236 protein-coding genes, 4 riboswitches and 3 other annotated features (1 of these 243 cut by a window edge) are annotated in these 230,686 nt (G+C 43.1%); of the genes, 41 read left to right on the plus strand and 195 right to left on the minus strand.

The genetic code is table 11. The features are described 5' to 3' along the window. The 26 genes from MKY93_RS18675 to cobJ all read right to left on the minus strand — a co-directional run. On the minus strand, positions 1-562 hold the 5' portion of the coding sequence (locus MKY93_RS18675; protein ID WP_340760656.1) for a hypothetical protein. The gene continues 122 nt to the left of window position 1, outside the view; 562 of the gene's 684 nt are visible here — the first part of the coding sequence; it begins with the start codon at positions 560-562; its stop codon lies beyond the left edge, outside the window. 250 nt (positions 563-812) lie between these two features. After that, positions 813-1,766: a cation diffusion facilitator family transporter gene (locus MKY93_RS18680; RefSeq protein ID WP_340760657.1), complete on the minus strand. Its 954-nt coding sequence runs from the start codon at positions 1,764-1,766 to the stop codon at positions 813-815. Between the two features lie 21 nt (positions 1,767-1,787). Then, complete coding sequence (locus MKY93_RS18685; RefSeq protein WP_078818327.1) at positions 1,788-2,123, minus strand: ArsR/SmtB family transcription factor; 336 nt, start codon at positions 2,121-2,123, stop codon at positions 1,788-1,790. Positions 2,124-2,520: 397 nt separating this feature from the next. Further along, the gene (locus MKY93_RS18690) at positions 2,521-3,543 is read right to left on the minus strand and encodes an ABC transporter substrate-binding protein (protein ID WP_340760658.1); all 1,023 of its coding nucleotides are present in this window, start codon (positions 3,541-3,543) and stop codon (positions 2,521-2,523) included. Positions 3,544-3,712: 169 nt separating this feature from the next. Further along, the gene (locus tag MKY93_RS18695) at positions 3,713-4,717 is read right to left on the minus strand and encodes an ABC transporter substrate-binding protein (RefSeq protein ID WP_340760659.1); all 1,005 of its coding nucleotides are present in this window, start codon (positions 4,715-4,717) and stop codon (positions 3,713-3,715) included. Next, a complete protein-coding gene (locus tag MKY93_RS18700) occupies positions 4,714-5,517 on the minus strand; it encodes an ABC transporter ATP-binding protein (RefSeq protein ID WP_078818330.1) in 804 nt (267 codons plus the stop codon). The genes MKY93_RS18695 and MKY93_RS18700 overlap by 4 nt, the downstream gene beginning before the upstream one ends. Before the next feature lie 2 nt (positions 5,518-5,519). Beyond that, on the minus strand, positions 5,520-6,662 hold the full coding sequence (locus tag MKY93_RS18705) for a FecCD family ABC transporter permease (protein WP_078818331.1): 1,143 nt from the start codon (positions 6,660-6,662) through the stop codon (positions 5,520-5,522). Between the two features lie 47 nt (positions 6,663-6,709). Continuing rightward, positions 6,710-7,906 (minus strand): CbiX/SirB N-terminal domain-containing protein, encoded by a 1,197-nt coding sequence (locus tag MKY93_RS18710; protein WP_221835334.1) that lies wholly within the window; start codon positions 7,904-7,906, stop codon positions 6,710-6,712. 29 nt (positions 7,907-7,935) lie between these two features. Beyond that, positions 7,936-8,928, minus strand: coding sequence for an ABC transporter substrate-binding protein (locus MKY93_RS18715; protein ID WP_340760660.1), 993 nt, complete (start codon positions 8,926-8,928; stop codon positions 7,936-7,938). Next, positions 8,925-9,710, minus strand: coding sequence for an ABC transporter ATP-binding protein (locus MKY93_RS18720; protein ID WP_221835330.1), 786 nt, complete (start codon positions 9,708-9,710; stop codon positions 8,925-8,927). The genes MKY93_RS18715 and MKY93_RS18720 overlap by 4 nt, the downstream gene beginning before the upstream one ends. Positions 9,711-9,712: 2 nt before the next feature. After that, complete coding sequence (locus tag MKY93_RS18725; RefSeq protein ID WP_078818335.1) at positions 9,713-10,753, minus strand: FecCD family ABC transporter permease; 1,041 nt, start codon at positions 10,751-10,753, stop codon at positions 9,713-9,715. Continuing rightward, positions 10,746-11,612, minus strand: a complete 867-nt coding sequence (locus MKY93_RS18730; protein WP_340760661.1) for a class I SAM-dependent methyltransferase — start codon at positions 11,610-11,612, stop codon at positions 10,746-10,748. Before MKY93_RS18730 ends, MKY93_RS18725 begins: the two co-directional genes overlap by 8 nt. 35 nt (positions 11,613-11,647) lie before the next feature. After that, positions 11,648-13,129, minus strand: coding sequence for a cobyric acid synthase (locus MKY93_RS18735; protein WP_340760662.1), 1,482 nt, complete (start codon positions 13,127-13,129; stop codon positions 11,648-11,650). After that, complete coding sequence (locus MKY93_RS18740; protein WP_078818338.1) at positions 13,129-13,668, minus strand: cob(I)yrinic acid a,c-diamide adenosyltransferase; 540 nt, start codon at positions 13,666-13,668, stop codon at positions 13,129-13,131. The genes MKY93_RS18735 and MKY93_RS18740 overlap by 1 nt, the downstream gene beginning before the upstream one ends. A gap of 13 nt (positions 13,669-13,681) precedes the next feature. Further along, positions 13,682-14,236 carry a nitroreductase family protein gene (locus tag MKY93_RS18745; RefSeq protein WP_221835323.1) on the minus strand — a complete coding sequence of 185 codons (555 nt, stop codon included), beginning with the start codon at positions 14,234-14,236 and terminating at the stop codon, positions 13,682-13,684. Then, entirely contained in the window at positions 14,230-14,991 is a 762-nt protein-coding gene (cobA, locus tag MKY93_RS18750; RefSeq protein ID WP_078818340.1) for a uroporphyrinogen-III C-methyltransferase, read from the minus strand. The genes MKY93_RS18745 and cobA overlap by 7 nt, the downstream gene beginning before the upstream one ends. Beyond that, on the minus strand, positions 14,988-15,617 hold the full coding sequence (locus MKY93_RS18755; RefSeq protein WP_340760664.1) for a precorrin-2 dehydrogenase/sirohydrochlorin ferrochelatase family protein: 630 nt from the start codon (positions 15,615-15,617) through the stop codon (positions 14,988-14,990). The genes cobA and MKY93_RS18755 overlap by 4 nt, the downstream gene beginning before the upstream one ends. After that, positions 15,614-16,972 (minus strand): cobyrinate a,c-diamide synthase, encoded by a 1,359-nt coding sequence (locus tag MKY93_RS18760; RefSeq protein WP_078818342.1) that lies wholly within the window; start codon positions 16,970-16,972, stop codon positions 15,614-15,616. The genes MKY93_RS18755 and MKY93_RS18760 overlap by 4 nt, the downstream gene beginning before the upstream one ends. Continuing rightward, on the minus strand, positions 16,969-18,105 hold the full coding sequence (locus tag MKY93_RS18765) for a cobalt-precorrin 5A hydrolase (protein ID WP_078818343.1): 1,137 nt from the start codon (positions 18,103-18,105) through the stop codon (positions 16,969-16,971). Before MKY93_RS18765 ends, MKY93_RS18760 begins: the two co-directional genes overlap by 4 nt. After that, positions 18,098-18,880 carry a precorrin-4 C(11)-methyltransferase gene (gene cobM / locus MKY93_RS18770; RefSeq protein WP_040760191.1) on the minus strand — a complete coding sequence of 261 codons (783 nt, stop codon included), beginning with the start codon at positions 18,878-18,880 and terminating at the stop codon, positions 18,098-18,100. Before cobM ends, MKY93_RS18765 begins: the two co-directional genes overlap by 8 nt. Beyond that, positions 18,877-19,581 carry a precorrin-2 C(20)-methyltransferase gene (gene cobI, locus MKY93_RS18775; RefSeq protein ID WP_078818344.1) on the minus strand — a complete coding sequence of 235 codons (705 nt, stop codon included), beginning with the start codon at positions 19,579-19,581 and terminating at the stop codon, positions 18,877-18,879. The genes cobM and cobI overlap by 4 nt, the downstream gene beginning before the upstream one ends. Further along, the gene (gene cbiE, locus MKY93_RS18780) at positions 19,581-20,774 is read right to left on the minus strand and encodes a precorrin-6y C5,15-methyltransferase (decarboxylating) subunit CbiE (RefSeq protein ID WP_221835370.1); all 1,194 of its coding nucleotides are present in this window, start codon (positions 20,772-20,774) and stop codon (positions 19,581-19,583) included. The genes cobI and cbiE overlap by 1 nt, the downstream gene beginning before the upstream one ends. Next, positions 20,749-21,843, minus strand: a complete 1,095-nt coding sequence (locus MKY93_RS18785; protein ID WP_425516838.1) for a cobalt-precorrin-5B (C(1))-methyltransferase — start codon at positions 21,841-21,843, stop codon at positions 20,749-20,751. The genes cbiE and MKY93_RS18785 overlap by 26 nt, the downstream gene beginning before the upstream one ends. Before the next feature lie 16 nt (positions 21,844-21,859). Further along, positions 21,860-22,525, minus strand: a complete 666-nt coding sequence (locus tag MKY93_RS18790; RefSeq protein ID WP_078818376.1) for a precorrin-8X methylmutase — start codon at positions 22,523-22,525, stop codon at positions 21,860-21,862. After that, complete coding sequence (cobK, locus tag MKY93_RS18795) at positions 22,515-23,297, minus strand: precorrin-6A reductase (RefSeq protein ID WP_340760665.1); 783 nt, start codon at positions 23,295-23,297, stop codon at positions 22,515-22,517. Before cobK ends, MKY93_RS18790 begins: the two co-directional genes overlap by 11 nt. A 9-nt stretch (positions 23,298-23,306) precedes the next feature. Next, positions 23,307-24,989 carry a precorrin-3B C(17)-methyltransferase gene (gene cobJ / locus MKY93_RS18800; protein WP_340760666.1) on the minus strand — a complete coding sequence of 561 codons (1,683 nt, stop codon included), beginning with the start codon at positions 24,987-24,989 and terminating at the stop codon, positions 23,307-23,309. A 133-nt stretch (positions 24,990-25,122) separates the two neighbouring features. Continuing rightward, positions 25,123-25,298, minus strand: a riboswitch (cobalamin riboswitch). A 301-nt stretch (positions 25,299-25,599) separates the two neighbouring features. Between cobJ and MKY93_RS18805 the strand changes: the two genes are divergently transcribed. Then, the gene (locus MKY93_RS18805; RefSeq protein ID WP_340760667.1) at positions 25,600-26,145 is read left to right on the plus strand and encodes a DoxX family protein; all 546 of its coding nucleotides are present in this window, start codon (positions 25,600-25,602) and stop codon (positions 26,143-26,145) included. A gap of 76 nt (positions 26,146-26,221) precedes the next feature. On the opposite strand, the gene rpsI is transcribed toward MKY93_RS18805, so the two are convergent. From rpsI to MKY93_RS19140, 67 genes are all read right to left on the minus strand, one after another. After that, positions 26,222-26,614 carry a 30S ribosomal protein S9 gene (gene rpsI / locus MKY93_RS18810; RefSeq protein ID WP_009499023.1) on the minus strand — a complete coding sequence of 131 codons (393 nt, stop codon included), beginning with the start codon at positions 26,612-26,614 and terminating at the stop codon, positions 26,222-26,224. Positions 26,615-26,633: 19 nt separating this feature from the next. Continuing rightward, entirely contained in the window at positions 26,634-27,071 is a 438-nt protein-coding gene (rplM, locus tag MKY93_RS18815; RefSeq protein WP_009499024.1) for a 50S ribosomal protein L13, read from the minus strand. 173 nt (positions 27,072-27,244) lie between these two features. Then, positions 27,245-27,982 carry a tRNA pseudouridine(38-40) synthase TruA gene (gene truA, locus MKY93_RS18820; RefSeq protein ID WP_340760668.1) on the minus strand — a complete coding sequence of 246 codons (738 nt, stop codon included), beginning with the start codon at positions 27,980-27,982 and terminating at the stop codon, positions 27,245-27,247. A 5-nt stretch (positions 27,983-27,987) separates the two neighbouring features. Continuing rightward, positions 27,988-28,785, minus strand: coding sequence for an energy-coupling factor transporter transmembrane component T family protein (locus MKY93_RS18825; RefSeq protein ID WP_340760669.1), 798 nt, complete (start codon positions 28,783-28,785; stop codon positions 27,988-27,990). After that, on the minus strand, positions 28,779-29,654 hold the full coding sequence (locus MKY93_RS18830) for an energy-coupling factor ABC transporter ATP-binding protein (RefSeq protein ID WP_221835282.1): 876 nt from the start codon (positions 29,652-29,654) through the stop codon (positions 28,779-28,781). Before MKY93_RS18830 ends, MKY93_RS18825 begins: the two co-directional genes overlap by 7 nt. Next, positions 29,630-30,487 (minus strand): energy-coupling factor ABC transporter ATP-binding protein, encoded by an 858-nt coding sequence (locus MKY93_RS18835; RefSeq protein ID WP_009499028.1) that lies wholly within the window; start codon positions 30,485-30,487, stop codon positions 29,630-29,632. The genes MKY93_RS18830 and MKY93_RS18835 overlap by 25 nt, the downstream gene beginning before the upstream one ends. A 292-nt stretch (positions 30,488-30,779) precedes the next feature. Beyond that, positions 30,780-31,160, minus strand: coding sequence for a 50S ribosomal protein L17 (rplQ, locus tag MKY93_RS18840; protein WP_009499029.1), 381 nt, complete (start codon positions 31,158-31,160; stop codon positions 30,780-30,782). 31 nt (positions 31,161-31,191) lie between these two features. Then, on the minus strand, positions 31,192-32,136 hold the full coding sequence (locus MKY93_RS18845) for a DNA-directed RNA polymerase subunit alpha (protein ID WP_009499030.1): 945 nt from the start codon (positions 32,134-32,136) through the stop codon (positions 31,192-31,194). 124 nt (positions 32,137-32,260) lie between these two features. Further along, a complete protein-coding gene (gene rpsK / locus MKY93_RS18850; RefSeq protein ID WP_009499031.1) occupies positions 32,261-32,650 on the minus strand; it encodes a 30S ribosomal protein S11 in 390 nt (129 codons plus the stop codon). A gap of 25 nt (positions 32,651-32,675) precedes the next feature. Beyond that, positions 32,676-33,041, minus strand: a complete 366-nt coding sequence (gene rpsM / locus MKY93_RS18855) for a 30S ribosomal protein S13 (protein WP_009499032.1) — start codon at positions 33,039-33,041, stop codon at positions 32,676-32,678. 24 nt (positions 33,042-33,065) lie between these two features. Next, positions 33,066-33,179: a 50S ribosomal protein L36 gene (gene rpmJ / locus MKY93_RS18860; protein ID WP_076758849.1), complete on the minus strand. Its 114-nt coding sequence runs from the start codon at positions 33,177-33,179 to the stop codon at positions 33,066-33,068. A gap of 39 nt (positions 33,180-33,218) precedes the next feature. Continuing rightward, positions 33,219-33,437 carry a translation initiation factor IF-1 gene (gene infA / locus MKY93_RS18865; protein WP_040759924.1) on the minus strand — a complete coding sequence of 73 codons (219 nt, stop codon included), beginning with the start codon at positions 33,435-33,437 and terminating at the stop codon, positions 33,219-33,221. Between the two features lie 345 nt (positions 33,438-33,782). Continuing rightward, positions 33,783-34,436, minus strand: coding sequence for an adenylate kinase (locus MKY93_RS18870; RefSeq protein ID WP_009499036.1), 654 nt, complete (start codon positions 34,434-34,436; stop codon positions 33,783-33,785). Positions 34,437-34,484: 48 nt separating this feature from the next. Next, positions 34,485-35,777 (minus strand): preprotein translocase subunit SecY, encoded by a 1,293-nt coding sequence (gene secY, locus MKY93_RS18875; RefSeq protein WP_009499037.1) that lies wholly within the window; start codon positions 35,775-35,777, stop codon positions 34,485-34,487. Further along, positions 35,777-36,217 carry a 50S ribosomal protein L15 gene (rplO, locus tag MKY93_RS18880; RefSeq protein ID WP_009499038.1) on the minus strand — a complete coding sequence of 147 codons (441 nt, stop codon included), beginning with the start codon at positions 36,215-36,217 and terminating at the stop codon, positions 35,777-35,779. Before rplO ends, secY begins: the two co-directional genes overlap by 1 nt. A 32-nt stretch (positions 36,218-36,249) precedes the next feature. After that, positions 36,250-36,432 carry a 50S ribosomal protein L30 gene (rpmD, locus tag MKY93_RS18885; protein ID WP_009499039.1) on the minus strand — a complete coding sequence of 61 codons (183 nt, stop codon included), beginning with the start codon at positions 36,430-36,432 and terminating at the stop codon, positions 36,250-36,252. A gap of 13 nt (positions 36,433-36,445) precedes the next feature. After that, positions 36,446-36,946, minus strand: a complete 501-nt coding sequence (rpsE, locus tag MKY93_RS18890; protein WP_009499040.1) for a 30S ribosomal protein S5 — start codon at positions 36,944-36,946, stop codon at positions 36,446-36,448. A gap of 22 nt (positions 36,947-36,968) precedes the next feature. Continuing rightward, the gene (gene rplR / locus MKY93_RS18895; RefSeq protein WP_078818360.1) at positions 36,969-37,331 is read right to left on the minus strand and encodes a 50S ribosomal protein L18; all 363 of its coding nucleotides are present in this window, start codon (positions 37,329-37,331) and stop codon (positions 36,969-36,971) included. A 33-nt stretch (positions 37,332-37,364) separates the two neighbouring features. Beyond that, the gene (rplF, locus tag MKY93_RS18900; RefSeq protein ID WP_009499042.1) at positions 37,365-37,904 is read right to left on the minus strand and encodes a 50S ribosomal protein L6; all 540 of its coding nucleotides are present in this window, start codon (positions 37,902-37,904) and stop codon (positions 37,365-37,367) included. Positions 37,905-37,934: 30 nt separating this feature from the next. Further along, entirely contained in the window at positions 37,935-38,333 is a 399-nt protein-coding gene (rpsH, locus tag MKY93_RS18905) for a 30S ribosomal protein S8 (protein ID WP_009499043.1), read from the minus strand. Between the two features lie 29 nt (positions 38,334-38,362). Further along, entirely contained in the window at positions 38,363-38,548 is a 186-nt protein-coding gene (gene rpsN / locus MKY93_RS18910) for a 30S ribosomal protein S14 (RefSeq protein WP_009499044.1), read from the minus strand. A 20-nt stretch (positions 38,549-38,568) separates the two neighbouring features. Continuing rightward, positions 38,569-39,108, minus strand: a complete 540-nt coding sequence (gene rplE / locus MKY93_RS18915) for a 50S ribosomal protein L5 (protein WP_009499045.1) — start codon at positions 39,106-39,108, stop codon at positions 38,569-38,571. A 26-nt stretch (positions 39,109-39,134) separates the two neighbouring features. After that, positions 39,135-39,446 (minus strand): 50S ribosomal protein L24, encoded by a 312-nt coding sequence (gene rplX, locus MKY93_RS18920; protein WP_009499046.1) that lies wholly within the window; start codon positions 39,444-39,446, stop codon positions 39,135-39,137. 35 nt (positions 39,447-39,481) lie between these two features. Further along, positions 39,482-39,850 (minus strand): 50S ribosomal protein L14, encoded by a 369-nt coding sequence (rplN, locus tag MKY93_RS18925; protein WP_009499047.1) that lies wholly within the window; start codon positions 39,848-39,850, stop codon positions 39,482-39,484. A gap of 38 nt (positions 39,851-39,888) precedes the next feature. Then, positions 39,889-40,152 (minus strand): 30S ribosomal protein S17, encoded by a 264-nt coding sequence (gene rpsQ, locus MKY93_RS18930; RefSeq protein WP_040759927.1) that lies wholly within the window; start codon positions 40,150-40,152, stop codon positions 39,889-39,891. Positions 40,153-40,169: 17 nt separating this feature from the next. Continuing rightward, positions 40,170-40,370 carry a 50S ribosomal protein L29 gene (rpmC, locus tag MKY93_RS18935; protein WP_009499049.1) on the minus strand — a complete coding sequence of 67 codons (201 nt, stop codon included), beginning with the start codon at positions 40,368-40,370 and terminating at the stop codon, positions 40,170-40,172. Beyond that, positions 40,360-40,794, minus strand: coding sequence for a 50S ribosomal protein L16 (rplP, locus tag MKY93_RS18940; RefSeq protein WP_009499050.1), 435 nt, complete (start codon positions 40,792-40,794; stop codon positions 40,360-40,362). The genes rpmC and rplP overlap by 11 nt, the downstream gene beginning before the upstream one ends. 2 nt (positions 40,795-40,796) lie before the next feature. Next, positions 40,797-41,453 (minus strand): 30S ribosomal protein S3, encoded by a 657-nt coding sequence (gene rpsC, locus MKY93_RS18945; RefSeq protein ID WP_009499051.1) that lies wholly within the window; start codon positions 41,451-41,453, stop codon positions 40,797-40,799. A gap of 3 nt (positions 41,454-41,456) precedes the next feature. Next, positions 41,457-41,801 carry a 50S ribosomal protein L22 gene (rplV, locus tag MKY93_RS18950; RefSeq protein ID WP_009499052.1) on the minus strand — a complete coding sequence of 115 codons (345 nt, stop codon included), beginning with the start codon at positions 41,799-41,801 and terminating at the stop codon, positions 41,457-41,459. Positions 41,802-41,820: 19 nt separating this feature from the next. Then, a complete protein-coding gene (gene rpsS / locus MKY93_RS18955) occupies positions 41,821-42,099 on the minus strand; it encodes a 30S ribosomal protein S19 (RefSeq protein WP_009499053.1) in 279 nt (92 codons plus the stop codon). A 60-nt stretch (positions 42,100-42,159) separates the two neighbouring features. Continuing rightward, positions 42,160-42,990, minus strand: coding sequence for a 50S ribosomal protein L2 (gene rplB / locus MKY93_RS18960; protein WP_040759928.1), 831 nt, complete (start codon positions 42,988-42,990; stop codon positions 42,160-42,162). A gap of 32 nt (positions 42,991-43,022) precedes the next feature. After that, the gene (gene rplW / locus MKY93_RS18965; protein WP_009499055.1) at positions 43,023-43,307 is read right to left on the minus strand and encodes a 50S ribosomal protein L23; all 285 of its coding nucleotides are present in this window, start codon (positions 43,305-43,307) and stop codon (positions 43,023-43,025) included. Further along, positions 43,307-43,930, minus strand: coding sequence for a 50S ribosomal protein L4 (gene rplD, locus MKY93_RS18970; protein ID WP_009499056.1), 624 nt, complete (start codon positions 43,928-43,930; stop codon positions 43,307-43,309). The genes rplW and rplD overlap by 1 nt, the downstream gene beginning before the upstream one ends. A 25-nt stretch (positions 43,931-43,955) precedes the next feature. Continuing rightward, positions 43,956-44,585: a 50S ribosomal protein L3 gene (gene rplC / locus MKY93_RS18975; RefSeq protein WP_009499057.1), complete on the minus strand. Its 630-nt coding sequence runs from the start codon at positions 44,583-44,585 to the stop codon at positions 43,956-43,958. Positions 44,586-44,621: 36 nt separating this feature from the next. Continuing rightward, on the minus strand, positions 44,622-44,930 hold the full coding sequence (rpsJ, locus tag MKY93_RS18980) for a 30S ribosomal protein S10 (RefSeq protein WP_040759929.1): 309 nt from the start codon (positions 44,928-44,930) through the stop codon (positions 44,622-44,624). 378 nt (positions 44,931-45,308) lie between these two features. Next, positions 45,309-46,496 carry an elongation factor Tu gene (gene tuf / locus MKY93_RS18985; RefSeq protein ID WP_009499059.1) on the minus strand — a complete coding sequence of 396 codons (1,188 nt, stop codon included), beginning with the start codon at positions 46,494-46,496 and terminating at the stop codon, positions 45,309-45,311. Positions 46,497-46,613: 117 nt separating this feature from the next. Further along, positions 46,614-48,692 (minus strand): elongation factor G, encoded by a 2,079-nt coding sequence (gene fusA / locus MKY93_RS18990; protein ID WP_009499060.1) that lies wholly within the window; start codon positions 48,690-48,692, stop codon positions 46,614-46,616. A 47-nt stretch (positions 48,693-48,739) separates the two neighbouring features. Then, the gene (gene rpsG / locus MKY93_RS18995) at positions 48,740-49,210 is read right to left on the minus strand and encodes a 30S ribosomal protein S7 (protein WP_009499061.1); all 471 of its coding nucleotides are present in this window, start codon (positions 49,208-49,210) and stop codon (positions 48,740-48,742) included. A gap of 34 nt (positions 49,211-49,244) precedes the next feature. Beyond that, positions 49,245-49,664, minus strand: coding sequence for a 30S ribosomal protein S12 (rpsL, locus tag MKY93_RS19000; RefSeq protein ID WP_009499062.1), 420 nt, complete (start codon positions 49,662-49,664; stop codon positions 49,245-49,247). Positions 49,665-49,957: 293 nt separating this feature from the next. Then, positions 49,958-53,551: a DNA-directed RNA polymerase subunit beta' gene (gene rpoC, locus MKY93_RS19005; RefSeq protein ID WP_009499063.1), complete on the minus strand. Its 3,594-nt coding sequence runs from the start codon at positions 53,549-53,551 to the stop codon at positions 49,958-49,960. Positions 53,552-53,855: 304 nt separating this feature from the next. Beyond that, entirely contained in the window at positions 53,856-57,401 is a 3,546-nt protein-coding gene (rpoB, locus tag MKY93_RS19010; protein WP_009499064.1) for a DNA-directed RNA polymerase subunit beta, read from the minus strand. Between the two features lie 221 nt (positions 57,402-57,622). Then, a complete protein-coding gene (locus tag MKY93_RS19015) occupies positions 57,623-58,225 on the minus strand; it encodes a class I SAM-dependent methyltransferase (protein WP_040759933.1) in 603 nt (200 codons plus the stop codon). Positions 58,226-58,317: 92 nt separating this feature from the next. Then, positions 58,318-58,680: a 50S ribosomal protein L7/L12 gene (rplL, locus tag MKY93_RS19020; protein ID WP_009499067.1), complete on the minus strand. Its 363-nt coding sequence runs from the start codon at positions 58,678-58,680 to the stop codon at positions 58,318-58,320. A gap of 66 nt (positions 58,681-58,746) precedes the next feature. Then, entirely contained in the window at positions 58,747-59,247 is a 501-nt protein-coding gene (gene rplJ / locus MKY93_RS19025; protein WP_009499068.1) for a 50S ribosomal protein L10, read from the minus strand. Positions 59,248-59,277: 30 nt separating this feature from the next. After that, positions 59,278-59,418: a sequence feature (ribosomal protein L10 leader region), on the minus strand. 44 nt (positions 59,419-59,462) lie between these two features. Further along, entirely contained in the window at positions 59,463-60,161 is a 699-nt protein-coding gene (rplA, locus tag MKY93_RS19030) for a 50S ribosomal protein L1 (RefSeq protein ID WP_040759935.1), read from the minus strand. Between the two features lie 120 nt (positions 60,162-60,281). Further along, positions 60,282-60,707: a 50S ribosomal protein L11 gene (gene rplK, locus MKY93_RS19035; protein WP_029053289.1), complete on the minus strand. Its 426-nt coding sequence runs from the start codon at positions 60,705-60,707 to the stop codon at positions 60,282-60,284. Positions 60,708-60,878: 171 nt separating this feature from the next. Then, on the minus strand, positions 60,879-61,415 hold the full coding sequence (nusG, locus tag MKY93_RS19040; RefSeq protein ID WP_040760196.1) for a transcription termination/antitermination protein NusG: 537 nt from the start codon (positions 61,413-61,415) through the stop codon (positions 60,879-60,881). A 105-nt stretch (positions 61,416-61,520) separates the two neighbouring features. After that, positions 61,521-61,706 carry a preprotein translocase subunit SecE gene (gene secE / locus MKY93_RS19045; RefSeq protein WP_009499072.1) on the minus strand — a complete coding sequence of 62 codons (186 nt, stop codon included), beginning with the start codon at positions 61,704-61,706 and terminating at the stop codon, positions 61,521-61,523. 56 nt (positions 61,707-61,762) lie between these two features. Then, positions 61,763-61,912, minus strand: coding sequence for a 50S ribosomal protein L33 (gene rpmG, locus MKY93_RS19050; RefSeq protein WP_078818361.1), 150 nt, complete (start codon positions 61,910-61,912; stop codon positions 61,763-61,765). A gap of 80 nt (positions 61,913-61,992) precedes the next feature. Next, positions 61,993-62,631 (minus strand): RNA polymerase sporulation sigma factor SigH, encoded by a 639-nt coding sequence (gene sigH, locus MKY93_RS19055; RefSeq protein WP_078818379.1) that lies wholly within the window; start codon positions 62,629-62,631, stop codon positions 61,993-61,995. 82 nt (positions 62,632-62,713) lie between these two features. Then, positions 62,714-63,226 (minus strand): NYN domain-containing protein, encoded by a 513-nt coding sequence (locus MKY93_RS19060; RefSeq protein ID WP_340760671.1) that lies wholly within the window; start codon positions 63,224-63,226, stop codon positions 62,714-62,716. Beyond that, positions 63,223-63,981 (minus strand): 23S rRNA (guanosine(2251)-2'-O)-methyltransferase RlmB, encoded by a 759-nt coding sequence (gene rlmB, locus MKY93_RS19065; RefSeq protein WP_009499075.1) that lies wholly within the window; start codon positions 63,979-63,981, stop codon positions 63,223-63,225. Before rlmB ends, MKY93_RS19060 begins: the two co-directional genes overlap by 4 nt. After that, complete coding sequence (locus MKY93_RS19070; protein ID WP_009499076.1) at positions 63,978-64,397, minus strand: Mini-ribonuclease 3; 420 nt, start codon at positions 64,395-64,397, stop codon at positions 63,978-63,980. The genes rlmB and MKY93_RS19070 overlap by 4 nt, the downstream gene beginning before the upstream one ends. A 4-nt stretch (positions 64,398-64,401) precedes the next feature. Next, entirely contained in the window at positions 64,402-65,802 is a 1,401-nt protein-coding gene (gene cysS, locus MKY93_RS19075) for a cysteine--tRNA ligase (protein WP_078818362.1), read from the minus strand. Then, a complete protein-coding gene (gene cysE, locus MKY93_RS19080; protein ID WP_078818363.1) occupies positions 65,783-66,457 on the minus strand; it encodes a serine O-acetyltransferase in 675 nt (224 codons plus the stop codon). Before cysE ends, cysS begins: the two co-directional genes overlap by 20 nt. Positions 66,458-66,788: 331 nt before the next feature. Further along, positions 66,789-67,004: a binding site (T-box leader), on the minus strand. A 55-nt stretch (positions 67,005-67,059) separates the two neighbouring features. After that, entirely contained in the window at positions 67,060-68,520 is a 1,461-nt protein-coding gene (gltX, locus tag MKY93_RS19085) for a glutamate--tRNA ligase (protein ID WP_340760672.1), read from the minus strand. Between the two features lie 78 nt (positions 68,521-68,598). Then, on the minus strand, positions 68,599-69,078 hold the full coding sequence (gene ispF / locus MKY93_RS19090; RefSeq protein WP_009499080.1) for a 2-C-methyl-D-erythritol 2,4-cyclodiphosphate synthase: 480 nt from the start codon (positions 69,076-69,078) through the stop codon (positions 68,599-68,601). 13 nt (positions 69,079-69,091) lie between these two features. Beyond that, complete coding sequence (gene ispD / locus MKY93_RS19095) at positions 69,092-69,772, minus strand: 2-C-methyl-D-erythritol 4-phosphate cytidylyltransferase (RefSeq protein WP_078818702.1); 681 nt, start codon at positions 69,770-69,772, stop codon at positions 69,092-69,094. Between the two features lie 28 nt (positions 69,773-69,800). Continuing rightward, complete coding sequence (locus MKY93_RS19100) at positions 69,801-70,883, minus strand: PIN/TRAM domain-containing protein (protein WP_340760673.1); 1,083 nt, start codon at positions 70,881-70,883, stop codon at positions 69,801-69,803. Positions 70,884-71,027: 144 nt separating this feature from the next. Further along, the gene (gene radA, locus MKY93_RS19105) at positions 71,028-72,398 is read right to left on the minus strand and encodes a DNA repair protein RadA (protein WP_009499083.1); all 1,371 of its coding nucleotides are present in this window, start codon (positions 72,396-72,398) and stop codon (positions 71,028-71,030) included. Between the two features lie 82 nt (positions 72,399-72,480). Beyond that, positions 72,481-74,928, minus strand: coding sequence for an ATP-dependent Clp protease ATP-binding subunit (locus tag MKY93_RS19110; RefSeq protein ID WP_340760953.1), 2,448 nt, complete (start codon positions 74,926-74,928; stop codon positions 72,481-72,483). A gap of 191 nt (positions 74,929-75,119) precedes the next feature. Continuing rightward, a complete protein-coding gene (locus MKY93_RS19115) occupies positions 75,120-76,208 on the minus strand; it encodes a protein arginine kinase (RefSeq protein WP_009499085.1) in 1,089 nt (362 codons plus the stop codon). Continuing rightward, positions 76,198-76,713: a UvrB/UvrC motif-containing protein gene (locus MKY93_RS19120; protein WP_340760674.1), complete on the minus strand. Its 516-nt coding sequence runs from the start codon at positions 76,711-76,713 to the stop codon at positions 76,198-76,200. Before MKY93_RS19120 ends, MKY93_RS19115 begins: the two co-directional genes overlap by 11 nt. Positions 76,714-76,760: 47 nt before the next feature. Continuing rightward, positions 76,761-77,231 (minus strand): CtsR family transcriptional regulator, encoded by a 471-nt coding sequence (locus tag MKY93_RS19125; protein WP_009499087.1) that lies wholly within the window; start codon positions 77,229-77,231, stop codon positions 76,761-76,763. Between the two features lie 229 nt (positions 77,232-77,460). Then, on the minus strand, positions 77,461-78,465 hold the full coding sequence (gene bioB, locus MKY93_RS19130) for a biotin synthase BioB (protein ID WP_340760675.1): 1,005 nt from the start codon (positions 78,463-78,465) through the stop codon (positions 77,461-77,463). After that, positions 78,462-79,064, minus strand: a complete 603-nt coding sequence (locus MKY93_RS19135) for a biotin transporter BioY (RefSeq protein WP_340760676.1) — start codon at positions 79,062-79,064, stop codon at positions 78,462-78,464. Before MKY93_RS19135 ends, bioB begins: the two co-directional genes overlap by 4 nt. A 266-nt stretch (positions 79,065-79,330) precedes the next feature. Further along, positions 79,331-79,528, minus strand: coding sequence for a hypothetical protein (locus tag MKY93_RS19140; protein ID WP_009499090.1), 198 nt, complete (start codon positions 79,526-79,528; stop codon positions 79,331-79,333). Positions 79,529-79,692: 164 nt separating this feature from the next. Further along, a riboswitch (SAM riboswitch) is annotated at positions 79,693-79,802 on the plus strand. Between the two features lie 81 nt (positions 79,803-79,883). Here MKY93_RS19140 and MKY93_RS19145 point away from each other — a divergent pair. Beyond that, the gene (locus MKY93_RS19145) at positions 79,884-81,743 is read left to right on the plus strand and encodes a bifunctional homocysteine S-methyltransferase/methylenetetrahydrofolate reductase (protein WP_078818634.1); all 1,860 of its coding nucleotides are present in this window, start codon (positions 79,884-79,886) and stop codon (positions 81,741-81,743) included. Next, the gene (gene metH, locus MKY93_RS19150; protein ID WP_340760677.1) at positions 81,724-85,164 is read left to right on the plus strand and encodes a methionine synthase; all 3,441 of its coding nucleotides are present in this window, start codon (positions 81,724-81,726) and stop codon (positions 85,162-85,164) included. Before MKY93_RS19145 ends, metH begins: the two co-directional genes overlap by 20 nt. A gap of 483 nt (positions 85,165-85,647) precedes the next feature. Here metH and MKY93_RS19155 read toward each other — a convergent pair whose 3' ends face one another. Beyond that, positions 85,648-85,977: a hypothetical protein gene (locus MKY93_RS19155; protein ID WP_078818636.1), complete on the minus strand. Its 330-nt coding sequence runs from the start codon at positions 85,975-85,977 to the stop codon at positions 85,648-85,650. 146 nt (positions 85,978-86,123) lie between these two features. Continuing rightward, on the minus strand, positions 86,124-86,321 hold the full coding sequence (locus tag MKY93_RS19160; RefSeq protein WP_009499095.1) for a hypothetical protein: 198 nt from the start codon (positions 86,319-86,321) through the stop codon (positions 86,124-86,126). Positions 86,322-86,491: 170 nt separating this feature from the next. Here MKY93_RS19160 and MKY93_RS19165 point away from each other — a divergent pair, with 170 nt between their 5' ends. Next, positions 86,492-86,893 (plus strand): thiol-disulfide oxidoreductase DCC family protein, encoded by a 402-nt coding sequence (locus tag MKY93_RS19165; RefSeq protein ID WP_009499096.1) that lies wholly within the window; start codon positions 86,492-86,494, stop codon positions 86,891-86,893. 30 nt (positions 86,894-86,923) lie between these two features. On the opposite strand, the gene MKY93_RS19170 is transcribed toward MKY93_RS19165, so the two are convergent. After that, a complete protein-coding gene (locus MKY93_RS19170) occupies positions 86,924-87,280 on the minus strand; it encodes a DUF779 domain-containing protein (protein ID WP_009499097.1) in 357 nt (118 codons plus the stop codon). Positions 87,281-87,333: 53 nt separating this feature from the next. Beyond that, positions 87,334-88,875: an aldehyde dehydrogenase gene (gene adh, locus MKY93_RS19175; protein WP_009499098.1), complete on the minus strand. Its 1,542-nt coding sequence runs from the start codon at positions 88,873-88,875 to the stop codon at positions 87,334-87,336. A gap of 253 nt (positions 88,876-89,128) precedes the next feature. Between adh and MKY93_RS19180 the strand changes: the two genes are divergently transcribed. The 3 genes from MKY93_RS19180 to MKY93_RS19190 all read left to right on the plus strand — a co-directional run bounded on the left by MKY93_RS19180 (position 89,129) and on the right by MKY93_RS19190 (position 92,565). After that, the gene (locus tag MKY93_RS19180) at positions 89,129-90,307 is read left to right on the plus strand and encodes a S1C family serine protease (protein WP_340760678.1); all 1,179 of its coding nucleotides are present in this window, start codon (positions 89,129-89,131) and stop codon (positions 90,305-90,307) included. Positions 90,308-90,445: 138 nt separating this feature from the next. Then, entirely contained in the window at positions 90,446-91,141 is a 696-nt protein-coding gene (locus MKY93_RS19185; protein ID WP_340760679.1) for a response regulator transcription factor, read from the plus strand. After that, the gene (locus MKY93_RS19190; protein ID WP_340760680.1) at positions 91,138-92,565 is read left to right on the plus strand and encodes a HAMP domain-containing sensor histidine kinase; all 1,428 of its coding nucleotides are present in this window, start codon (positions 91,138-91,140) and stop codon (positions 92,563-92,565) included. The genes MKY93_RS19185 and MKY93_RS19190 overlap by 4 nt, the downstream gene beginning before the upstream one ends. A 276-nt stretch (positions 92,566-92,841) precedes the next feature. Here the strand turns inward: MKY93_RS19190 and MKY93_RS19195 are convergent, their stop codons facing one another. Next, positions 92,842-94,692, minus strand: a complete 1,851-nt coding sequence (locus MKY93_RS19195) for a hypothetical protein (protein WP_340760681.1) — start codon at positions 94,690-94,692, stop codon at positions 92,842-92,844. Between the two features lie 768 nt (positions 94,693-95,460). On the opposite strand from MKY93_RS19195, the gene MKY93_RS19200 reads away from it, so the two are divergent. From MKY93_RS19200 to MKY93_RS19210, 3 genes are read left to right on the plus strand one after another with little or no spacing between them, the layout of a single operon-like run. Further along, complete coding sequence (locus tag MKY93_RS19200) at positions 95,461-95,928, plus strand: hypothetical protein (protein WP_340760682.1); 468 nt, start codon at positions 95,461-95,463, stop codon at positions 95,926-95,928. Beyond that, complete coding sequence (locus MKY93_RS19205) at positions 95,929-96,972, plus strand: glycosyltransferase (RefSeq protein WP_340760683.1); 1,044 nt, start codon at positions 95,929-95,931, stop codon at positions 96,970-96,972. Then, positions 96,969-98,042: a polysaccharide pyruvyl transferase family protein gene (locus tag MKY93_RS19210; RefSeq protein ID WP_340760684.1), complete on the plus strand. Its 1,074-nt coding sequence runs from the start codon at positions 96,969-96,971 to the stop codon at positions 98,040-98,042. The genes MKY93_RS19205 and MKY93_RS19210 overlap by 4 nt, the downstream gene beginning before the upstream one ends. 52 nt (positions 98,043-98,094) lie before the next feature. Here the strand turns inward: MKY93_RS19210 and MKY93_RS19215 are convergent, their stop codons facing one another. Together MKY93_RS19215 and MKY93_RS19220 are read right to left on the minus strand one after the other, a co-directional pair. Further along, a complete protein-coding gene (locus MKY93_RS19215; RefSeq protein ID WP_245799551.1) occupies positions 98,095-99,174 on the minus strand; it encodes a glycosyltransferase family 2 protein in 1,080 nt (359 codons plus the stop codon). A gap of 207 nt (positions 99,175-99,381) precedes the next feature. Further along, positions 99,382-100,578, minus strand: coding sequence for a DUF3238 domain-containing protein (locus MKY93_RS19220; RefSeq protein ID WP_340760685.1), 1,197 nt, complete (start codon positions 100,576-100,578; stop codon positions 99,382-99,384). A gap of 193 nt (positions 100,579-100,771) precedes the next feature. Further along, a riboswitch (TPP riboswitch) is annotated at positions 100,772-100,876 on the plus strand. 61 nt (positions 100,877-100,937) lie between these two features. On the opposite strand from MKY93_RS19220, the gene thiM reads away from it, so the two are divergent. The 3 genes from thiM to thiE are packed head-to-tail and all read left to right on the plus strand — an operon-like array spanning position 100,938 to position 103,215. Beyond that, positions 100,938-101,708, plus strand: coding sequence for a hydroxyethylthiazole kinase (gene thiM / locus MKY93_RS19225; protein WP_078818644.1), 771 nt, complete (start codon positions 100,938-100,940; stop codon positions 101,706-101,708). Positions 101,709-101,731: 23 nt separating this feature from the next. Further along, a complete protein-coding gene (gene thiD, locus MKY93_RS19230; protein ID WP_340760686.1) occupies positions 101,732-102,547 on the plus strand; it encodes a bifunctional hydroxymethylpyrimidine kinase/phosphomethylpyrimidine kinase in 816 nt (271 codons plus the stop codon). Continuing rightward, the gene (gene thiE, locus MKY93_RS19235; protein WP_340760687.1) at positions 102,547-103,215 is read left to right on the plus strand and encodes a thiamine phosphate synthase; all 669 of its coding nucleotides are present in this window, start codon (positions 102,547-102,549) and stop codon (positions 103,213-103,215) included. The genes thiD and thiE overlap by 1 nt, the downstream gene beginning before the upstream one ends. Before the next feature lie 116 nt (positions 103,216-103,331). On the opposite strand, the gene MKY93_RS19240 is transcribed toward thiE, so the two are convergent. The 5 genes from MKY93_RS19240 to ytxJ form a co-directional block, all read right to left on the minus strand. Continuing rightward, complete coding sequence (locus MKY93_RS19240) at positions 103,332-104,636, minus strand: D-serine ammonia-lyase (RefSeq protein WP_340760688.1); 1,305 nt, start codon at positions 104,634-104,636, stop codon at positions 103,332-103,334. Between the two features lie 24 nt (positions 104,637-104,660). Further along, complete coding sequence (locus MKY93_RS19245; RefSeq protein ID WP_078818648.1) at positions 104,661-105,272, minus strand: response regulator transcription factor; 612 nt, start codon at positions 105,270-105,272, stop codon at positions 104,661-104,663. Between the two features lie 6 nt (positions 105,273-105,278). Beyond that, on the minus strand, positions 105,279-106,406 hold the full coding sequence (locus MKY93_RS19250; RefSeq protein WP_078818649.1) for a sensor histidine kinase: 1,128 nt from the start codon (positions 106,404-106,406) through the stop codon (positions 105,279-105,281). A gap of 239 nt (positions 106,407-106,645) precedes the next feature. Further along, positions 106,646-107,692 carry a fatty acid desaturase gene (locus MKY93_RS19255; protein ID WP_078818650.1) on the minus strand — a complete coding sequence of 349 codons (1,047 nt, stop codon included), beginning with the start codon at positions 107,690-107,692 and terminating at the stop codon, positions 106,646-106,648. Positions 107,693-107,874: 182 nt separating this feature from the next. Beyond that, on the minus strand, positions 107,875-108,204 hold the full coding sequence (gene ytxJ, locus MKY93_RS19260; protein ID WP_078818651.1) for a bacillithiol system redox-active protein YtxJ: 330 nt from the start codon (positions 108,202-108,204) through the stop codon (positions 107,875-107,877). A gap of 141 nt (positions 108,205-108,345) precedes the next feature. Here ytxJ and MKY93_RS19265 point away from each other — a divergent pair, with 141 nt between their 5' ends. Both MKY93_RS19265 and mscL read left to right on the plus strand, forming a co-directional pair. Next, positions 108,346-109,011, plus strand: coding sequence for a phosphatase PAP2 family protein (locus MKY93_RS19265; RefSeq protein ID WP_340760689.1), 666 nt, complete (start codon positions 108,346-108,348; stop codon positions 109,009-109,011). A gap of 216 nt (positions 109,012-109,227) precedes the next feature. Continuing rightward, positions 109,228-109,614, plus strand: a complete 387-nt coding sequence (gene mscL, locus MKY93_RS19270; RefSeq protein ID WP_078818653.1) for a large conductance mechanosensitive channel protein MscL — start codon at positions 109,228-109,230, stop codon at positions 109,612-109,614. 21 nt (positions 109,615-109,635) lie between these two features. On the opposite strand, the gene MKY93_RS19275 is transcribed toward mscL, so the two are convergent. The 20 genes from MKY93_RS19275 to MKY93_RS19370 form a co-directional block, all read right to left on the minus strand. Next, complete coding sequence (locus MKY93_RS19275; protein ID WP_078818654.1) at positions 109,636-111,543, minus strand: DUF2207 domain-containing protein; 1,908 nt, start codon at positions 111,541-111,543, stop codon at positions 109,636-109,638. A gap of 392 nt (positions 111,544-111,935) precedes the next feature. Continuing rightward, complete coding sequence (locus tag MKY93_RS19280; protein WP_340760690.1) at positions 111,936-112,628, minus strand: ABC transporter ATP-binding protein; 693 nt, start codon at positions 112,626-112,628, stop codon at positions 111,936-111,938. Then, a complete protein-coding gene (locus MKY93_RS19285) occupies positions 112,621-112,989 on the minus strand; it encodes a GntR family transcriptional regulator (RefSeq protein WP_040759947.1) in 369 nt (122 codons plus the stop codon). The genes MKY93_RS19280 and MKY93_RS19285 overlap by 8 nt, the downstream gene beginning before the upstream one ends. 2 nt (positions 112,990-112,991) lie before the next feature. Next, the gene (locus tag MKY93_RS19290) at positions 112,992-113,786 is read right to left on the minus strand and encodes a hypothetical protein (RefSeq protein WP_340760691.1); all 795 of its coding nucleotides are present in this window, start codon (positions 113,784-113,786) and stop codon (positions 112,992-112,994) included. Between the two features lie 2 nt (positions 113,787-113,788). Further along, complete coding sequence (locus MKY93_RS19295; RefSeq protein WP_340760692.1) at positions 113,789-114,574, minus strand: hypothetical protein; 786 nt, start codon at positions 114,572-114,574, stop codon at positions 113,789-113,791. A gap of 126 nt (positions 114,575-114,700) precedes the next feature. Then, positions 114,701-115,180: an acyl-CoA thioesterase gene (locus MKY93_RS19300; protein ID WP_078818658.1), complete on the minus strand. Its 480-nt coding sequence runs from the start codon at positions 115,178-115,180 to the stop codon at positions 114,701-114,703. A gap of 189 nt (positions 115,181-115,369) precedes the next feature. After that, positions 115,370-116,269, minus strand: coding sequence for a C40 family peptidase (locus MKY93_RS19305; RefSeq protein ID WP_340760693.1), 900 nt, complete (start codon positions 116,267-116,269; stop codon positions 115,370-115,372). Further along, positions 116,262-117,371, minus strand: a complete 1,110-nt coding sequence (locus MKY93_RS19310) for a mandelate racemase/muconate lactonizing enzyme family protein (protein ID WP_340760694.1) — start codon at positions 117,369-117,371, stop codon at positions 116,262-116,264. Before MKY93_RS19310 ends, MKY93_RS19305 begins: the two co-directional genes overlap by 8 nt. Beyond that, a complete protein-coding gene (locus MKY93_RS19315) occupies positions 117,372-118,301 on the minus strand; it encodes a S66 peptidase family protein (protein WP_340760695.1) in 930 nt (309 codons plus the stop codon). It lies immediately after the preceding gene. A gap of 231 nt (positions 118,302-118,532) precedes the next feature. After that, positions 118,533-120,275: an oligopeptide ABC transporter substrate-binding protein gene (gene opp4A / locus MKY93_RS19320; protein ID WP_340760696.1), complete on the minus strand. Its 1,743-nt coding sequence runs from the start codon at positions 120,273-120,275 to the stop codon at positions 118,533-118,535. Between the two features lie 14 nt (positions 120,276-120,289). Next, on the minus strand, positions 120,290-121,189 hold the full coding sequence (locus tag MKY93_RS19325) for an ABC transporter permease (protein WP_340760954.1): 900 nt from the start codon (positions 121,187-121,189) through the stop codon (positions 120,290-120,292). A gap of 13 nt (positions 121,190-121,202) precedes the next feature. Continuing rightward, a complete protein-coding gene (opp4B, locus tag MKY93_RS19330) occupies positions 121,203-122,171 on the minus strand; it encodes an oligopeptide ABC transporter permease (protein WP_078818663.1) in 969 nt (322 codons plus the stop codon). A gap of 12 nt (positions 122,172-122,183) precedes the next feature. Then, positions 122,184-123,110 (minus strand): ATP-binding cassette domain-containing protein, encoded by a 927-nt coding sequence (locus MKY93_RS19335; protein ID WP_078818664.1) that lies wholly within the window; start codon positions 123,108-123,110, stop codon positions 122,184-122,186. Further along, the gene (locus MKY93_RS19340; protein WP_078818665.1) at positions 123,088-124,116 is read right to left on the minus strand and encodes an ABC transporter ATP-binding protein; all 1,029 of its coding nucleotides are present in this window, start codon (positions 124,114-124,116) and stop codon (positions 123,088-123,090) included. Before MKY93_RS19340 ends, MKY93_RS19335 begins: the two co-directional genes overlap by 23 nt. A gap of 180 nt (positions 124,117-124,296) precedes the next feature. Continuing rightward, positions 124,297-125,088, minus strand: a complete 792-nt coding sequence (gene trpA / locus MKY93_RS19345; RefSeq protein ID WP_009499130.1) for a tryptophan synthase subunit alpha — start codon at positions 125,086-125,088, stop codon at positions 124,297-124,299. After that, positions 125,088-126,278 carry a tryptophan synthase subunit beta gene (gene trpB, locus MKY93_RS19350; RefSeq protein WP_078818666.1) on the minus strand — a complete coding sequence of 397 codons (1,191 nt, stop codon included), beginning with the start codon at positions 126,276-126,278 and terminating at the stop codon, positions 125,088-125,090. Before trpB ends, trpA begins: the two co-directional genes overlap by 1 nt. Next, positions 126,259-126,894, minus strand: coding sequence for a phosphoribosylanthranilate isomerase (locus tag MKY93_RS19355; RefSeq protein ID WP_078818667.1), 636 nt, complete (start codon positions 126,892-126,894; stop codon positions 126,259-126,261). The genes trpB and MKY93_RS19355 overlap by 20 nt, the downstream gene beginning before the upstream one ends. After that, a complete protein-coding gene (gene trpC / locus MKY93_RS19360; protein WP_078818668.1) occupies positions 126,891-127,679 on the minus strand; it encodes an indole-3-glycerol phosphate synthase TrpC in 789 nt (262 codons plus the stop codon). Before trpC ends, MKY93_RS19355 begins: the two co-directional genes overlap by 4 nt. Next, positions 127,676-128,713 carry an anthranilate phosphoribosyltransferase gene (trpD, locus tag MKY93_RS19365; protein WP_009499134.1) on the minus strand — a complete coding sequence of 346 codons (1,038 nt, stop codon included), beginning with the start codon at positions 128,711-128,713 and terminating at the stop codon, positions 127,676-127,678. Before trpD ends, trpC begins: the two co-directional genes overlap by 4 nt. A gap of 184 nt (positions 128,714-128,897) precedes the next feature. Continuing rightward, positions 128,898-130,280, minus strand: a complete 1,383-nt coding sequence (locus MKY93_RS19370) for an anthranilate synthase component I family protein (protein WP_340760697.1) — start codon at positions 130,278-130,280, stop codon at positions 128,898-128,900. Positions 130,281-130,364: 84 nt separating this feature from the next. Next, positions 130,365-130,585, minus strand: a binding site (T-box leader). 188 nt (positions 130,586-130,773) lie between these two features. Between MKY93_RS19370 and MKY93_RS19375 the strand changes: the two genes are divergently transcribed. From MKY93_RS19375 to MKY93_RS19385, 3 genes are all read left to right on the plus strand, one after another. After that, positions 130,774-131,478 (plus strand): pseudouridine synthase, encoded by a 705-nt coding sequence (locus MKY93_RS19375; RefSeq protein ID WP_009499137.1) that lies wholly within the window; start codon positions 130,774-130,776, stop codon positions 131,476-131,478. A 238-nt stretch (positions 131,479-131,716) separates the two neighbouring features. Beyond that, complete coding sequence (locus MKY93_RS19380; RefSeq protein WP_340760698.1) at positions 131,717-134,137, plus strand: EAL domain-containing protein; 2,421 nt, start codon at positions 131,717-131,719, stop codon at positions 134,135-134,137. A gap of 208 nt (positions 134,138-134,345) precedes the next feature. Next, positions 134,346-135,653: a uracil/xanthine transporter gene (locus MKY93_RS19385; RefSeq protein ID WP_340760699.1), complete on the plus strand. Its 1,308-nt coding sequence runs from the start codon at positions 134,346-134,348 to the stop codon at positions 135,651-135,653. Positions 135,654-136,453: 800 nt separating this feature from the next. Here the strand turns inward: MKY93_RS19385 and MKY93_RS19390 are convergent. The 7 genes from MKY93_RS19390 to MKY93_RS19420 form a co-directional block, all read right to left on the minus strand. After that, a complete protein-coding gene (locus tag MKY93_RS19390) occupies positions 136,454-137,065 on the minus strand; it encodes a class I SAM-dependent methyltransferase (RefSeq protein WP_340760700.1) in 612 nt (203 codons plus the stop codon). Positions 137,066-137,118: 53 nt separating this feature from the next. Continuing rightward, entirely contained in the window at positions 137,119-138,693 is a 1,575-nt protein-coding gene (locus MKY93_RS19395) for a sensor domain-containing diguanylate cyclase (protein WP_340760701.1), read from the minus strand. A gap of 138 nt (positions 138,694-138,831) precedes the next feature. Beyond that, complete coding sequence (locus MKY93_RS19400) at positions 138,832-139,449, minus strand: NAD(P)-dependent oxidoreductase (protein WP_340760702.1); 618 nt, start codon at positions 139,447-139,449, stop codon at positions 138,832-138,834. A gap of 106 nt (positions 139,450-139,555) precedes the next feature. Continuing rightward, complete coding sequence (locus MKY93_RS19405; protein WP_340760703.1) at positions 139,556-141,007, minus strand: phospholipase D family protein; 1,452 nt, start codon at positions 141,005-141,007, stop codon at positions 139,556-139,558. Positions 141,008-141,072: 65 nt separating this feature from the next. After that, positions 141,073-141,849 (minus strand): ABC transporter ATP-binding protein, encoded by a 777-nt coding sequence (locus MKY93_RS19410; RefSeq protein ID WP_340760704.1) that lies wholly within the window; start codon positions 141,847-141,849, stop codon positions 141,073-141,075. Positions 141,850-141,913: 64 nt separating this feature from the next. After that, positions 141,914-143,608, minus strand: a complete 1,695-nt coding sequence (locus MKY93_RS19415) for a BCCT family transporter (protein WP_340760705.1) — start codon at positions 143,606-143,608, stop codon at positions 141,914-141,916. 183 nt (positions 143,609-143,791) lie between these two features. After that, positions 143,792-145,039 (minus strand): EAL and HDOD domain-containing protein, encoded by a 1,248-nt coding sequence (locus tag MKY93_RS19420; protein WP_078818672.1) that lies wholly within the window; start codon positions 145,037-145,039, stop codon positions 143,792-143,794. A gap of 297 nt (positions 145,040-145,336) precedes the next feature. Between MKY93_RS19420 and MKY93_RS19425 the strand changes: the two genes are divergently transcribed. Then, the gene (locus tag MKY93_RS19425) at positions 145,337-147,004 is read left to right on the plus strand and encodes an ABC1 kinase family protein (protein ID WP_340760706.1); all 1,668 of its coding nucleotides are present in this window, start codon (positions 145,337-145,339) and stop codon (positions 147,002-147,004) included. 69 nt (positions 147,005-147,073) lie between these two features. Then, entirely contained in the window at positions 147,074-149,128 is a 2,055-nt protein-coding gene (locus MKY93_RS19430; RefSeq protein WP_340760707.1) for a catalase, read from the plus strand. A gap of 60 nt (positions 149,129-149,188) precedes the next feature. Here the strand turns inward: MKY93_RS19430 and MKY93_RS19435 are convergent, their stop codons facing one another. Next, positions 149,189-150,073 carry a LysR family transcriptional regulator gene (locus tag MKY93_RS19435; protein ID WP_009499150.1) on the minus strand — a complete coding sequence of 295 codons (885 nt, stop codon included), beginning with the start codon at positions 150,071-150,073 and terminating at the stop codon, positions 149,189-149,191. Between the two features lie 112 nt (positions 150,074-150,185). On the opposite strand from MKY93_RS19435, the gene MKY93_RS19440 reads away from it, so the two are divergent. Then, the gene (locus MKY93_RS19440) at positions 150,186-151,376 is read left to right on the plus strand and encodes a coenzyme F420-0:L-glutamate ligase (protein WP_340760708.1); all 1,191 of its coding nucleotides are present in this window, start codon (positions 150,186-150,188) and stop codon (positions 151,374-151,376) included. Between the two features lie 95 nt (positions 151,377-151,471). On the opposite strand, the gene MKY93_RS19445 is transcribed toward MKY93_RS19440, so the two are convergent. The 6 genes from MKY93_RS19445 to kynU form a co-directional block, all read right to left on the minus strand. Further along, positions 151,472-152,668 carry an MFS transporter gene (locus MKY93_RS19445; RefSeq protein ID WP_340760709.1) on the minus strand — a complete coding sequence of 399 codons (1,197 nt, stop codon included), beginning with the start codon at positions 152,666-152,668 and terminating at the stop codon, positions 151,472-151,474. A 12-nt stretch (positions 152,669-152,680) separates the two neighbouring features. Next, positions 152,681-153,100 carry a MarR family winged helix-turn-helix transcriptional regulator gene (locus MKY93_RS19450; protein ID WP_009499153.1) on the minus strand — a complete coding sequence of 140 codons (420 nt, stop codon included), beginning with the start codon at positions 153,098-153,100 and terminating at the stop codon, positions 152,681-152,683. Positions 153,101-153,236: 136 nt separating this feature from the next. Beyond that, the gene (locus MKY93_RS19455; RefSeq protein WP_340760710.1) at positions 153,237-154,880 is read right to left on the minus strand and encodes an S-layer homology domain-containing protein; all 1,644 of its coding nucleotides are present in this window, start codon (positions 154,878-154,880) and stop codon (positions 153,237-153,239) included. A gap of 66 nt (positions 154,881-154,946) precedes the next feature. Next, positions 154,947-155,765 carry a tryptophan 2,3-dioxygenase gene (gene kynA, locus MKY93_RS19460; RefSeq protein ID WP_340760711.1) on the minus strand — a complete coding sequence of 273 codons (819 nt, stop codon included), beginning with the start codon at positions 155,763-155,765 and terminating at the stop codon, positions 154,947-154,949. Continuing rightward, positions 155,762-156,394, minus strand: a complete 633-nt coding sequence (gene kynB, locus MKY93_RS19465; protein WP_221836950.1) for an arylformamidase — start codon at positions 156,392-156,394, stop codon at positions 155,762-155,764. The genes kynA and kynB overlap by 4 nt, the downstream gene beginning before the upstream one ends. Next, a complete protein-coding gene (gene kynU, locus MKY93_RS19470; protein WP_221836952.1) occupies positions 156,391-157,662 on the minus strand; it encodes a kynureninase in 1,272 nt (423 codons plus the stop codon). The genes kynB and kynU overlap by 4 nt, the downstream gene beginning before the upstream one ends. A 380-nt stretch (positions 157,663-158,042) precedes the next feature. On the opposite strand from kynU, the gene MKY93_RS19475 reads away from it, so the two are divergent. Beyond that, positions 158,043-158,366, plus strand: a complete 324-nt coding sequence (locus tag MKY93_RS19475; protein ID WP_009499158.1) for an MGMT family protein — start codon at positions 158,043-158,045, stop codon at positions 158,364-158,366. Positions 158,367-158,421: 55 nt separating this feature from the next. Here the strand turns inward: MKY93_RS19475 and MKY93_RS19480 are convergent, their stop codons facing one another. Genes MKY93_RS19480 through MKY93_RS19490 form a run of 3 tightly spaced genes read right to left on the minus strand, consistent with a single transcriptional unit; the run spans position 158,422 to position 160,704 of the window. Beyond that, complete coding sequence (locus MKY93_RS19480) at positions 158,422-159,156, minus strand: amino acid ABC transporter ATP-binding protein (protein WP_009499159.1); 735 nt, start codon at positions 159,154-159,156, stop codon at positions 158,422-158,424. Beyond that, positions 159,153-159,869 carry an amino acid ABC transporter permease gene (locus tag MKY93_RS19485; protein ID WP_009499160.1) on the minus strand — a complete coding sequence of 239 codons (717 nt, stop codon included), beginning with the start codon at positions 159,867-159,869 and terminating at the stop codon, positions 159,153-159,155. The genes MKY93_RS19480 and MKY93_RS19485 overlap by 4 nt, the downstream gene beginning before the upstream one ends. Further along, positions 159,859-160,704: an amino acid ABC transporter substrate-binding protein gene (locus MKY93_RS19490; RefSeq protein ID WP_009499161.1), complete on the minus strand. Its 846-nt coding sequence runs from the start codon at positions 160,702-160,704 to the stop codon at positions 159,859-159,861. Before MKY93_RS19490 ends, MKY93_RS19485 begins: the two co-directional genes overlap by 11 nt. Positions 160,705-160,893: 189 nt before the next feature. Between MKY93_RS19490 and MKY93_RS19495 the strand changes: the two genes are divergently transcribed. From MKY93_RS19495 to MKY93_RS19505, 3 genes are all read left to right on the plus strand, one after another. Then, positions 160,894-162,027 carry a bifunctional cystathionine gamma-lyase/homocysteine desulfhydrase gene (locus MKY93_RS19495; protein ID WP_040759960.1) on the plus strand — a complete coding sequence of 378 codons (1,134 nt, stop codon included), beginning with the start codon at positions 160,894-160,896 and terminating at the stop codon, positions 162,025-162,027. 134 nt (positions 162,028-162,161) lie between these two features. Further along, positions 162,162-163,676 (plus strand): APC family permease, encoded by a 1,515-nt coding sequence (locus MKY93_RS19500; RefSeq protein ID WP_221836957.1) that lies wholly within the window; start codon positions 162,162-162,164, stop codon positions 163,674-163,676. A 75-nt stretch (positions 163,677-163,751) separates the two neighbouring features. Beyond that, positions 163,752-165,011: an erythromycin esterase family protein gene (locus tag MKY93_RS19505; RefSeq protein WP_340760712.1), complete on the plus strand. Its 1,260-nt coding sequence runs from the start codon at positions 163,752-163,754 to the stop codon at positions 165,009-165,011. A gap of 58 nt (positions 165,012-165,069) precedes the next feature. Here the strand turns inward: MKY93_RS19505 and MKY93_RS19510 are convergent, their stop codons facing one another. Together MKY93_RS19510 and MKY93_RS19515 are read right to left on the minus strand one after the other, a co-directional pair. Next, entirely contained in the window at positions 165,070-166,578 is a 1,509-nt protein-coding gene (locus tag MKY93_RS19510; RefSeq protein WP_445683513.1) for a DASS family sodium-coupled anion symporter, read from the minus strand. An 88-nt stretch (positions 166,579-166,666) separates the two neighbouring features. After that, positions 166,667-167,908: a cytochrome P450 gene (locus MKY93_RS19515; protein WP_040759962.1), complete on the minus strand. Its 1,242-nt coding sequence runs from the start codon at positions 167,906-167,908 to the stop codon at positions 166,667-166,669. Positions 167,909-168,299: 391 nt separating this feature from the next. Here MKY93_RS19515 and nhaC point away from each other — a divergent pair, with 391 nt between their 5' ends. The 10 genes from nhaC to guaC all read left to right on the plus strand — a co-directional run bounded on the left by nhaC (position 168,300) and on the right by guaC (position 176,931). Further along, positions 168,300-169,676, plus strand: a complete 1,377-nt coding sequence (nhaC, locus tag MKY93_RS19520; protein WP_340760714.1) for a Na+/H+ antiporter NhaC — start codon at positions 168,300-168,302, stop codon at positions 169,674-169,676. Positions 169,677-169,889: 213 nt separating this feature from the next. Further along, positions 169,890-170,522: a DUF421 domain-containing protein gene (locus MKY93_RS19525; protein ID WP_078818709.1), complete on the plus strand. Its 633-nt coding sequence runs from the start codon at positions 169,890-169,892 to the stop codon at positions 170,520-170,522. A 404-nt stretch (positions 170,523-170,926) separates the two neighbouring features. Next, positions 170,927-171,523: a GNAT family N-acetyltransferase gene (locus MKY93_RS19530; RefSeq protein ID WP_009499172.1), complete on the plus strand. Its 597-nt coding sequence runs from the start codon at positions 170,927-170,929 to the stop codon at positions 171,521-171,523. A gap of 195 nt (positions 171,524-171,718) precedes the next feature. Then, entirely contained in the window at positions 171,719-171,925 is a 207-nt protein-coding gene (locus tag MKY93_RS19535) for a helix-turn-helix transcriptional regulator (RefSeq protein WP_009499173.1), read from the plus strand. Continuing rightward, positions 171,922-172,602, plus strand: coding sequence for a DUF3169 family protein (locus tag MKY93_RS19540; RefSeq protein ID WP_078818681.1), 681 nt, complete (start codon positions 171,922-171,924; stop codon positions 172,600-172,602). Before MKY93_RS19535 ends, MKY93_RS19540 begins: the two co-directional genes overlap by 4 nt. Before the next feature lie 193 nt (positions 172,603-172,795). Continuing rightward, entirely contained in the window at positions 172,796-173,896 is a 1,101-nt protein-coding gene (locus MKY93_RS19545) for a helix-turn-helix domain-containing protein (protein WP_040759964.1), read from the plus strand. Further along, positions 173,893-174,120 carry a PLDc N-terminal domain-containing protein gene (locus MKY93_RS19550; protein ID WP_009499176.1) on the plus strand — a complete coding sequence of 76 codons (228 nt, stop codon included), beginning with the start codon at positions 173,893-173,895 and terminating at the stop codon, positions 174,118-174,120. The genes MKY93_RS19545 and MKY93_RS19550 overlap by 4 nt, the downstream gene beginning before the upstream one ends. Next, the gene (locus tag MKY93_RS19555) at positions 174,104-175,000 is read left to right on the plus strand and encodes an ABC transporter ATP-binding protein (protein ID WP_340760715.1); all 897 of its coding nucleotides are present in this window, start codon (positions 174,104-174,106) and stop codon (positions 174,998-175,000) included. The genes MKY93_RS19550 and MKY93_RS19555 overlap by 17 nt, the downstream gene beginning before the upstream one ends. Further along, entirely contained in the window at positions 174,997-175,761 is a 765-nt protein-coding gene (locus MKY93_RS19560; RefSeq protein ID WP_009499178.1) for an ABC transporter permease, read from the plus strand. The genes MKY93_RS19555 and MKY93_RS19560 overlap by 4 nt, the downstream gene beginning before the upstream one ends. A gap of 186 nt (positions 175,762-175,947) precedes the next feature. Continuing rightward, on the plus strand, positions 175,948-176,931 hold the full coding sequence (guaC, locus tag MKY93_RS19565) for a GMP reductase (protein WP_009499179.1): 984 nt from the start codon (positions 175,948-175,950) through the stop codon (positions 176,929-176,931). A 116-nt stretch (positions 176,932-177,047) separates the two neighbouring features. Here the strand turns inward: guaC and MKY93_RS19570 are convergent, their stop codons facing one another. The 15 genes from MKY93_RS19570 to MKY93_RS19640 form a co-directional block, all read right to left on the minus strand. Continuing rightward, the gene (locus MKY93_RS19570) at positions 177,048-178,010 is read right to left on the minus strand and encodes a bile acid:sodium symporter family protein (RefSeq protein ID WP_009499180.1); all 963 of its coding nucleotides are present in this window, start codon (positions 178,008-178,010) and stop codon (positions 177,048-177,050) included. Positions 178,011-178,166: 156 nt separating this feature from the next. Then, positions 178,167-178,469 (minus strand): Zn-ribbon domain-containing OB-fold protein, encoded by a 303-nt coding sequence (locus MKY93_RS19575; RefSeq protein WP_040759965.1) that lies wholly within the window; start codon positions 178,467-178,469, stop codon positions 178,167-178,169. Positions 178,470-178,473: 4 nt separating this feature from the next. Beyond that, positions 178,474-179,607, minus strand: coding sequence for a thiolase C-terminal domain-containing protein (locus tag MKY93_RS19580; RefSeq protein WP_078818684.1), 1,134 nt, complete (start codon positions 179,605-179,607; stop codon positions 178,474-178,476). Next, the gene (locus MKY93_RS19585) at positions 179,604-181,085 is read right to left on the minus strand and encodes a class I adenylate-forming enzyme family protein (RefSeq protein WP_340760716.1); all 1,482 of its coding nucleotides are present in this window, start codon (positions 181,083-181,085) and stop codon (positions 179,604-179,606) included. The genes MKY93_RS19580 and MKY93_RS19585 overlap by 4 nt, the downstream gene beginning before the upstream one ends. Positions 181,086-181,091: 6 nt before the next feature. Next, positions 181,092-181,565, minus strand: coding sequence for a PPC domain-containing DNA-binding protein (locus MKY93_RS19590; RefSeq protein ID WP_340760717.1), 474 nt, complete (start codon positions 181,563-181,565; stop codon positions 181,092-181,094). After that, a complete protein-coding gene (locus tag MKY93_RS19595) occupies positions 181,558-182,322 on the minus strand; it encodes an SDR family NAD(P)-dependent oxidoreductase (RefSeq protein WP_009499185.1) in 765 nt (254 codons plus the stop codon). Before MKY93_RS19595 ends, MKY93_RS19590 begins: the two co-directional genes overlap by 8 nt. Positions 182,323-182,334: 12 nt before the next feature. Beyond that, positions 182,335-183,657, minus strand: coding sequence for a TRAP transporter large permease (locus MKY93_RS19600; protein ID WP_078818686.1), 1,323 nt, complete (start codon positions 183,655-183,657; stop codon positions 182,335-182,337). Continuing rightward, positions 183,654-184,139, minus strand: coding sequence for a TRAP transporter small permease (locus tag MKY93_RS19605; RefSeq protein ID WP_009499187.1), 486 nt, complete (start codon positions 184,137-184,139; stop codon positions 183,654-183,656). Before MKY93_RS19605 ends, MKY93_RS19600 begins: the two co-directional genes overlap by 4 nt. Before the next feature lie 18 nt (positions 184,140-184,157). Next, a complete protein-coding gene (locus MKY93_RS19610; protein WP_009499188.1) occupies positions 184,158-185,207 on the minus strand; it encodes a DctP family TRAP transporter solute-binding subunit in 1,050 nt (349 codons plus the stop codon). Positions 185,208-185,442: 235 nt separating this feature from the next. After that, on the minus strand, positions 185,443-186,756 hold the full coding sequence (locus MKY93_RS19615) for a (Fe-S)-binding protein (protein ID WP_340760718.1): 1,314 nt from the start codon (positions 186,754-186,756) through the stop codon (positions 185,443-185,445). Next, positions 186,749-188,161, minus strand: coding sequence for an FAD-linked oxidase C-terminal domain-containing protein (locus MKY93_RS19620; RefSeq protein ID WP_340760719.1), 1,413 nt, complete (start codon positions 188,159-188,161; stop codon positions 186,749-186,751). The genes MKY93_RS19615 and MKY93_RS19620 overlap by 8 nt, the downstream gene beginning before the upstream one ends. Positions 188,162-188,395: 234 nt before the next feature. After that, positions 188,396-189,157: a YibE/F family protein gene (locus MKY93_RS19625; RefSeq protein WP_078818689.1), complete on the minus strand. Its 762-nt coding sequence runs from the start codon at positions 189,155-189,157 to the stop codon at positions 188,396-188,398. Then, the gene (locus MKY93_RS19630) at positions 189,154-190,278 is read right to left on the minus strand and encodes a YibE/F family protein (RefSeq protein WP_340760720.1); all 1,125 of its coding nucleotides are present in this window, start codon (positions 190,276-190,278) and stop codon (positions 189,154-189,156) included. Before MKY93_RS19630 ends, MKY93_RS19625 begins: the two co-directional genes overlap by 4 nt. 164 nt (positions 190,279-190,442) lie before the next feature. Further along, positions 190,443-191,558 carry a CdaR family transcriptional regulator gene (locus MKY93_RS19635; protein WP_078818691.1) on the minus strand — a complete coding sequence of 372 codons (1,116 nt, stop codon included), beginning with the start codon at positions 191,556-191,558 and terminating at the stop codon, positions 190,443-190,445. Between the two features lie 77 nt (positions 191,559-191,635). Next, the gene (locus MKY93_RS19640) at positions 191,636-193,051 is read right to left on the minus strand and encodes a hypothetical protein (protein ID WP_340760721.1); all 1,416 of its coding nucleotides are present in this window, start codon (positions 193,049-193,051) and stop codon (positions 191,636-191,638) included. A 173-nt stretch (positions 193,052-193,224) separates the two neighbouring features. Then, a riboswitch (cobalamin riboswitch) is annotated at positions 193,225-193,400 on the minus strand. A 212-nt stretch (positions 193,401-193,612) separates the two neighbouring features. Between MKY93_RS19640 and MKY93_RS19645 the strand changes: the two genes are divergently transcribed. Continuing rightward, on the plus strand, positions 193,613-194,263 hold the full coding sequence (locus MKY93_RS19645; protein WP_078818693.1) for a DedA family protein: 651 nt from the start codon (positions 193,613-193,615) through the stop codon (positions 194,261-194,263). A gap of 687 nt (positions 194,264-194,950) precedes the next feature. Here the strand turns inward: MKY93_RS19645 and MKY93_RS19650 are convergent. The 20 genes from MKY93_RS19650 to MKY93_RS19745 form a co-directional block, all read right to left on the minus strand. Continuing rightward, on the minus strand, positions 194,951-195,697 hold the full coding sequence (locus tag MKY93_RS19650; protein ID WP_078818694.1) for an IclR family transcriptional regulator: 747 nt from the start codon (positions 195,695-195,697) through the stop codon (positions 194,951-194,953). A gap of 347 nt (positions 195,698-196,044) precedes the next feature. Then, entirely contained in the window at positions 196,045-196,218 is a 174-nt protein-coding gene (locus tag MKY93_RS19655; RefSeq protein WP_171805952.1) for a hypothetical protein, read from the minus strand. Between the two features lie 407 nt (positions 196,219-196,625). After that, entirely contained in the window at positions 196,626-198,728 is a 2,103-nt protein-coding gene (locus MKY93_RS19660; RefSeq protein ID WP_009499200.1) for a methyl-accepting chemotaxis protein, read from the minus strand. A 113-nt stretch (positions 198,729-198,841) separates the two neighbouring features. Further along, positions 198,842-199,789 (minus strand): malate dehydrogenase, encoded by a 948-nt coding sequence (gene mdh, locus MKY93_RS19665; RefSeq protein ID WP_009499201.1) that lies wholly within the window; start codon positions 199,787-199,789, stop codon positions 198,842-198,844. Positions 199,790-199,960: 171 nt separating this feature from the next. Then, positions 199,961-200,296: a BMC domain-containing protein gene (locus MKY93_RS19670; protein ID WP_009499202.1), complete on the minus strand. Its 336-nt coding sequence runs from the start codon at positions 200,294-200,296 to the stop codon at positions 199,961-199,963. Further along, positions 200,271-200,576 carry a EutN/CcmL family microcompartment protein gene (locus tag MKY93_RS19675; RefSeq protein WP_009499203.1) on the minus strand — a complete coding sequence of 102 codons (306 nt, stop codon included), beginning with the start codon at positions 200,574-200,576 and terminating at the stop codon, positions 200,271-200,273. Before MKY93_RS19675 ends, MKY93_RS19670 begins: the two co-directional genes overlap by 26 nt. A 16-nt stretch (positions 200,577-200,592) precedes the next feature. Then, positions 200,593-201,474: a phosphate propanoyltransferase gene (gene pduL / locus MKY93_RS19680; RefSeq protein ID WP_340760722.1), complete on the minus strand. Its 882-nt coding sequence runs from the start codon at positions 201,472-201,474 to the stop codon at positions 200,593-200,595. Positions 201,475-201,682: 208 nt separating this feature from the next. Then, positions 201,683-201,967 carry a BMC domain-containing protein gene (locus tag MKY93_RS19685; RefSeq protein WP_009499205.1) on the minus strand — a complete coding sequence of 95 codons (285 nt, stop codon included), beginning with the start codon at positions 201,965-201,967 and terminating at the stop codon, positions 201,683-201,685. Between the two features lie 23 nt (positions 201,968-201,990). After that, the gene (locus MKY93_RS19690; protein ID WP_171805961.1) at positions 201,991-203,463 is read right to left on the minus strand and encodes an aldehyde dehydrogenase family protein; all 1,473 of its coding nucleotides are present in this window, start codon (positions 203,461-203,463) and stop codon (positions 201,991-201,993) included. Positions 203,464-203,539: 76 nt separating this feature from the next. Next, positions 203,540-204,184: an ethanolamine utilization microcompartment protein EutL gene (eutL, locus tag MKY93_RS19695; RefSeq protein ID WP_340760723.1), complete on the minus strand. Its 645-nt coding sequence runs from the start codon at positions 204,182-204,184 to the stop codon at positions 203,540-203,542. 13 nt (positions 204,185-204,197) lie between these two features. Further along, positions 204,198-205,196, minus strand: coding sequence for an ethanolamine ammonia-lyase subunit EutC (gene eutC, locus MKY93_RS19700; protein WP_009499208.1), 999 nt, complete (start codon positions 205,194-205,196; stop codon positions 204,198-204,200). Positions 205,197-205,203: 7 nt separating this feature from the next. After that, positions 205,204-206,568: an ethanolamine ammonia-lyase subunit EutB gene (locus MKY93_RS19705; RefSeq protein WP_009499209.1), complete on the minus strand. Its 1,365-nt coding sequence runs from the start codon at positions 206,566-206,568 to the stop codon at positions 205,204-205,206. Between the two features lie 14 nt (positions 206,569-206,582). After that, positions 206,583-208,028, minus strand: coding sequence for an ethanolamine ammonia-lyase reactivating factor EutA (locus MKY93_RS19710; protein WP_040759975.1), 1,446 nt, complete (start codon positions 208,026-208,028; stop codon positions 206,583-206,585). Positions 208,029-208,421: 393 nt separating this feature from the next. Continuing rightward, positions 208,422-208,919 carry a EutP/PduV family microcompartment system protein gene (locus tag MKY93_RS19715; protein WP_009499211.1) on the minus strand — a complete coding sequence of 166 codons (498 nt, stop codon included), beginning with the start codon at positions 208,917-208,919 and terminating at the stop codon, positions 208,422-208,424. Between the two features lie 12 nt (positions 208,920-208,931). Next, complete coding sequence (gene eutS / locus MKY93_RS19720) at positions 208,932-209,273, minus strand: ethanolamine utilization microcompartment protein EutS (RefSeq protein WP_009499212.1); 342 nt, start codon at positions 209,271-209,273, stop codon at positions 208,932-208,934. A 34-nt stretch (positions 209,274-209,307) separates the two neighbouring features. After that, complete coding sequence (gene eutH, locus MKY93_RS19725) at positions 209,308-210,567, minus strand: ethanolamine utilization protein EutH (protein WP_009499213.1); 1,260 nt, start codon at positions 210,565-210,567, stop codon at positions 209,308-209,310. A 169-nt stretch (positions 210,568-210,736) separates the two neighbouring features. Further along, a complete protein-coding gene (locus MKY93_RS19730) occupies positions 210,737-211,306 on the minus strand; it encodes an ANTAR domain-containing response regulator (RefSeq protein ID WP_078818697.1) in 570 nt (189 codons plus the stop codon). Beyond that, positions 211,275-212,729 carry a PAS domain-containing sensor histidine kinase gene (locus MKY93_RS19735; RefSeq protein ID WP_040759977.1) on the minus strand — a complete coding sequence of 485 codons (1,455 nt, stop codon included), beginning with the start codon at positions 212,727-212,729 and terminating at the stop codon, positions 211,275-211,277. Before MKY93_RS19735 ends, MKY93_RS19730 begins: the two co-directional genes overlap by 32 nt. Positions 212,730-212,938: 209 nt before the next feature. Then, positions 212,939-213,919, minus strand: coding sequence for an alpha/beta hydrolase (locus MKY93_RS19740; protein ID WP_340760724.1), 981 nt, complete (start codon positions 213,917-213,919; stop codon positions 212,939-212,941). A 133-nt stretch (positions 213,920-214,052) separates the two neighbouring features. Next, positions 214,053-214,196 carry a YfhE family protein gene (locus MKY93_RS19745; RefSeq protein ID WP_009499217.1) on the minus strand — a complete coding sequence of 48 codons (144 nt, stop codon included), beginning with the start codon at positions 214,194-214,196 and terminating at the stop codon, positions 214,053-214,055. 129 nt (positions 214,197-214,325) lie between these two features. On the opposite strand from MKY93_RS19745, the gene MKY93_RS19750 reads away from it, so the two are divergent. After that, positions 214,326-214,718, plus strand: a complete 393-nt coding sequence (locus tag MKY93_RS19750; protein ID WP_221836985.1) for an OsmC family protein — start codon at positions 214,326-214,328, stop codon at positions 214,716-214,718. A gap of 60 nt (positions 214,719-214,778) precedes the next feature. Here MKY93_RS19750 and MKY93_RS19755 read toward each other — a convergent pair whose 3' ends face one another. Then, the gene (locus MKY93_RS19755; RefSeq protein WP_340760955.1) at positions 214,779-215,627 is read right to left on the minus strand and encodes a VOC family protein; all 849 of its coding nucleotides are present in this window, start codon (positions 215,625-215,627) and stop codon (positions 214,779-214,781) included. Between the two features lie 174 nt (positions 215,628-215,801). Here MKY93_RS19755 and MKY93_RS19760 point away from each other — a divergent pair, with 174 nt between their 5' ends. Continuing rightward, positions 215,802-216,134, plus strand: a complete 333-nt coding sequence (locus MKY93_RS19760) for a winged helix-turn-helix transcriptional regulator (protein WP_078818699.1) — start codon at positions 215,802-215,804, stop codon at positions 216,132-216,134. Between the two features lie 328 nt (positions 216,135-216,462). On the opposite strand, the gene MKY93_RS19765 is transcribed toward MKY93_RS19760, so the two are convergent. The 3 genes from MKY93_RS19765 to MKY93_RS19775 are packed head-to-tail and all read right to left on the minus strand — an operon-like array spanning position 216,463 to position 218,411. Then, positions 216,463-216,765, minus strand: a complete 303-nt coding sequence (locus MKY93_RS19765) for a hypothetical protein (protein WP_340760725.1) — start codon at positions 216,763-216,765, stop codon at positions 216,463-216,465. A gap of 31 nt (positions 216,766-216,796) precedes the next feature. Next, positions 216,797-217,942 carry a substrate-binding domain-containing protein gene (locus tag MKY93_RS19770; protein WP_340760726.1) on the minus strand — a complete coding sequence of 382 codons (1,146 nt, stop codon included), beginning with the start codon at positions 217,940-217,942 and terminating at the stop codon, positions 216,797-216,799. 16 nt (positions 217,943-217,958) lie between these two features. Next, the gene (locus MKY93_RS19775) at positions 217,959-218,411 is read right to left on the minus strand and encodes a helix-turn-helix transcriptional regulator (RefSeq protein WP_078818711.1); all 453 of its coding nucleotides are present in this window, start codon (positions 218,409-218,411) and stop codon (positions 217,959-217,961) included. Positions 218,412-218,583: 172 nt separating this feature from the next. Here MKY93_RS19775 and MKY93_RS19780 point away from each other — a divergent pair, with 172 nt between their 5' ends. Then, positions 218,584-219,906 (plus strand): sodium-dependent transporter, encoded by a 1,323-nt coding sequence (locus tag MKY93_RS19780; RefSeq protein WP_009499225.1) that lies wholly within the window; start codon positions 218,584-218,586, stop codon positions 219,904-219,906. 41 nt (positions 219,907-219,947) lie between these two features. Here MKY93_RS19780 and MKY93_RS19785 read toward each other — a convergent pair whose 3' ends face one another. The 5 genes from MKY93_RS19785 to selD all read right to left on the minus strand — a co-directional run bounded on the left by MKY93_RS19785 (position 219,948) and on the right by selD (position 224,543). Further along, the gene (locus MKY93_RS19785) at positions 219,948-220,427 is read right to left on the minus strand and encodes a GAF domain-containing protein (protein WP_078818712.1); all 480 of its coding nucleotides are present in this window, start codon (positions 220,425-220,427) and stop codon (positions 219,948-219,950) included. Between the two features lie 92 nt (positions 220,428-220,519). Then, positions 220,520-220,774 carry a PepSY domain-containing protein gene (locus MKY93_RS19790; RefSeq protein ID WP_040759981.1) on the minus strand — a complete coding sequence of 85 codons (255 nt, stop codon included), beginning with the start codon at positions 220,772-220,774 and terminating at the stop codon, positions 220,520-220,522. A 120-nt stretch (positions 220,775-220,894) separates the two neighbouring features. Continuing rightward, positions 220,895-222,190, minus strand: a complete 1,296-nt coding sequence (locus MKY93_RS19795; protein ID WP_340760727.1) for an MFS transporter — start codon at positions 222,188-222,190, stop codon at positions 220,895-220,897. 250 nt (positions 222,191-222,440) lie between these two features. Further along, on the minus strand, positions 222,441-223,475 hold the full coding sequence (gene mnmH, locus MKY93_RS19800) for a tRNA 2-selenouridine(34) synthase MnmH (RefSeq protein WP_340760728.1): 1,035 nt from the start codon (positions 223,473-223,475) through the stop codon (positions 222,441-222,443). Between the two features lie 21 nt (positions 223,476-223,496). Further along, on the minus strand, positions 223,497-224,543 hold the full coding sequence (selD, locus tag MKY93_RS19805) for a selenide, water dikinase SelD (protein WP_340760729.1): 1,047 nt from the start codon (positions 224,541-224,543) through the stop codon (positions 223,497-223,499). Positions 224,544-224,717: 174 nt separating this feature from the next. Here selD and MKY93_RS19810 point away from each other — a divergent pair, with 174 nt between their 5' ends. Further along, positions 224,718-225,587 (plus strand): dimethylarginine dimethylaminohydrolase family protein, encoded by an 870-nt coding sequence (locus MKY93_RS19810; protein WP_009499231.1) that lies wholly within the window; start codon positions 224,718-224,720, stop codon positions 225,585-225,587. A 50-nt stretch (positions 225,588-225,637) separates the two neighbouring features. Here the strand turns inward: MKY93_RS19810 and MKY93_RS19815 are convergent, their stop codons facing one another. Genes MKY93_RS19815 through MKY93_RS19830 form a run of 4 tightly spaced genes read right to left on the minus strand, consistent with a single transcriptional unit; the run spans position 225,638 to position 228,333 of the window. Further along, on the minus strand, positions 225,638-226,348 hold the full coding sequence (locus MKY93_RS19815) for a hypothetical protein (protein WP_340760732.1): 711 nt from the start codon (positions 226,346-226,348) through the stop codon (positions 225,638-225,640). Continuing rightward, on the minus strand, positions 226,345-227,091 hold the full coding sequence (locus tag MKY93_RS19820; protein WP_340760734.1) for a hypothetical protein: 747 nt from the start codon (positions 227,089-227,091) through the stop codon (positions 226,345-226,347). The genes MKY93_RS19815 and MKY93_RS19820 overlap by 4 nt, the downstream gene beginning before the upstream one ends. Then, entirely contained in the window at positions 227,063-227,971 is a 909-nt protein-coding gene (locus MKY93_RS19825; protein ID WP_040759985.1) for an ATP-binding cassette domain-containing protein, read from the minus strand. The genes MKY93_RS19820 and MKY93_RS19825 overlap by 29 nt, the downstream gene beginning before the upstream one ends. Next, a complete protein-coding gene (locus tag MKY93_RS19830; RefSeq protein WP_340760956.1) occupies positions 227,971-228,333 on the minus strand; it encodes a GntR family transcriptional regulator in 363 nt (120 codons plus the stop codon). The genes MKY93_RS19825 and MKY93_RS19830 overlap by 1 nt, the downstream gene beginning before the upstream one ends. 225 nt (positions 228,334-228,558) lie before the next feature. On the opposite strand from MKY93_RS19830, the gene MKY93_RS19835 reads away from it, so the two are divergent. Continuing rightward, complete coding sequence (locus tag MKY93_RS19835) at positions 228,559-228,891, plus strand: DUF5658 family protein (protein ID WP_340760738.1); 333 nt, start codon at positions 228,559-228,561, stop codon at positions 228,889-228,891. A 64-nt stretch (positions 228,892-228,955) separates the two neighbouring features. Here the strand turns inward: MKY93_RS19835 and MKY93_RS19840 are convergent, their stop codons facing one another. From MKY93_RS19840 to MKY93_RS19850, 3 genes are all read right to left on the minus strand, one after another. Beyond that, a complete protein-coding gene (locus tag MKY93_RS19840) occupies positions 228,956-229,312 on the minus strand; it encodes a hypothetical protein (protein WP_340760740.1) in 357 nt (118 codons plus the stop codon). Between the two features lie 208 nt (positions 229,313-229,520). Beyond that, complete coding sequence (locus MKY93_RS19845; protein ID WP_340760743.1) at positions 229,521-229,880, minus strand: alpha-hydroxy-acid oxidizing protein; 360 nt, start codon at positions 229,878-229,880, stop codon at positions 229,521-229,523. A gap of 95 nt (positions 229,881-229,975) precedes the next feature. Next, complete coding sequence (locus MKY93_RS19850; protein WP_340760745.1) at positions 229,976-230,644, minus strand: alpha-hydroxy-acid oxidizing protein; 669 nt, start codon at positions 230,642-230,644, stop codon at positions 229,976-229,978. Positions 230,645-230,686 lie beyond the last annotated feature (42 nt).

The raw sequence follows: 230,686 nt of genomic DNA on the forward strand, positions 1-230,686 counted from the left end.
CTGGATGCACATGGATAAAATGTTCTGCATTTTCATCTAAAATGACAACATGGCCTAATGCGCCTAAATACGGTTCAGGTGTTGCTCCTCTTAAGTCGAATAACAATGAAATATCCTGAACGGCTTCAAAATTATTAGCTTTTAATTCCACTGAATATCCATCTACCATTTTGACAAAGTCTGTGTCAACCTTGAGTTCATTGCCATGGTTTGGATGATACGCGTGCCCGACATGGAGCGTGATTGGCGAAACTGTATAAGATAAGTTTTTTGGAGCGATATCAACAAATACCTTGTAGTCGTTGTCCCTCAATTCTCTTTGCAACATATATACACCGTCTGCTTGCTTCTCGGGGTGCCCATGAATATATTCTTTCAAATCTGCGCTCACAACGATCAAATGCATTTCCTTTTCATGGGAAACACCTAATTCAGGTGCCTTTCCATGTTTGTCTTTCAATTCAATTGTAATGATAGCGTCTCTGTAAGTGACATTTGCTGTCACTTCACTTTCTCCTTGAGCTTTGTATTGGTAGTGGTGATGTTCTGCATGTTGGTCCATCTCGTAGTCCTCCTTGTAAGTTAGTTTCCTGCATCACTCCTTAATATACATACAGTATAGGGGTATACAGTTTATAAAAATATATTACCCGATATTCCTTTTTTCAATCACACAAAACTTGGGTGTCAGTTATGAAAAGGAATATTAGTGTATAGCCACATATTAGTATACCGGTGTAGGGTATGTAAAGTGTTTTGTTTCATTCCCAAAAAAATAGTGACCAGCGCATTACTTCTGGTCACTGATCACATTAATGATGTTGGTGATGGTGGTCTGCTGATACTTCTGGTTTTATCTTACATAAAATTGAATCATCATGCTGATGGGCAGACGTTTCCCACTGAATCGTTACATGATGAATATTTTGGTGTAAAAGATCGTGCTCGATACTACGCAGAAGTTGCTCACTTTCCGCAATGGACATCTGATCATCTACAACTGCGTGACAGGAAAGTGCATTCAGTCCGCTTGTAATGGACCAAACATGCAAATCGTGAGCACTTTGGACGCCTTCCGCACTTTGAATTGTACGGATGACATTATCTATATCTACATTTTGAGGGACGCCTTCCATTAATACATGTAATCCAGACTTTGATACATAGTATCCGCTACGCAAAACGAGTATAGCGACAATGACACTAGCTAACGGATCTGCCCAGCCCCAGCCGAAAAACATCATAAGCAAAGCCGCAGCGATCGCCCCAATAGAGCCTAGCATGTCACTAATAACATGAAGGTAAGCGCCTTTCATGTTCAAATTTCCTTCAACATCGCTGCCGCGCATCATAATCCATGCAACTAAGATATTTATCGCCAAACCGATGCTGCTAACGATTAACATACCTGTCGTCGCAACATCAGGCGGGTTTGCAAAGCGTTTCACCGCTTCAATAAAAATGAACAATGCGATGACAATCAAAGTTGCCCCATTTAATACAGCGGCCAAAATTTCAAATCGCTTATAGCCATACGTTTTGCTTTTATTTGCGACCTTTTCTCCTAACTTAAATGCAATCAGTGCAATCGCTAGTGAAATTGAGTCGCTCAACATATGACCAGCATCTGCCAACAAGGCAAGACTATTCGTCAAAAATCCGCCGATCACTTCCACTATCATATATAAAGTAATGATTAGGAAGGAAATCAATAATACTTTCTTATTTGCACCATGCGTATGGTCGTGTCCATGTTCATGCCCCATTCGATTACCCCCTTCGTGTAATTAATTATGCGTTGCGTGCTCTATCGCCTGTTTCAATAAATTCATAACATGATAATCATCTTCCGAATAGTAAAGTGTTGTTCCTTCCCTCCTGAACTTCACCAGACGTAAATTTTTCAAAAAACGCAATTGGTGAGAGACGGATGACTGGCTTAAATTCAGTGTTTCCGCAATATCATTCACTGAATGCTCTTCTTTGCATAATAAATTTAAAATCCGGATTCTTGTTGGATCACTCAATGCCTTAAATGTTTGGGACACGACGAAAAGTGTTTCCTCATCCAAAAGCTGTGTGTCTTCTCTCAAAAACTGTTCTCCATTTTCTTCTTTGTTCAATTTAAATTCCCCCTAACTTTCAATAATTAATTGCTTATATGAGCATATATTCATATATTATGTATAATTTAGTATAGTGTCAATGGAAATACATATTACCCCCTATTTTTATATACCCCCAAAAATAAATTTTTACACTTCAATAAGTTTTAAAGCAGGGTTTAATTGAATAATAATTATTATATTTTTATACCCAACCGCTGTATTGTATTAATTCATTGTTGGTTATTTAAAAGAAAGATGTGTACAAGCAACATGCATATAGAAGAAAGTGAAATTAGCAGTTGGCGGCGGGATATTGCTTGGAGCTAACAATAGAGGAAGGTACCAGGTCTACAAACAATTAGGGGGAACCTGATACCTTTTAGTGTTCATATTTCTACCAGCAGTAAAATCATTAATTTTCAAATGCTTCGGGATAAAATGATTTCGCAAGCATTTCAATTGTAGTGGGGATTCGCACGCCCTCGAAAGTATAATCAAGTGGCATGACCGCAACTCGATCATTTTTGATCGCGTCAATACCCGCTAAGGCAGGGTTGCTAAACAGAACATCTTTCTTTTGCTCGGCCGTCATTTCTCCATAATCCATGATGACGATCACTTTTGGATTCCGTTCAACAACGTCTTCCCAATTAACGGTTGTCCAGTTTTTCGGAATATCACCAAATATATTTTCTCCTCCTGCCAGTCGTATCATTTCGGTCAAAATTGTTTGAGTTGCTGTAAAAGGTATGTCTGTTCCACTGTCATAGATAAAAACACTAACTGGTTCTTCGACTGTTCCAATCTGCTCATCAATCTGTTTACCTACATCTCGAATAGAATGTTGAAGAGACTCGATCAATTCGTCTGCTCTGTCCTCTACCTTAAAAATAAGACCGATATTACGGATATCCTGATAAACATCGTCAAGCGTCGGACCTATGATGTTGGACGACTCGTGAGTATATGTCTTAATACCAAGTTCGTTCAGTTTTTTCACTGAGCCTAGACTCTCTTCTTGGAATAGTGTATCCCAGCCAGCATAGACGAAGTCAGGATCCACTTCCAATAGCACTTCCTTAGAGGGTTGCATCCCACGCGAAACAACAGGAATCCTTGAAAATGCTTCCTCGAATTCGGGTAATACATGATCTGGATTTGCACCAACCGTTCCTGCAATATGTTCTTCCAGTCCCAGTCTCAACATGAGTTCCAGTGTGTGTAAGTCTTGCGTAACCACACGACGAGGCATCTCTTCGTATTGGATCGGCCCATTTTTCGTTTTAACGGAAACGGGTTCATAAACCCCTTCGTTCTTCGATTTGTCTCCATCCGCTTTCGAAGCGGAGGTCACCATCGTACTGTCGGATTCACCACAAGCTGTCAAGATTGCCATTACCATGATTAAAAACAGCAGCATGTATTTTTTACTCATTGGACGAACTCCTATTCATATTGGTTTTTGTATTACGGCATCCCATGCTTATACCTTGATTGCCTAGTTTTAAGAATCCATAAAACCTCTACTCTCTAACTAAAAAAGCCCAGATATAAAAATCGATTATATCTAGACTTTCCAGTTCTGCTACATCATCTTTAAAAGCTCATTCAAAGCGTTCTGGATAAAAACCTTTCGCCAATGTCTCTAGTCCACTTGGAATTCGAACCGACTGTTCTACATCGGCGTGCTCGATAGTGACATACCGCTTATTTTTGACTGCTGTAACGTCCTGAAGCGATGGATTATTAGAGATCGCATCCATCAACTGCTCAGGTGTCGTTCCGCAACAATAAGCTAACACAATCACCTCGGGATCACGCTCAATTACCTCTTCCCAACTAACTTCTGGCATCCATCCTGTTGACTCACTGAAAATATTTTCTCCGCCTGCTAAACCGACGACATGGGATCGTATCATATCTCCTCCAGTAGTGATAGCAGACCCGCTATCGCCGCCGCCCATATAGAAAACTCTCACAGGCTCTTCGTCACTTATTTTTTCTTGTATCCCCATTACATTCTCTTTTATTGACTGGATTAATTCATCTCCACGACTTTCAACGCCAAAAATACGGGATACTTCACTAATCTCCTTGTATACCATATTTTCCAAAGTTGCCGGTTTTCCAGCCGCCTCAGGTATATAGGACTTCACCCCACGTTTTTCAAGTTCAGCAGTCGTACCGATTACACTGTCAACAAAAAAGTCGTCTGATCCCATGACAAAATCAGGTTCCTTACTTAGTAACACTTCTTTTGAAGGATACATTTCAGATAAAAGCGGAACTTTCTTCACTTTCTCTTCCAATCCGGGTGCTGCTTTATCCCGTGGAAACGAGTAGCCTACAAGATACTCATCTAATCCGAGTGCCAGCATTAATTCAGCATTATCTTGCATCAACCCAACCGTTCGTTTTGGCGGTTCCGTAAACGTTACCTCCCGACCGAAATTATCTAGCGTTACAGGCTCGTAAGTTTCAGCGCTGTCTGCCTCATTTGTCTGATCATCAGAAGAACCATATTCTATTTTATTGTCCGATTGACCGCATGCAGATAGGATGGCTATCACCATCAGTACACTTAACAGTTTCGAATACTTTTTCATCATATGTACACCTCTTCATGTCTTTTAATAGCAGGAGCCGCGTCAGAAAGAAAGGTAATATGTGTCTTTCCGGTTATCGGATGCTGGATGATATGAGTATTTACCCGGAATATTTCTTGTAGTATTGTCTCCGTTAAAACTTCTTCTGGCTGACCTGCAACAGCCAGCTGTCCTTGATTCAACACATATATATGATCGCAATAGACCGAAGCGATATTTAGATCATGAAGAGCCGCTATGACCGTGATATTTAATTTCTTAACCAAGTCCATTAGCTGAAGTTGATGATGAATGTCCAAATGGTTCGTAGGTTCATCCAGTACCAAATATTTCGCTTGCTGGGCGAGAGCTCTCGCTACCATAACTCTTTGTTTTTCCCCGCCGGATAGCGTAGAAATCAGACGATCTCCATAGCTTTCCAGTCCTACTTTTTCAAGCGCCTCTTCTGCAATACGCATGTCTTCAACTGTGTCCGTTTCCATCATCTTCTTATGCGGAGCTCGTCCCATCAGCACGATTTCCATTACTGAAAACTCAAATGTATGCTGCGATTCCTGACTGACTACCGCCATTTTTTGAGCCGTTTTTTTTGCTGATATTTCGTACAGATTTTCACTATCCAATGTAATTTTTCCGCAATCCGGCTTGTTGATCCGGTAAATGCTTTTTAACAGCGTGGATTTTCCGCTTCCGTTCGGACCAATCAGTCCAACAAATTGCCCAGGCTTCACCCGCAAATGAATGTCGGAGATAATCTTCTTTTCCTGTATGCTGGCTGATATGCCTTCAACTGTTATACCCATCGTCAACGACCTCCGAATGAATAGGAACTTCTTCGTAATAACCAAATGAAAAATGGTCCACCGCACAATGCTGTCACCACTCCTATTGGCAGTTCTTCAGGAGCCACTACGAGCCTGGCTACAATATCTGCCCAGATCATAAAGACAGCACCGAATAACGCACTAATCGGCAGCACTCTTTTATGATCTGAACCTACGAGTAGGCGGATCATATGCGGGATCATCAATCCAACAAAGCCGATAGCTCCACTCACTGCAACAAGAACCCCAGTTAGAAGAGAAGTGACGACGATTAATAACTTTCGGAATGCGTCGACGTTAATGCCTAACGTTGCGGCTGTATCTTCTCCCATCAATATGAGGTTTAAAGTACGAGATTGGTACAGCAAAAATGCGAAAACCAACACTACGGCTGTTGCCGGTATAGGCAGAACTGTCCAATTTGCTCCCGCTAAGCTTCCCATCATCCAATACATCGCACTTCGAATACCTTCTTCTTCAGGCGCAGAAAGAACAATGACATTTGTGACAGCGCCTAGGATCATAGATATTGCAATCCCTGCAAGCAACAGGCGTATTGTCGAAATCTGACCACCTACCCGTGCGAATGTATAAACAAAAACAACGGATAAAAATGCTCCTAGAAAAGCAGCAATCGATAGGGCGTATTGACCAAAAAATTGCAACGCTCCAAACAAAATGACGAGTGTCGCACCAACGGAAGCTCCGGATGATACCCCAAGGATGTACGGATCTGCTAAGGAGTTTCTGACAAGCGCCTGAATTCCTACTCCTGCGATAGCCAAACCAGCACCTACTATTCCTCCCAATAAAGCACGAGGAAATCGCAATTCCCATATGATGTTTTGTTGGGCAGTCGACCAGTATGCTGTAACTCCATCCCCTATATAAGGTATATTGGACAACACGATTTTCCAAACCGTTACCATATCAATTGTCACAGGGCCAAGCATAACAGACAGCGTCAGTGACAAGAAAAGACCGAGAGGCAAGATGAACAACAAAATTTTAAAACGTCTTTGATGCTTGTTTTTTTCTTTTTCACTACTATCTATTTTTCTTACCGGTGGTGATTCTATTAATTCACCGTCCCCTTTTGTAGCAGCGAGATTCTTCACTCCCATTACCCCTTCCTACTAACAGGTGTATTGAAAAATTTCCGGTTAACTACTTAATGTTGATGCTCGTGCACATATCCATGCTCTTCCACGTATATACGGAAATTCTCTAAATCCTGCATTCCTGTCGAAGTACCGTCCAAAGCTTGATTCATCCGTTCCAGCAATACTGTCTGTAACTTCGGATGGTAGCCAAAATACTTGGCAATCTCAATTTCCGTTTGTGGATAATACTGCCTAAACTGTTCCGCGTTTCCTTTCATTCGTTCCATTAAGATCCCCGTGAATAAAAAGTACGGCAGCATAATTACTTTTTTTGCACCTAATTCTATACAACGCTCCATTCCTTCCTGCACTGTGGGCGTTGTAACCCCCATAAAAGCATTTTCAATGATTGGTACATTTACTTTCTTTTGTAACAATCCACTAATTTTATAAAAATCCTCTTTCGCATCCAAATCACTGCTACCTCGCCCAATAAAGAGGATAGCTGTATCCTCGTGCTTCTGACTAATATCAAAACCAACTTCAGTAAGTCGTGTCGTTAAGATTTCAATAACCTCATCATGAATACCGATCGTTTGACCATACGTGAACCGAATATCCGGAAACTGCTCTCTTGCATGTTCAATTTCAGCTGGAATATGCAATTTAGAGTGACCTGCATGCAATAATATGATCGGGATCACATGGACTTCACCTGCACCCTTTTCAATACACAGTTGAATTCCATCTTCGATATTCGGCGACGCAAATTCTAAAAAACATGTTTCTACAAGTAAGGATGAATCGATACGCTCTTTCATTTGTTCAACAAATTGGCGGACCTCTTCATTTCCTGCCTCCAACCTACTGCCATGCCCGACAAACAATACAGCTTTTTTCACCGTTCCTCTAGCTTTTCTGTATTTATTTATCCCTTTAAAACGAGATTCACCACGTTTTCGTTCGCCGTGCTCCATTGAATAAATGATCGACTCTTCCTTCACAGTTTCATGAACAATTGCCCGTGCCGTTTCTTCTTTTTGCACGGAATACCATGTTCCTTTTGGATAATCGATGACAACACATTTATCCTTGCAGCGTCCATTACAGCGGGTGCGCGATGTGTGGATATGTTCATCTAAACGATTGGTTCGGATCTCATCACGGATTTGTTGCGTGACCTCTTCAGCCCCGGCGCCCATACATGTATCGCCATTGCAAATGAGTACATGACGTTGCATCTGCGTTAAATTCCATGTTGTCATAAAATATGACCTCCCACTCTCTTAAGATTTTAATAAGCGTCTGGATAGAAACCTTTTGCCAAAATTTCAACTGCTTCTGCTACACGAACACCTTCGGAAGCTGCTGATAATGGCAACGTAACAAATTTCTCATTTTGTACGGCAGGTGTTTGACTTAGTGCTGGATCTGATTTAAGGAAATTAATTTTCTGTTCTACTGTAGTTGAACCATAATCAATTACAACGATCACTTCCGGCTGACGTTCTACCGCATCTTCCTTTGAAACCGTAGCCCAGTTTCCTTCAACATCACCAAAGACGTTATTTCCACCAGCCATTGCTACAAGTGTATTCATGAAGTTCTGCGTTGCTGTAGTCAAATCTGTTTCTCCGCTGTCAAATACCAAAACTTCCAAAGGATCTTTCACTTCTGGCAATTTAGCTGTAATCTCTTCAATGTCTTGATTCATTTGAGTAATTAGTTCTTCACCGCGATCTTCTATACGGAAAACCTTTGCGATATTACGAATGTCTGTATAGATATCTTCCAATGTTGGTGCCACTTTAGTAGAGGACATCTGTAAATAGCTATCAATACCTAACTCTTTTAATTCTTCACGCGTAGCAATACCCTTTTCATTGAATGCACTTGACCAACCACCATATAGAAAGTCTGCTTCTGCTTCGATCACTTGCTCTTTTGATGGATATTGTTCAGCTAATACCGGTACTTTCTCATATGCTTCCTGTAACGGTTCGTAAATTTTATCATCTAAGTAAGCGGTACCGACCATGGATTCTTCCAGACCAAGCGCTAGCATAATTTCTGTTACATGTTGGTTTAATGAAATCGCACTTTTTGGAGCTTCATCGTATTCGATGACAAAATCATCATTGTCGATTACAACCTTATCCGTCTGCTCTGTTTCTCCACTTTTTGCATCGTCTTTCTTTCCTTCTTTTCCTGTATCACTGCTTGAGCATGCTGCCAATAAAAGCAACGCTGTTAAAAACATTAGTACACCGATTAATTTCTTTTTCATTTGTCTTCACTTCTCCCAACGTTTTCTGCGTAAAAAAACAAATGCAATTTTTGTGTAAACGGGTTCTTTGAAATACCAGCTTGTACATGGAATACTTGTTTTATGGTTTCTTCTGTCAGTACCTGTTCGGGAGTTCCCTTCATATGGAGGTTCCCTTCATCCATTAAAAGCAATTCATCACAATAGCTAGCCGCTAAATTCAAGTCATGCAATGCTGCTATAATTGTAATGGGTAGCTCTTTCACCAAATCCATTAATTGAAGTTGGTGTTCAATATCAAGATGATTGGTGGGCTCATCTAGAATTAAGATGTTTGCCTGTTGCGCGAGTGCACGCGCGAGCATTACCCGTTTCTTCTCACCGCCGGATAACTGACCGAGCGTTCGGTCTTTTAAGTACAGCACGTCGGCAAGCTTCATGCTTTCTTCAACAATAGCAAAATCTTCTTTGCTGTCCTGTGCAAGCCATTGTTTATACGGCGTTCGCCCCATCATGACTAAATCCTTTACGGTAAAATCAAAGAGTACAGGGGTTTCTTGGCTCACAACCGCCATTTCTTGAGCGATCTTTTTTCGAGTCATCTGCTCCATGTCATTTTCATATAACATCACCTGTCCGCTTGATTGTTTCAAATAGCGGTAGATAATTTTTAACATCGTCGATTTCCCGCTGCCATTCGGACCAATAATCCCAATAAATTTGCCTTGATCCATTGAAAATGAAATGTCATGCAAAATCTGTTTTTCCGGCACAGAGAATGAAATATTTTTCACTTGCAACATCTTTATTCACCATCCCCAAAAGAGTATCGACGGCGTCTAAGCATCCAAATAAAGAAGGGTCCTCCACAAACAGCAGTAATGATTCCAATCGGCATTTCTTCAGGTGCTATCGCCATCCGTGCAACCATATCCGCCCAGACTAAGAAGACGGCACCCATTAATGCACTGATCGGCAGGACGAATTTATAATTTGAACCTACTATCATTCGCACAAGATGAGGAATAATCAATCCGACAAAACCAATACTTCCACTGCTGGCAACTACAACACCTGTTAGCAACGAGACAACCAGGATAATAAAAATTCGAAAACGGTCTAAGTTGATACCAAGTGTCGTAGCTAGTTCTTCACCAAGAAGCAACGCATTCAGTTGGCGATAATTCAATAAAAGCAACAGGAAAACCAAAAGGAACGTAAAAAACGGTATTCCGATCGTTGACCATTTTGCGCCTGCTAAACTGCCAAGCATCCAATGCATAACAGCTTGAATACCGCCTTGTTGTTTTGATGTCATAAGCATGAAGTTTGTAATAGCGGAAAACACCATCGATATCGCAATCCCTGCTAAAAGCAGGCGTATAACAGACGTTCGGCCGTTGACACGAGCCAATAAAAATACGATCACAACAGCGAGGATAGCCCCTAAAAAGGCAGCAAAAGATAACGCATAAGTCCCTAAAAAACTAAATGCGCCAAGTAAAATAACCATTGTTGCACCAACTGATGCTCCAGAAGATACCCCCAAAATATAAGGATCTGCAATAGGGTTCCTAACTAATGCTTGAATCGCCGCGCCACTGATTGCCAGGGCCGCGCCAACAATTGCAGCAAGTATAATTCGAGGTAAGCGGATTTCCCAAATGATAATGTTCTGTGCTTTTGAAGCCGTAGCTTCCACTGGTAAACCAATTTTTGAAAAAAGCACTTCCCAAATAATGCTTGGTGTTATACCAACGGAGCCCACCATCACTGCAAAAGTCATGGAAACAAGCAATCCCGCCAGCAACGCTCCAATTAATAATGTAAATCGTAACCTAGTCATGTGAATTCGAAGGTTCCCAACTAATTATTGCTGCATAGAACGGATGACGGTACACATATTGACCTTCCTCTAGTGTAATAAAAGGTTCAAGTGAGGCTTTCACATGTATCAATTCAAATTGAGGCGATAAGATTTTTTTACTTTGCGCCTCATATAGTTGTTCTAACGTATCGTAACGATAGGTGCGTTCCAGCTTAGTCATTTCACAATCAGCATAAATGCCTAATTGATACAGGATGTTAAGAATGGCAATGTAATCACGACGCGGATATTTAATTTCATAGCCATACTGCTCATCTAAAATGACATAATGCGGCTGAATTGGACCTGTCGTTAAGCCGATGATGGCGCGTTTTTGTGCAAGTGCGTCCATCTTTTTCAATGCTGCTTTCATTTCATACATACGGTAAAAGCAGTTCACTCCAACAACGACATCATGCGGTTCAATTTGCGCTTCTTCCCATTTACTATTAACAAACTGAACAGATGCATCGCTTTCGTAGTATTGTTTTAAATATGCAAGTACGCTTTCAGAACCATCGACAAGCGTGAAACTTTTAACGTCTTCATCTAGGTGGAATGTATAGTTGCCCCAACCCGGTCCAATTTCAATGCAACTGGCGCCTTGTGGAATATGCGGCTTCATTTTTTCATAGATTTTCTTCGCGTAGTCATCTGTTTGCTTATATGTTTTTTTCTTCATGGACTGTGCCCAAAAAGCTTCTTCCAGTTCGTCATCCACCATGCGCTCTGGCATCTTGCCATGCCAATCCAGCATGCCTTCTTTCCAGAACTTTTCGAAATCGATTTGTAAAGGAGACTTCCCCAACTCAAGCTTCGTTCCCGACTCATTCTTCATTGAACCTTCTCCTCAATGCTTCTGTAATCCTGTTGTTACGTTGATTCATCTAGTAATTCATAAACTTTTTCCATATTCAAATGCTTGCGCACATGATGATCCAACATTTCATACGCTTGCTCCCGTCGCTCATAATCAGAAAGTATTTCACCAGAGACTTCTTCTAAGCCTTTTTCCACCCGTATTTGATTGAAATAGTTACGTGTGAACATGCGATTTTGAAAAACTCCGTGTAAATACGTGCCCATCACTTGGTCTGTATAGACGCCATCTTGCCTTCCATTGTCCAGGCAAATGAAGCTTTGTATCGGTCGAGTTGGTGTACTGCGCCCCAAATGAAGCTCAAAGCCTGTCATCTCCTGACCCGCATAGTTTGTACCCTTGACAACTGTTGTTTGTTTTTCATCAACTAACACAGTTTCAATTGGTAACAAGCCTAGCGTGACATACGTCTTAGTCTCATCCTCAATTGCTTGGTTGTCTAAAACCGTTTCGCCAAGCATTTGATAACCTCCGCAAATACCGATAATCTTTTTTCCTTTTCGGGAAAGCTGTATAATCGCTTGGGCCAAGCCCGTTTCTTGCAACCATACATAATCACTAACTGTATTCTTCGTCCCAGGTAATATGATGACATCAGGATTTTTTAAATCTTTTAAAGTAGAAACAAAACGCACACCTACATCAGGCTCTTCAAACAATGGGTCGAGGTCCGTGAAATTGGAGATTAGAGGAAGTCTAATGACCGCCACATCAATTTCAAACTCTTGATGTTGAGGTTTTTTTAAACGTAAACTTGAAAGAGCCATCGAGTCTTCCGCTTCTATTTGCACATCGAAATATGGAATGACACCAAGTACTTGAATCCCTGTATACTCCTCAAGCCAATCGATGCCGTTTTCGAGTAACTCTTTCATGCCGCGGAACTTATTAATAATGATCCCTTTAACACGTGCACGTTCTTCGTCATCCAATAACATTAAAGTACCGACAAGTGATGCAAATACTCCACCACGTTCAATGTCTGCTACTAAAATAACGGCTGCATCCGTTTCATGTGCCATGCGCATATTGGCGATGTCCCGGCTCTTTAAATTAATTTCGGCCGGGCTTCCAGCGCCTTCCAGTACAAGTACATCATATTCCGCCTCTAAGCGTCGCAACGACTTTCGTACCTCAGGCATCACTTGTTCAACAAAATTTTCGCGATACGACACCGCATCCATGTCGGCAAATGGTTTACCATGTAAAATTACTTCCGACACCATATTGCCTGTCGGTTTCAGTAAAATAGGATTCATGTCAGTCGTGGCATCAATCTTTGCAGCCTCTGCTTGGACACCCTGTGCTCGACCGATTTCTCCGCCGTCTTTCGTGATGTAGGAATTGAGTGCCATATTTTGTGATTTAAATGGTGCGATCCGATATCCGTCGTTCACTAGGATACGGCAGAGAGCAGTACATAAAACACTTTTTCCTACATCTGAAGCAGTCCCTTGAATCATGATCGCTTTCATTAAAATTCAAGACCTTTCATCGCCTGGACATCTTGCTCCGTATAATAATGCTTAGTTGCATCGATTGTTGATACTAAATCGGCTAATGCGAGGAGGGATGGATGTGCAGAGCGACCTGTAATGACTAAGTGCATAGTTTTCGGTCGGTTCTCTATTGCTTCTAGCACTTCAGCTAGAGGTAATACATCGTTCACTGGAAAACGTGTGATGGCTAATGCATTATTCAACTCATCCAGCACCAATACATCTGTCGTTTCGTCTTGGAGCTCTTTTTTTACGGTTTGCCAAGCTTTTGCAAGTGCTTCGCGATGCTCTTCCGGTGTTTTTGTCCATGTGAATCCGATGCCTAATTGCACGGTTTCAACACCAAGTTTCCGCAAAGCAATTTGTTCACCATATGTACGTTCGGGTGATTTAATAAATTGAAAATACTTCACCTTCATACCGCGACCAATTGCACGCAAAGTGACTCCAAGTGAAGCAGTAGTTTTTCCTTTGCCCTCACCTGTATATACTAACAACATTCCTTGTCGTGCCATTTTCAATTCCCCCTTATAGCCAAGTTGTTTTCTCAGCAAATGGTGTACGTTTTTTCGCAGTGATGATTTCTTCTGCCGGGTACCCTATGCAAAGCGTCCCTATTAATTGCTCTTTATCCGATGCACCGATAAACGTATGCAATGCGGTATCATGCACAAGACCAACGCCACGTGTGCGCCATACCATACCTAAACCTAGCTGTTCCGCCATTAACCACATCGACATGATAGCACCACTGACTGCAAAGGTATTATCTTTTGTCGCGCCTTCATCTCCATCCACAATGGCCGAAGTTACTACGATGATAAGCGGCGTTTTGGTGATCGCTTCCATTGAACTTTCCACTAAGTGTGGTTTTGTCGGAAAGCGTTTTTGTAAATAATCAAGTGCTACTTGTTCATAACGTTTTAAGCTGTCGCCTTGCAATACATAAAAATGCCATGGCTCCCGCAGTCGATCATTTGGTGCATACGTAGCTGCTTCTAGTAATGTCTCGATTTTCTCTCGTTCTACTTCACGTGTTTTAAATTGGCGAATCGCACGGCGTTTCTTTAATGCTTCTAACATTGGTTACGCTCCTTTTCTTCAAACCAGGAAATTTCTTCACGAACATTCACTACATCCCCAACTAAAATCATCGATGGATTCGAAATCTGATGTGCTTGGATTTCTTGTGCAATCGTCGCGAGATTACCTGTGATTGTACGTTGGTTTTCAGTGGTTCCCCATTCAATAACTGCCACAGGGGTTGTTTCACTTTTACCGTTTTTAATTAAGCTTTTTGTAATATGATCAATGTTACCTACACTCATATAAAATGCCACCGTATCAATTTGAGCAAGTGCTGACCAATTTAAAAAGTCTTGCCCTTTTTCAGCACGGCCATGACCAGGAACAATCGCAAAGCTTGCCGCATAGTCACGATGGGTAACCGGGATCCCCGCATAGGCAGGTGCAGCAATTCCTGCCGAAATGCCAGGAACGATTTCGAATGGTATATTAGCTTGTCGTAACACTGCAGCTTCCTCCGCACCTCTCCCAAAAACAAATGGATCGCCGCCTTTTAGACGAAGCACCTGCTTGCCTAAACTTGCCTGTTCTACTAACGCCCGATGAATTTCATCTTGAATCATTCCATGCTTGCCTGGCTCTTTACCACAATAAATCAGCTCAGCATCCGCTTTCGCATGTTGTAATAATTCAATATTCACTAGACGGTCATATAAAATCACGTCTGCTTGTTGAATGCACTCTAATCCTCTAATTGTCAATAATTTCGGGTCACCAGGACCAGCCCCTACAATATATACAGATCCGCTCACTGTTGTTCTCCTATCCGTTGTTGTAGCCACTCTTCACATTTTTGGTTTTCACCTTGCTCCATCCACTGCAAAAACTTTGGATCTAGTAGTTCAGCCAGTACTTGTTTTTTCTCGTCTCCGCTAAACACTTGTAAGATCTGCTGACGAGCCTCTCTTAAAAAAGACACATACGTTGCGTAGTGGCCTCCGAATTGTTCTGCCAAATCCGTCTTTACTTTACGTGTTAGACCTGGACTGGCCCCAGACGTTGATACGGTCACGACAAATTCTCCACGCCGCACGACTGCCGGGTTGATGAAATCTACACGTCCTTTTGCATCCGCCCGGCTGAGTAATTGCCAATGCTGTGTCGCTTCTTCGACTGCATTGTTTACTTCTTCGTCATTTGTAACGGCAAAAACCAATGTCGCATCATCCAAATCAGCTGATTCAAATGCTTTTTCTTTCCATGTCACAAACCCTTCACTAACATACTGTTGAACCGTCTCTGTCACCGATGGGCTAACTACGGTTATCATTGCTTTTGTTGGAAGTAAGGCTTCTATTTTTTGACGTGCTACATGTCCGCCTCCAACAATGACAACCTTTTTATAATCCACATTCATTAACAGCGGAAAATAGTTCATTGCTCTCCCTCCAAACATGCTTTCAGCCAATTTTCCACAAGTTGTGGATTTGAAGCAAAATGAAAATGTGTAAAGCCTGCTACAAGATTTTTATGTAAATAGCCTTCTTGCTGAGCGCGAAAACGACCTTTACTAAAATAAGCAGGCGTAGTATGCTCTCCCTCGTATTTCGAGTAGTGGAACTCATGCCCTTTCGCCTGCTCTTCTTCACCAATCAGGAAATTCCCTGAAACACCTGTAATTTCCCTATAACCAAGTGCCGCTCGCTTATCTTGCATACGTACACGTCCTGGAATCACTCCAAGCATGGGAAACGCATTTGCCTGGCGATCCACTATTTCTTCTGTTAAGTATATATATCCGCCACATTCGGCTAGAGTCGGCAGTCCACGATTGATTGCGTTTCTTATGGATTCTTTCGCTTGCTCGTTTGCTGACAGTTGCTCTGCAAACTCTTCCGGGAAGCCACCGCCGATATACAACCCTTGCGCTTCATTTGGAACTTCTTCATTTTGTAATGGTGAAAAGAAATGAAGCTTTGCACCATGCGCACGCAATAACTCTAAATTCTCTTCATAATAGAAGTTAAAAGCTGCATCTTTAGCTACTGCAATATGAACCTCTTCTTTTTCAGGTTGAATATCAAAAATCGATGAAGACACTTCTATTCGTTGTGCTTTGGTAATTTCCATCAGTTGATCAATGTCGACAGTTTCCTCAATAGCTGTTGCCAGGCTATCAAAATAGGAATCCAGATCTCCACGTTCAATAGCCGGTACTAAACCTAAATGACGGCTCGGCATAGCTGGAACCGCATCCTTCGGCAAATAGCCGATGACAGGAATTCCACACTCTTTTTCAATCGCTGTTTTGACAATATCAAAATGACTCTTGCTACCTAATTGATTCGCAATTACGCCAACAATATTGGAGCTTTCATCCAACAGTTGGAATCCTTTAACGATCGCTGCCACACTTCTTGCCATACTTGCCGCATTAACGATTAAAATGACAGGACTTTTTGTAATCTCACTTATATCGGCAGCCGATCCTTCATTTGATAATGGGGATTTGCCATCGTAAAAGCCCATCACGCCTTCGATGATCGCTACATCCGCGCCTTGACTCGCTCTTGCGACAATGGCACGAATAACTTCATGTTCCATCATGAAACTATCAATATTTCGAGAGGGGCGTTTGGTGACAGCTGTATGGTACGTCGGGTCAATATAATCGGGACCGCATTTAAAACCTTGTACAGTTAAACCGCGCTTCATCAATGCACGCATAATGCCAATCGTGAATGTCGTTTTTCCTACACCGCTTCCTGTACCGGCCAACACAAATCGATTCATTGTCCTCGCTCCTCAAAATTAACGCGCGCAATGGAGACCGTCACATTGCCACTTTTCTTTTTCTCCAATACCAATTCTTCTGTATTTGCATAGCGTAATGCTGCCGGCTCACTCACACCATACGAACCTGTATACTTAAATACCGTTTCTGATGGATTACGGAGCGGCATTTCATTGAGCTGTTCAGGCGTGTACGTAATAAAAGGCCAATTGTGTTTGGCAGTGAGTGCAAGCAAGCCTTCTTCATCTTTCTTTAAATCGATGGTCGCTACTGCTTTAACGCTTTTCTTACTCAAACGCAACTCAGCTAAGGTTTCGTCTATGACTTGCTCGATCTCTTCGAGTGCCGTCCCGCGATTACAGCCAATACCGAGTACGATGGATTTCGGGCGGTAGATCACTCCATTTTCAAGCAGTACTTCTTCGTCGGAATCGATCAAACGGTCTGTTATAAGTAAAGTTGCATGTGGCTTCGCTTGAATTACTTCTGCTGTCGATGAATAGATTTTCAAGTTCTCTGGCATAGAACGATCATGCATCCACCAATCTTTTTCTCCCGTTTCCTGTACAATTGCGACATGCTCTTCATTGACTACTGATGCACTGACAGGCAGCAATTTTTCTTCACTATCCCACATCCATCCAAACTGAGCACCGAATAAATCGACAGGAATGGTCTTTTGCACATCGGAAGCCGTCGTCACAACAGGTGTTGCACCGATCGCTTTTGCAAATTCATACGTCAACGCATTGGCGCCACCAATATGTCCTGATAACACGCTTATTACATATTGACCAAGATCGTCGACAACCAATACAGCAGGGTCTGTCATTTTATCCACCATGATAGGAGCAATCATTCGTACGACCGCGCCAAGTGAAATTACACAAATAACTCCTTTATATTGCTGGAACAAAGCAGGCAATAATAAGCGTACCGTACCGTCAAATAGTTGAATTTGGCGTGCTTCTTCATCACCTCTTGCAAACTTCTTCATATAATAAAGATCTGCATATGGGAATTTTTCCGTATAGCTTCTTGCATTGGCAACCCCGTGTTTCGTAATGGCGACGAGAGCATACGGTTTACGTTTGTCAACTTCAGGAATTTCGCCTTCACGTAAATTAATCATCCGCCTTCACGCCTTTTCGGAAACCATGGGTAAATGTTTTGTCATACAGCTTGGAGCGATAGTCTTTTTCATGGATATTCGGATCCAATGCCCAGCCTGCCAAAATCATCGCATGCTTACGAATACCATTGACACGCATCGCTTCATCTAATTCAATCAATGTTGTCTGAACAATTTTTTCATCCGGCCATGTAGCACGCTGCACGACCGCTACTGGCGTATCATCTGCCCAGCCTGCCGCTTGCAATTCTTTTACTATTTTCTTTGTTAAAGTGGCACTTAAAAACATAGCGATTGTGCAATGATGACTTGCGAGCTCCTTCAATTTTTCGCGTTCAGGTACAGGCGTCCGCCCTTCCGCTCTAGTTAAAATAAGTGTTTGTGTTAAATCAGGAACCGTGAGCTCTGCACCGACTGCCGCAGCAGCTGCAAAAACGGAACTGACACCCGGCACGACTTCATAACCGATATCATGTTGCTTCAGTAACGCCACTTGTTCCATTGTTGCGCCATACATCGCCGGATCGCCTGTATGTAAACGTACAACCGTTTTACCTGCATTGACACGTTCAACAATGCAATCTACCATTTCCTGCAAATGCATCCCTGCCGTACGGATAACTTCTGCTGATTCCTTCGCTTCCTCCACTAACGTTTCGCTTACGAGTGAATCGGTGTACATGACGACATCCGCTTGTTGTAATAACTTCAAACCTTTTACTGTAATTAGATCGGGATCCCCTGGACCTGCACCGATAATCCAAATCTTTTTCATTTGCGCACCACCATACATGATAAGTAATTTAAATCCGCGCCTCGAAGTTCATCCGTATTCCAAATCACTTCTTCGTCAGAAGTAACTTTTGTGACGACATGCGTTTTCTCCAATAAGTTCAGTTCTTCCAATAAATCCAACATTTCATCTATCACTTTGGCTACTTTAATAAAGACGATGGCATCGTGACTTTCAATGACTTGACGCATCTGTTCCATATCGTCTGTCGCTGGAATCATAGCGACATGGTCATCCCCTTCAGCTAGCGGAATCCCTAAACGATTGGCAGAACCATTAAATGATGAAATACCGGCCACCGTTTCAATTGGTACTTCTGGATGCTTCGTTTTCATTAAGCCTAAAAGATGAATGAATGTACTGAACAGCATCGGATCGCCTTCGGTCACAAACGCCACATCCTTCCCTTGGACTAAATAGCCATAAATCTCTTCTGCCGCTTTTTCCCAAGCTTCACGCAAGATTGCTTCGTCTTTGGTCATAGGGAATACCAAACCGAGCATTTCTTTTTCAGCTGGGTTGATATACACATCCACAATACGATGGGCATACGATTTACTACCTCTTAATTTTTTCGGATACGCAATGACCGGGCATTCTTGTAATTTACGAAATGCCTTTACAGTAATTAATTCAGGATCCCCCGGGCCAACGCCTAGTCCATATAATTTTCCTATTGTCATTATTCTTGTCCTTTCTGTGCTGTCACTATGTAGATAGGGTTTAACGGTTCAAAACGCGTTAAATGTAAAATTGGTTTACTCTTTGAAAGTTGTGCCTGCAATATGGATACTTCACAGCCCAACGCTTTTAAATGGTTCATTGCTTCAGCTAAATTTTCTATCGTAGCGATATTCATGACAAGTCGGCCATTTGGCTGTAAGCGTGAAATACAGGTTTGCAGTAAATGCTCCATATTCCCACCGTTACCGCCAATAAAAATAGCATGGGGGTCCGGGAACTCTTCAAGACGATCAGGAGCTTTTCCTAACACGGCAACAAAGTCTGTCCGATGTTTCAATTGATTTTCCAAGCAATTTTCAAGGTCTCCCTCATTTTTTTCAATGGCATATACTGCCCCTTCACGCGCTATCTTGGAAGCTTCAATCGCAACCGATCCCGTGCAAGTTCCAATGTCCCAGACTGTACTGCTCTCTTTCAGTCTCAGTTCCTGCAGGCAAAGCGTGCGGATTTCCCGTTTGGTAATCAAGCCTTTATCCGGTTTCCGCTGCAAAAATGCATCATCAGGAATGCCAATCGAGGCACGCTCTACTGCATGGTGCTGCTTTAATATGACAACATTTAAAGAAGAGAAAGAAGTCTGCTCCATTTCGTCCAATGAAAGGAAGCGGCAACGTTCATTTTCACCTTCCAAGTTCTCAGCAACAAAGGCATCATATTCCGTCATGTTGAAACGCTTTAAATACGTTGCAATCGCTTGAGGTGAATTCGTTTCATCTGTTAACACAGCTATTTTTTTACGCCCGTCTATTTTCTGCGCAAAGCCTTTTATAGAACGACCGTGTAAGCTGACAATGTATGCATCTTGCCAACTCTCCTGCATTCTTGAAAAAGCCTGCTGGACCGAGCTGGTATATGGATAGATCTCAAGTGGTAGCTTTTTCGCAAGCACTCCTCCCAGTCCATAAAACAACGGATCGCCAGACACTAAAATTACGACATTGCGTGTTTCCTCTTGTAATTCCGCTGTTAATGCAGACAAACCACCCTTGATTACTTTCTTCTCTTTTTCGAATGAAGGGAAGAATTGAAGATGGCGTTCTCCACCTACAAGAACATCACATTCATTGATCCACTCTATATATTGAGGAAGCAATCCTGCCGCGCCATTATCCCCTATACCAATCATTTTCATCCAATTTGTCAATATTCTCAGCCTTTCCTAAACAGTCTCCGTTCATGGCATATAACGACGTCGACACTTCAATTTCGGCATTCATATGATTTAGTGCATAGTAACAACAGTTTTTACTAAGCGCTTCAAAGAATGCATCGTTTCCTTGAAGTATCTCACCGACTTGTGAAGCTGTATTCGCTTCTAAAATTTCTTTTTGTACAGCTTCATCAACACCTACTCGATTTGCCATTTCCGCTAAAAACTCGAAGCTTATAGGTGCACTTTTTGAGTGAACCATCATTACGCCACGTGCCAGTTTTGAAAACTTCCCCATCATCCCGACCATAGAAACTTTAGGAATCTGCTTGCGTGCGATGTGTTTAAGCGTAAAACCGATAAAATCGCCCATCTCTATAAACGCCTCTTCTGGTAGGTCTGGATATTGCTTCAAAGCAAACTTTTCACTGCGCCCACCGGTTGTGATCACTAAGTGATCACAACCGGCTTCTTTGGCTACACTGATCGCTTGCTCAATACTTGCCATGTAAGCAGAGCTTGAAAATGGCACCACTGTTCCACGGGTTCCTAAAATCGAAATTCCCCCGATGATGCCCAGTCGTCCATTTAACGTTTTTTTAGCGATTTCTTCCCCATCCGGAACGGAAATCACTACGTCGATGCCTTGTTTTAATTGATACTCTTCATACCCTTCTTGCGCCACACCCATTATCATTTTATACGGCACCGGGTTAATGGCTGCTCGACCAACCGGGACGGGAAGCCCCGCTTTTGTTACTCGACCTACCCCAACCCCGCCATCCAAATGAATGCCTTCTTTTTTTGAATAGTAAACGGTGCTCTGGATACGCGCTTTGTGTGTGGCATCCGGGTCATCCCCAGCATCTTTGATCGTCTCACACATTACTCCGTCCTCTAATACTTCAAATGACGATACTTTGAATGTGGCGTATCGGCCAACCGGTAGATAAATGGTGACTTCTTCCGGCACTTTTCCCGTCACCAAACCTTGCAATGCCGCTTTTGTCATCGCCGTTGCACAAGAACCTGTTGTATAGCCATGACGCATTTGGGATGGATCTTTTTTAGTTCGTTTGCTTTGCGCGCTCATCTGCCATGATCGAAATGGCATTCAGTGCGGCTACCGTCACTGTACTGCCACCCTTTCTCCCCTTGTTTGTAATAAATGGAATCCCTTCGAGTACTGCTAACTCGTCCTTTGATTCTGCTGCCGAAACAAAGCCTACTGGCATTCCAATAATCAAGTCTGGTTTAGCGACGCCATCCTTAATTAAACGAATCAACTCTAGCAACGCTGTTGGCGCATTACCGATAGCATAAATTCCACCTTCATGCAGACGTGTTGCTTTTTGCATTGAAATGATCGCGCGTGTTGTTCCTTCGGCTTTCGCTTCCTTCGCGACATCCTCGTCCGCAATATAACAATGCAAGTCACTGTTATGTTTCTGGAAACGTTTGCGACCTGAACCACTCTCAATCATCTGCACGTCCACCACTACATGACGGCCTGCTAAAATTGATTCAATACCTGCTTCAAGAGCATCCGGTGTAAAAATCATGCTGCGTCCTAATTCAAAATCTGCTGAAGCGTGGATTACTCGGCGAACAACCATCCATTGTTCATCTGTAAACGGGTGATCTCCCATTTCTTCTTTGATAATCGCGAAACTATGGTCGTAAATTTTATCTGGATCTACAGTCAGTGGCGTGAATTTTGTATTAAAGTTCATGTTTGGATTTTTCATCAATAAAACCTCCTAATAGTTGAGTAACTTTTTCGAAAGACGTACAGAAATTTTCATATTGAACCTTTGGTCGTTTAATCAGAATGACAGGGATCTCCAAGTCCAGAGCCGCCGTTATTTTTTCATCGACAGAACCTACTTTACCGCTTTCTTTTGTGATCATTAACGTCACGTCATACTGCTCGCATAAAGCCTTATTGAGTGATTCGGAAAAAGGTCCTTGAATCGCGATGATATCTTTTTGTTTAATTCCTAACTTATCGCATTTCTCCATATTCCCTACATTCGGCAGCATTCTGCAAAGCATCCGAATTTCGTCACGCAATAAATACTTCGCAAATACTTCCAATGTCTTACTGCCTGTCGTTAACATAACTGTCCCTTTATGCGTTTGAGCAAGTTTAGCAGCGTCTTCATAACTCTCAACCTCGGTAATCAGAGGAGAAACAAACTCCTCTTTTGGCCGCTCATAGCGAATATATGGAATCCCGCATACTCTTGCTGCCTCCATTGCGGTTTTCGATGCTTCTTCTGCGTAAGGATGGCTGGCATCGACGACACAAGTCATCTCATGCTTCTGGATTAGCGCGATCATGTCCTCCACTGTTAGTCTTCCTACCAGATAGGAAAGATCATTTGCTTTTAAACTTTCAGCTGCAGATTCGGTAACGACCGTGGTGATTAAAGGATAGCCAAGACCCTGTAAATGAATGGCTAGAGCTCTAGCATCGCTAGTGCCTGCTAAAAATAAAATCATAGTTTCCTCCTAGTCCCCGCAAGGTGCTGGCTCTACTTCAATCTTGCAGCTCATATCGTAATAGTTATAATTCAAAACTTTTTTAACACGTTTGAAATACTTGAAGAAACGTTCGTTAGGATGCGCATTTTGTTCGTATTCTTCTATAATTTTTGTTACTAGCGGAATTAAATCTTCCGGTTCAATTCCCTCTGCAACCGGCTGAGCCGCATGAGCAGTACGACCAACCGGCTTCGCTCCAATAAATAAATCGAATTTTTTCTTCCGATAAACGATGCCGATATCATCGAACACCGGGCGATAACACGCCATCCCGCATCCATTGAATCCGACATGCAACTGCTTCGGAAGCTTCATCCCTTCAAACTTCGCTGCGATTTCTTCCGCGTATGGGATAGAATCCGCCTTTTCCCCATAGCAAAAATCACAAGCTTTGACTTTTAAGACTTCCCCTGCCGGCATAACAGTCAAGTTAATGTGTTCTAGCTTTTCAACAATCGCTTCAGGGTCATCTGTCGTAACCTTTACTACAAAATGATGGTTTGGAGTATATTCCAAGGTACCTTTCTCACCAACGACTTCAGCCAATACACGCATTTGTTCTGCTGTAATCAGTTTGTTGGCAACGCCTGGTGAAACGGAAAACTCAAAGATATCTTCAATCGGCTGTCTCACCAAAAAAGGGTTTTCCACTTCCTCTTTCGTCACCATAGATAGTGCTTTTAAAGCCATATCCAATGACTGAACCTTTTGTTCCGGTGCTGGTTCTGACCGTTCCACTTCTGCCTGTTTTGGCATTGGTGTGTGCTCTGGTTTCTTACTTATAATTTCTTCATGACCGGACTGCGCCTCCCCAGTTTCTTGATCAAGCGCCCATGGTTCCGCCTCCTTTTTCAAACGCTGGTGCGGTTTTAAACTTTGTTTACCTTCCCCTAATGTATACTTACGTTGATATCCTCTCGGAGTAATAATTTTATTATCATAAAAGAAAGTCGAAGAGTTACCGATAATAACAGTAGTCAACATCCCGATATCATGCTCTAGCATTTCCGCTAATGTTGTCAGGACAATATGTTGATTTTCACGATAAGCACTTTTCACTAGCCCTACAGGTGTATCAGGGGAACGATATTTCAGTAAAATCCTTTGTGCCTCTACAATTTGACGCGTCCGACGTCCACTTTTCGGATTGTATAAAGCTACTACAAAATCCGCCATCCCCGCTGCTTCAATACGTTTTTCGATAACAGTCCAAGGTGTTAAATGGTCACTTAAACTGATCGTACAAGCATCATGCATGACAGGTGCGCCCAGTAAGCTCGCACATGAATTGATCGCCGAAATACCTGGCACAATTTCCACTTCAATTCCTTCTGCTTCAGTCCAACCTTTTTCAATCAGCACTTCATAAACTAATCCAGCCATACCGTATGCACCTGAATCACCGCTCGAGATCACTGAAACAATACCGCCAGCCTCCGCTTTCTTAACAGCATCTTGTGCACGTGACACTTCTTCAGTCATGCCTGTACTAACAATGGACTTCGCTGTTACTAAATGCTTAATCAACTCTACGTACGTTTTATAACCAATAATATAATTACTTTCTTGCAGCGCCTCTAATGCTCGTCCTGTTATATGTTCAGTAGCTCCGGGACCGAATCCAACGACGAAAATTTTTCCCTTTTTCATGGTTTCCCTCCAAATAAAAAATGCCTACACTCCTTTTCAAAGGAATGTAGGCATGTGAAAGTATAATAGAAATCATACTGAAACATAAAACAATTAATTTTATTGTCCCGCCTATACTTCTCCCTCCGAAAAGTATGTGTCGTTTAAATAAGCAGGTTTCCTGACTCAAGCTTCATTTTACTCTTACACCTTCCCGATTTCTCAGTGGTATTGTAATTTCATCAGCTTTACAGTAGCGGGGGCTGTACTAGACTTTCACTAGTTTCCCTTTTACCTCACTATGTGAGCACTTATTTAAATTAGTTTATTTAATTTTCATAAATATAACATACAATCTCTAAATCTACAAACTTCCTTTAGATTTATTTATGAATCCATAAACTAGATTCTGGAAACGCTTTGGATAATTGTAATTTCTATTCCTATACAAAACTTATCATGAGCAAGGTGGATACGTACAGGATAACTTTGTTATATTTTAGAATCATCCCATCAAAGTCAAGCATATTTATACATTTCGTAAACTATTCACACTCTTTAATTACAAGGTTGTGAACTTTTTGGATAGGCATTAAGTTGTAGTGTAAACTGTTCATTGGAGGTGGTTATTATGAAGGAAAATAAAGCAATCCTAATACCAGAGAACCCCATTTCACAGTTTTTATTCAACGATTCTCGCTCCGGACTTATTTGGTTAGTCATTCGGGTTTATGTCGGATTTGCTTGGTTGAAGGCCGGCTGGGGAAAAGCAATGAGCGATGCATGGACCGGTGAAAATGCAGGTGTCGCCATCCATGGATTTGTAAGCGGCGCTCTTAAAAAATCGACTGAAGGCGGAGATGTGACCAACTGGTATGCATCATTTCTGGAAAATGTCGTCTTGCCGAACGCCAAGGTATTCGGTTTCATAGTTGCCTATGGGGAGATGCTTGTTGGTCTCGGTTTGATCTTCGGATTGTTGACAGGAATTGCTGCTTTCTTCGGTGCGTTCATGAATGTCAGTTTTCTGTTTGCAGGTACTCTTAGCACGAACCCCCTATTGTTCATTCTCGCAACTTGGCTCGTACTCGCATGGAAAGTAGCCGGCTGGTATGGACTCGACCGCTGGGCATTGCCGATGCTTGGTACGCCTTGGGTGAAGAATGACAATTTATGAAGGTAGACGTCGAAAATGAAAAAATCTCTTCCTGAAAACTCGGGAAGAGATCGTAAAAATTGAAGTGAACCCAATATTAACGTTTTGAGAACTGAGGTGCACGACGAGCGCCACGAAGACCGTATTTTTTACGTTCTTTCATACGTGGGTCACGCGTTAGAAGTCCTGCAGATTTAAGTGCTGGACGGAAATCAGGGTCTACAGTAAGCAATGCACGTGCAACGCCGTGACGGATTGCGCCTGCTTGACCTGTGTAGCCACCACCGTGAACGTTCACATGGATATCGTAGCTTCCAAGTGTTTCAGTTACATTTAATGGTTGTTTGATGATTTCACGAAGTGTTTCGAATGGTACGTAGTCTTCTACGTCACGATTGTTAACGACGATTTTGCCTTCGCCGGGAACTAGACGTACACGAGCTACTGAACTTTTACGACGGCCAGTGCCGATATATTGTACTTGTGCCAAGTGTGTTTCCTCCTCTTAATTATCCGCGAAGCTCATATGCTTCTGGTTTTTGTGCTGCATGCTGATGTTCTGCTCCAGCGTATACGTGTAGTTTCTTGATTGTTTGACGACCTAGAGGACCTTTTGGAAGCATTCCTTTGATCGCAAGTTCAAGCATTTTAACAGGATAGTTTGTACGCATTTCAAGAGCTGTACGCTGCTTGATGCTGCCTGTATATCCTGAGTGACGGTAGTAAATTTTATCTTTCAATTTGTTACCTGTTAATTCGATTTTCTCTGCATTGATGATGATGACATGGTCACCTGTATCAACATGTGGTGTGAACGTTGGTTTATGTTTACCACGTAAAAGTGATGCAACTTCTGAAGCAAGACGTCCAAGCGTTTGTCCTTCAGCGTCGACAACAAGCCATTTACGTTCTACTTCGTGACCTTTAGCCATGAATGTTGTACGCATAGTGTAATCCTCCTAAAAATATCAATCTGTTCCGTTGTTTTCTCTATCCCTAAACACAAATAAACTTTCCGGGGCTTATTGTGGGGTTATTGAAATACCATTTATCATGTTAACCTGAAATCCAATTAAAGTCAAGCGTTTTTATGAAAACGCCAGGATTAGTTGCCATGAGCTCAATAGGTCACTTCCATAAGGTACAAACCGTGTGCCGGCGCTGTTTTGCCGGCCATTTTCCGATCTTTTGCGTCACGTATTTTCTTGACGTCTTCAGGCTCGTCCCAACCAATGCCTACCGCCAGCAAAACACCCGCAATTGTACGCACCATATTGTAAAGAAACCCATCACCTTCCACTTCAAGTACAAGATGATCCCCTTGCCGCTCGAGCGACAATTTCCGAATGGTTCGGACTTTGTTTGTTGTAGCTGTCTTCGCTGAACAGAAGCTCGTGAAATCGTGAGTCCCGATTAAATGCTGAGCTCCTTCTTGCATCCGTTCTACATTGGGATTCCATCTGCCTAAATGGACTGCGAAATTCCGTTCAAATGGACTTTGCACTTCACTGTAAGACCATCTGTACACATAGGTCTTACCTGTCGCTCCATAACGCGCGTGAAAATCAACAGCCACTTCTTCTACTTCAACTACCCGCACATCTTTCGGCAACAATACATTTAGAGCCATCTTCCAACGATCTGCTAAGTCCAGTGGTGTATCAAAATGAATGACTTGCCCGAGCGCATGGACGCCCGCATCAGTTCGTCCGCTTGCTACAGAGTAAACCGAGGAATCTTTATGCAACTTGACTAACGCTTTGTCAATTTCGGATTGCACTGTTCGCATATTCGGCTGAGATTGATAGCCTGCAAAATTCGTGCCGTCATATGCAATCGTTGCTTTCATCCGATTCATTCTATTCACTTCCTTACCCAAGCCAACACGGCCACTAATATAACAAACGAAATCAGGACACCGGTATCCCTCGTTTGCCAGGACAGCTGACGAAATCTTGTCCGTCCTTCGCCTCCACGATAACCGCGCACTTCCATAGCGACCGCTAAATCCTCTGCACGTTTGAACGCACTGACAAACAATGGTACCAGCAATGGGATGACTGCCTGCACCCGTTCTTTTATCGAGCCAGTACTCAAATCAGACCCTCTTGCCAATTGGGCTTTTAAGATTTTATCTGTCTCATCCATTAATGTGGGAATGAAACGCAAGGAGATTGACATCATCAAAGCTAATTCATGCACAGGTAACTTCAGCTTTTTGAAGGGATTCAGTAGCGTCTCCAATCCATCGGTAATCGATATTGGAGAAGTAGTCAGTGTCAGTATCGTAGTGATTAAAACTAACACCAAAAATCGGATAGAAATAAAAATTCCCATTCGCAAACCTTCTTCATAAATTTTGATGAATTTCCATTCAAATAAGATGACGCCTTCGCGTGTAAAGAATAAATGCAGTAAAAGCGTGAAAGCAATCAAAAAGATGACCGGTTTTAAGCCATTGACCAAAAAGTACGGACGTATCCTTGCTAAAGCTATAACGAATACTGTAAAGCCAAACAATACTGCATAAGATGCAACATTATTTGCAAGAAATACAGCAATGATGAATAGAAAGACAAAAAGCAGTTTCGAACGCGGGTCCATTCGGTGAACGATCGAATTTCCTGGAATATAACGGCCAATGATCATTTTTTCTAACATGGCCGCTCTCCCTTCCTTTCGATAGCAACAGACAGCTCCTGCGCTAGCATCTCTTCCGTCAAAGCTATACGTCCAAAGCGCTGACCAATCATATTTTCCACTTTTCTCTGGAAATGAACGGAACGAGGAATACCAAGCCTATATGAATGTAGCTGTTCCTCCTGCTCGAATATCTCTTCGGGTGGTCCTTCCATGACCGATGTACCCTCATGCATGACAAGAATCCGATCACTATAGCGTGCCGCGTCTTCCATACTATGCGTCACTAATATCGTCGTCAGATTTTCCGTTTCATGCAACCTATGAAACAGTTCCATGATTTCTTTACGACCCCTTGGGTCTAAGCCTGCTGTCGGTTCATCTAGCACGAGTATCGATGGCTTGAATGCCAATACCCCGGCAATCGCAACACGCCGCATTTGGCCGCCTGACAGCTCAAAAGGAGACTTCTGCAGGACATCCTCAGGCAATCCCAACAATTTCACCAATTCATGCGCCCGATCACGAGCAATTTCTTTAGGAACACCGAAATTGAGTGGTCCAAACATAATATCTTTTTCAACTGTTTCTTCAAACAACTGATGCTCAGGAAACTGGAATACAATGCCGACTCGATGACGAATATCCTTTAGTTGCTTTCCCTTTGTTTGAGATGTAATCATCGTATCTCCAATTTTAACGACGCCTTCCGATGGTTTTAGAAGACCATTCAAATGAAGGAGAAGTGTCGATTTTCCCGAACCTGTATGCCCGATGATCGAAGTATAAGATCCCGATGGAATAGCGGCTGTAACATTTTGCAATGCGCGTTTCTCAAATGGGGAATCCTTCGCATATAAATAACCTACTTGCTGAAGTGAAATGTCCACAATTCATTCACCAACTCTTCTTCTGTCATATGGTTACCCTGCAACTCGACACCCGTATCTCTTAATAGTTCCGAAACACGCAGCGCAAACGGCAAGTCGAGCCCGATTGACTCCAATTCAGTCCCTTGCTGGAATATTTCATGTGGTGTCCCTGTCATGAGTACTTTCCCTTCATTCATCACAAGAACCCGATCCGCAAGCAAAACTTCTTCTAAGTCGTGCGTGATCGATACAACTGTCAAACCAATTTCCGTGCGTAGTTTCTTTACAATCTCAATAACTTCTTCTCTACCTTGAGGGTCGAGCATGGAAGTCGCCTCGTCCAAAATCAACAGCTCCGGCTGCAATGCCAACGCGCCTGCAATGGCCACACGCTGCTTTTGCCCGCCAGATAGATGATGTGGCTCATGATTGACATAATCCGTCATCTTCACTTGCTCGAGCGCTTCATGCACTCGTTTCACCATCATCTCGTGAGGTACGCCGTTGTTTTCCAAGGCAAACGCCACATCATCCTGCACTGTTGAACCAACGAATTGGTTATCGGGATTTTGAAAAACAATCCCCATCTTTGAACGCATTTCCCATAAATTCTCCTCAGATAGCGACTCCAAAAAGAGGTTTACTTCACCTGACGAAGGAAACATTAAACCGATCAGCAGTTTAGCCAACGTAGATTTACCAGAACCATTATGACCTACAATTGCCAGCCACTGCCCTTCATACAAAGTGAAGGACACATCATCCAACGCCTTATTTGAAATAAGCGAAGACCCTTCCTCTTCCGTGTCATATGAAAACGTAACATGATGCATCGATGCAATTTCCTTCATTCGGATTCCTCCTTTTGCTATGTGTATGCCATTCTTATGTATAAAAAAAAAGCGCGTACCTCATCTAAGGAATGCGCCTTTTCATAACGTAAATGCCGGGTGCTCATGCCGACATCTCAGATGAGGTACGTAGAGCTAGACCAGTCGATTGCTCGCTGATCATAACACTCAGCTTTTAAGTCGTATAAATCTAATATGTGTTCCAATCTGTAATATCAGCCAAAAGCTTAATCCAGATTAAGATAAAAGGGTGTGGCTGTGCGTGACAGACACACCCTCAAAGTGTATGGAATTACACCAATTCAATAATAACTACTGGTGCACCATCGCCGCGGCGAGGGCCCATTTTCATTATACGTGTATAACCGCCTTGGCGATCTGCATAACGAGGTGCCACTGTATCAAAGAGTTTTTGAAGTGCAAACACTGTTGCTTCTTCGCCCTCTTCATTTTCAACAGTCACCGTTTCACGACGAATATATTCAGCAGCTTGACGACGTGCATGTAGATCTCCACGTTTACCAAGAGTAATCATCTTTTCTACTACTGAACGCAATTCTTTCGCACGCGCTTCAGTTGTTTGGATGCGCTCATGGACGATTAAATCTGTCGTAAGGTCGCGTAGCATTGCTTTACGTTGTGAACTTGTGCGTCCAAGTTTTCTGTATCCCATTTGAAGTTTCCCTCCTTCAAGTATATGTCAGTTATTCTTCAGAGCGTAACTCAAGGTTTAGCTCATCCAATTTAGCCTTCACTTCTTCAAGTGATTTACGGCCTAGGTTTCGCACTTTCATCATTTCGTCTTCGGACTTGTTCGCAAGTTCCAAAACGGTATTGATGCCTGCACGCTTCAAGCAGTTATAAGATCGGACAGAAAGGTCAAGTTCTTCAATCGTCATCTCAAGAACCTTCTCTTTTTGGTCTTCTTCTTTCTCTACCATGATTTCTGCAGTTTGTGCTTCGTCAGTCATACCAACGAATATATTTAAGTGTTCCGTTAAAATTTTAGCTCCAAGTGAAACAGCTTCTTTAGGGCCGATGCTGCCATCTGTCCACACATCGAGTGTCAACTTATCAAAGTTGGTACTTTGACCGACGCGAGTGTTCTCTACTTGAAAATTAACACGTGATACTGGAGTGTAAATTGAGTCGATCGGAATTACACCAATCGCTAGATCCTCACGTTTGTTTTGATCGGAAGGAACATATCCACGTCCACGTACAGCATACATACGCATACGTAAATGTCCATTTTTACCGAGAGTAGCAATCGGGAGATCTGGATTCAATACTTCGACATCACTATCATGTGTGATATCCGCAGCCGTCACGACGCCTTCACCTTTCACATCGATCTCAATAACTTTCTCATCATCTGAGTAAATCTTGAGAGCGAGCTTCTTCACGTTCAAAATAACTGTCGATACGTCTTCAACGACACCTTCAATTGTTGAGAATTCATGAAGCACTCCATCGATTTGAATAGATGTCACAGCCGCTCCTGGTAATGAAGACAAGAGTATGCGACGCAAGGAATTCCCTAGGGTGTTTCCGTATCCACGCTCCAGCGGTTCGATAATAAACTTACCAAACTGTGAATCTTCACCGATCGTAACTGTTTCAATCTTTGGTTTCTCAATCTCGATCATTTATTTACCCTCCTCAAAACGTCTTCTGTATTGGTTTAACCATATTGAATTCACTGATAATAGGTATCCTATTTCAACAGTATTAACAAAAATTGTCTTTCTTAATCCAATAGATTCAAACCGATTATACGCGACGACGTTTTGGCGGGCGGCAACCATTGTGCGGAACCGGAGTTACGTCTCTGATCGCAGTAACTTCAAGACCTGCAGCTTGTAGTGAACGGATAGCCGCTTCACGACCAGCACCTGGTCCTTTAACTGTTACTTCCAATGATTTTAAACCATGTTCCATTGCTGTTTTCGCTGCAGTTTCAGCAGCCATTTGTGCAGCAAATGGAGTGGATTTCCGAGAACCTCTGAAGCCAAGTGCACCAGCACTAGACCATGAAAGTGCATTACCGTGGCTATCTGTAATAGTAACGATAGTATTATTGAACGTCGAACGGATATGTGCAATACCAGTTTCAATATTCTTTTTCACACGACGTTTACGAGTTTGTTGTTTACGTGCCATGTTGGAAAGAGCCCTCCTTTACCTATTATTTTTTCTTGTTTGCGATTGTACGTTTTGGACCTTTACGAGTACGTGCATTGTTTTTCGTGTTTTGTCCACGAACAGGCAATCCACGACGGTGACGGATTCCACGGTTACTACCGATTTCCATCAAACGCTTGATGTTAAGAGAAGTTTCACGACGTAGATCCCCTTCTACTTTCAAGCTGTCAATTTCCTCACGAATTTTGTCAAGCTCTGCATCCGTTAGATCACGAACTCGTGTCTCTTCAGATATGTTAGTTGCATTCAAAATATTTTTCGCAGTTGTTTTACCGATTCCAAAAATATATGTCAATGAAATGACAACGCGCTTATCGCGCGGAACGTCTACACCAGCAATACGTGCCATATAAGTTGTGCACCTCCTTGTGTTTTAACCTTGTCTTTGTTTGTGTTTTGGATTTTCACAGATTACCATTACTCGGCCGCGTCTACGAATAACTTTACATTTTTCGCAGATCGGTTTTACAGATGGTCTTACTTTCATCCTACCCAACCTCCTTCAATATTCCGGAGTGCAAAAGTTTTATTTAAAACGGTATGTGATACGACCACGTGTCAAATCATAAGGCGAAAGTTCCATTGTCACTTTGTCGCCAGGCAGAATACGAATAAAGTGCATACGAATTTTACCTGATACGTGTGCTAGCACCGTATGTCCGTTTTCCAACTCCACTTTAAACATCGCATTTGGCAACGTTTCAAGAACAGTTCCTTCTACCTCAATTACGTCGTCCTTCGCCATCAATCCTGTCTCCCTTCTATATCCAATAAAGGCTTTCACCATCGAGCGGCATCAGTCGCCTTCAAAAAGCTTCCTTCAACATATGTCCAGTTTGCATGAGTGATGTTCGAAAGACGTCTGCCACATTTCGCTGTTTCGCATTTCTGCGAGTGAGTTCCTTTATTGTTCTCACAGCGGTTACCAATTAAACATTATAACGCGGTTTACGCGATAATGCATGTAGGAACTACTGAAGAATCAATCGAAAAACTCTCATTGTCCTATACCGGGCACCCTATGCTTTTGCAGCTCGTTTTCAACCATTACTTTCCGAACAGTGATGCAGTTGTGCCCGAAAAGGATTGATTACTTCGTGTTTCCTTGCAATACTGTATCCAAATCCTTGAATACAAGATCAATGTCTTGTTGACCATTAATTTTTGTCAGCACACCTTTTTCGCCATAAAAGTCGAGTAAAGGAGCTGTCTGATTCATATTTACTTCCAAACGATTCATGACAGTCTCGGGATTGTCATCTGCGCGTTGGTAAAGCTCGCCACCGTCTTTATCACAAATACCTTCTACCTTTGGCGGGTTGAAGATCAAGTGATAGGACGTGCCGCACACTTTACAAATACGACGTCCAGATAATCTTGCAACTAATTCTTCTGTATCGACTTCAATGTCTAATACATACTCGATTTGCTTACCTAAGTCTTCAAGCAATGCATCTAATGCTTCTGCCTGAGCAACTGTTCTAGGAAATCCATCAAGAAGAAAACCTTTGTCACAATCCGATTTGCTCAACCGCTCACGTACGATACCAATAGTAACTTCATCAGGAACCAATGCTCCTTGATCCATGAACGATTTTGCTTTAACTCCAAGTTCCGTGCCATCTTTGATGGCAGCACGGAACATATCGCCTGTAGAAATATGAGGGATTCCGTACTTTTCGACAATTTTATCTGCTTGCGTACCTTTACCAGCACCCGGCAGACCCATTAATACGATATTCATACGTCCTTGCCCTCCATTTAGTTACACAATAGGTCAGGCTATTGCTTTTTATTTCATAAAGCCTCTGTAATGTCTCTTCACTAACTGAGATTCCAATTGCTTCATTGTTTCAAGGGCAACCCCTACTACGATGAGCAAGCTCGTTCCGCCGATTTGAGCGGATTGAGGCAGATTCGCCAAGTTGATGAAGAAAATAGGCATGACAGCAACAACGGCAAGGAAGATCGAGCCGACGAATGTCAGTCTATACAGAGTACTAGTTAAATACTTTTGAGTATTTGCACCCGGACGAATTCCTGGAATATACGCACCTTGTTTTTTCAGGTTTTCAGCCATATTCTCCGGATTCACTTGAATGAATGCATAGAAATAGGTGAACGCGACAATGAGTGTTACATATAAAATCATCCCGATCGGATTTGTATAATCGAAAATCCGAACGATTGTTTTAGTTACACTATTCTCACCGAAAAATGGAGCGATTTGTTGTGGTGTGATGAAAAATGCCACAGCAAAGATTACTGGAATAACACCCGCAGCATTTAATTTCAAAGGTAAATGTGTTTGTTGGCTTGCAACCGACTGATTACGTCCTGAAACGCGTTTCGCATATTGAATCGGAATCTTCCGCAAAGCTTCTTGGAAGTAAATAACTCCAACTACAATCGCTACGATTACGATCAGCAGTAATATCATCGTTGCAATCCGGATAAATAGTGCATCTCCAGCGTCTTGGATTTGAGTTACATACAACTGGTTTACAGCATTCGGAATACCGGCGACAATCCCTGCAAAAATAATGATGGAAATACCATTTCCGACACCTTTCGCAGTAATTTGTTCACCAAGCCATAGTAGGAAAGATGTTCCTGCAGTCAACACAATCGCAATTACGACATATGTAGACACACTATTATCCGCTATCAGCTGACCACCAAACGTTTGGTTAAAACCAAAGGACATGGCAATTGCTTGGATAAAAGCCAGAACAATTGTGAAGTATCTTGTGAACTGTGCAAGTTTACGTCTTCCAACGTCCCCTTGTTTTGACCACTCAGTAAACTTCGGCACAACATCCATTTGCAATAACTGCACAATGATGGAAGCCGTGATATACGGCATGATCCCCATTGCGAAGATTGAAAAGTTTGAAAGTGCTCCTCCACCGAAAGTGTTCAAAAAACCGATAAACTGGTTATTTGATTGTTGTAAAGCAGTTGCATCAACGTTTGGAACCGGAACAAATGTCCCTAGTCTAAACACGATGAGCACTAGGAGGGTAAAAATTATTTTAGACCGGATCTCTTTCACACGCATGAAGTTAGAGATTGTCTGAAACATTATACCACCTCAGTTTGCCCGCCCGCTTTTTCGATTGCTTCTTTTGCAGAAGCGGAGAATTTATTAGCTTTAACAGTAATCTTTTTCTCAAGTGTTCCGTTTCCAAGAATCTTGATACCAGATTTTGCGTTACTAACAACTCCAGTTTCAATTAGCAGTTCCGGCGTTACTTCCGTGCCTTCTTCGAAACGATTTAATGTGTCAAGGTTAACGATCGCATAATCTTTACGATTGATGTTCGTGAACCCACGCTTAGGAAGTCGTTGGAAAAGAGGAATTTGTCCACCTTCGAAACCAAGACGTACACCGCCGCCTGAACGTGCGTTTTGACCTTTGTGACCTTTACCGGAAGTTTTACCTGTTCCAGAACCAATCCCACGACCAATACGTTTACGGTTTCTACGAGATCCCTCAGCTGGTTTTAACTCGTGTAATTTCATCTTATCGGCACCTCCTTATTCTAAAATAACACTTAGATTTCCTTAACGGTTACCAAGTGACTGACCTTTGTGATCATACCACGGATTGCATCATTGTTTTGATGCTCAACTGTTTGATTTAACTTTCGAAGACCTAGCGCTTCAATTGTTTTACGTTGTGTCGGCTTAGAACCGATAACACTTTTCGTAAGGGTGACTTCAAGTTTGTTCGCCATTGTATTTCCCCCCTTAACCTAACAGTTCTTCCACGGATTTACCACGCAATTTTGCTACATCTTCTGCGCGTTTCAAATTCTGCAATCCTTCGATTGTCGCACGTACCATGTTGATTGGTGTGCTTGATCCAAGAGATTTTGAAAGAATATCCGTGATGCCTGCAAGTTCAAGTACCGCACGAACTGGTCCGCCCGCAATTACTCCAGTACCTGGAGCAGCTGGTTTGATAAGGATCTGTCCTGCACCAAAGCGTCCTAGCACTTCATGTGGAGTTGTACCTTTAACCATTGGCACTTCAATCAAGTTTTTCTTCGCATCTTCAATCGCTTTACGGATTGCGTCTGGAACTTCTTGTGCTTTACCAGTTCCAAAACCGACACGGCCGTTTTTATCACCGACAACGACAAGTGCAGTAAAGCGGAAACGACGTCCACCTTTCACCACTTTCGCAACTCGGTTGATCGTTACTACGCGTTCTTCAAACTCACTTTTGTTTTGATCATTACGACGCATGAAATATGTCCCTCCTTCTTAATTAAAATTCCAGTCCATTTTCGCGTGCTGCATCAGCAAGAGCTTTAACACGGCCATGGAAAAGATATCCGCCACGGTCGAAAACAACCGACTTGACGTCTTTTTCAACAGCTTTTTTCGCAATAAGCTCGCCGACTTTAGCTGCAGATGCAGCGTTCCCTGTAGATCCAGCCTCAACTTCTTTATCCATTGTAGAAGCACTAACGATTGTTACACCATTCATGTCGTCAATCAATTGTGCATAGATATGTTTGTTTGAACGGTAAACGTTTAGACGTGGACGCTCTGCAGTTCCGCTGATTTTCGTACGCACACGTGCGTGACGCTTTTTACGGACAGCGTTTTTATCTTGTTTCGTGATCATCGTGGTCACTCCTTCCAAATACCTCAGGCGGTATTATTTACCTGTTTTACCTTCTTTACGACGAACGATTTCGCCTTCATATCGAATACCTTTACCTTTATAAGGCTCTGGTGGACGTACTTGACGGATGTTAGAAGCAAGAGCACCTACGTGTTCTTTGTTGTAGCCGCGGACAATAATTTTCGTGTTCGCCGGCACTTCAACTTCTACACCTTCTTCTGGTGTGAATTCAACAGGATGTGAATAACCAACATTCAATACAAGTTTCTTACCTTGCATTTGTGCACGATATCCAACCCCGATCAATTCTAGCGTGCGTTCAAATCCAGTTGATACACCAACCACCATGTTGTTAAGCACAGAGCGTGTTGTACCGTGGATTGAACGATGATCTTTAGAATCAGAAGGACGAGTCAATGTAATGACATTACCTTCCTGGTTGATAGTGATTTCTTGATCTAATTGTCTTGAAAGTTCACCTTTCGGACCTTTAACAGTTGCGAAGTTATCAGCTGAAATTGTTACCGTAACGTTTTCAGGAACTTCGATCTGACGATTACCAATACGGGACATTCTATTGCACCTCCATTCATTTGTCGCAAATTACCAAACGTAAGCGACGACTTCTCCACCGATTTGTTTAGCGCGGGCTTCTTTGTCTGTTACTACACCGTTTGATGTAGAAACTAGTGCAACACCTAAGCCATTAAGCACTTTAGGTACTTCATTTGATTTTGCATACACACGAAGTCCTGGTTTAGAAATACGTTTCAAGCCGTTGATTACGCGCTCGTTATCTTGGCCGTATTTAAGGAAAATGCGGATGATGCCTTGTTTGTTATCTTCCACGTATTCCACATCACGAACGAAACCTTCTCGTTTTAAGATTTCAGCGATTTCTTTCTTTACGTTTGAAGCAGGTACCTCAAGCTTCTCGTGGCGAACCATGTTCGCGTTACGGATGCGTGTAAGCATATCTGCAATCGGATCACTCATTGTCATTGAATTAACCTCCTTCCCTAATTAGGGGATTACCAGCTGGCTTTTTTGACGCCAGGAATTTGTCCCTTATATGCAAGTTCGCGGAAACAAATACGGCAAAGTTTAAATTTGCGATATACTGAATGTGGGCGACCACAACGTTCGCAACGTGTATATTCTTGTACTTTGTACTTTGGCGTACGTTTCTGTTTAGCGATCATTGATTTCTTAGCCACGTTTTCGCCTCCCTATTATTTTACTTTTGGAACGGCATGCCACACTGTGTAAGCAGTTCACGTGCTTCTTCGTCAGTGTTTGCAGTCGTCACGATGACGATGTCCATTCCGCGTACTTTTGATACTTTATCGTAGTCAATTTCAGGGAAAATAAGTTGCTCTTTCACACCTAATGTGTAGTTTCCGCGACCATCGAACGCTTTTTTAGAAACGCCACGGAAGTCACGTACACGTGGTAGTGAGACAGACACTAATTTATCGAGAAACTCATACATGCGTTCACCGCGAAGCGTTACTTTTGCTCCGATCGGCATACCTTCACGTAGACGGAAACCAGCGATAGACTTCTTCGCTTTTGTTACGACTGGTTTTTGACCTGAGATAATTGTTAGATCTTCAACAGCTGCGTCAAGTGCTTTCGCGTTTTGAACAGCATCACCAACACCCATGTTGATAACGATTTTATCAACTTTAGGGACTTGCATTACAGATGTATATTCAAACTTGCTCATAAGAGCAGGAGTGATTTCTTTAGTAAATTTCTCTTTCAAACGACTCATCAGTCGGACCTCCTTTCATGCCTTACTTACTTATCCAGTGCTTCACCGGATTTTTTCGCAATACGTACTTTCTTACCGTCTTCCACTTTATAACCTACACGAGTCGGCTCGCCTGATTTAGGATCGATGACCATCACGTTTGAGACATGAATAGCAGCTTCTTGGCTTACAATTCCGCCTTGAGGGTTTTCTTGGTTCGGTTTCGTATGTTTCTTGACGATATTAATACCTTCAACAAGCACACGGTCTTTTTTCGGATAAGCAGTTAGGATCACACCTGTTTTACCTTTATCTTTACCAGAGATCACCATAACTTTGTCGCCTTTTTTAACGTGCATCTATCGCACCTCCTTGACTGGCTCTGTCATTAGAATTAAAGAACTTCTGGAGCGAGTGAAATGATTTTCATGAAGTTGCTGTCACGAAGTTCGCGAGCAACTGGTCCGAAAATACGTGTTCCACGTGGTCCCTTGTCATCACGGATGATAACGCAAGCATTTTCGTCAAACGTAATGTAAGAACCGTCTTTACGACGAACTCCACTTTTCGTACGAACGATGACCGCTTTTACAACGTCACCCTTCTTAACAACGCCACCTGGTGTTGCTTTCTTCACTGTACAAACAACGATATCACCGATATTAGCTACTTTACGGCCTGTGCCACCTAGCACTTTGATCGTAAGTACTTCACGAGCACCAGAGTTGTCAGCAACTTTCATACGAGTTTCTTGTTGAATCATCGAGGCTACCTCCTTCCAAAATCTGAGTTAAAAACCGATTAGATGATGACCGCTTTTTCAACGACTTCTAGAAGACGGAAACGCTTAGTTGCGGATAATGGACGAGTTTCCATAATACGAACTACATCGCCAATTTTCGCTTCGTTTAGCTCATCATGTGCTTTGAACTTTTTAGAATACTTTACACGCTTACCGTATAAAGAATGTTTTTTATGTGTTTCTACCATTACCGTAACGGTTTTATCCATTTTATCGGAAACGACACGGCCTGTGTATACTTTGCGCTGGTTACGCTCAGTCATGGCTGCAACCTCCTTCATCAGTTATTTGCACTGATTTCTCTTTGACGTATTACAGTTTTCATGCGCGCAATCGATTTGCGTACTTCACGGATGCGTGCAGTGTTTTCTAATTGACCTGTCGCTAACTGGAAGCGAAGGTTGAAAAGCTCTTCTTTCAGTGATTTCACTTTTTGCTCGATTTCTGCAGTTGTTAAGTCACGAATTTCTTTAGCTTTCATTAGACTCACCACCAATTTCTTCACGTTTTACAAACTTGCTTGTTACAGGAAGTTTGTGCGATGCGAGTCGAAGCGCTTCACGAGCTACCTCTTCTGGAACACCTGCAATTTCAAACATTACTCTACCGGGCTTCACAACTGCAACCCAGCCTTCTACAGCACCCTTACCGGAACCCATCCGGACTTCTAGAGGCTTTTTAGTATATGGTTTATGCGGGAAAATATTGATCCAAACTTTACCGCCACGTTTCATATAACGAGTCATAGCGATACGCGCAGATTCAATTTGACGGTTCGTGATCCAACCTGATTCTGTAGCTTGAAGACCAAACTCACCAAATTGTACAGTAGCGCCACCTTTTGTTTCACCACGCATTTTCCCACGGAATACACGACGATGTTTAACACGTTTAGGCATTAACATGATTATTTGCCTCCTTCCCCAGAGTTCTTCTTGACTGGAAGGACTTCACCACGATAAATCCATACTTTAACGCCAAGCTTACCATAAGTAGTATCAGCTTCAGCATGTGCATAGTCTATATCAGCACGTAATGTATGAAGAGGGACAGTTCCTTCACTATAGTGTTCTGCACGCGCAATATCGGCACCGCCGAGACGTCCAGAAACTTGTGTTTTGATACCTTTAGCGCCTGCACGGATCGTACGTTGAATTGCTTGTTTTTGTGCACGACGGAAAGATACACGGCTTTCCAATTGACGAGCGATTGATTCTGCGACTAGTTTCGCATCCAAATCAGCACGTTTTACTTCTACGATATTGATGTGTACACGCTTGCCTGTGATTTCGTTAAGTTGTTTACGAAGTGCTTCGACTTCGGAACCACCTTTACCGATAACCATACCTGGCTTTGCAGTGTGGATTGTAATGTTTACACGCTTAGCAGCACGCTCAATTTCAACTTTAGAAACTGATGCATCTACAAGACGCTTTTCAATATATTCACGAATCTTTAAGTCTTCGTGTAGTAAGGACGCATAATCTTTTTCCGCGTACCATTTTGAGTCCCAGTCACGGATGACACCGACACGCAGTCCATTAGGATGTACTTTTTGGCCCACTAATTACCCCTCCTTCTTTTCGGATACCACTAACGTGATGTGGCTCGTACGTTTGTTAATCGCACTTGCACGACCTTGTGCACGTGGACGGAAACGTTTCATTGTTGGTCCTTCATCTACGAATACTTCACTGACGATCAAGTCTTCAGTGTTCATTTCGTAATTGTGTTCAGCATTTGCAATCGCTGATTTCAAAAGTTTTTCTACAACCGGAGATGCCGCTTTAGGCGTAAGTCGTAGAATCGCGACAGCTTCACCGATTTTCTTGCCCCGAATAAGATCAACGACCAAACGGACTTTGCGAGGAGCAATACGGACTGTGCGTACAGATGCTTTAGCTTGTTGCATCAGGATAACCTCCTCTCAATTAGCGTTTTGTTTTCTTATCGTCGGCACCATGGCCTTTGTATGTGCGCGTAGGTACGAATTCACCTAGTTTGTGTCCTACCATATCTTCTGTTACATAAACAGGAACATGTTTGCGTCCATCATATACTGCAATCGTCATACCGATGAATGACGGGAAGATTGTTGAACGGCGTGACCAAGTTTTAATTACCTGTTTCTTTTCTGAATCTTTTTGTGCGTCAACCTTTTTTAGTAAATGGTCATCTGCAAAAGGTCCTTTTTTCAAGCTGCGGCCCATTCTGGAACCTCCTTCCGAGTTTGTACTACGGTCCATCTTCTGAACCGCAGTGCAATCACATTATTTTTTACGACGGCGAACGATAAGTTTATCTGATTTATTGTTCTTAGAACGAGTTTTGTATCCAAGAGTTGGTTTACCCCAAGGAGTAACAGGACTCGGACGGCCGATTGGTGTACGTCCTTCACCACCACCGTGTGGGTGATCGTTAGGGTTCATAACAGATCCACGAACAGTTGGACGCTTGCCTAACCAACGTGAACGACCTGCTTTACCAATGTTAATCAATTCGTGCTGTTCGTTACCGACTTGACCGATTGTTGCACGGCAAGTAGAAAGAATCATACGCACTTCACCTGATTGTAGACGAATGATGACATATTTGCCTTCACGTCCAAGTAGTTGAGCTGAAGTTCCTGCAGAACGAACAAGTTGTCCACCCTTGCCTGGCTTCATTTCAATGTTGTGAATAGTAGAACCCATCGGAATGTTTTCTAGTGGTAGTGCATTCCCTACACGGATATCTGCTTCAGGTCCTGACATGATTGTGGAACCTACTTGCAATCCTTTTGGTGCAAGGATATATTTTTTCTCTCCATCAGCATAATTGATTAATGCGATGTTTGCAGAACGGTTTGGATCGTATTCGATCGTAGCAACGCGTCCTGGTATGCCATCTTTCCGGCGTTGGAAATCGATGACGCGGTATTGGCGCTTATGTCCTCCACCATGGTGACGAACTGTCATTCTACCTTGGTTGTTACGTCCGCCGTTACGCTTGATTGGTTCAAGCAATGATTTTTCTGGTTTATCTGTAGTAATTTCAGAGAAATCAGAAGAAGTCATGTTACGACGCCCGTTGGAGGTAGCTTTGTACTTCTTGATCGCCATTTGTGTTCCCTCCTTCATTATTTGTGCGTTAATTACATTTCAAAAAGTTCGATATCTTTGGAATCAGCTGTAAGTGTAACAATCGCTTTGCGGCGTTTGTTTGTATAGCCAGCATGTTTCCCCATACGTTTGAACTTACCTTTGTAGTTCTGAACGTTTACTTTTTCAACTTCTACACCGAAAATTTCTTCGATAGCTTGTTTAACATGCGTTTTGTTCGCGCGTGTATCCACTTCGAATGTATATTTTCTAAGATCCATTTGCTCAGAAGAACGCTCGGTAATGACCGGACGTTTCAAAATATCACGTGCTTCCATTAACCAAGCACCTCCTCTACTTTTTCAACTGCTGCTTTAGTCATAACGAGTTGATCATGTCCGACTAGGTCAAGAACATTGATGCCGTTCGCTGTAACTACGCTAACGCCAGGAATATTACGTGCAGACAAAGCTACTGTTTCTTCCAGGTCAGCTGTAACAAATAGTGCTTTCTTTGTAATTGAAAGATCTTCAAGTACTTTAACAAAGCCTTTTGTCTTTGGTGCATCAAACGCCAAGTTGTCCACAACGATTAGTTCTTCTGCGCGAACTTTCGTTGAAAGTGCAGAAAGAAGTGCTAAACGACGAACTTTCTTAGGCATTTTATAGCTATAGCTACGTGGTGTTGGACCGAATACGATACCGCCCCCGCGCCATTGTGGTGATCTGATTGAACCTTGACGTGCACGGCCTGTGCCTTTTTGGCGCCATGGTTTACGACCGCCGCCTGCAACTTCTGCGCGAGTTTTAACCTTATGGTTACCTTGGCGCAAAGAAGCTTGTTGTTGAACGATTGCTTCATATAATACTGCTTCGTTCGGCTCGATTCCAAAAATCGCATCGTTTAATTCGATGTCGCCGACTGCAGAACCTGTTTGACTTACTACAGATACTTTAGGCATTCCTATTTCCTCCTTCCTGTTTTACTCAGTTCCCTTTAATTGCGCTTTTCACTTGAACAAGTGATTTGCGAGCTCCAGGAACGTTACCTTTTACTAGCAACAAGTTGCGTTCTTCGTCAACTCGTACGATTTCAACGTTTTGGATCGTTACTGTTTTGCCACCAGTACGTCCAGGTAGTTTCTTCCCTTTGAATACACGTTGTCCATCAACCGCTCCTAGAGAACCTGGTGCGCGGTGGAAACGAGATCCGTGAGTCATTGGTCCACGTGAGAAACCGTGACGCTTAATGACACCTTGGAATCCTTTACCTTTTGATACTCCTGTAATGTCTACTACATCGCCTGCTGCAAATGTATCGACTTTGACTTCCTGACCAACTTCGTATGCACTAACGTCTGCTCCGCGAATTTCGCGAATGAAGCGCTTAGGTGCCGTGTTAGCTTTTGCTACGTGGCCTTGCTCAGGCTTGTTTGAAAGCTTTTCACGTTTATCGTCAAATCCAAGTTGGATTGATTCGTAGCCGTCTGTATCAACTGTCTTCTTTTGAAGAACAACGTTTGGAGCAGCTTCAATCACTGTTACTGGGATTAAATCGCCGTTTTCAGCAAATACTTGCGTCATACCGACTTTTCTTCCTAAGATTCCTTTGGTCATTAGTCACACCTCCTGTAATATTCATTGTTTTATTTTTTATAGTTTGATTTCGATGTCGACGCCTGATGGTAAATCAAGCTTCATTAACGCATCCACAGTTTGTGGAGTCGGATTCACGATATCGATTAAACGTTTGTGTGTACGCATTTCAAATTGCTCACGTGAATCTTTGTAAATGTGAACTGAACGCAATACCGTGTAAACTGATCTTTCAGTTGGCAACGGAATTGGACCTGAAACACTTGCACCAGAACGTTTAGCCGTTTCAACAATCTTCTCAGCTGACTGATCCAACATTCTGTGATCATAAGCTTTCAAACGAATACGAATCTTTTGTTTTGCCATTACTTTCCCTCCCTTTCGCCTATTTTCTAGACAATTCTCCACGAAAATTTCCCATACACGCGCCATGGCAAAGCGGCCGGGTGTATCGGCAACCTCTCGCTTCATCGCAGTCAAAGACCAACATTCAACATTATACATAACTTAAGAGGATCGCGCAACCCTTTTGAAGAAATTAGTCTATTTTTTAATCCGTTTATTATTTTAACAGGTTTTACAGCGAGATGCACGTATTTAGAAAGCACTTTTTTCTTTTAAACCATGTAAATTATAATCAAATGCAAGTGATTTAGATTAGGCAGATGTAGTGCATCACTACTGCTTAATATTTCTTTTGATAAACATAAAAAAATCCCGCCGTTAAGGCGGGATTCAATCGAATTATTTTGTGATTGTAGCTACAACGCCAGCTCCAACTGTACGTCCACCTTCACGGATTGAGAATTTAGTACCTTCTTCAATCGCGATTGGAGAGATCAGTTCAACTGTCATTTCAACGTTATCCCCAGGCATAACCATTTCTACGCCTTCAGGAAGTTGGATAATACCTGTTACGTCAGTTGTACGGAAGTAGAACTGAGGACGGTAGTTAGAGAAGAATGGAGTATGACGTCCACCCTCTTCTTTTGAAAGAACATACACTTCAGATTTGAACTGAGTGTGTGGTGTGATTGAACCTGGCTTAGCAAGAACTTGTCCACGCTCGATGTCTTCACGAGATACTCCACGAAGAAGTGCACCGATGTTGTCTCCAGCTTCTGCATAGTCAAGAAGTTTACGGAACATTTCTACACCTGTTACAGTAGTAGATTTTGGTTCTTCAGTAAGACCGATGATGTCAACAACATCTCCGACTTTAACTACTCCACGCTCAACACGTCCTGTTGCAACTGTACCACGACCTGTGATTGAGAATACGTCCTCAACAGGCATCATGAATGGCTTGTCAGTATCACGTTCTGGAGTTGGGATATAATCATCAACAGCTTGCATCAATTCAATGATTTTAGCTTCCCAATCTGCTTCTCCTTCAAGAGCTTTAAGAGCAGATCCACGGATTACTGGAATATCATCGCCAGGGAAGTCATATTCAGATAGAAGTTCACGGATTTCCATTTCTACTAGTTCAAGTAGTTCTTCATCGTCTACCATGTCACATTTGTTCATGAAGACAACTAGGTAAGGAACACCTACTTGACGTGAAAGAAGGATGTGCTCACGAGTTTGTGGCATTGGGCCGTCAGCAGCAGATACTACTAGGATTCCGCCGTCCATTTGTGCAGCACCAGTGATCATGTTTTTAACATAGTCAGCGTGACCTGGGCAGTCAACGTGTGCATAGTGACGCTTTTCAGTTTCATACTCAACGTGTGAAGTACTGATTGTGATTCCACGCTCTTTTTCTTCAGGTGCGTTATCAACGTCAGCGTATGATTTCGCTTCTCCACCCATTGCTTTAGATAGAACTGTTGCAATAGCTGCAGTCAAAGTTGTTTTACCATGGTCAACGTGACCAATTGTTCCTACGTTTGCGTGCTCCTTGGAGCGGTCGAATTTTTCTTTACCCATTTTAGAGGTCCTCCCTTAAATTCAAAAGTTTAGTTTTTATAGCATGGAAGCCGAAAGCGTACCCTCGACTATCCATATCTTACAAGTATTCACTGTCAGAAACAAGGATGAACTTTATTATTCACCTTTGTTTTTCTTGATTACTTCTTCAGCAACTGACTTTGGAACTTCTTCATAGTGATCGAACACCATGGAGAATACTCCGCGGCCTTGCGTATTAGAACGAAGTGCTGTTGCATAACCGAACATTTCAGCAAGTGGAACCATTGCACGAACAACTTGTGCGTTACCACGAGCTTCCATACCTTCTACACGTCCACGACGGGATGTAATGTCACCCATAATGTCGCCCATGTATTCTTCTGGAATGATTACTTCTACTTTCATTGTTGGTTCAAGAAGTACTGGTGAACATTTAGATGCTGCATTTTTCAAAGCCATGGATGCAGCGATCTTGAATGCCATTTCGTTGGAGTCAACGTCATGGTAAGATCCATCATATAGACGTGCTTTGATATCGATTAATGGATATCCAGCCAAAATACCGTTGTCTAATGAATCACGAAGTCCTGCTTCAACTGCTGGGATATATTCACGAGGAACAGTACCACCAACAATATTGTTTTGGAATTCGAATCCTTTTCCTTCTTCATTTGGACCAAACTCGATCCAAACGTGACCAAATTGTCCACGTCCACCTGATTGACGTACGAATTTACCTTCGACTTCAGCAGACTGACGGAATGTTTCGCGGTAAGAAACTTGTGGCGCGCCCACGTTTGCTTCCACTTTGAATTCACGCTTCAGACGGTCAACGATGATGTCCAAGTGAAGTTCACCCATACCTGCGATGATAACTTCGCCTGTTTCTTGATCCGTATGTGCACGGAACGTTGGATCTTCTTCTTGTAACTTAGCAAGAGCTTGACCCATTTTATCTTGGTCCGCTTTTGTTTTTGGCTCGATCGCTACGGAAATAACAGGTTCAGGGAATTCCATTGATTCTAAGATAATCAAGGCTTTCTCATCACAAAGTGTGTCGCCTGTTCCCGTATCTTTCAAACCTACAGCAGCAGCAATTTCACCCGCATGCACTTCAGAAATTTCTTCACGGCTGTTCGCGTGCATCTGCAGGATACGTCCTACGCGTTCACGTTTGCCTTTTGAAGAGTTTGTAACATAAGAACCTGCTTGAAGTACGCCTGAATAAATACGGAAGAATGTAAGTTTCCCTACATAAGGATCCGTCATTACTTTAAATGCAAGTGCAGAGAATGGCTCTTCATCGCTAGAATGACGCTCTTCCTCTTCTTCAGTATCAGGATTTGTTCCTACCATTGGAGGAATATCAAGTGGTGATGGCAAGTAGTCGACTACTGCATCCAACACTAATTGTACTCCCTTGTTTTTGAAAGCTGTTCCGCAAACTACAGGATAGAATTCAACCGCTAATGTAGCTCTACGAATAGCTGTTTTGATTTCTTCTACTGTTAGTTCTTCGCCGCCGAGATACTTTTCCATTAAGTCTTCGTCAAAGTCTACGATTGCTTCAATTAGCTTTTCACGGTACTCATTCGCTTGCTCTAAATATTCAGCAGGGATATCTTCCACTGTCACATCAGTGCCTAGGTCATTCGGATACAATGTCGCTTTCATTTCGATCAAGTCGATAATTCCAGAGAATTGATCTTCTGCACCGATCGGCAATTGGATAGGATGCGCATTCGCTTGTAGGCGATCGCGAAGAGTTCCGATAGAGTAAAGGAAATCTGCACCTGTTTTATCCATTTTGTTTACGAATACAAGACGTGGTACTTTGTAGTTTGTCGCTTGACGCCAAACTGTTTCCGTTTGTGGCTCAACACCTGATTGAGCATCAAGTACTGTAACGGCACCATCTAGTACACGCAATGAACGTTCAACTTCCACTGTGAAGTCTACGTGTCCCGGTGTATCGATGATGTTTACGCGGTGACCTTTCCATGCAGCTGTTGTAGCAGCAGATGTAATCGTAATTCCACGTTCTTGTTCTTGCTCCATCCAGTCCATTTGTGAAGCACCTTCGTGTGTTTCACCAATTTTGTGGATTTTACCTGTGTAAAAAAGGATCCGCTCAGTTGTCGTTGTCTTACCAGCGTCAATGTGAGCCATGATACCAATGTTACGAGTATTCTCTAAGGAGAACTCTCTAGCCATATTGTAAACTCCTTCCGTTTCGGATTACTGCTGTAGTTTATCCGGACTTACCAACGATAGTGAGCGAATGCTCTGTTGGCTTCAGCCATTTTATGCATTTCTTCACGGCGTTTTACAGAAGCACCTGTGTTGTTAGAAGCATCAAGAATTTCGTTCGCTAGACGTTCTTCCATTGTTTTCTCTCCACGAGTACGTGAATAGTTAACAAGGTAACGAAGACCTAGCGTAGTACGACGTTCAGGACGCACTTCAACTGGCACTTGATAGTTCGCTCCACCAACACGGCGAGCACGCACTTCAAGAACTGGCATTACATTATTTAAAGCTGCTTCAAATACTTCAATTGGTTCTTTACCAGAACGTTCTTTAACAATTTCGAACGCTCCATAAAGGATTTTTTGAGAAGTACCTTTCTTACCGTCTACCATCATTTTGTTGATAAGGCGGCTTACAAGCTTGGAATTATAAATCGGATCAGGTAATACATCGCGTTTTGCAACTGGACCTTTACGAGGCATAATTAGTTCCTCCTTTCGATATCATTAGATTATATTATTTCTTTTCTTTTGGTTTCTTTGCGCCGTATTGAGAACGGCTTTGCATACGGCCAGTAACTCCAGCTGTATCAAGCGCACCACGTACGATATGGTAACGAACACCCGGTAAGTCTTTTACACGACCTCCGCGGATTAGTACCACACTGTGTTCTTGCAAGTTGTGGCCTTCACCTGGGATATACGCGTTAACTTCCAAAGTATTTGTCAAACGAACACGAGCATATTTACGTAGCGCCGAGTTCGGTTTCTTAGGAGTCATAGTACCAACACGTGTACAAACACCTCTTTTTTGTGGTGAGTTCACGTTTGTCATTGACTTTTTAAAGCTGTTGTAGCTTTTTCCTAGAGCCGGTGATTTAGAATTCTCCGATTTCGACTTACGAGGATTACGGACTAATTGGTTAATTGTAGGCATCAGGTTGTTCCTCCTTCCGAGCTTTTTGTAATACCACACATCCAGGTGGTTCATTTTTAGGTAAAAACAAAGTTCTTGTGCGTGCACACACAAAAACGGAATTCAGTAAACTCCAGAGATCTCTGTTCACTGTTGTTTTATAATGATGATTGCTTCTCGCCGTCACTTATAAAAGTTTCGACCAACAACTATCAACCTTTTGTATATTATCATCTGCAGAAAGACTTGTCAACAAGTTTGAGAAAATCAATTTTGCTTAATAAAGATAAACGGGACCGAGGTCCCGTTTATTCTTAATCTACTGTAATTGTTTCTTCTTGTTCTTCATGTTCCATCTTGATCTGACGGTATCTTTGCATACCAGTTCCTGCAGGCACTAATTTCCCGATAATGACGTTTTCTTTCAGACCTAGCAACTCATCTGTTTTACCTTTGATGGCCGCATCTGTAAGAACTCTCGTCGTTTCCTGGAACGAAGCCGCCGATAAGAAGGACTCTGTTTCAAGCGAGGCTTTAGTAATTCCAAGAATAACTGGACGTGAAGTCGCTGGCGCTTTGCCTGACAACAACACTTTCGCATTCGCTTCAGCAAACTGATGAATATCCAATAAAGAACCTGGCAGAAGATCTGTATCTCCAGCTTCAATTATCCGAACTTTGCGCAACATTTGACGAACCATTACTTCTACGTGCTTATCGCCAATTTCTACCCCTTGCATTCGGTAAACCTTCTGTACTTCTTTTAATAAATACTCTTGTACAGTTGCTACATCTTTGACCACGATCAATTCTTTCGGATCGATGGAACCTTCTGTAATACTTTCGCCTCGTTCAATCACGTCGCCTTCTTCTACTTTCAAGCGCGCATTATACGGAGCCAAATATTTACGTGTTTCCACTTCACCTTGGATGGTAATCTCTTTTTGACCTTCACGGATTTCGTCGATATCCACAACTGTTCCGGCAATCTCTGAAATGACCGCCTGCCCTTTCGGATTCCGAGATTCGAATATCTCCTGAATCCGCGGAAGACCTTGTGTAATATCGTCTCCAGCTACCCCACCTGTGTGGAATGTCCGCATCGTCAACTGCGTACCAGGTTCACCAATAGATTGAGCCGCAATAATACCTACTGCTTCTCCTACTTCCACTGCTTCACCTGTAGCCAAGTTAATTCCGTAACATTTTTTACAAACACCATGCTTTGTATTACAAGTAAATGCCGAACGAATCGTCACCTGTTCAATACCTGCCTGAATAATTGTAGTAGCAGCATCAGCTGTAATTAAACCATTCTTCTCCAGAATCACTTCGCCTGTTTCCGGATGGAAAATAGTCTTTTTCGTATGACGGCCTTCAATACGCTCTTGAAGAGTTTCAATCATTTCATTTCCTTCTGTCAAAGCAGCGATTTCAAGACCACGGTCTGTACCACAGTCGTCTTCGCGCACTATGACATCTTGTGCAACGTCTACTAGACGACGCGTCAAGTAACCTGAGTCAGCTGTTTTCAAGGCTGTATCTGCAAGACCTTTACGCGCACCGTGAGTGGAGATAAAGTATTCGAGTACCGTCAGTCCTTCACGGAAAGAGGATTTGATCGGAAGTTCGATAATCCGTCCAGCCGGGTTGGCCATCAGTCCCCGCATACCTGCGAGTTGCGTAAAGTTCGATGCATTACCACGTGCCCCGGAGTCACTCATCATGTAAATCGGGTTTTCATTATCCAATGAATCCATCAATTTATTCTGAATAACATCTTTCGCATGGCTCCAGTAAGAAATAACACGGTCATAACGTTCTTCTTCGGTAATTAAACCACGGCGGAACTGTTGAGTGACCTTATCCACTTTCTCCTGTGCATCATGTAAAATATCCGCTTTGTTCGGCAAGACAACGATATCCGAAATACCGATTGTAATACCAGCACGAGTAGAATATTTGAATCCGAGGTTTTTCATTCGGTCCAGCATCCTTGACGTTTCCGTAATATGGAATCGTTTGAAGATCTCCGCGATGATGTCTCCTAAGATCCCCTTTTTGAAAGGCGATACAAGCTCTGCATTCTCCAAGTGTTCTTTCACATTTACCGTTCCATCTACGAAATACTTATCAGGCGTCTCCACTTGCAAGTTGTTGTCGGTCGGTTCGTTGATGTAAGGGAACGACTCAGGCAGAATCTCGTTGAAAATTATTTTACCTACAGTAGTCAGTAAAAGCTGTTTGTTCTGCTCTTCTGTAAATGTAGGATTATTTATGCTACCCGCTTGGATTGCAATACGGGTGTGCAAGTGAACGTGTCCGGTTTGATAAGCAATTAATGCCTCATTCGGATCACTGAATACTGAACCTTCCCCAGCTGAATCTTTGCGTTCCAATGTTAAATAATAATTCCCGAGAACCATATCCTGTGAAGGAGTAACAACCGGCTTCCCGTCTTTCGGATTCAAAATGTTTTGAGCAGCTAGCATCAACAGACGCGCTTCTGCTTGTGCTTCCGCAGAAAGAGGAACGTGGACTGCCATTTGGTCACCGTCAAAGTCAGCGTTATATGCCGTACAGACGAGTGGATGCAATGTAATCGCCCGACCTTCTACGAGCATCGGTTCAAATGCCTGGATTCCCAGACGGTGAAGCGTCGGTGCTCGGTTAAGAAGTACTGGATGTTCTTTAATTACATCTTCAAGTACATCCCATACTTCGGAATGCAAACGCTCAATCTTTCTTTTCGCACTCTTGATATTATGGGCTAAATTACGTTCCACCAATTCTTTCATAACGAATGGCTTGAATAGCTCAATCGCCATTTCTTTCGGCAGTCCGCATTGATACATTTTCAGACTAGGTCCTACTACGATTACAGAACGACCTGAATAGTCTACTCGTTTACCTAGTAAGTTCTGACGGAAACGGCCTTGTTTCCCTTTCAACATATGAGAAAGAGATTTCAATGGACGATTACCAGGACCTGTAACCGGTCTACCGCGACGTCCATTATCTACAAGCGCATCTACTGCTTCTTGCAACATACGTTTTTCGTTCTGGACAATGATGCCAGGTGCACCTAAATCTAATAGTCGTTTCAGTCGGTTATTCCGGTTAATGACACGACGGTACAGATCATTCAAGTCAGAAGTCGCGAAACGTCCGCCGTCTAGCTGTACCATTGGTCGCAACTCTGGAGGGATAACAGGGAGAACTTCCAAAACCATCCACTCTGGGCGGTTTCCTGAGTTACGGAATGACTCCACAACTTCCAGGCGTCTGATCGCTCTTGTACGACGTTGACCTTGGACCGTTTTCAACTCTTCTTTTAAGGAATCTGTTTCTTTGTCTAAATCAATTGCACGCAGCAGTTGCTCAATCGCTTCTGCTCCCATGGCTGCTTGGAATTTAGAACCGTATTTTTCACGATAAATCCGGTATTCTTTTTCCGAAAGTAACTGCTTCCGCTCAAGTGGTGTATCGGCGGGATCAACTACTACGTAAGAAGCGAAATAAATAATTTCTTCTAATGCACGTGGTGTCATGTCTAGAATCAAGCCCATACGGCTAGGAATTCCTTTGAAATACCAAATGTGCGTGACAGGTGCTGCAAGCTCAATGTGACCCATTCGTTCACGTCGCACTTTTTGACGCGTTACTTCTACGCCACAACGGTCACAGACGACGCCTTTGTAACGAACCCGCTTATACTTACCGCAATGACATTCCCAGTCTTTTGTCGGTCCGAAAATTCTTTCGCAGAACAATCCGTCCTTCTCAGGTTTCAACGTACGGTAGTTGATAGTTTCAGGTTTTTTTACTTCTCCATATGACCAAGACCGTATCTTGTCTGGTGAAGCCAGGCCAATTTTCATATACTCAAAATTATTAACATCGATCAAGGAGCCTACCTCCCTTTAGTCTAATCGCCGCAATGGCTTGTCAGGCAACTTTACTTGTAGTGTCGCATTCAGCCAGAAATATTTCTTAAGCTGAATAGAATAGAAGAGGGTGCTCGAAGCCCTCTTCTATTCGGTTGTGATTTTCTTATTTATGTTAGTTCAGATCAGCGCTTTCCACTTTAGGATATCGTCCAGCTGCAAGCGCCAGCCTCTCGGGTCGTTTCGAACTTACTTTCAAAGGCAAAGTTCAGCCTTTGAAAGTATGCCCTCCAACGCCTGTCGAGGCTAAACGGCGCTTTCCGCTTTAGGATATCGGTTGATCTTCTTTCATCAAGTTCAGTGCGTCAGTTGGCTGCAAGTCTTCTTCGTCCTCTAAGTCTCGCAACTCTATTTCTTCCAGGTCTTCGGTCAGCATTTTGACATCCAACCCAAGACTTTGCAGTTCTTTGATAAGAACTTTAAACGATTCCGGTACACCTGGTTGAGGCACACTGTCTCCTTTGACAATCGCTTCGTATGTTTTCACACGGCCTACGACATCATCGGATTTGACTGTTAAGATTTCTTGCAAGGTATAAGCTGCACCATATGCCTCAAGTGCCCATACTTCCATCTCACCGAAACGCTGTCCACCGAACTGCGCTTTACCACCAAGTGGTTGCTGTGTAACGAGAGAGTATGGACCAGTGGAACGTGCGTGCAACTTGTCATCAACCATGTGCGCCAGCTTAATCAAGTACATGACACCGACAGATACGCGGTTATCAAATGGTTCACCTGAACGGCCATCATACAAGACAGTTTTACCGTCTCGGTTCATGCCTGCCTCTTCCATAGTAGACCACACATCTTCTTCGTTCGCCCCGTCAAATACAGGGGATGCCATGTGCGTCCCTAGGCTGCGTGCCGCCATACCCAAGTGCATTTCAAGAACCTGTCCGATGTTCATCCGTGACGGAACACCTAGCGGATTCAACATGACATCAATCGGTGTGCCATCCGGCAAGTAAGGCATTTCAGATTCTGGTAAGATTCTAGAAATAACCCCTTTGTTTCCGTGACGTCCAGCCATTTTGTCTCCGACAGAGATTTTACGTTTTTGTACAATGTATACTCGGACTAACTGGTTAACACCTGGAGATAGTTCATCGCCGTCTTCACGGTTGAATACTTTCACGTCAAGCACGATTCCACCGGCACCGTGTGGAACACGCAGTGATGTATCGCGGACTTCACGTGCTTTTTCTCCAAAGATCGCGTGTAGAAGACGTTCTTCGGCAGTCAATTCCGTTACCCCTTTAGGAGTTACCTTACCGACCAAGATATCGCCGTCCCGAACTTCTGCACCGACTCGGATAATTCCTCTATCGTCAAGATTACGCAATGCATCTTCTCCGACATTCGGAATGTCACGAGTGATTTCTTCCGGTCCAAGCTTCGTATCACGCGCTTCTGACTCATATTCTTCAATATGGACAGATGTGAAGACATCGTCTTTTACTAGACGTTCACTCATGATAATAGCATCCTCGTAGTTATAACCATCCCATGTCATGAACGCAGTCAGAACATTACGACCGAGCGCAAGCTCTCCTTGTTCCATAGACGGGCCGTCTGCTAATATATCAAGCGGTTTTACACGGTCGCCCACTTGGACGATCGGACGTTGGTTATAGCAAGTCCCTTGGTTGGAACGAATGAATTTAGACAAACGATAAATCGCAAGGTCACCCTTCACTTCTTTACCGTCAATTTCTTCAATTCTGCGAATGCGTACTTCTTTCGCTTCCACATGCTCCACGATTCCGTAATGCTTGGAAACAACTGCTGCGCCTGAATCACGCGCTGAGATATGCTCCATACCCGTTCCTACGAAAGGCGCTTCCGGGTTCAATAGAGGAACCGCTTGACGTTGCATGTTCGCCCCCATCAACGCACGGTTGGAGTCATCATTCTCTAGGAATGGGATACATGCAGTCGCTGCAGAAACGACCTGTTTAGGAGAAACGTCCATATAGTCAATTTGGTCCCGTTTGAATACTGTGTTGTCCCCTTGGAAACGTCCTACGACTTCATCATTGACAAATGAACCGTCCTCGCCAAGTGGCGCGTTTGCTTGTGCTACTACGTAATTATCCTCAATATCCGCTGTCAGATAATCGATTTGCGCTGTTACACGGCCTGTTTCAGGATCTACCTTCCGATAAGGTGTCTCAATAAAACCAAAACGATTTACTTTAGCAAATGTAGATAATGAGTTAATCAGCCCAATGTTCGGACCCTCTGGCGTTTCAATCGGACACATACGGCCGTAGTGTGAGTAATGCACGTCACGAACTTCCATCCCTGCACGTTCACGAGTCAAACCACCTGGTCCGAGTGCAGATAAACGACGTTTGTGCGTCAATTCAGCAAGCGGATTCGTTTGGTCCATGAACTGAGACAGCTGGGAACTTCCGAAGAACTCTTTTATAGACGCGATAACTGGACGTATATTGATCAATTGTTGCGGTACGATGGATTGTGTATCGTTGATGGACATACGTTCTTTAACAACACGCTCCATCCGGGATAGTCCGATACGGAATTGGTTTTGAAGCAACTCACCAACAGAACGCAAACGACGATTTCCAAGGTGATCTATATCATCTGTATTTCCCACGCCATGTAAGAGGTTAAAGAAATAGCTGATAGAAGCTACAATATCTGAAGGGGTAATATGTTTAACAGACTCGTCTACTTCAGCATTAGAAATGACATTGAGTACTTGTTTTTCTTCACTTTTCGGTGCGTAAATTTTTAGCGTTTGAATCGTCATTGGCTCTTCCAAAACCGATCCGACATGTTCAATTGACTGCGTGTTAATACCTTCGGATAAAAACGGAAGCAGTCGATCTAGAGTACGTCGGTCAATCAACTGATCTTTCTCCACTAGAATTTCTCCAGTTTCTGGGTCAACAAGCGTTTCCGCGGCAGTTTGATTGAATAGTCGGTTTTGCAGATGAAGCTTTTTATTCATTTTATAACGTCCGACATTCGCCAAATCATAACGTTTCGGATCAAAGAAACGAGAATAAAGCAAACTTCTTGCGCTATCTAGCGTTGGTGGTTCACCCGGACGTAAGCGCTCGTAAATTTCAAGCATAGCTTTTTCCGAAGTCTCGGTGTTATCTTTTTCAAGTGAATTACGTAAGTATTCATTATCACCGATCAAATCGATAATTTCTTGGTCAGTCGAGAAGCCTAATGCACGTAGTAAGACAGTAATTGGCAATTTACGCGTACGATCGATTCGTACATGTACAACGTCCTTTGCATCTGTCTCGTATTCAAGCCATGCACCACGGTTCGGAATAACAGTAGCGCCAAAACCGCGTTTACCGTTTTTGTCCGTTTTATCATTGTAATAGACACTCGGCGAACGAACGAGCTGAGAAACGATAACTCGTTCTGCTCCATTAATAATGAATGTGCCGTTTTCGGTCATAAGCGGGAAATCTCCCATGAAAACGTCTTGTTCTTTTACATCGCCAGTTTCTTTATTGTGAAGACGTACTTTTACACGAAGCGGTGCTGCGTATGTCACATCGCGCTCCTTCGATTCGTCTACCGGGTATTTTGGTTCACCCAGTTGGTAGTCGATAAATTCCAAGGATAGGTTTCCAGTGAAATCTTGGATAGGAGAAATATCTCGGAACATTTCTCGCAAACCTTCCTCCAAGAACCACTCATACGATGCCGTTTGAATTTCAATCAAATTTGGCAGATCGAGCACTTCGTTGATTCGCGCAAAACTTCTACGCTGACGATGTTGACCATACTGAACTAAATGACCTGTCAACTCATTCACCCCTCATTAAGACAATATTAGTTTTTGCAAAATCAGAATTTCAGCTGTGACTTCGAAAAAACAAAAAGAAAACGAGTTCCGGCAAGAGCTCATTTTCGATTTCACAATCTTTTATCCAAACATCAGTATGCCTCTTTCTTTTCCAATTCACACAAAAGGGCATACAGCTGCAATATAATTATTTATGCATTCAATAATGCTACTACAATTAAACCGTACTGTCAACCTTTTTTTGCTAGTAAAATGAAATACCCTTTTTTCTTCGCAACCGTCTCGACATTACCAAATAAGTCCTGTAAATACCCTACAGTGGAAGGAGCCCCTTGTTTCTTTTGGATAACTACCCATAGCTCTCCGCCTGAAATCAGTTTTTCATAGGCACCTTTATAGAATGAAAAGACCGTTTGCTTACCCGCACGTATAGGCGGATTCGTCAGAACAGCCGCAAAGTGACCAGACTCCACCTGCTCCACGCCGCTGCTTTCGTAAACCTTTACATTCTGAATATTATTCTTCTCAGCATTCTGCTTAGAAAGAGTTAATGCACGTTCATTAACGTCGACCATATGGATAATTCGGTCTGGAAAAGCAGAGGCGATCGACAACGCAATCGGTCCATAACCGCAGCCAATTTCCAACAAGTCTCCCCTAACGTCCGGCTCTTTAAACGTTTCAGCTAATAATTTTGAACCTTCGTCAATTCCACTTTTGCTGAACACGCCTGCATCAGTCGTAAATGTGAAAACTTTATTCCGAATTTCTGCTTTCCATTGCTTCGGCGCACTAGAAACTTGAGGGTTTTTAGAATAATAATGCTCTCCCATGTTCATGCCTCCTGCTTTGGTTTACCGTAAATAACTCTAGATGAAGAAAAAAAGCCCGTCAAATAGACGGGCTTTTCTCAGATAAGTAGAAATTACTTAACTTCTACAGATGCGCCAACTTCTTCAAGTTTAGCTTTCATTTCTTCAGCTTCTTCTTTAGATACGCCTTCTTTTAGAGCTTTTGGTGCTTCGTCTACAAGTGCTTTAGCTTCTTTCAAGCCTAGGCCTGTGATTTCACGAACAGCTTTGATTACTTTAATCTTTTCAGCGCCTGCGCCTGCAAGAATTACGTCAAATTCTGTTTTCTCTTCAGCTGCTTCGCCGCCGCCCGCTGCTGCTGCTGCAACTGGCGCTGCTGCTGTTACGCCGAATTCGTCTTCGATTGCTGTAACAAGGTCGTTTAGTTCAAGAACTGTCATTTCTTTAATTGCGTCTAGGATTTGTTCTTTAGTCATTTTAAGTTCCTCCTGGAAATTTGTATTAACCGGTTTGTTCTATCCGGCGGTAGTTAAGATGCGTAATTATGCACCTTGTTCTTCTTTTTGTTCTGCAACTGCTTTTGTAGCAAGTGCGAAGTTGCGCACTGGTGCTTGAAGAACGCTGAGTAGCATGGATAGTAGACCTTCGCGTGAAGGTAGAGTTGCCAATGCTTTTACGTCTTCTGCCGATGCGACTGTTCCTTCGATTACGCCTGCTTTGATTTCAAGTTGTTCGTTCTTTTTAGCGAAATCATGCATGATTTTCGCAGGAGCCACTACGTCTTCTGTTGAGAAGGCAATAGCATTCGGGCCTGTAAGGTGTTCATTCAAGCCTTCAAGTCCTGCTACTTCTGTTGCACGACGTGCCATAGAGTTCTTGTAAACTTTAAATTCAACGCCTGCTTCACGAAGTTGTTTACGCAATTCTGTTACTTGTGAAACCGTTAAACCACGGTAATCCACAACTACTACAGAAGCTGCTTCTTTCAACTTGTCAGCGATTTCTGTTACAACCGCCTGTTTAGCTTCTAAAACTTTGCTCATGTTGACACCTCCTGAAAATTAGGGTCACTTATACCGATATAAAAAGCCCTCTCTGTCTAAGACATAGAGGGCTGAAAAGTCGTCATCTTTTAAAAAAGAGCGTCTTGTCCTCGGCAGGAACATTAAGTGGCAAGCCACACCTGCTGTCTTCGGTACAAATGGTTATCATCATAACAAGCGTAATCTTATCAGATCACTGTACACTTGTCAATATATTATTTTACAGTTACGCTAGACGGATCTACTTTTACAGCAGGACCCATAGTTGTCGTAACGTTTACTGATTTCATGTATGTTCCTTTTGCTGCAGCAGGTTTTGCTTTTTGAATCGTATCAAAGATCGTCAAGAAGTTTTCTTCCAACTTCTCATTCTCAAAAGAAGCTTTCCCGATTGGCGCGTGGATGATTCCAGCTTTATCCGCACGGTATTCAACTTTACCAGCTTTGATTTCTTCAACAGCTTTCGCTACGTCAAATGTTACAGTGCCTGTTTTAGGGTTCGGCATAAGGCCTTTTGGTCCGAGAACACGACCGATTTTACCAACTTCACCCATCATGTCAGGAGTTGCAACGATTACATCAAAATCGAACCAACCTTGTTGGATTTTAGCGATATATTCTGCATCGCCTACATAATCTGCACCTGCTGCTTCTGCTTCTTTTAACTTTTCACCTTTAGCGAATACCAAAACGCGTTGAGTTTTACCAGTACCATTTGGAAGCACTACAGCTCCACGGATTTGCTGGTCATTCTTACGAGTGTCGATACCAAGACGGAAAGCCACTTCAACTGTTGCGTCGAAGTTTGTCGTAGTAGTTTTTTTAGCAAGTTCAATTGCTTCTTTCACAGAGTATGCAGCTGTACGATCTACAAGCTTCGCCGCTTCTGTAAACTTTTTACCTCTTTTAGTCATCTGAATTTTCCTCCTCATTTGTGGTTTTAACGGATTAAACCTCCCACTTAATGAAGGCTGCGCATCTCATACGACCGCAGCCTTCACCTTGAACCATTGCTTTATCAAGAAGATACGAAATCAGTCTTCGATCTTGAATCCCATACTGCGAGCAGTACCTTCGACCATTGCCATCGCCGCTTCAACTGACGCCGCATTTAAGTCTGGCATCTTTTGTTCAGCGATTTCTCTAACTTTATCACGTTTAACTGTAGCAACTTTGTTCTTGTTCGGCTCACCAGAACCCTTCTGAACGTTTGCTGCAACCTTTAGCAATACTGCTGCCGGTGGAGTTTTTGTGATGAATGTAAATGAACGGTCTTCGAATACAGAGATTTCAACAGGAATAATCAAACCTGCTTGATCAGCTGTACGCGCGTTAAATTCTTTACAGAATCCCATGATGTTAACACCTGCTTGACCTAATGCCGGTCCTACTGGTGGTGCTGGGTTTGCTTTACCAGCTGGAATTTGCAACTTCACTACTTTAGTAACTTTTTTAGCCACGAGACACACCTCCTTAAGTCCGTGATGTGGTAATTGGGTTGCCCCTCCCACTCAAATATGTGCCTGCCGACAATGTCGGTAGAATTGGTTTATCCGTACAGACTACGTCTGACCTTTGAAATGATATCACCATTACACAGATTTTGCAAGTAGAAATAAACCAATTACACATCAATCCATTTTTTCAACTTGATCAAATGACAGCTCCATCTTCGTTTCGCGTCCAAACATATCGACAGTTACGACAACTTTTCCTTTGTCCAATTCGATCTCTTCCACTTTACCTTCAAAATGAGCAAACGGGCCTTCCAATACAGTCACGCTTTCGCCAACTTCGAAATCCACGTCCACTCGCTGTTCCTTCATTCCCATTTGTTTCAGGATGAATTCGACCTCTTCTGGTAATAGCGGAGTTGGTTTCGCCCCACCACCTGAAGATCCGATAAAGCCTGTTACGCCCGGCGTATTTCGGACAACGTACCAAGAATCGTCCGTCATAATCAATTCCACAAGCACATAACCAGGGAACGTTTTTCGCATGACGGTTTTCTTTTTACCTTCTTTAATATCTGTTTCTTCTTCTTCCGGAATGACGACACGGAAAATCTTATCTTGCATGCCCATTGTTTCGACACGCTTTTCAAGATTGGCTTTTACTTTATTTTCATATCCTGAGTATGTATGAACTACATACCAATTTTTCTCCATCTCCATCACATTGAGGACTATGCGTCCGTCCCTCCTTTAATTAAACTGAAAAAACCCGTTTATTCATCAAAACGGGATATTCTCAAGCTATTCATACTTTCTTTATCACAAACCAGTATACCATTTCATGACCTCTGAAATACCCATATCTACCAGCCCAAAATAAACAGCCATAAAAATGACAGTTGAAATAACAACTACCGTGTACTTCGTCAGTTCCTTACGCTTCGGCCAACTGACTTTCCGCATCTCTGAAACAACTTTTTTCAAAAAATCGCTGATCTTGCTCATTCTTCTCCAACCCTTCCGAATGACATAGCGCCCAACATTGAACTCTATGTAACTGGTCAAATGGTTTGCTTATGCAACGTATGCGCGTTGCAATGACTGCAAAACTTTTTGATGACGATTCTTCCGTCACGGCCCTGATTACCAGCCGGCAAAGTATAGTTTCGCGAACCACAATTTTCACAGCATATAATTATTTTTTTAACCATTTGGATTCACCTATTCAAGACAATAGTCTTGCTAAAGAGTACCATCTTACCAACGACATGTCAATTTACTTTCGACGTGATCACCGTACCAAATCCATCGCCATAGAGTGCTCCAACTTACGTTTGATGCGCTGAAGTGCATTATCAATCGACTTCACTTGCCGGTTCAACACTTCTGATATTTCGCGATAGGATTGTCCTTCCAAATAGAGCGTCAGTACCTCTTTCTCCAAAGCGCTAAGTACCTTGTTCATCTCTTCTTCCATGAACGAAAAGTTCTCTTTATGAATCATTAAATCTTCAGGATCATCTAATGTAGATCCTGCAATGATGTCGAGCAACGTACGCTCTTGTTCCTCATCATACATGGGCTTGTCCAGTGAAACCGAGGTATTGAGCGGAATATGCTTTTGGCGAGTTGCTGTTTTGATGGCTGTGATAATCTGTCTCGTTATACAAAGTTCAGCAAATACCTTGAATGAACTCAACCGATCCGGTCGATAATCACGAATCGCCTTATACAGTCCGATCATTCCTTCTTGTACAATATCTTCCCGATCTCCACCAATGATAAAATATGTCCTGGCCTTCATGCGGACAATCGGCTGAAATTTTGTAATTAAAAAATCTAGTATATCTGAGTTTCCTTGATGAATTCGTTCAATCATCTCTTCATCTGAAAGTGTAGAAAAATCATTTTTACTGTTCCCATTTTTCATATTCCGCACCAACCTCTCCACCCCAGAGTTCTATTGGTTTAATAAAGTTAGTATAGACGTGGAAATTTTTTACGTCAACTGCTCATTGCCCACGTCTCAACTTTTCAAAGACCGCCGCAACCTCATCTGTTAGCGGGATCTTCGAAAAAGGACGATTCTCTTGAATCTTTTTGACTCTCAGGGCAATCATCCGATCAACTTCTTTCATTTCCAACTCCAACTCCCGTGCCGACACACGAAGCGCTCCTTGTGCGAACACGACCCATTGTTCCACAAGGTCTGAAGTCGCTACATGAATTTGCGTCAATCGATTCGATAGTTCAGACACAAGTTTTTCAATCCGCTCATCTGCCGTTTCATTCTCTCGAGTAAAGACTACATCCACGCGGTATTGCTTCTTACGTTTTTCGATACCCGGCACTAGATGCGCATCAAAAACTACGATCACACGCCAGCCTTTATGCGCTTGGTATTCAGCCATTCGCTCAATCAGGCGATCTCGCGCCTGCGCAAAGTCCTCTTTTTTTAACGCTTGCAGTTCAGGCCATGCCCCGATGACGTTGTAGCCATCAACGAGCAGTACATCTTTTTTCATGATGTCGCCTGGGCAGATTGGCGCTTTCTTAAAACTTCATACATCAGCAATGCTGCTGCCACAGAAGCATTTAAAGAGGTCACTCGGCCCACCATTGGCAAGCTATAAAGAAAGTCGCATCGCTCGCGTAAAATTCTCGACATTCCCTTACCTTCACTGCCGATAATGACAGCAAGAGGGAGCGTCGCATCCATGTGGCGATAATCTGTAGAATTTGATGCATCCGTTCCGGCAATCCAAACTCCACGTTTTTTCAGGTCATCCACAGTTTGCGACAAATTGTTGACTCGCACAACTGGAATATGTTCAATTGCACCTGTCGATGCTTTTGCCACAACCCCAGTCAATCCAACAGACCGTCTCTTCGGAATAATGATTCCATGGACACCAGATGCATCCGCAGTCCGCAAAATCGACCCTAAATTATGAGGGTCTTCCAACTCATCAAGGATGATAAAAAAAGGATCCTCTTTCCTATCACGTGCTATTTCAAACAAATCGTCTAGCTCCGCATAGTCATAGGCAGCAACTGACGCAAGAATCCCTTGGTGGCTCAACTCCGTCATCCCGTCCAATTTCTGTTTAGGCGCCGTCTGGATGACTATTCCTGCCTCTTTTGCCAGCTTCATTATTTCTCCTATGCTTTTCTTATTGACACCTTCTGCTACCCAGATCTTATTTAGCTGTCTTCCGGAACGCAATGCTTCCACTACAGGGTTCCTTCCGCCGATCAGCTCAATTTCTTGTTCCGTCATGCCATTTCCTCCTCAGGATGTTCCACAAAATGAATCGCCTTCGCCATCAGCTCTGTCAAGCGTTCCTGTCGGCCTAATAAATAAACATAACCGAGGACCGCTTCAAATGCAGAGCTATAATTATACGTGGTGACATCAGTGTTTTTAGGGACAGAGCCTGACTTCGCATTACGTCCGCGACGCATGACGGCCTCTTCTTCCTCTGTCAGCAGTTGTTGTTCTCTCATCGTCCGGATAATTTGTGCCTGAGCTTTCGCAGAGACATATCGCGTAGCTTCTTTATGAAGCACTTGAGGCTTCACACGGCCGCTCCGCAATAAATGTTCTCTGACTGCCTGCTCGTAAACCGCATCGCCCATATAGGCGAGAGCAAGTGCGTTAAGCTGTTTGACGTCTATATCTCGCAAATTCCCCACGCTGTTACCCTCTTTTCCAGCGAGTGCCTTGCGCTGTATCTTCTAATACAATGCCTTTCGCCTTCAATTGATCTCGAATTTCGTCCGCTCTTGCAAAGTCTCGATTTTTACGTGCATCTAGACGTTCCTGTATGAGTGCATCCACTTCTTCATCCACTAACTCATCGACACTCTCAAACGGTAAGCCAAGGACTCCCATTAACTGGTCGAACGCTTCTAAGAATCGTTCCAGCACCTGACGATCCGTATTTTTCTCCAATAAATAGACATTCGCCTGCTTTGCTAATTCAAAGATTGCAGCGATGGCATTGGCTGTATTAAAGTCATCATCCATCGCATTTTCAAATGAAGTAATCTGCTCATCAATACGATCCAACCACGACTGCGGATCTTCCGCCAAGTCAGCAGACATTGAAAGTCGATGTTGCACATTATGATACGCCGTCCTGATCCGCTCAAGCCCATTTGCCGCATTCTCCACCAAATCTTGCGCAAAGTTCACGGGGTGACGGTAATGTACGGAAAGCATGAAGAAACGAAGCACCTGCGGATCGATCTGCTTACGAATATCATGAACCAAAATGAAATTTCCGAGTGATTTGGACATTTTTTCATTGTCAATATTAATATAGCCATTATGCATCCAATAGTTCGCAAAGGTTTTACCAGTCGCCGCTTCAGATTGTGCAATTTCATTCTCATGATGCGGGAAGGTCAAGTCTTGCCCACCTGCGTGGATGTCAATCGTGTCGCCAAGGAGTTCTCTCGCCATGACGGAACACTCAATATGCCAGCCCGGCCGACCTTTCCCCCACGGACTATCCCAGGAAATCTCGCCTTCCTTCGCTGCTTTCCATAGCGCGAAATCAAGAGGATCTGATTTGATTGCATTCTCCTCAATTCGTGCACCAACCTTCAATTCATCGATTGATTGGTGTGAAAGTTTTCCGTATCCGTCAAATTCACGCGTATGGAAATAGACGTCTCCATTTGATTCGTATGCGTACCCTTTCTCAATCAACAGCTGAATAAACTGTACAATATCACCAATGTGCTCCGTTACACGAGGATGAGCTGTTGCTTTTTCACAACCAAGCGCGCCCACGTCCTCAAAATATGCTTCAATAAAACGATTCGTCAATTCTCCGACTTCCTCGTTCAATTCGTTTGCCGCTTTAATGATTTTATCATCTACATCCGTGAAATTCGAAACGTAATTCACTTCATATCCGCGATATTCCAAGTAGCGGCGGACGGTGTCGAAAGCGATGACAGGTCGCGCATTTCCGATATGAATATAATTATAGACAGTCGGGCCGCAGACATACATCTTGACTTTTCCTTCTTCTATCGGAATGAATTTCTCTTTTTTACGTGTTAATGTATTATAGAGTTGAATGCTCATGTAAATCTCCCTTTTTTCCATTCGTTGATTCTAGCTGTTGTGTCCGCAGCTGCAATTCTTGAATTTTTCCTTCCAGACGTTTTATTTCATCTGCTATCGGATCAGGCAGTGTGTGATCCAATCGATCTTTCACTCGGACACCATTTGAAATGACAATCTTACCAGGAATTCCGACTACTGTGGAATTGGGCGGTACTTCTTTCAAGATTACCGAGCCTGCTCCCACCTTACTATTTTCTCCGATCGTAATAGAGCCGAGGACTTTGGCTCCCGATGCAACCAACACGTTATTATGCAGGGTCGGATGGCGCTTTCCGCCTTCTTTCCCAGTCCCCCCAAGAGTCACGCCTTGATACAGCGTAACGTCATCTCCGATTTCACAAGTTTCTCCAATGACTACACCCATTCCATGATCAATAAAGAGACGTCTGCCAATTACTGCGCCAGGATGAATTTCAATCCCTGTGAAAAATCTACTGACCTGCGATACCACACGCGCCAGAAAACGAAGATTCCGCTTATAGAAGGCGTGTGCTATGCGGTGCGCCCATATGGCATGCAATCCCGAATAAGTCAATATCACTTCAAATGAACTACGAGCTGCCGGATCCTGTTCAAAAATGCAATGGATATCTTCTTTCATACGTTTGAACACTGAACTTCCCCCTTTTTTTCAGTTAAACCAGATGGCACTTTCCGCTTTTGGTGACAGCCAGCTTCAAGCGCCAGCCTCTCGGGACACTTCGGTCTTTCCGAAAAGGTGCAAAGACCGCACCTTTCTCGGCATGCCCTCCAGTGCCTGTCGAGGCTAGACGGCGCTTTCCGCTTTAGATGACAGCCAGCTTCAAGCGCCAGCCTCTCGGGACACTTCGGTCTTTCCGAAAAGGTGCAAAGACCGCACCTTTCTCGGCATGCCCTCCTATGCCTGTCGAGGCTAGACGACGCTTTCCGCTTTAGAATAAAAAAACGCCCCTGTCATTTATGATGACAGAGACGCATTGGTTGCGTGGTTCCACTCCGCTTGGAAGAAATTTCTCTTCCCGCTTAATGTCTTTAACGCAGACGATACGTATGGCCTACTAAACAGTTCAGCTCATCGCTCAAAGGTGCATTTCCATGTTAAATTAACTCAGGTCATTCCCAGCCTAGATGACCCTCTCTTTGGAGCATTCAACATGTACTTTCCTTCTCAACGCTTTTTTATGAATATTCATATTACGTTCATTTTACACAAATCCTAAGAAAAGTCAATATTGATTATTTTGCAAATCTTCCGACACGTTGCAAAATCTTTTCTTTCCCGATTAGCGCTATTGCATCTGGCAATTCCGGACCAGATGTTTGACCTGTTGTCACGACACGAACTGGCATAAATAAATTCTTCCCTTTATGTCCTGTTTCCTTTTGTACAGCTTTGATGGCCGCTTTAATGGATGGCGCATCAAACACCTCAAGAGCTTCCAATTGCCCCTTCAATGAAGTCATTACTTCCGGTACTTGTTCACCAGCCAAAATCTCCGATGCTGCTTCATCATATTCAACGGTGTCTTGGAAGAACTGGGCGGACAGCTCGACAATTTCAGCTCCAAAGCTTAATTGACCTTGATATAAAGCGATTAGATCGTGCACCCATGTTTTTTCTTCATCCGTCATTTTGTCTGGTACGAGTTCTGCTGCCTGCAAGTGCGGCAACGTCAGATCAATCACTTCTTCAAGTGATAATTTCTTAATATACTGGTTGTTCATCCATGTTAATTTATGTGTGTCGAACATAGACGGCGACTTAGACAAACGAGATTCATCGAATAATTTTATCAGCTCGTCATGAGAGAAAATTTCTTCTTCCCCGCCCGGTGACCAGCCAAGCAATGCAAAGAAGTTGAACATCGCTTCAGGTAAATAGCCCAAGTCTTTGTATTGTGAAATGAATTGAATAATCGATTCATCACGTTTCGAAAGTTTCTTTCTGTCTTCATTGACGATTAACGTCATATGTCCAAACTGGGGATGTTCCCAGCCGAACACGTCGAATACCATTAATTGTTTCGGTGTATTCGTCAAATGCTCTTCTCCACGGAAGACATGAGATATCTTCATCAGATGGTCATCCACTGCTACAGCAAAGTTGTAAGTTGGAATACCATTTGTCTTGACCATTACCCAGTCACCGATATCTTTCGATTCAAATGTAACTGTACCGCGGACTAAGTCTTGTACCGTGTACGTAATATTATCAGGCACTTGCATACGAAGGCTGTAAGAGAGACCCGCTGCCTCTTTTTCAGCTACTTGCTCTGCTGTTAAATTGCGGCATGCCCCATCATACATCGGCGCTGCGATACCTGTTGCTTTTTGCGCTACGCGTTTTGCTTCCAGCTCTTCGGGCGTACAGAAACATTTGTAGGCATGGCCCTTTTCAAGCATTTCATCTGCATAGTTCTTGTACAGATCTAAACGTTCCATCTGGCGGTACGGTCCATATTCGCCGCCCACATCGATTGATTCGTCATGATGGATACCGAGCCATGTCAGGTTCTCCAACTGCGATAACTCGCCACTCTCGATATTTCGTTCTGTATCTGTATCTTCAATTCGGATGATGAATTTCCCATCATAATGGCGGGCAAATAAATAGTTGAATAAAGCGGTCCGCGCTCCACCAATATGTAGTTGGCCTGTCGGACTTGGTGCGTAGCGCACACGTACTTCTTGTGTCATAATTGTCCCTCTCCGTTCTGATTGTTGAAAGAAGTTAATTGCCTATCTATTTTAGCATTGTGTTGTTTTTTTTGAAAGTCACTCGTTTTTCATCAATAAGATTGTAGCCATCGCAGCGATGCCTTCTTCACGCCCTGGGAACCCAAGACGTTCTGTAGTCGTTGCTTTGACATTCACTTGAGATAGATCGGCTTCTAATAATTCTGCTACACGTTGACGGATGTCACCGATATGCGGCGCCATCTTCGGTCGTTGCGCAATGATCGTGCAATCGATATTCCCTAGACGATAGCCTTCTTCTTTGACCATTCCCCAAACTTTCTCCAGTAATACAGCAGAATCCGCATCCTTGAAAGCTTCATCTGTATCCGGAAAGTGTGTACCGATATCTACTTTTCCAATCGCTCCGAGTGCTGCGTCTGTCACTGTATGCAATAAGACGTCTGCATCCGAGTGTCCAATCAATCCCTTTGTGTGCGGGATTGTGATGCCTCCAATAATAAGGGGGCGATCTTCTGCAAATGCATGTACATCAAAACCTTGTCCAATTCGAAACATGAGGTGATTCCTCCTACTTTCTTCTTTCCAGTAAGACCTCGCCAATTGCCAGATCTTCCTGGGTCGTCATTTTCACATTATCATATGAACCTTCTACAATTTGCACGCTGTATCCTATGCGCTCTACAAGCATCGATTCGTCAGTCCCGAGAAAACCTTCTCGAACTGCTGCATCAGAAGCTCTTTTCAGCAATTCATATCGAAATGCTTGCGGCGTCTGAACTAACCATAAATTCTCACGGTCCAGCGTTTGCTGCACGACATTATTCGCCGCAAGCTTGATTGTATCCTTTGCTCTCACTGCTGCAATTGCTGCACCTTTTTCATTCGCTGTGCTGACCAGTTTGCGGATGACAGACGAATCAAGGAAAGGTCTTGCGGCATCATGTACAAGCACAATGCCGTTACCTTCATATGTCTCTATGCAGGCGGCTACGCTATTTTGCCGTTCTCCGCCGCCTTTCACAAAGGTAATAGTCTTTCCTTTGTCACTTCTTGCAAGCATTTCTTTAATGACAGTTTGTTCTTCAGGCTTTACAGCTATAATAATTTCCTCACAGTGAGGATCCTCTAAAAAAACACTCACCGTATGATACAAAATCGGCAATCCGCCGATCTCTAAGAAAAGTTTGTTCTGACCGGCACCCATACGCTTTCCACTGCCTGCAGCCGGGATCATTACTGTATAATTCACATTAAGTCCTCTGCTTTCTGTAGCCGATTCACCGGCCTTTCGTTTTTGCAAAAATCATTCGTCCCGCAGATGTTTGAAGAACACTTGTTACGACGACATCAATTGCCTGCCCGATATGCGTTCTGCCATCCTCAATGACAATCATCGTGCCATCATCCAAGTACGCTACACCTTGGTTATGTTCTTTACCATCTTTGATGACGACTACATGCATTTCTTCTCCCGGAATAACGACCGGTTTAACTGCGTTTGCCAAATCATTGATGTTCAAGACTGCCACTCCGTGCAAATCAGAGACTTTATTCAAATTAAAGTCATTCGTCACGACAAGACCTTCCATCTTCTTTGCCAGCTTCACAAGTTTTAAATCCACTTCCGCTACATCGTTAAAATCCTCATCCGTGATGAGCACGGTCGGTCCGTCGTCATTTTGCAGACGCTTTAGAATATCCAAACCGCGTCTCCCTTTAGTTCGCTTTAATGTATCGGATGAGTCGGCTATGTGTTGCAGTTCAGTTAACACAAACTGAGGAACGACGAGAATTCCTTGCAAAAATCCAGTAGCCGCAATATCCGCGATACGTCCGTCAATGATGACACTTGTATCAAGTAGCTTATAAACATTCTTCTGAGGCGCCACAGTTTCAGTCGGCTCCTTCTTTTTTATCGTTGTATTGCGCAAATTAGAGAAAGCGTTGATAAACTCTTCCCATTTCTTAAAACCTACCTGGAAACCTAAATACCCTAGAAGTATGGATAGCAAGACGGGCAGTACAGATGAAATAACAGGAATCTCAATCGCATTCAATCCGAAACTGACCAAAAACGCTACGCTTAACCCTACGATTAAACCTATAGTACCGAATAGCAAATGCATGATCGGCGCCTTCAAAAGTCGTTCTTCAATCCATTTAATAAAGTCCACAATCGGTTCTGTTAAAAATAAGCTAAATAAATATAGAATGATTGCTCCTAAAACAGCTTCGACGTATGCGTTTTCTATCGCGGGGCGTGACGTAAAAGCGAACATGGCAAATAAGTACGGTAAAAATAAAACACCGAGAGTTCCTCCGATTAACAGGAAAGAAACCTGGACTACTCTTTTCAACATTCTCTTTCACCTCCTTTTCCTTCCTATTAGTATACAACGAATCACAGTAAGTCGCTTAGGTTAAGCGAGGGGTTTATTGCCCCCTCACTTCTATTAGGACAATCTAAATGCGGCAAAGGTTTCTTAACGCTTCAACCAGTCTACTTACTTAAAAGCAATTCCAAGCGCCTCCGAGATTGTTTCAACCCCGACTACTTGGATGCCTGACGGTACATCCCATCCCCCCATATTGGATGACGGCATGATAATCCGCTCAAACCCCAGCTTGGCAGCCTCTGTGACACGCTGCTCTATTCTTGATACCCTTCTTACCTCACCCGTTAACCCTACTTCACCAATAAAACAATCTCCCACCCCTACCGCGGTATCCCGATAACTCGACACGATACTTAACAGCACTGCTAAATCGATCGCCGGTTCATCCAACTTTACTCCCCCAGCCACCTTAATATACGCATCTTGAGTTTGTAATAACATGCCTGCACGTTTTTCAAGAACCGCCATCAGCAAAGAAACGCGATTTTGATCAAGGCCCGTCGCCATCCGCTTCGGATAGTTGAAACTAGAAGGTGTAATCAACGCCTGTATTTCTACTAATATCGGACGTGTTCCTTCCATCGAAGCAACAATGGTCGAACCCGCGCCTCCTTGAGATCGTTCACGCAGGAATAATTCGGAAGGATTCAATACTTCCTTCAACCCAGACTGCAGCATTTCAAAAATAGCGATTTCATTGGTCGAACCAAAACGGTTCTTCACACTCCGTAGAATACGGTAGGTATGATGGCGCTCTCCTTCAAAATAAAGGACGGCATCCACCATGTGTTCGAGCAACCTCGGTCCCGCAATCTGCCCTTCCTTGGTAACATGACCGACGATGAAAATCGCGATATTTTGCGTCTTGGCAATCCGCATTAATTCCGCAGTACACTCTCGAACTTGCGACACACTCCCAGGGGCAGAAGTAACTTCAGGATGATGTACTGTCTGAATGGAGTCCACAACAAGAAATTTCGGTTTCACTTCATCGACTGTTTCATGGATCATACCTAGATCTGTTTCTGCGTAAATATACAGCTCATCTGATTTGACACCCAATCTTTCTGCCCGCAACTTTGTCTGTCGTATCGACTCCTCACCGGATATGTACAGGACGCGTTGTTGCTGGTTGGCAAGCAACGAAGATACTTGCAACAACAATGTCGACTTTCCTATCCCTGGATCCCCGCCAATCAATACAAGTGAGCCGGGCACAATCCCCCCACCGAGCACGCGATTCAGTTCATTCAATTCTGTTTTCACACGCGGCTCTTCCACCATTTCTACCGCACTAATCGGTAAGGCCTTTTGCTTCACTTTTTCACCGTGTTGAAAAGCTGCACGGGGACCTTTTTGCACAATTTCCACTTCTTCATCCATCGTGTTCCATTCACCACAGCCTGGACAGCGTCCCATCCATTTCGGAGACTCGTATCCACAGGAACGACACATGAATTTAGATTTACGCTTAGCCATATTCTCTCTCCCTATACGAAAAGGACAGCTCGCTGCGCTTTTTAAATTTCTAAGCGAGCGAGCTATCCGGATTTTTATTTAGTTAGTTACTTACGGATTCAGTTTGTTTTTCTGTCCGTACCACGAATTTATCGTCGTTCACATCAATCACTACTTTTTCACCCATAAGAACTTTACCTTCTAGTAATTCTTCAGATAAACGATCCTCTACGTGCTTCTGTAGCGCCCGGCGCAATGGTCGAGCTCCATACTCCGGATCATACCCTTCGTCGGTGATCTTATCCTGTGCAGCTTCTGTCAACACAAGCTCAATATCTTGTTCTGCTAATCGCTTCGCAAGATCTTCAGACATTAGGCTGACAATTTGTCGCAAATGTTCTTTCTCCAGTGAATGGAATACAATCATGTCATCCACACGGTTTAAAAACTCCGGTCTGAACGTTTTCTTTAACTCGCTCAGCATTTTTTCTTTCATATCTTCATAATCGGATTCGCCGTCTTGGATATTGAATCCGACATAACGGTTTTTCTTCAACTCAGTAGCCCCAACGTTTGACGTCATAATCATGACCGTATTACGGAAATCTACCGTCCGACCTTTAGAATCTGTTAAGCGTCCGTCTTCCAACACTTGAAGTAAAATATTGAAAACATCCGGGTGTGCTTTTTCAATTTCATCCAGTAAGACAACGGAGTATGGTTTACGGCGAACTTTTTCTGTCAGTTGGCCGCCTTCCTCGTAGCCTACATAACCTGGAGGTGAACCTACAAGACGAGACGTTGCATGTTTCTCCATATACTCGGACATATCGATACGAATCATAGCATCCTCATCACCGAACATCACTTCTGCCAGCGCACGAGCCAACTCTGTTTTACCAACACCTGTTGGACCTAGGAAGATAAATGAACCGATAGGACGTTTCGGATCTTTCAATCCGGCACGCGCACGGCGGATTGCTCGTGAAATCGCTAAGACTGCTTCATTTTGACCAATCACGCGCTCATGTAGGATTTCTTCCATTTTGAGTAATTTAGCTGATTCGGTTTCCGCAATCTTATCCACTGGGACTCCCGTCCACATCGCTACAACTGCAGCGATATCATCGACAGTTACTTCAGACTCTGTTTTTCCTTGTTTTTCTTTCCATGCTGCTTTTGTTGTTTCTAATTCTTCCTTCATCTTCTGCTCTGTATCACGGTAAGAAGCCGCTTTTTCAAACTCTTGGCTCTGAACAGCCGCATTCTTTTCAGAACGGATCGCTTCTAGCTTCACTTCTAATTCCTTCAAGTTTGGAGGAGTCGTATACGAACGAAGACGAACTTTAGATCCTGCCTCATCCATCAAATCAATCGCTTTGTCCGGTAAGAAACGATCGGAAATATAGCGATCAGACATTTTCGCAGCTGCTTCTACTGCTTCATCCGTTATCTTCACTCGGTGATGCGCTTCATAGCGATCACGAAGTCCTCTAATGATTTGGATAGTCTCTTCCACCGTTGGTTCATCTACTTGGATCGGCTGGAATCGACGTTCAAGTGCTGCATCTTTTTCAATGTATTTACGATATTCATCTAATGTAGTAGCGCCGATACATTGTAATTCTCCTCGAGCGAGAGAAGGTTTTAAGATATTAGATGCATCGATCGCACCTTCCGCTCCGCCCGCGCCAATCAATGTATGCAATTCATCGATGAACAGAATGATGTTTCCTGCCTGACGAATCTCTTCCATCACTTTTTTCATGCGGTCTTCAAATTCACCACGATATTTCGTGCCCGCAACAACTGTACCCATATCGAGCGTCATAACACGTTTGTCACGTAAGATTTCAGGTACTTCATTGTTGACTACTTGCTGTGCCAACCCTTCTGCGATTGCAGTTTTACCAACACCAGGCTCCCCAATCAAGACTGGATTGTTTTTGGTACGACGAGCCAGCACTTCAATTACACGCGTAATCTCTTTGCTTCGTCCAATAACTGGATCCAAAGTGCCTTCACGTGCAATCTCTGTTAAATCTCTAGCTAAACTATCCAATGTCGGTGTAGCGGCAGTAGCGTTGTTTGAAGTACTGCCAACTGAACTTTCATCATTGCCGAGTAACTGAAGAACTTGCTGGCGAGCTTTGTTTAAGCTGACGCCCGCATTGTTCAGGACGCGAGCCGCTACGCCTTCTCCTTCTCGGATTAATGCTAATAAAATATGTTCTGTACCAATATAGGAATGACCCAGCTTACGGGATTCATCAACCGAAAGCTCGATGACGCGTTTTGCACGCGGTGTATAATGAACGATCGGTCCTACATCTTTCGAGCCCACGCCTACAAGAGCCTCTACTTCCCGTTCAATCGTATCCGCATTGACACTAATGGCGTCCAGCGCTTTCGCTGCGATTCCACCGCCTTCTCGGATCAATCCAAGTAAAATATGCTCTGTACCAATTGATTCGTGTTTTAAGCGTATTGCCTCTTCTTGAGCCAGTTGCAAAACTTTTTGCGCACGTTGTGTAAATCGATTAAACATCATATCCATTCCCCTCTTTTCTTCATAAATAGAACCTATTCTATGTTATGCCAGTTGAATCCTCATTGCTTTAATCCTTCACTCTATACCTATTCATATCATTTCATAAAAAGCCGTAATTTAAACCTCAATACTGACTTTGACTATCTTTGATTAACTATAAATCCAAATTGACGATCTTGCAAAAAGTATGCTCAGGACTTTTCAGAATTGTTTCCTGGAGCTTGCGTACATTCAATTCCTAAGCGATCACGGAATAATTTTGCACGAAATACGTCGCGTTGGTCTGATGTTAATTCTGTACCCGCATATTGCTGAAGGAAACCTGGCTGCATGAAAATCATTAATTCATTTAAAATTGCCATGTCTAAATTTTCTATGATACCTAAATCAATACCCAAACGGACATCGGACAAACATCTGGCTGCTTCTGCGGAAGGTAGTATACGGGCATGAGTAATCGTACCAAGCGAACGGTAAAGCCGATTTTCCAAATGGACCTGTGATTTCGCTAATAATATTTCACGGGACTTTTTCTCGTGTGCAATCAAACGCTTTGATATATTGTCCAGATCCTTCAATATTTCTTCTTCAGACTTGCCAAGTGTTGTTTGATTGGATATCTGATAAATATTTCCAAGGGCTTCACTGCCTTCTCCGTAGCTACCGCGCACCACCATCCCAAGACGTGATATTGCAGGAATAATCCGTTCAATTTGCTTGGTGATGGTGAGAGCCGGTAAATGCATCATGACAGATGCCCGCATACCGGTTCCTGTGTTGGATGGACAACTAGTCAAATAGCCAAACGTCTCATCAAAAGCATAATCCAAGTTTCGTTCTATCTCGCTGTCTACTTGATTCGCCTGCTCATAGGCAGTATCGATTTGAAAGCCAGGATAAATACATTGGATACGTATATGGTCTTCTTCATTCACCATAATACTGATTGTTTCATCTTCTGAAAGCAGGACCGAACCGTATTTATCTGGGTCGATTAACTGTGGGCTTACCAAATGTTTCTCAACTAATATTTGTCTCTCAAGAGGTGATAGGTCTGACATCGACGTGCCCGCAAAATGATGCTCTTCCATAGTAGCCACCGCTTGGTCAACTGCTTCATTGACACGTTTAGCGTCTTCTTCAGAAGCACAAATAGGGAATAGGTAACTTTGCAGGTTGCGTGCTAATCTGATTCTTGTAGATAGGACGATATCCGAATGTTCTCCCTTTGCCACCATCCAGCCTGTCAGCTCTTGTTTGATGAATTTTTCAAATGACATGTTGATCGTCACCTCCATCGGCCAATTGCTTTTTTACTGTATTGGCTTCATCTCGTAATACGGCAGCTTCTTCAAAACGCTCAGCTTCTACCGCTTCCTTCATTTTTGTGCGGATGTCCTCTAATTGTTTTTTCAAAGCAAACCGTTCATTGAAGGAGACTGGTACCTTACCACCATGATTTGTATTGCCGTTATGCAATTTAGCAAACACTCGTGGCAGCTGCTCGCGGAAAGTATCGTAGCACGTCGCACATCCAAATTTCCCAATGTCTAAAAACCTATGAAAAGTCAGTCCGCAACTCGGACATTTGGGGCCATCAGGCAAAGTCTCATTCGACTTTTGACCTTGTAATAATTCTGAACCTCCAAGCCAATGTGCCAGAAATTGTTGAATGGACAACGGCTCTTGATCAGGGCTGAATGAAAATGTCTGGGAGTAAAACGCACATTTATCACATAAATGCCGCTCTGTCGTGCCATTCATTGTCTCTTGTTTAAAAACCACAGTGGCCGGACGTTCTTTGCAGTTTTCACAAAGCATTTATCATCACCTCATTCTACTTCTTCATAAATCAATGTGACTAACATGGCGCGGAGTATTCGCGAACGCAATGCATCTCGTTCAGGAAGCATATAGCGCAGTGTGGCTCGACCTACCGCAGCTAACATAAGTTTGGCTTCACGCTCTGTAATCACTTCTTCTTCAATCAAACGAATAATTACATCTTCAGCCATCGTAGAGGATGCTCCCGCTTCCAAACTTCCCAGCGCTTGCTCGAGCAAGTCCTTCCGTGAATTCGTCTGCACCCGATAAATCCGAATGTATCCACCGCCTCCGCGTTTTGACTCTACTGCGTAGCCTCTCTCGACTGTGAAGCGAGTTTTGATTACGTAGTTGATCTGCGAAGGAACACATTGGAATTTCTCGGCGACTTCATTCCGTTTGATTTCAACAGAGGCACTGTCTTCCTTTTCGATAATGGACTTCAAATACCCTTCAATAATGTCAGAAATGTTCCGCATCTCGTCACCTCGTTTCTGCTCGTTCTCTTAGTTGACTTTGACTATCTTTGACTTGATTGTATCGCAGAAAATGCGTGAGATGCAATTGATTTGTTTTAATATGTATGTTTGATTTTTTTGCATGTCTTGCGTTAGGCTGTCTCTCTACATGGAGGATTATTCAAGATCTTTTCATGTTTTTCATTGAACGAAAAAAACCACGCAAGCTGTCTGCGCGGTTAGATCTCTCTTATATAGTCATAGGTTCTTTCTTCAATGGTTCCAAGTCCACTTCAAAGCCCATATCTTCTAACATTTGTTGGTCTTTGTCGTTTTCCTGACCCGATGTTGTCAAATAGTCACCGATGAAGATAGAGTTTGCAGCATATAAGCCAAGTGGTTGAAGGCTGCGAAGGTTCACTTCGCGTCCACCCGAAATTCGTATTTCTTTTGTTGGATTGATGAAACGAAATAGGCTAAGTACCTTCAAGCAATAGCGCGGATCCAGTTCAGAGGTCCCTTCTAGCGGCGTCCCATCCACGGCGTGCAGGAAGTTGACTGGAATGGAGTCTGCATCGAGTATCCGCAGGCTGTGTGCCATGGAAATGACATCCTCTTTTGTTTCACGCATTCCGACTATTACGCCAGAGCAAGGAGATATTCCCGCTTCCTTTACATGTCCTACTGTGTTTACACGATCATCGTATGTGTGCGATGTAGTGATGCTTTCATGGTGTTCGGCAGAGGTGTTCAAGTTGTGATTGTATCGGTCTACACCTGCTTCTTTCAAGCGTGCGGCTTGTTCTGGCTTCAGAATGCCTAAACATGCACAAACGGTCATTCCTTTATGTTTCTCTTTAATTTTCTTGACGGAATCAATAACGATTTCAAGCTCACTAGCCCGAGGTCCTCGTCCACTTGCCACGATACAATAAGTGCCCGCTTTATTTGCAGCAGCTCGCTCTGCACCTTGTAATATTTCTTCTGATTTCATCATTGCATACTTTTCAACCGGTGCTTTTGACACAATCGACTGGGCACAGTAGCCACAGTTTTCCGGGCACAACCCCGACTTCGTATTGATGATCATATTAAGTTTTACTTTGTTTCCATAGTAATGGGATCGGATCGAGTACGTCGCATGAAGCAGCAACAGCAAATCTTCATCCGGACTATTTAATATTGAAAGCGCTTCCTCATTTGTTAATACGTGACCTTTCAAAACTTGGTCAGCCAGCCTTTGATAGTTCGTCAAAATGAATGCCTCACTTTCAAATGTTTTGAAATTCTAAATGCGAATATTCCCGCCAGTACGGCTAGCACAATATCCTTCGGTAATGGAGGAATCATCCAAAGCCATGCAATTTTGTACGTAAACACCTCTGGCGCCGCAGCCCAAACTTTATAGGCGACATACATCCAGTTCGTACCCAATAAATAGTTGATTGCTGTCGCAACAAGTGATGCAATAATATAAGATGGCAGTGTATTCTTACGCTCCACGATTTTACCTGCTACATAAGCAATCAAGATGAAAGTAACGATAAAACCAAATGTCGGGCTTAAGATTTGGCCAAATCCACCTTGAAACTTAGCAAATACAGGAGCCCCTGCAAGGCCGACCATCATATAGACAGTCATCGACAATGCACCAAGACGGCTACCCAATAACAATCCTGACAAAACAGCGAAAAATGTCTGCAATGTAATAGGTACTCCCCCGACTACTAAAAATGGTATGAAAGAAGTGATATTAGCCCCAATCATCATTAAAGCAGCAAACATTCCACTATATACAATTGACAATGTACTGAATTTACTTTGCGGACGTCCTTCCGAAGCTGTCGTCATCATGACACCTCTTTCTATTTTGAGTTACTATAAAAATAGTAATGGTTGACTCATTAATTGTCAACTCGTTTTTAATTTAAGTTAACTAATAATTTATGGAACATCTTATATGTAAGGAATGACACCCTTTTCTTATCCAATAAGGCAGAAAGAAACAGACAAGACCCACATCTACCCCTGCTGGCAATTTCTTAGAATGAACAAAATGCTTTCTCTGCAAAAAAAGAACTACCCGGGAAGTCAGATGAACATGACTTCTCGGGCAGCTCCTATTTCTTTTTATCGACTTTGTCTTCTTTTTCTTTCCTGAAAAGAAAAAAAGCAAGTACACCACTTAATGCAGCGGCGCCAAAGGTAATCCAAACACGCGAATCCCACGGTACTTCTTCATAATTATTCTCCAACATAATCCAGGCAAGCGTGCCGACAAGTGCCGCTATCGGAATGGAGTATTTAAAAAACTGCATGATTCCTCACCTTTTCAAGTTACTCCTTTAATTTTACCATGTTTCAGTAAATTTCTCTATGCGCACTCCGGTCTTCAAGAACTTCATCAAACATTCACTTGACGATTACCTACAAAGCCGCTATGATATGGTTAGAATTATCGAAATAATTTAATAAGAATCATATCTTATCAAGAGAAGCAGAGGGACTGGCCCAAAGACGCTTCAGCAACCAGCCGATGGGCAAGGTGCTACTTCCAGCAGTATGCCGAAATGGCACACTGAAAGATGAGAGGGAACTGGTCATTGCGATTACAAAGCCTTCTATTTACTTGAAGGCTTTTTTTGATTAGAGAAAACAAAGGGGGATTTGATGATGTCATTACTGGAGAAACTTCAAACAAATGTCCTGACAGCAGATGGGGCAATGGGAACTATTTTGTATTCATATGGGATCGATTATTGCTATGAGGAATTAAATATAGAGAAACCTGAAATTATAGAGAAAATCCACCACGACTATATCGAGGCGGGAGCTGATATTATTCAGACCAATACATACAGTGCCAATGCAGTGAAATTGGCTCGTTATGGATTGGAAAACCGTGTTACGGAATTCAATAAAGCAGCAATCCAAATTGCAAAGCGGGCTGCTGCACCAGGTGGTCAATTTGTGCTTGGTACCATCGGCGGTTTGCGTGGAATTCGCAAAAGTGATGCATCGCTCGATGAAGTAAAGCAAGTAGTCCTTGAACAGGCCAACGCATTATTGACTGGAGATCCAGACGGACTGTTACTCGAAACGTATTATGATTTCGAAGAATTATCATCCGTCGTTTCAACACTTCGTCAAATCACAGATGTTCCGCTAATTGCGCAAGTCTCCATGCACGATCCTGGAGTTTTGCAAAACGGACTTTCATTGAATGACGCGTTGCATCAACTGGAATCACTAGGTGCAAGTATAGTCGGTGTAAACTGCCGCTTAGGGCCTTACCATACAATCCAAGCTTTTGAAAATGTGAAACTGCCGGAAAATGCATTTTTATCCGCTTATCCGAATGCATCTTTACTGGATGTGGAAGATGGCCGCATTGTCTATGAATCTGAAGCTGAGTACTTCGGGCGAGCTGCAGTATTGCTGCGTGATCAAGGTGTACGGTTAATTGGCGGGTGTTGCGGAACTACTCCTAAACATATTAAAGCAGCGAAAACTCGATTAGCGGGATTGTCTCCTATCACCAAGAAAGTAGTAGAACCAACAAAGCCAATCGTTATTCAGGAAGCCGGCCCGGTAAAACATCAACCGCTCCACGAGAAAGCCAAAACAGAACGTACGGTCATTGTGGAATTGGACACACCACGGCATTTAGAGACAGAAGATTATATTAAAGGTGCCAATTTACTTTACGATGCAGGTGTTGATGCCGTAACGATGGCGGATAACTCATTGGCATCCCCTCGGATCAGCAATATGGCAATGGGTTCCATCATTAAAATGCAGCACAATATCCGCCCTCTTGTCCACTTAACGTGTCGAGATCACAACTTGATCGGGTTACAATCTCATCTAATGGGGCTTGACGCGTTAGGCATCCACGATATTCTGGCTGTAACAGGTGATCCGACGAAAGTTGGTGATTTCCCTGGCGCAACAAGCGTCTACGATGTATCGAGTATGGAACTGCTGCAGTTAATCAAACAGTTGAATGAAGGGATTTCATTCTCCGGTAAACCATTACGTAAAAAAGCAAACTTCTCAGTTTCAGCTGCGTTCAATCCGAATGTCCGAGTATTGGACCGGGCTGTTCAGCGATTGGAGAAAAAGATTGAAGCAGGTGCAGATTATTTCATAACGCAACCTGTCTATACAAAAGAAAAGATTATTGACGTCTATGAGGCTACAAAACATCTAGATACACCTATCTTCATAGGTATTATGCCTTTGACAAATATTCGCAACGCAGAGTTTCTGCATCATGAAGTGCCTGGCATTAAACTATCTGACGAAGTGCTTGAACGGATGCGCGCCTGTGGCGACGACCGAGCAAAAGCCACTGAAACAGGAATTCAGATCGCAAAGGAGCTGATCGATACAGCAGCGCAATACTTTAACGGACTGTATTTGATCACACCATTCCTCCGTTACGACATGACACTTGAGCTACATGACTACATTAAACAAATAGATAAGCAGAAGGAGAGCGAATTATCACATGCAGAGACATCCTATTGAAGAACAACTAGACAAACGAATCCTTATCATTGATGGCGCGATGGGGACGATGCTGCAGGCGGAGGACCTCTCAACAGAAGATTTTGGAGGCGAAGATTACGACGGCTGTAATGAATATTTAAACGTTTTACGACCTGATATCTTGGAGAAGATTCATGATGAGTACCTAGAGGCAGGAGCCGACATCATTTGTACCAACACATTTGGCGGCACTCCCCTTGTTCTGAATGAATTTGCACTAGGACATCGTGCACATGAAATCAATACTAAAGCTGTCGAAATTGCAAAGGCAAGTGCAGCAAAGTATTCCACTGCGGAGTGGCCGCGTTTTGTCGCAGGGGCGATCGGACCGACGACTAAGACTCTTTCTGTCACAGGCGGCATTACATTCGATGAACTTTCTAATGATTTTTACGTGCAGGCGAAAGCATTGGTTGAAGCTGGCAGCGATTTAATCCTCATGGAAACTAGTCAGGATATGCTAAACGTCAAAGCCGGCACGATTGGTATTAAAAAGGCCTTTGAAGAGCTAGGACGCGAAGTACCAATCATGATTTCCGGTACAATCGAACCGATGGGTACAACACTTGCAGGTCAAAGTATCGAAGCATTTTACATTTCCATTGGACACGTCAATCCCCTATCTGTCGGCCTAAACTGTGCGACTGGACCAGAATTCATGACGGATCACTTACGTTCGTTATCTGACCTGGCAACTAGCTATGTGACATGCTATCCGAATGCCGGATTGCCAGATGAAGAAGGTCATTATCATGAGTCTCCAGAATCCCTATCGAAGAAGCTGGAAGGATTTGCAGAAAAAGGCTGGTTGAACATGGTCGGCGGCTGTTGTGGTACGACACCTGAGCACATTCGAGCAATTCGAGAAGCTGTAAAAGACAAAGCACCTCGTCAAATGCCTGAAATAGAACCTGGTCATGCCGTTTCAGGTATTGAACCTTTGCTATATGATGACACATTGCGTCCTTTATTAATTGGGGAGCGTACAAACGTTATCGGCTCACGGAAGTTTAAGAAGCTAATTATAGAAGAGAAGTTTGAAGAAGCGTCTGAAATTGCACGTGCACAAGTAAAACGCGGTGCGCACGTACTCGATATTTGTCTGGCGAATCCAGATCGTGATGAACTGATCGATATGACGCGTTTTATGAAAGAAGTCGTAAAAAAGGTTAAAGTCCCTCTAGTAATTGACTCAACGGACGAAAATGTCATCGCGGAAGCATTAAAGTATTCCCAAGGAAAAGCGATTATCAACTCGATCAACTTGGAGGACGGCGAAGAACGATTTGACGCAGTTTTGCCTCTCGTGAAAAAATATGGCGCGGCAGTGGTGGTTGGTACCATTGATGAAATCGGAATGGCTGTTACGAGAGAACGCAAACTGGAAATCGCCTTGCGTTCCTATGATCTGCTCGTAAATAAATGGGGAATTGCACCCGAAGATATTATTTTCGATCCGCTTGTATTCCCTGTCGGTACAGGAGATGAGCAGTATATCGGTTCAGCTGTTGAGACAATTGAAGGCATTCGTTTGATTAAGGAAAAGTTACCGCGTACGCTGACCACGCTAGGTGTCAGTAACGTTTCATTCGGCTTGCCCCCTGTTGGTCGTGAAGTGCTGAATGCAGTGTATTTATATCACTGCACGCAAGCTGGCTTGGATTACGCCATCGTCAATACAGAAAAATTAGAACGCTATGCTTCCATCCCAGAAGCAGAAATCAAACTAGCTAATGATTTGCTATTTACGACAACAGATGAGACATTAGCGGATTTTGCAGATTTTTATCGAGATAAGAAAAAAGAAAAAACTGAAGACGATATCCCGAAAACTGTTCCCGAACGTCTTGCCTACTATGTAGTGGAAGGAACGAAGGAAGGCTTAATTCCTGACTTAGAGGCTGCCCTCCAAACATACGATGCACCACTGGATATTATCAATGGTCCATTGATGAAAGGGATGGCAGAAGTCGGGCGCCTGTTCAATGACAATCAACTTATCGTAGCGGAAGTATTACAAAGTGCTGAGGTCATGAAAGCTTCCGTTTCCTATCTCGAACAATTTATGGAGAAGAAAGAAGACGACAGCGGGAAGGGTAAAATTATCTTAGCTACCGTCAAAGGCGATGTACATGATATCGGGAAAAACCTTGTAGATATTATTCTAAGCAATAACGGCTTTAAAGTTATTGATATTGGGATCAAAGTTACCCCAGCGGCATTGATCGAGGTCATTCGTAAAGAAAAGCCAGACATTGTCGGCTTATCCGGATTGCTCGTAAAATCCGCTCAACAAATGGTGTTGACGGCACAGGACTTTAAGGCAGCAGGAATCGATTTGCCTGTTATGGTCGGTGGAGCTGCTCTGACAAGACGTTTCACAGAAACGAAGATTGCGCCTGAATACGATGGCCCTGTTATTTTTGCCAAGGACGCAATGCAAGGATTAGATTTGGCTAACCGTCTTCAAAGCGAAGACAAAGGAGCACTACTGAAAGAATTACAGGAAAGCCTTGAGAAGCGGGAAGCAAATGATGCGATTAAAGCAAGCCGCGGAAATACTGCAGTTGCAGTGGTGGCGCGACCAGTGAAAACGGTACGTACCGACGTACCTGTATTCGTGCCGACTGATTTACGCAGACGCGTTGTAAAAGACTATTCAGTTGCTCACTTACACCCATACGTGAACATGCGCACACTGATCGGCCACCATCTAGGCTTACGCGGAAATGTCGATAAAATGCTGGAAAAGAAAGAAGAACGGGCTGTTCAGCTTCATGAAATGGTCACAAGCTTCCTGCAATCCGATAAATTAACCGCTTCAGGTATTTATCAGTTCTTCCCTGCTCAGGCAGACGGTGACGACGTAATCATTTACGATCCAGAAGATGCGAAAACAGAAATTGAACGGTTCACATTCCCCCGCCAAGAAAAAGAACCATTCCTTTGTCTGGCGGACTACTTGAAAACAGTTGACAGTGGGGAAATGGACTATGTGGCCTTCATGCAAGTTACTGCGGGTAAAGGGGTTCGAGATTATGCAAACCAGCTGAAAGAACAAGGGAAGTTCCTAGAAAGCCATGCTTTTCAGGCAACTGCTCTAGAATTGGCAGAGGGCTTTGCTGAACGTATTCACCAAGAGATCCGTGATCAATGGGGATTCCCAGACCCTACGGACTTCACAATGCGCGAACGGTTCGCTGCAAAATACCAAGGTCAGCGATTCTCATTTGGCTACCCTGCTTGTCCAAATTTAGAAGACCAAGCCAAACTCTTCGGACTGATCAAACCTGAAGACCATGGCGTCATCTTAACAGAAGAATTCATGATGGAACCCGAAGCCTCCGTATCCGCTATCGTCTTCGCCCACCCAGACGCAAGATACTTTAACGTGGAATGAACAAAAGTGGAAGGCGCCATGTAGCCTCGACAGGCGTTGGAGGGCTTACCAAAAAGGCGTGCTTTGCCTTTTCGGTAAGACCGAAACGTCCCGAGGAGGCTGGCGCCTGCAACTGGATGTATTCAAAAGCGGAGGCGGCTGGTCAGTCCCGACAGGCACTGGAAGGCTTAAATTAAAGGCGCTCTTTGCCTTTACTTTAAGACTGAAGTGTCCCGAGGGGCTAGCCGTCGGAGCTGGATGTAACCAAATGTGGAAGGCGCCGTTTAGCCTCGACAGGCGTTGGAAGGCTTAATAAAAAGGCGTGCTTTGCCTTTTCGGTAAGTCCGAAACGTCCCGAGAGGCTGGCGCCTGCAACTGGATATAACCAAAAGCCGAGACCGCTGGTCAACCACGAGAAGCGACGGAAACAGAATAACTAAAGCAAAATAAAACCGCTGTCTCCGATTAATTGGAGACAGCGGTTTTCATTTCCTTGATGAACGATTAACGGCAGCAACCTCTGCGCCGGCCACATCCTCCGCCGCCCCACATTCCATGTCCATGTCCATGAGAAGGTCCTCTGCCTGGCATTATCATAGAGCCCATAACATCCTGAGTTGTCTCTGTATAATAATGTTGCGGTACCCCTACTACGTTATGGCGATTAACGTTCACAATCGGGTGAATATAAGGAATTTCTTGCGGAGAAAAGCAATCATTATAACGGTACTGTGTTGGACAAACGATTGGCTGCATCTGAAAACCTGGTTGTTGCCCCTGCATTCCTGGGAATTGTCCTGACATACCAGGATATTGTCCTTGATTCATCATCATTTTCTCACCTCCTATACCCTATTACATGCCAGCCTACAGAATTATTACGGGCTAGCGCCGTGGGGATGTGGAAATTTATTGATATCAATTAAAAAAGAGCAATCCTTCCGCCTATATTTGGCGGTCTGAATCGCTCCAATACTGCATTAACCACATTGACGAGGATTCACTGATCGATCATATCCTTTTGTTTTTTCAATTGACTCCAATTGCTTCATAATTAGTTTGCATTCATTTACTGGACATTGGGATGGAGCACCTTCGTCTACCATATTCAAAGAGCCTAAAAAGTCAAGATCACGACGCAAATCCAGCTCAGCCGGATTAACAAATTGACGACCCATACTTTTTCATCCTTTCTGTTGGATAGTTCACAAGACAAAACCAGCCAATTCACTACTGATCACACGCCATACTTTGATAAATAAAAATACTCCATATATTATATGTGCGTGAAGATTCTTAGGAATGGGTATAGTAGGATATAACCTATTTATTGAAGGAGAGAGTTTGTATGAATCGAAATCGAATTGTATTATTTGATGGCGAATGTAACTTTTGTGATGCGAGCGTACAGTTCATTATTAAACGTGATCCGTATCGATATTTTTCCTTCGCTTCCTTGCAAGACGACGTAGGGAAAGAACTTCGAAAACAATACCAGATTCCAGACAACGTCGACAGTTTAGTTTTAATCGAAAATGGGAAAGCGTATACAAAATCAAGTGCCGCTTTACGTATCGCAAAAAAGCTAGACGGACTCTGGCATTTAGCTTTCCTATTCATAGTCGTGCCGTCAGCAATCCGCAACCGCGCATATGACTATATTGCAACGAATCGTTATAAATGGTTCGGTAAAAAAGAATTGTCTTGTATGCTGCCGACTCCTGAAGAGCGCCAGCGTTTTATCGCGTAAAAAAGGCCTTCCGTTACCGGAAGGCCTTTATCATGAAGTCAATTGCTTATATTCCTCATCCGTAAATGCACGTGATCGAGAAAGGAATCGTTTCCCTTCCACTCCTTCAAGCGAAAACATACCTCCGCGACCTTCCACTACATCAATGATTACTTGTGTATGCTTCCAATATTCATACTGGCTTTTCATCATATAGAAAGGCACATCGCCGATACGTCCTAACAATACATCTTGATCACCGATGAGCAGATCTCCTTCTTCATAGCACATTGGGGAAGATCCATCACAGCAACCGCCTGACTGATGAAACATTAACGGTCCATGCTTCTTTTTCAGCAATTCAATGAGAGCTAATGCTTCTTCTGTTGCAATTACACGGTCTGGCATGGGAATTCCTCCATTTCACGTCGGATCCTATAGACAGATGCGTTTTATTTCAATCAAAAGAATCCTTGCTTACTTTCATCGTAGCTCACTAGCATATTTTTCGTCTGCTGGTAATGAGCCAACATCTGCAGATGGTTCTCACGGCCGATACCGGATGCTTTATAACCTCCAAATGCAGAGTGTGCAGGATATGCGTGGTAGCAATTTGTCCACACACGGCCAGCTTGAATGCCGCGTCCAAAACGATATGCTGTATTCATATCACGCGTCCAGACACCTGCCCCTAAGCCGTATAGCGTATCATTGGCAATTTCAAGTGCTTCTTCTTTATCTTTAAACGTCGTAACCGCCACGACTGGACCAAAGATCTCTTCTTGGAAAATACGCATCTTATTATCACCCTTGAACACAGTAGGTTTCACGTAGTAACCATCTTTCAAGTCGCCTTCCAGTTCGTTTTTCTCTCCGCCTGCAAGACATTCTGCGCCTTCTTGTTTTCCGATATCCATGTAAGACAGGATTTTTTCCATTTGCTCCGTAGATGCTTGTGCTCCCATCATTACTGAAGGATCAAGCGGATTTCCTGTCTTGATCGCTTTAACACGCTCTATTGCACGCTCCATAAATTTATCGTAGATTGATTCTTGAATCAACGCACGGGATGGACATGTACATACTTCTCCTTGGTTCAGGGCAAACATGACAAAACCTTCGATTGCTTTGTCAAAGAATTCATCATCTGCATCCATGATATCCTCAAAAAAGATGTTCGGCGATTTCCCGCCAAGTTCCAATGTCACCGGAATCAAGTTTTGTGATGCATATTGCATAATAAGGCGACCTGTTGTCGTTTCGCCAGTGAATGCGACCTTGTTGATCCGCGGGTTAGATGCCAATGGCTTCCCTGCTTCTACACCAAATCCATTCACTACGTTGAGAACTCCTGCCGGCAGCAAGTCTTCGATCAGCTCAACAAGAACTAAGATAGAAGCCGGTGTTTGCTCGGCAGGCTTCAAGACGACACAGTTCCCTGCCGCCAAGGCCGGAGCCAGTTTCCACACTCCCATAAGGATCGGGAAATTCCAAGGAATAATTTGACCCACTACGCCTAACGGCTCATGGAAGTGGTATGATACCGTATTGTCGTCAATTTGGCTGATTCCACCTTCTTGTGCACGAATAGCAGAGGCAAAATAACGGAAATGATCCACTGCCAATGGTAGATCGGCATTCAATGTCTCACGAACTGCTTTTCCGTTTTCCCACGACTCCGCAATCGCTAGCATCTCGAGATTTTCCTCAATACGATCTGCAATCTTCAACAAAATATTGGCACGTTCAGTGACTGAGGTTTTTCCCCACGCCTCTTTTGCTGCATGAGCTGCATCAAGCGCCAGTTCGATATCTTCTGCTGTGGATCTTGCTACTTGAGTAAAAACTTTACCCGTCACAGGTGTTGGGTTATCGAAATACTGGCCATTCACCGGCGCCGTCCATTTACCGCCGATAAAATTATCGTAACGTTCTTTAAAATGAACCTTTGCACCTTCTGAATTCGGATTTGCATATACCTTGTTTTCTGAAGCTTGTACCATACTGCGTCACACTCCCTATTCTCTTTATTTTGCTTGTATTCTAGTGCAATCGTTTTTGCACACAAAGCCACTATACGAATATCAAGAACACGTTATGCATAATGATTGCGCTTACATATGCTATTTTTATTCTATCTGAAAATTATATATCTTTCAACTAATTACTATTCAAATTAATACTGTCGTAGTGAATTTATCAATTTCATAGGTTGGTAAGGATTCATTAATAATTTGTTCATAACTTGGCTGTACGATGAAAGAAATACAAATGACAGGGGTTGTCAATATGGAAGGTAAAGCAGCAAAAAAGTTACTCTCTATTGTCGGTTCAGGTGTTGTAGGCTCTATGCTGACGCTTGGCGTTGTTGCCAACACCGATTGGTTAGGGTCTCCGAAGGAAGTAGAATCAGCAAATATAGATACTCCTACATATGAGGTCGAGAAGGTGTCCACTGCACCAACAGATTCATTGGCCGATATGGTAGAACAGTCTTCAAAAGCTATTGTTGGCGTAGTTAATTATCAAACGGCAGGCAATCGTTTTGCTGAGGCTGCGACAGAGCAAATGGCGGGCACTGGTTCCGGTGTCATCTACAAAATTGACGATAAATATGCGTATATCGTAACGAATAATCATGTCATTGAGGGTGCACAAAAGATTGAAGTCACATTAGATAAAGGCGTAAAAGCATCGGCAAAACTTTTAGGCACAGATGCACTGACGGATATCGCGGTCTTACAAATCGATAAAAAGTTCGCAACTACTGCAGTGACGTTCGGAGATTCAAGTTTATTGAGAGCGGGAGACTCCGTAATCGCGATCGGTAATCCACTTGGTCTTGATTTTTCCGGCACCGTAACAAAAGGAATCGTTAGTTCAGTGTCTCGTACATTGGACGTCAATACATCAGCAGGAACCTGGCAGACAGAAGTTATTCAGACAGACGCAGCAATCAATAGCGGAAACAGCGGCGGTGCTTTGTTCAATACGGCAGGTGAAGTCATCGGTATCAACAGTCTAAAAGTAGCGCAAAGTGGTGTGGAAGGAATAGGGTTTGCCATTCCAAGTAATGAAGTGAAAACATTGGTCGAACAACTTACAGAAAAAGGACAAATCGAACGGCCCTATCTCGGAGTAAGTTTAGCTGACTTAGCGGAAATTCCCTATATGTATGTCAAGGATTTACCTGAAGCCGTCAAAGGCGGTGTAATGGTAACAGGAATAGAACCCAATTCTACAGCAGATCAAGCCGGCTTGAAAGAACAGGATGTCATCACCGAAATAAATGGTGAATCGATTGACAATTCTATGGAACTGCGTAAATATCTATACTCCAAACTACAAATCGGCAGCAAGGCAAACATCACTATATACCGTAATGGTGAAAAACAGCAAGTGAGTGTCAAATTTAGTGGTGGACAAATGAAATAATCGACGCAAGAGGCAGCTTTTACGCTGTCTCTTATTTTTTATAGCACTACAGACAAACACGCGCCAAAACACTCTTCATTGCATTTTCCACGTTTTCATACTATTTTTAGATACAAAGATGCAAGGAGGTCGTACTCAATGAAGATTCTGGTGATTGAGGACAATGACAGTGTCTCTTCCATGATTGGATTATTTTTTGAAAAGGAAGATATAGAAGGGGCATTTGAAGCAAACGGGTTAGACGGTTATGAACGGGCGATCTCTTCAGCATGGGATTGCCTCATCATTGATTGGATGCTGCCGGACCTTGATGGTTTAACGATTTGCCGCAAACTGAGGGAGCGCGGAATTGAAGTGCCAATCATTATGCTGACTGCAAAAGACGGAGAGGCGGATCAAGTACTTGGCTTTGAGATGGGGGTTGATGATTATGTCACGAAACCGTTCAGCCCTCTCGCCTTGATGGCACGAATTAAAGCAGTGACACGCCGATATACAACAAAAGGACAGGATGATTCGGCTGAAATCCATACCTCCTTTTTCCGGCTGAACCCTGATACACGCGAAGTATGGGTACAAGACAGATCGGTCACCAATTTGACGCCCAAGGAATTTGATCTACTGTATTTTTTCATTCGACATCCTAAACAGGTCTTCACACGTGACCAACTGCTCGATCAAGTGTGGGGATATGACTTTTATGGTGATGATCGTACGGTTGACGTTCATATTAAACGGCTCCGTTCTAAACTTTCGTTGCCTGATCATCCCTTTTTCCATACCGTCTGGGGCGTAGGCTATCGATTCGACGAAAGTGCCGTGACAAGCCAGTGAAGATCAAAACCTTTTATCAACAATTGCTCAGCCACTTCAGTGTTATCCTCATCACTGTACTCGTGCTCAGCTTATCCCTGACACATTACTTGGAGACAGTCGTCTATGAGCAGAAAACAGATGAACTTAAGACGTACGGACAAGCGATCCTCACTGACCTTCGACAAAGCACTCGTGGATCTAATGGGATTTTAAAGACTTACGGCCATGTTTTGGACACCCGTGCCATTCAATATAGTTTATTTGACGAGCACTCTTCTATTGTTTATTCCACTGGACTGAAGTCACCTTTAATTGAACTCAATCAAGAGGAATGGCATGCTTTGCAAAATGGTCAAACGGTAACTGTCAAACAAGAATTCAAACGATTTGATGAAGCAGTCACCTTTGTCCTGTTGCCGTATTTTGAAAGACAGCAGTTTGGCGGCGGTGTATTACTGACCTCCCCTATTACAGGGTCACGCGCCATTATTTCTCAAATGAATCACTACGTCCTTTATGCGACAGGTGCAGCTGTACTTCTAGCCCTATTGCTGAGTGGCTTGTTGTCGATGATTCATGTGCGGCGGATCCAAAGGTTGCGCCGAGCTGCAGCCACTGTGGCAGGCGGTGATTATACCGTTCGTGTCCCATCATCAGAATTTGATGAGATCGGTGAATTATCTAAGGACTTCAATGAAATGACCGACAAACTTGAGACTTCAATGAAGGAAATCGACACACTTGAAAAACGCAGACGGCAGTTCATGGCGGATGTCTCTCATGAACTGAGAACACCTCTTACCACGATTCGCGGGGTAATCGAAGGGTTGCGTGAGCGAATGATTTCTGAAGATGAACAAGATAAAGCACTGCAGTTGGCACAGAATGAATCGAAACGACTGATTCGACTCGTCAACGAAAACTTGGATTACGAAAAGATCCGTGCCAATCAAATTCAATTGAATAGGCAGAGACTTCCTCTGAAAGAACTCTTTGAAATGACTGCCGACCAACTTGAACATGCAGCAGCTGAACGTGGAAATACCATTATAGTCAATGCATCCGATCAGCTGTCTGTCTTTGCAGATTACGACCGGCTCATGCAAATTTTCATCAATATTACCAAAAACAGTATCCAATTTTGTGAAAATGGAACGATTACTCTAAATGCCAAGGAAAACGAGAAAGAAACGATTATCGAAATCGAAGATACGGGAATCGGCATGAACCCCGCTGAAATCGAACAAATTTGGGATCGTTTTTATAAAGCCATCATTTCAAGAACTTCCACGCCGTACGGTGAATTTGGGCTTGGTCTTTCAATCGTCAAACAGCTTGTCCTTCTACATGAAGGTAGAATCGATGTACAGAGTGAAAAAGGCAAAGGTGCTCTCTTTACGATTAGATTGCCAAAAGTGGATACAACAGCTGTATTGGAATAAAATTGATGATTGTGAATGGCTACCTTTGATTCGAGTTCCAGAATTACAGTCTTGTTTATATTCATTATTTTATCTTAACGAACAGTTCATAAATTAAAATGTTTAAAACAACCATATTTGTTGTTTTAAAACTACTTAATTTCATTGTTGAACACGAACAATCAAGGAATCAGGTAAAGCACCCTATAGAGAGAACTTTTTTCAAAGTGTCTGCCCTATAGGGTGTATTTTTGTTCTGTCTATAAACGGCAATAATTAGGTGTTCCCTATTCTTTCTTACTCGTCTGTCAATTTATGAACCGACCATACCGTACCGGTGTCGGTCCCTCCGCCAATGTTAAGAGAAATCCCCAAACCACTCGCTTCATAGAAGATCGCAATTTGGTCACCAGCATTCAAGTGCACATCCCCTGTTATAGTAACGGTCCCATTCCCTAAAACCGCTCGTAATGTTAGTAGCAGGGCTATATTGACATTCAATACCGGGAATAGACCTGAGATTAGATCACCCGTTATGCCTGAAGACCTTCGGATGACAAACGCCGGATCAATTCCAGCTCCTAAGTTAACGTTGAGCGCTGCAGTTGTAGTATAACTTAATACCGCATTAATCGTATATCTTCCGGTTGATGGAACGGTGTAAGTGCCGCTCGCTGCATCAAACCCATCTCCACTATAATACGGATCTGTAACGACCCAGCCTCCTAGCTGTTGGCTACCTGTGACTGTGGTCGGTGTTCTTCTTGCCGAGAAACCAACCCCCGCAACAGTAGGACCGGTTGCTCCTGTGGCTCCTGTTGGACCCGTTGCTCCTGTGGCTCCTGTGGCTCCTGTCGCTCCTGTTGGACCCGTTGCTCCCGTTGCTCCCGTTGCTCCTGTGGCTCCTGTGGCTCCTGTCGCTCCTGTTGGACCCGTTGGACCCGTCGGACCCGTTGCTCCGGTTGCTCCTGTTGGACCCGTTGCTCCTGTGGCTCCCGTTGCTCCTGTGGCTCCCGTCGCTCCTGTTGGACCCGTTGCTCCCGTTGGACCCGTCGGACCTGTGGCTCCCGTTGCTCCTGTGGCTCCCGTCGCTCCTGTTGGACCTGTTGCTCCTGTTGCTCCTGTGGCTCCTGTGGCTCCTGTGGCTCCTGTGGCTCCCGTCGCTCCGGTTGGACCCGTTGCTCCCATTGGACCCGTCGGACCCGTCGGACCTGTCGCTCCCGTTGCTCCTGTCGCTCCCGTCGCTCCTGTTGGACCCGTTGGACCCGTTGCTCCTGTGGCTCCCGTCGCTCCTGTTGGACCCGTCGGACCTGTCGCTCCCGTTGCTCCTGTCGCTCCCGTTGCTCCTGTCGCTCCCGTCGCTCCTGTCGCTCCGGTTGGACCCGTTGGACCCGTCGGACCTGTCGCTCCCATTGCTCCTGTCGCTCCCGTTGCTCCTGTCGCTCCCGTTGCTCCCGTTGGACCCGTCGGACCTGTCGCTCCCGTTGCTCCCGTTGGACCCGTCGGACCTGTCGCTCCCGTTGCTCCCGTTGGACCCGTCGGACCTGTCGCTCCCGTTGCTCCTGTCGCTCCCGTTGCTCCCGTTGGACCCGTCGGACCTGTGGCTCCTGTTGCTCCTGTCGCTCCCGTTGCTCCTGTGGCTCCTGTCGCTCCTGTTGGACCCGTTGCTCCTGTGGCTCCTGTCGCTCCCGTCGCTCCGGTTGGACCTGTCGGACCGGTTGCTCCTGTTGGACCCGTTGGGCCGGTCGCGCCTGTGGCTCCCGTCGCTCCTGTTGGGCCGGTTGGACCTGTTGGCCCCGTTGGACCGGTTGCTCCAGGCGGGCCTGGCGGACCGGTTGGACCAATGTTTCCACTAGGAATAATAGATGTGACTCTGCCCAACTTTGTGTCTAAAAGAAGTTCTTTCTTTATGACAGTAGATAACATTTCTTGTACTGAGTCATTTACAGCATATAAATCTTCAAGTGTAGCCGTTTGACTAAGGCCAGGTATGGTACCTAATGCATACTGAATTTTCTCCCCTTCTGCATTAATAATATGCGCAAGTCCAAGTTCTTCCATTGCTATCGATGCTAAAAGCAAATTGATTACATCGTTTCGATCAATGGTGATATTGGGAGTGATATTGGGAATATTCGGCTGGGACATATCAAAACCCCTTTCTTATTTTGTAGAACGTCATGCAGGAAAACCCTTCATGACGTTCTCTTGCATAGTCTATTCTCTGCAGAAGAAAGAGATTGTACAATTGAACTAGCAAAACAGAATCCACATGTAATTCTGCCTTTTAAAGATAAGAAAAGTCTTCTTGATCACTAAAATGAACTAATACCTCATTAACATTCCTTACGATTCATTAAAAGCTGGAAGAATTAACACAACCAAGTTTGTAACTACCCGATATCCCCTAACATAGGATACATAGCATCGCACCTGATTTTTAAGTGTATTTTAATGTAAAGGAGTGAATACGATATGTCGATGCCGAATATTCCAAACATAACACCGAATATTTCACTGGATCGCTGTGAAACGATCGAGCTTTTATTGAATTCAATTGCATTAGAAGAAATCGCCTTATCTCATATTATGAATGCAGAGGCGGAGAAGCTCCAACTTTTTTTAGCGAAGCATTCTCGTTGCTTAGATGATGTTTGGAAAATGAATAATAGCATTAACAAAACTCTGAGAACCATCGTCAAGTCGCAGATGCTGTTACAGTTCAAACTGGAAGATGTATTAGAACTTGACTGTGACAGTTGTAAACCTCGCAGACCTTGCAAACCTAAACCCCAGCAATGTTGTCACAAATGTACGCCAGATTCGGAATGTCATTGTAATTGCTGCCCCGATAAAGAACACGGAAAATGTAAATGTCACTGAAACAGTCATCCTGTTTTGAAAGAGGCGATCATTATGAAATGCTTGGAATCAGGTTCCCAATCTGTTTTTTCAGAAAGCGAATCTCATTTTTTGAATGCAATACCTAAGTATTTTCAATTGCTGATCACTCATTTACGCACTCACGAAGGTTCCACTGAACGGAGTCAATCATTCAATCTAGAAACAACACTCATTTCTTCCTTGTCTTTGATTGAACATGCGCATGCTTATTATTTTCATCGCAAAGTTCTTCTAGGAGGAAAGCAGTTTTTTCTAAGTGGCAGTACAGTACAATACGTGATACAACAGTTTCTTCAAGAGCTATGGAGTTGCAATTTTATTCATCTAGAGTGTAAACAGCATTGTGAAGGAATCCTTAATCAAATCCAATCTTACTATGATTGTGATTTCGTGATATTTATCACAAACGCTCCTTCAGAAAAGACTGCTTGGATATCTGATACGATTTTGGATATTCGTTACTTTAAAGGAGATAGATAGATGGAGAACAATCCAATAATTAGTTTATGTATGATCGTTAAAGACGAGGAAGAGCGAATAGAAACATGTCTAAAAAGTGCGAGCAGCATAGCAGATGAGGTTATCATTGTGGATACTGGATCAACCGATCAGACGATAAAACTATGCCAGCAATTTGATAATGTGAAAATTCTTCATTACGACTGGGATCAACATTTTGCTAATGCCCGAAACTTCGGCATAGACCACGCGCGCGGCGAATGGATTTTATGGTTGGACGCGGACGAGGAATTGGATGTACCATCTTGGGAAACAGTAAAAGAACAACTAGCACAGCAAGAAGAAGCAACGGTTATCCAATTGCCTGTCTTTAATTATGTCGGTGAACGTTTGCCGATCCAACCTGAACAGGTTTTTATCTATTATCAGCCCAGATTATTTCGAAACTCTAAAGGCTACCAATTTTTCAAGCGTATCCATGAAACCCTCAAATTGCCTACAGATGCCAACATCACATACTTACCGTCCAAAATTCATCATTACGGATATATCACAGAGATTGAAAAGAAGAAAAAGAAAGAAACTCGAAACATTGAATTATTGCAGATAGATATAGATAAAATGGCAGAGGACCCATGGGTTGCTTACCATTTGGCAAGTGAATATTATCGTAGACAAGAATATACACAAGCATTTCAGTATATAAACCTGTCCATTTATTACTTTTTACAGAAACTGATCAAACCTCCCTCGATTCTCTATCGTTTAAAATATGCTATTTTAATTGAAACAAAAAGCTTGGACGGAGCATGGCCAAGTATCGAAAAAGCCATTGATCTCTATCCAGACTATGTCGATCTCCACTTTTTCAAAGGGTACATTCTCTTTGAAAAAGAAAGATATAAGGAAGCCTTAGAGGCATTCGGTAGATGTCTGGAATTAGGAGATGATCATAAAGAACATCTAATTTGGCAAGGCACCGGCAGCTACCGAGCAATGGAATACAAGGATAAGTGTCTGAAAAAGATAGACCAAGGATTATACGATAAAGGCGGGAAAATTTGAAAAAAGTACTGTATATCGGGTGGATTGGTTATGAGAACCTAGGTGATGAATTGATGTATGATCTTTTTAAGGAGCATTTCGCTGTACTCGGTGAAGGGTATTCTTTAGATTTTGTGAATGTTGAAATGAGATATTTGCAAAACATTTCACCCTCCGACTATGATTTACTTGTTCTTGGCGGAGGGTCGATTTTAAACGGGCCCAATGCCACCATCTCACCATATGTTATTGACTTTTTATATAATGCGGTAATGCTGAATAAAAAGGTGATGATGTGGGGCTCGGGAATTGACTGGTTGCCTAAGTCTTCTATCTCTTTATTAGAAAATCCACAGGGGCATTTCCCATTCAATATTCCGGACCTTACAAGGGAAAAATTTCGAACTGTATTCTCTCAAAGTATTTGGGCAGGTGTGAGGGGGCCGCTTTCGAAAGAAGTTTTCGATCGAATTGATCCATCCAATGGAATTGAAATTTCGGGGGATCCTGCATTTTTATTAAACCCAGAAAAAAAGAGGAAGCCAGAGCAAAAGATCATCGGAGTTAACTGGGGAACGAGCTTCAATAATGTTTACGGACAAGATGAGGAAGGCGTGGAAGACCAACTAGCCACAGCTTTACAATCATTAATCGCGCAAGGCTATAAGGTGCATTTGTATATTGTTTGGCAGAAAGATTTGGAGGCATCCATCCGGTTGTATCATAAAATCAATGATAGCGATAACGTAACGATGCCGACATTGTATGATCAGAACGAATTAATGGCACGAATGCAAGATTTTCAATACACCATAAATTTCAAACTGCATGCTAATTATCTTTCACTGGCTGCCCAAGTCCCGTTTATTGCTCTTGGGTATCGGTTTAAAATATATGACTTTATTAAATCTATTGACGCGGAGTCATTACTAGTCGACATGGATTCCACAACCATAGCAGAGGATTTATTGCAGGCCCATGAACTAATTGTTTCTAACAAAGACATTTTGATGACTAAAATCGAGACACAGCGAAATTTATACGCAAAAAGGTTGCTTGAACCCTTTGCAGCTAAGCTATATTTACACTGATAAACAAATTAGCAGGGTCAAGATGTAAAAACGTCTTGACCCTGCTTTCATGCTATTTCGCGCGGTGTTCTTTAAAAAAACTCTCATTATTCATAATGACAGGATCCTTTGGACGGTATTGCTTTGCAAGAAGATTTTGGTCAATTGCAGCTTGGACATCTCCTGTTTTCCAATAACAAACGCAAAGCTGCAAATGTGGATACCAAGTGGAGAAGCTTTTATTCGTGAATCCCATGTCCGCTTCTGTTTCAATATCCACTGCTGTTTTATACCAAAAAATCGCCTTTTGAAAAAGACCTTTCTCTTTATATATGTCCCCTATTCTGCACGCAGCTTCGGGTCGAGGAATATCGTAGTTCATTGTGCTGACCAAAGCGGCCATCTCCTCTTTAGGCCGTTTTAAAACGCGATAGCAATCTGCCTTATACAAACAGGCACGAATGATATCCTCGACCCATCCTTTTTCCGTTGTCAAAAATTCGGTATACTGTTGGAGCGCTTTCTCGAAGTGACCATGATCCTTCAGTTCGTTTGCAAAATAAAAGAGATCTCTAGGTGTAAATTCCTCTCCCGCTTCACGCCTTTTTTCATAAATGCGCAAATTCCTGCCCTTAGATTGGTTCTTCTTTTTCTTGTCGGCTTTCCTGTGAGTGACAGAGATATCTGACGCAAGAATATTTCCGCTTATAAGCAGCACTTCATGGACAGGTCCTACCCATTTAAAATCACGCACCCTTTTGACAAGCCTATTTCTTCGGAATGAAAAAGATGGATTTCCATACTCATCAAAGGCCACATGATATAACATTGAGACCACATCAACGCTCGGATCCAAGCTCTCTTTTAAACGAGCCAACTTCTCTCCGTCACTCTTAAGCAATACATCATCCGCATCCATCCATAAAATATATTCCTTTGTAGCTTGTTGAAACGCAAAATTCCTAGCAGCTGAAAAATCATCAATCCACTCAAAATCATAAATTTTGTCTGTAAACTTTCTTGCGATTTCTTTCGTCCTATCGACAGATCCTGTGTCAATAATCACGATTTCCTCACATAAATATGCCACGCTATTCAAACACTGCTCTAACACTTCTTCTTCATCTCTTACGATCATGCATAAACTAATCATATTAGTCTCCTTTTTATTATGCTCTTTCATTATATGTACTATATTAGCAGCAGTGTTGGGTTATTAAACTGAGGAAAATACGTCAAAACAAGTACCGGATCCCTACGCAATTTACAGAACAGACTGGAAGGATGCAACAAATGAAAACACCTTCTTAAAAGACTTCTTCTTTCACTATAACTGTCATTGCGCAGGGGATGTCCATTCTTAATTACACGTCATATAACGCCAATAATCATCACCTAAGACACCTGATAAGTATGCCAGCCCTTCGCTTTCCGACTGACGTATAGTCCACCAATCACCGTCACCAAGCGATAGATAGATCTCATGATGGGGAGCGTCGTTATGATAACCAACCAAATCGATATTTCCTTCACAATCCAGATGACCCTTCACTTCATAATGGATGGGTGGAGAAACTGTCAGTGGATTCCCGACATCATGCACTATCTCAAAATTGATCTCTGACGGCTTCCCTTCCAAACGTTTGATTTCAATATCTTCCAACGATGCATGACCATGACGCTTATAGCGTTTCAAATAATTCATGCCAATAGATGGACCGACAGCCTTCGTAAATTGAAGCGAGCTTTCTTCAATATTGAATTCACCTCGCATATCCACTCGCGTCCGATAACTTTTCCCTTCTGGATCGAAATCCCGGTCATCACCAGCGAAGTATGGCAACGGAGACAGGAGATTAGGATTTTTCAGGATATCTTCTTTTAAAAATGTAGTATAGCGAAACTTCCACCGATCTATTTCTAGCACCTTTTTACGCTTTGCCACCGGTTGCAATAAGTGATCCCGACAATTCACTCGTATTGAAAACGTATAGCTTTCCTCCGTCGGCTTGTTCTCTGAACTAGGCGGCATCACTACTTCAAATGCTTTCGATACGATCGACTTACTGACATTCATTTGCTGATTGCTGTCAATTAGTGGACGAGTACCCAAAACACTATATGTAACCGCCTCGGACATGCTTGATTCTCGATCGATGAAGCGGTTATTCTCTACGGTATCGAGATATATTCCATTACGGTAAATATCGTATTTTTCTACGCCTTTAAGTCGCTCCCAAGACAAAGCAATTTGTGACGAAGCCGCAATTGTTGTGATGACCAAACGTTGTAGAGGATGTTCGTCTTCCACCCTGCTCGTTAAAGCAGATGTTTGAATCACTATGACGTCTTCTACTTTTTCGTCTTTTACACGTTCAATCGTATATTGAAATGGGTGTCTTGAATCGAGTTCTCCGTCAGTAAATTCAGCAACAGTCCCTTCATACAACTGCCGTTCATTTTTATAGACCCGATAGTACCCTCCTGTATCACTCCAAACAAACGATAGCTCCCCCAATGAATGCTTCATACTTTGAACTTCGAATAATGGCTCCATTTTTCATCTGCTCCTTTTTATTCATTTCATATCAATCGACTGTTTCATTTCAGACACTTATGCAACATTGGGCATATGTGTTTACCTACTTCTTCTATGTGTTATCTATCATTTTTATACAATTCATTCTGCTCATCCCAGTATCGTTTTATCCTTCTGTAAATATATGCTACAATCAATATGTCTGATTCATATTCACCACTAGGGGAGCCCGGTTTAATGGGCTGAGATGCATTTACCGCAAACCCTTGGAACCTGATCTAGTCATACTAGCGAAGGGAAGTGGGTAGTTATCGTACCCAACAGCCCATTTCGAATGGGCTTTTTGTATATATACCTTTATAGAGAGGAAGAGAAACATGCCGCTTATTCACCAACTTCGCAAGGAACAACCACTGGTTCATTGCATTACGAATATCGTAGTAGCGAATTTTCAAGCGAATGGTCTATTAGCTATCGGAGCCTCTCCTGTAATGGCTGATGCAATAGAAGAAGCAAAGGATATCGCAAAAGTTGCCGATTGTAGCATTCTTAATATCGGAACGTTGAAGCAACAAACAGTAGATGCAATGATTTTGTCAGGCAACAGTGCCCGCGCAGCGGGAAAACCTGTTGTGCTGGACCCGGTCGGTGCAGGCGCGACTCCCTTCCGAAAAGCTTGTGTACTGCAAATCTTAGATGAAGTGGATGTTACTCTGCTTCGATGTAATGTCGGAGAATTGGCTGCTATCGCAGACATCCCCTGGAATGCAAAAGGCGTAGATGCAGGAGAAGGACAAGCCGACGTAGAGGGAATCGCAAAAATCGTTGCCTTGAAATATGCATGCTTAGTGGCTGTATCTGGAGAAATTGATATCGTTACTGACGGCCATTCCACATTATCCATTACTGGAGGACACCCTATGATGACGAATATTACGGGTACAGGTTGTTTACTCAGTTCCGTAGTAGGAGCATTCTTATCAATCGGGAGCGAACGTCCTTTAGAAGCAGCAGCGGCGGCACTCGCATTTTATAAACGTGCAGGCGAAGAAGCGGCCAAAGTTTCTCATGGACCAGGTGATTTTGCTATGAACTTTTTGAATGCATTATATACATTGGATCGCAAAACCAAAACGTACTTAGTATAACTACGAGTAAGGGGGTTTTTTCATTGACAGTAAAAGTAGCATTGACTATTGCCGGTTCAGACAGCGGTGGCGGTGCTGGAATCCAAGCCGATCTAAAAACGTTTCAAGAGCTCGGTGTATTTGGCACATCCGCACTTACTGCCATTACCGCCCAAAACACACAAGGCGTTCATGGTGTTTATCCAGTACCAGTAGAAGGCGTAGTAGCTCAAGTACGTGCTGTACTGGATGATTTTGAAGTGAAAGCCTGTAAAACAGGTATGCTATTTTCTACAGAAATTATAATGGCTATTGCTTCTTTATTGGAAGAATACCCGCCGATTCCTCTCGTGATTGATCCTGTCATGATTGCCAAAGGTGGTCAATCATTATTACTGCAAGAAGCGGTCCAAGCGATGAAGGAAAATTTAATCCCAATTGCCACTATTATTACGCCCAACATTCCGGAAGCCGAAGTACTAACAGGCATGAAGATTGTAACGGATGAGGATATTCAAGAAGCGGCGCAAATCATCATCGGGCTAGGTGCAAGTGCCGTCATTATTAAGGGCGGCCACCGCAACGATGTGCTCGAAGCAAAAGATTATTACGCTGATTGTGAAGGTCAATCTTTCACCATGACAACGCCTTGGGTACAAACAAAAGATACCCATGGTACAGGCTGTACGTTTGCAGCTGCTCTAACCGGTTTTATCGCAAAAGGCTATTCCTTGTCAGATGCCGTTGCAGAAGCAAAACAATTTATCCAAGCTGCGATCGAAGACAGTTTACGCATTGGTTCTGGGCATGGACCGACGAACCACTGGGCATATAATCGTTTAAAGAAGGAGATGCACTAATGCGGAATGCAGAAGTGAGAAAAGCTTTGTGTCTTTATTTTGTGATGGGTACCCCAAATACTGCAACCAATGGGGAGCAAGAAACACTGGACATCTTAGAGGCAGCTCTTCGTGGAGGTATTACTTGCTTCCAGTTGCGCGAAAAAGGCGAGAATGCTTTGAAAGGAGAGGCATTGGTCGGTTTCGCGAAAAAATGTCAGGCATTATGTCGTCAGTACCATATTCCTTTTATCATTAATGATGATGTGGATCTTGCCTTGGCCATTAATGCAGACGGCGTCCACGTTGGTCAAGACGACGAGCAAGCTGGCATTGTCCGAACGCGAATCGGTCCAAGTAAATGGCTAGGTGTCTCTACCCATAACGCAGAAGAAGTACAGCTTGCTCAAGCAATCGGTGCTGACTATGTAGGCATTGGTCCGATCTATCCAACAGCGACCAAACTAGACGCCTCTGCTGTCGTTGGACCTGCGCTTATTAAGGAAATCCATACAGCTTTTCCTGATATGCCGATTGTAGGAATTGGGGGTATTTCTTTGGCGAACTTCGGTCCTGCTTTGCATGCAGGAGCGGATGGCATCGCAGTGATTTCTTCTATCGCATCTGCTGAAAACCCTTCAGCAGCAACGCAAAACTTTTCTGAATTAATACAAGCCATTAAAAGTTAAATTTTATAAATTTTTTGCATCCAAAAGAGCTATGGAGAATATTTCTCCATAGCTCTTTTATCGACATACTGAGAAACATTTGTCGATTTCCCGGGAAATAAAGCGAATAATTACTTCTACGCTTGCTCGTAGTAGCTCTTCATTTCCTCTTCCGGTACCATGTTTCCACCCGTAGACCATACAAGGTGTGTAGCTCTCGGAGAATTTGCCGAAACGATATCCGACTGTATAGTTTGTATAGGACCTGTCATCCCTGCGAGTGCAGATGGTTCTAGCCAAATATCTTCACTGTCTGCTAACTCTTTTAATAATTTGAACAAAGTGCGATCTTCTACTGTATAGCAGCCTGCTAAGAATGGTTCCACTGTTTTTCCGACAAAAGCTGAGGCTGTTCCAACTGCTAATCCATCAGCCGCTGTTTTATTATCCAAGCCAAAATCAGCAACTGAAATTTGATCGTGTAATCCTGTCATCATGCCAATCATCATGCACGGAGAATGGGTTGGCTCTGCAAACAGGCAATGTACATGATCTCCAAATGCAAGTTTCAATCCGAATGCGACACCGCCAGGTCCACCGCCTACTCCGCAAGGTAAGTAAACAAAAAGAGGATGCTCCTCGTCAACCCTAATATTTTGTTCTTTCAGCTGGACGGCTACACGCTCACCTGCAACCGCGTATCCCATGAAAAGATCCGTTGAGTTTTCATCATCTACAAAGTGACATGTTGGATCTGCTTCCGCTTGGCGTCGGCCTTCTTCCACAGCTTTGCTGTAATCATCTTCATATTCTACGACATGGACACCTTTAGAACGCAATAAATCTTTTTTCCACTGCTTTGCGTCTGCTGACATATGCACCGTGACGTCAAAACCGAGTTTCGCACTCATGATGCCAATACTGAGTCCCAAATTCCCTGTCGATCCAACAGCGATTTTATGGTTTGCAAACAACTGACGAAATGCCGGTTCATCGAATTGACTATAGTCTTCTTCAGCATTTAGCAATTGATGTTCAATTGCTAATGTTTCTGCATGCTTCAGGACTTCATAAATACCGCCTCTAGCCTTTATAGAACCCGAAATAGGTAAGGCGTTATCTTGTTTTAATAATAGCTGACCCGGAATGTCGATTGCATAAGATTGTTCAAGTACGTGCTTCATATTAGGAATAGGAGTTAATGGCGATTCAATAATGCCCTGATTTGCAGCGGTATCTGGAAACACCCTTTCCAAGTAAGGAGCGAATCTTGCCAACCTTAGACGTGCATCTTCCACATCTTCTTTTGAAAGCTTTGTATGATTAAGAGCTGTCTTAATAGGTTCTACTAATGGGTTGCGCCATAAGATTTCCTTCTTCTCCATTACTTGTTCCAATAAAGGCTGCTTAGCCAGCCATTCACTTTGTGCAAGATTCTTCATTCCATCATTCGCTCCTTTTAGTAATTATTTGAACCAACCCTTTTCTTGAAACATCGAGATGGCTTCAATACGATTTCGCACGCCTAATTTATCCAATATAGTCGATATATAATTGCGAACAGTGCCAGGGGACAAAAACAATTCTCCTGCTATCTGTTTCGTTGTTTTTCCTTCGGATACCAGTTTCAACACTTGACATTCACGTTCTGTCAATGGATTTTTTTCATCATCTTTCATGTCAAAAGCCAGATCGATTAATTCGGGAGCATAGATTCTACGCCCTTTGATGATAGAATGAATCGACTTCACAAGCTCTTCAATGGGATTATCCTTCAGCAAATACCCTCTGACACCCGCATTTCGTGCCCGCTCAAAATATCCCGTTCTTGCAAACGTCGTCAATATGATGATCTGACACTCTTCATCTTGCAGCTCTTCTGCAGCGTCTAAGCCTGTCTTGATCGGCATTTCAATATCCATGATGCAAATATCAGGTTGTAGCTCTTTAACCAAGTCCACTGCTTCTTGACCATTTTTGGCCATTCCGACTACATCCATATCTTCTTCTAAATTGAGTAACGACCCTAATGCACCGAGCATCATCCCTTGATCTTCTGCTATTACAATGCGGATCATAATCTATCACCCTTCCTTTATTTGTTTTAAGACAGCTGGAACAGTGATCATAACCTGTGTCCCTTCCCGACTAGTTATAGATAAACTGCCATTTACAAATTCCAGACGTTCTTCCATACCATCGAGACCGTTCCCCGGAAGATTTACGCCATTTTGTGCTATCCCAATTCCATTATCCTTTACACTAATCGTAAACTCTTTTTCCGTTCGCTCAAAAACGATGCAACAATATTTAGCATAGCTATGTTTGACGACATTATTAATCGCTTCTTTTAAGCACATAACCAATACGTTTTCCACAATGGGCGACATGTCTGGAAAGTTCGGATCTCCTTCCAGTTCGAGTTCGATTTCTGCTGCTTTCAATAATTGCCTGACACGGACTAACTCATCTTTCAACTTTACACGGCGCATACCGCTAACTAGTACACGGACTTCTTTTAAAGCAGTGCTGGAGATTTGTCGAATATCGTGAATTTCTGTTGCAGCAGCTTTAGTGTCTCGTTCCATCAAACGTACAGCCAGGTCACTTTTCAATCCGATCATGGACAGTTTCTGGCCAAGTGTATCATGAAGATCCCTTGCAATTCGCTCACGTTCTTGGACAATAGTCAACTCTGAAATACGTTGTCTTGCTACTTCGAGCTGATCTTGCAGTCGATCGCGTTTCTGACGATTGTATAAATTAAAAGGCAGTAACACGACACCGATTACTGAGATAATAATAAAATGGATTTGCGGAAGAAATAGATCAATCTCGATGAAAAAACCTGCCACGATTGCACCGATTAAAATGGCAATATGTAGACCGTAAATAATGAAAAACCCAACAGTATTGCGGATATTCCCAATGAAAAATGCAATGAAAATCGATAAATATACATAACCGAACAATAAAGTCATCAGTACCGTAATTACGATTTCAAAGCTTATCCACATATACATAAGACCGCTCTTAGATTTCACGGAAAAATAGTAGGAGAGGAAAAAGAATACTAACAGCGTCACCCCGATCGTTAAATCCACGGGTGAAGCGCTTCTTAAAATATAGAAGAAAGGTAGTATACAAAATACAACCCATGCATAAATGCTGAGCCATGGGCTTTTCGGAAAAATACTATACCAGCTGCGCATAGGGTCTCATCGCCGTCCTTTTCATTTCATTGTAACAAATATTTCTGTTCTTCGCCCATTGCACCTGTTTTCTCCAAATCCGTGACATTGGCTGCAGGCTTAGATCAACAGGATGTTGATCATGCAGGCGCTGGCACAGCATGTAGTGGCCTTAGCCTGAGTTCCCCGTTCAGCAAACGTTTGAACACCGGCTGATTAAAGATAAAAAAGGCGGAGAAGGAAATCCTTCTCTCGCCAATTCACTCAAGTCGCGTGCGTTTCGGTTTTAGATCAATCGCTAACTTGTTTTTTGTTATAGATTGTTTTGCTTCTTTAAATGTAATGAATGTTTTATTAGCTGGATCGTACAAACGGTAGCGTAATGACTCCAAGCTAGTTTTCAATGTGATCGTAGTTGCATTATGCAATGGCGGTGTCAATTCATGCGCCATTTCAAGGTTGTAATTTGGTACACGTGGAGCTAAATGATGCACGTGGTGGAAACCAATGTTCCCCGTCGCCCATTGTAGAACACGTGGCAATTGATAATAAGAACTACCTTCTACAGCAGCTTTTACATAGTCCCAGTCAGATTCCTCTTCAAAATAAGAATCTTCGAATGTGTGCTGAATGTAGAACAGCCAAATCCCAAGCATAGCAGCCGTGAACATCATCACTCCTTGAATCAACAGAAATGCCTGCCAGCCAATGAGCCAAATCAATCCGCTGTACACTAACACAAGAATTACATTAATCAGATACGTGTTTATACGCTCTTTCTTACGCGCATCTTTGCGATTAAAACGACCTGCGATCAAAACTAAATACAATGGTCCTAATCCAAACAATACAAGAGGATTACGATAGAAACGATAGCCAAGACGTTCCCATTTAGAAGCTTGTGCATATTCTTCCACTGTCATTACCCAAATATCGCCTACTCCGCGTTTGTCCAAGTTCGAACTAGTCGCGTGGTGGATAGAGTGCTCTCTTTTCCACTTTTCATAAGGAAATAATGTCAGGACGCCAGTGATTGTTCCAACAATATTATTCGCTTTTTTATTGCGGAAGAATGAACCGTGCGTACAGTCATGAAAGATAATAAACGTGCGGACTACGAAGAATGCAGCCACGATTGAGACGGCGATTGCCAAAACAACAGAAACTTTCAAGCTTTGATATGCCAAGAACCATAAAATAAAAACAGGTGGTATCGTGTTCAGCAACTGAATAGTACTTTTCTTCAAGTCAGATTTCGCGAAAGGCGCGACATCTTTATGCAACTGCTTCGTTTTCTCTTTACTCATGTTTTGTTTTCCCTCCTAATGGGATTGCTAGTGACTTAAGAATAACTTTTATCGGCAAGGAGGGGTAGACATATATGTCATGACTTTGAGATGACAAATGTCATATCGAATTTTGATAAAATCCTAAACTAAAAAGCGTACTCCTTTGTGGAGTACGCGTCCTACTTCTTTTTATCCGCCCATCAAGCATAATGCTCCTGGATCGCCTGGGTAATAGCAGGTTCTCGGATAGAATAATGGGTTGCCTGCCAAACTACATTTCCATTCTTCATCAAAAATAGTTGTGGTGATTCGTGGCGAATTTGCATATCTCGCTCGATTTCCCGAGATAGCGGCTTACTTTTTTGGACGATCAGATAATACTTGGGCAAATCTGTTTCAACACGCTGAAATGCGTCAAATGCAGCTAAACTAATTGGACAGGTAGAACTATGCTTCATTAACAGGATAGGTACTTCATTGGATTGATCAAGAAGATCATCCCATTGTTCTGTCGTAAAGATTTCATGCATATGGCAACACTCCTTTTTACTAGTATACCTCATCTCACTTCCACGGAAAAAGTGATTGTGCTCACAAATTCCGACCTATCACTGTACATTTTTTTTGCAATCCTTCACAATATAGTTACTATAGAAAGGATGTTATGGAACGTGCGTGACCTCTCACTTCGCCTATTGCTCACTTGGATTGCCAGTTTGATTTTGATGGGTTTATTTGTTTTTGTCGCTGCTGCTATTCACTTACATACGATCACTAGTTTTGATGAAGTGATTATCGCTTTCGTGCAAGGCTCTGAAGTTCCCTGGCTGACGGCCACGATGAAGGCTTTCACAACCATTGGCTCTACCGGCATCGTCGCACTCATCTCCTTCGCTAGTTTGGCGATCCTACTATGGAAGCGTCACCGCGCACAAGCTGTTTTACTAGTCGCGGTTATTGGCGGTACAGGAATTCTGAATCAAGTCCTGAAGTTCATCTTTAAACGAGAACGTCCAGAATTCCATCGTTTGATCGATATTGGGGGATACAGCTTTCCGAGCGGTCATACGATGATGGCATTTAGCTTGTATACCATCATCGCTTATATTGTTTGGCGCAACCTGCGGACTTCCTGGGGCCGTGCAGCAATTATCACAGCCGCTGCATTGATGATTATGATGATTGCGGTTAGCCGAATCTATTTAGGCGTACATTTCCCTAGTGATATTGTCGGGGGTATACTGGCAAGCGCTGTCTGGGTAATAGCTTCGATTGCCGTTTATCAGCGTTTCCAACGTAAAATGCTAAGCGCTTGGAAAGAGTCCGGGGTTAATTGAATTTTGTTATCAATTACGCCTCGGTGTAATTGCGTCCAGATTTTGAATTGTGCTTGCACAATTCACTCCTCTCAAAATCTGTGACATCCGCCGGAGGCTTTATCTTTGTTCAGCGAGCGTTTGGACACCCGCTGAACAGGAAATAAAACCGCATTCATCTCGCAACCTATGGAGATGAAGTCTTCTGCTGAATAAAGATAAAAGGAATGACTGTGTATGTGGAAAGAGTTTAAAGAATTTGCTTTTAAAGGAAATATTTTTGATTTAGCTATAGGCGTTGTTATTGGAGCTGCTTTCAGTACGATCGTATCTTCACTTGTCGATAACATCATTGGACCGATTATCGGTATATTATCGGGTGGTCTAGATTTCTCAGGATTGAGCTTCGAATATAAAGACGCAGAGATCATGTATGGACTGTTCATTCAATCAATTATCAATTTCATGATCGTGGCGGCTTCACTCTTCTTATTCCTTCGGTTGCTCATCAAACTGAAAATAAAAAAAGAAGAACCTGTCGAGGAAGAGCCTGAAGAAAAGCCGTTAGACATTAAGGAAGAATTACTGACCGAAATTCGAGATCTATTGAAAGAGCAAAGATAAAAGAAGATGTGTAGAAGGCGGTCAATCCGCCCCTGCACCCCCACCTCCGTCACCTCCGCCTCCGCCAGAGTATACACCGCCTCCATCGTATGACGTTCCACCCGAACTGTCTGCTTGCACTTTTAGTGACGGTCCCCAATTAGAATATACAAATTGCAGCGGATCTTCAGGCAACATGAATAACGTTGCCAACGCTGTTGTCGCCGTTCCTACACCTGCTAATTGAGGCAGTTTCTTTTTAGAAGGTTTAAGCAAATAGGCTCGAATCAAAAATTGTTGCTGCTCTTCCTCTGACAATCCTTCAGGCATGCCATATTTCATCTGCCTGCGAAACTTATTCATGCTCATCTTTGCATAGAGTGCTGTCTTGGAACTAAGTATAGTCTTTGGAATTAAGTAAAATGCGATAAATGCCACTATAATAAAAATACTTAAAGCCGTTACTAACTCTCCATACTCTATAGAATTAACTAAAAATAACAACACGACGAAATAGATAATCGACGGCCATTTTTGGATCTTTTCTTTGATGCTATAGAGGGCTATGAAGAAGAAAATTGCCGGTAACACTAGGTTCCAACCCCACTCTTCATCACCTGTTACATAAAAAGCCCCAGCCGCTACAAAGCCAGTAACGATTAAAATTGAAAGCTTTAAAAGGTACGAAAGCCGTTTGGACAATGTTCCTGAATCCACTAGTAACTCCTTAACTTCTTCATGCCATTTTCCATGTTCTACTTCAAATGCATGCTGTTTTCTCAAAGCTGCTTTGGATTCCTTACCTTCCGCAATATCGTGCAAATGAAACTGTCTTTGTGATTTCCGTATCTTAAATAACCACGTCACTAGTGTACGTTCAAACTCTGATAGTCCGCTTCTTCCCTTCAACAAATGAAATTGCAGCGACTTTGGAGGCGAGCCCGGATGGTCTAGAAAACGGTCAGCACTGTCCGCCAACTCTACATCGACCTCCCCTTTATCGACTAATGAAAACAAACCCGCCAAGAAACTGCTTCTAAACCAACTGCCGGAATGGTCTACAAAGCTGAGGTATAAAGGATCTGTCTTCATCACATAGTCGACACTTCCAAAATATCCACGGCCAGGTGAACGCATCCAGATGAAAAAAGCTGCGAACAGCCCGAGAAGGACACTTAAAACTAGGGCAATCTTTTCGAGGTTCGGAATCTGCGCAGCCTTCCAAGCCTCGTGCTCTGCCTTTTGTTGTTCTTCTGCCATTACTTCTTCCAATGGGATTGGTGCCTCACCTTTATTCTGAGCTGTCATTATAGATGAAGGAAACAGCATTCGTGTCGCTGTCAGGGTATTTGCTTTAGATACAGGCGTGTAAAACTGAATTCCATTTTCATGAACAACTGGCTCTTCTCCGTTAGAGGCCTGTAAATAGCCATGAAGATTTTGTTCACTTACACCTTCCGGCAAAATAAAGGAAATCTGCAATTGTTTCATATCAATATTATGATTTGAACCCTTTTCGAAAAGGGTTAATTGCAGATCACTGTATGTATCATATGAAACTACCGCATTTTTCATGTAATAAATATACATTACTTGAATCGTTCCATCTGTTTGCGCTATTTTCGTTACCCAATTTTCTTTGTTTAATGAAACAGGAAGTCTGTGCATCTTACTTTCATCGACAAAGCCCACTTCCGCATGACCGTCTTGTACTTCAAATGCTTTGAATCCTGAAATTTGCTGTCGATGCTCAGCTGGAAAAGCTCGTGTCAGCTTTGTAAAATCTCCGTCAAATGAATAGGTGAATAATTCATTCACCAGCATCGTGCCGTCGCGATCAATCCATCCTCGGATCTGAACTTCATCTATCGAGTACGACTTCGCTGCTACCGAACCAATCGGCAGCCCTACAACTAATAAAAATACGCATACTGCGAAAATTCTCTTCATAACAACCCCTCCGCCACCAGTCTGTTGAATAGCTTACGAACCAAGTCATGCAACAGTTTCATCCACTGGTAAAGTTAGGAGTTAAGGGGGTAGTATATGCGGAAACAACTGTCTATTTTCCCACGGAAATGATCTATGCCTACAGTCGCACAGCCGACACAGTTGTCCGGTGAACGCCATTGCAACGCACCTGCCTAGGTGATACAATAAAAGGCAGGATACTGATTAAAGGAGTGAATATTCATGTGGTTCATCTACATCATGTATGCGTTGTTCGCATTTATTCTCGGTGGAACAGTACTCGGCCTAGTTCGTACATTCAGTAGCGATAACTAAAACAAACAGCAGTGAATGAATTGGTAGTTACCATTTCATCTCCTGCTGTTTTTTGTTTATGCCCGAAAAAGAGAAACTAACCAAGAAGTCGCATCCATTCCATACACGTCGCGAATCTCGTCGATTTCCTTATGAGCCAGAATCCGTCCTTCCTTTAACACAATTAGCTCATCCAGCAGCGGTTCCACTTCTTTAATCTCATGTGTGGACATCAATACGGTTTGCCGTTCGGTATCTGTAAAGCGAATGAGACCTTTCGAGATATCTTCGCGAACCATCGGATCCAAGCCCGAAAATGGTTCATCCAATAAATAATAATCCGCTTCCCGACCGAGTGTAACTGCAATTTTGACACGTCCCCGGTTTCCCTTCGACAGCGTACTGATTTTGACATCCAACGAAACTTTCAGAAAGTCTGCAATCTCTTTCGCCTTCTTTAGTTGAAAGTCTTCAAACTGCGAATCATAAAATTCAAATAACTGGCCCACTGTGAAATATGGATAAAACAAATCGGTATCTGGCATATAAGCAATTTTCGCTGCAACTCTTCTTGTAATCGTCTTTCCATCTAATGAAACCACTCCTGCATTGGGTGACAGTAAACCTGCCATCAACTTGAGCACGGTCGTTTTCCCGCTTCCATTTTCACCAACTAAGCCGATGATTTTCCCTTTTGGCAACGCAAGCGTCACTCCGTTTAGTGCGTGCTTAAAACCATAACGCTTTGAGACAGTTTGCAATTCAATCATCATTCCCACCTCTTTTCGACAGATAGTTGACCATTTCATTCGTCGTAAATCCGAGAGCCTCTACATTTTGGATAAATGACTGCACGAGCTGCTCCTTCATCTCTTCACGAAGCTCCTCAATCCGCTCTTTATTCTCTGTCACGAATGATCCCTGCCCCCTTCTTGTCTCCGTAATCTCCATTTGTTCCAATTCTTTATACACGCGCTGCATCGTATTGGCATTGACACCGACTGCAACAGCATATTCTCGAACAGATGGCAGTTTCTCTCCAGCTGCGAGTGCCCCACGAATGATGTCACCGATAATATGATCGATGAGCTGCTGGTAAATGGGTTTATCCGGAAGAAACTTCATGCTCATCTTCACAACCTCACTTTCTTCTCAAACAACCTCGATCCAGCAGCCACTAATAAATAGCTGAGAACCAAGTAAAACAACAGACTTCCTATGGAAAATACGATTCCGTTCGGCACAAATCCTGTAAAAAAATAACTTGTTTGTTCATTATAAAAAGATTCATTCGTTAATCTCAGCGGCACTAATGTACGAAGCCAGTTAAAGAAGTTGTTTATCCTGAGGACTTCCCATAAAATACTTGCAACCACGAAGAGAAACCCTGTAATTGGTACAACAAAGAAACTTGTTCGGCATCGCAACACTTGATATACGCTCCAGAAGAAAAATCCGATCGTCATAACAAAGATCAATTTCAATGAAATTGCCAACAAAATGCTAACCAATGCCAAAAATCCTTGCCAAGCGGAGGAAGCGGTCCAATTTTCTAAGAAATAAAGTGTAACGCCTAGCAATGCTCCTCCGAAAAACAATGTAACAATTGATGTACAGGCTGCGAACAGCGACTTTGCTCCGACTAACTGCAACATAGATCTTGGAGAATGCAGCCACATTTCCGGGCTTTTCATTTCCTTCGTCAAACTTACGGACAAAATCCCAGCACCCATAAAGGTATAGAAAGCAAACCAAGTTCCACCTAGCACATATGTGTTTTCATACAATTTACCTGGAATGCCTACGAGGCTGCTGATTAATGAAGGTACTACTAAAATCACCAACACGTTCAGCAAAACAACCCATGCCACCGTCCATTTCAACAAAATCCATTCTTTCTTGAACAACCCGCGCCATGTAGAATCCATTCTCATAACCTCACCTTCTTTTCAAATAACCAAGCGGAGGAAACAAAGAGAAACGCTAGGAATCCGACTACTACAAAGATCTGCCCTGCATATAGCGCCATAGAACTTTGAGCAAAATAAAAATTTCCTACTGAGATATCTCTCGAGTCAGTATAAGTGGACAATTGACCAAGATGAACAATCTTTTGATACAACTTGGATTCCAGAACAGATTGAAACAGCCACATCAAAATGAATAGAACAACCAGCCAGATGAAGAAAGCTCCCCGGCGAACATATGACTTGATCACTCGGTAGACAACTGCAAGAAATAAGCCAATCAGCATTAAACCGACTGCTCCTAAGAAAACCGAAGAGATGAAGGTATACATCATTCCGATAAACTTTGCCACCCCTACTTCTGTAATAGAAGCGTCAAAAATAGAGGCATATAGAGCAAGAGTAACGCCTGGGACAATCATGCTGACGAACCCAATGACTGAGGCAAACACCGTTTTACATCCAAACAATTGGTAGATGGTTTGAGGGGAATGCAGCCACACATCCGGTCGGTTCCATTCTATCCATAAGCTATTCAGCAATAAAGACACTGGGACGCACACAACGATTAATGTCATCATCATCAACGAAATACCGAGCATAAATGAAACCACTAATTTGCCTTCAACTAAAAATGACAATGCGGATGACGAAACAATGATCAACAAAATGGCTATAACCGTCGTTGCGGAAAGCCAACCTCTCATCATCTGCCATTCCTTTTTCCATAACCCTTTCCAAGTCTTCATATTCTAATCATCCCCCTTCGCTCTAGTGTGTTAGTTACATAGTACACTATACGAAAAGAAGTAACAAGCGGTTACAAATTAAAAACGCAAGGATGGACAGTAAAACTGTTCCTTCCTTGCGTTATTTTAATGTTTCATCAAACGTCGTTGCTGCCGCAATTCCCTTCTAGCCGGCGCTGAGTCGAAAAGACGCTTTTCGGCTTCTGTTTCCGGATAAATCGGCGCTACCGATATAGGTCGGTTCGTCTCGTCCACCGCCACCATCGTACAGAATGATTCAGTAGTTAATCTCACTTCTCCTGTCACCAAGTTCTTGGAATGGACCGATACGAACACTTCCATTGACGTGTTACCGACAGAAGTGACGATCGCTTCCAATTCAATCATATCTCCCAGCAATGCCGGCGATACAAAATCGACTGAATCGATCGACGCCGTTACAGCTGCTCTCGTACCCGCATGTTTCATCGCAGCAATCGCAGCAATTTCATCAATATGGGCAAGCACTTTCCCTCCGAAAATGGACTGAATGTGATTCGTATCAGGCGGTAATACTAGCTTACTTTGAATGGTCCTTGATTGACCCATTGATTTTGGTTCAGACATTTTGACAGCTCCCTTATGTATTCCTTTTATTAGTATACCGAAAAAAGGCTGTACTTCTCTATTAAAGAATTGATTCAATAAGAATTTCTAGGCTCTTCAGAACATATAGAAACGGACACAAAAAACCGAACGCGCTATTGAGTTCGGTTTTTTCCCATATTCAAAAGGAAGGCTACACACGAAGACCACTCACTCGCACACTCTGCGTACACGGCATAATTTATCGGCATAAATAGATGAAGCCAGTTGAATCTGCTCTACTGACTTTCCAGTTGACGGTGCATGAAGCATTTGTCCATTCCCAGCATACATGCCAACATGGCTCACAATGGCATCTTCATCTTCTCTGAAAAACAACAGATCGCCTTGCCGCCATTCGGTCTGATTCAGCGAAACAGGTATCCCTGTCTTCTCCTGGTCAGATGCATCTCGCGGCAATAGGACTCCGCACGCCTTCCAAAGATTAAAGATGAAGCCTGAGCAATCAAAACCCCACGCTGACATGCCACCCCATAAATAGGGCAGTCCTAAAAACTGTTTGCCTACAGTCAAAGGTTTACCGCAAGATAATTCTTCAATCGGCTTGAACCGCTTCACATCTGTATTGCTGATCAGCTTCCAACCATGCGGTGTCCATATATGCGTCCTGCCGTCTTGCTGCTTGCCGCAAGGGAAAATCGTATTGAACGATACACGCAAAAAAGGGTCTCCCGACTCCTCCAGCACCCAAGCTTTGCGAGCAGACACGCGTACAAATTCTTCAGTGTGTACTTTTTTGGCTGCTGATAATTGTACAAGCGGCACCCAGCCAGGATAGCCGCGCGGATCTTTGCGAGACGGCTGTCGGCAAGCGATTACTTTCGCCCAATCCCCCACCACTTCATCAATTATCACCGACTCGCCATATAAAATCTGTGTTTGAATCTGCCCCTTATCACTTAAAGCTAAACGCTCTTCAAACGATAACTGCGCCAACCACTTTTCCAACTGTACCGGGTAATTCAACGCAGGGAGATCCACGAGCCTAGGTGAATTCGGATCCGACCAAACCGTTGCTGCACTGACTGCGCACACCCACCGTTCATTCACAGGCATGTTCCTTCATCCACTGCATCATCCGAATCGAGTCAAAGCCCAATCCAGGCTCGCTGCCCAATTCAATGATGGAACCATTGTATTCGAGGCCGCCACTTTCAAAACCCTTCGACAATAAAAGCGGCGCATCTAAATCAACTCGTGTAATATTCGACTGACTCGCTGCAAAATGAGCAGCTGCTGTCACTCCTACAGCCGTCTCCAACATACTGCCCATCATGCATTCGATCTCAAATGCTTCAGCCAATGCATTGATCTTCAAGGCTTCATGGATTCCCCCCGACTTCATCAATTTGATATTCAGAACATCGACGGCACGCATTTCCAGCAATCGTCTAGCATCAACAGTTGAAAATAGTGATTCGTCCGCCATGATGGATGTCTGCGTCTGCCGCGTCACTTCCTTCAACCCTTCGATATCATATGCAGCAACCGGCTGTTCGACCAATTCAATATCCACCCCGTCGTCTTCCAACTGCTGAATTATCCGGATGGCTTCTTTCGGTTTCCAACCTTGATTGGCATCGAGACGAATGACAACATCCGCCCCAACTTTCCTGCGTATCTCCCGAACCCGCTTTCTATCCTCCTGAAGACTTCCTGTGCCGACTTTCACTTTCAATGTAGTGAAACCTTTTGCTACATGCTTTGCTGCCTCATGCGCCATTTCAATCGGCGTCCCGACACTGACGGTCAAATCGGTCGACAAGCTTTCGCGATACCCCCCTAACAATTGAACCAAGGTCAATTTGCATAATTTTCCAAATAAATCATGAATCGCCAAATCAACCCCTGCTTTGGCACTCGGATTGCCTACGAGTGCTCGATTCATGCGTTCAAATAAAATCTCGCGCTTTGTCACATCCTGCCCGATCAGCTCCGGCGCCAACACTCTTTCAACAGCATAGCGAATACTGCCAATTGAATCGCCGGTTATGACATGCGTCGGTACAGCTTCTCCCCAGCCGATCAACCCATTTTCTACGGTCAATTTGACGATTACGGACTGCACCGTATGCACCGTCCGTAATGCTGTTACGAACGGTTTCTGAAGCGATGATTGCACCAAAAATGTTTCTACGGTGCGAATTTTCATTCATTCCACTCCCGGTAAGATAGTCAGCGTCTTTTCCTCCGCATTCAAACGTCCCTTTACACCGAGCGGGATTGCGATAGTCGGTTCGCAGTGCCCGATCTTAAATCCTTTAACAACCGGCTTGCCAAGCCCATCGAAGTAATGAGCGAACACTTCATCCAGCGACAGGGTTTTCTCTGGATTGGAAGGTTGTGATTTCGCAAAATCCCCAATGATGATGCCCGCTGCTTCGCGAAGCTTGCCTGCCAAACGTAATTGATTCAACAAACGATCTACTTTATACGGCTCTTCTCCGATATCTTCAATGAAAAGTAATTTTTGGTTAGTTTTAATCTCAAACTCACTGCCGAGGCTGTTCGCAAGCTGTGTCAAATTACCACCGACTACTTCTCCTTCTGCTATTCCTCCACTCAGTGTTTCTAGCGGTGAAATTTCTTCCGTGTAATGAACTTCCACAGGTTCAAATAGCTGTCCGAACATCTTCCCCGACAGTTCATGAAATTCAGCCTTCGCAACGCAGGAAGCGAGCATCGGTCCATGAAAGGTCACAAGTCCGGCACCTTGTCGAATCGCTGTATGTAAATAAGTAATATCACTGAATCCCCAAAATACCTTCGGATGCTCATGAATTAATTCCATATCGATTTGATCCGCGTAACGAGCCGAACCATACCCTCCACCCGCGCAAAAAATCCCTTTCACTTCAGGATTTCTGAACATATCATGCAAGTCGGCAAGACGCTCTTCATCAGAGCCTGCCAAATAGCCATTTACTTCGTATATAGACTTACCCAATACATAGCGAATTCCCAGCTGCCTGAGAAATGAAAATGAGCGCTCCACATCTTGACGTGCAACCGGGCTGGCCGGCGCCACAATCCCTATCAAGTCTCCTTTTACTAAACCATTTGGACGAATCATCCTATTCATCACCCTTTCTACGTCCTACTCTATCATATTCGGGACAGGACAGAGATAATACCACAAAACGACGGTATGATAAGTGGGGGATATGAGCGCAGGTGGAATGTTTAGGAACGCGAGCAGAAGTATTATGATCGCTAAGGAAGGTGGTATGAGCGAGTATGGATGAATTATGAGCGCCTGCACAGATATATGATCGCGTCTCAATAGTATATGATCGTCGACCAATAAAATTCATTACGCCGACACACCCCACTTCCACACATGACGATTTTCCGAATTAGGATCGATTGAATAATTCACCACTCGCGTATTCACGCCGATCAACTCATAGCGATACAATGTTGGCACAAGTGGGACATCCTCCACCATCAACGCCTGCCATTCCTTATAAATTTCTCGTCGTTTCTCCGTATCAAACGCCTGTTTAGATGTGCCCGCTTCTAGCAGTGCATCATTCCTTTCGCTCGTATACCGAGAATAATTGAACAGCGCTTTGCGACCGTATAAACCGGACGGATCTGGATCGGAACCTGTGCCCCATGCTCCCTGAAAGACATCCACTTTCGGATCATCTGATTTCACCAGCTCATAAAACGCATTGAAATCGTGTAACCGGCCGTCTGTCAACTCTACTTTCAAGCCGACATCCGCCCAGTTTTGTATATAGTACTTCGCGATCGGCTCAGCGACATCGCCTCCTGCCATTGATGCGAAGTGAAGAATGAATGGCTTGCCGGCAGGATCTTCACGAAAGCCATCTCCGTTCTTATCGATATACCCTGCTTCATCCAGCAAGGCCCTCGCCTTTTCAGGATTATAAGGACGTCCGAGATTTTTTGCGTCATGATACGATTCAAATACAGGTACGATGAGTGTCGTGGCAGGAAAGCGCAGATGATGATATAAATAGGTGCCGACTGACTCGTTATCCATAGCATGCCACATTGCTTGACGCACTAATTTATTGGCCAGTTTCGCCTTTGGGTCCATCAGATTCTCTTTCTTTTCATCATCCCACTTGCCCATTTTGAATCCAATATAGCTATAAGCCAGATCCAAGTCACCGAGCAACTCGATATTGTCCAGCTTCTTCACCGTTTCATATTGATCGGCAGGGACTTTCGCCAAATCTACGTCTCCTTTTTTAAGCGACTCCACAACAATGGCCTCGTTCACTGTTTTCAATACCACGGATTGCAGCTGAGGTCGGCCTCTCCAATAGTCCTCGTTTCGTTCCAAGAGCACCGATTCACCCGGCACGATTTTCACTATGATATAAGGACCGAACCCGATCGGCGTGACACGAATTTTCTCAGACGACTCCAGTTCTTCCATCGTCAACTCGCCCGCCGTCACATCTCCTACGTGATGCCGCGGAACTGGAACGGACCAGAATCCCGTCAGAATGGAAGGAGATGCAGTTTTGAATGTCACGCTAATCGTCCGTTCATCGTGTACTTGAATTCCCGAAATTGTCTTCGTTCGCCCAGCATGATAGTCATCCATACCTTCGATGTTTTCGACTGTGAACGTATAGCGCTCTCCTGCATAATCGGGATGACCTAGCAATTCATAGGCATACAGTAAATCACTTGCCAAAACCGGCTCACCATCATGCCAATAAACTCCCTCTTTAATGCGAAGCGTAATCGTTCGTTTATCATCTGACAGCTCATACGTCGCTGCTCCTTCATTCGTAATCTCAAAATTACTGTCAGCGGAAAGTAGAGCTTCATCAAACCAATTCATAATTTCCGCGTCAAATGAACCGCTGTAAAAAGGCCGGCTTAGTGTACCTTCAAAAGGGTCTGAACTGACCAATGCAACAATCATCTCTCCATCCTCTATCGGCTTATCTTGATTGGATACTTCCAATGGAAATACAGGCGGTTCAGTCTCTCCTTGAACACGTGATTGTGCCTCCGAACAGCCCGCCACCACACACATTAGCAAGATGAGCATCCACTTTTTCTGCAAGCCATTCTCCTCCTTTACGCAATTCGCTGTCTCGCATCTGAAGCTCGTTTGACTGCTTGACCGATATAATTAATACATAGCATGATCACTAAAATGAGCAGTGCAGCAGGAAGCCAAACCCACCATTTGTTTTGGACAATATCAGGGTTCTTTGCCAGCGCAATCAGTGTGCCGAGTGATGGGGTCCCAGATGGCAGACCGAATCCGAGAAACGTCAAACCTGTCTCCAGCCCAATATTCCCCGCTAACGTCAGCGTCATGTTGACGATGATCAATGAACTCAAATTCGGCAGCATTTCAAAGAGCATGATCTTCCAATCGGGTGTGCCAAGTGTTTTGGAAGCATGAATATAGTCAAGCTCTCGTTCCGCCAATCCTCTCGAGCGGATAAGACGAGCCTTGCCGAACCAAGCAAAGACGCTCATAATCAAAATGAAATTGAAGACACTGTAATTCGGTACCATCACGACAAATACAATGATGATCATCAAAGACGGTAAAATCATTAGAAAATCAAGCACCCTACAAATGATCTGATCGACAATTCCGCCATAAAAGCCAGCAATCAAGCCAATCGTCAAGCCGTACAGACTTGCCAGTAATGTGACGCAAACTCCAATCGTAAACGAATTCCGTGCACCGAGCAGCAGCTGGCCAAAGACATCCCGCCCTCCGTCATCCGTCCCAAGCCAATGCACAGCAGACGGTGCCAAATAAATGCTGGATAAATCGATTCTTGTCACACGGTCTATCGAAAGAAAGAGGGGAGAGAGATACGCAATTCCAATGATGCAAACGAGCACGATCAACGATACTAATGCCATCCGGTCATGTCGAATTTCCCGCCAAATTGCAGAGTGAAACGATTGATTGCCCATTTTTGCCTGCCGCATAGCTTCATTCGTAAGCTCCATCTTCATCTCCCTTTCATCCAAGACGAATCCGCGGATCCACCATGCGTAAAATAATATCCGACAACATCGTCCCTACGATAACCGCTGCGCCAGAAATAAGAACAAGTGCTGTGACCACCGTGAAATCACGTGTCATAATCGAGTCGATGAAAAGTCGGCCGAGTCCTGGATAACTAAAGATCGTTTCAATAAATACCGAACCTGCAATCAATCCCGTAATCTCATAGCCTAAAAACGCTGCAATCGGCAATATCGAATGCCGTAGGATATGTCGATGATACACTACATTTTCCGATACGCCTTTCGCACGAGCCGTCTTCACAAAGTCTTTCATTTTGGTCTCAATGATTTCATTGCGCAAATACTGCACAGTCGAATAAGTCAGCAACAGCGAGCCTGACAAAACAGGCAGCACCAAATGTTTCAGCTTATCCCACACATACTCTGCAGTTCCTTCCTCAACCCGGATGTCCACGCTGCCTCCGCTTGGAAACCAATTCAGCACAAAGCCAAAAACATATAACATCAATAAAGCGAAGACGAAAACAGGTGTTGCAAATGAAACATAGTTATACGTCACGATGAACTGATCCGCCCAGCTTCCAGTCCATCTGCCCGCAATCATGCCAAGCGGAATCGCAATCAAATACGTAACCACAAGCGTTGCCACCGACAGCCAGATCGTATTTTCAATACGCCCAGCCAGCAGTTGTGTAACCGGCTGCTTATGCACAAATGACTGCCCAAAATCTCCGCGTACTGCATCTCCTATCCAGCGCCCATATTGCACAATCCATGGATCATTTAAACCGTGCTGTTCACGGATCTTCTCCATTTGTTCTGCCGATACATTCGGTTTTCCCATGAATGCACCGGTTACTGCATCGCCTGGCATCTGTTTAGCCAAAAAGAAAATGAGGATACTCAGTAAAAGCAACTGCGGAATCATCAGTAAGGTTCTTCTTACAATAAAAACAAGCACTTCCTTACCTCCTCACTTCAAAGCTGCCCTGTGGGTATCTGAAATCTTCCGCAGCTCTATAATTCTGCCCGACGAATCAAAAAATTGATCTGCAGCCAGCTCATATTGCTCATTTATCTGCCGTCTTTGCTTCACTTTTTCCGAACGTTTTTCTGGATTCAATTCCGGCATCGCCGCCACTAGACGTTTAGTATATAAATGACTGGGCCGTTCATAAATGTCTTCGACTGTCCCTTCTTCAACCAAACGTCCTTTATACATGATGCCAATCCGATCACACATATGGCGAACAATTCCTAAGTCGTGAGAAATAAATAACACAGTCAGCTCAAACTCTTCTTGAATATCTTTCATGAAATTTAGTACTTGAGCCTGCACAGAAACGTCGAGTGCAGAGACCGGCTCATCCGCAATAAGTAACTGCGGACGCAAAGCGAGCGCACGAGCAATACCGATACGCTGCCGCTGTCCGCCTGAAAATTGATGAGGATACTGATATATTGATTCAGCATTCAAACCTACTCGCTCCACCAACTCTTGAACTTTTGCCAGCTCTTCTTCTTTAGAGAGGTTTTCAAAATTACGCAACGGTTCCGCAATAATATTCCAGACATTTTTTCGTGGATTTAACGAAGAATAAGGGTCTTGGAATATCATTTGGATATCTTTCATCCGCAATTTCCGTGACGCTCGAGACATCTGGTATAAATCGTCACCTTGGAATAAAATCTGTCCATTCGCTAACGAATTCAAGCCCATGATCGCTCTCGCTGTTGTCGACTTGCCACATCCAGATTCCCCCACGAGACCATAAACTTCACCTTGGAAAATTTGAAAACTTACTTGATCCACGACAGAACGCGGTGGAATAGTCCGTTTCAAAAAACCACCTTTCTCAGGGAATTGAACCGTCACGTCATGTAGCTGTAATAGAGGCATTGCTTTCGTCTCCCATTCTTTCCGCAGGCAAGTAGAAGTGTTCGTGACATCGACAACGAACGAAATGATCAGCAGCAATTTCATGCAATATCGGTTCGCCTTCATGCAATTCATTCGAAATCCACGGAATACGAGAGGCGAAACGACAACCATTCCTTGTAAGATGTTCAATGGCTGGAACAATGCCTTCAATGACATGCAATTTCTGCTTTTGACCGGTGGCCGAAGGAAGTGATTGAAGAAGCGATCTTGTATAGGGGTGTTTTGGGTTGTAGAACAACTCACGAACCGGTGCCAACTCGACAATTTCTCCTGCATACATCACTGCCACACGATCGGCCATCTCCGCTACTACACCTAAGTCATGCGTGATCAATAAAATACCCGCTTGCGATTGGCGTTGCAAATCTTTCATCAATTCCAAGATTTGCGCTTGAATCGTCACATCGAGGGCCGTTGTCGGTTCGTCCGCAATAAGCAGCACAGGATCACAGGCAAGTGCCATCGCAATCAGTACACGTTGCCGCATACCGCCAGACAGCTCGTGGGGATACTGTTGATAGACTTGTTCGTTATTTTGAATACCCACACGTTCAAGCAACTGTAATGTCCGATGCTTTTTCTCTTTTGTGGATAAGGTCAGATGTACATTCATTGGTTCTTCAATTTGCCTTCCCACAATCATTAGTGGGTGTAATGCTGTCATCGGATCTTGGAAAATCATCGCTAGTCGCTTTCCGCGGATTTGATTGAGTTCTGCTATCGGTAACTGCAACAGATTACGGCCTTGAAACTCGATAATGCCTTCCACAAGTGTTCTATCAGATGGATGTAAGCCCATGATTGACAACGCAAGCGCACTTTTTCCACAACCCGATTCACCAACGATCGCCAACACTTCATTTTTTTGAATCGTCAATGAAATTCCGTCAACGGCTGGGTAAAATTTTCCATGAATCTGAAAAGATGTCCGGAGTTTGTGGATAGTTAATAAGATATCTTCCATACCATCAACTCCTTTGCGGATAGTGTGAATAAGTAACGGGAAATTATGCGTTGAATTTTAAAAAGTTGCCCACATTCCCGTCGTTGTGGATAGTTTAGAACGTATAAAGTAATGTTCGCACATATTGTACACAAACAAAAAAACCGAACGACTGAATTTCTCCAGTCATTCGGTCTAGCATTATATTTGCGAAACTTGATTTTTCGAAGCATCGATCAGCGTTCGAATTGTCGGCAAATCACCTTCATGAAATGCACTCACAATCGCACTTCCGACGATGACACCGTCAGCTAACGCACCTAAACTTCGTACATGCTCTGGTGTGGAAATTCCAAATCCAGCGAGAACAGGAACGGAACTTGCAGCTTTCAAACGTTCCAAGTGGTCTTCTAAACCTTCAGTGAAGGAATCACGAACACCGGTAATGCCATTAACTGTCACAGCATAAATAAAACCTTCCGCCGCTTCAGCAATTGCGTTAATACGTTCAGCCGGACTCGTTAACGACACAAGTTGAATCAGCGCGATATCCGTACCTTCTAAAGCAGATTTCAGCAGACCACTTTCCTCTAAAGGCAGATCCGGCACAATCAGACCATACACTCCGCTGTTCTCACAGTCAGCAGCCATCGCTTGCAATCCGTAACTCAGGATAGGATTCAAGTACGTCATGATTACGAGCGGCACTGTCACTTCTTCTTTGAATGAAGCTAGTTCAGCCATCACTTTGCGAAGCGTTACGCCTTCTGTCAAAGCCCGCTCACCTGCTTGCTGGATCACTTCACCATCGGCCACCGGATCAGAAAACGGAATACCTACTTCAATCGCGGCTGCACCTGCCTCCTGCAAGAATAAAATATTCTTTTTTAACGTCTGCAAACCACCATCGCCTGCCATAATATAAGGAACAAACGCCTTATCGCCTCGTTCATTACATTGCAAAATTGCCTGCATTACCTTTTGTTTTGTCATTATGCTTGGCCTCCTAACGCATCCCGTACAGTTTGGACGTCCTTATCTCCACGGCCCGATAAACAGATGACGAGAATTTCTTCTTCCTTCATTTTTTTAGCCAATTGCACAGAATAATAGACCGCGTGCGCACTTTCAAGAGCAGGAATGATGCCTTCCACACGAGACAATAACTGCAAACCTTCTAATGCTTGTTGATCGGTCACAGAATCGTACTGGACACGATCAATATCGTGCAAATGGCAATGCTCAGGACCAACTGCCGGATAGTCTAAACCGGCCGAAATGGAATGTGCTTCCTGAATGAATCCATCCTCGTCTTGCAACACATACATATATGCTCCGTGTAAAACGCCTTCTTGTTTACCTGCAATCGCTGCCGCATGCTTTCCTGTTGAAATTCCGCTTCCTGCCGCTTCAACTCCATATAATTTAACATCTTCATCGTCAACAAATGGATGGAACATGCCAATTGCATTACTGCCACCTCCAATACACGCGACAACTGCATCGGGAAGGCGATTTTCCTTCTCCATTATCTGTTGTTTCGTTTCATTTCCGATGACGCATTGAAAATCACGGACGATTTGCGGAAATGGATGTGGACCGAGTGCTGATCCGAGAATATAATGCGTATCCTCTACATTGGATACCCAATAACGCAGTGCTTCATTGACCGCGTCTTTCAGCGTGCCTGCTCCTTTATCGACAGAAACAACGGATGCACCGAGCAGCTCCATGCGAAAAACGTTCAATTCCTGACGACGAATATCTTCTTTCCCCATGAAGACGACACATTCTAAACCAAGCAAAGCACAAGCCGTTGCCGTAGCGACACCGTGTTGACCAGCACCCGTTTCTGCCACGATCTTCTTCTTGCCCATTCGGATCGCCAGCAATGCCTGCCCCAATGAATTATTGATCTTATGCGCACCTGTATGATTCAAGTCCTCGCGCTTCAAATAAATCTTGGCTCCGCCTGCATGCTTCGTCAGATGCTCTGCAAAAAACAGCGGAGTCTCCCGTCCAACAAAGTCCTTCAAATAGCCGTTCAATTCTTCACTAAATGCAGGATCTTGCTGCGCTTCCTCATAAGCCGTTTCCAATTCCTGCAACGCTGTCATCAATGTCTCAGGAACAAATTGTCCGCCAAACTTTCCATAACGTCCTTTAGTTTCTGTCTTCTGCATCTTGATCACTCCTACCCTTCGCTCTATGAATAAACGCCCGAATACGTTCCGCATCTTTTTGCTTATCAATTTCTACTCCGCTCGATACATCTACCATATATGGATGCACTTGCTGGATCGCCCTTTGCACATTCCCGGCATGCAAACCACCTGCCAAAATCGTTTGCTCTAGTGAAACACCTGCGTCTGCGAGCAGCGACCAGTCAAACGTCTTGCCACTGCCACCTTTATACTCCACACCTGGCGTATCGAATAAAAAGTAATCCACATCATAGGCAGCAGCACGTTTAGCATCCTTTTCATCGCGGATCGCTAATGCCTTAATGGATGGCAAACCGACCTCCCGAATGAATTCTGGTGATTCATTCCCATGATACTGAATATAATCCAGAGGCACTTCCTTGAATGTTCGTTGCAGTTCTTCCTTTGATGCATCCACGAATACACCAATCTTCAGGACCGATTCCGGAATGCCTTTCGCAAGTTCCCGCGCCTGCTCAATCGTCACTTCCCGCCGACTCGGCGCAAAGACAAATCCTATTGCGTCTGCGCCTGCATCTACTGCCGCCCGCACATGTTCTGCCTGAATCAGACCACAAATCTTCACCTTTGTCATGAACGGATCCCTTGCTTTTCCACTTGTAGCGCCCGTAATGCATCTTTCACTGAATCACTGCGCATCAACGATTCTCCAACCAACACCGCGCTCGCCCCCGCTTTCGCAGCACGTTCCGCATCTTCAGGGTTCCAGATGCCGCTTTCACTGATGAAGACACGTTCTTCATCAAATGGGAACTGTTCCGCGATCAGCTCGGTCTGCGCTAAATCAACTTCAAACGTACGCAAATCTCGATTATTGACTCCAATAATTTTCGCATCAATTGCCAACGCACGCTGTAATTCCTCCACACTATGGACTTCTACTAACACATCCAATCCAAGTTCGTTTGCATACGTATACAGACTCCCAAGCGTCTGATCGTCTAATGCCGCAACAATTAATAAAATAACGGACGCCCCCGCACTTTTCGCCTGGTCGATCTGTATCGGATGAATTATGAAGTCTTTACATAACAACGCAATCGGAACCACGTCTGCGACAGCCGCCAAATCCTCAAATGAACCTTTGAAAAATTCATTGTCCGTCAGTACCGATATACACGCAGCGCCCGCTTCATAATAAGCAATAGCCTGCTTGACAGGATTAGCTCCTTCAGCAATTAAACCTTTAGAAGGCGATGCACGTTTCATTTCGGAAATCACTTGGAGCTTCTTTGCTTTTCGCAATGTCTTATATAAGGATGGACGGGAAATTTCTCTCTCTGGAAAAATGACATTGCTCGCGAGCAACCGTTCCACTTCTATTTTCTTCTGTGCAATAATTTTATCTAAAATCGTCATTGGACAACCGCCTTTTGCCGAATCGTTTCGCTGAATGCGACAACGGCTTCTAATTTTTCTAATGCTCTTCCCGACAAAATACTATCGCTCGCTCGTTTAACGCCCTCTTGAATCGTCTTCACTCGACCGTTTGCAAACAATCCAATGCCGGCATTTAAGACGACTGTATCAAACTTAGGACCGCGCACTCCGTTCAAAATCGCCCGGGTCGTTGCAGCATTTTCCACTGCACTTCCACCTTTGATTGCAGACAATGGTGCATATTCAAGCCCTACATCATCCGCTGTTAATGAAAATGGAATCAAATCGCCGTGATCCAACAGGACAAATTCATTCTGCCCGGCAAGAGAGGCTTCATCCATGCCGCCTGCTCCACTTACTACGATCGCCCGCTCACGACCAAGCATCCGCAACACAGACGCATATTCCATTATGAAGTCTGGGCGGTTGATACCCGTGAACTGGGTTTCTAAGGAAACTGGATTCGTTAGCGGGCCGACTAGGTTGAAGATCGTCGGCTTGCCAATTTTATTGCGGATTGCGCCAATACGCTTCATTTTCGGATGAATCGCCGGTGCGAACAGAAATGCGATACCTTCCTGTTCCAGCAGACGCTGCATATCGTCTGTTTGGTAGTCGGAATGAATACCAAGTGCGTCAAGCACATCTTGGCTGCCGGCTGCACTGGAAATTTTACGGTTGCCATGTTTGGCCACTTGTACACCTGCGCCTGCAAGTACAAATGCAGCGGTAGTGCTGATGTTGAATGTGTTGACGCCGTCTCCACCTGTTCCGCAATTGTCTAGGTATCGTGCAGATGTTGGTGTTAGATCCATAGCGTATGATTTCATAACAGCTGCTAGTGCCGCAACTTCGTGTGAGGTCTCTCCCTTATTGGATAGGGCGATTAGGAATTGTATAATTTGTTCCTCATTGGTTTGTTCGCTGAATAGTAATTCGGCTGCTTCTCTCATTTCTTCGTACATTAAGTGACGTTTCTTCTCTACTATGCTCAAATACTTTTCCAAGCTCATCTCTCCTCATCTATATAAACTGAGATAAATAACTTACACTCAAAGTATAATTTAGATCCCGTTGATTTCCATTCCAGGTGGACGCTTTCCGCGAGGCGTGGTCGAACCTAATCGTCACTGCAAAAAACTATCGACTGTTCTAAACATAAAACTCCAACTACCATTTCATCTACAGATTTACAGGTTACTTCACCGTTTCATTAGCCTCGAGCAATGAACGGGCTTTGTTGGACGTTTCTTTGTATTCAAGCGCCGGGACGGAAGCTTCTACTATTCCGGCTCCTGCTTGCACGTAAGCTTTCCCTTCTTTAACTAGCATCGTACGAATCGTCAATGCGAAGTCGATATTGCCGTTAAGGCCAATGTAACCGATCGCACCTCCGTAAATGCCGCGGTGCTGGTCTTCCAGTTCGTCGATGATCGTCATTGCCGCTTGTTTTGGTGATCCTGTTACGGTTCCTGCCGGCATTGTTGCTTTCAAGGCATCTAATGCATGTAAGCCAGGAGCTAGGTCGCCTTCCACTTCGGATACCAAGTGCATGACATGTTCGTATCGTACAGTTTCTAAGTACTTCGCTACTTCAATCGTTTCAGGGCGGCATACTTGCTGCATTTCTTTTTTGCTTACTTCTACTAGCATATCGTGTTCTGACAGTTCTTTCGGATCGCTGCGCAATTCTTTTTCCAGCCCCAGATCTTCCGCTTCGTCACGGCCTCTTCTTCGAGTACCCGCAATCGGATTCGTCAGCACCTTGTTTCCTGAGACACGCACTAAACTTTCCGGAGATGTACCGATAACAGTATGATCGTCAAATTCCATGTAGTACATGTAAGGCGATGGATTGCTTCGGCGCAGTTTGCGGTACAATACAAATGGATCGCCTGCAATATCTGCTTCTAATCGACGAGACAACACGACTTGTTCTGCCTGACCATCTTTTATTGCATCAACGACGAGTTGAACACGCCGTTCGAATTCTTCTTTCGAAATCGCACATCGATAATCCGAAAGCGCCACCTCTTCTTCTTTTTCTACCGAACCATTGATGATCATATCCTCGATGGCATCTAGATCAGGTGTTTCATAGACAGGATTGATCTCAGTATGCAACAACGTCACTTCATGCTTATGATGATCGTAAATGACAACGGTATCGTAAATATTGAAGTAGACATCTGGTATATGCAGATCGTCCGCTGTGCGCTTTTCACCATTACGTGCGGCTCCATATCCTACGTAACCTACCGCACCGCCTGTGAAGGGGAATCCAGCATCTTCTGTAATACGTGGCATCAAGCGCTTCAATAATGTGTAAAGTTCTCCTTCATGCGTATACGTCTTATTTGATGAATAAACGATTTCCTCGACTACGCCGTCGCGTCCGCGGTACGCTTTCTGGGGATTCAGCCCTATAAAAGAATATCGTCCTGATCCCCCTGCCTGCAAAGAACTTTCCAGCAAAAATTTATGGCTTCCTTTTAGTCTTCTGAAGATCAATATAGGCGTTAACGAATCGCCCTCAATTTTTCTTGCTGTCACTCGTAAGTTCTTCTTTTCTGTCGTCATGTCCATTCTCCTCTTTTCCACTAAATATCCGCCTAGTTTTCTCCAAATAAAAAGCCCTCTGCAAACAGACAGATTAAGCCTGTTGCAGAGGACGATCGATAACCGCGTTGCCACCTCAAATTGAAGCGCCGCAGCACTCCCACTTTATGTGTTTTCACACTGCCCTTAACGCGAGCACACGTCTGTTTTTCATTAGAAAAAACAGCTTCCATAAGTCCATTCACGACTGCCGTGTATCGGTTCCCACCATACACCGACTCTCTAGCAAGCACGCACAATCGCTACTCTTCTTATTCATATCTTTTCGCTATTCTCTTCTCATCTATCTTTGCTCGTCTACCGTGGACGATTCCGCTGTCGAAATCTTCTGTCCATCTTGTTAAGTACATTTATCTTAATATGCAGAATCTTTAATGTCAACATCTTCTTCAGTTACGAATAAGTAAAAATGATATAATCACCTTATCATAACAAGCTCGGAAGGGGAGTATTTATGCGTATCAATAAATTTTTAAGTGAAGCAGGCATTGTATCGAGACGCGGTGCCGATAAGTGGATTACTGACGGCCGTGTTAAAATTAACGGACAGCCAGCAGAGCTTGGCAGCAAAGTCGAATCAGGCGATCAGGTTGAAGTAGATGGTAAACAGGTACAAAAAGAAGAACAGTTGGTCTATATCGCACTTAACAAACCCGTCGGTATAACGAGTACAACGGAACGGCATATCGAAGGCAATGTAGTGGATTTCATTAATCACCCACTGCGCATTTTTCATATCGGTCGATTGGATAAAGATTCGGACGGATTGCTTTTAATGACCAATGATGGTGATATCGTCAATGAAATTTTGAGAGAAGAACATAATCATGAGAAAGAATACATCGTAACTGTAGATAGTCCATTGACTTCTTCTTTTATTTCAAAAATGGAGAATGGTGTGAAAATCCTCGATACTGTAACCAAGCCTTGCACGGTGACAAAGCTAGGTCCACGGACCTTCTCCCTCGTGCTGACACAAGGCCTAAACCGACAAATCCGCCGAATGTGCGCAGCTCTCGGCTATCATGTACGTCGTTTACAGCGAGTACGAATCCTCAACATCGAGTTAGGAAATCTGCCGATTGGCGAATGGCGTGAATTGACAGATTCAGAGCAGAAAGAATTATTTCATACATTGGACTACCAGCCAAAAAGATAAAAAAGAGGGAGGTAACTAATACTTCCCTCTTTCCATATTTTCAAAAGTAGTTATAATCTAACACTCAACCCTCTAAAAATCCTTATATTCCCTCTATAACTAGTTCAATACTCTCTTTTTTTATGGTATAATTATCTAAAATAACTGCATAATATGGCTTATTCAGTATATCAATATAACTTCAGGACTAATGTATGGTTCATACTTTGCGACAGGAGTCTTGAGAGAGGAAGTTAGTATGATGCCCTTACGAACGCCTACATTCAATCCATCTTTAACTACTTTATTTGAAGAAACATTCTGCGTCTCACTGATCGATCTAAATGGTCGTCTGACCTACGTGAATCAAAACTTCTGCAAACTGACGGGCTACAGTGAGGAAGAGCTAATCGGGAATACGTGGGAATTATTAAACAGAGGATTAACTATTGAAAACTCAATCCTTATTTTTGAAAAGCATTTTATGACCCATAAAGTATATCAGGAGTCCGTGCGGATTTTTTCGAAGGATGGAAGGAAGTATTGGCTGGATACAACGGTCGTTCCTATTTACGATGTCGATGGACATTTGACACATTATTTATCTCTGGATATTGATGTGACGGGACCTGAATTAGTTTCTCGTGAATTTGCAAAAGCACGTACTGACTTGCAAAATTTCAAATATGCGCTGGACGAATCGGCTGTTGTAGCGATTACCAATCCACAAGGCATGATTACTTATGTGAACGACCGCTTCTGTGAACTGTCAAAATACTCGCGAGATGAACTCATCGGCAAAACACATCGGGTTGTTAATTCCGGGACTCATCCTAAAAGTTTTTTTGAAGAGATGTGGAATACAATCCAGCAAGGAAAAGTCTGGCGTGGAGATATACAAAACTTATCCAAAGACGGAGAGTTTTACTGGGTCAACACGACGATTATCCCCTTTGTAGGAGCGGACGGAAAGCCATTTCAGTATATATCTATTCGTCAAGATGTCACCTCTCATAAAGCAGCTGAGAAATCCTTGGAGCTGGCGCTGAAAAACGACTTTACCACAACAGTAAAGAACCTTCAGAATGCGATTTTCAAATACTCGCTTGATAAATATGAACAAATTCACTTCACGTTACTCGAAGGAAAGATCACTGAAAAACTCGGCATGACCAAAGACACTCTTAATGCTTTTCTCTATGAGAAAAGTTTGAACTTGACGTCAATTAAACGGCATCTCCAAGAAGGACTGCATGGTCTTAGCTCGCAGTTCGAAATAGAGTATAAATCGTATACATTCCTCGTCTATCTGTCTCCGATTTTCGAAGAAGACGAAGTAGCAGAAGTCGTAGGTACTGCTATTGACATTACAGATCGAAAAGAAGCAGAGCGGCTAGTTAAGCATATGGCATTCCATGATCATTTAACAGATCTACCAAATAGACGCTTACTCAAGCAAACTGTAGAGAATGCGATCGAAGACCGAGCAAAAAGCAAAGAGCCTTTTGCCTTATTGTATATTGACTTGGACCGATTTAAGAATATTAATGATTCGATGGGCCACTACGTAGGTGACCAGCTGTTGAAATCAGTTGGAGAACGCTTAGGTTTACTCGTTCGGCAAAATGATCTAGTAGCAAGACTAAGTGGTGATGAGTTTATCGTATTATGTAAATCCACAAATAAAAATGGGGTTCGATTAGTTGCTAAGCGTATAGTTGAAGAAATATCAAAATCATTTCTCATCAATAATTTGGAGGTCTTTATCGCTCCAAGTATCGGAATCAGCTTATTTCCAGAAGACGGTGAAGATTATGATACCCTTATGCGCAACGCGGACTCAGCCATGTATTTGGCAAAACAATCCGGCAAAGGTACATATCAATTTTTCACTGAAGAACTTTATAATGATTTAATCGAACGGACCTTACTTGAGATGGAACTGCGACAAGCTCTCAAAAAAGACGAGCTGTCCCTCCATTACCAGCCGCAACTCGATTTCACAACCGGTAAAATAAAAGGCGTGGAAGCACTTTTACGCTGGAATCATTCTTCCCGTGGAATGATTTCTCCTGGTCAGTTTATTCCCATTGCAGAAGAGACGGGTTTGATACTGCCGATCGGTTTATGGGTGTTGGAGACCGCGTGCAAGCAGGCAAAAGAATGGCAAGACCTTGGATACCCTCCTCTCCGCATGAGCGTCAATGTTTCATTGCGTCAGTTTAAGAGCCATACATTTGTCTCAGATGTGAAAGAGACCTTGCGCACTACTGGATTGCAACCGAACTATCTGAACATCGAAATTACAGAGAGTATGACATCGGACGTAAACAACTGCCAAAGAGTGTTACAAGAACTGCGAGAGATTGGTATCAAAGCAAGCATCGATGATTTCGGAACCGGCTACTCGTCTTTGAGTTATTTAAGTAAGTTCCCGATTACTCACTTAAAAATTGACCAGTCATTCGTCAGAGAGCTGACCGACAATTCCGTTATCGTCAAAGCCATCATTGATTTGGCTAAGAACTTGCATCTTCAGGTAATTGCAGAAGGTGTGGAGACGATAGAGCAGGCGGAATTTTTGAAGACTCTTAATTGCGATGAAGCACAAGGTTTTCTTTATTCCCGACCAGTGCCAAGTGAAGAAATTGCAAAATTGTTAGAAGACAATATATTATAATATTGCAGCAACCCAGCAGACATTTCGTCTGCTGGGTTGTTTGTCTATTACAGAACAGATGTCTAGAACTCTTAGATCATTAAAATTGTTTTTGAATCCGCAAGTAACCATACTAATTCAATTGCTAGTGTGCTATAGTTTTCACTATATTTAAACTCTTTAATTAAGTCAAAAATCGTCAAAAAGTATTCACAGGGGGAGATGTTTGGTGGGAACAAATCAGATGCGGTATTCCATTACCGCGTTAGCAGGATTTCAATGGCTCTTTTTCATGTTTGCCAATACGGTAGTCATCCCGATATCAGTGGGCACGGCATTCGAACTAGAACAAATTGAAATTGTCTCTGCGATTCAACGTTCATTTATTTTCACAGGAATTGCCTGCCTATTACAAGGTACATTGGGACATCGTTTGGCATTGATGGAAGGTCAATCTGGACTATGGTGGGGAGTTGTACTTAGCTTGGCAGGAACAGCAAATGCGATGGGACTGAGCCTAGCCACTGTGGGGGGCAGCATTGCGGTAGGTGCAATGATTTCAGGCGTGCTCGTTGCCATTCTTGGCGTTCTAGGTATGGGGGAAATACTGAAAAAGTGGTTTACGCCAGCAGTGATGTTCGTCTTTCTATTATTATTAGCAAATCAGTTGATCACCATCTTCTTAAAAGGGATGATCGGTCTCAATAATGGCGATTACATAAATTTGCCGATGACGCTATTTTCTTTTGCTTTAGCAGCCTTGACCATTCTTGTTCACATTAAAGGCAAGGGAATCATTAGCAGCTTGAATCTTTTGATTGGAATGACTGTCGGATGGATCAGTGCGGTGTTGATTTTTCCTCAAGAGGCCGCTGAAACGATTAAGACAACTCCCTTTATCCAGTGGTTCCCTTGGGGTGAGCCAACAATTGAAATGGGTATCGTCATCACTGTGATCATTACAGGGCTATTAAACACAACAAACACGGTAGCGACTTTAAAAGGGGCAGAGGACATTTTTGAAAAGGAAACAACAAAACAGCAGTACAAAACGTCTTTCTTCATCACAGGGGGGTTGAATGTCGGGGCAGGTGCTCTCGGGCTCGTACCGTACGCTCCTTACGCTTCTTCTATTGGTTTTTTGCAGTCCAGCGGTATTAAAGAACGAGCTCCTTTCTTCATTGGTTCGATTCTCTTCATCATTCTTGGGCTCGTGCCGCCTTTAAGTGCATTCTTTTCCACCATTCCACAAAGCGTTGGGAATACGGTACTTTTCGTAGCGTATTTGCAATTGTTCCGGTCTGCATTGCGTAATGTAGAAGGATTGACCTTTGAACCTAAGACAGTTTACCGCGTGGCATTGCCTGCATTACTTGGCTTGTCGATCATGACGTTGCCGCCAGATGTGTTTGCCTCGTTACCTGAATTGCTGCAGCCTCTTCTTTCAAGTGGACTGCTTGTCGGGATTTTGGCAGCGCTTCTAATGGAACTACTATTTTGGATTGGTCAACGTTTCAGTAAGCGCAACATTTTATAAACTTCAGACTGCAGCCAAATGTTAAAGTTATAAAGGAAGAAATGCAAGAAAAGAATACAGGGCGTGCGGTGGGCCGCTTCCTTCTAAGTGCATGTGCTCCTAACGCTTCGCTTTTACTCGCAAAAGCCGTCCTTCGCTACGGCTTTCGCTCAGTCCAGGGGCTCACCTGTCACGCTAATCCCGCTGGAGTCGCCCATCTTCCGCTACAATCCCTACGAAGTATGCTTTACTACATAGCGAATTCACTGTAAGTAGTGTGAGATTGAGCTGCCATTTCCTGAGACAAAAAAACTAAACACACATTCGCTCGGATGGTGCTTCTTGTGCCTACAAAGCTCAGTGAATAGTCAATGGGCTCATTAACATTCTGAAAACACATTGAGCAATTGAATTTTATCTAACGAAGCCTTTAACGTATTTTAACTGTGAGAAGGTAGGATGCCAATTATATACTACGAGCTAATTCCACCTTCTTAGATTTTAGAAAACTACAAAGATCTTTCTATATGTTTACACTTCACAAACTAAGGATTGGAGTGAAAGACGGTCGAAAGGCAAAGATGTGCTCCCAACGCTTCGCTTATGCTCGCAAAAGCGTACCGTCAGGAACGGAAATCCCGGTGCACTTGCTAGCTGTAATTCCACATATCTATTCGGATAAGTAACCACAATTCTTATCTTTTATTTTAACAAAACTCTTGATTAGAGGTAAAAAAGCGTCCGCCTGAAATATAGATCAACGGCGTCATTACCCACTTGCCAATTCTTTTATCCATAAACTTCAGCCCTGATCTAGTCGATCAGGGCTTTGTATAGGTGTAGACAATAAACCGTTCCTGGTCGTCATGGACCTGTAAATGGGCAATAGGGATTTCCGCCGTCTTTTCGAATAAAGAATGGTTGTGCAAAAGTTGTTCGTAGTCTGCCGTTGGATAATATAAAATCACCTCTACGGGACGTGCAACCAATTCGATCGAGCGCACAATATTTTGAATGACCCTCCGAAAAATATCGAGAGAAAAAGGATTGAAGAAATAGAAAGTAGAGGCATCGTCCGGGAGTTCATAACGTTCTGCTAAACAGCATTCGAATGACAGCATTCCTCTTTTTTTAGGAAAAGCTTGCCGATAGTCTATTAGATTGTTCATCGCATCCTGATATAAGACACTATTCATCTCAATCCCAATTACGTCTATCGAATAGCGATGATGCACATAAAAAGGTACTCGTCCTTTACCACATCCGAAGTCGACAAAACTACCACTTACCAGAATTTCATGCTGAGCAAATAAAAAATCCATCCCTTCATACGGCGTAGCTTCATAACGATTGTAATGTGATGACTGATGCACCCACTCACGCACCCCTACAGTTTGGATATGCAAACGTTTATCCAGCTCTCGTTCCTCCACCCTTTCATCTCCTTTACAAATTCTCCTGTCGACCGAGAAGACCACAGCATATATTACTTCTGCTGTGGTTCATCTGACACGACGACCGTTCTATTCCGACCCGTACGTTTTGCTTCATATAAACACCGGTCGGCCAGTTCAATGAGACGAGCAGGATGATCCGCATGCACGGGATATGCAGCTACACCTGAAGAAATTGTGACAACTTCTCCACATGGACTGACTGTGCTCTCTAATTTTTCACGAAGCCGCTCCGCTGTTAAAAAAGCCCTCACTTTATCCGCTTTTGGTAATAAAATTACAAATTCTTCTCCACCATAACGGCAACAGATATCATCTTTTCTTACAGCTTGCTGCATAAGATTCGCCAAATAGATTAGGACTTCATCCCCTACAGCGTGCCCATAGGTATCATTCACTCGTTTAAACTTATCGATGTCTAGGATGATCATAGAAAATGGCGTCTGATTCTCTATCCACTCTTTCATGTAATCATCCATCGACCTGCGATTCATCAGTTTTGTCAAAGGGTCTGTCGTCGACTGGTGAATGAAGTAGTTCATTTCTGTTTTGAAATAATCCAAACTATGCAGCATTGCTCCTTTTAACTGTTTGGCCTCATAATACCAATCAGAAACAGCTTCCATTTTCTCTTTATGATCTGTTTTCGTGCTAGTTTCAGTATAGTAAGCCAGCTTCTGCAATGGCAGCGCAATCTTCTTCGATAAAAACCATACTAAGAAAAAAGCTAGCAACAACAAAGGCAGTGATTTCCACACCATCTCCAGTACCATGCTTTTTGCAGGAGCGACAGCAGCACTTATGGGCCGCTGGGATATGATGCCCCAATCAGCAATCGGTATATAAGAGTAGCCGGCGAGCATAGGAATGCCTTTCGTATTAACGATTGCCTGCGCACCGCTTCCTCCTGCTACGACCTTTTTAACTACTTGGTTCTCAGAAACGTCATCATTCAACCGATCTTTAAGTTGGTGGTAAATCAATGTCCCCTTTCCGTCGACAACATAGACATAAGATCCATTTTCATAGAAATGATCCCCAAGAATCTTTTCTAAGATATTCGGTTGATTCAAATAGATAGCCCCACCCAAAAACCCGCGATACACACCATCTTCTGAAATTAACGGGACACTGATGAATATCAAAAACTCTCCTGTAATCCCCATGTAGGGATGAGAAATCAATGGTTTTCTTTCTTTCATAGCCTGTTCTGCCCCCAAAGACGTCAATCGTTCACCAATCAAGTCTAGGCTCGGAGGGGAAATTCCTATTACCATACCCTCCGGGGAAGCAATTGCAACAGAATTGAAGGTACTCGTCTGTGTTCTAATTCGTTCTGCTATTTTATTTAACTGTACCTGAGAATCTGAGTTGTTGAGTAAGGGGATGACTTCTTCTGCATTCACTTGAAGTGTCTGAAGGATCTCACGTAAATATGTATCTGTTGTAGCAGACAATTTCTCAGCATATGCTTTGTTCGTCTCTAAAGTAGAATCGATTAAAGTTTGCTTGTGCACACGATAACCGACAGTTGTACTAGTAAGAAAGGTCAGAACGATTGCCAATAATGCCACGACATGAATCAATTTTTTCAAAGACCATCTCATCTATCTTCCATTCTCCTTCTCCCTATGATGCTATCAACCTATTATATCATAAGAAAAAGGCAACGTTAGCAGTTATTCACCATGTTTTTGGTTCTAATGATTTATACAAGAACAACTCAATTTCAAAATACCTTCACATCAATAGGAAAGTCCTATGCGATGACCGATATGCTCTCCTGCAATCAATTCTTGATAAGCAAATTCTGCCGTATCACCAACCGAAACCTGTTTTCCATCAACCGGGAGGTAATCACGCTCTACGCGGTAATTTCCTACTGCTTCACCATCTGGCAAATATGTAGGACAGACAATCGTCCAGTCCAATGAAGAACTACGTAATATATCAAAGACTTTATGGTGTTCCTTTGCCGCGAAAGTGAGCTTACGATTAGAATCTCCTGCTTCGTATCGCAGCTTTGATGGATCGGTGCGACTCTGCAGTATTCCAGCAGTTCCAATAGTCAAAATACGCGCGACGCTATGAAGTTCCATCTCTTCTACGATTACCGGCATCGCTTCCGTCAGTGTAGTGGTCCGATCTGTCCCCAAGGCGCTTACTACAGCATTCGCCCCCTCAATCAATTGCTTCACTGTTTCAGTATCGCGTACATCTCCTTGAAACAAGGTAAAACCTTGACGCGGCGTACATTTCTCTGGCGTCCGTACAAGTGCTTTCACTTCATGGCCGTCCCGCAATGCCCGACGAACGATTTCGTTTCCCGTCCGCCCCGTTGCTCCGAATATTACAATTTTCATCTGACATCCCTCCTCTTTTTACTTTACAATAGACTTCCGAAGCTTTGCATGCTCTACGCTTATATAAGAAAAGACGCTGCTCAGTTACCTGAACGGCGTCCTATAATTAATATGTTGTAAGCTTCACCCAGCGTTGCAACGCATAGATGCCTCGTTGGAAAAATGTCAGGCCGTTTTGAAACTCTTCTACATCCAAAGTATAAAGAGCATCTTCATTTTCCCACAGTCTATCAAAATAATCATTAATTTCATTCGTCAACACACTGTCTGTTGGCGCAATAATCCTTAAATTCGCTTCTAAATTATAATCACGCAATGTACGTTCTGTTAAATTTGAAGAGCCATTTGTAATGAAAGTCTCCTCGTCTGTTTGGATTGTAACTAATTTCGTGTGATACTGTCCAATCACGGTATTATACCAGCGCACTTCAATCTTATTGTCAGTGTTTTCCCTTATTTCTTGGACAACCGGTCGATTTGGTAAGCCAGACTTTTTACTGCCGAATGAATTTTCATTAGGATCCAGAATCATTTCCACCTGCACGCCTCGATTCGCTGCGCTTACCAAAGGCTGAATAACTTGCTGTTCAGATAGATAGAACATTCCCATGCGGATACGATCACCCTTTTTCGCTCGTTCAATATCTTTCACTAACGCATCCAATACTTTACGTTCCGTCAAATACTGAACTTGATAAGGACCCGTTTCTTCTTCCAAATTCTCGACACGCGGCAACTTTCCGCCTTCCGTATACCGCACGACAGCTTCTTCTGCGTCCAATATATCGTTCTGCACTGGACCTTTGACTTTAAATGCCACATTTCCATGGAGACCACTGGCTGCGTGGGGATTAGATGATGTCACCAATGCTGCTTGATCCGTCACTATTGTTTTACGGTGATTGGATTTGACGTTCAACAGTTTTAAATAAGAAGTGAATTTTACATTTGGAGCATCACTTGCCAAGAAGTTTGGAAAATGGGATTTGCCGTCAATTTGTATCCATTGGAACAGCGTACGATATAATCCCGAATAAATCGGCATTGAGTCGCGTAACGGTTCCAAATCGGTATAGACTACCTGGACGCCAGCCTTTTCTAAGTCCTTGAACCAACTAGACTCATACGATCCATAACCCGTATTTAACGGATCGGTAATGTAGACGATGGGCATGTCCGGATTTTTCTTCTTTTTTTCTACAAGAGCATTTGTTAATTGATCAGCAAGCTGTGGGAAGTCTTCTTTCTCATCGTAATAATCATCCATCAAAAAGAAGTCTAGGACGATGAATTCTTTCGCTTCCTGAATCATTTTTGACACTTCATCGAAAATATGAAGTTCTGATTTGTACTGTTCTTTGGATTTTGACTTGGAGTAGGTCAGATCGTAAATAAATTCGATGTCTTCTACTTGATGTAGTTCTCCCTCATACGAGATGCCTGCAGGCAATGGTTTGTAAGTATGCCAAAGCATGACACCAGCGTAGAGAAGAGCAAATAGGAGCAAGGCATACGAAGCAATCCGTTTCTTCGTCCATTTTCGTTTCTTCTCCGCCATCGCATTGCTCCTTTCCGAAAAATTCAGTCTATATGAAATTCCCTCTTCGCCTATCTATGAAAACTTTATTTAATGGAGAGGTACGGACGTTCTGCACGCCATTCTACAGATACTGGCACTTTGTAGGTTTCGGATAACAGCTCGTTGGTGAGGACTTCATGTTTTGGACCAGATGCTACTACTCTACCTTCTTTTAACAATAGTACGTGTGTCATCTCAGCAACTAGTTCTTCTATATGATGTGTGACGTAGACAAGGTGAACGTTGTTTTTCGTAGCAATCTCTAGCGCCTCTAAAAATTGCTCTCTCGCCAGAATATCCAGTCCAGAACATGGTTCATCAAGGATCAGCAAGTGCGGCTCACCCATTAGCGCCCTCGCAATTAATACTCGACGCTTTTCTCCTTCTGATAGTACCCTGAACTTTTTCTCTTTTACATGTTCCAGCCTAAATTCCTTCACTAAGTAATTTGCACGTGTCCAATCTTCTTCAATGACCTGTTCATAAATACCGAAGCTGGCGAACTTTCCACTGACGATGACTCGTTCGATCGTTTCATTCCAGAAAAAGTCCGAAAACTTTTCCAATGAACTGCTGACATACCCAATCTTCTTCCGCAACTCCGGCAAGTACGTACTGCCAAAACGATTTCCCAGCACTTCCACTGCACCTGAAGACGGGAATTCATATGTAGAAATAATCGATAACAACGATGTCTTTCCAGAACCGTTTAACCCGAGCATCCCCCATTGCTCTCCTTCTGAAATCTCCCAATCGAGACCTCGGAGTATTTCATTGTCGCCTCTTCTAAAATAGATGTCCTCAACTTTAACGACCGCCATTTGAATTCCCCTTTCCCTATACAGAAAACCGGCTCAAGCAGTGTGCAGCGAACCGGTCTACTATTTACCCTTCTTCGTTTTCTTTCTCTTTCTCGTATTCCTGGTATTTTTTCTTTTCAAGTTCTTGGTATTTCCTAGCTCTTTTTTCTTTTTCTCTCTGCTTTCTTTCTTTTTCCTTACGTTCTCTTTTTTCCTTTTCACTTTCTCTACGTTTCCGTCTCTTTTTAACTTCTCCTTCCACATGCTCGAATTGACGAATATCTGTTGGTCGGACCGTGATCGGTTCACGCACCAATAGCTTGCTCAATGAGAAGATCAACAGCAGGAGAAGCAATGTAAACGGTAAAGCTGATACGAGGGAAGCCGATTGCAATGCTTCCAGTCCACCGGCAAACAGAAGAACTGCTGCAATTGCAGTCATCAAGAAGCCCCAGATAAACTTTACAACCAGTGGAGGAAACAAACTGCCACGAGTTGTCATACTAGCTAAAATATACGTTGCAGAGTCTGCGGACGTAATCAAAAATGTAAAAATAAGGACAATCGCTAAAAATGACATAACATTAGTAAATGGTAAATGCTGAAGTGTCGCGAAAATGGCAGATGTTACGTCCTGGTCAACAGCTTCGGCAATCTGCGTGCCATTACGCAAGTCACTGTATAATGCTGTTCCACCAAGTGTTGCGATCCACATACAGGAAAATGCCGGCGGAATAACCATGACTCCCATTATAAACTCGCGAATCGTCCGTCCTTTTGAAACGCGCGCTACAAAAGCGCCCACAAAAGGAGACCATGCAATCGTCCAAGCCCAATAGAAGATCGTCCAATCCTTCACCCACGTACCGCCTTGGTATGGCTGCAACCGTAAGCTATACGTAATGAAATTATTGATGTAATCACCAATGGCTAATGTAAATGTTTCAAGTATGAATACTTTCGGTCCAACAATGAAGAAAAACACCAGCATGGCAATCGCCATTCCGAGGTTAAAATTCCCCAAGTACGCAATCCCTTTACTCAATCCGGATGAAGCCGATGTCATATAGGCTACAAATACGACGGCAATTATGAGAAGCTGAATTGTAAATGTACTCTTAATGTTGAAAACGTATTCCATCCCGCCGCTCATTTGCAGAACGCCCATGCCAAGGGAAGTAGCAATCCCCATGACAGTTGCTATAACAGCAAACGAGTCAATCCCTGTTTTGAGATGGCGATTGCTGCCGATCAGCGGCTCTAAAGCGGTAGAAATCAGCCCATCCTTCTTCTTTCTAAACTGTAAGAATCCGATGACTAAACCGACAATACCAAAGATTGCCCATTGTGAAATACCCCAGTGAAAGAAGGAATACCCCATTGCGATCCGTGCCGCTTCCTCAGTCTGTGCCTCCACACCTGAAAGAGGGGAACTAAAATAATGACTCATCGGCTCTGCAACGCCCCAGAATACAAGCCCCACACCAAAGCCAGCTGAAAACAGCATACCAATCCAAGTAAAAAACGGATATTCGGGACGTTCGGTATCACCGCCTAGACGGATTGCCCCGAATTTACTGATGGCTAGTCCTACTAAAAATATAATAACAATAAAAACAACAAGCAAATAAAACCAACCAAATTTATCTGTCGTAAAGTGGTAGAGTTTTTCGGAAATCACTCCAAATGGTTTTGGCTTCATGGCACCTAATAGTACCAGTAGTAAGATAAATACTGCTGATATGGAAAACACGGGGTTTTTCCAAAACTTTTTATTCACAACTATATCGACTCCTAGTGTTCATTTGGTAACTTACTTACTAAACTTCATACCCTATTCTTACGAAATGTAACGCATTTTCACTGATGCAATAGGATGTGAAGAGCTACCAAATAGATTGTAACTGTTTATAATACACACCGAATAAGGCATCTTCAAGCGAAAATGCCTTTCATGATGTATTCAGCTAAAGTGTTCTTCGATTCCTTGCGACCAGCGCAAAGCATTCAAGGAAATTTCACTTAGTTTCTTTTCGGGGATTCTCAACTGCTCGGTCAGCTTCTTCACTTGTTCCCACTCAAAACGCTCGACCGCTATAATGAGCTGCATGTAGGGAGTCATTTCGGTTTCTTTACCATTCAATGTGTTAATAATGACATCTGATAAAGACAAGAGCGGTAAAATATCTTCCCATTTCCTACCCATGACTGCATCGATCATCGAAAACATCCCTGTCAGGAAATACTCATCCTTATTGGGCTTGCCTTTATATTTTGCCAATAGTTCGCAAGCCCTCGCACGTCTAAGTGAAAGTTCCACAAGTGCCGTCACACGACCGCTTTGCAAGTCTTGCCCCAAATCATGGAGCATCAGTACTTGTAACCATTTTTTTGTTTCATTTAAGCCAATCAATACGATTGCTTGCTTGATCGAACTGATTCTTTTTGGCACCTCGAATGCCAAAGTGTTGATGAAACGCAAAAGTTTATAGGAGATCGATACGTCTCGCATAATCAATTCGGAAAGCTCGTTGATTGACTGTGTATCTTTTTGAAAAAACTCAATGATTTGCAAATGAACTAAAGTATTAGCTGGGATTTCTTTGCTTTTGATAATTTCTGGCTTGGCGAAGAAATAACCTTGGAACAAATCATAACCACTTTTCAACGCCAGCTGATAATCCGCGTCTGTTTCTACTTTTTCAGCCAATAAAACAATCGATGGATATTTTTTGAAAAACTCCTTAATCTTTGTCTTTTCAGCCGTGTTAGTCATCATAAAATCCACTTTTACTATATCTACAAGTTCGAATAACTGAGGATATGCTATGTACTGGTCTTGTAAAACAAAGTCATCAAGCGCTAACTTGAAGCCTGCTTCCTTAAACATTTGCAAACGTCTTAACAGCGCAGGCGTAATTTCCACGTTTTCCAGAATTTCAATAACGATTTTATCCGGATTCAAACTCATGAATATATCCTGCGCCAATAATTCACCAGAAAAATTGATGAAGGAAGGCACACCACTAGTAACTTGATCAACCCCTATAGTCAGAAACGTATTGACAAGCAGACTGATTGTAGCCTGTTCAGGATTTATGTCTGGGAAAACATTCTTTTCACTGTTTCGATATAACAATTCATATGCATAGATATTACCTTGCCGCCCTAAAATGGGCTGTCTCCCGATAAATATCGAGTACTCATTCATTTAATTCATCTCCAAATCCCATTTTAAAGCTTGTGCAACCGTCCGACTACCTTGTTCTCTAGACGCTTCTCCCAAGAGTCTATCGGCTTTCTCTTCATTGTACGTGATCGAAAGAATTTTAGAAATATAAGTTGGGATAAAAGGATGTTTTTTCTATAATACCTTTGTCATAACATCCTGTAGCAGACAGCATACGCAACTCCTAAGAATCCTATCTAGTCCCAGTCCTATTATGGGTTTAGGAAATCATATTATATGGTATGTTTTGTAAGGAGGGTGTACACGGAGGTGTTCTCTATGTTGAAAAGAAAAATGAAGAATGCACAACGTTCTCAAGAAATCTTAAATGTATTTTTAAAAAATGGATTTAGTCATGTTTTATTTCGATTAGGTATAACAGATCGTAAATTCTCCGCCACAGACGAGGAAGCGGATTTGAATTTATATCACGTCGGAAAAAAATTACGAACCGCATTGGAACAACTTGGGCCTACATTCGTCAAACTTGGTCAAATCGCCAGTGGACGACGTGACTTAGTGCCTGAAGAAATCGCAGTGGAACTTGAACAGTTGCAGGATCATGTGGAAGCATTTCCTTTTGTGGAAGTACGGGAAATTATCGAGCATCAGCTAGCAGGGACCATGGAAGAGTTTTTTCAAGAATTTGATGAAGAGCCTCTTGCTTCTGCATCAATCGGGCAAGTGCACCGAGCTCGATTGATCTCAGGTGAACTGGTTGCGGTGAAAGTGCAGCGCCCAAATATCCAGCGTCAAGTGGAAACAGATTTGGCGATACTGCATGATTTAGCGAGTTTTTTGGAGAAGAATATGGCGTGGGCCAAGACCTATCGTCTGCGTGATCTCATCTATGAATTTTCCCATTCATTGCGGGAAGAATTGGATTATCAGTTAGAAGCCCGCAATTCGGAACGAGTTGCCCAGCAATTCACGAAAGTACCCGAAATTCAAGTTCCATACGTTTATGACGAGTATTCTACACGTACTGTGTTAACGACAGAGTTAATTACTGGTATAAAAGTGAGTAATACAAAACAGTTGGATGCGGAGGGCTATGACCGCCAGCTCTTAGCTGAACGAATAGCCGACTCCATGCTCTCGCAAGTAATGGAACACGGCTTTTTTCATGGCGACCCGCATCCAGGCAACATATTCGTGACCTCAGGAAACGTCATTTACTTTATAGACTTCGGTATGGTCGGTCAACTTAGCAAGGAAATGACATACCATTTTATCTCTCTTATGTTCGCTTTACGGAAAGGAAATATCGAGCGACTGATCGATGTGTTTTCTGACATGGATATTCTTGACGAAAACACCAATATTGCCGCCTTATATCGTGATTTGCAAATCATTCAGCGAAAGTATTACGAAGCTTCTTTGAACGACTTGAAACTCGGTGATGTGTTCATGGAAGTTTTTTCAATTGCCTACCGTTATCGCATCCGACTTCCAAATGAAATTGCAATTCTTTCAAAGGTCATTCTAACGTTGGAAGGTGTTCTCAGTAAACTAGATCCTTCCTTCAGCATTATGAAAGCCATTGAGCCTTACGGTAAGAAGATGATGCTAAGACAATTCGATCCCCGCTATCTAGTTGAAAATAGTTGGCATTCGTTAGTTAAGAATGCGGAAATCATAGCAGAACTGCCAAGCGATATTAAGAAAGCCGTCAAAACCATACAAAAAGGAAAAGTCGATTTGGACGTCGGGCTGAAAGAGTCAACCATCATTTTTCGACGATTTGACAAGATCGCTAATCGACTATCATTCAGTATCGTTTTGCTGGCGTTCAGTATCCTGATGGTCGGTCTCATCATCGGATCTGCTATCGCTGGTCAGACCGCCATGTTCTTCCGCCTTCCACTCATAGAAGTAGGTGCTTTGATTGCGACGCTTCTGTTTGCATATCTGCTGTTCTCTATTGTGCGTTCGGGGCGTATCTAGTTATTGTTTACTCCTATTTAATTCGGGAATAGAAAAGCAGACAACTATTTTACGTTGGGAGGATTTTTTGTGAACAACAATCGCAAAATAAACAGTAACAGCAAAAATAAACAGTTGGAAACCTTTCGTATACATGACCAAAAGAAACCGATGACGACCAATCAAGGTCTAAAGATTACGGAGGATGAACATTCATTAAAGGCAGGAACACGCGGCCCCACTTTAATGGAGGACTTTCACTTCCGTGAGAAAATAACGCATTTTGACCATGAACGAATTCCAGAGAGAGCTGTCCATGCACGTGGGTATGCCGCACACGGCGAATTCGAATTATATGAGTCGATGAAAAAATATACGAAGGCTGGTTTCTTGCAAGAGCCTGGCTCGAAAACACCGGTCTTCACTCGCTTTTCTACAGTAGCTGGAAGCAAAGGATCTGCTGAAACCGTGCGCGATGTACGTGGTTTTGCTGTGAAGTTTTATACGGAAGAGGGAAACTACGATCTTGTCGGCAATAATATGCCAGTATTCTTCATTCAAGATGCCATTAAGTTTCCTGATTTAATCCATGCAGTGAAGCCTGAGCCACATAACGAAATGCCGCAAGCCGCTTCAGCTCATGATACATTTTGGGATTTTGTTGCCAATAATCAAGAATCTGCACATATGGTCATGTGGCACATGTCCGACCGCGCAATACCAAGAAGCTTCCGGATGATGGAAGGATTTGGAGTTAATACGTTCCGCTTTATCAATGAACAAGGCGAAGCACATTTCGTAAAATTCCATTGGAAACCGAAGCTAGGCGTTCATTCACTAGTTTGGGATGAAGCACAGAAGATCAGCGGGAAAGACCCTGACTTTCATCGACGTGACTTATGGGAATCAATTGAAAATGGCGATTTCGTGGAATTCGAGCTCGGCGTTCAGCTGTTAGAGGAGAAAGATGAGTTCAAATTTGATTTCGATATTCTTGATCCGACGAAAATTTGGCCTGAAGAAGAAGTGCCAGTGAAGATCATCGGGAAAATGACATTAAATCGCAATGTGGATAATGTTTTTGCGGAAACTGAACAAGTAGCATTTCATCCAGGCAGTGTGGTGCCAGGTATTGATTTCACAAACGATCCATTATTACAGGGACGATTATTCTCTTATACAGATACACAACTAATCCGGCTTGGGGGTCCGAACTTCCACGAGCTGCCAATCAACCGTCCTGTCTGTCCATTTCACAACAACCAACGCGATGGCTACGGTAGACAAACGATTAACGTAGGACAAGTAAGCTATCATAAAAACTCGCTCGCTGACAACAAGCCGAACACTTCTTCAGAGGAAGACGGCGGCTATGCGCATTACCAAGAAAATGTTGACGGACGGAAAATACAAGCGAGAAGTGATTCATTCAAAGATCACTTCTCGCAAGCCCGTTTATTCTGGAAGAGTATGTCCTTGGCAGAAAAGCAGCATATTATTGAGGCTTTTAGCTTCGAAGTTGGGAAAGTGAAGAACATGAATGTGCGACAGCAAGTCGTCGACATGTTTGCCAATGTGGATGTAGATATGATGACAAAGGTAGCACAGGCAGTCGGTGTCAATGCTCCGAAGAATGCAGAACAATCCGATGTAAGGAAAGCTTCCCCTGCCCTCAGCCAGGAAAACAAGGCGAAGTTGCCCGATACACGTAAAGTAGCGGTGTTGATTGCAGATCAGTTTGACGAAACTATTCTGGAGCCAATCATAAAAACGTCGTTGGATGCAGGCATGTCAATTCATATTATAAGCGAGAAATTCGGTACGTTAACTGGTAAAGGTGGATCGACAGTAGTTGTCGATGAAACTTTCTTGACTGTCCATTCTGTACTGTATGATGCTCTGTATGTCGCTGGCGGACAAGCACAGCAGCAAAATAAGTTTGAAAAGGATGTGGCTGATTTTGTGAACGAGGCATATATGCACTACAAGCCAATTGGCATAGCGCCAAATGCTAAAGCACTGTTTGAGAAAACGCAAGCCAAACCAGGGCCAGGAATACTGTTAGACTTGACTGTTTCAGGAGATGGCAAGCAATGGGTAAATACTGTTGCAGAGCACCGCTTCTGGAATCGTGAAATCTATTAATAAGAACATACTAAAGTCGGATGAATTTGATTCTATCCGACTTTTCTTATCTTTTTCCATTCAGTCTTTCTCAAGAATCTCAATGAATTTAGACGCGGAAGGTGACAAAGAAACACCTTTTAAATAGCATACTCCAATGCTTCTTTTCGGAATAGGCTCCAGAAACTCTACTTCCTGCAGCTTGCCTGAGTCCAGATAGTCTGCAGAAAACTCCTTGACCACACACGCAATACCTAAATTAATTTGCGCAAATTCCAGCAGCAATTCATGCGACCCCAACTCGAATTCGGGATAGATCTTCACTCCTTTTTCTGATAGAAAGTCTTCTACATATTGGCGCGAGTTAGATTTCGATTCCAATAAAATTAACGGCAACTTTGTTAACTCCTGTAATGGGACAGGTCGCAAGAATAATTTTTTGAATCGATCACCATAGACAAACGCATCTTGCACATCAAAGCATACTCTTTTTTCTAATGTTTCATCCTCTACAGGGAAATTGCAAACCGCGATATCCGCTTCTCCGGATTTTAAGGCTGCAATCAACTCCACAGTCGTTCCGTTAATAATTTTAAAACGAATACTTGGATAATTGGTATGGAATGCTTCCAAGTAGGGCAATAAATAGTAACGGGAAATAGTATCTCCTACACCAATTTTCAGTTCACCCGCCGATAAGTTCTTCAGCTCGTATAATTTTTCATTGCCTGCATCAATCAAATTTAAAGCTGAGTTGACGTATTCGAATAGCAATGAACCTTCATCTGTCAGCGATACACCTTTAGATGTCCGGTTAAACAGCCGTGTATCCAGTTCTCGTTCGAGCTGAGATATGATCTGGCTGACGGCTGGCTGCGTCATGAATAATTGTCTTGCCGCCTTGGAAAAGCTCTCATTTTGGACGACTTTGCGAAAGACTTTATACCACTCCAAGTTAATCGACATATAAACACCCCTTATACCACCTATTAAGTATATTAATTTTACTTATATCACAAAAGCACGTTATAATACAAAGAAGAGTGATCAAATTAAGTTTCACTAAGGAGCGATTGATTTGGAAAGAGTAGTAGGGACGGTTGTCAGAGGATTGCGTTGCCCAATCATCAATGAAGGTGACAATATCGAACAGATCGTAGTAGACAGTGTATTGGAAGCTTCTAAAGTTGAAAATATTTCGTTTCAGGATAAGGATATTGTCTCGATTACTGAATCGATCGTGGCACGTGCACAAGGTAATTATGCAACGATTGACCACATCGCAAAAGATATCGAAACAAAATTCGGTGACGATACGATTGGCGTTATCTTCCCTATCCTCAGCCGAAATCGATTTGGGAACTGTTTACGTGGAATCGCGAAAGGCGCAAAGAAAATTGTTTTGATGCTTAGCTATCCTTCCGATGAAGTCGGTAACCACTTAGTAGAGCTTGATCGTTTAGACGAAAAAGGAGTCAACCCGTGGACTGATGTTTTGACAGAGGAAGAGTTCCGTGCGCATTTCGGCGATAATAAACACCCTTTCACCGGCGTTGATTACATTGAATACTACAAATCATTAATGGATGAATTCGGCGTCGAACATGAAGTGATTTTCTCCAACAATGCTAAAACAATTTTAGATTACACAAAAACAGTATTAACATGTGATATTCATACACGATTCAGATCGAAACGCATTCTTGAAGCAAATGGCGCCACAAAGATCTACAGCCTGGACGATATACTTACGGAATCGATTGACGGCAGTGGATATAATGAACAGTTTGGCTTGTTAGGCGCAAACAAAGCACAAGAAGATAGCATCAAGCTTTTCCCGCATAATTGTCAGCCTGTTGTGGATAATATTCAAGCCATGCTGAAAAAGGAAACAGGAAAACATATTGAAGTCATGATCTACGGAGACGGTGCGTTCAAAGATCCTGTCGGTAAGATTTGGGAACTGGCAGATCCTGTTGTTTCTCCTGCCTATACTGGTGGATTGGATGGCATTCCTAATGAAGTAAAACTGAAGTACTTGGCTGATAATGATTTCTCTGATTTACGTGGAGAAGAACTGAAAAAGGCAGTTTCAGCCTATATAGAGAAAAAAGACACGGACCTTATGGGCTCCATGGCTTCGCAAGGTACTACACCGCGTAAGCTGACAGACCTGATCGGCTCTTTATCTGATTTAACTTCAGGCAGCGGTGATAAAGGAACACCTATTGTCTTTATTCAAGGCTACTTCGATAACTATACGAACTAAACCACATTGGTTATGGCATTGCCTTTCCATACAAAAGACACTACGAATTTATCGTAGTGTCTTTTGATGTGAGTGCCCTTCATTTATTCTCATGATTATTCAACTGTTACTCGCTTGGACTTAGATTGTTGAATTTTACTAAACAACATAAATAGAGCAAGTGCCGCCAATACAACAATCATCAGGACTACATACAACTTCCGGTAACCGATGATCGGTACGAGTGACCCTATTACATATGGTCCGAAGCCAAAGCCGAAGTCCAAAAAGATGAAGAACGTGGAAGTAGCTACACCAAGACGTTCAGGTTTTACTCCCTGCAATGCAATCGCCTGTGCACATGACTGGAAATTACCAAAACCTAGACCCAAGATACCTCCAGCCAGAAGCAACATCCAGCCGGCTTGTGCTCCACTCAGTAATAAAAGGCCTCCTGCAAACAGAACAAGTGATGGATAGATAACGAACTTATTTCCTTTCACATCCAGCAACCGACCAGTAAACGGTCTAGAAAACAGCACGGCAACAGCATACACTAAAAAGAAGAAACTCGCGGCACTTACCAAATTGATTTCTTCCGCATAAAACGAAATAAACGATAATACACCTGAATAGGCAACGGCAGCCAATAACGTCACAAATGCAATAGGCAACGCCCTTCTTTCCAATAAACCATGTATCCCCAACTTTTCTGTTTTTGCTTGGATATTCTTTGCAGGCATGACCATTGGCGATTTCTTGACGAAAAAGAACATCGCTGCGCAACATATACTAAGCGCTAAACAGAACAAAAATAACATTTGATAGTCATAGTGTTGACTAAGGTAAATTCCAAAGAACGGACCAATTGCCGTTGCCAAAACTGCACTAAGGCTGAAATATCCAATTCCTTCGCCTCTTCGCGAAGGCGGCAGCATCTGCGCAACCATCGTACCGGTAGCTGTAGATGAAATTCCTAAACCGATTCCATGGAAAAATCGATTCGCCATCAGTAAAGGCAAGTTATCAGCTCCAAAATAAAAGACAGAAGCCAGAACAATGATCGCCAATCCGATCAATAAAAGTCTTCTGCTGCCGATTTTTTCAATTAGTCCACCGATAGCTAGCCGGGACATAAGAGTTCCGATGATGAATATGCCTGAGACCAACCCCGCCACGCCTGTTGATACACCATATTCTTTTACTGAATACGGCGCAATGGTCACCATTAGCAAATACATGACTAGCATTAAAAAGAAATTTATGATAGAAGTGACGATAAAGTCCCTTGTCCATATAGTTTTATTGTCCATTTAATCACTCTCTTAGTTGTTCAGATTTTTTCTCGCGGACTCCATAACTCGAATTGCAGATTCAAGCTCTTCAAGTTCAATTCCATTCAATAGTTCACAATACAATATTTCTAATTCCGCCATAATTGTCTCCACTGTATTCTGACCAGTCGCTGTCAAACCAATCCACTTTTCACGGCGATCTGTTCCAGGACGTACACTGACTAAATTCATTTCTACTAAACGTTGAACAATCTTTGTGACACTTGGTTTTTCTACTTGTTGACGTAAGGCAATTTCTGCCGAAGTCATTTCACCTTCCAGCTTCAATAGCTTCAATATCCCCCATTGAGAATGAAATAAATTGTGCGGCGCAAGTAGCATATTCAATCGATTCAGCACAGGACGATAGACTTGAAAATACTCTGTAAAAAACGTTTGTTGACGTTTCATATTTTATCTTCCTCTCAATGATTAGTTAGGCTAACTAATCATTATAGTAAACCATATATTCCTTTGTTTGTAAAGTAAGAATCAGAAGAAATCTAAAAAAAGGAAGGACTTGGTGTATCCAAGCCCTTCCTTTCTATTATTGTCCGATCGCTTCCAAGGAATTAACAATCATCTTCGCTGCGTGTGCTCGAGTCGTTGGAGCGTTCGGCATGAACTTCCCTTGATCTCCTGTCGCAATATTTAGCTGATACAATCCTGCGATTGCCCCTTGCGTTTCTTTTGCAAAGTTCTGGATGTCTTTAAATGGTGCAGTGACTGTTGGTGTGAATGGTTTTCCAGTAGCCGCTTCATAGGTACGGCTGAGCAATAATGCCAATTGTGCACGACTGATCGATTGATTTGGCATGAACTGCCCATTTACCCCGTTAATCAGTCCGTGATCGTAAGCGGCTTGAATATCTGCTTTTGTGCTATCTGCATAATATGCCAAATCCTCAAATGGCATGTTGTTGCTCTTTGGCTTCAAATCCAATGCACGTACGATAATGGAAGTAGCCTGAGCGCGTGTCAAAGACTTGTCAGGACGGAATGTAAGATCCGAGTAGCCGCCTACAATACCTTTCTCCGCAGCCAGTTCAATCACATCTTTCGCCCAATGATTCGAAATATCTGTAAAAGTGACAGATGGCTCTACTGGTACCTTTTCTAGTGTATACGACGTTTTGATGGTATGCATGCTCTTTTTACCATGCTGATCTACAGCTTGGACAGAGAATTGATATTCTTTGTCTGGCTGCAGGTCGCCAATTTCATAAGTTAAAACAGGGCCCATTACTTCGCCTACCATTTTGTCGCCATTGTACACTTGATACGTCATAATCATTCCTGTATCAATAACCGGCCCCCAATTCAATACGACAGTGGATTGATCTTTTGCTTCCGCTGTCAGTACATCTTTCGGAAACCATGGATAATTATTCATCAATGATTCTTGGAATGCACCTGCTACTACTTGGTAGCCTGCCTCACTTAAATGAATATTTTTAGGGTTTGGTAAATACTTTGAAAAGTCCTTCGCAATTAATTCATCTGTCTGAACAAATTTAGCTGGTGTACCTTGCATTCCACCTTGAATTGCACCATTTAATCCCTTTACAAGCTGTGCAATTTGAGGCTGAAGCTCAGCAGGCATATGCGGGAATGAATTGTAATACCCCATCACATATACTTGTGCTTCAGGATTCAATTGATAGATTTTCGCCAAAATCTGCTGAATATTTCCCCCAACCTTCGTCATAGCAGCTTGAATCTCTTCCAGGTCGAAGTCTGGTTTCCCCGTGCTTTCATCAAACTTGAAATATGGAAGCACATCATTGGCGCCAGCGGTCAATGTAATTAAATCGGCTTCCTTGATTGACTGATGAAGAGCCGCGGTTTTATCTTGACTGCCTGTACCAATTACGGGCTTTGAAATGTCTGTCTGCAAGTCTTCTAGCACATTACTAGACGTATAGCCGGGAAACGAAAAACCTTTATTACTCGTTTGCAAGACTTCTTGTTTTGCTAACTCTTCCGCCAAAAAGTCCACATACCCTTTACCTGGCTCTCCCGTGGAATTAATACCGAAAGCCAATGAATCCCCAAGTGCTAAATAATTGATTGGAGCAATCCAAGTTGGTGACTTTTCAGGTTCTGCGGCAACGGTTTGCAATGGAGGCACAGCAAGCTGCAACAGTAGAGCGAATGCTAGCAACAGATGACCCCACGATTTCTTTTTCAATACATCGACCACCTTTAATTTTCTGATTATTTTAATTTCTATCATAGTTGCTAGCTTGCCAGTCTGTCAAATTTTAGTACGCACGTCCCACAGCTCTGGAAAGAAGCGATGATCTAGTACAGACTTCAAGTAACTAACGCCTGATGAACCGCCAGTTCCTGTTTTAAAACCGATGATACGCTCAACAGTCTTCATATGTCTGAATCGCCATTGCTGATGACTGTCTTCAATGTCCACCAACTTTTCTGCAAGTTGATAAAGATCCCAATAACGATCCACATCACGGTACACTTCAAGCCAGGCAGCTGCCACACTTGGATCACCTGCGTACGTAATAGAGAAATCGCGCTTCAGCAATTCAGGGTTGATCGGGAAACCTGTACGTGCCAAAGCTTGAATCGCCACGTCGTAAATACCCGGCGCATGATAGGCTTTTTCTAACGCCTCGGATAGTTTCGGATCCTTCTCATAAATTTGGATAATCTGCGGTTGCTTATAACCTAGTGCAAATTCGATCAACCGATTCTGATACGATTGGAAACCAGACGCACGCCCCAAACTATCGCGGAACTCCATATATTCTGCAGGTGTCAGTGTAGCGAGCACATCCCACGCTTGAATAATCTGGGTTTGGACTTTCGACACACGGGCAAGCATCTTGAAAGCTTCCGGCAACTCATCTTTCTGAATCGAATCAATCGCTGTTTCAAGCTCATGCAAAATTAATTTCATCCACAGCTCATTCACTTGGTGGATAATGATAAACAGCATTTCGTCATGGTGCCCCGATAAACGTTCTTGACTCGACAACACTTTATCCAAATTTAAATACTCACCATATGTCATCGACTCACGAAAATCTGTATGAATCCCTTTTTCCGTCATGATTCCCACTTCCTAACGACTGCACGAACCGGGCTGCCATCTGCTTCTGCCAGTGCTAAAGGCAAAGCGATCAATTCATACTGACCAGGCTCCAATGAATGCAATACTAAATTTTCTATAATGATGACATCATTGCGATATAGGGAATGATGCGCAAGCAATTCCTTACTATCCTCCGCATCAACGGAAGGTGTATCTACTCCAAGTAACCGCACACCGCGCTCTTTCAACAAGGGCCCTACATCTTCACCAATTACCGTGAAACGTTCCGGAAATTTCGTTGATGTCGGATGACTGCCTGTTCTCAATAAAATCCGTTCTGCCCCCTCGAAATTCACATGTTCCAAGTCTGCCCGCGTTACACAATCCACCCCTGCCACATCAATCAAACAAGCGCTGCCGATGTAAAGATCTATAGGCAAATCCAAGATCCGCAACCCTTCGGCGTCATAATGAAACGGCGCATCGGTATGTGTCCCAATATGGGTGCTCATCGTTAACTTGCCGATATTGACCGACCCAGACTGCTCCTTCGACACAGCTACTTCATACGAAAACGGAGTATCTCCCGGCCATTCTGCAATATTTTTAGTCAGCGGTTGTGTAATATCAATCCATTCACTCGTCATGCTACAACACCTCGTTCATTCGGAAATTGTTTATACGTCTCATCCTTCATAATTCTTTTTAAGATTTGCACTGTGTGCCACACATCTTCAAATGAATTATAAAGCGCAACCGGTGCCAAGCGAATACCGTCCGGCGCTCGGAAATCCGGAATGACACTTTCCGCTTTCAATGCCTGACAAATCCTTGCCGCCTCTTCATGCAGCAATAAAAGGTGACCGCCTCTTGTGGAATCAATCGGATTGCCGATGCCGAAAGAAAAATCGCTCAATTCGCCTTCGATGCATTCCAGCATATAGCTCGTGAGCGCAAGAGATTTCTCCCGAATTCGCTCCATTCCAAGCTCTTCAAATATCTCCAACGAACCGATCAGCGGCGCCAAGCTCAATATATGTGGTGTCCCAATCTGATATGCCCCCGCGTTAGCAGACGCTGTCATTTTATGATCCATGTCAAATTGCTTCGTCTTATCTGAGCCAAACCAACCTGCGAGTCCAGCCGCTTTTCCGAAATGCCGTTCATGAATGAATAATCCACCCACTGAACCCGGTCCGCCATTCAAATGTTTATACGTACACCAAAATGCGAAGTCTGCTCCCCAGTCATGAAGTTCATGAGGGATCGCTCCGATTGAATGACATAAGTCAAAACCGATGGGGATACCTTTTTCATTCGCAGCCTCTGTAAGCGCCTTCATATTCAGCACTTGTCCGCTTCGATAAAGCACAGCTGGCAGCACAATCAACGCCACCTCGTCCGTCATTGCCTCAATGATCCGTTTTTCATCGAGTGTCAACCCATCATCGCTTTTCACACGAACCAATTGCTCATCAGGGTCCAAGCCTTTCAAACGTATCTGACTTTGCAGTGCATAAATATCAGAAGGAAAATTCAATTCATCCGCCAATATTTTCGTTCGCTTACCTGACGGCTTATAGAATGTCGACACGAGCTGATGTAAATTCGTCGTCGTTGAACCCGTTGCGATTACTTCAGACTCTTTTCCACCTACCAATGTACACATCCGCTCTCCCAATCGCTCCGCCATATAAAACCATGGGTTCGCACCTTCCGTCCAACCGTCAATGCCTAACGTCTTCCATGAAGCAAGCAGTTCCAGTAACGTTCGTTCCGCCCTGCTCGACAACAAGCCAAGAGAATTTCCATCCATATAGATTTTCTGTTCTGGCAAATAAAATTCTTGCCGATATGAAGCTAATTGATCTTGTGAATCAAGTTTTTGGGCATATTCTAATGTGTTAATGTCCATTTACATTCCCCTTTCTAACTGTACATAAATAATAGCACATCATTTATCAAAAGTGGAAAGCGCCCGGGTAGGCTCGACAGGCGTTGGAAATGTGCGGTGTACGGCTGTTTTGGCTCGTTTGGAGAGGGGTTTGGTTCGGTACAACTTGTCAAATGCGCGGTACGCGATGAGGTTGGTTCGGACCAATGAAAATTTGGTGCGGTACAGCGAGACTTTGGCGCGGCCTCCTGCCATTTTCACTTGATCACGGAAGAAAAAGCTATTGCTCGAAGTAAGTTGGAGAACAAGAGGAAACTGCCAAGATAGAACTTGCAGATGACTATGGCTCATGTGACTTCTTCTATAATTTATGCTACGCTTTTTTAAAAAGGAGCAATATCTTGCAAACATTTACGGAAAGCACTGTGAAAATCATCCAACAAATCCCGCCAGGCCACGTCATGACGTATGGTCAAGTAGCCGCAGAAGCAGGAAATCCACGCGGTGCCCGACAAGTTGCACGCATACTGCATTCGATGAGTGCCAAGTATGATTTACCGTGGCATCGGATTATCAATGCAAAGGGAACAATCTCTACTCCAGAAAATGCCGAATCAAAAGGCGAGACGCAGCGAGAACGTTTGGAATCGGAAGGAATAGAATTTGATGCAAACAGCCGAATCCCGCTGGAAACCTATCGCTGGCACCCTCCTCTGCAATCTTAAAGATCAGACATAAAAAATGCTTGGCTGAATGAATCTCAGCCAAGCATTTTTGATATCACTGCAATAAACTCAAAAATTTCTTCGTCCGCTCATGCTGTGGATTGTTAAAGATATCCGCAGGCGCTCCTCTTTCTACAATAACGCCTCCATCAATGAAGATCACTTCATCTGCGACCTCCTGTGCAAATCGCATTTCATGTGTCACGACAGCCATCGTCATTCCTTCATGAGCCAAGTCTTTCATAACGCGCAGCACTTCATTGACCAACTCCGGATCAAGTGCAGACGTCGGCTCGTCGAATAACATCACTTTCGGATCCATTGCAAGAGCTCGTGCAATCGCCACACGTTGTTCCTGGCCACCCGAAAGCTGGTACGGATATTTTTCTTTATGATCAGCCAATCCCACTTTCGCCAGCAATTGTCCCGCAGTTTTCTCTGCTTCTTTCTTGGACTGCCCTTTGACCGTCGTCAATCCTTCAGTGACATTGCCCATTGCAGTCAAATGCGGGAATAGATTATAGCCCTGAAACACCATGCCCGTGAGCTGGCGAAACGCCCCAATTGCTTTTTTAGATACGGACTTGTTGAAATCCAACTGCTGATCGTCGATGGAAATGATTCCACCGTTCGGGGTTTCCAGTACATTTAGGCAGCGTAGTAATGTAGATTTACCAGAGCCCGAAGGTCCAATGATAACAACCACTTTCCCTTGCTCAATATCCAAGTCTACATTTTTGATAACTTCCATCGACCCGAAAGACTTTCTTAAACCCTGTATCGAAATCATGATAAACCTCCTGACTTGCCGACAAACCGATCCAGTCGCCCTTCAATTCTACCTTGAATAATTGATAGGATGAAACAGATCACCCAGTAGACAAGTGCAGCCATGGTATAGACGAATAAAAATTCGTAGTTCATCGATGCAATTTCTTGTGCTCGTCTAAACGTCTCTGCCACCAAAATTGTCGCGGCCAGCGAGGTGTCCTTAACCAATCCGATAAATGAATTGGAAAGCGGCGGAACAGAGACCCGCGCGGCTTGTGGTAACACGATTTTACGCAATGCCTGAGAATAATTCATGCCGATTGAATAGGCCGCTTCCCATTGGCCTTTAGGAATGGATAGAATCGCAGCCCGAATAATTTCAGAAGCATATGCGCCCACATTCAATGAAAATCCGATGACCGCCGATGGGAATGGATCGATAACAACCCCGATCGTCGGCAGTCCGTAGAAGATAATAAATAATTGCACTAACAATGGAGTACCTCGGATGATGGAAACATATACCCGTGCAATCCCGCGCAATATTTTGCTGGAAGAAATCCGTGCCAGAGCTGTAAAGATCGCAATGATAAGCCCAATGATGAATGTAATGATCGCCAAAGGTATTGTGAACTTAATAGCCCCTTCAATCAACGGCCCGATGGATGTTGATGCGATTTCTTGGAGTCTCTGTATCCGTTCGGGACTTAACGCAATACTATTAAGAAACATCTTCACCAAACCATTTTTCGGAGATCTCTTTCAACTTACCGTCTTCACGCATCGCATCTAACGCTTTGTTTATTTCATCAACTAAATCTTCATTTCCTTGTCTGAATAAAAACGCGTTTTCCGATTCATTTTCAGCTGAAGTATCTTCCTCTTCCACTATTTGAATAGGAGCGTCTGGTTTTTGCTGCAGGTAGTCTAGAGCGGAAATTTTGTCATTGTACGTACCATCCACCCGCTTGGAGACGATCAAATCGACCGCCTGATTAAAGCCGTCTACTTTGATGATTTCTGCACCATGCGACTTGGCTAGCTCACCATAGTTACTCGTCAATGTTTGTGCTGCTTTCTTACCTTCCATTCCATCAAATGCAATCTGCTCATCTGCATGAATGATCAGTACAGAATGAGAGCGTGTATATGGCTGAGAGAACTCGTACTTCGCCTTGCGGTCATCATTGATGCCGACTTGGTTGGCGATGACGTCAAAGCGCTTGGCATCCAACCCCGCAAAAATAGCATCCCACTGCGTTTCAAAAAACTTCGCTTCCACGCCTAAACGCTTTGCGACTTCTTCAGTCACTTCCACATCATAGCCCGTTAATTTTCCAGATTCATCGTGAAACGAAAACGGTGCGTACGTTCCTTCTGTTCCAATATTTAGTACACCTTTTTCTAACACTTCTTCTAACAGGCCATTATTTGCAGCGGAATCACCCGACGATTCTTCTGTAGGTTTTTCATTGGAACCGTTCGTCTTATCGTCCTCTTTCGTGCCGCAAGCAACCAAAACTGCGGACAATAAAATTAATAGAAATGGTAATAAAATCTTCTTCATTTCTTAAACCCCACTATTCTAATAAGTATTTGTTGTTTAGAATCATAAGAGATTGTGCAGACTCTGTCAACATTCAAAACTCTTCATGCAAGTAATTATACTATATAGAATTGACAAACTAAACAAATTACTTTAATCTATCGTTAGTTTAAAACCTATTAAACCACTTGGAAATAAGGAGGAATTATGTTGAGATTAAAAACGAAATTGATTCACGCAGGGATTTCAGGTGATCCACTGACAGGAGCGGTGACTGTCCCAATCTATCAGGTCAGTACGTTCAAACAGGATGCACCCGACAAAAACAGAGGCTATGATTACTCACGAGCCGGTAACCCCACACGAAATGCGGTGGAGCAATACATTGCCGATATCGAAGGCGGAAAACGCGGACTTGCATTCGCGTCTGGATTGGCCGCTTTGTCCTCTGTTCTTATGACATTTAACGCCGGTGATCACTTCATCATTAGCAATGACGTATACGGCGGTACATACCGTGTTCTCAATCAAGTACTAAATCGACTGAATTTAACATCAACTTTTGTCGACCCAACTGTTATCGAAAATATTTCAGAGGCAATCCAGCCAAATACGAAAGCGATTGTCATCGAAACGCCAGGGAATCCATTCTTAAAAGTAGTCGATATTGCAGCTCTTTCAAAAGTAGCGAAAGAGCATGACCTGACGTTGATTGTCGATAACACATTCCTGACTCCCTATTGGCAAAATCCTCTGGAGCTCGGAGCTGATGTCGTGTTCCACAGCGCCACGAAATACTTAAGCGGACATAGCGACGTCGTAGCAGGTCTCGTTGCCGTGAAAGATGAGCAGCTCGGAGAAGATATTCATTTGGTTCAAAAAGCCGTAGGCGCCATACTTGGTCCACAAGACTCCTATCTGTTGTTGCGTGGGATGAAAACATTGGGCATACGAATGGAAGAACATGAAGTGAACACGAAACGTATCGCTGAATGGCTGACGGAGCAACCACAAGTAAAAAAGGTCTACTACCCCGGACTCGAGAGCCATCCAGGGCATCAATTAGCCAAACAACAAGCACGAGGTTTCGGTGGTGTCTTATCATTTGAAGTGGATAGTGAAGAACTGGCCGAGCAAATTATTGAGAAAGTGAAGATTTTCCAGCTAGCTGTTAGTCTGGGAGCAGTGGAAAGTCTAATTTCTGTACCAGCCAAAATGACACATGCAACCATTCCCACTGAAGAACAAACCAAATTAGGCATCACGCCTAAACTAGTAAGATTATCTGTCGGCATTGAAGATGTGGAAGACTTGTTAGAAGATTTGCAGCAGGCATTTGAATGACTGAAGCCGAGGGCCAGGGAGACTGAAATCTTCCTGGTTTTTTCACATTATGTATCCTTCTAGTTATTTACAAGTTTTAAACCAAATTAAAAGGGGGAAACAATCGCTATACAACTGATAAGGGATTGATTCATATGGAACAAGGATCTGAGAATGCACGAAGGAAACTACATAAAACATTAAAACCATCATGGGTATTCGCGATTGCACTTGGCTCATCAGTAGGCTGGGGTGCTTTCATTTTACCCGGTGATTGGATTCGCGATTCAGGACCGCTTGGTGCGATCATCGGTCTAGGGATCGGTGCCCTTATCATGATGATCATTGCTTCGAGTTATGGTGTCATGATCAAGAAGTTTCCGGTATCCGGAGGCGGATTTACATATGCTTTTATCGCGGCTGGTAAAGTATGGGCGTTCATTTGCGGCTGGTTTTTATCACTCGGATATATTTCGATTGTAGCATTGAACGCCTCAGCGCTGACATTGTTGTTAAAGTTTTTGGCACCAGGTTTCATGAAGCAAGGCTATTTATACTCGGTAGCGGGATGGGATGTCTATGTGCCGGAAATACTGATAGCCAGTGTGTTGATTCTACTGTTCGCTCTCATTAATTCTACAGGAACCAGTGTTTCAGGAAAAATTCAGTTCTACTTCAGTGTGCTGCTTGTGGCAGGCGTGGTGCTACTAGGTTTCTTCACATTCAGCGTCGCCGATCAGCCACTTACAAACTTGCAACCTTTCTTTAAAGGCAACCAATCTATTTTAACTTCGGTACTCGTCATTCTGGCGATCGCTCCTTGGGCGTATGTTGGATTTGACAATGTGCCTCAAGCAGCTGAAGAATTTAATTTTTCTCCTCGAAAAGCTACAATGCTTATCGTCGCATCTTTATTTACATCATTCTTGATTTACGCAATTATGATTGGTTTAACCGGCTGGACATTCCCTTCTCTAACCGCAGTCGGGACTGGTGATTTGTGGTTGACAGGAGAAGTAGTCCGTTCCGCATTAGGAATTGGTGGGCTAGCCGTTATGGCAGTGGCAATTGTCATGGGAATCTTCACAGGACTCAATGGATTTTTCATGTCGTCTAGCCGCTTGCTGTTTTCTATGGCCCGCGCTCGTGCATTGCCTAACTTTTTCCGTACCATGACAAAGGAAAACCAGACACCTGTCTGGGGAATCTGGTTTGTGGCCCTGATCACATTGCCGACTCCGTGGTTCGGACGCCAGGCGCTCACATGGATTGTCGATATGTCCTCAACTGGCGTTTCAGTCGCCTATTTCTTCACTTGTCTAGCAGCTTATAAGGTGCTTGCTTGGAATAAGGAAAAAGCAGGCCGTGAGATAGCGCCAATGAAAAAATTTCTAGCATTGATTGGGATGATCGCCAGCGGAGCTTTCTTAGCTCTATTGCTCGTACCGAATTCTCCCGCTGCACTTTCTACACCCTCTTATATTTTATTGTTGGCATGGGCTGTAGTCGGCGGCATTTTCTATCTAGCTATCCGTAAGCGTTATAATAGCTTGACACAGGAGGAAACTGAATATTATGTGCTCGGTAAAACCATTGAATCCGAGGTGATGGATACAACAGACGAGCCGAAAAAGGATGACCGAGTACCGTTATTCAATGCTTCCTCCTAATATATATACACTCCTTTCCACCGTTAATTCGGATAATTCCCGGGTATACTTGGGTAAACGGAAAGGAGTTTTGATATGTCGAGAAAACTAGTAACTGCTATACGCGAGCAATCTATTCCTTTAAAGGATCCGATAGCTTTCGATCAATTGTTGCAAAAAGCTGGAGATGCGCAAGTTGTTCTGATCGGTGAAGCTTCTCATGGAACTTCTGAATTCTACCAGCTGCGCGCAGAGTTTTCCAAACGGCTGATTCAGGAAAAAGGCTTCTCTGCCATTGCCATAGAAGGTGATTGGCCTTCCGTTCAAGCTGTCAATAATTATGTTAAAGGTTACGAAAGTGCACAAGAGAACTTACGAGATTTATTGATTCGATCGTTCAGCAGATGGCCCTCCTGGATGTGGGCGAACACAGAAATCGAGTCGTTCGCAAGATGGTTGCAAGAGGTAAACCAGCTGCGTGCCCCTCAGCAGAAAGTTGGTTTCTATGGGATTGATTTATATAGCTTATACGAATCCATCGATGAAGTGTTAGGGTTTTTAGAAAGCGATGACTCGTATGGTGTTGATTTAGAACTTGCCAAAAAAGCTTTCTCCTGCTTCGAGCCCTATAACCGGATGCCCGAGCATTATGCACTTTCATCTGCCCATTTCACCGATGAATGCATAGGCGAAGTCACAAACTTGCTGCAGTCCATTCGTTCCAATGAAGAGCGCTATCCACACGCACATGAGCAGGACTTGAACTTGGAAATGAATGCGCTGGTAGCAAAAAATGCCGAGGCATATTATCGTGCGATGCTCCAAGACGATGCTCTGTCCTGGAATATCCGTGACACACATATGACAGAAGCAATTAAAGAAATTCACAACTACTATGGAAAAGACACGAAACTTATTGTTTGGGAACATAATACTCATATCGGGGACGCAACGGCCACATCCATGGCTGACCAGCAATTGATCAACGTAGGTCAATTAATTCGAGAGCAATACGGTAAAGAGAATACATTGGCTATAGGATTCGGTACTTACGAAGGAACAGTTATTGCGGGCAGCAGTTGGGGTGAGTCGTATGAAAGGATGACGGTGCCGCCTGCCAAATTCAACACGTGGGAGGGACAATTGCATGCCGCCGGTGCGGAGGACAAGCTGTTGATTTTCAACGATCAAAATCGACAGCAATTTGATGAATGGATCGGTCACCGCGCAATTGGCGTCGTCTATAATCCTGAATTTGAGGCGTACGGAAATTTTGTCCCTTCCCGTATCAGTCAGCGATACGATGCATTTATATACATTGACCAATCGTCTGCGCTAGCTCCATTGTCTGAGTAGAGAGTCATCAGAAAAGCAGAGGCACATTGCCTCTGCTTTTTGTTCTTCCCATAATTTTTCACAACAGTCCTATCCATTTCCAATAAGTTGCACTGAACAGTAGGATCAGCAAATAACCGATAACTGTCAGCGGTATTCCTGACTTCAAGAAATCCTTCACTGAAAAGGCGCCTGTTCCGTATGCTAACATATTTTGTGGCGCACTCACTGGTAATAAAAAGCCGAAACTGATGACAAATTGCTGGATTAAGACAAAACCAACTTCATTGACATCCAATGCAATGGTTGAAGTCAGAGCAATAAAAATTGGGATAAGCGCAGATGATAAGCTCGTGGCGCTGGCGAATCCTAGATGAATTAGAATATTAAATAGCGACAGAAGCGCGATTGTTGCGAGCAACGGCATATTATTTAAGCCCATCGCCCCAAATACTTTATCTGACAGCCATTGTGCACCTGTCGTATCCAATAAAATGGTCCCTAAGGAAATACCGACTGCGAACACGATAATCGTTCCCCACGGAATCATCTGCTGCACAGTTTTCCAATCAAATACACCAATCTTCGGTGTCAATAAAATAGCGATTGCCACTATCGTCACTGTTGTCGTGTCGAATGAATGAAGCTTCTCCTCCGTGGCCCATAGAAACAGCAATATCAAAGAAATGATAATTAAGCGGAGTTCGGAAGACTTCATTTTACCCAATTCTTTTAATTGACCTTGGATCAACTCTTTTCCTCCCTCTATTACCTTTGTTTCGGGTTTTATAATTGCAAGCATGACGAAGTATAGAACAATCGACATGATGATCGACCAAGGAGCGGCGTAGAGGAACCAAGAACTCCAGGCAACGGAAACACCAAATTCTTTCTCGATAAATCCAAGTGCCACCATATTTTGTGCAGCGCCTGTCTTAATACCGATATTCCAAATCGATACAGATTGCACAGCAGTTATGACGAGTAACGCGCCTAATCGACTGTTTGCCGGAAGTCCGAAAGCCGCCACCATACCAAGCAAAATCGGAACAACCGCTCCTGCTCGCGCTGTAGCGCTCGGTACGAAAAACGCTAATATGATAGACACTACAATCGAACCAAAAATAATGGCGCCTGTTTTTACACCGACTTTCGATAAGATATACAATGCCAAACGTTTATGCAAATTGGTCGCTTGCATTGCCGTAGCCAAGAATAAGGCAGCTGCCACAAGCGCCACTGCTGGGCTGGAGAACCCCGCCAACGCCATTTTCAAGCCCTCTTTCGTTCCAAGCATTTCATCCGGATTTGCCATATCGGGTGCCAAACCCAACAACACTGCAGCCAAACCTAAAATCATAGCTGCACTCACAGGATACGGTACTGCCTCTGTCACCCACAAGATGACCGCGAATGCTAAGATGGCCAATGCACGTTGCCCCGTTACCGGCAAATCTGCGGGATTCGGAAGCAATACAATTGTTATAAGGACGACAAATGCTAGGATAATCCACAATCCGTTCAGGTTTCGTTTAGGCCTTGGTGCTGTTTCTTCAGATGTTTTCACAAGCTGCCCCTTCCTTTCCAAAACATAATTCTGTTCACTTACCTCATACTGCTTTTGGTTACCCATTAAAAACCGGCCACCTCTTCGCGGATGAATGGCCGGGCATCGATCAATTTTTTCGTTTCACATGTTTCAGTATAACTTCACTCTTTGGAATGCTCGGAATATCCACCAAACTGTAACTTAAATCTTGCGCCGGCACCTCAAATGTCATTCGATTTGCCAAGTAATCTAAGCTGACCTTCATCACCTCAAGCGTTACCCATTCTCCTGCGCAGCGATGATTTTGAATGTAATCCCCACCACCCTGCGGAATTAAGTTGTATGGCGTGATCGACTCCTCTGCAAATCTTGACGGATTAAACACTTCTGGATTATTCCATAATTTCGGGTCGTGATTCGTTCCGTAAAAGTCGAGAATCGTCAGCGTTCCCTTCTTAAACTCATAGTCTTCCCATTTAAAGTTCTCTTTTACACGTGCCGCATTAAATGGGAAGAAAGGATACAAACGACGAACCTCCTGAACAAAATCCTGCAGATCTTTTTCCTTACCAGAAGAGAGCTTTTTGGCCTCCTCAGGATGTTGGATTAAGGCATGTCCTGTAAATGCGATATATATAGCAATTGCTACTATTGGACGGACAATATTCAGCACTTCAACAGCGGCAATCTTTTCACTAAGCAGCTTGCCTTTCTCATCACGATGGAATGAAAAAACATGCATAGCCGTTCCTTCAAAAGGAATCAAATCTCCTTTACGGACAGATTTGATTAAGCCACCGATCCATTCTTCCATTTCTTCACGTGCTTTCTTACCTTTCCAATGCGTATAGCCCAGTGTTGCAGGGGTTTCAAACAACTGAACGATTGCCTCTTGCTTCTCTTTAATTTCTTTTTCTTTCAATGGAACACCCGCCCATTGACATGCAAGACGAAGCAGAAGTTCTTGAGCTTCTTCGTACAAATTCACTTCCCCTTGCTGTTCCCAGTCACGTAACTTTCTTTCCCACTGCCCAGCGGCCATCTCTTTCAGTTGCTGAATCTGCTCCGGTCCCATTAGCGACATGAATGCTTCCTTGCGTACACAATGAGCCTCTCCGTCCAGCGTCTGGACTCCTTTTTCACCAAGCAATGTTTGCTGGACGCGTTTCGGTGCTGCCCCTTTGCGAATAAATTTATCCGTATCATAAAATAGTTCGGCTTCTTTCGCTCCGGACAGACAAATCACTTGTTCACCAAGTAAATGAGTCTCAAATACGTTAGAGTGCAGTCCTCTTCTTCGATTTCGCAAAAACTGATAGCCTTCCCTCAACATACCCGCTGTGTGATCTTTCCCTTCTAACTTCGGCATAGATTTAGTTTCCCGCAAACCCGTCACGTCCTTTCTGCTGCTTCTTTATTCTCTACCCATTTCAGTCTTTCTATAATCGTTCCATTCAGCTATTGACTTATCTGTTAGAAGTGGTTATATTCAAAACGGTATATCTTTCTGTAAACAAAACAAGGTCTTATATAAAGTGAAGCGTTGTCTTCAGTAATTTCATTCGCGGCAGCAACAAGAGACTGAACGGTAGGTGCAAGTTCAGGCGACGTATGAAATGAACTACACCAACGAGTTGTCTTCACATGCAATGGAGAGGATAGCTCAGGCTATCAATTAGGGTGGTATCGCGGAGAACTCCTTCGTCCCTTATGGGGGCGACAGGGGTTTTTCGTATTTATAGGGGAGGCATCTAGTCAGCATGTTGCAAATCAAAGCGATTCATAAACCAACTTTTAAGGCTTCTGTCAGTTTGTCCGTTGCCATTGTCGCACTTATCAGTATCTGTATCGTGCAGTTTAAATCTGCACCACATTTACCTATTTTGTTGGCCATTTTATTGTTGTTTGGATATGGAATGTGGAATAATTTTACGTTTAAACAACTCGAAACAGGGCTAGTAAAAGGCGCTAGTTCAGGAATGAGTGCCGTGTTCTTATTCTTCTTTATTGGCGTACTTGTCAGTAGCTGGATGATGAGCGGGACCATTCCTACTTTGATCTTTGCTGGATTCCAAATCATTACACCGGCATACTTCTATGCCATCGCCTTCGTCGTTACCGCAATCATCGGTCTGTCCGTCGGCAGTTCATTAACAACTGTTGCAACAATCGGGGTGGCGTTTATCGGGATGGCTCACGTACTGGACTTGTCCTTGCCACTTGCTGCAGGGGCAATTGTGTCAGGAGCTTTTTTCGGGGATAAAATGTCGCCGCTATCCGATACGACGAACTTAGCTTCTTCTATTGTTGGCGTGGACTTATTTGAACATATACGAAATATGGGGTGGACGACGTTCCCTGCTTTTTTCATCTCCCTAATACTTTTCGGGATACTCTCTCCCAGTACAGCATCTGGTGATTTCCAAAAGATTGAGACCTTTCGCGATGCATTAATGGGTACAAATATGATTCATTGGTATACTGTCATTCCGATTCTCGTCCTATTCGTCTTGACATTTGCAAAAGTACCGGCAATTTTAACGCTTGCAGCCAGCTCGTTTGTCGCTGTGATCATTGCGTTTTTCCATACTCAATATGGTTTTTCGGAAGTACTAGAGATTTTATTCAGCGGTTATAAAGGATCAACTGGCGTAACCGAAGTAGATGAACTACTCTCTCGCGGAGGCATGGAAAGCATGATGTTCACCATCTCACTTGTACTGCTAGCTTTAAGTATGGGCGGTATGCTGTTTACGCTGGGAATTGTACAATGTCTGCTTGCAAAGATCGAAAGCTTACTGCGTAAAGTGTCTTCAGTTATCATGGCTTCTGCACTTACAGCAATCGGTATCAACGTACTGATTGGTGAGCAATATTTATCCATTTTACTGACAGGACAAGCATTCCAGTCATCTTATGAAAAAGTCGGACTGGCCAATAAAAACTTGAGCCGTGTTATGGAAGATGCCGGAACGGTCATCAACCCTCTCGTTCCATGGAGTGTGGCGGGAATTTTCATTACTACTGTGCTTGGCGTGCCGACACTTACCTATTTACCGTTTACATTTTTCTGCTTATTGAGTCCTGTACTGACAGTGCTCTTCGGATACTTAGGGAAGACATTGACACGTATTTAAGATTTTAAAGGAAGCTGTATGGGTTCTAATGAGTTGTTCTGCTTTTAAGGAACATCTTTCAGAACACTATACAGCTTTTTTTGCGTTTTCATTATCGAAATTATCAAGCAAGCTTTCCAACACCCCATTACCACGTATCCTTATAAAGATTCCCGATGACCATGCATAAGACCTTTTGATTGACCAATACTAAATGGAAATCTTGAATTGGCGGTGAATGAAGGCGTGGATTTCAATTTTATTTGGCAAGCTGTGCTGATCATCGTTGCAGGTATCGTTCTCTTGCACATCTCAGGACGAAAATCCATTTCGCAAATGACAATCGGACAAACCGTGTTAATGGTCGCTGTTGGAACACTCTTGATCCAGCCAGTAGTCAGCAAGAACCTTTGGCACACATTATTGACCGCTCTCGTTCTTGTGTTAACGTTATTGGTAATCGAATACCTGTCTTTAAAAATTAATGTATTCGAACGTCTGGCAAGGGGAAGTTCAAGAGTAATCATTGAAAATGGCATACTGAAGCTGCAAACGATGAAAAAATTACGAATGACAGTCGACGAACTAGAAATGCATCTCCGCCAAAAGGGCATAGATAAGGCAGAAGATGTTAAGTATGCCACCATCGAGATGAGCGGACAGCTCGGCTATTCGTTAATTGACCGAAAAAAGTATGCAACAAAAGAGGATATTGATCGTATTCAACTAACCTTAGAGGAAATGAGTCGTCAGCTAAATTTACACTTAGCTTCCGAGCAAAGTCCTCCTCCAATCCCAGAAACCACTAACTTGTTCTCTGAAATTGTAGAAGGTCATTCTCACCCCGTGCCAAAGCGTCTAGAATAAGTTTAGAGTATGTAGATAAAGGGAATTTATCCATAACAACTCCATAATGAGAGGAAGTTTTCTATATGAAAAGATTAATAAAAAGCGTAATAAAATGGGGACCTCTGCTGTATCCTGTCATAAAAAAGATTATGAATGAAAAAAATAAGAAAGAGGCTTATTCACGCGGAAAGAACGCAAGATAATGATATATGAGAAGCACTGACAGACTGTATTTTGTCAGTGCTTTTATTTTTATATGGATAAAAAAATAAAGTATTTTGTTCAAATTGGTTTATTTTCTTACTGAAAAGAGTATACTAGTGTTGAGGATTTTTTTCTGACCTCTTTTTTCCTCTCTATGTTTGATCCCCAAACAAAAAGCTCCAGGTACACCACATTACCTATGGAGGAGAATTAACCACATGCATTGGTACAACAAATTGAAAGAGTATTTTCCGATTGAAGAGATGAAGTCAAAAGAACATATGGAGACATTGCTGATTGATAAAAGAAATGTCTATCATAAGGAAGAAGGACCGAAACATGTACTAATGTACGTGGAGACGGAGGATTTTGTTTTCGTGGATTATCTTTTCGTATCTTCTGCTGCGCGCGGCGAAGGTCTCGGAAAAAAACTACTGGATTCGTTGAAGACCAAAAATAAGCCGATTTTATTGGAAGTTGAGCCTGCTGTTGAAGAAGAACCCGATACGGGTAAACGACTCAAATTCTATGCTAGAGAAGACTTCTCTCACGCACAACAAATTAGTTATGTGCGTCGTTCACTGGCAACCGGAGAAACAAACAACCTCGAGATTCTTTATTGGTCACCCGCAACACCTGCCAAAGTGGATGAAAAGGTCATCTTCAACGCGATGAAAACCACCTACGAAGAAATTCACACTTACAAAGATCAGCACTTTTATGGAGCCTCATACGAACCTACAGCACAAGTGCTTCAATTTTATATGAAACCGAAAATAAATATTTTGGAAAATTTTGATGCCGTCAGTGTATAAGGCAGAAAAATAGTTCCAATCAAGCGTCCAAGCTAACATGCTGGGCGCTTTTTATTTGGCTTTCATTTACTTGTTTTGACTATTTTGCTTATCAATTTGACAATTATACTAGTCAAATTGTAAAGTATAATATGTATTCAACGTATTTAGAATCTGATTTATAATCTAATTGAATAAAAAAGGTGGGATGATGTGATGAAGACGAGACTGAAGGAACTTCGTGCAAGAGAAGGATTCAATCAAACCGAGCTGGCTAAACGCGCTAGAGTCTCCCGGCAAACGATCAGTTTAATCGAACGGGAAGACCTGATGCCTTCCTTGCTGATTGCTGTACGTCTCTCTCATATTTTTAATGAACCAATTGAAAAGATTTTTATTTTCGATGAGGAGGAATTATCATGAAAACAATAGGAAAAATGTTAGTCGGGGCGATGATCGGTTTTTTTGCAACATACACGCTGCTAGCCTCGGATTTTGAAAAGACAATGGAAAGTATCGGGTTGGAGATGACTGTAGTGCTTGGCGGAGTATCTTTTTTTCTGGGGCTGCTATGTATAATGAACATCTGGCAAATTAAGAAAAAAGCAACTGCTTCTCTAACCGGAGAAGAGGAAGATTTACGGGATGAATGGCAATATAAAAAATATAGCGACGCGACATTGGCTGGCAATAGCAGTCTCATCTTTGCTATCAGCACATTAGGAATCGCACTCGTGACAAAACAATCTTTGGCACTGATTATTGGCGCATTACTGCTAGTGATCACAACCCTTATCTGTAACACGGCGGGATTATCAGTAATAAAATTTGTATATCCTGACCGTAACTTGCCAGAAGCCTCAGATAAAAATTATGCGAAAAAGTTGCTGGCTGCAACTGACGAGGGAGAACGGCACGTTATGTTGGAAGGACTCTATTCAGCATACAATAGCACAAACATATTATTAATTGGCGCGATGGGTTTGTTCATTATCTACTCTGTCGGATCAGGTAACTCACAACTATTTGCTATTCTTGTCATTGCAATCGTGTTAGTTACCGTTAATACACAATATATGTTTAAAGTACGAAGTAAATAATGTAGTGTGATGAATCGTTTAAGAGAACTTAGGAAAAATATAGCACTCCTAAGTTCTCTTTTTTATGGTTTCTATTTCTAGACTACTTTATTTCCTTCTAGTTGACTTTCCTCTAAATAAGTAACCTAATAGTTGATTGAATCACCAACTGATTGACCTTACACTAATTATAAAGCAGAAAGGACGTGAAAAAATGCTGCAAATCGGGTCGATCATATTAAAAGAGAGAAAACGGCTGCAGGTAACACAGGATACGCTGGCTGCCTATTGCCAGGTCTCAAAAGCATCGGTATCCAAGTGGGAGAAAGGACAAAGTTATCCTGACATCACGTTGTTGCCGAAGCTGGCTTCTTATTTCAAACTAACAGTGGATGAGCTACTTGGCTATGAACGTCAATTGTCAAAAGCAGAAATTCAGAAACAGTATTACGAATTTGCTGAACGCTTTGGGATAGAACCGTTTGAACAAGTTTATGATGAAGTAGACGAACAGGTGAAGTCATTCTATCACGATCCTTCATTTCTATTGCAAATGAGTATTTTAATGCTTAATCACCATATGCTAAGTGATGAAAGCCCTCATATCTTGCAAAAGACTAACCAATGGCTCGAGCGTATCCGCCAATTAAGCGAAGACGTCTGGATGTTGCGCCAAGCCAATTCCTTGCAGGCAACCATCGCGCTCATGCAAGCTGATCCAAACACAACACTTCATTTATTGGATGGCGTAATTAAACCAAGTATTGGTGATGAAATTTTGCTGGCGACTGCTTATGAACAAGTGGAAAAGCAAGACGAAGCCTTGCGTGTGATCCAAGTTATGATGTACCAGAACATCATCCAGCTAGTTGGAAGCAGTCCGATTTACTTACGACTGACTACAGCCGATTCGAATGCTTTTGAAGAAACGATTCGCCGAATGAATGGATTGATCGAATTGTATTCACTAAGAAAACTGCATCCGAATATTTGTCTGCAATTTTATTTTGGCGTAGCTCAATGTGCTGCAGCGTTGGAGAAACGCGAGTTGATGTATTCGTATTTGAAGAAGTTTGTTGAAGTCTGTATCGAAGATTTGTTTCCCATTAAACTGCGGGGCGACGACTATTTTGATTTATTGGAAGACTGGTTGGCACAATTGGATTTAGGCCCCAATGCCCTGCGCAATACGAGTATTATTAAGCAATCGGCTTTGGAAGCTATCGAGGCACCTTTCTTCGCACCTTTCCAAAATGAGGAGGAGATGAAGGAATTAATTGAAAAATTACGCTGGGGATTGGAGGGCATTCAATGAATACGGACGTAGAGATTCTAATCGAGTATTTGCCTTTTCTAATTCCTCTTATCCTATTACAAATCGGACTCGGGATATTTTCAGCTGTCCACGTCATCCGAAATCCCCACTATCGTTTTGGTAATCAGGTAATGTGGCTGCTAATTGTGTTATTCATTCAGTTTATCGGTCCATTAGTTTATTTTGTCTTCGGAAGAGGTGATGATCATGGTCGTGCAAATTGAAGGTGTAACAAAACGCTTTGGAAGTCGGGACGTACTGCATGACATTCATATGCATATTCCTGAGCATTCTATTTTCGGATTTGTCGGTGCGAATGGAGCCGGCAAGACCACTTTGATGAAGTGTATGCTTGGTCTGCTCCCACTCACTGCTGGAGCGATTACGATCGCGGGTGAAAAGGTGACGTTCGGAGAAACGAAATCAAACGCACATATTGGCTTTTTACCGGACGTTCCGGAATTCTATCCATTTTATAACGCGAGACAATATTTAGAGCTTTGCGCGGTGGTTACTGACATGCCGAAAAAGGAATGGAAACAACGGATTGATGAGCTGTTGGAATTAGTCGGACTAGCAGATGTAACTTCCTTGATTCGCACCTATTCAAGGGGTATGAAACAGCGTCTCGGTATCGCGCAGGCCTTGCTTAACCGGCCAAAGCTGCTCATTTGCGATGAGCCGACTTCTGCGTTAGACCCGGCAGGTCGCGCACAAATTCTTTCGATATTGCAAAAAGCGAAAGCTGAAACAACTGTTTTTTTCTCTACACACATCCTATCTGACGCGGAACAAATCTGTGATCATGTCGCGATGCTACATAAAGGAGAAATTATTTTTCAAGAAGAACTGGCAAAATTAAAACAGCAATTTCACGACCAATTTGTCTATACATTCACAGTTCCTGCGAAGGAAGCTATGAAACAACTTGCATCCACTCAAGCCAAAATGCATATTGAAGATGATACTTTAATTGTCAGCTTACCGAATGACAGGGCACGTTTGGTGTTCATGCGTGAGCTGACACAGCGAGAACTCATCGTACAGTCCATACATCCACAAACTCGAATGTTGGAACAAGTCGTACTGGAGGTGCTCGGATGAATAGCTGGGTTGGATTTTTCAAGAAAGAATGGTTCGAGAGCGTGAAGACATACAAACTCCTGCTTGTGCTGGTCATTTTCTCGATACTTGGTGTGCTGAATCCTTTCACGGCTAAAATTACCCCCGTCCTAATGGAGAATTTTATGCCTGAAGGAGCTGTGCTAAATTTGCCTGAGCCTGCTGCGCTTGACTCTTGGCTGCAGTTTTACAAAAATGTACCGCAAATGGGCTTGATCGTCTTCATTTTATTATTCAGCACGATGATGTCGAAGGAGCTGGAAAAAGGTACACTTGTGATTTTGCTTACAAAGGGATTGCATAGAAGTACAGTCATTACAACGAAGTTTTTTATCGCACTTTGTTATTGGACGCTCGCTATCGCTTTATCGTTCAGTATCACATACGCCTATACAGCTTACTATTGGGATCAAAACAGCCTGCATCATCTATTCTTTGCTGTCAGCTGCCTTTATGCATTTGGCTTACTGCTTCTCGCCATCACATTATGGGGGAACACATTTTTCGCGACTTCCTCCGGCGGAATATTGGTCACTCTACTTTTCATGATCAGCTTATTTATCTTTGCTATTTTTCCGAAATCTCATTCATGGAGTCCGCTTGAATTAATGGCCACTCCTCCGGAAATACTAACTGGTGACGTGATACCGTCAGATCTAGTAATTCCTTATGTCTTAACTATCGGATTGACTCTATTTTTTGTCTGGTTAACGACTACCCATTTCAAGAAAAAGTTGCTGTGATTTATTTTCCAAAAACCTCTCTGAAAACGTTGACATCCAGTTGCAAGCGCCAGCTTCTCGGGACGTTTCGAAGTTAGACGGCGCTTTCCACTTTTGTTGACATTTAGTATAGATTCAGGTAAATTACTAAAGGACGAACAATCCAGTGATTTTAAATGAAAATATTCGTTTATAGAGGTGATTGTAATGGATACAGTATTTGATTATGAAGATATACAGCTAGTTCCTGCAAAATGTGTGGTTGAGAGTCGTTCGGAATGCGATACTTCAGTTACGTTAGGCGGACATACTTTCAGATTGCCTGTCGTACCTGCCAACATGCAGACCATCATTGATGAAAAGATTGCGATTCAACTTGCAGAAGAAGGCTATTTCTATATTATGCATCGTTTTAACCCGGAAAAGCGTGTAGATTTTATTAAGGATATGCACGCACGCGGTTTAATTGCTTCTATTAGCGTGGGCGTCAAAGAAGAGGAATACGGATTTGTTGAACAGCTCGCTATCGACGCTCTCGTTCCTGAATTCATCACGATCGATATTGCGCACGGTCATTCCAATCAAGTCATCCGAATGATCCAGCATATCAAAAAGCATTTGCCAATGAGCTTCGTCATCGCAGGAAATGTCGGTACACCAGAAGCAGTTCGCGAGCTTGAAAATGCTGGAGCGGATGCAACGAAGGTGGGAATTGGACCGGGAAAAGTATGTATCACGAAAATTAAAACTGGCTTCGGTACTGGCGGCTGGCAATTGGCGGCAGTTCGTTTATGTGCAAAAGCGGCGTCTAAACCGATTATTGCAGACGGCGGTATCCGCACAAATGGGGACATCGCAAAATCTGTTCGTTTTGGTGCCAGCATGGTCATGATTGGCTCGTTATTTGCTGGACATGAAGAGTCACCAGGGCAAACCGTGGAACAGGATGGACAGAAGTATAAAGAGTACTTCGGTTCTGCGTCAGAGTTCCAAAAAGGTGAGAAGAAGAACGTCGAAGGTAAAAAGATGTTTGTGGAATACAAAGGTCCGTTGAAAGACACTTTGATTGAAATGGAACAAGATCTGCAGTCCTCTATTTCATACGCAGGCGGCAAAAAGCTTGAGGCCATTCGCAATGTGGATTACGTGATTGTGAAGAACTCAATTTTCAATGGGGATAAAGTGTTTTAAATGAGCATAACTGTTCGGAGACTATCCTCTAGGTTGCTCTCCGGATAGCCAGGCCAGCCTTTCATACATTATCTAAGTAAAAACACTCTCTTCCAATGACGAAGAGAGTGTTTTCGTTATGGTTGCACATCCTCTTCTTCAATCCGAAATTTATTCTCAAACAAACTCGCCATCAACGCACCGATCGTCAAGTTCATCACCATATTAGCGACTGCAGGAACTGCAGCAAGCGATCCAAAATGCTCCATTGCGAGTGTCGCAGCTAAAGCCGAGTTACAGATCCCTGTATGGAATAAAATTGCGCGCGCGTTGCGTTCGGCTACGCCCATCCATCTGGCAATGAAATATCCCGACATCATCGGAATACAGACTTGCAAAGTAACCGCCACGAAAACAAGCGGCAACACCGACAGATTTTCAGAAAGTGCCTGCTGTGCGTTGGAAATAACGGACAGGATAACAATGAATAAAGCGAGTTGCGATAAAACCGGCGTATACGGCTTCACTGTTTCCACCTGCCGTTGCCACAGCCACTGTACAAATAATCCTGCCAACAAGGGCAAAAATACAATATAAATTATATTAAGGAATAATGGCCAAAATTCAATTGGAATGAAGCGTCCTGCAAAAACTTGCAATAAAACAGGTGTCAACACAGGCGAGATAAATGTATCCAATGTCGCCATCGTAATGCTTAGGGCGACTTCTCCGCCTGCGATAAATGTATAAATATTCGCAGATGTCCCACTTGGTACGGTCCCCGACAAAATGATGCCTGTTGCGATTTCAGCTTGATTGCTAAAGAATAGATACGCAATACCAATCGATACACCAACCATAATGGTCCATTTCAGGAAGACGCCAAGCAGTGCATATTTTGGGTTTTTAATAACTTCTAGCAACTTTTCTGACGATAGGGATAACCCCATCAGGAAGAAAATTGTTCCTAATCCGAATCCCGTAAGCTGTCGGATAGAAACAAATGCATCTGGGGTAGCGTAAGCAATAATGGATAAAAGTACAATCCAGATTGGCAAGTATTTCGAAATAATTTTTGAAATGATTTGAATCGTTTTCACACACAACTCTCCCTAACGAGCAAAACTTGTACTTGGCACAAGTAAGTTCATGCCAAGCACAAGCCGTTGACACTTTACTTGGATCTTAACACATATGCGTATGAGCGGCTGACCGGAGTTTATGAGCGCGGCCCACTTTGCAACCATCCCCCCCTATTATTTCGTATAAACATACGCGCCATTCTCCACATGATCCAAGTCAACTGCATCCCCTATCGACACTTCCGAATTCATTCGCACGGTCACTTTTACTTTGGCTTCGTCGAGCTGAACGAGTACAACTGTGTAAGGGGCAAGATGTGCGAATTCAGCCGGTGCGATGTGGATATCCGTATAGCTATAGACACTACCCTTCGAAGAAACTTCCTGTTCCTGCAACGAGCCGGTTCCGCAGCTCGGGCATCGATACTTGCTCGACACACTGGCATACTCGCAATGAGCGCATTGATAAACTTTCATCTCTTCACAACCTTTCCAGTATATGAACGGTAGAATACGAACCGGTTCCGCCTAAGTTTTGCGCCAATGCAAGCCGAGCGCCTTCAACTTGGTTCGGAGCAGTACCGCGCAGCTGCTGGACGAGATGATAAATCTGGGCAATGCCTGTCGCCCCGATAGGATGGCCACGCGATAGCAATCCACCACTTGTATTCACTGGTTTGCCGCCCGTCACTTTCGTCTGACCTTGTTCTATTGCGAGCCAGCCTTCCCGTTTATTAAAGAAACCTAGTTCCTCAATCGCTAACATCTCCGTCATGGAGAAACAGTCATGGATTTCGACTACATCGATATCGTCCGGGCTAACTCCCGCCTTTTCATATGCCAAACGACCAGATTCCCGAACTGCTGGAAGCGACAACAAATCAGCAGCGTCCTGCATTTGCGTAGGACCCGAACTTTGTGCAGACGCTCGAATATGAACGCCTCCTTTTTTCCGTGAAATAATTAATGCAGCCGCTCCGTCAGTGGTTGGTGAACAATCGAATAAACCGAGTGGCGACGTTATAATTCGTGCCTCCATGATCTCTTCCATCGTTGTCGGCTTCCGGAACTGGGCCAATGGATTGTTTAAAGCATTTTCTCTATTCTTCATTGCAATCATCGCCAAATGTTCTTTGGTCGCCTCTGTCTCATAGAAATAGCGATTCGCCAGTACTCCGAAAAACCCAGGGAAGGTCAGACCTGCCTGTTTTTCATTGGAATCGGTATCCATCGCTGCGTTAATGGCCTGGGTTACGTCTGCGGTAGAAGCGTGTTTCATCTTCTCCACACCTGCTACTAACACGGTGTCATACTCACCGCTTAAGATGCCCATAATTCCTTGGCGCAACGCAATTCCTCCTGAAGCACAGGCACCTTCCACTTTGGCTGTCGGAACATAGCCAAGTCCGAGTTCATTCGCGACAATTGCACCAAGGATTTCTTGATTGGATATTGAGCCGCCCATGAAATTTCCGACAAATACCGCATCGACTTTTGGATTCCCTGCGTCTTCCAGCGCTTGAATGGAGGCTTCGAGTAACAGCGATTTCATGGATTGATCCACAAACTTCCCGAACTTGGTCATCCCGATTCCTTGTATATAGACATTCGTCACGACTGCACCCCCTCGTGCTGATTGCGCAACTCACGCTTCAATATTTTGCCGTATGAACTTTTTGGCAACTCCTCCACCAGGTGAATTTCCTTCGGCTTTTTGAAACTTGCCATATGATCTAGACATAGTTGAGTCAATTCTTCAGTTGTAACAGTTTTCGTTCCGTTCGGGACTACATAAGCAATGACATTCTCACCCCATTTGTCATCCGGCACACCGATGACACACGTCTCTTTGACTCCAGCATGCTTGTTGAGGACTTCTTCGACTTCTCTAGGGTAAATATTGACACCGCCTGAGATGATGACATCTTTCTTGCGGTCGACAATATGCACGTAACCTTCTTCACTTTGCCAGCCTAGATCCCCTGTTTGTAGCCAGCCGTCAATCAGCGTTTCATTCGTCGCCTTTTCATTGTTCCAATAGCCTTTCATGACAAGGGAACCTTTGCAGACAATTTCTCCGACCTCTCCCGCCGGCAGTTGAGCTCCTTGATCATCGACGATTTTCACATCTACGAACGGTCCTGTGCGCCCGCATGATTCCAAATGTTCACCAAGTTCCCGTTTCGGCATCATCGTAATGCACATCGGTGCTTCCACCTGTCCGAATGTCTGCGCGAAAATAGGTCCCGTCAAAGCGAGTGCTTGCTCAAGTTTACTCGCGGCTATTGCCGATCCTGCCATATTGATCGATTTCAGCGTGGAAAGATTTTTCGGTTCAAATTTTGGATGTTGGACCATCAAATTTACCATCGTTGGCACTAAGAAGATAACGGTGATATTCTCTCTCTTCAGGTCCAGTACAAACTCTTCCGGTTCAAACTTACTGAATACCACTTGCGTCAGACCATACAGCCAAGCGACATGCGAAAGGAAATTACTGCCGTGCGTCAATGGAGCAACGTGACCAATGACATCGTCATAATCCGTTTCACATGCCAACGCGAGCGACAATGCACCTGAAATGACGTTACGATGACTCAACATAACACCTTTCGGATTTCCTGTAGTGCCCGAGGTATACATGATGGCAAATGTATCATCTTCATCTACTTCGGCAATTGAATGAGCGCCTTGGCAGCTCTCAATCGTTTTTTCGTATACCTCTCCAATTGGCAACACTTCCAATACCACATCAATTGATCGGATTAATTGCTCTTCTCCGATAATCAATTTCACATCGGCATCTTCCAGCATATACTCATGTTCTTTCGGGTGAAGCCGATAATTTAACGGGACTTTGATGACGCCAGAAATGGCTGCCGCTACGTCTAGCTCAATATGCTCCAGACGATTCGACATCAGAATTGCAAAACGATCTCCTTTTTTTAATCCTATCTTCTCGAAATACGCAGAAAGCGCAAATGCTCGGTCCATCATTTCTTTAAACGTAAATGATCGTTGCTCATCTTTCACCGCTATCTTATTCGGATACGCAGCTGCCGATTTCATTGCCAGTTTTCCGATTGTTTCCAAATCTTCTCACTCCTTCTTTAAAAAGTGAAACAGTGGTATGCCCAACATCTCATCCGGTTTCCGCTGCATATTTACGTCGAATACTGGAAATACAATAAACTCTACCGTAATCGCAACTGGATTAATGCCTCGGATGAAATGACCGCCGTTAATCTTCTTATCACAGTCAACGAATATGCCATGGAAATGGATGTCTAGCTCCCCTTCCACACTATAACCGAGAAACCCTGTACCAGACAGCAACTCAACAGGTGTATCTGTCACGATTTGATCGGAGTATTGTAAGCTCTTATCCTCATTTTGATGCGGTTGTACAATTGTCGCATGTGCGAGGGAACCCATACATTGAAACTGAGCTGCCTCGACTCCATATTCCTTACATACTTCAATAATGCCTTCAAATAAATCGATTTCTTTCTTCAAACGGCCAATAATGCGATGAGTTTTGTTGTCATACACCGCTTGAATGCGATTATCCAAAACTGTATCCCCCGTCTACTTTCAAAACTTGTCCTGTTGTGTAGCCTGATTCGGATGTTGCAAAATACAAAATAGCCTCAGCAATATCGGAAGGTGTACCAATCCGTTTAATCGCTTGTCCGCCGACATCGTATTCCACGCCTGCTGTAATTGCACTTTCCGTTGCGCCAGGTGCTACAGAATTACATGTGATGCCATGCTCACCGAGCTCCTTGGCCACCCATTTAGTTAATGCGATGATTGCGCCCTTTGAAGCGGAATAGGCTGGTCCAGATCTGCCGTCCTTCTTACCTCCTGAAGTCACGCCTCCGTTAAGCCCTGAAACGGAACTGATATTAATGATGCGCCCGTATTTCTGCTCGATCATATGTGGATAGACAACCGATTGAATGAATAAAAACGCAGCCTTTACATTCGTTTCCATATCGCGGTCCCACATATCCAGCGTCATCGTATCCAAGCCTAGCCGACTGCAAGTTCCCGCATTGTTCACTAAAATATGCAATTCTCCAAACTTATCAGAAGCTCTGGCAATGGTCGCGCTGACAAACTCCGGATCTCTTATATCTCCTAAGCACTCCAAAAAGACTGCATCTTTTCGAGTTTCTTGAATAGCTGCAAGCGTTTTACTGCAGCTATTCAAGTCCACCAAAACAACATTGGCCCCTTCTTGCGAAAAAAGGAGGGCCGTCTGGGCACCAATTCCACTAGCCGCCCCTGTAATGATTGCCGTCTGTCCTTTCAGTTTCACAAGCATCCCTCCACTACTCTATTTAATATTTAATAGGTCTGGTAAAAATGTTGATATTTGCGGAATAAACGTAATGAGCAACAAGATGATTACGGAAGAGACAACGAAAGGAAAGACCCCTCTCGATATTTGCCCAATCGATGTATTCGATATCCCGGCGGCCACAAATAAATTGAGACCTACAGGTGGTGTAAAGAGCCCAATCGCCAAGTTGACGGTCATAAACACACCGAACACGGTTGGGTCTACATCGAACATCAACACAATCGGCAATAAAATTGGAACGAAAATGTAATACGCAGAGATTGCATCGATAAACATTCCAGCAATCAATAAAATCATATTAATTAATAGTAGAATAATAATTTTATTATCCGAAAAACTTAACATTACGTCAGAAACTTGGCTGGCGATCTGCTCTGTCGTAATAATATACGCATAGACACTGGCCGCACTAACGATGAACATGACAACTGCTGTCTGAACACCCGCCGCAACCAAAATATCGTACAGTTTCTTCAACGTCAATTCACGATAGATGAAAAATCCAATGAATAAGCTATAAAAGACTGCGACAACCGCAGCTTCTGTCGGTGTAAAAAATCCGCCGTAAATTCCGCCCAAAATAATTACCGGAATCAACAAGCCCCAAATCGCACTTATAAACGCTTGAAAACGTTCTTTGCCTGTCGCTGGTTCAGTTTTCTGCTGAGCCGCCACTGGACCTTCCTGTTTTTCCTGACCACGTCTGACAAACATTGCTGCGAGGATGAAACCGAGACCTAAAAGTAATCCAGGAATCACACCCGCCATAAACAGACGGCCAATTGAAACCGGAATCTGATCACCAGCTACCACTGCGAAAACGATAAATGCAATGCTGGGCGGTATAATAATTCCAATGGCTCCCGAACTTGCAACTAAGCCAGCAGCTGTTTCTACCTTATATCCATTTTTCACCATGCCGGGAATGAGAATGCCACCAATTGCTGCTACAGTTGCAGGTCCAGAACCCGAAATAGCCGCAAAAAAGATTGCGGTCATGACTGTCACAAAGATGATTCCACTTTTCCGGTGACCGACCAACGCTTGAGCAAAATCTATCAAACGTTTGGAAATCCCCGCGTATTCCATAATGACGCCCGCTAAAATAAAAAATGGAATTGCAAGCAACGTGAACTTTGCTACACTCGTGTACATAATATCCGCTACCAATTCCAAGCCAAACAAGCCGCTTCCCGTAAATAGCACCGCAATGGACGAGATGGCAAGGGCTACAGCAATCGGCATTCGAAGCATGACGAGAATGAAAAACAAGCCGAATAAAATTAAAGCTGTCATAATGGCTGCTCTCCCTTCCCATTTTGCTCACGGAATTCAGTAATCGTTACTTGGATTGAACGAATCAAACAAAACAGTGCCCCAATTGGCATCGATGTCGAGAACCACCATTGCGGCCATCCAAGTGAAGGTGTCTTCTGACCCATATCCACCTGATACTGCACCATCTTAATCCCGAAATATAATAGAATAACAAACAATAATACCATCATTAAACCCACCAAGATCGTAATAATATTCTTCAGCAATCTATTTCCCATATCATAAAGTAAGGTAAAACCAAGGTGCGCGTATTCACGCACACCAATGGCCGTTCCGACGAATGTTAACATGACAAACAAATTGACCGTTATTTCCTCTGTAAAGGAAAATGAATAATTGGCAAATCCTCTGGAAAGCACATTTACGAATGCAATGGTGGACATGATGGACAACACGATGACAACAATCCACTCTTCTAATCTATTGAGTATTCTTCCCATACATCCACCCTCCAGTTTTTATTGGTCGCGGAACTTGTCTAACAGATCCTTGCCCCAAATGTCTTCGTATTTATCGTAAACAGGCTGTACTGCTTCTGCGAATTGCGCCAACTCCTCATCAGTCGGTGCATAAAATTGCATGCCTGCATCCTTCAGTTCATCAATTTGCTTCGCTTCTTTTTCACGTGCCAATTCTACTTGATATTCCGCTGCTTCCTTACCTAACTTCTTAACTAGCTCTTGATCTTCTTTACTCATGGAATCAAACAACTTTTTGTTAATTCCAAGCACCAATGGATCGTAAGAGTAATTCCAAGTCGTTAAGTAATCCTGTACTTCATCCAATTTAGAGGAATGGATAACGTCGATTGGATTTTCCTGTCCGTCAATTGTTCCTTGCTGCAAAGCCGTAAAGACTTCTGAAAATGCCATAGTCGTCGGGTCAGCACCTAATGTACGGTACAAGTCGGTATACATCGTAATTCCGGGAATTCGAATCTTCAGACTCTTCATATCAGCCGGTGTCTTAATCTCATGTTTACCGTTCGTAATTTGACGGAAACCATTTTCACCAAACCCTAGTAACTCTACGTTCTTTTCATTCAGAATTTCTGCAATAGCTTCGCCGCCTGCACCGTTAAACACTTTGTCAACGCCGTCTTTATCTTTAAATAGGAATGGTGCGCTCGCTACTCCGAAACGGTCATCCAAAATGGAGTAAATGATTGTGGAGTGAAGACTTAAATCGGTCTGCCCTTTTGTCAGAAGCTCGACACCCTTGCCTTGATCTCCATTTGATAGTTGTTCGTTCGGGAAGACTTCGATTTTAATTCGGCCATCTGTCTCTTCATCTAAATCTTGCGCCAGTTTGTCTGCCGCTTGATACCAAGTGGATGAGTCATTGACCGTTACAGACATTTTCAGTTTGTAGGATTTCCCATCTGAATCTGCACCGCTGCTGTCAGCGGAAGTTGACCCTTCTTTATCCGACGAACAAGCCGCCAACATGAGCATAGCCGATAAGCCGATAGCTCCCAATACACTTTTTTTCTTCATTTTCATCTTCATTTCCCCCTAGTTTTTATCTAAGTACAGTCATCCAAACACCGTTGATTTCCGTTCCAGACGGACGCTTTCCGCGGGCATGGCTTGAGCCTCCTCGTCCGCTTCGCTACCTGCGGGTTCTCAAGACTCATGCTATTCCCGCTGGAATCGGTTTTGCCGCAGGACGCGGCGATTTTAGGCTGCCTTCCACTACAATCAACTAGTATCTGTCCTTGCAAAAAAATTTAGTCTATTTAACTTACTTAAATAGCTTCTCATGTACTAAATCAACGATATGTACAGCTCTCGAAGTTTGTGCTAACCCTTCTCTCTCCACACCTACTTTCATCTGCAGCAAGCAACCGGGGTTGGTTGTGACGATGGTGGTTGCTTCGATTTCTCGTACTTCTTCCATTTTGGCATCCAGGATCGTCATCGCCATCTCGGGCTGCAATAAATTATATATACCGGCGGAGCCACAACATAGGCGGGCGCCGGGTAATTCCACGAATATTGTATCGTTAATTGCTTGTAAAATCCGCCTTGGTTCATGGATGACACCATTGACGTTACGCAGGTGGCAAGAGTCTTGATAGGTGATCAATTCTTTTATTTCGGAAGCTGGACGCGCAGCCAGTTTCTCAACAATGCCCAATTGCATGAGCAAGGAGGAGATATCGATTTGTTTTGCAACAAACACTTCGGCTTTTTCCAAGAGCACCTTGTCCTTTTCGAATAAACGATCATACTCCGCTAAAAATGCCCCGCAGCCGCCTGCATTATTGACAATGTAGTCTACATTGTCAGCATCAAATGCTTCTAAATTAACTCGCGCATTGCGGCTCGCACGATCCATCTCCCCACTATGACCTTGCAACGCACCACAGCATTGCTGGTTTTTCGGGATAACAATCTCGCAGCCTAAATACTCCAGCAAATCGATCGTATGTCGATTCGTTTCCTGAAACATCGTATCCATCAAGCAGCCAGTAAAAAATGCCACCTTGGTCTTCTTTTCTTCTGAATGAACGAGCACTTTAGGCCGTTTCGGTGGATCAGGCAGGACCTTTTCCATGTCTCGCATCATAGATGGAAACAGATCCAGAAAACCGACTTTTCTGACAATACTTCGCAAACCGGATTTCTGATAAAACCTTACAAGCCCCACTGCCTGCTTCATTCGCTTCTGGTCGGCGAATAAATGATCAAACGCGCCTTTTCGGATGACTTTCTCCTGCACAGAAAGCTGCTTAGCTGAGACGATTGCATCACGCGTCTCTTCAATCAACGTACCGTACTGGACACCCGCCGGGCAAGCTGGTTCGCACGCGCGGCAACCAAGACAGAGATCAAATGCCTCCTCAACTGAACCGTCCCACGCAATGACTCCATCTCGTACGGCTTTCATCAAAGCAATACGTCCACGCGGTGATTGTGTTTCGTCATACCCTGAATGAATATATGTAGGACAGGCAGGCAAACAAAACCCACATCGCATGCAGTCCATCAGCCGATTTTCATCTACGTGGGTGACAAACGCTTGGCGGATTGCTTCGGGTTGTGCGTTACTCATGTTGCACCACAATCCTTTTCTTCGTATCCTTCGCAAACATCTTTCCTGGATTCATAATATTAAGCGGATCCATTGCCTGCTTGATGCTTTTCATGACCGCCATACCTTCAGAACCAATCTTCCACTCAAGATACGGGGATTTCATTTCGCCTACACCGTGTTCACCTGTGATCGTGCCGCCCAGCTGAATAGCACGATCAAAGATTTCAGCAAATGCAGCTTCCACTCGGCTCATCTCTTCTTCATCTCGTTCATCTGTCAAAATGGTTGGATGCAAGTTGCCATCCCCTGCATGTCCGAACGTACAAATTAGCAAGTCGTATTTGACCGCTACCTGTTGAATTGTCTTAACCATCTTGGCAATCTCGGAACGTGGTACCGTCGCATCTTCCAAAATCGTCGTCGGCCGCAATCGAGCAAGTGCAGATAATGCAACCCGACGTGCGATACTGAGTTGTGCCGCTTCTTCAGCTGATTTTGCCATTTGCACGGACGTGGCGCCAAGTTCCAAACAGAGCTGATGGACGAGCGCCATATCCTTTTCGACTACTGCCGGATCACCATCCTGTTCAATGAGCAGCATCGCTTCACAATCCGCCGGCAGGCCGATATGCATGAAATCCTCCACTGCTTGAATGGTCCCTTTATCCATGAATTCAAGAGTCGCCGGCACAATCTTCGCTGCAATAATGGAAGACACGGTCTCGGCGGCTTGTTCCAATTCATTATAAAATGCCAGCAGCGTCTTCTTCGTTTCAGGTTCAGGAATCAAACCAAGCGTAATTTCCGCAATGACACCGAGCGTTCCTTCCGATCCGACAAATAAACTCGTCAAATCATAACCCGCTACGTCCTTCGCTAACTTACCGCCCGTCGTAATCACTTCACCAGTGGGCAAGACGACTTTCAAGGCTTTGACGTAATCTCGTGTCACGCCATACTTTAGCCCTCGCAGCCCCCCTGAGTTCTCACTGACATTGCCTCCAATCGTGGAAATACTCATCGAACTCGGATCAGGCGGGTAAAACAGACCGCTCGACACGACCTTTTCATTGATCGCCTGCGTAATGACACCGGGCTCCACTGTAATTGTAAGATTCTCTTGATCCAACTCTAAGATTCGGTTCATCCGGTTAAATAGAAGTACCACTCCGCCAGATGTCGGTGTCGTGCCTGCTGCCAAATTGGTTCCGGATCCTCGAGAGACAATCGGTATCTGATGCTTCGCACAAACTTTGACGATCTCTTTTATGTCTTCAATTGAAGAAGGCGACAATACGATATCCGGCATGGCCTGAAAGTTTGCAGTCGCATCATAAGAGTAAGCAAGCTTCTGCGCAACCGTCGTTTTGGCATGCGAGGTTCCTGTAATGGCGACCAATCGCTCCAGCACGTGAGTATCCACCCAACCCCCTCCCTTTCAAAAAATCCAACTTATTAGTCTAATTCTAATAGTCTAACTATTTAATTCATATAGACAAAAGTACAATGTTGTATTTAATTTTCATTGGATTCTTGTGCAAAGGTACAAATATAAGCATGAAAACAACTAAATCATTCCACCTACGGACAGTAAACGCTTACATTTTCAAATGTAAAAAAGAGAAGCTATTAAGGGCTTCTCTCGCTTTAATTCTTCCTACTTTTCTCTTGTCTTGACCAAAAAATACGCATTGATCCAGGAAGCAATCGGTATCACCAAGGCGACCCCCATTCCTGCACAAAGTATCAAGATCATCTCAGAACTAAATATTTTCGAATTGACGATTTCTCCAATGGAATAGTTCAGATCTTTAAACCAAATAAGCAATGCCAAATATCCTCCGAAAAACGCAAAGAACAATGTATTTGTATCGGTTCCTAATATGTCCCTGCCAATACTGACTCCAGATTTGAACAGCTCTTTTTTGCTGAGGAGTGGATTGTGTTTAAATATTTCATGCATGGACGAAGCAATCGAAATGGCCACATCCATAATGGCACCGATTGTACTCATGATAATAACGGAAGCTCCAATCTTCATAAAGTCCACACCAATATAAAGGGACAGACCGCTAATCGCCTCTTCCTCCTCTTCACCAAAACCTTGAATCATTAATTTCTGCGATACGATCACAATGAAAACCAATAAAATTACGATGGTGACCATAGTAGAAATAAACGCGATCGTCGTTTTACCGTTCACTTCATTAATAAAAAATAGACTAACACAGCCAATCAATATGCTCGCAATGAATGTGATCAAAATCGGATTGACAGCCGGATCCATCATAAACATCACAGTTAGAAATATGACCCCAAAATTCAAGAATAAAGAGAGAAAAGATCTAGCTCCTTGTTTTCCACCCACCCATACCATCAATAGAAGTAAAATCGCTGCGAGCCATACCAATACGTTCATACTCTCGCCTTCTTTCGCTTAACGAAAAATACTGTCGTATACAGACCAATCGGTATCGTAAGAACAATCCCTATTCCGCCAGCCAGTGCACGGGCCAATTCCAATGAAAGATTCATCGAAAGAGCAAAACCCAATGGAGAGGCGTTTTTCAAATACAAAATCAGCATTGGAATCGAACCACTGATGTAAGCGAAAAATAAAATACTCGTGATCGTTCCCATAATATCTTTCCCTATATCCATTCCAGAAGTCTTCAGCGATTTGATCGATATATCGTGGTCTCTTTCATATAAGGCAAAGATCGAGGAAGACATCGTAATCGCAACATCCATAATGGCGCCTAACGAACCGATGAACAGTCCTGCCATGAACACTGTATGATACGGTCGCGTCAAAAACTGCATTTCCTCATAGCGCAGACCGCTTCCCGACGTGAGCCAGATGACAAGAGAAGTAATAGACAGCGATGCCACTGTTGCGATGAGCGTCGCCACAATCGCTGCATACGTTTTTTCATTGAAGCCACTAACGAGCAATAACGATATGGCGGTAAATAAAAGAATGCATATCCCACAAATCAGCAGCAGACTGACCTGAGAATAATGTACATAAATATCTAAGGCGAAAGACAGCAGCAGGACATTGATCACAAAACTGACAATCGCAAGCAGCCCCTGCTTATGTCCAACGATCAATAACGTAAAGATAAAAATCCAAGCAACAACCAGCACATATTGATCACGTTTTACATCTGTGATACTGCCTGCTATTTTCTCTCCTGTCTCCGAATCAATGGAGACAAACAGTTTATTTCCTATATGATATTGCTGATCATATGCTCCTGAAGTGGAATACTGATTCGTTAAATGAATTTGCTGACCCTTCTCTTCCCCATTTTTCAATATAGCTACGATATGCTGAGTAAACAGAGTATCTTCATTGCCATGCATATCCTTCGTTTTCGTTGTATCTTCCAATGTCGTTTGAACCACTTGAGCAATTGGACGATCATAAAATGAATAGTTGTGATTCACAAATAGAAGGGAAGAGGCCAAGCAAAATAATAGAAGGATATATAGGGTCCAGCGTTTAGTCGTCCTGTTTCTAGTTTTATTTATCATCCACAATCCCTCCACTGCTTAAAGGATAGAGCACATAGTAAGCCTACCATGTATAGGACGTATAATTCACAAAAACGATCATTGTTTCTTAAAAGACTATATAAGTAGGCTGCCAACGATAAAAAAGCCCCATTCCCATAAAGGAAATGAAGCAAACTTTTCACTCATTCATTATTTGACAATTGCTCTTCCATCAAACACAATGCCAAGTACAGTAAAAACACATCATGTGTACTCCATACAGATAACCCCGTTAACTGCTCGATTTTTTGCAGACGATAAGACAATGTGTTCTTATGGATATGCAAACGCTGTGCTGTATTTTGCATAGATTGATTCTCTGAAAACCAGATTTTCAAATTGTTCATCAGCTCTTCTTCTTTAATAAGTGGAGCTACCGTGCGGCCCAAAAAATCCGCACGCACGGCTTCTGGGATGCTTTGCAAAATAATTTCGAGACGCAGCTCATGTTCGAAGACAATCTCGCCCGATTTTTTTGAGGCATTGACTGCACGTTCTGCTTGTGCGAATGATTTGGCTAAGTCAAAATAATGTGTTGGCGCACCGATCCCTGCAACAACTTGTATTTTTTTGCGTCGTTTCATATGAAGCAATAAGAACTTCAATTCATGCTCAAGCGTCTCTTGATTCATTTCTGGAAGCAACAACAAGATTTTATTCTGTGCCCAGCGGATCATTTTCATGGAATCATGGATATTCTGAATGGACGCAAATGTTTCCATTTCCTCAACCGAAAACTGCTCTAGTAAATCGACCACTTCCAGAACCGCTACCTGCCGATAAAGCGTAACGTCAATTCCAAGCAGTGTACCTCTTTCCATAAACCGTTCATCTTTTCTCGTACCCGTCAGCCAATCAAATACGAAAAACTCCATGTCCCGTACTTTTTCATCTTTCTGCTTTCGTTTCAATGAATCTTGGATAAATAGTTCTGCCACCCGTAAGATCAACTGTGCTTGCGGACGGATCATCTTAGGTTCGCCTGTGATACCAAGCGCGGCAATCGGCTCACCTTCAATGAGGATTGGCAGCACAATACCTTTACGTACACCACGCAACCGTTCTACTTCCTCATCTGCCATATAGAGCATTTCCTTTTGGCGAATGCATAGTAATGCGCCTTCATGGAACTGATTGAGCCGTGTAACGTCCGTGCTGGCCTGAATGAAGCCTCTCCGATCCGTTAAAATCACTTCTTGCTGTATTAAATTCGAAAATTCCTTCACCATTTCCTGCCCTAGTGTATCAAACTGGAACATCTACCTCACCTCGGATGAAAACTGCTAGTTATCTTAACTTTACGCCAGTTCAGTCTTCATCTCAATAGGCGGGACCATTACTTTATATGAACTTCTTTGATTCCGCAGTTCCACGCTTTCATGAGCAACTGCAAAAGTTCTGCCGTTTCTATGAAAGCAGACTTCTCCAATGTGATTGAGCCGCCGACATCCGTGTGGTTCTGTTGCACCGCAAGCCGGTTAATCATCGACAATTGTTGGTGCTTTGTTAAGGAATATCCAGACAAATTTTCAGTATCTGACGCCTTCCGTAAGCAGCCGTTCCGGATTCCGTTCCCTGCAATTTCATTCCTTATTTTTTGCCACTCTTCTGTTGTATAACTACGCTGTTCAAAGTAGCTTCCACTCTGCCAATCTGAGCCTTCAAATTGAAGATACGGACCTTTTTCCTTCGCCAGTTGCAATGAAGTTTTTATCACATGTAGATTAATTTCTTCAGATAGTTCTTCAATGAATGACACTGCCTGTTCCGAATGTAAGCTAATTCGTTGATCTGCAAGCGCTTCTTCCCATCCGGCTGCTTCAATTTGCAGATCTCGTCTATTGTCTTCTCGTTCCCATACATCCAAAATGCCATTAAGCAAACGGACATGAATTCCACAAACACGAGCCAAGACGTTTCTCCGTAGCACTTTCGACAGCTGGATATGCGAATGCAATCCTTTTGTTCCACGCTGAAAGTCATCGTCAAAATGGAAAACGATGCCGTCACTAGCTAACAGTTGCTTCATCAGTCCGATAGCGGAAAGCCTTTTGTGCGTGATGGATGGGTTCGCAACGGCCCGACGGAACGACTCACTGCCGACGTCCTGCAGAGAACCATTCATCACGCGACGTACTTCCTCCATATCAAATACGAGCCAAGATCCACATGCCTTCACCTGTTCCATAAATATAGTAGGTATACGGATGTGCTTTTCCTTCACTTGACTGGCCAAAAATGATGGAATCCGTGAATCCAAGAGGTTCATTGAATGAAGACGACGTACAGGTTGCCCTGGATAGAATGTCTTGCCGAAAAACGCCATGATATCATCCGGTAACGTCACATACCCCATACTCAAGACCCAATAGGCTTCTCGTACTTTTTGCAACCGTTGCACAGTTTCATCCCGCATGGCTGCCATCGCAATAAGCATCAGCCGTTCTTGCGGCAGTCCCAGTCTTCGATCATAATGATTGCAAGTGACAAATTCTTTCATATACTGAAGAAGCTGTTTAGCGGATAGCAATTGATCTCGCTCCGGCATAATTTGCAATCCTAGCCATTTGATTTCATTGGATGAATAGTGATTGATCCAGCTTCCATATAAACCGTCACTCACCAGCTTCCGCACTACTTGATGAAATCCTTGGTATGCTGGCTTTTTGTGCAATTGTTCCGCTTGTCTATACAAAACTTCGAGCAACGCACGTTCATGTGTACGTTCGTCTGATTGTTCGAGAACTCTCATTTCGCCGTCTCCTTTCCTATACAACAAAAAAACAATCATCCTGGCTCTTCGGCAGGATGATTGTAATAGTTGTGATTGAGGAAACAAAAATAGGCAGCTCTAAAGAACTTCATGCAAATCGCATGAACCGCAGAGACCCTTTTGCCCCCACCTCTCAACCCCCGAAGAAAGTGTTGCTTTGACGATGTCTGGCAGGTCTCCTGGCTTCACTTCATCCTTCCGCCAAGCCTTCCCATGTCTCCATAGTGGCTTTTCTCAGCGGTCGTCCGTGTGTACAGTTGCGGGGACAGCTCCGATTTTCGGATTCCCTTTTACACCTTGATAGGTACCAACGCATCGTGCAAACTCATTTAGTATTTTATTTATTCTAGTTTACCATGAATAGTCGGAGAGGTGGTAGAAATAGTTGTTGCCTTACCTTTCGTTTAAGGAGTGTGATCATTTGGAGGCTGCATCACAATTGAGTTATTCATGACAAGCATGCGAAAAAGAAGTATAATATCTATGGTTGACTCGTATGTTTAAGAGAAAAAAATAATCTACTCGAAAGTGAGAATAGGAATGACATTCATCCAAAACATAATAAGCTTTATCTTACACATTGATGAACACTTGATTGAAATTATTCAAAACTTTGGAAATTGGTCCTATGTTATTCTATTTTTAATTGTGTTTGTTGAAACAGGTATTGTTATTTTTCCTTTTTTGCCGGGTGATTCACTTTTGTTTGCAGCTGGTGCTCTCGCTGCGATGGATGCATTTAATATTGTCCTATTAATCTTAGTATTCTTTGTAGCCGCAGTATTAGGGGATACAATAAATTATCATATCGGTAAAGCAGTAGGAACAGCAATCACTCAAAATAGACGGATGGGTAAATTTATTGACCAGAAAAAGATGAGAAAAGCTGAGGATTTCTTTAATAAGCATGGTGGTAAAACGATCGTCATTGCTCGTTTCATGCCATTTGTCCGTACGTTTATACCGTTTATTGCAGGCTCAAGTCGAATGAACTATCGATATTTCTTCGCTTACAATGTAATTGGTGCTGTACTATGGGTGGGACTATTTACAACAGTTGGTTACCTGTTTGGAAATATCCCGTTTGTTAAAAATAATTTCTCAACCATTATTCTGTCAGTAATTTTTCTCTCCGTTCTGCCAGTCTTCTATTCTTTTGCAAAGAGTCGTTTCCAAATACAAAAGAATTGAGCAATCGTTGAAGCAAGTTCTGTGTAAATAGTGCACACCAAAAATTGAACGATGGAGCAGTACAGATTGGTTCTAATAGAAAATGGTCGTTACTGATAATCGTGAATTTCTCTACTTCTTTATAACCATCTATACGACTCTTAACAACCGCTGCCTTAAGAAGGGTGGTTGTTGGAGTCTATTTTTTCCAATCGTCTTTTGGTTACCTACGGTGCGAAATAGTTACCTTAAATACCGAGTTATTTTTTCGCTGAATAACTCTAACGTATTAACATATTTTATTATACCGAACAATGATGCAGCAAGAACTTTTAAATTTCTATTACATATCAACAATTATTATATCTATACTTCGTTCTTCCCCTCTCTTTGGTAGAAGCAAATTTTACAACTTTCACATTCATTTCCACATTTGCTTTTTCCTTCTACTTGCTTCTCAGAATTTACTATTTTAGTATCTCTTACCCTCATTACCTGCTCTGCTTGTTTCGTACTTTCCACTTTCCTCACTCCTTATCCTAAATTTATAAATTAAATTTAACAGAATACCGGAGTGGTTTACCTAATGTTTTTTCACAATGTAGAATAGACAGAATATTTAATGTCTTTTAAGAGCGCATGACATTACTGTATTCTCTCCATTTGGAAATACAAATAACTTTTACAATAGACTTAGCAATAGAATTATCAAATTTCAATATATCCTAATTCCTTTGAAATCAATTGCGCTGTGTTCATAACGCTTTGGATCATCTGTGTGCGCTGAGTTCCTTGCATATAAGAGGATAACCCTACTAAATTCACGGCTGCTATTACTCCGCCAGAGTAAGAAAAAATAGGCGCAGCAATGCCGTACATGCCATCAGAGTTTTCACTGTCACTAATTGAATATCCTTTTGTGCGAATATCTGCTAGCTCTTTCTTTAAATTGCTTATATCTGTAATTGTATTTGGGCCATCATGTGCCAAGCCCTGAGCCACTGTTTCTTTTAAATAAGCGGGGTTATTTGCCAAGAGTACTTTCCCCGAACTCGTTGCATAAGATGGTTTTCTTGATCCTAAATACGTTTGGATAGAGGAAGCGTCATGGGAGGACACACGCAACACAAATACAACTGTCCCTTTATCAAACATCGCAATATGGGCAGTACCTTTATACTGGGATATGAGGTCTTTCACAAAAGGCATTGCCTTGTCGTAAACGTCTTGCTGGAACATTACATGATTATTCCATTCAAGCAACCTCCAGCCCAATCGATACTTTTTCTGATGGTCTTTCATTAAAACATTTTCTTTGCACAGAGTACTGACAATATGATGCGTTGTACTGACAGGCATATCTAGTAGCTCAGCAATTTCTCCAACGCCAAGAGCTGGATCGTCATTTGAAAAACAGCTAATTACTTGGCAAGCTTTTCTTATGGATGCAATCATCTATATTCCTCCTCATCAACTATGTCGGAATTTTATTATTCATTGTATAGCAAATTTAAAGTTTTTCATAGTGTGAAAATTCACATTATAGTAAAGAGACTATAATTTTTTTACTACTTGAGAACAGAAGGATTTTCGGTGATGTCAGGAAATTTAGGTTGCCTGTTCCACGGGGCATTTTAAGGATTTGGAGTAGTGAAAAAGGGAGTTGAAAACTGAGGAATGAGGAGACTTGGTATATGAAGAGACAATAAAAAGGATGCCTATGTGCAAAACAAACGTGAATGTTTGGACAAACACCTTTGTTTCTTGCTAGGCACCCTGTATGGAGCTTTCTATACTGCCACTTACATCATCTGCTGATCGCATAAATAGCCACACTCCGCTAGTCCTTCAATGTAAGCTTCTTCCCATGTAATGCCATGGATGAAGCCACCTTCCGAATAGCCTGTGATTAAATAGAATTGCTCATTTTGCTCGGGTAGTGAAGATGCTTGGTGAGAGTTGTTGTTGTTTTTCATAGGATGACCTCCTGCTTTTTTGTATTTTGCATAGTATATGCAAGAACAGTGAATTTGAAAACCACTTTTATCTTTATTTAATGTAGCTCCACACTCGTTAAAATACTCAGTCTTCCTAAACATACCCAAAATGACAGCGCTTACATTAAAAAATAAAGATACATGGAATTCCTTGTTTTTCTGCTTGCATAATCACTTGCACATTTTAATTCTTCCTATTCAGTCTATTATACTCAAGAATTACCTAAAAGTCCACAAGAAAATTACCTAATTAAATTACCACTAGCATATTTTTTAGGCTTCTGCTAAATGGGAGTTTACTTACTTTCCTTTCCTACAGAAGAATAAAAAACTGTTCACTACCTAAATTCATGGATAGTGAACAGTTTTTTAAATTTATTTACTTCCTATTCTAATCGAAAGCGGTCTACCACTGTCTGCAACTCTTCAGCAATTTCTTTCATTCGATTAGTCGAGTCTGCTACACGCTCTACTTCGGTTTGCTGAGCGGCGGACGAGGCGCTGACTTGTTCAGCGGACGCTGCGGTTTCTTCTGATACTGCAGAGACGCTTTGTATGGCCAGCATTGCTTGATCTTTGTGTACAAGCATTTCTTCCAACTCCGCACTCAATTCCATAATCGCTTGACGCATTTGGTTCGTCAATTCGACATTTTGCGAGAAGGATGCTTCTGTACTCGTGACGGATTGGTTTTGTTCTACCATCACTTGCATATTTGTTGCGATCACTTCTGTCGTATGCTTAGATTCGTCTACAATTTCCTGAACGATCCCTTGGATAACACTTGTTTCTTTTTGTGACTGTTCAGCGAGATTCCGTACTTCCTCTGCCACAACTGCAAATCCTTTACCATGCTCACCCGCTCTCGCCGCTTCTATACTGGCGTTTAGCGCGAGTAGATTCGTTTGTGCAGTAATATCATGAATCGAAATGATTACTTGATTGATGGCACCAATTTTATTCGACAGCGTCTCCATTTGAAGTTGAACTTTTTCTGTCATTTCATTTGCGGATGCATTATGTTCGCGCAACTTAATCACTTCGTTCATCCCAATTTCCGTTGAGGAAACAGTCTGTTCGGATAACTGATTCATGTTACCGGACAACTCAGACAGTGCTTTAATTTGATCAGCCAATTCGGACATTCGGTTGCTCGTTTCCTCGGTATCTTCAGATTGCTTGGAAGCACCATGTGCAATTTCATTTGTTGCCAATGAAACTTCTTCACTAGCCGCCACAATTTCCTCAAATGCCTGATGAACATGTGTGGATGATTCATTTAGACGGGTGGCTGCTTCACGGACAGCATGAATGGCGTGATTGGTTTGATCGAGCATATTATTGTATGCCATGGATACCGCGCCGATTTCATCATTGCGGATCAACTGCTCTCCCACATTCTGCGTCATATCCCCTTTTGCAGCTGCTTCAATGGACTGTTGCAGAGAAGATAAAGGTTTTAGCTGTTTGAAAATGAATCCTGCTGTGACAGTAGTCATTAAAATGATCATCAAAATTGCTGCTCCGATGGTAATCCATAAAATTTTATTGTATGTTTCTAGAATTTTTGACTTTGGCACAACTGTTTCCACAGACCATTTCTCATCGATTTGATCGAGTACAATTGGTGCGAAAGTATTAAAGGCTTGTTCATTCAATAAACTTGAGTCTATATATAATTTACTAGTTTCATAATTGTCGAGCTTTTGCTTAACAGGATCCCAGTCGATAAGCTGTTTCATGTTTGTTCCAACTAGTTCATCCTTTAAACTACTGGCTGTTAAATTCCCTTTCTCGGATATAATGGAAGCATACCCGCCTTCAGGCTTTATTTCATTTACGAGTTCATTTAAAAACTCAATAGATAAGTCTGTTGTCAACACGCCGAAAAACTGACCGTTTTCACTGACTAGCGGCACAGACAAAGTCGTGATGAGGATGTTCTGACCCCCAACTTTGTACTCATATGGTTCAGTCATGATGGCACGGTTTTCTGATTTCGGAATCAAATACCAATCTCCTACACCAGGCGTCTCATACTCGCTAAGCGCCTCTACGCTAATACTGCTGCCTTCTTTGTATAGATATGGTATGAAGCGTTTTTGAGAATCGACTAAACTTTGATTCAACTGTTCATCTAACGTTATAAAGCCTTTTTCGAATATTGCTGACATCCCCATTGCATCCGCATTCTTTTTTAAGTTATTTTGAATGATAGCAAGGATTTCATCTGTCGTTAAATTTCCTTGTGACTGCAATGTCTCTAAAATATGCTTTGTCGTGTGCAACATTTCATTTGTCTTATTAAATCGTTCACTCAGTTTTTTTGCATTTAACTGTGTATTTTCCACTGCATATTCTTCGGCATCCGACGTACTTTGTTTATGTAAAATTGTGCTTGTGCTCAGTGTGTAAATTAAGAATAAAAGCACAAATACCCCAATAATAATTCCAGACAATTTCCAAGCAATACTTTTAAATTTCGACAACTGGTAGGACCTCCTGATAACTCGTTCATTAGTTCTTCATTCTTATCTAAATTAAAGCGTAAAAATATCTCTCTAAGTTTCGACTTAGAGAGATATTTTTTGTTGACTCGTTATTACATTTGACGTTCGCAAATTTCAATGACTGACTTCACAGAGTCTGCCGAATGATCCAGTGCTTTTTGCTCGTCCACTGTCAGTGGAAGTTCAATAACACTTTCTATTCCATTCCCGCCAAGGACCGTTGGAACACCCAAATAGATGTTTTGGTAGCCGTATTCGCCTTCCAAGTACGCGATGGACGGTAAAATTCGTTTCTTATCTTTGATGATTGCTTCCGCCATCTCAACTAAAGCCGCTGCAGGTGCATAATATGCACTGCCGTTCCCTAGCAATCCCACAATTTCCCCGCCGCCTTTTCGCGTACGCTCGACAATTGCTTCCAGACGATCAGAAGGAATAATTTTATCCAATGGAATACCGCCTGCGTAGGAATACCGAACAAGAGGAACCATATCGTCTCCATGCCCGCCTAAGACGAAACCAGAAATATCCTCAACAGAAATATCTAATTCTTCTGAGACGAATGCATTGAAACGCGCAGTATCGAGCACGCCTGATTGACCGATAACACGGTTTTTAGGGAAACCAGTCGTCTTGTAACAAACGTAAGTCATCGCATCGACCGGGTTACTCAAAACTAACACAGTACTTTCTGGTGCGTAGCGTTTCACTTGTTCGGAAACAGAACGCATGATTTTTGCATTGGTCGCGACTAAATCATCCCGGCTCATGCCTGGTTTCCTCGCTACTCCTGCTGTAATGATGACCATGGCAGCGTCTTGAATGTCCTCATAATTAGATGTCCCTGTAATTCGAGAGTTGAACTGCTGGACAGGGCTAGTTTGGAGGAGATCCAATGCCTTCCCTTTGGTCGGATTGGAGAGATCCGGGATATCGACTAAGACGACGTCGCCCAATTCTTTCTGGGCAGCCATCAATGCTACAGTCGAACCTGTGTGACCTGCTCCGATAACTGCAATTTTATGTCTTTTGAAAGCCATGGAAATAACTCCTTTCTAAATAGAATGCATTGTGTAGAGCAAACGCTTGCGCTCATAAAGACAACGCAAGCGCTCATAAAAATGTTTATCCGCTCATAAAAGCAAAAACTCGCTCATAAGTACACGATCACTGCCCATAAAGACGCGTTCGCGCTCATAAGCCAATACAACTTAGTCTTTCTTCGGTGTTTTCGCCTTCGGTTCCGCTACTTTCTTCACTTCTGGAACAGCCGGCGCAGGTGGTTTCACCATGCCATATACTGAATCGTCTGGTCGCGGGATTACATGCGCACCAAGCAATTCGCCAACACGTGATGCTGCGTCTCGTCCTGCATCGACAGCTGCTTGAACTGCCCCGACGTCACCTTGAACGATGACCGTCACAATTCCGCCGTCGACCATTTCCTGTGATACTACTTCCACATTCGACGCCTTCACCATCGCATCTGCTGCTTCAATCGATCCAATTAAACCTTTTGTTTCAATCATTCCGATCGCTTGACTCATGTATCTCACCTCTCTTTACTTCTGTCGAATCAATAATTCCGATAATAACCGCATCAATCGGAATCGGGTTCTCTTTCGGCAAAATGAAACGTGAGGCGCCTCCACTTGTAATGAGTACCTCATCGCCAATTCCTGCCCCAATCCGATCGGCGGCTACCAAATGGGTCTGTATATTACTGCCATATGCATCTATTGGTTGGACAATCAATAGCTTAAGCCCTGCCAGTCCATCTTCTTTGCGAGTTGCCCACACATTACCGATCACTTTCCCCATTCGCATGCATAATCACCTTTTTCTACTTTCTGACGGTTATCGTTTTTCCGAGTTCCCGAGCAGTATCTTTTGCAAGCGCTGTGACAATCGTACCTTTTGGAACTATAATCTCATCTTCTGAAATTGCAGCTAGATCCTCAGTAGATAAGAGTTTCTTTGTAAATTCATATGATTTTGGAGCAACTGTCTTTGCCGGACTAGGGGCATTCACTGTCGTCGATACAGGTAATGAACAAGCAACAGGTTCAGTCGCCTCGTTTGGTTTTATCAGACGACCGATCGTCCCTTGTGTAATAAACCCGGCATTCGCTTCGTCCGTATCGATATGCATCTCCAAACGATAGCGTTCATTCACTCGGATCCGTACATTACGGAATGAAATCGGACGGATTCCATCCGCTTCCACTGTGACGTACTCACCATCTTGAACGCCAAAACGCTGCGCATCTTGGGTCCCCATATGGATATGCGATTGCGCAATAATGAGGCCTTGCTCAATATGCACACTGCCTTTTGGACCGATCAATGTAATCGGTGCCGATCCTTCGATGTTGCCGGATTCCCGAAGTGGGGGCTTGACGCCGAGCTTCATGGCATCCGTAAAGCTGACCTCAACTTGGGTCGCTTTTCGGACAGGTCCTAAAATCCGCACACGTTCGATACTGCTTTTAGGTCCCGCAATCATCACCGTTTCATTTGCGGCGAATTGGCCCGGCTGTGAAAGCTCGGACCGTTGTGTCAATTCATACCCTGCGCCAAACAATACTTCCACATGTTCAGGCTGTAAATGTACGTGACGGGCGGAAACCGCAATGGGAACCGCTCGTTCCGGCAATTGAGTAGGGTTTTTCCCCAGCTGTCCGAGAACCTCTCCGACAATCTGTTCAATCAATTGCTGATTCATTTAGTTCACGCCTTTCTGTTGTTTCCGAACAAAATCAATTACGCCTCGGCGTAATTGCGTCTGAATTTTGAATTGAGGTCTGCATGATGCAGATCATGCAGTCGTTGCCGCAGGACGCGGCGACCTTAGACTGCGTTCCTTTTAACTCCTTTCAAAATTCGTGACATCCGCCGGAGGCTTCATCTGAATTCTATTGAATTCAGATGAATTATTCGCTTTTTGGCAAGATCATTTCAAGTTCGTTATGTGGTCTTGGGATTACGTGAACAGAAAGCAATTCGCCCACACGTTGTGCAGATGCTGCACCTGCGTCTGTTGCTGCTTTAACTGCTCCTACATCACCGCGTACCAATACAGTTACAATTCCGCCGCCGACATGTACTTTGCCGACTAAGTTAACGCTTGCTGCTTTCACCATTGCGTCTGCTGCTTCAATTGCACCGATTAAACCTTTAGTTTCTACCATTCCTAATGCTGTACCTTCTCTGTTCATAATTGTTTCCTCCTAATAGGGTTTTATTTTGTAAGTTGTTTAACAATTTCACTGACTAAGTTTTGCACTAACGCTGGATCAATATTACTGTTTGTTGAAGATGAAACATTATTGATGACTTCTGAGACAAGCTCATCCTTCGTGCTTGCTACTGTTGTTTCGGAATGCTTCGGCAATTGGACTTCTTTTGTGCCGTACGCCATCCGTTTAATATTCAATAAATGCTTCGCCGTTACGTTATCCGATGTAATATTCCCACCGAATGATCCACAACCTAATGTAAATGATGGCATCAGACCCGTCGTTCCACCAACTGCTCCGACAGAAGACATCGTGTTTACCATAATACGTGATACTGGCATTTCCATCGCAAATTCACGCGCTACCGCGTCGATTTCCGTATGGAGCGACAAGCTATGTCCACGTCCGCCGAGGTTAAGCAAATCGAGACATACTTCCTTCGCATGCTTCACGCCATCCACGATATACATCGCAAAGATCGGTGAAAGTTTTTCCAATGAAAACGGAACGTCCTTACCGACTTTTGTTTCCATACCAATGATCAGGCGAGTGCCTTCTGGTAAGGAGATACCTGCAAGGCTCGCAATGAACTGCGGGCTCTTACCGACTACTTTCGGATTAATTTTGCCCGGTGCCGGTGAGATAACGCCTTCCATGACCTTCTTCTCTTCATCCGTTAAGATATATGCACCGTTTTTCTTCAACTCACGAGTAACAAGATCGACAACATGCTTATCTACGACAATCGCTTGCTCTGTCGCACAGATCGTGCCGTAATCGAATGATTTACTGTCGACAATATCTTTGACAGCTTTTTCGATTTTTGCAGAACGCTCAATATAGACTGGAACGTTCCCTGGACCTACACCGTATGCTGGTTTTCCAGAGCTATATGCTGCTTTTACTAGCGCACTGCCGCCCGTTGCCACAATCAGATTGACATCTTTATGTGACATCAATTGCTGTGTCGCTTCCATAGAGGCGAGCGTCAAGCATTGGATTAAACCTTCCGGAGCACCTGCGGCAACTGCTGCTGCATCACAAACTTTAAGTGCCTCCTGTGTACATTTTACTGCGTATGGGTGAGGACTTACAACAATCGCGTTACGTGTTTTCAAAGAAATCAACGTTTTGAAAAACGCAGTGGACGTTGGATTTGTTGTCGGGATAATCGCTGCAACCACACCAAACGGAGCTGCAATTTCCACGACTTTATTTAAATGGTCTTCTTTGACGATGCCGACCGTTTTTAAATCTTTAATGCTCTCATAAACGTCACGAGAACCGACTTCGTTCTTGATTTTCTTATGAGCTGCTACCCCCATGCCAGTTTCTTCTACTGCCATTTGAGCGAGACGACCAGATTGTTCAAAGGCTGCATCTGCAACCGCTTTGACGATTTTATCGACTTGCTCTTGGGTGTAGCTCATGAATTTTTCTTGTGCTTCTTTTGCAGTTTGAACGGCCGAGCGCATTTGCTGCAGGGCCAATAAATCTTTATCTACTAACTGAACCAAGCCAAAACACTCCTTCCTAGTTAATTCCGTGAATTCAATAACTCATCGGATCATTTACCATGTTCTGTACAGCTTCTCTAAACGCGTCGGCAGCTGCCTGGCAGGCAGATTGACTACCTGTCAATAAGCCCCCGCCGAAGTTCGTTTCGGAGGGAGGAGCGTATAGTTCACACAGCGTTACATCTGCCGCTTTTAATGCAGCATCCAAGCCGATAATGGCTTCGATTGGCGGTGCAATCAAGTAGGCCAATGATTGTCCGATTGGAATACCCGCCATTTCAGCTAAATAACTTCCGCAACTGGAAATGGTATGTGCATAAAATGCATGGTCAGGATCCCCATTGATCGCTTCAAAATATGCTTCATGTTCAATGGTAACCCGAATCGAATCCAGACCACTTTTTACTTCTTCTGGCGAGGGTCCGGCAATAATTCCGATAAACTCACCAGATAGCGGTCCGGATGAATGAGCAGCCCCTGCATAAAAACTTTTTGCATAGACGACTTCTACATCCGTGTGCTTCGTCGCCGCATCAATCGCTGTATAGCCCACATCATCTATAGTGGTTGTCACTAAACCCAAACTGCGTTGATACGGCTTTAGCTGGAACTTTTCCGCCAGATCATCGCTGACGTTCGGAATGACCTGCATCGACAATATATCCGCAAGAATCTTCATCCGATCCGCCTCCTTAGCCTTCTTTTTGAACAAGCGCCACTCCGCTTGCTTCATATTTCAAGATCTTTTGAATAACCGTTCCTAGATATGCACCGGCTTCGACAGGAGGTATCCCGCCTTTGTGGATATTCGAGATAACCATTCGATCTGCCTCAATCGTGCCATGTCTTGGCTGATAACATAAATAAGCACTCAGTGATTCAGCAGAAACAAGCCCAGGACGTTCTCCAATTAACATGACAACGACATCCGGTTTCAACACTTCACCGATATCATCCATCACAGCGACTCGCCCTTTATCCACATAAAATGTTGTACCCATATCGATATTCAAGTTGTTGAGTGATTGCTCAAGCGACAAATAGACATCTTCAAGATTTTCCTCAATCGCTTTTGCACTCAGACCGTTAGAAGCTACAATTTGAACAACCGGTGATGTTTTACAACGCTCTTGAATCAATGCCTTTCCTTCATCGGAAAGCTTTCTGCCGAGATCAGGACGTCGGATATATTCTTCCTTGTCCGCTACTTTTGAATGCACTTGGAATAATCCCAAACGATCGAGTAGCTCATCCGGCACTTCTCCGTACACCGCATCTACTGCCGCCGCATGATCCAGTCGGAACTGCAGCCACGTTTTCGTTTTGGGACGAGAACCCGCACGACCTACTGCAATGCGAGCAGGAGTCTTTTTACGATACTCCGCCAATTGATCTTCTGTTGGAGTAGTCGTTTCGGCTTTTGGTTTGCCGTATGCCGTAGTAGGTTTCGGTTTGACAGTCGCAATATTTCGTTGCGGCTTCGCTTCATTCGTCGTACTATGGAACGTTACTGCACCGCTTGGTGATTGTTGCGGCCTTTCAGCTGCCAAATGGCCAATCGGTTCCTGTGAAAAGAGCTGTACTTTTTGTTCGTTGCTAGATTGCTGTGACGTTTGTCCGCCACTAGCTGCCTCAAGTTTTTCAACAACCATCTTTGTGATTTGCTGAATTAATTCTTCGTTCAAATCCATCCACCTCCTATCGATTGAACATAGTAAGATCGCCTGCACGCTTGCTCAGTTTTCCATTTTCGTAAATCCCCATCTTCTCAAGCCATTGCAAGTACTCAGGTGCTGGAGTTTTACCTAATGTCTGAAGGACTGTAGCGACATCGTGATAGCTCATGGACTGGTAATTCAACATAACGTCATCGCCCATCGGTGCTGCAATAATGAAATTCACGCCTGCTGCAGTCAGCAAGATGCTTAAATCTTCAATATCGTTTTGATCTGCTTTGATATGATTCGTATAACAAATGTCTACACCCATCGGCAGACCGTGAAGCTTGCCCATGAAATGATCTTCCAGACCTGCACGGATTACTTGCTTGTTGTTATACAAGTACTCCGGTCCAATAAATCCAACCACCGTGTTGACAATATATGGATCGTAGTGTCTCGCGAAGCCGTAGTTACGAGCTTCCATCGTCACTTGGTCCACACCATAATGCGCTTCTGCTGATAGCTCAGACCCTTGCCCAGTTTCGAAATACATCAATTGCGGGCCCGTACCTGTTCCTTGTTTCATCGCCAAGTCTTTTGCTTCAGCGATTAACTCTGCCGAAATACCAAATGAACGATGTGCTTTTTCAGTTCCCGCAATACTTTGGAAAATCATATCTGCAGGTGCACCTTGCTCAATTGCTTTCATTTGCGTAGTAACGTGCGCTAACACACAGTTTTGGGTGGGAATTTCCCACTCATTGATGAAATCCTTCGTAGCATGCAAGACACGTTTTACACTCTCAACAGAATCATCTACCGGATTAATTCCGATAACCGCATCGCCAATCCCATAAGATAATCCTTCTTTTAGTGAAGTGATGATTCCATCGATATTATCTGTTGGGTGATTCGGCTGTAATCGAGACGAAAGCGTTCCTTTTTGACCAATCGTAATATTACAGGTCGACAAGATTTCAATTTTATTTGCCGCGTGTACCAAGTCCAAATTGGACATTAGCTTGGTGACAGCTGCGATGACTTCCGATGTCAAACCGCGGCTAAGACGTTTCAGTTCGCGGTCGCCGACTTCATTGCTTAAAATGTACTCACGAAGTTCTGCGATACTCCAATTTTGAATTTCACCATAGACCTTCTCGTTAATATCATTTTCAATAATGAGTGAGACTTCGTCGCTTTCAATCGGGATCAATGGATTGTTACGAATATCACTCACTAGTAGCTCACTGACAACTGTTTTTGCCGCAATACGCTCTTGGACGGTTTCCGCTGCAATTCCTGCCAAACGGTCGCCAGATTTCTCTTCATTTGCTTTTGCAAGCACTTCTTTTAAGTCGTTGAACACATATCGTTCCCCGCCTAAAGTGGTCGATAAATTCACGTTCGAGGCCTCCTTTACGTTGTGTGGAAGGTTAATGTCTTCACCACGACAGGCACGACACCTGAAGTTAATGCTTTCCCGATGTCAATATAATCGCCTGTTTCCACATTGATTTGGTCAATGCAAATAATGCTTTGTTTTACTTTCAACGCCGCTAATGTCTGACCAAGCACTTTGGCATGGTCCGACTGGATTACCAAAATGATGGGCTGTTCAGGACGTGGTCGTTGATTCATGATCTGCACAATTGCTTTTGCTAATGTTTGCACGTCTCGAAACCCGAGATACGGCAAATTGGATAAATACAGCGCAAAATTTTGTCCTTCTTTCGCGGAGTCATATAAAGCAACCGCTTGTTGAACCGCATTTTCAAAGTTAGATAAACCCGCCTCTAAATCCGCTTCAAAGTCATATTGATAGATCGGTATATTTTTTAGTGGCAATTCATGTGGCGCAACTTGGATTGTCGCTCCGCTAATCTCAGTCGTCTGCGTTCCTGCACCCAACACCGTCGCACGCACAGTCTCAATTGGTTCTTGCCATTCAAAAATTTGCAGTGATTGATTGCGCAATAACGCCTCTGCAAGCTGAATTCCAATATCATCGTACCGGGCAACCTGCTCTTCATCTGAAGCATGACGATACATACACTCGGAAATCCCGCCCGAAAAAACAATTGTATCAACAGGCTGTTTCCAATTCGGTTCATGACCTAGCAATAATACATGATCTTGTGCATGCACTTCTTTTTTCAAGATGCGCGCCATCGCCTCTGCCATATACGTTGTGACGAATTCAACTGCTGCTGCATCTTGTGGATCACCAACTTGCAAAGTGTAGCCTTGCTCTTCCAGCAATCGTTCAACAGGCGGAGAGATTGTTCGCACTTTGCCTTGTTCGAATTCGATCAATCGCCCACCAATGTGCATCGTGCACGTGCCAAGCAACTGTTTGTCCTGAAATACCGCAATATTGGCTGTCCCGCCGCCAATGTCAATGTTGGCGATGACACGGCCACCTTTGCCCGACTCTTCGTAGCTGCCTGAACCTTTTGCCGCGATGATTCCTTCTAGGTCAGGTCCTGCTGTTGCAACAAGGAAATCTCCCGCTTCATCTGATAACTGATGAAGCATCTCACTGGCATTTCGTTTGGTAGCCGTTTCGCCTGTAATGATGACAGCGCCTGTCTCTATTTGAGCCGGCTGAATGCCAGCCTTTTCATATTCAGAGCGAATAATCTCCTGGACACCTCTAACGTTAATCGTTACCGCATCTTGCAACGGTGTACGGAAGACTGGGCTTTTGTACAATATTTCTTTGTCTGTTATTTCAATTCTTGGCACATGCGTCGCCCCTGCGACATTTCGCAAAGAAAATCGACTGATAATCAGCTTTGTCGTGCTTGTGCCAATGTCAATGCCTGCACTGATGATTGTCTCGTGCTTATTGAAATTGCTCACTCCCACACCTCTTTCTGATTTACCACCTAGTTCAAAGCGCCAGTCTCTCGGGTCACTTCGGCCTTTTCGTAAAGGTGCAAAGTACGCACCTTTGTCGATAAGTCCTCCAGTGCCTGTCGAGACTATACGGCGCTTCTCACTTTTGATTTACCATCCAGTTCAAAGCGCCAGTCCCTCGGGTCACTTCGACCTTTTCGAAAGGGTGCAAAAAAACGCACCTTTGTCGATAAGTTCTCCAGTGCCTGTCAAGATTATACGACGCTTTTTACTTTTGATATAAAAAACGCCTTTACAGACCCATGGAAAACCCGTGGGACGTAAAGGCGTCATTGCCGTTTTTATTCACTTGTATGAGCCCTACTATATCAAACTCTCTGATACGTGTAAAGAGTATCAACCTAGGAATAATAAGTGCTCGTCATCTGTTTGCTGTACATATTGCCGCATGGCAGCCAGGTCGTTCAATTTCGTCAGTTCTCTCAAATGGGCAATCCCCTTACCTGTCACCGAGGAGGTAACAACAATCGGCCCTTGATTCATGACAATTTTCAACATGCCGAGTGCTCGATCAATATCTGCTTTTGGATGATCACACTTTGTAATGACACCAATTGGCAGCTTAGAGATTCCCATACTGAAACCTGGTGGAAAAATCAGCTTTTCACTGGTCGCGTCTTGGAGATACAGTACATGTGTCACCTCTAACGCGGTTGCCATAATATTTTTATAAAACATCGGGTTTTCCGTGTACTCGCCAGGAGTGTCGACAATCCAATCGTAATAATTGAGCGTTTGCGTTTTGACTGCTTCGACCTTACGACCTAACAAGGCATTTGTCAACGTAGACTTCCCTGCTCGAACCGCACCGACTAACATTGCCTTGTTTTTCATCGGCACCACTCCTTATGATTTCGTAATAGCAGAAGGTGTATAACCAAGCATTTCGGATAAAAATCGATTGATCTCCTGCATGGCCATCTCCACCTCGGAAACACTGCCGACAATTACTAAGCTTCCTGTAAATCGATCCAAGAAACCGATATGGACGTTTGCTGCTTTTGTCGCTAAATCTCCCGCAATAATAACTGTTTCACTTGGTGTACAAGTAAGGATGCCTAAGGCACCCGCTTCTTGTATTCCTAATTTCTGAAACATATCGGGATCGGGATTTGCAATCAAGTGACTGAGGGTAAGCTGTTTACCCGGAACAAATTCCTGTATAAACCGTTTCTTTTCTTCACTCATTCTATATACACTCCCTATCTAACTGATTATGTTCTTATGCCTTTGCAGTAGGAGTTTCTGTTGTTTCTTCATATTCACCTGGACGGATGATTCCAGCCTCACGATCTTGCTTTTCCAACTTCAAAGCAGTTGGAACAGATAACTTATATGCAATGATAATCGCGATGATCCCTGCACTGAATTTCCCAAGAATGACGGGAAGAATAATATTCGGTTGGAAATTCGCTGTAAAGGACAAGTGGTCACCAAGCAAGAATGCGGAACAAACAGCAAATGCAATATTGATGACTTTGTCTTTAGGTCTCATGTAACGAACCAACGAGAACATTGCCAAGATATTTGCAACAGTTGCAAGCAGACCAGCACTACCTTCAGGAGATAGTCCAATTTTTTGTCCAAGCGCTTCCAAAGGTCGAGCCATATACTTTCGAATCAAATAAATCATTGGGAAAGCACCTGCTAGCATGATACCAATATAGCCGGCTGTTTCAAGCGCACGGAATTGGTCCGCTTCATCGGCCATAATCGGGTCAAAGCCCCATGCACCGAAGATTGTTGTGAAAATACCTGTAAATACTTCTACAATTGAGAACACTAACACAAGTTTAATCGCCGCGTCCATTACGCGACCGAAAATCATAAATCCATTGATCATCATGCGAGGGAAAAACTTCAATCCCAAAGCAATCAAGACAACAAAAATTAGTAAAGGCAATAAGTTTATGAAAATCTGTAAATAACTAATTGCAAACTCGTAATTCGATGAAGCTGTAGTGCTGATCACATCACGTACATCTGTGTTAAACAATACTACCAAGCTAGACGCAATAAATGCACCAATCGGAATCGTCAGTACACCTGACATAATACCAAGCGCCATATATTTATGATCTCGCTTATCGAGCATTGCAAGGCCCATCGGAATGGAAAACACGATTGTTGCACCCGACATAAAGCCGACAATTAACGCCATTACCCATCCTTCGTTCGTAACTTTTAATGCTTCAGCTAGCTGATAGCCACCCATGTCTGACGCCAAAATTGTTGTCGCAGCAATCGCTGGATCGGCTCCAATCGAATCAAATATTGGTCCAATAAATTTACTGATAAACCACGTCAAATACGGAATGGATGCCATGATCCCTGCCGCCGGAACAAAAATATGCCCAACTGCGTGTAGGCCCGACATGAATTCTTTACCTAATCCTTCCTCCGGATTTTTGATTGAAGCAAATGCACCTGCTATCGCACAGGCCATAATGATATATACGATCACCGTACCAATCATTTCCATATAATTCCCTCTCCCTATCTCTTATATTGTGTAACTAGTTGCCACCCTATACCTACAGACAGTACACCACCGCCTTCAAATTATAAAAATTCGCAATATGTAGAAAAATATAAAAAACAAAAAGGCGCTTAAAGAACCTACCTCTTTAAGCGCCTTTGCTTTAATTTATTTACTTGTATTTGTCAATAATTTCTTTGGCAAGCGACTCCATTGTCATTTGCCGAGACATACTCGCATCGCGCATTTGTTTAAATGCTTGTTGCTCGGTTAATTGCTCAGCGTCCATTAAGATCCCTTTTGCCCGCTCTACAATTTTCCGTTTTTCGACTTCCTGTTTTGCTTGTTGGACATTCTCTTTCAGCCGCTTCGCTTTATCCGATTGATGAAGCGCAACTTCTACAGCTGGTATTAAATTGGATTCGGAAATAGGCTTTACCAAATAACCAACCACATTGTCCTGCTGTGCCTTTTCCACGAATTCCTTTTGGCTGTATGCTGTGATGATCAAGATAGGCAAATCCAGTTGCTCTCCAATAATGCGGCTTGCCTTCAAACCGTTCATCTTCGGCATCTTGATATCCATTAAAATCAAATCCGGTTTATGCAAGAAAGCCAGTTCAATGGCCCTGTCTCCGTCCCCCGCTTCTCCCACCACTTCATAGCCATGATCTTGCAGGGTCATTTTCAGGTCCATCCGAATAATCGATTCATCTTCCGCTATGACAATCCGTTTTCTCATCAAAAATTTCCACCTCCGCACCCACTGGAAAAACGATTACTGCGTGGGTTCCGATCTCCCTAGGCACATACAAAAATTCACCGTTCAAATCATTTATCACTAGGTTATGGATGATTTCTGTTCCCAATGAAGTTTGCGGTTTCTTCATTCCAACGCCGTTGTCGGAAACATGAAGTTCTACAAATTCATTGTCCACCTTAAATTCTACATCAATAACCCCGTGTTCTCTACCTATAAATGCGTGCTTTAAGGAGTTTTGTATGAGTTCATTTATGATGAGTGCGATTGAAACCGCTTTCTTGGAGGTTGTTACTATTTTATTGCCATTCGGCTCAATAATCAAGTCTACTTTTAAGTTTAATTCATTCAACACCATTGTTGAACAAATTTTCCTTGTTAAGTTTATAATATTTACATCGTCATCGTCTGCATGTTCTTTAGCAAGAATAATTTCATAAACTGAAGAAATACTATAGATCCTGTTCAGTGTTTCCTCAAAAGCGGCTCGTCCCTCTGTCGGCACGCCGTTGCGCATCTGCAATCGCAGCAAGCTTGCAACCGTTTGTAAATTATTTTTAACCCGATGATGAATTTCTTTTATGACGACCGATTTCATCATCAATTCTTTTTCTTTCGTACGGAGTTCTGTGATGTCTTGAATAATCAACAATGTCTCCTGCGAATTATTTTTCTCACGCATTTTTATCTTTTTCACAATTAAACTTTTACGTTCAATCGTCATTTCAAATACAAATACGTCATCCTTCTGCTCGTATACCTTCTTAAGGAACGGAAGCATTTCCAACAAATCTCTATTCATGATTTCATCGCTTCCACTCATTTCGGAAATAAGTTTTAAGCCGGATGGATTGGCGTACACTAGTCGATTGGAGGAATCTGTCAAGATCAACATTTCCATCAATAAATCCGAAACTACACCAAGCCCCGAATTTGTCATCTGATCTTCCGCGGATTCAGTGACAACTGAAAAGTTCGGCAACTGTTGATCAGTAAGCGGTGGTACGACTTCCTTCTCTTGGATTAGAACTCCAATCACTTGATGGCATGTATTCTTAATTGGCACAACAGTCTGATCCACTACTTTACCTTCCTGTGTCACTGCATGCCGAATAATTGATTTTTTCCCATTCCAATATGAATAAAAGACACCCGGCTCGAACGATTCGAAGACCACTTTACCTACGACGGAATTGTCGTACACCGGTGTACATCCTGGAGGAAATGCTTCTGCCACTACTATCGCCTGGTTGGCTGGTTTAAGTTTACAGTCAATGAACATATAAGCCCCCGATAAGTCTGCATATGTCTGCAAACTAAGTGCCATTTCCTGCAAGATATGAATATCTTCGTCCGTCAAGTTCGTATGCTGTTTGCACAACTGTTCTACTGTAGCTTTGACCAAAGCATCACAACCTCTTTCCAAGAAAACATTTCTCTCAAGAATATAAAATAATTATAGTGTTGTTTTTTGAATAGGTCAATTGGAGGGTTTTAGCAATCTGAAAGGTGTTAACACTTTAAGCCCAAATTCATTTCAAATGGAAATAAAGTGAAGCAATTGGATTAAAAAGATGCCAGGCTCCAAATAAATTCGGGGCCCGGCATTTTCGATTAGTTATTTACTATGGAGGGTAAATGAATGCTTAGAAAATCATTTATTTTCGCCTTATAAGCTCCCTCGTCCATCACAAATGCTTCTCCATGATTCGCGCCATCCACCAAGAATAGGACTGCGTCACTTTTTGTGACTTCATACAATTCCTTCGTCATATCGGTAGGTACAAATGTATCCGCATTGCCGTGAATATAGAGAATCGGCACATTTGCCTTTTTTACTGCATTTAATGCGTCTGCTTCCTTCAATGAATAGCCTGCTCTAGCTTTGGTCAACACGCTCATATTATCCAGCAGTGGAAATGCGGGCAAATGGAACATCCGATCCATCTGATACGCGAATAACTGGTAGACGGACTGATATGGACTATCTGCAATGATCGCTTTCACCTGTCCAGGAAGCTCCTCTTCTCCGCTAGTCATCAAGACCGTCGCTGCTCCCATTGACAAGCCGTGATACACAACCTCCGTTTCTGATCCAAGTTGCTTTACTAAATGTTTTGTCCAATCAATAATATCCAAGCGATCCGGCCAGCCAAAACCATAGTAGTCACCGCCACTTTTTCCATGGCCTCTTGCATTCGGCATGAAAATATTATACCCGAGTTCTTCGTAATAATATTGACCATATAACCCCATCTGTTTCGCATGCCCCAAGTAACCATGCGTCAAAATAACCAGCTTATTTGTTGGTAGTTTAGCCGGCAAATAATAGCCCATCAATTCTAGACCATCCCTTGACGTCAACTTCATTTCTTCATAGTCTTGCTCCTCCACCCACTGGCGCCAATCACCGTTTAGAAACACTTCCATCGTTTCAGCGGATACTTTCAAATCCGCATTCCCAGTGAGGAAATCTTTTGGACCTCTTTTGATGGCCAAGTTGTAAAAAAAGAAACTACCTGCTATTTGAAAGACAATAAAGAAGGCGACAACAAAGATCAGCATCTTCTTCCAGCCTATTTTTCTCATATTCATTTCCCTCGTTCTCTCTGTATAAGCACTTTTTCTTATTATACAATGAAAACGAAAGATTGTTTATGACGATTTAGTGAGAAAAGCCCCACCGGATGAATTGTATCCGATAGGACTCTCGCTTAAATTTCCTCATTTATTTTTTGGATTTCTGGTTATTCTCGTGTTCGGTTGCTTTATCTGCTCTTTTAAAATCCTCAGCGTAATGCACTTCTTGAGCGGCTTTAAGACCGTTGTTTTTTTCTGTTAGCGTCTCGTGTGGTGGTTTCTTTTCACTCACTAAACAGCACTCCTTTCCATTTAACTATAGTCTTCCACAGTTTTTTAAAATTAAACACAGCAAGGATTTTGGCGCCCATTGGATTTAATTTCAAAACAACGTATACTGACTGCATAAGGAGCTGATAAAATGAAATTTCATATGACAGAAAACGGTTTTGATACAGAAACAGAATTCGGTACATTACACATTTCCTCGAATGAAGAAAAAGGGTTTCGACCATACCAACTCATGGTTGCTTCCATCGGTGCATGCGGAGGTGGCGTTATGCGCAAGATTCTCGAAAAAATGCGTATGCCCGCTGATGATATCTCGATTGAAGTGAAAGAAGTCGTTCGTTCACAAGACGATGCAAGCCGCTTGGAGAAGATTCATCTTCATTTTACGATCATTGGATCAGCTATTAAGGAAGAAAAAATGCCGCGGATAATGGATCTTACAGAGAAGAACTGTTCTATGTTGCAATCGGTGATTGGTTGTATTGATGTCGTGAAGACTTACGAGATAGGTAAGTTAAAATGATTACGAAGTCTCCCACTTATCGCTTTGCGTTTGAAGTGGGAGACTTATTTTTTGTAGCTGTTAAATCTCTAAATAAATACGATTTCCAGAAGGATCATAGGTAATAAACGATCCTCTCTCTTCCGTTACAGATGCACCGATACTCTTTAACTGCGCAATAGTATAATCCCTCGTTGCCTCATCTGCCAAAACGATTGTAAACGACTCAAGACCCACACTGTTTTCAGAGGGCGTTGGGGCACCAACTCCAACCCAGGTGTTTAAGGCAATTTGATGATGATATTTGCCCGTAGAGAGGAAAAGCGCCTGATTACCATATCGATTCACCACTTCGAAACCAAGTCCCTTACTGTAAAATTCCTCAGCCTTTTTCAGTTCTGCCACGTGTAAATGAATATGTCCCATGACTGTCCCGGCAGGCAGGCCACTCCACGACTGCCGTTTTGTTACAGAAAGAAGCTCTTCAAAGTTTAATGGATCCACCGTCATTGAAACTTCGCCATTATTCCAAGTCCATTCAGAAGGGTCACGGTCTATATAAATTTCGATCCCATTTCCATCCGGATCTGATAGGTATAACGCTTCACTTACAAGGTGGTCCGATGACCCATAACGCAAACCAATTTCTGCAAAGTGATGAACGATGTCGGCTAAATCAGAACGTTTGGGCAGAAGAAGAGCAAAATGATATAGGCCTGTGGTTCTTCCTTGTTTCGGAATAACGTTTTCTGGTTGCTCAATTGATAACACACTCGTTTTTCCATCTGTTGTTAGTTTAACTGCCTTTTCAGTTTTCTCTAATATTTCAAAACCGAGAACCTCCTGATAAAAAACAAGTGAACGATTTATATTTTGCACCTTTATATTTACATGCCCTACATAAGTGTTTGGTTTACTATGAAACTTCATATTTATAACCCCCATTTTCTCTTCCTATGCTTTATTCATTTTCTTGTTTCTCTTTTAAAGTTAGTTACTTTATGTAACTAACTTTAAAAGAGAAACTTTGGTTCGTCAAGTAAGTTGATTACATTTAATTTCAACTCATCATGTTATATACTACATATAAAGGAGTGAACAAAAGTGAAGCAAGCCAATATTTGTCCCCGATTTGAAAAAGCCATCTCGCTTTTAAGTCAGCGTTGGACAGCTTTGATCATCAATCAAATGTTATCAGGACCACATCGGTTTTGCGCTCTCCAATCTTCTATTGGAATTAGCGGAAAGGTCCTGTCGGAACGCTTAAAAGACCTAGAACAGAAGGAAATTATAAAACGTAAAGTTATACCTGAAACTCCTGTTATTATCGAGTATTCTTTGACGGAAAAAGGGTATTCATTAGAGCCGGTTTTGAAAGAAATAGAAAATTGGTCTCAAGCGTGGTTGGATATAGAGCGCGCGGAAAACATAAAGTAGAGGCAAGTCCGAATTTACAATAAAAAAACGGGGCTGGAACGGAGGGCGACTCCAGCGGGAGGTAGCGCAAATGGTGAGACCCCACAGGAAGCGAGGAGGCTCACCTGCGCCCCGCGGAAAGCGTCCCTGCCCGCAGCGGAAAGCTCAAAGGCAGCTCTAAGTCTGCAATTCCTTTGCATTAGAAAAAAACGAACCATTTTACAAAACTTTGATTGAATGTTTTGGAATCGTTTGGAATCCTTTTGTCCCAGTCTCATTTTTTGACTTAGTCTCTTTTAAGTTCTGAGATTAAAATATACTTGAGTTCTTCAATTATAAAAACACCATCTTATCCCCACCACATCGCCGTAGCGAAAAATGAAAACATGGAAACCGGAACGGCGACGATACTGATTACGAGAAGACTAAAAAAAGCACTTCCTCCACTCACCTTTTCTTTCTTCATTACTAAATATGCTAAAACAAAACTGACTATATACAACAACATGCTCATCACAGTAAACACAGTCAAATAGTACACCGGATTAATGTCTATTGCATGCTCTGTCATGAAATAAGCCAACCCCTGACCAGACACACCTAGGATTGTCGCTATTATCATGCTGGAAATTATTGAAATCACGATCTTCATTACAATCCATCCCTATCTGTTTCCATCAAGTTTACTTAACCGGCACATAGCCCACTTTCTCCACCAATTCCTGTCCTTGCGGAGACACCATCCAATCTATGAACCTCTTTGCGTTCGGATTGTCAGTCCCTGCTGTCACAGCATAAAATTCAGATGAAATCGGATACTCGTGATTACGAATTGTTTTCTTTGTCGGTGCTACTCCGTCAATTGCCAGCAGCTTAATCTGATCGTTGCCCACCATTTCCGTTGAGTAATAGCGGAATGTATACCCAATGGCATTTTTGTAATTGCGATACATCGATACTTCTTTGATGATGCCGCCCATTCCTTCAGGTACATTTTCTTTTGGGGCTTCCATAATCGGGATGTCACCCATCAACCGCTCCAATGCAGTTTGGCTTCCGCTGTCTGGGGGTCGCTGAAATGCGCGGATCGGTTCATTTTTCCCACCGACTTCTTGCCAATTGGTGATCTTTCCTGCATAGATATCCTGGATTTGCTGCAACTGTAAACTGTCTATTGGATTTTTTTGATTGAGGAAAAATACAAAGGCTTCTCGCCCAATCGGGGTCAGCTCCAATTCCACTCCCTTTTGCTCTGCCATTTTCAGTTGTGCATCGGACGGTCCTGCCGCCAAGATCACATCTACCTTGCCTTGAATTAAATTTTGGTACGCTTCCGATGTCGTATTGACCATCACTTCACTATCATACGGACTATATTCCTTTTCAGGGTAGACCGCCTGAGTGAATGCGGCATACAGCGGATACAGCGCAGTCGCCCCATCGATTTTTGGCAACTGATCTTTCAGCTGCAATGTTGCAGGTTCATCTATATCTGCAAGCTTCGAGTTCTTTGAGAATGGCTCATAATAATAGATATCAACCTCTGCATCTACTGTTGGAATACTATCTTTGTAAGCCTGATAAATCGGCCAAACCGAAGTACCGAGCAAGACTACTCCGGCAATAGCTCCAAACTTTACTTTCCGCTCCTTCGTATTGAAAAAGTGAAAAATCATCATTACAATCCATATATATAAAATTACAACCGCCCCAATCACTAACGGGATATAATGTACTAAACCCATAAATAACAAATAGAATAGGCCAATCGCTGTGAAAAACAAAATCATAATCAGAAAAAACACAGCAAACACAATGGGTGTGAACATTCCAACTCTCTCCTTTCTACTTTTTATTCAATTCGCTCAAGCGATGTCTCGCTTCCTCTTCATCAAATGAACTATACCACCGAAAATGTTCGTCATCTAAAATACGAAAATGCTGGCTGATCAAGTTTTGCTGCAAACGAAATCGTCCATTCGTTTCAAGCTCTCGCCACCACACTTTACCGCCCATCGACTGATCAATCGGTCGATCAATCCCGTCATGTGCAATCGTTTCAAGCACTTCTAAAGGATCGCCGCCTACTGTCGCTTGCAAGACATCACTTTCACGAAATAGCGCGCATATTGCAATAACGGCAGTCCAGCTCGCAGCGGCCCTGCCCTTTTCGATCTGGATCAATGTCTTTTTGGAGAGACCAAGCACGTTCGCCATCTTCTGTTGAGAGTATTCTCTTTCCAAGCGTACAACCCGTAGCTTAAGAGATATCAAATCTGTCAATTCTTGTTGGTTCATACATTCACCTCAGGGTTACATTTTATATCTACAGGTGTAATATTACACCTATAGATAAAGTAATGCAAGAAGTTTTCAAAACTCTCTGTAAATCCATTCACTATCGCTTTTTTCTCAAAATTATGATAGGATTTAGTGAATTTGTCATTATGTACAGGAAACGAGGACTTATATGAAACAGCGTGAACAATGGACTTCTAAGATTGGATTTATTTTAGCAGCTGCAGGCAGTGCTATCGGATTAGGAGCCATCTGGAAATTCCCCTATATGGCAGGAACAAATGGAGGCAGCGTATTTGTCCTATTATTTATCATTTGTACGTTGCTGATTGGTTTGCCTATTTTATTGGCGGAGTTTGTAATTGGGAGAAGGGGACAGGCAGACGCTGTCACATCTCTGAAGAAGTTATCGACCGGACGCAACTGGGCTTGGGTTGGCTGGATGGGTCTCGCTTCATCTTTTATTATTTTGTCCTTTTACAGCGTTGTCGGAGGTTGGATTTTATCCTATTTGGCGAGAGCTTTTACTTTTAACTTGGGAGAGCTAGATTACGGTGAATTATTCGACTCTATTATTGCAAATCCAGTGGAAGTACTCCTTGCACAAGCACTGTTCATGGGACTGACCATTTGGATCGTGCAAAGTGGGATTCGTGGCGGAATTGAACGTGCCAGCCGCTGGATCATGCCTTTATTATTTCTATCTTTCATCGTCTTAGCAATTCGATCATTGACTCTCGAAGGAGCAATGGAAGGTGTTCGTTTTTTATTCGTCCCCGATTGGAGTTATTTTAACGGAACTACTTTTCTTGTCGCTTTGGGACAAGCATTCTTTTCGTTAAGTGTCGGTGTCACTGCGATGATGACGTATGCTTCCTATCTTTCAAAAGAAGAGAAGCTCGGTCAGTCTGCATTTAATGTATCAATATTGAATATCGGAATTTCCATTCTTGCAGGTCTTGTGATTTTTCCAGCGGTATTCGCGCTCGGTCACTCACCTGCGGCAGGGCCTGGGTTGATCTTCGTGATCTTGCCTGCCATTTTCAATGAAATTCCATTTGGCGCCGTATTTTTAATCATATTCTTCCTATTGATGTTGTTCGCGACGATTACTTCTTCAATTGCGATGCTTGAAATTGTCGTTTCAACCGGAATCCGTAATAAACATGACCGGAGAAGGCGTGCTTCATGGGTATTCGGCGGGCTGATCTTCTTGGTCGGTATTCCAAGCGCGTTATCCTTCGGCTTATTGTCGGACGTAAACGTGTTTGGCAATACGATATTTGATTTCGCTGACTTGCTGACGAGCCGAATTGCCATGCCGATTGGAGCATTGGCAGTTTCACTTTTTGCCGGTTTTATCCTGACGAAAGAAGATACTGCAGAGGAGCTACGTATGAACTCTGCTCTTCACTCCCTCTGGAAAGTCATCGTTCGTTACTTTGCGCCATTGGCAATCGTAGTGATTTTCTTTTCTTGGATATTCGGAATGTAAAAAGCACGCCGGAGTGAACTTCATCACTCCAGCGTGCTTTTTTAGATATGCTTCATCAGAACAGCTGCCAATTGCATAAGTCCTGTTAGATCCTCTTCAGTAAAACGATTTAATTCAGGGCTGTCGATATCCAGTACCCCAAATACTTCTCCATTTTTAATAAGCGGCACGACAATTTCCGAACGAGAAGCTGCATCACATGCGATATGTCCAGGAAAGGCATTGACGTCAGGGACGACTAGCCCTTCTTTCGACTGTGCCACCGTTCCACAAACCCCTCTGCCTAGCGGAATGCGGATGCAAGCCGGCAATCCTTGAAATGGTCCAAGCACTAATTCCTCGCCATCCATCAAATAGAATCCAACCCAATTGATGCGGTCAAAGAACTGATTAAGTAAAGCTGAGGCATTGCTTAAATTAGCGTAGACATTCGGTTCACCAGACACTAAGGCATCTAGTTGCGCTGAAAGTTGCTTATACTTTTCCTTTGAATTGTTTGAATAATCAATAGTTGTATACATTGCTTTTCCCTGCTTTCTGATTAAGGTCTTTTCTTAATCATACACAGAATAACATCTAGGGAAAAGTATTCAAACTCCACCTACATTGCAAGTCAATCCAATTTAACCCTCAAAACCTCACCCGTTACAGCATCTACCTTTACTTCATACTTATGTCCCTGTTCATTTCGAATGTCAATTTCATAAATCAGGATTCCATCATCATATTCCAACTCTGCTTTCACCACTTGCCCCGGTACTTGTCGCAATGCAATTTCATTCGCCTGTTCCATCGAAATTCTTCGATACTGTGGATGTTGCCAGTGATTTACCCAATTAGGGTTTTGCCCTTCTCGTTGTTGATTCAATACAAGATCCCTCCATTTCTTCACTCGCTATCAATCTATGCGAAGAAATGAAATAATGTGCCTAATCATCCAGTGTCGTTTAATGAGGAATTATGCAATATTTCCCCGGAAATAATTAGTTCAAATAGAATCAACAAGGGGTTTCTTCTCTTTATAGCGCATCCAGATAATCAGCGGGATTAGTAGTAACGAGATATACACTCCCAGAAAACTCAGCAGGGCAAAACTAGAGAATGCCACGATTAACCCCGATGCCAAACCTCCTGCGGTTCCAGCCAACGCAACAAATACATCAATACTACCCTGAGTCTTCGCACGCGTCAGCACATCAGTCGAGTCAATGACGATGGCTGTTCCACTAATCAATCCGAAATTCCAGCCTGCACCTAAGAGAATCAATGAAATAGACATCCAGAAAACCGATCCTCCCGCCACATAAGCAGCGAGAATACCCGATAATGCCAAAGTCAAACCTGACGCGATTACCATAGCAGGACGACCAATACGATCTACCAATACACCTGTAAAGATTGATGGCAAATACATACCGGCAATATGTAGCCCTATTACCAAGCCGATACCCGACAATTCAGCCCCATGATGCTGCATATGTACAGGTGTCATGGTCATGATAGCGACCATCACTCCATGGGATAATACAAGAACAATTGCACCTACCCATACTCCCATCCGACTCGTCGTTTGGCGGTGAATAAGTTGCCCATCCTCAATGCTCTTTCTGTCTTTTTCTGCAGCCAGCTCTATTTCACGCGCCACCAGCAGCGGATCCGGCCATAAAAAGACCAGGAAGGTGAGACCTGCTAAAATATAGGCAATACCAGCCAATAAAAAGACCCCAGTCAGTGTAGGGATCCCAATAAAATCAGCTACATGGCCCATTGGCAGTACGAGATTAGGTCCAGCGACAGCTCCTACAGTAGTAGAAACTAACGCTAGGCTGACTGCTGTAGCCCGCTGCTTTTCATTGGCTAAATCAGTGCCTGCATAACGAGCTTGCAAGTTCGAAGACGTGCCTGCTCCGTAAATAAGTAGGAACAGAAATAAGATTGTTAAACTGCCCATCATCGCAGCCATTATGACTCCGATCGCACCAATCCCACCAGTTATAAAGCCAGCTCCTAAACCAAGTCTTCGGCCATATCGTTGCGAGAGTCTTCCAACAAGGTATGCAGAAATAGCAGAACCGAATGTAGAAAGCGCAATTGGCATCCCTGCCAAGTTCTCATTGCCAGTCATCTCCTGAATCAATAGTGCGCCAACTGTAATCCCTGCCGCCAGTCCAGCTCCACTAAATATTTGAGAAATTATTACGACAATCAAAGAGCGCTTGTACAATTTCTGCTGAGCTTCCTTGGAATGTGTATAGTATGAAAAGTCTTTTTGCTTGCTTGCCATTTTCCCCCTCCACTATCTCTAGGAACGTCACCTAGTCATCTATAGCTGCTCATTTAGGTCCTTGGTTTTTAGACTTCATTCATCTTATCATATCCCCGCCAACGTATAGCGGAAAATTCTATACATTGCAAAAAGAAAAGAGCAGTCCTTATTTTCAAGGATTGCTCTTTAACTTTGAAGGAACTCACCAAGCACGCCCACTACAACTTCAAAAGGCAGTCCAAAACAAATTGTCCCTTAATTTAGCCTCTTACTTCGCCAGTTCTTTATACCTTTTCAAACATTCTTCATACGCTTCCTGCACAGTATCGACCTGAATCACATGTTCACCCGACTTCGCAAAACGTGCAACGGAATGTTCATATTGTGGATCGTAGTAATAAGTCAACAACTGTTCAACTGCTTCAGCAAATCGGCCGTTTTCTAAATCATTTTGGATTTGCATAGCAATCGGCTGATGAATTCGCTTTCGAATCAGCTCGAACGCTTCTAAAAACTTGGAAGGATTTTTATCCGGCTCATACTCCGAAAGGATTTCTTCTACACGTACAGCTGTCGGCAGCTGGATGATCCATTGCGAACTCTGTTCTTTTTTCTCATATAACTCTGGCGGCATATGTACCTGGCCGATCCGTTTACTTTCCCCTTCGATAAATACATATGGCTGATCCGCATACTCCACTAACTTCTCGGCCAATAGCATTTCAAATCGCTTTTGATTATTCGGCTTTACACCAATTTGCCCAAAAATCGAGCCACGGTGTCCTGCCATCCCTTCCAAATCAATCACCGGGTAGCCATCTTCCCTTAGTTTATGCAGAATCTTCGTCTTACCGCTTCCTGTATAGCCGTTTAACACAAGCAACTGAGGAGTAAATGGCTCCCCGAGACGTTTTATTACCCATTGTCGGTAGGTATGAATCCCACCGATTATACGATTTGCGCGTATACCCATCAATTCAAGTACCGTTACTGCCGTTTTGCTTCGCATGCCGCCACGCCAACAAAAGACAGTGATTGGTGATTCAATTTGCTGAAATGCTTTGATAAATGATGGAAGTTTCCGAGAGAAAATCATTAATCCTCGATCCATTGCCGCTTGCTTGCCAACCTGCTTATACAATGTACCTACTTCGGCACGTTCTTCATCTGTAAAAATAGGAATGTTTAAGCTGCCTGGAATAGTGGCTTCTTCAAACTCTTTTGGCGAGCGGACATCGACTAATATATGTGCTTTTGTTCTCTGTAAATCCAATGCATCTGTCAATGTAATATCCCGTACCATGTCCTTCACCATCTCCTTGAATTACTGCACGATAATTCGGCCGTCTTGCTCACCGGTCACTTCTCCAATCAAATGCGCATCCACGCCCTCTTCGCGTAATTGTTTTAGAAGGTGATCAGCTTCCTCGCCTGCAACTGAAACTAGCAAGCCGCCTGAAGTTACTGCATCACATAAAATCCATCTGTCTACTTGATCCATCGACTCTGGATAGTCGACAACGCCTTCCAAGTGAGCAAAGTTATTTTTCGTTCCGCCCGGCACAGAACCCGCTTCCGCCAATTCTCTTGTGCGGGGTAAGACAGGCACTTTTTCACTATTGATACGCAAGCATACGCTGCTGCCTTTCGCCATTTCGGACGCATGTCCAAGCAATCCAAAACCCGTCACGTCGGTAGATGCATGTACACTGTAGCCATCCATCACTTCAGCAGCTGTTTTATTGAGCGTTGTCATGACGTTCGTGACCTGGGTGATTTCTTCTTCCGTCAATAATTCATTCTTCAATGAAGTTGTCATGATGCCCACGCCAATTGGTTTCGTCAAAATTAAACGGTCCCCGGGTTTAGCCCCTGCATTCGTCCGGATCTTATCAGGATGAACCGTACCTGTCACCTGCATGCCGAATTTAGGTTCTTGATCGTCAATGGAATGTCCGCCAACCAACACGGCGCCCGCTTCCTTCAGTTTATCGCCTGCTCCCCGTAGAATCTCCGTCAATATACTGCGTTCCAATGTATGGATCGGAAATGCCACGATGTTCAATGCTGTGATCGGTTTGCCGCCCATTGCGTAGACGTCACTGATCGCATTTGCTGCCGCCACTTGTCCAAAATCATACGGATCATTGACGATTGGTGTGAAGAAGTCCAATGTTTGAACGATAGCTGTTGTGTCATTCAATTTATAAACTCCCGCATCATCACTTGTGTCAAGCCCTACAAGTAAATTGGGATCCGTTAAACCAGGAGGCAGTGTATGTAATACTTCAGCAAGGTCAGCTGGACCAATTTTACAGCCACAACCCCCTTTGGAAGATAAAGCAGTCAGTTTTACAGTAGAATTTCGCATAGTCGAAATCAACCTTTCATTTGTAGTACCTTAATTTTACCATAAACTTCAATGGTCATACTGAATTAGGACTTGTGATGCTCCCCCTCCGCCAATCATTTGAACAACCTATTCCATTCGTCAGAAAATGTTTACCCAATCAAAATTGAGGGAATAGAAAGGAAGTTTCACAAAATGGGAGGTACACAAACATTGGTAGCTCATGCACAAAAAACATCCACTATAAAATGTATAACAGAATACGATACATTGCGCCGGGTGATCCTATGCCCGCCGAAATTTATGGCGATTGAAGAAGCCATCAACGAAGTACAAAAACAGTATGAAGATGAAAATATCGATAAGCAGCGTGCAATGAAACAACACGCCCAATTTGAAGAATTACTGAAAGAGCATGATGTAGAAGTCATCACACTACCTGCTTCTTCTGAATTTCCTGAGCAAGTTTTCACGCGGGATATTGGATTTACGATTGGAGATGAAGTGTTCATCGCCGACTTGGCAGCGGATATCCGAAAAGGGGAAGAGGCGCCGCTCAAAGAATGGTTGTCAGAGGAAGATGTCCCCTATCAATCTGCAACGGAGCGGATGGAAGGCGGCGATATTATCGTTGATCGAGGCACCGTCTATGTCGGAATCAGCAGCCGTACGTCAAAAGAAGCCATTAACCAGCTTGAAAAGAAGTTGCCCGATTACAAAATTAAACGCGTACCTTTTGACGGGCGCTATTTGCATCTTGACTGTGTATTCAATATTCTCTCACCTGAGAAGGCGCTTATTTTTCCATCTGCATTCGACCGGGAAACACTCAAGGAGCTCGCCGCTTCATACCAATTGATTGAAGTATCGGCAGACGAGCAGTTTTCACTCGGCACAAATGTACTCTCAATCGGTAAAGGGCACGTCTTTAGCCTGCCACAAAATCATCAGGTCAACATGGCATTACGCGCAAATGGATTCCATGTCATAGAGGTCGATTTCTCCGAGATTATCAAATCCGGCGGCTCTTTCAGATGTTGTTCAATGCCGATCGAACGTGGGTAAAATAAAACCTGTCCATGGCTGTATGAGCTACGGACAGGTTTTATTTGTTGTCAAAGGAATTCTATATAATCGCCGTATTCGTCACCCGTTTCCTGAATATCCAACTCAACCGACTCGGGTATGACTAAGTGAATGGTTATCACGCCTGAAACCATACCTGAACTATAGCCGTGATTTTGTACCCCGGTGAATTGATTCAACATATTCGAGTCGTGATAAAACGTATACTGAATTTTATTTATCGGTTGTTTTGGCACAGACATAGAATGACTGTCCCAAATTGGCAATTCGATTTGCAGTTGATCTGATAAATCATAATATATCCCACCTGATTCATCAAACCCTGTCAGTAATTCAGGCTTATAGACTGTTTCTTCAATTGTATTGCTTTCTTCCGGCGTTCGCTCAATTAGAATATATGCGTGTCTATAGAATTTGGGTATCGAGAACTCTCCTTCCACTTCATGCGTTCTTTGAGCCGCAATCAGGCGTTCCGGGATAGGTGCCCCCTGATCGATCGCGTATCTCAAGTCGAACCCAGCCTCGCTCGATGTTACTGTCGGCGGTGGCTCCATTTGATGATTCTGTACCATTATTTCTGCCACTATCAACACGATAACCAGCAGCGCAACATACCCTATGATCAGCTTGTGATGAAACTTCTTTTTCACTCGCACATTACCCATACTTTTCACTACCATCATAATCGTCAGTACACCTATTATCAAAAGGATGGGCATCACGATTGCAAACATCATCATGGATTTCTCACCTCCAACCGATTCGTCACCCAAAAACTTACACCGAATAATAGCGCTATGGCAATCAAAACTTTCAATATGAATAGTAGAATAGAAGTCTCTCCATAAAAGAAATTTAATAAACCGTTGCTGTCACTGCCGAATGATACTTGCGTAAAGGCAATCCAGATCATAGCAAACAGCGCAATGAATAGCTTGCTGAACTGAATGAATGTGCCAAGTGTATAGCCTACAAGCATGAGCAGCAATGTATAGGCCGTCATCGCAATAATTTGCGAAAAGAAGTTTAAAGGAGTCGAAAATAAGCCACTCGTTTCAATGATGGCATTGTCATTGAAAATCGCAACAATTTTCATAACCGATCCTAGCAAAACTGTCGTCACACCGCCAATTAGCGCTGCCATACAGAAGAAATAGAAGTTGGCCAGCTGAAAGGTCAAACGATTCGTCACAAAGGCAAAGGATTCATTTCGCTGGGCAGCGGAAGTTAGCAAAAAGCCTACGATAAATGCCCAAAACAACGTCAACCCTACCTGACCATCATTAGATACATTCGCATAGTTAAACGATAGTAGTGTGTCCCCGTCCTCGTACGAAGAGGTAGAAGTAGATGCACCGCTTAAGAACACTGTAGAAATGATCTGCAACACGATCAACATCGTGAAAATCGGTCCATTGGCGTTAAATTTGAATAAAAACTGGCGCTTCGCCAGCTCATGCACGCTCCATTGCGTTGAAAACATCATCCACCCCTCCTCTCGTCTGACCTGTCATCGCTAAATATGCATTACTCGCCGACACTGCTGAAATACGGATGCCTGCTTGCTTCAATTCTTTTAGTTCCGCTTCTGTGTGTTCACTATCAACAATCCATTCAGAAATTGGACCAGCTGAAGAACGGTGAATGACTGCATATTTATTGGCATACTTCTCCAATACCTCTAGTTTCCCTTGCAGTAATAAGAACTTTTCTTGCAACTCAGTGATGGGACCATGAAACCCGATACCTTTCCCATCGATCAGTAAAATATCTTCCAAAATGTCTTCCATCTCTTCCACATGGTGGCTTGATAATAAAATTGTCCTCGGATGTGCAATATAATCTTTCAACAATGCCCGATAGAAATCTCGGCGCGCAGCCGAATCCATTCCTGTAATTGGCTCATCGAACATCGTCAACGGACAACGTGCTGCAATCCCGACAACTGCATTAAATGTACTGCGCTTCCCTTTAGATAGCACCCGATGATTCAAAATTAGCGGTAAGGAAAAGTACTCCAATAATCGTTTAGCTAGTTCTCCATCCCAATTCGCATAAAAACGTTCGCACTCTACTAAAATATCACCCAACGTCAAAGAGTCTGGAAATCCCATCAGATCATCAATAAAAATCATATTTGCAGAGACGGAGAGACTGTTAAAAGGACGCTCACCAAACACCCTCAACTCGCCACTAGACTCTTTCATAAAGCCTGCAATCATCTTCAGCAGCGTCGTCTTCCCCGCACCGTTTCGTCCTACCACGCCAGTAATGACGCTTTCCCGAATGTCCAGATTGACTTTATCCAATATGGTGAGGGATCGATATTTTTTCGTCACGTCTCGTAGTGTAACAGTTTGCATCATAGTCTCTCCTTTCGCTCTGCCCGAATTAATTGGAAAAGCTGCTCTTCTTCTATGCCTAATAATTTTGCTTCGTCGAGCAGCTCATGTACTAGACGGCGTAATGTCCGATCTTTTCTTTTCGCCAACAACTTCTTTCGTGCATCTGCCGACACAAATGTACCAAGGCCGCGCTTTTTATAAATGAGTTCCGCATCCAGCAAAATCGTCAGCCCCTTCCCGGCAGTCGCGGGATTAATATTAAAAAGCTCCGCCAACTGGTATTGTGAATATACTTTGTCATCTGTTTTCAGTGTTTCGTCAATAATCTCTCTCTCCAGCCATTCTGCTATCTGTACATAAATTGGTTTTTCCCCATCCATCTCCAGCAAGAGCTTCACCACCTTCTGGTTACCCAGTACATTACTGTTGTAATGTACTATACATTTTTTATTTAAGAAAAGCAAATAAACACAAAAAAGATGCAGGATAACTACCAGGCATCTTTTCAATCCATCCTATTTATTTAACGGCATCAATTCGTGTGAATAAATCGCCCGCTTTTGACACATCCTACTTATTTACAATGTATGTTAGGAGCGAATCAAATGAATACCGTAAAAGACTTGCCCATCCAACAGAACCGGTTACTGAATGCCGGCTTTCTATTAGTTTGTTTATGTTTATTAGATGCTGTATTCACCGACTATGGCATTCGTTCCGGTCATATCCAAGAAGCAAATGTACTCGTTGCGTTGCTGTATGAGCAAAGCATCCCAATGTTCTACATTGTCAAATTAGGGCTGCCTTTACTACTTTTATATATAATCACGATCAGTAAGTCAGGCATAGTATTGCGTATTTCTTTGACGACCGCCTTGTTCCTGTATATAGCCGTTATGTGTATCCATATTTTTTGGCTGGTCGTAATCGCAATTTAAAATTCTATAAAAAAGGGCTATCTTTTGTGATACCCTTTTTCCTTTATACAGCATTACGAGTCATTTACATGCCCGAAATGGCTAAAACAAGCAGCAGGACTAATAAACTGTTTAACGTAACGGTCGCTGTAGCTAATGCGAAGATTTTGTTATTCCTTACTTCAAAAAATGTGGCTATAATTCCCATCCCATATACGATGCTCCCATAGGGGAAAAACAATCGATCAACTATATCAGGAACCACCGTAAATAACATGATGATAAAGAGCAGCACATTGAGTAAAAGCAGGCTAAGACTGAGAACTGAAAATATGTATGGTCTTGGTCCTGCACCATGATTCTTATGTAGGTGTACTGCAAGTAAGAGCACAGCTACCATAAGCATACTCATGAATAAAAATAATAGTCCTGTAAACCCCAAACCCTCTCACCTTCCTTTCATTGGTATATATTTCAGCATACTGATTGGATGAATTATCTAATCAGTATAGGGTGGATACTGGCTAGCATCCACCCTATTTGTCGTAAGTATCCAAAAAAACCTTCAAAAGCCTTATGTTTTTGAAGGTTTTTTATCTTAATCGGTTCTCGCTTCTCTTAATATGTCCACATCCAACTCTCTGACTGAATTAGATCTTGCAAGTCCTAGAGTGATATCTAGGGTCGGCAACTATGTTTTGAAGTACTTCTTTCGCGCCTTGCTGTCCCGCAACAGCGAGTCCATACATATGCGGCCTCCCGACCAAAACTGCCTTCGCCCCGAGTGCTATCGCTTTGATCACATCTGATCCTCGACGAATTCCACTATCCATCAGTACAGGGATTCGGTCTTGAACAACTTCACAAATTGCAGGCAACGCTTCCAATGCTCCGATTGCTCCATCTACTTGTCTGTCGCCATGGTTGGAAACTATGATGCCATCTACTCCAAACTCCATTGCTTGCTGTGCATCCGCAGGGTGAAGAATGCCTTTCAAAATAATTGGCAAACTCGTATGTTCCTTTTTAAGAAATTAATATCCTTCCATGTTAAGCTCGTGTTTCCAAAAATCTTTGTCCAATGTAGGATGACGGCTCGCGGAACTCAAATTGGAAATTTTTCCAGTTTTGCACAAAATGCTGGATCTGAGAAATAGTTTCCCACTCCTTCCCCCGCCAAAAACGACAAATATATATTTTTCAAATCATACTCTCGACATGCCATCATCGGCGTATCGAGTGTCACGACGATCGCCGAATAGCCTGAGGCTTCTGCACGCTTAAAAAAACTGGCCGCTATGTCTGGATCTCTGCTCCAATATAATTGAAACCATTTAGGGGCATCACCCATCACTTCAGCAATCTTCTCCATAGAGACAGAAGCTGCTGAACTTGCGATATATGGGATACCTAACTCTGCACATGCTTTTGCGGAGGCAATTTCACCGTCTGGATGAATAATTGATTGGACACCAATTGGGGCATGAAATACAGGATAAGGATATGTCTTACCAAATAGTTCAATAGATAAATCACGATCATCCACATTGTTCAGCATTCGAGGCATGAGTTGCCAATGTGTAAATGCTTTCAAATTGGATTGCATTGTCTGTTCTCCGCCAGCGCCACCAGCAATATAATAAAAAGGACCATCTTGCAACTTTTCTCTTGCGAGTTTCTCCCATTCCTCATATGTGACTGGCAATCTGTTTGGATCAGGATTTTGCATTGTCATGTAAATCTGATATTGAATTTGATTTCCAATATTACGCATGCTCTCTCCTCTTGTTTATTCAGAATATTCCACCAATATTTT

The organism is Sporosarcina sp. FSL W7-1283 (assembly GCF_038003105.1).
Taxonomy (GTDB): domain Bacteria; phylum Bacillota; class Bacilli; order Bacillales_A; family Planococcaceae; genus Sporosarcina; species Sporosarcina newyorkensis.

Excerpts from the sequence above, each read along its gene's own strand:
- MKY93_RS18755 (WP_340760664.1), bottom strand. The coding sequence starts at position 15,617 with ATGAACTATTTTCCGCTGTTAATGAATGTGGATTATAAAAAGGTTGTC.
- cbiE (WP_221835370.1), bottom strand. The coding sequence starts at position 20,774 with ATGAAAATGATTGGTATAGGGGATAATGGCGCGGCAGGATTGCTTCCT.
- rplX (WP_009499046.1), bottom strand. The coding sequence starts at position 39,446 with ATGCACGTTAAAAAAGGCGACAAAGTTATGGTGATCTCTGGTAAAGAT.
- MKY93_RS19280 (WP_340760690.1), bottom strand. The coding sequence starts at position 112,628 with ATGATTGAATTGCAAACTGTCTCAAAGCGTTATGGTTTTAAGCACGCA.
- MKY93_RS19815 (WP_340760732.1), bottom strand. The coding sequence starts at position 226,348 with ATGATGATGTTTGCAATCGTGATGCCCATCCTTTTGATAATAGGTGTA.
- MKY93_RS18720 (WP_221835330.1), bottom strand. The coding sequence starts at position 9,710 with ATGTTGCAAGTGAAAAATATTTCATTCTCTGTGCCGGAAAAACAGATT.
- truA (WP_340760668.1), bottom strand. The coding sequence starts at position 27,982 with ATGAATCGGATGAAAGCAACGATTGCATATGACGGCACGAATTTTGCA.
- rplC (WP_009499057.1), bottom strand. The coding sequence starts at position 44,585 with ATGACCAAAGGAATCTTAGGAAGAAAAGTCGGTATGACGCAAGTATTT.
- MKY93_RS18690 (WP_340760658.1), bottom strand. The coding sequence starts at position 3,543 with ATGAGTAAAAAATACATGCTGCTGTTTTTAATCATGGTAATGGCAATC.
- rplL (WP_009499067.1), bottom strand. The coding sequence starts at position 58,680 with ATGACTAAAGAACAAATCCTAGACGCAATTAAAGAAATGACAGTTCTT.
- thiE (WP_340760687.1), top strand. The coding sequence starts at position 102,547 with ATGCGGAATGCAGAAGTGAGAAAAGCTTTGTGTCTTTATTTTGTGATG.
- MKY93_RS18735 (WP_340760662.1), bottom strand. The coding sequence starts at position 13,129 with ATGAAAGCGATCATGATTCAAGGGACTGCTTCAGATGTAGGAAAAAGT.
- MKY93_RS19485 (WP_009499160.1), bottom strand. The coding sequence starts at position 159,869 with ATGTTTCTTAATAGTATTGCGTTAAGTCCCGAACGGATACAGAGACTC.
- kynB (WP_221836950.1), bottom strand. The coding sequence starts at position 156,394 with ATGACGAGTGAATGGATTGATATTACACAACCGCTGACTAAAAATATT.
- MKY93_RS19240 (WP_340760688.1), bottom strand. The coding sequence starts at position 104,636 with ATGAAGAATCTTGCACAAAGTGAATGGCTGGCTAAGCAGCCTTTATTG.
- trpA (WP_009499130.1), bottom strand. The coding sequence starts at position 125,088 with ATGACAAAACAAAAGGTAATGCAGGCAATTTTGCAATGTAATGAACGA.
- MKY93_RS19595 (WP_009499185.1), bottom strand. The coding sequence starts at position 182,322 with ATGCTTGTGAAACTGAAAGGACAGACGGCAATCATTACAGGGGCGGCT.
- eutC (WP_009499208.1), bottom strand. The coding sequence starts at position 205,196 with ATGGATTTGAACGAAGAATTAATTCAGCAAATCACAAAGATGGTTGTT.
- MKY93_RS19340 (WP_078818665.1), bottom strand. The coding sequence starts at position 124,116 with ATGGAAGATATCTTATTAACTATCCACAAACTCCGGACATCTTTTCAG.
- MKY93_RS18745 (WP_221835323.1), bottom strand. The coding sequence starts at position 14,236 with ATGTTAGAAGCATTAAAGAAACGCCGTGCGATTCGCCAATTTAAAACA.
- MKY93_RS19200 (WP_340760682.1), top strand. The coding sequence starts at position 95,461 with ATGAAATGCTTGGAATCAGGTTCCCAATCTGTTTTTTCAGAAAGCGAA.
- MKY93_RS19490 (WP_009499161.1), bottom strand. The coding sequence starts at position 160,704 with ATGAAGAAGATTTTATTACCATTTCTATTAATTTTATTGTCCGCAGTT.
- MKY93_RS19785 (WP_078818712.1), bottom strand. The coding sequence starts at position 220,427 with ATGTATACAACTATTGATTATTCAAACAATTCAAAGGAAAAGTATAAG.
- MKY93_RS19630 (WP_340760720.1), bottom strand. The coding sequence starts at position 190,278 with ATGATAAATAAAACTAGAAACAGGACGACTAAACGCTGGACCCTATAT.
- MKY93_RS19750 (WP_221836985.1), top strand. The coding sequence starts at position 214,326 with ATGAAATTTCATATGACAGAAAACGGTTTTGATACAGAAACAGAATTC.
- MKY93_RS19575 (WP_040759965.1), bottom strand. The coding sequence starts at position 178,469 with ATGAAAGTTTATCAATGCGCTCATTGCGAGTATGCCAGTGTGTCGAGC.
- cobM (WP_040760191.1), bottom strand. The coding sequence starts at position 18,880 with ATGAAAAAGATTTGGATTATCGGTGCAGGTCCAGGGGATCCCGATCTA.
- rplW (WP_009499055.1), bottom strand. The coding sequence starts at position 43,307 with ATGGAAGCACGTGATATTTTGAAACGTCCGGTCATTACCGAGCGTTCT.
- adh (WP_009499098.1), bottom strand. The coding sequence starts at position 88,875 with ATGGTACAAGCTTCAGAAAACAAGGTATATGCAAATCCGAATTCAGAA.
- MKY93_RS19670 (WP_009499202.1), bottom strand. The coding sequence starts at position 200,296 with ATGAGTCAAGCGATCGGAATGATTGAAACAAAAGGTTTAATTGGATCG.
- MKY93_RS19060 (WP_340760671.1), bottom strand. The coding sequence starts at position 63,226 with ATGAAAAAAGATGTACTGCTCGTTGATGGCTACAACGTCATCGGGGCA.
- MKY93_RS18695 (WP_340760659.1), bottom strand. The coding sequence starts at position 4,717 with ATGATGAAAAAGTATTCGAAACTGTTAAGTGTACTGATGGTGATAGCC.
- MKY93_RS19220 (WP_340760685.1), bottom strand. The coding sequence starts at position 100,578 with ATGGAGCCATTATTCGAAGTTCAAAGTATGAAGCATTCATTGGGGGAG.
- rplV (WP_009499052.1), bottom strand. The coding sequence starts at position 41,801 with ATGCAACAAGCTAAAGCATCTGTACGCACAGTCCGTATTGCTCCTCGC.
- rplA (WP_040759935.1), bottom strand. The coding sequence starts at position 60,161 with ATGACTAAAAGAGGTAAAAAGTTTACAGAAGCGGCGAAGCTTGTAGAT.
- MKY93_RS19275 (WP_078818654.1), bottom strand. The coding sequence starts at position 111,543 with ATGAAGAGAATTTTCGCAGTATGCGTATTTTTATTAGTTGTAGGGCTG.
- kynA (WP_340760711.1), bottom strand. The coding sequence starts at position 155,765 with ATGACGGAAAAAGGGATTCATACAGATTTTCGTGAGTCGATGACATAT.
- MKY93_RS19450 (WP_009499153.1), bottom strand. The coding sequence starts at position 153,100 with ATGAAACGTCAACAAACGTTTTTTACAGAGTATTTTCAAGTCTATCGT.
- MKY93_RS19170 (WP_009499097.1), bottom strand. The coding sequence starts at position 87,280 with ATGCCAGACCGTGTAATTGCAACAGAAGAAGCATTAGCTCTCATTGAA.
- MKY93_RS19185 (WP_340760679.1), top strand. The coding sequence starts at position 90,446 with ATGAAGATTCTGGTGATTGAGGACAATGACAGTGTCTCTTCCATGATT.
- MKY93_RS18805 (WP_340760667.1), top strand. The coding sequence starts at position 25,600 with ATGAAGGAAAATAAAGCAATCCTAATACCAGAGAACCCCATTTCACAG.
- MKY93_RS19160 (WP_009499095.1), bottom strand. The coding sequence starts at position 86,321 with ATGGGTCGTCAATTTGTTAATCCGGCTGAGCTGGATTTGCGTCGTGAT.
- MKY93_RS18715 (WP_340760660.1), bottom strand. The coding sequence starts at position 8,928 with ATGAAAAAGAAATTAATCGGTGTACTAATGTTTTTAACAGCGTTGCTT.
- MKY93_RS19315 (WP_340760695.1), bottom strand. The coding sequence starts at position 118,301 with ATGAATAGGATGATTCGTCCAAATGGTTTAGTAAAAGGAGACTTGATA.
- MKY93_RS19425 (WP_340760706.1), top strand. The coding sequence starts at position 145,337 with ATGTTGAAAAGAAAAATGAAGAATGCACAACGTTCTCAAGAAATCTTA.
- cobI (WP_078818344.1), bottom strand. The coding sequence starts at position 19,581 with ATGACAATAGGAAAATTATATGGACTAGGCGTTGGCCCGGGGGATCCT.
- MKY93_RS19395 (WP_340760701.1), bottom strand. The coding sequence starts at position 138,693 with ATGAGATGGTCTTTGAAAAAATTGATTCATGTCGTGGCATTATTGGCA.
- rpsM (WP_009499032.1), bottom strand. The coding sequence starts at position 33,041 with ATGGCACGTATTGCTGGTGTAGACGTTCCGCGCGATAAGCGCGTTGTC.
- eutL (WP_340760723.1), bottom strand. The coding sequence starts at position 204,184 with ATGAAGATTCTTGCGGATATATTGTCGATGCAGGTCATTCCGAACGTC.
- MKY93_RS19140 (WP_009499090.1), bottom strand. The coding sequence starts at position 79,528 with ATGCAGTTTTTTAAATACTCCATTCCGATAGCGGCACTTGTCGGCACG.
- cobJ (WP_340760666.1), bottom strand. The coding sequence starts at position 24,989 with ATGAAAAAGGGAAAAATTTTCGTCGTTGGATTCGGTCCCGGAGCTACT.
- MKY93_RS18705 (WP_078818331.1), bottom strand. The coding sequence starts at position 6,662 with ATGGGAGTGAAGAATCTCGCTGCTACAAAAGGGGACGGTGAATTAATA.
- MKY93_RS18740 (WP_078818338.1), bottom strand. The coding sequence starts at position 13,668 with ATGGCACGACAAGGAATGTTGTTAGTATATACAGGTGAGGGCAAAGGA.
- rpsQ (WP_040759927.1), bottom strand. The coding sequence starts at position 40,152 with ATGACTGAGCGTAACCAGCGCAAAGTATACACAGGCCGTGTCGTTTCC.
- MKY93_RS19835 (WP_340760738.1), top strand. The coding sequence starts at position 228,559 with ATGAATACCGTAAAAGACTTGCCCATCCAACAGAACCGGTTACTGAAT.
- MKY93_RS19765 (WP_340760725.1), bottom strand. The coding sequence starts at position 216,765 with ATGAAGATCGTGATTTCAATAATTTCCAGCATGATAATAGCGACAATC.
- MKY93_RS19690 (WP_171805961.1), bottom strand. The coding sequence starts at position 203,463 with ATGCGCTCGGCCGTTCAAACTGCAAAAGAAGCACAAGAAAAATTCATG.
- ytxJ (WP_078818651.1), bottom strand. The coding sequence starts at position 108,204 with ATGCATGAAATCTTTACGACAGAACAATGGGATGATCTTCTTGATCAA.
- trpB (WP_078818666.1), bottom strand. The coding sequence starts at position 126,278 with ATGCAGAAGACAGAAACTAAAGGACGTTATGGAAAGTTTGGCGGACAA.
- MKY93_RS19325 (WP_340760954.1), bottom strand. The coding sequence starts at position 121,189 with ATGGAGCTTACGAATGAAGCTATGCGGCAGGCAAAAATGGGCAATCAA.
- mdh (WP_009499201.1), bottom strand. The coding sequence starts at position 199,789 with ATGGCTTTCAAAAGACATAAAATTGCAGTTATCGGAGCAGGTCACACA.
- MKY93_RS19255 (WP_078818650.1), bottom strand. The coding sequence starts at position 107,692 with ATGAGTAAAGAGAAAACGAAGCAGTTGCATAAAGATGTCGCGCCTTTC.
- MKY93_RS19115 (WP_009499085.1), bottom strand. The coding sequence starts at position 76,208 with ATGTCATTTGAAAAATTCATCAAACAAGAGCTGACAGGCTGGATGGTG.
- thiM (WP_078818644.1), top strand. The coding sequence starts at position 100,938 with ATGCCGCTTATTCACCAACTTCGCAAGGAACAACCACTGGTTCATTGC.
- MKY93_RS19370 (WP_340760697.1), bottom strand. The coding sequence starts at position 130,280 with ATGACGACAGAAAAGAAGAACTTACGAGTGACAGCAAGAAAAATTGAG.
- secE (WP_009499072.1), bottom strand. The coding sequence starts at position 61,706 with ATGAGCAAGATCAGCGATTTTTTGAAAAAAGTTGTTTCAGAGATGCGG.
- MKY93_RS19195 (WP_340760681.1), bottom strand. The coding sequence starts at position 94,692 with ATGTCCCAGCCGAATATTCCCAATATCACTCCCAATATCACCATTGAT.
- rpsE (WP_009499040.1), bottom strand. The coding sequence starts at position 36,946 with ATGCGTCGTAATGATCAAAACAAAAGTGAGTTTGAAGAACGCGTAGTA.
- MKY93_RS19015 (WP_040759933.1), bottom strand. The coding sequence starts at position 58,225 with ATGGGAGAGCATTATTATTCTAAAAACCCTCAAGTTTCTAGTGCGCCG.
- MKY93_RS19640 (WP_340760721.1), bottom strand. The coding sequence starts at position 193,051 with ATGAGAGTTCTCGAACAATCAGACGAACGTACACATGAACGTGCGTTG.
- MKY93_RS19335 (WP_078818664.1), bottom strand. The coding sequence starts at position 123,110 with ATGCCTCTATTACAGCTACATGACGTGACGGTTCAATTCCCTGAGAAA.
- MKY93_RS19285 (WP_040759947.1), bottom strand. The coding sequence starts at position 112,989 with ATGAGCATGAAGTTTCTTCCGGATAAACCCATTTACCAGCAGCTCATC.
- MKY93_RS19500 (WP_221836957.1), top strand. The coding sequence starts at position 162,162 with ATGGAACAAGGATCTGAGAATGCACGAAGGAAACTACATAAAACATTA.
- MKY93_RS19110 (WP_340760953.1), bottom strand. The coding sequence starts at position 74,928 with ATGATGTTTAATCGATTTACACAACGTGCGCAAAAAGTTTTGCAACTG.
- MKY93_RS19435 (WP_009499150.1), bottom strand. The coding sequence starts at position 150,073 with ATGTCGATTAACTTGGAGTGGTATAAAGTCTTTCGCAAAGTCGTCCAA.
- MKY93_RS19410 (WP_340760704.1), bottom strand. The coding sequence starts at position 141,849 with ATGGCGGTCGTTAAAGTTGAGGACATCTATTTTAGAAGAGGCGACAAT.
- MKY93_RS19795 (WP_340760727.1), bottom strand. The coding sequence starts at position 222,190 with ATGGCAAGCAAGCAAAAAGACTTTTCATACTATACACATTCCAAGGAA.
- MKY93_RS19100 (WP_340760673.1), bottom strand. The coding sequence starts at position 70,883 with ATGTTGAAAAGAGTAGTCCAGGTTTCTTTCCTGTTAATCGGAGGAACT.
- MKY93_RS19480 (WP_009499159.1), bottom strand. The coding sequence starts at position 159,156 with ATGATTTCGATACAGGGTTTAAGAAAGTCTTTCGGGTCGATGGAAGTT.
- infA (WP_040759924.1), bottom strand. The coding sequence starts at position 33,437 with ATGGCGAAGGACGACGTAATTGAGGTAGAAGGAACTGTTCTTGAAACG.
- nhaC (WP_340760714.1), top strand. The coding sequence starts at position 168,300 with ATGTTGCAAATCAAAGCGATTCATAAACCAACTTTTAAGGCTTCTGTC.
- MKY93_RS19445 (WP_340760709.1), bottom strand. The coding sequence starts at position 152,668 with ATGGACAATAAAACTATATGGACAAGGGACTTTATCGTCACTTCTATC.
- MKY93_RS19290 (WP_340760691.1), bottom strand. The coding sequence starts at position 113,786 with ATGGATTCTACATGGCGCGGGTTGTTCAAGAAAGAATGGATTTTGTTG.
- tuf (WP_009499059.1), bottom strand. The coding sequence starts at position 46,496 with ATGGGTAAAGAAAAATTCGACCGCTCCAAGGAGCACGCAAACGTAGGA.
- MKY93_RS19550 (WP_009499176.1), top strand. The coding sequence starts at position 173,893 with ATGAATACGGACGTAGAGATTCTAATCGAGTATTTGCCTTTTCTAATT.
- MKY93_RS19135 (WP_340760676.1), bottom strand. The coding sequence starts at position 79,064 with ATGATGACGACAGCTTCGGAAGGACGTCCGCAAAGTAAATTCAGTACA.
- MKY93_RS19375 (WP_009499137.1), top strand. The coding sequence starts at position 130,774 with ATGCGTATCAATAAATTTTTAAGTGAAGCAGGCATTGTATCGAGACGC.
- MKY93_RS19530 (WP_009499172.1), top strand. The coding sequence starts at position 170,927 with ATGCATTGGTACAACAAATTGAAAGAGTATTTTCCGATTGAAGAGATG.
- MKY93_RS18710 (WP_221835334.1), bottom strand. The coding sequence starts at position 7,906 with ATGACAACATGGAATTTAACGCAGATGCAACGTCATGTACTCATTTGC.
- rplB (WP_040759928.1), bottom strand. The coding sequence starts at position 42,990 with ATGGCGATCAAGAAGTACAAAGCTACCTCCAACGGGCGTCGTAACATG.
- MKY93_RS19730 (WP_078818697.1), bottom strand. The coding sequence starts at position 211,306 with ATGAGAAAACGGATTGTCATAGCGGAAGATGAATCGATTATTCGGATG.
- MKY93_RS19355 (WP_078818667.1), bottom strand. The coding sequence starts at position 126,894 with ATGACAAAGGTGAAGATTTGTGGTCTGATTCAGGCAGAACATGTGCGG.
- MKY93_RS18870 (WP_009499036.1), bottom strand. The coding sequence starts at position 34,436 with ATGAATATCGTATTAATGGGTCTGCCGGGTGCTGGTAAAGGTACGCAA.
- cysS (WP_078818362.1), bottom strand. The coding sequence starts at position 65,802 with ATGAGCATTCAACTCTATAATACATTAACACGTAAAAAAGAGAAATTC.
- MKY93_RS19615 (WP_340760718.1), bottom strand. The coding sequence starts at position 186,756 with ATGAGTAACGCACAACCCGAAGCAATCCGCCAAGCGTTTGTCACCCAC.
- ispF (WP_009499080.1), bottom strand. The coding sequence starts at position 69,078 with ATGTTTCGAATTGGACAAGGTTTTGATGTACATGCATTTGCAGAAGAT.
- MKY93_RS19600 (WP_078818686.1), bottom strand. The coding sequence starts at position 183,657 with ATGACAGCTTTAATTTTATTCGGCTTGTTTTTCATTCTCGTCATGCTT.
- MKY93_RS19125 (WP_009499087.1), bottom strand. The coding sequence starts at position 77,231 with ATGCGGAACATTTCTGACATTATTGAAGGGTATTTGAAGTCCATTATC.
- MKY93_RS19295 (WP_340760692.1), bottom strand. The coding sequence starts at position 114,574 with ATGAAGACTTGGAAAGGGTTATGGAAAAAGGAATGGCAGATGATGAGA.
- MKY93_RS19215 (WP_245799551.1), bottom strand. The coding sequence starts at position 99,174 with ATGATTAGTTTATGCATGATCGTAAGAGATGAAGAAGAAGTGTTAGAG.
- mnmH (WP_340760728.1), bottom strand. The coding sequence starts at position 223,475 with ATGGTACGGGATATTACATTGACAGATGCATTGGATTTACAGAGAACA.
- rplN (WP_009499047.1), bottom strand. The coding sequence starts at position 39,850 with ATGATTCAACAAGAAACTCGTATGAAAGTTGCTGACAACTCTGGTGCT.
- secY (WP_009499037.1), bottom strand. The coding sequence starts at position 35,777 with ATGTTTCAGACAATCTCTAACTTCATGCGTGTGAAAGAGATCCGGTCT.
- MKY93_RS18835 (WP_009499028.1), bottom strand. The coding sequence starts at position 30,487 with ATGAAGGAAATTGCATCGATGCATCATGTTACGTTTTCATATGACACG.
- MKY93_RS19205 (WP_340760683.1), top strand. The coding sequence starts at position 95,929 with ATGGAGAACAATCCAATAATTAGTTTATGTATGATCGTTAAAGACGAG.
- radA (WP_009499083.1), bottom strand. The coding sequence starts at position 72,398 with ATGGCTAAGCGTAAATCTAAATTCATGTGTCGTTCCTGTGGATACGAG.
- rplJ (WP_009499068.1), bottom strand. The coding sequence starts at position 59,247 with ATGAGCAAAGTTTTAGAAGCTAAACAGGCGGTTGTAACAGAAATCGCT.
- metH (WP_340760677.1), top strand. The coding sequence starts at position 81,724 with ATGCAGAGACATCCTATTGAAGAACAACTAGACAAACGAATCCTTATC.
- MKY93_RS19560 (WP_009499178.1), top strand. The coding sequence starts at position 174,997 with ATGAATAGCTGGGTTGGATTTTTCAAGAAAGAATGGTTCGAGAGCGTG.
- MKY93_RS19675 (WP_009499203.1), bottom strand. The coding sequence starts at position 200,576 with ATGCGAATGGGGAAAGTGATCGGTAATGTGTGGGCAACTCGCAAAGAA.
- MKY93_RS19825 (WP_040759985.1), bottom strand. The coding sequence starts at position 227,971 with ATGCAAACTGTTACACTACGAGACGTGACGAAAAAATATCGATCCCTC.
- rpmD (WP_009499039.1), bottom strand. The coding sequence starts at position 36,432 with ATGGCGAACAAACTTGAAGTCACCCTTACGAAAAGTGTTATCGGTTCT.
- MKY93_RS18845 (WP_009499030.1), bottom strand. The coding sequence starts at position 32,136 with ATGATCGAGATTGAGAAACCAAAGATTGAAACAGTTACGATCGGTGAA.
- MKY93_RS19650 (WP_078818694.1), bottom strand. The coding sequence starts at position 195,697 with ATGATTGCATCCATAAGAAAAGCTTGCCAAGTAATTAGCTGTTTTTCA.
- sigH (WP_078818379.1), bottom strand. The coding sequence starts at position 62,631 with ATGAAAAATGGGAACAGTAAAAATGATTTTTCTACACTTTCAGATGAA.
- MKY93_RS18730 (WP_340760661.1), bottom strand. The coding sequence starts at position 11,612 with ATGAAGAATGAGTCGGGAACGAAGCTTGAGTTGGGGAAGTCTCCTTTA.
- MKY93_RS19155 (WP_078818636.1), bottom strand. The coding sequence starts at position 85,977 with ATGATGATGAATCAAGGACAATATCCTGGTATGTCAGGACAATTCCCA.
- guaC (WP_009499179.1), top strand. The coding sequence starts at position 175,948 with ATGGATACAGTATTTGATTATGAAGATATACAGCTAGTTCCTGCAAAA.
- rplM (WP_009499024.1), bottom strand. The coding sequence starts at position 27,071 with ATGCGTACAACATTCATGGCTAAAGGTCACGAAGTAGAACGTAAATGG.
- pduL (WP_340760722.1), bottom strand. The coding sequence starts at position 201,474 with ATGAATCAGCAATTGATTGAACAGATTGTCGGAGAGGTTCTCGGACAG.
- MKY93_RS19245 (WP_078818648.1), bottom strand. The coding sequence starts at position 105,272 with ATGATCCGCATTGTAATAGCAGAAGATCAAGGGATGATGCTCGGTGCA.
- rplF (WP_009499042.1), bottom strand. The coding sequence starts at position 37,904 with ATGTCCCGTATTGGTAATCGTCAGATCGAAGTTCCTGAAAACGTTACG.
- MKY93_RS19810 (WP_009499231.1), top strand. The coding sequence starts at position 224,718 with ATGGGAGGTACACAAACATTGGTAGCTCATGCACAAAAAACATCCACT.
- MKY93_RS19420 (WP_078818672.1), bottom strand. The coding sequence starts at position 145,039 with ATGAATGAGTACTCGATATTTATCGGGAGACAGCCCATTTTAGGGCGG.
- MKY93_RS19380 (WP_340760698.1), top strand. The coding sequence starts at position 131,717 with ATGATGCCCTTACGAACGCCTACATTCAATCCATCTTTAACTACTTTA.
- MKY93_RS19505 (WP_340760712.1), top strand. The coding sequence starts at position 163,752 with ATGTCGAGAAAACTAGTAACTGCTATACGCGAGCAATCTATTCCTTTA.
- MKY93_RS19180 (WP_340760678.1), top strand. The coding sequence starts at position 89,129 with ATGAAAGAAATACAAATGACAGGGGTTGTCAATATGGAAGGTAAAGCA.
- rpsK (WP_009499031.1), bottom strand. The coding sequence starts at position 32,650 with ATGGCACGTAAACAACAAACTCGTAAACGTCGTGTGAAAAAGAATATT.
- rplQ (WP_009499029.1), bottom strand. The coding sequence starts at position 31,160 with ATGGGATACAGAAAACTTGGACGCACAAGTTCACAACGTAAAGCAATG.
- gltX (WP_340760672.1), bottom strand. The coding sequence starts at position 68,520 with ATGACACAAGAAGTACGTGTGCGCTACGCACCAAGTCCGACAGGCCAA.
- MKY93_RS19535 (WP_009499173.1), top strand. The coding sequence starts at position 171,719 with ATGAAGACGAGACTGAAGGAACTTCGTGCAAGAGAAGGATTCAATCAA.
- MKY93_RS18725 (WP_078818335.1), bottom strand. The coding sequence starts at position 10,753 with ATGACTAGGTTACGATTTACATTATTAATTGGAGCGTTGCTGGCGGGA.
- MKY93_RS19610 (WP_009499188.1), bottom strand. The coding sequence starts at position 185,207 with ATGAAGATGAAAATGAAGAAAAAAAGTGTATTGGGAGCTATCGGCTTA.
- MKY93_RS19405 (WP_340760703.1), bottom strand. The coding sequence starts at position 141,007 with ATGGCGGAGAAGAAACGAAAATGGACGAAGAAACGGATTGCTTCGTAT.
- rpsL (WP_009499062.1), bottom strand. The coding sequence starts at position 49,664 with ATGCCTACAATTAACCAATTAGTCCGTAATCCTCGTAAGTCGAAATCG.
- eutH (WP_009499213.1), bottom strand. The coding sequence starts at position 210,567 with ATGGAAATGATTGGTACGGTGATCGTATATATCATTATGGCCTGTGCG.
- MKY93_RS19740 (WP_340760724.1), bottom strand. The coding sequence starts at position 213,919 with ATGAATATGAGAAAAATAGGCTGGAAGAAGATGCTGATCTTTGTTGTC.
- rplD (WP_009499056.1), bottom strand. The coding sequence starts at position 43,930 with ATGCCTAAAGTATCTGTAGTAAGTCAAACAGGTTCTGCAGTCGGCGAC.
- MKY93_RS19540 (WP_078818681.1), top strand. The coding sequence starts at position 171,922 with ATGAAAACAATAGGAAAAATGTTAGTCGGGGCGATGATCGGTTTTTTT.
- MKY93_RS18760 (WP_078818342.1), bottom strand. The coding sequence starts at position 16,972 with ATGAATCGATTTGTGTTGGCCGGTACAGGAAGCGGTGTAGGAAAAACG.
- MKY93_RS19770 (WP_340760726.1), bottom strand. The coding sequence starts at position 217,942 with ATGTTCACACCCATTGTGTTTGCTGTGTTTTTTCTGATTATGATTTTG.
- cobK (WP_340760665.1), bottom strand. The coding sequence starts at position 23,297 with ATGATTTTATTTTTAGCAGGCACTAGCGATGCTAGAGCTCTAGCCATT.
- rplE (WP_009499045.1), bottom strand. The coding sequence starts at position 39,108 with ATGAGTCGTTTGAAAGAGAAATTTACTAAAGAAATCACTCCTGCTCTT.
- MKY93_RS18680 (WP_340760657.1), bottom strand. The coding sequence starts at position 1,766 with ATGGGGCATGAACATGGACACGACCATACGCATGGTGCAAATAAGAAA.
- fusA (WP_009499060.1), bottom strand. The coding sequence starts at position 48,692 with ATGGCTAGAGAGTTCTCCTTAGAGAATACTCGTAACATTGGTATCATG.
- trpC (WP_078818668.1), bottom strand. The coding sequence starts at position 127,679 with ATGACGATTTTAGATAAAATTATTGCACAGAAGAAAATAGAAGTGGAA.
- kynU (WP_221836952.1), bottom strand. The coding sequence starts at position 157,662 with ATGGACATTAACACATTAGAATATGCCCAAAAACTTGATTCACAAGAT.
- rpmJ (WP_076758849.1), bottom strand. The coding sequence starts at position 33,179 with ATGAAAGTAAGACCATCTGTAAAACCGATCTGCGAAAAATGTAAAGTT.
- rplO (WP_009499038.1), bottom strand. The coding sequence starts at position 36,217 with ATGAAATTACACGAGTTAAAACCAGCTGAGGGATCTCGTAGAAACCGT.
- rpsS (WP_009499053.1), bottom strand. The coding sequence starts at position 42,099 with ATGGGCCGCAGCTTGAAAAAAGGACCTTTTGCAGATGACCATTTACTA.
- MKY93_RS19165 (WP_009499096.1), top strand. The coding sequence starts at position 86,492 with ATGAATCGAAATCGAATTGTATTATTTGATGGCGAATGTAACTTTTGT.
- MKY93_RS19515 (WP_040759962.1), bottom strand. The coding sequence starts at position 167,908 with ATGCCGAAGTTAGAAGGGAAAGATCACACAGCGGGTATGTTGAGGGAA.
- rplR (WP_078818360.1), bottom strand. The coding sequence starts at position 37,331 with ATGATCACGAAACAAGATAAAAACGCTGTCCGTAAAAAGCGTCACGCA.
- rpmG (WP_078818361.1), bottom strand. The coding sequence starts at position 61,912 with ATGGTTAAAAAAATAATTATATGCTGTGAAAATTGTGGTTCGCGAAAC.
- MKY93_RS19300 (WP_078818658.1), bottom strand. The coding sequence starts at position 115,180 with ATGTCTGAACCAAAATCAATGGGTCAATCAAGGACCATTCAAAGTAAG.
- rplP (WP_009499050.1), bottom strand. The coding sequence starts at position 40,794 with ATGTTAATGCCTAAACGTGTTAAACATCGTCGTGTATTCCGTGGGAAA.
- MKY93_RS19310 (WP_340760694.1), bottom strand. The coding sequence starts at position 117,371 with ATGAAAATTCGCACCGTAGAAACATTTTTGGTGCAATCATCGCTTCAG.
- MKY93_RS19820 (WP_340760734.1), bottom strand. The coding sequence starts at position 227,091 with ATGTTTTCAACGCAATGGAGCGTGCATGAGCTGGCGAAGCGCCAGTTT.
- MKY93_RS19605 (WP_009499187.1), bottom strand. The coding sequence starts at position 184,139 with ATGGGAAGAATACTCAATAGATTAGAAGAGTGGATTGTTGTCATCGTG.
- rpmC (WP_009499049.1), bottom strand. The coding sequence starts at position 40,370 with ATGAAAGCTAAAGAAATTCGTGACTTAACAACTGCAGAAATCGAGCAA.
- rpsJ (WP_040759929.1), bottom strand. The coding sequence starts at position 44,930 with ATGGCAAAACAAAAGATTCGTATTCGTTTGAAAGCTTATGATCACAGA.
- MKY93_RS19625 (WP_078818689.1), bottom strand. The coding sequence starts at position 189,157 with ATGAACGTATTGGTATGGCTCGCAGCGATTTTACTTCTATTGATGGTA.
- MKY93_RS19775 (WP_078818711.1), bottom strand. The coding sequence starts at position 218,411 with ATGAACCAACAAGAATTGACAGATTTGATATCTCTTAAGCTACGGGTT.
- rpsH (WP_009499043.1), bottom strand. The coding sequence starts at position 38,333 with ATGACAATGAGTGATCCGATTGCAGATATGCTTACACGCATCCGTAAC.
- MKY93_RS19850 (WP_340760745.1), bottom strand. The coding sequence starts at position 230,644 with ATGCGTAATATTGGAAATCAAATTCAATATCAGATTTACATGACAATG.
- MKY93_RS19780 (WP_009499225.1), top strand. The coding sequence starts at position 218,584 with ATGAAACAGCGTGAACAATGGACTTCTAAGATTGGATTTATTTTAGCA.
- MKY93_RS19755 (WP_340760955.1), bottom strand. The coding sequence starts at position 215,627 with ATGAAGTTTCATAGTAAACCAAACACTTATGTAGGGCATGTAAATATA.
- MKY93_RS19685 (WP_009499205.1), bottom strand. The coding sequence starts at position 201,967 with ATGAACAGAGAAGGTACAGCATTAGGAATGGTAGAAACTAAAGGTTTA.
- mscL (WP_078818653.1), top strand. The coding sequence starts at position 109,228 with ATGTGGAAAGAGTTTAAAGAATTTGCTTTTAAAGGAAATATTTTTGAT.
- rlmB (WP_009499075.1), bottom strand. The coding sequence starts at position 63,981 with ATGACGGAACAAGAAATTGAGCTGATCGGCGGAAGGAACCCTGTAGTG.
- MKY93_RS18700 (WP_078818330.1), bottom strand. The coding sequence starts at position 5,517 with ATGGGTATAACAGTTGAAGGCATATCAGCCAGCATACAGGAAAAGAAG.
- MKY93_RS19145 (WP_078818634.1), top strand. The coding sequence starts at position 79,884 with ATGTCATTACTGGAGAAACTTCAAACAAATGTCCTGACAGCAGATGGG.
- MKY93_RS18765 (WP_078818343.1), bottom strand. The coding sequence starts at position 18,105 with ATGATTAATTTACGTGAAGGCGAAATTCCTGAAGTTGACAAACGTAAA.
- MKY93_RS18785 (WP_425516838.1), bottom strand. The coding sequence starts at position 21,843 with ATGCGTCATGGCTATACAACAGGTTCTTGTGCAACGGCGATGACAAAA.
- MKY93_RS19555 (WP_340760715.1), top strand. The coding sequence starts at position 174,104 with ATGGTCGTGCAAATTGAAGGTGTAACAAAACGCTTTGGAAGTCGGGAC.
- MKY93_RS19645 (WP_078818693.1), top strand. The coding sequence starts at position 193,613 with ATGACATTCATCCAAAACATAATAAGCTTTATCTTACACATTGATGAA.
- selD (WP_340760729.1), bottom strand. The coding sequence starts at position 224,543 with ATGCGAAATTCTACTGTAAAACTGACTGCTTTATCTTCCAAAGGGGGT.
- MKY93_RS18790 (WP_078818376.1), bottom strand. The coding sequence starts at position 22,525 with ATGAACTTTAATACAAAATTCACGCCACTGACTGTAGATCCAGATAAA.
- MKY93_RS19400 (WP_340760702.1), bottom strand. The coding sequence starts at position 139,449 with ATGAAAATTGTAATATTCGGAGCAACGGGGCGGACGGGAAACGAAATC.
- MKY93_RS19635 (WP_078818691.1), bottom strand. The coding sequence starts at position 191,558 with ATGTTCCAGTTTGATACACTAGGGCAGGAAATGGTGAAGGAATTTTCG.
- rpsG (WP_009499061.1), bottom strand. The coding sequence starts at position 49,210 with ATGCCTCGTAAAGGTCCAGTTGCAAAACGCGATGTATTACCTGATCCG.
- trpD (WP_009499134.1), bottom strand. The coding sequence starts at position 128,713 with ATGAGCTTGGAAAAGTATTTGAGCATAGTAGAGAAGAAACGTCACTTA.
- MKY93_RS19250 (WP_078818649.1), bottom strand. The coding sequence starts at position 106,406 with ATGCGCAGCTGGTATAGTATTTTTCCGAAAAGCCCATGGCTCAGCATT.
- MKY93_RS19655 (WP_171805952.1), bottom strand. The coding sequence starts at position 196,218 with ATGAAAAACAACAACAACTCTCACCAAGCATCTTCACTACCCGAGCAA.
- MKY93_RS19545 (WP_040759964.1), top strand. The coding sequence starts at position 172,796 with ATGCTGCAAATCGGGTCGATCATATTAAAAGAGAGAAAACGGCTGCAG.
- eutS (WP_009499212.1), bottom strand. The coding sequence starts at position 209,273 with ATGAGTGAAGAAAAGAAACGGTTTATACAGGAATTTGTTCCGGGTAAA.
- MKY93_RS19830 (WP_340760956.1), bottom strand. The coding sequence starts at position 228,333 with ATGGATGGGGAAAAACCAATTTATGTACAGATAGCAGAATGGCTGGAG.
- nusG (WP_040760196.1), bottom strand. The coding sequence starts at position 61,415 with ATGGAGAAAAATTGGTATGTAGTTCATACATACTCAGGATATGAAAAT.
- MKY93_RS19715 (WP_009499211.1), bottom strand. The coding sequence starts at position 208,919 with ATGAAAAACAAGGCAATGTTAGTCGGTGCGGTTCGAGCAGGGAAGTCT.
- MKY93_RS18825 (WP_340760669.1), bottom strand. The coding sequence starts at position 28,785 with ATGTTAGAAAAAATGATCATTGGCCGTTATATTCCAGGAAATTCGATC.